The sequence below is a fragment of the Amycolatopsis sp. CFH S0740 genome, from assembly GCF_004522315.1.
In the GTDB taxonomy this organism is placed as follows: domain Bacteria; phylum Actinomycetota; class Actinomycetes; order Mycobacteriales; family Pseudonocardiaceae; genus Amycolatopsis; species Amycolatopsis nivea.
Genome location: NZ_SDLS01000012.1, coordinates 1 through 228,672 on the forward strand (window position 1 = coordinate 1; position 228,672 = coordinate 228,672).

General features: G+C 69.9%; 204 protein-coding genes, 1 tRNA gene and 3 pseudogenes (1 of these 208 only partly in view). 115 read left to right on the forward strand and 93 right to left on the reverse strand.

The genetic code is table 11. The features are described from left to right. Positions 1–30: 30 nt before the first annotated feature. The 7 genes from EIZ45_RS20945 to EIZ45_RS20975 are packed head-to-tail and all read right to left on the reverse strand — an operon-like array spanning position 31 to position 8,650. Positions 31–513, reverse strand: coding sequence for a hypothetical protein (locus EIZ45_RS20945; RefSeq protein ID WP_134670032.1), 483 nt, complete (start codon positions 511–513; stop codon positions 31–33). Between the two features lie 17 nt (positions 514–530). After that, positions 531–2,954 (reverse strand): FAD-dependent oxidoreductase, encoded by a 2,424-nt coding sequence (locus EIZ45_RS20950; RefSeq protein WP_134670030.1) that lies wholly within the window; start codon positions 2,952–2,954, stop codon positions 531–533. Positions 2,955–2,973: 19 nt separating this feature from the next. Continuing rightward, positions 2,974–3,819 (reverse strand): formyltetrahydrofolate deformylase, encoded by an 846-nt coding sequence (gene purU / locus EIZ45_RS20955; protein WP_134670028.1) that lies wholly within the window; start codon positions 3,817–3,819, stop codon positions 2,974–2,976. Further along, the gene (locus EIZ45_RS20960) at positions 3,816–4,367 is read right to left on the reverse strand and encodes a sarcosine oxidase subunit gamma (RefSeq protein WP_134670026.1); all 552 of its coding nucleotides are present in this window, start codon (positions 4,365–4,367) and stop codon (positions 3,816–3,818) included. The genes purU and EIZ45_RS20960 overlap by 4 nt, the downstream gene beginning before the upstream one ends. Further along, entirely contained in the window at positions 4,357–7,122 is a 2,766-nt protein-coding gene (locus tag EIZ45_RS20965) for a 2Fe-2S iron-sulfur cluster-binding protein (protein WP_134670024.1), read from the reverse strand. Before EIZ45_RS20965 ends, EIZ45_RS20960 begins: the two co-directional genes overlap by 11 nt. Next, entirely contained in the window at positions 7,119–7,397 is a 279-nt protein-coding gene (locus EIZ45_RS20970) for a sarcosine oxidase subunit delta (RefSeq protein WP_037814329.1), read from the reverse strand. The genes EIZ45_RS20965 and EIZ45_RS20970 overlap by 4 nt, the downstream gene beginning before the upstream one ends. An 8-nt stretch (positions 7,398–7,405) precedes the next feature. After that, a complete protein-coding gene (locus EIZ45_RS20975; RefSeq protein ID WP_134670022.1) occupies positions 7,406–8,650 on the reverse strand; it encodes a sarcosine oxidase subunit beta family protein in 1,245 nt (414 codons plus the stop codon). Between the two features lie 71 nt (positions 8,651–8,721). On the opposite strand from EIZ45_RS20975, the gene EIZ45_RS20980 reads away from it, so the two are divergent. Continuing rightward, positions 8,722–9,384 (forward strand): GntR family transcriptional regulator, encoded by a 663-nt coding sequence (locus EIZ45_RS20980; protein ID WP_205670319.1) that lies wholly within the window; start codon positions 8,722–8,724, stop codon positions 9,382–9,384. A 4-nt stretch (positions 9,385–9,388) separates the two neighbouring features. On the opposite strand, the gene EIZ45_RS20985 is transcribed toward EIZ45_RS20980, so the two are convergent. Further along, positions 9,389–10,510 (reverse strand): aromatic ring-hydroxylating dioxygenase subunit alpha, encoded by a 1,122-nt coding sequence (locus EIZ45_RS20985; protein ID WP_134670020.1) that lies wholly within the window; start codon positions 10,508–10,510, stop codon positions 9,389–9,391. 280 nt (positions 10,511–10,790) lie between these two features. Between EIZ45_RS20985 and EIZ45_RS20990 the strand changes: the two genes are divergently transcribed. Both EIZ45_RS20990 and EIZ45_RS20995 read left to right on the forward strand, forming a co-directional pair. Then, a complete protein-coding gene (locus EIZ45_RS20990; protein WP_037814333.1) occupies positions 10,791–11,108 on the forward strand; it encodes a bifunctional 3-phenylpropionate/cinnamic acid dioxygenase ferredoxin subunit in 318 nt (105 codons plus the stop codon). Then, positions 11,105–12,262 carry an NAD(P)/FAD-dependent oxidoreductase gene (locus EIZ45_RS20995; RefSeq protein WP_134670018.1) on the forward strand — a complete coding sequence of 386 codons (1,158 nt, stop codon included), beginning with the start codon at positions 11,105–11,107 and terminating at the stop codon, positions 12,260–12,262. Before EIZ45_RS20990 ends, EIZ45_RS20995 begins: the two co-directional genes overlap by 4 nt. Here EIZ45_RS20995 and EIZ45_RS21000 read toward each other — a convergent pair whose 3' ends face one another. Both EIZ45_RS21000 and EIZ45_RS21005 read right to left on the reverse strand, forming a co-directional pair. Further along, positions 12,263–12,697, reverse strand: coding sequence for a L,D-transpeptidase (locus tag EIZ45_RS21000; RefSeq protein ID WP_134670016.1), 435 nt, complete (start codon positions 12,695–12,697; stop codon positions 12,263–12,265). 85 nt (positions 12,698–12,782) lie between these two features. After that, complete coding sequence (locus tag EIZ45_RS21005; RefSeq protein WP_037814337.1) at positions 12,783–13,331, reverse strand: HD family hydrolase; 549 nt, start codon at positions 13,329–13,331, stop codon at positions 12,783–12,785. Positions 13,332–13,425: 94 nt separating this feature from the next. Here EIZ45_RS21005 and EIZ45_RS21010 point away from each other — a divergent pair, with 94 nt between their 5' ends. Together EIZ45_RS21010 and lepB are read left to right on the forward strand one after the other, a co-directional pair. Continuing rightward, positions 13,426–14,190 (forward strand): crotonase/enoyl-CoA hydratase family protein, encoded by a 765-nt coding sequence (locus tag EIZ45_RS21010; protein WP_134670014.1) that lies wholly within the window; start codon positions 13,426–13,428, stop codon positions 14,188–14,190. A gap of 384 nt (positions 14,191–14,574) precedes the next feature. After that, positions 14,575–15,459, forward strand: coding sequence for a signal peptidase I (gene lepB, locus EIZ45_RS21015; protein ID WP_134670012.1), 885 nt, complete (start codon positions 14,575–14,577; stop codon positions 15,457–15,459). A 92-nt stretch (positions 15,460–15,551) separates the two neighbouring features. On the opposite strand, the gene EIZ45_RS21020 is transcribed toward lepB, so the two are convergent. Further along, entirely contained in the window at positions 15,552–16,007 is a 456-nt protein-coding gene (locus tag EIZ45_RS21020) for a nuclear transport factor 2 family protein (RefSeq protein WP_134670010.1), read from the reverse strand. Between the two features lie 149 nt (positions 16,008–16,156). On the opposite strand from EIZ45_RS21020, the gene EIZ45_RS21025 reads away from it, so the two are divergent. Then, complete coding sequence (locus tag EIZ45_RS21025) at positions 16,157–16,648, forward strand: hypothetical protein (protein ID WP_043838065.1); 492 nt, start codon at positions 16,157–16,159, stop codon at positions 16,646–16,648. Positions 16,649–16,690: 42 nt separating this feature from the next. Here the strand turns inward: EIZ45_RS21025 and EIZ45_RS21030 are convergent, their stop codons facing one another. The 3 genes from EIZ45_RS21030 to EIZ45_RS21040 all read right to left on the reverse strand — a co-directional run bounded on the left by EIZ45_RS21030 (position 16,691) and on the right by EIZ45_RS21040 (position 19,381). Beyond that, the gene (locus EIZ45_RS21030) at positions 16,691–17,320 is read right to left on the reverse strand and encodes a DsbA family oxidoreductase (RefSeq protein ID WP_134670008.1); all 630 of its coding nucleotides are present in this window, start codon (positions 17,318–17,320) and stop codon (positions 16,691–16,693) included. A gap of 49 nt (positions 17,321–17,369) precedes the next feature. Beyond that, on the reverse strand, positions 17,370–18,401 hold the full coding sequence (locus EIZ45_RS21035; protein WP_134670006.1) for a DUF3592 domain-containing protein: 1,032 nt from the start codon (positions 18,399–18,401) through the stop codon (positions 17,370–17,372). Between the two features lie 122 nt (positions 18,402–18,523). Further along, the gene (locus EIZ45_RS21040; protein ID WP_240690946.1) at positions 18,524–19,381 is read right to left on the reverse strand and encodes a DMT family transporter; all 858 of its coding nucleotides are present in this window, start codon (positions 19,379–19,381) and stop codon (positions 18,524–18,526) included. 84 nt (positions 19,382–19,465) lie between these two features. Here EIZ45_RS21040 and EIZ45_RS21045 point away from each other — a divergent pair, with 84 nt between their 5' ends. After that, positions 19,466–20,353 (forward strand): LysR family transcriptional regulator, encoded by an 888-nt coding sequence (locus EIZ45_RS21045; RefSeq protein ID WP_134670003.1) that lies wholly within the window; start codon positions 19,466–19,468, stop codon positions 20,351–20,353. Positions 20,354–20,391: 38 nt separating this feature from the next. Then, positions 20,392–20,892 (forward strand): peptide-methionine (S)-S-oxide reductase MsrA, encoded by a 501-nt coding sequence (gene msrA / locus EIZ45_RS21050; protein ID WP_134670001.1) that lies wholly within the window; start codon positions 20,392–20,394, stop codon positions 20,890–20,892. Position 20,893: 1 nt separating this feature from the next. On the opposite strand, the gene EIZ45_RS21055 is transcribed toward msrA, so the two are convergent. Next, positions 20,894–22,114 carry an MFS transporter gene (locus tag EIZ45_RS21055; protein ID WP_134669998.1) on the reverse strand — a complete coding sequence of 407 codons (1,221 nt, stop codon included), beginning with the start codon at positions 22,112–22,114 and terminating at the stop codon, positions 20,894–20,896. A 324-nt stretch (positions 22,115–22,438) separates the two neighbouring features. Between EIZ45_RS21055 and EIZ45_RS21060 the strand changes: the two genes are divergently transcribed. Genes EIZ45_RS21060 through EIZ45_RS21080 form a run of 5 tightly spaced genes read left to right on the forward strand, consistent with a single transcriptional unit; the run spans position 22,439 to position 27,583 of the window. Then, positions 22,439–24,016 (forward strand): ABC transporter substrate-binding protein, encoded by a 1,578-nt coding sequence (locus EIZ45_RS21060; RefSeq protein ID WP_134670036.1) that lies wholly within the window; start codon positions 22,439–22,441, stop codon positions 24,014–24,016. Next, complete coding sequence (locus EIZ45_RS21065) at positions 24,013–24,972, forward strand: ABC transporter permease (RefSeq protein ID WP_134669997.1); 960 nt, start codon at positions 24,013–24,015, stop codon at positions 24,970–24,972. The genes EIZ45_RS21060 and EIZ45_RS21065 overlap by 4 nt, the downstream gene beginning before the upstream one ends. Next, positions 24,965–25,789: an ABC transporter permease gene (locus EIZ45_RS21070; RefSeq protein WP_134669995.1), complete on the forward strand. Its 825-nt coding sequence runs from the start codon at positions 24,965–24,967 to the stop codon at positions 25,787–25,789. Before EIZ45_RS21065 ends, EIZ45_RS21070 begins: the two co-directional genes overlap by 8 nt. Positions 25,790–25,792: 3 nt before the next feature. Beyond that, on the forward strand, positions 25,793–27,373 hold the full coding sequence (locus EIZ45_RS21075; RefSeq protein ID WP_134736064.1) for an ABC transporter ATP-binding protein: 1,581 nt from the start codon (positions 25,793–25,795) through the stop codon (positions 27,371–27,373). Between the two features lie 6 nt (positions 27,374–27,379). Continuing rightward, positions 27,380–27,583 (forward strand): hypothetical protein, encoded by a 204-nt coding sequence (locus EIZ45_RS21080; RefSeq protein ID WP_370318157.1) that lies wholly within the window; start codon positions 27,380–27,382, stop codon positions 27,581–27,583. A 113-nt stretch (positions 27,584–27,696) separates the two neighbouring features. On the opposite strand, the gene EIZ45_RS21085 is transcribed toward EIZ45_RS21080, so the two are convergent. After that, the gene (locus EIZ45_RS21085) at positions 27,697–28,674 is read right to left on the reverse strand and encodes a zinc-binding dehydrogenase (protein ID WP_134669990.1); all 978 of its coding nucleotides are present in this window, start codon (positions 28,672–28,674) and stop codon (positions 27,697–27,699) included. 95 nt (positions 28,675–28,769) lie between these two features. Between EIZ45_RS21085 and EIZ45_RS21090 the strand changes: the two genes are divergently transcribed. Continuing rightward, the gene (locus EIZ45_RS21090; RefSeq protein WP_134669987.1) at positions 28,770–29,792 is read left to right on the forward strand and encodes an LLM class flavin-dependent oxidoreductase; all 1,023 of its coding nucleotides are present in this window, start codon (positions 28,770–28,772) and stop codon (positions 29,790–29,792) included. Positions 29,793–29,817: 25 nt separating this feature from the next. Further along, complete coding sequence (locus EIZ45_RS46865; protein WP_240690945.1) at positions 29,818–30,597, forward strand: nitroreductase/quinone reductase family protein; 780 nt, start codon at positions 29,818–29,820, stop codon at positions 30,595–30,597. Here the strand turns inward: EIZ45_RS46865 and EIZ45_RS21100 are convergent. Further along, a complete protein-coding gene (locus EIZ45_RS21100; RefSeq protein WP_205670318.1) occupies positions 30,594–31,454 on the reverse strand; it encodes an aminoglycoside phosphotransferase family protein in 861 nt (286 codons plus the stop codon). The two genes, EIZ45_RS46865 and EIZ45_RS21100, sit on opposite strands and share 4 nt — an antisense overlap. 142 nt (positions 31,455–31,596) lie before the next feature. Here EIZ45_RS21100 and EIZ45_RS21105 point away from each other — a divergent pair, with 142 nt between their 5' ends. Further along, positions 31,597–32,712, forward strand: a complete 1,116-nt coding sequence (locus tag EIZ45_RS21105; RefSeq protein WP_134669982.1) for an LLM class flavin-dependent oxidoreductase — start codon at positions 31,597–31,599, stop codon at positions 32,710–32,712. Between the two features lie 16 nt (positions 32,713–32,728). Then, a complete protein-coding gene (locus tag EIZ45_RS21110; protein WP_205670317.1) occupies positions 32,729–34,051 on the forward strand; it encodes an NtaA/DmoA family FMN-dependent monooxygenase in 1,323 nt (440 codons plus the stop codon). Here the strand turns inward: EIZ45_RS21110 and EIZ45_RS21115 are convergent. From EIZ45_RS21115 to EIZ45_RS21135, 5 genes are read right to left on the reverse strand one after another with little or no spacing between them, the layout of a single operon-like run. Then, positions 34,048–35,022, reverse strand: a complete 975-nt coding sequence (locus EIZ45_RS21115; RefSeq protein WP_134669977.1) for an amidohydrolase family protein — start codon at positions 35,020–35,022, stop codon at positions 34,048–34,050. The two genes, EIZ45_RS21110 and EIZ45_RS21115, sit on opposite strands and share 4 nt — an antisense overlap. 2 nt (positions 35,023–35,024) lie before the next feature. Beyond that, the gene (locus tag EIZ45_RS21120; protein WP_134669974.1) at positions 35,025–35,549 is read right to left on the reverse strand and encodes a 3-hydroxyanthranilate 3,4-dioxygenase; all 525 of its coding nucleotides are present in this window, start codon (positions 35,547–35,549) and stop codon (positions 35,025–35,027) included. After that, positions 35,546–35,977 (reverse strand): RidA family protein, encoded by a 432-nt coding sequence (locus EIZ45_RS21125; RefSeq protein WP_037814363.1) that lies wholly within the window; start codon positions 35,975–35,977, stop codon positions 35,546–35,548. The genes EIZ45_RS21120 and EIZ45_RS21125 overlap by 4 nt, the downstream gene beginning before the upstream one ends. Continuing rightward, positions 35,974–36,705, reverse strand: coding sequence for a 2-keto-4-pentenoate hydratase (locus EIZ45_RS21130; RefSeq protein ID WP_134669972.1), 732 nt, complete (start codon positions 36,703–36,705; stop codon positions 35,974–35,976). Before EIZ45_RS21130 ends, EIZ45_RS21125 begins: the two co-directional genes overlap by 4 nt. After that, a complete protein-coding gene (locus EIZ45_RS21135; RefSeq protein ID WP_134669969.1) occupies positions 36,702–38,159 on the reverse strand; it encodes a 2-hydroxymuconic semialdehyde dehydrogenase in 1,458 nt (485 codons plus the stop codon). Before EIZ45_RS21135 ends, EIZ45_RS21130 begins: the two co-directional genes overlap by 4 nt. A gap of 156 nt (positions 38,160–38,315) precedes the next feature. Here EIZ45_RS21135 and EIZ45_RS21140 point away from each other — a divergent pair, with 156 nt between their 5' ends. From EIZ45_RS21140 to EIZ45_RS21150, 3 genes are all read left to right on the forward strand, one after another. Continuing rightward, a complete protein-coding gene (locus EIZ45_RS21140) occupies positions 38,316–39,152 on the forward strand; it encodes an alpha/beta hydrolase (RefSeq protein ID WP_134669967.1) in 837 nt (278 codons plus the stop codon). Positions 39,153–39,187: 35 nt separating this feature from the next. Next, on the forward strand, positions 39,188–40,114 hold the full coding sequence (locus EIZ45_RS21145; RefSeq protein WP_134669965.1) for a LysR substrate-binding domain-containing protein: 927 nt from the start codon (positions 39,188–39,190) through the stop codon (positions 40,112–40,114). Positions 40,115–40,187: 73 nt separating this feature from the next. After that, positions 40,188–40,832 (forward strand): cysteine hydrolase, encoded by a 645-nt coding sequence (locus tag EIZ45_RS21150; protein WP_134666230.1) that lies wholly within the window; start codon positions 40,188–40,190, stop codon positions 40,830–40,832. 153 nt (positions 40,833–40,985) lie between these two features. On the opposite strand, the gene EIZ45_RS21155 is transcribed toward EIZ45_RS21150, so the two are convergent. Beyond that, positions 40,986–42,158 (reverse strand): FAD-dependent monooxygenase, encoded by a 1,173-nt coding sequence (locus EIZ45_RS21155; RefSeq protein WP_134666228.1) that lies wholly within the window; start codon positions 42,156–42,158, stop codon positions 40,986–40,988. A 72-nt stretch (positions 42,159–42,230) separates the two neighbouring features. Between EIZ45_RS21155 and EIZ45_RS21160 the strand changes: the two genes are divergently transcribed. Beyond that, positions 42,231–42,794 (forward strand): TetR family transcriptional regulator, encoded by a 564-nt coding sequence (locus EIZ45_RS21160; RefSeq protein WP_205670098.1) that lies wholly within the window; start codon positions 42,231–42,233, stop codon positions 42,792–42,794. Between the two features lie 15 nt (positions 42,795–42,809). Here EIZ45_RS21160 and EIZ45_RS21165 read toward each other — a convergent pair whose 3' ends face one another. Next, positions 42,810–43,487, reverse strand: a complete 678-nt coding sequence (locus EIZ45_RS21165) for a phosphonatase-like hydrolase (protein ID WP_037814377.1) — start codon at positions 43,485–43,487, stop codon at positions 42,810–42,812. Further along, positions 43,484–44,473, reverse strand: a complete 990-nt coding sequence (locus EIZ45_RS21170; protein ID WP_134666224.1) for a phosphotransacetylase — start codon at positions 44,471–44,473, stop codon at positions 43,484–43,486. Before EIZ45_RS21170 ends, EIZ45_RS21165 begins: the two co-directional genes overlap by 4 nt. Positions 44,474–44,677: 204 nt before the next feature. Between EIZ45_RS21170 and ald the strand changes: the two genes are divergently transcribed. The 5 genes from ald (at position 44,678) to EIZ45_RS21195 (ending at position 50,782) form a co-directional block, all read left to right on the forward strand. Continuing rightward, the gene (gene ald / locus EIZ45_RS21175; RefSeq protein ID WP_037814379.1) at positions 44,678–45,793 is read left to right on the forward strand and encodes an alanine dehydrogenase; all 1,116 of its coding nucleotides are present in this window, start codon (positions 44,678–44,680) and stop codon (positions 45,791–45,793) included. A gap of 96 nt (positions 45,794–45,889) precedes the next feature. After that, positions 45,890–47,353 carry a PLP-dependent aminotransferase family protein gene (locus EIZ45_RS21180; RefSeq protein ID WP_134666222.1) on the forward strand — a complete coding sequence of 488 codons (1,464 nt, stop codon included), beginning with the start codon at positions 45,890–45,892 and terminating at the stop codon, positions 47,351–47,353. A gap of 95 nt (positions 47,354–47,448) precedes the next feature. After that, positions 47,449–49,113: an amidohydrolase gene (locus EIZ45_RS21185; protein WP_134666220.1), complete on the forward strand. Its 1,665-nt coding sequence runs from the start codon at positions 47,449–47,451 to the stop codon at positions 49,111–49,113. After that, entirely contained in the window at positions 49,110–49,343 is a 234-nt protein-coding gene (locus EIZ45_RS21190; RefSeq protein WP_037814381.1) for a DUF3311 domain-containing protein, read from the forward strand. Before EIZ45_RS21185 ends, EIZ45_RS21190 begins: the two co-directional genes overlap by 4 nt. Beyond that, positions 49,343–50,782: a sodium:solute symporter gene (locus EIZ45_RS21195; protein WP_037814382.1), complete on the forward strand. Its 1,440-nt coding sequence runs from the start codon at positions 49,343–49,345 to the stop codon at positions 50,780–50,782. Before EIZ45_RS21190 ends, EIZ45_RS21195 begins: the two co-directional genes overlap by 1 nt. Here the strand turns inward: EIZ45_RS21195 and EIZ45_RS21200 are convergent. Genes EIZ45_RS21200 through EIZ45_RS21210 form a run of 3 tightly spaced genes read right to left on the reverse strand, consistent with a single transcriptional unit; the run spans position 50,779 to position 54,261 of the window. Further along, the gene (locus EIZ45_RS21200; protein WP_240690765.1) at positions 50,779–52,461 is read right to left on the reverse strand and encodes a cobalt chelatase; all 1,683 of its coding nucleotides are present in this window, start codon (positions 52,459–52,461) and stop codon (positions 50,779–50,781) included. The genes EIZ45_RS21195 and EIZ45_RS21200 overlap by 4 nt on opposite strands. Then, positions 52,458–53,402 carry an AAA family ATPase gene (locus EIZ45_RS21205; RefSeq protein WP_134666218.1) on the reverse strand — a complete coding sequence of 315 codons (945 nt, stop codon included), beginning with the start codon at positions 53,400–53,402 and terminating at the stop codon, positions 52,458–52,460. Before EIZ45_RS21205 ends, EIZ45_RS21200 begins: the two co-directional genes overlap by 4 nt. Positions 53,403–53,415: 13 nt before the next feature. Then, positions 53,416–54,261 (reverse strand): IclR family transcriptional regulator, encoded by an 846-nt coding sequence (locus tag EIZ45_RS21210; protein ID WP_037814385.1) that lies wholly within the window; start codon positions 54,259–54,261, stop codon positions 53,416–53,418. Between the two features lie 145 nt (positions 54,262–54,406). Here EIZ45_RS21210 and xsc point away from each other — a divergent pair, with 145 nt between their 5' ends. The 5 genes from xsc (at position 54,407) to EIZ45_RS21235 (ending at position 61,108) form a co-directional block, all read left to right on the forward strand. After that, a complete protein-coding gene (gene xsc / locus EIZ45_RS21215; protein ID WP_037814386.1) occupies positions 54,407–56,215 on the forward strand; it encodes a sulfoacetaldehyde acetyltransferase in 1,809 nt (602 codons plus the stop codon). A gap of 169 nt (positions 56,216–56,384) precedes the next feature. Next, complete coding sequence (locus EIZ45_RS21220; protein WP_037814387.1) at positions 56,385–57,749, forward strand: aspartate aminotransferase family protein; 1,365 nt, start codon at positions 56,385–56,387, stop codon at positions 57,747–57,749. A gap of 295 nt (positions 57,750–58,044) precedes the next feature. Further along, positions 58,045–59,409: an amino acid permease gene (locus EIZ45_RS21225; protein WP_051729058.1), complete on the forward strand. Its 1,365-nt coding sequence runs from the start codon at positions 58,045–58,047 to the stop codon at positions 59,407–59,409. 192 nt (positions 59,410–59,601) lie between these two features. Continuing rightward, the gene (locus EIZ45_RS21230; RefSeq protein ID WP_037814389.1) at positions 59,602–60,348 is read left to right on the forward strand and encodes a sulfite exporter TauE/SafE family protein; all 747 of its coding nucleotides are present in this window, start codon (positions 59,602–59,604) and stop codon (positions 60,346–60,348) included. Between the two features lie 40 nt (positions 60,349–60,388). Further along, a complete protein-coding gene (locus tag EIZ45_RS21235; protein ID WP_134666216.1) occupies positions 60,389–61,108 on the forward strand; it encodes a sulfite exporter TauE/SafE family protein in 720 nt (239 codons plus the stop codon). Between the two features lie 30 nt (positions 61,109–61,138). Here EIZ45_RS21235 and EIZ45_RS21240 read toward each other — a convergent pair whose 3' ends face one another. Genes EIZ45_RS21240 through hisD form a run of 6 tightly spaced genes read right to left on the reverse strand, consistent with a single transcriptional unit; the run spans position 61,139 to position 69,723 of the window. After that, entirely contained in the window at positions 61,139–62,701 is a 1,563-nt protein-coding gene (locus EIZ45_RS21240; protein WP_134666214.1) for a GMC oxidoreductase, read from the reverse strand. Positions 62,702–62,713: 12 nt separating this feature from the next. Continuing rightward, positions 62,714–64,276, reverse strand: a complete 1,563-nt coding sequence (locus tag EIZ45_RS21245; protein ID WP_134666211.1) for a GMC family oxidoreductase — start codon at positions 64,274–64,276, stop codon at positions 62,714–62,716. 14 nt (positions 64,277–64,290) lie between these two features. Further along, a complete protein-coding gene (locus tag EIZ45_RS21250) occupies positions 64,291–66,078 on the reverse strand; it encodes a thiamine pyrophosphate-binding protein (protein ID WP_134666209.1) in 1,788 nt (595 codons plus the stop codon). A gap of 28 nt (positions 66,079–66,106) precedes the next feature. Continuing rightward, positions 66,107–66,775 (reverse strand): ThuA domain-containing protein, encoded by a 669-nt coding sequence (locus EIZ45_RS21255; protein ID WP_134666207.1) that lies wholly within the window; start codon positions 66,773–66,775, stop codon positions 66,107–66,109. After that, on the reverse strand, positions 66,772–68,352 hold the full coding sequence (locus EIZ45_RS21260) for an APC family permease (protein WP_051729037.1): 1,581 nt from the start codon (positions 68,350–68,352) through the stop codon (positions 66,772–66,774). The genes EIZ45_RS21255 and EIZ45_RS21260 overlap by 4 nt, the downstream gene beginning before the upstream one ends. Positions 68,353–68,397: 45 nt before the next feature. Continuing rightward, a complete protein-coding gene (hisD, locus tag EIZ45_RS21265; protein ID WP_134666205.1) occupies positions 68,398–69,723 on the reverse strand; it encodes a histidinol dehydrogenase in 1,326 nt (441 codons plus the stop codon). Between the two features lie 266 nt (positions 69,724–69,989). Here hisD and EIZ45_RS21270 point away from each other — a divergent pair, with 266 nt between their 5' ends. The 3 genes from EIZ45_RS21270 (at position 69,990) to EIZ45_RS21280 (ending at position 73,433) form a co-directional block, all read left to right on the forward strand. Then, on the forward strand, positions 69,990–71,039 hold the full coding sequence (locus EIZ45_RS21270; RefSeq protein WP_134666203.1) for a LacI family DNA-binding transcriptional regulator: 1,050 nt from the start codon (positions 69,990–69,992) through the stop codon (positions 71,037–71,039). 83 nt (positions 71,040–71,122) lie between these two features. Next, entirely contained in the window at positions 71,123–72,733 is a 1,611-nt protein-coding gene (locus tag EIZ45_RS21275; protein ID WP_134666201.1) for a PucR family transcriptional regulator, read from the forward strand. Positions 72,734–73,022: 289 nt separating this feature from the next. Beyond that, entirely contained in the window at positions 73,023–73,433 is a 411-nt protein-coding gene (locus tag EIZ45_RS21280) for a peptidase inhibitor family I36 protein (protein WP_043838119.1), read from the forward strand. Between the two features lie 55 nt (positions 73,434–73,488). Here the strand turns inward: EIZ45_RS21280 and EIZ45_RS21285 are convergent, their stop codons facing one another. Continuing rightward, positions 73,489–74,622 carry a HoxN/HupN/NixA family nickel/cobalt transporter gene (locus tag EIZ45_RS21285; RefSeq protein WP_134666199.1) on the reverse strand — a complete coding sequence of 378 codons (1,134 nt, stop codon included), beginning with the start codon at positions 74,620–74,622 and terminating at the stop codon, positions 73,489–73,491. Positions 74,623–74,957: 335 nt separating this feature from the next. On the opposite strand from EIZ45_RS21285, the gene mdo reads away from it, so the two are divergent. From mdo to EIZ45_RS21310, 5 genes are all read left to right on the forward strand, one after another. Next, positions 74,958–76,250 carry an NDMA-dependent methanol dehydrogenase gene (mdo, locus tag EIZ45_RS21290; protein ID WP_134666197.1) on the forward strand — a complete coding sequence of 431 codons (1,293 nt, stop codon included), beginning with the start codon at positions 74,958–74,960 and terminating at the stop codon, positions 76,248–76,250. A gap of 67 nt (positions 76,251–76,317) precedes the next feature. Then, a complete protein-coding gene (locus tag EIZ45_RS21295; RefSeq protein WP_134666195.1) occupies positions 76,318–77,499 on the forward strand; it encodes a MoxR family ATPase in 1,182 nt (393 codons plus the stop codon). A gap of 10 nt (positions 77,500–77,509) precedes the next feature. Continuing rightward, a complete protein-coding gene (locus tag EIZ45_RS21300; RefSeq protein WP_043838123.1) occupies positions 77,510–79,021 on the forward strand; it encodes a VWA domain-containing protein in 1,512 nt (503 codons plus the stop codon). Then, on the forward strand, positions 79,018–79,935 hold the full coding sequence (gene mftM / locus EIZ45_RS21305) for a mycofactocin oligosaccharide methyltransferase MftM (protein WP_134666193.1): 918 nt from the start codon (positions 79,018–79,020) through the stop codon (positions 79,933–79,935). Before EIZ45_RS21300 ends, mftM begins: the two co-directional genes overlap by 4 nt. Before the next feature lie 39 nt (positions 79,936–79,974). Further along, the gene (locus tag EIZ45_RS21310) at positions 79,975–80,616 is read left to right on the forward strand and encodes a GPR1/FUN34/YaaH family transporter (protein WP_043838127.1); all 642 of its coding nucleotides are present in this window, start codon (positions 79,975–79,977) and stop codon (positions 80,614–80,616) included. 52 nt (positions 80,617–80,668) lie between these two features. On the opposite strand, the gene EIZ45_RS21315 is transcribed toward EIZ45_RS21310, so the two are convergent. Genes EIZ45_RS21315 through EIZ45_RS21325 form a run of 3 tightly spaced genes read right to left on the reverse strand, consistent with a single transcriptional unit; the run spans position 80,669 to position 83,962 of the window. Continuing rightward, entirely contained in the window at positions 80,669–81,337 is a 669-nt protein-coding gene (locus EIZ45_RS21315) for a response regulator transcription factor (RefSeq protein ID WP_037814409.1), read from the reverse strand. Continuing rightward, positions 81,327–82,703: a sensor histidine kinase gene (locus EIZ45_RS21320; RefSeq protein WP_134666191.1), complete on the reverse strand. Its 1,377-nt coding sequence runs from the start codon at positions 82,701–82,703 to the stop codon at positions 81,327–81,329. Before EIZ45_RS21320 ends, EIZ45_RS21315 begins: the two co-directional genes overlap by 11 nt. Continuing rightward, positions 82,700–83,962, reverse strand: coding sequence for an iron-containing alcohol dehydrogenase (locus tag EIZ45_RS21325; RefSeq protein ID WP_200864500.1), 1,263 nt, complete (start codon positions 83,960–83,962; stop codon positions 82,700–82,702). Before EIZ45_RS21325 ends, EIZ45_RS21320 begins: the two co-directional genes overlap by 4 nt. 174 nt (positions 83,963–84,136) lie before the next feature. On the opposite strand from EIZ45_RS21325, the gene EIZ45_RS21330 reads away from it, so the two are divergent. Further along, a complete protein-coding gene (locus tag EIZ45_RS21330; protein ID WP_205670095.1) occupies positions 84,137–85,390 on the forward strand; it encodes a GAF domain-containing protein in 1,254 nt (417 codons plus the stop codon). Positions 85,391–85,468: 78 nt separating this feature from the next. Beyond that, complete coding sequence (locus EIZ45_RS21335) at positions 85,469–85,840, forward strand: DUF779 domain-containing protein (protein WP_051173043.1); 372 nt, start codon at positions 85,469–85,471, stop codon at positions 85,838–85,840. A gap of 610 nt (positions 85,841–86,450) precedes the next feature. Here EIZ45_RS21335 and ribA read toward each other — a convergent pair. Both ribA and EIZ45_RS21345 read right to left on the reverse strand, forming a co-directional pair. Further along, positions 86,451–87,674 (reverse strand): GTP cyclohydrolase II, encoded by a 1,224-nt coding sequence (ribA, locus tag EIZ45_RS21340; protein WP_134666189.1) that lies wholly within the window; start codon positions 87,672–87,674, stop codon positions 86,451–86,453. Positions 87,675–87,712: 38 nt separating this feature from the next. After that, on the reverse strand, positions 87,713–88,234 hold the full coding sequence (locus EIZ45_RS21345) for a MarR family winged helix-turn-helix transcriptional regulator (RefSeq protein WP_134666187.1): 522 nt from the start codon (positions 88,232–88,234) through the stop codon (positions 87,713–87,715). Positions 88,235–88,312: 78 nt separating this feature from the next. Between EIZ45_RS21345 and EIZ45_RS21350 the strand changes: the two genes are divergently transcribed. Genes EIZ45_RS21350 through tcuA form a run of 8 tightly spaced genes read left to right on the forward strand, consistent with a single transcriptional unit; the run spans position 88,313 to position 96,654 of the window. Further along, positions 88,313–88,789: a flavin reductase family protein gene (locus EIZ45_RS21350; RefSeq protein WP_037814412.1), complete on the forward strand. Its 477-nt coding sequence runs from the start codon at positions 88,313–88,315 to the stop codon at positions 88,787–88,789. Between the two features lie 44 nt (positions 88,790–88,833). After that, positions 88,834–90,135, forward strand: coding sequence for an MFS transporter (locus EIZ45_RS21355; protein ID WP_134666185.1), 1,302 nt, complete (start codon positions 88,834–88,836; stop codon positions 90,133–90,135). Beyond that, positions 90,132–91,121: an Ldh family oxidoreductase gene (locus tag EIZ45_RS21360; protein ID WP_134666183.1), complete on the forward strand. Its 990-nt coding sequence runs from the start codon at positions 90,132–90,134 to the stop codon at positions 91,119–91,121. Before EIZ45_RS21355 ends, EIZ45_RS21360 begins: the two co-directional genes overlap by 4 nt. Beyond that, positions 91,114–91,587, forward strand: a complete 474-nt coding sequence (locus EIZ45_RS21365) for a PaaI family thioesterase (RefSeq protein WP_134666182.1) — start codon at positions 91,114–91,116, stop codon at positions 91,585–91,587. The genes EIZ45_RS21360 and EIZ45_RS21365 overlap by 8 nt, the downstream gene beginning before the upstream one ends. Before the next feature lie 10 nt (positions 91,588–91,597). Continuing rightward, positions 91,598–92,620 (forward strand): LLM class flavin-dependent oxidoreductase, encoded by a 1,023-nt coding sequence (locus tag EIZ45_RS21370; RefSeq protein ID WP_134666180.1) that lies wholly within the window; start codon positions 91,598–91,600, stop codon positions 92,618–92,620. Further along, a complete protein-coding gene (locus EIZ45_RS21375; protein WP_134666178.1) occupies positions 92,617–94,233 on the forward strand; it encodes an AMP-binding protein in 1,617 nt (538 codons plus the stop codon). The genes EIZ45_RS21370 and EIZ45_RS21375 overlap by 4 nt, the downstream gene beginning before the upstream one ends. Continuing rightward, positions 94,226–95,155: a pyruvate carboxyltransferase gene (locus EIZ45_RS21380; RefSeq protein WP_167756511.1), complete on the forward strand. Its 930-nt coding sequence runs from the start codon at positions 94,226–94,228 to the stop codon at positions 95,153–95,155. Before EIZ45_RS21375 ends, EIZ45_RS21380 begins: the two co-directional genes overlap by 8 nt. 50 nt (positions 95,156–95,205) lie before the next feature. Continuing rightward, positions 95,206–96,654 (forward strand): FAD-dependent tricarballylate dehydrogenase TcuA, encoded by a 1,449-nt coding sequence (gene tcuA, locus EIZ45_RS21385; protein WP_134666176.1) that lies wholly within the window; start codon positions 95,206–95,208, stop codon positions 96,652–96,654. Here the strand turns inward: tcuA and EIZ45_RS21390 are convergent. Continuing rightward, entirely contained in the window at positions 96,642–97,979 is a 1,338-nt protein-coding gene (locus EIZ45_RS21390) for an MmgE/PrpD family protein (protein WP_167756512.1), read from the reverse strand. The genes tcuA and EIZ45_RS21390 overlap by 13 nt on opposite strands. 55 nt (positions 97,980–98,034) lie before the next feature. On the opposite strand from EIZ45_RS21390, the gene EIZ45_RS21395 reads away from it, so the two are divergent. Then, positions 98,035–98,649 (forward strand): NIPSNAP family protein, encoded by a 615-nt coding sequence (locus EIZ45_RS21395; protein WP_037814422.1) that lies wholly within the window; start codon positions 98,035–98,037, stop codon positions 98,647–98,649. 942 nt (positions 98,650–99,591) lie between these two features. Here EIZ45_RS21395 and EIZ45_RS21400 read toward each other — a convergent pair. The 5 genes from EIZ45_RS21400 to EIZ45_RS21420 all read right to left on the reverse strand — a co-directional run bounded on the left by EIZ45_RS21400 (position 99,592) and on the right by EIZ45_RS21420 (position 106,739). Further along, positions 99,592–99,840 (reverse strand): hypothetical protein, encoded by a 249-nt coding sequence (locus EIZ45_RS21400; protein ID WP_134666162.1) that lies wholly within the window; start codon positions 99,838–99,840, stop codon positions 99,592–99,594. Between the two features lie 410 nt (positions 99,841–100,250). Next, on the reverse strand, positions 100,251–100,526 hold the full coding sequence (locus EIZ45_RS46870; RefSeq protein WP_240690764.1) for a hypothetical protein: 276 nt from the start codon (positions 100,524–100,526) through the stop codon (positions 100,251–100,253). Positions 100,527–100,921: 395 nt separating this feature from the next. Continuing rightward, positions 100,922–103,984, reverse strand: coding sequence for a type I restriction endonuclease subunit R (locus EIZ45_RS21410; protein WP_134666160.1), 3,063 nt, complete (start codon positions 103,982–103,984; stop codon positions 100,922–100,924). After that, positions 103,985–105,196 carry a restriction endonuclease subunit S gene (locus EIZ45_RS21415; protein WP_370318158.1) on the reverse strand — a complete coding sequence of 404 codons (1,212 nt, stop codon included), beginning with the start codon at positions 105,194–105,196 and terminating at the stop codon, positions 103,985–103,987. It abuts the gene before it with no gap. Continuing rightward, positions 105,189–106,739 carry a class I SAM-dependent DNA methyltransferase gene (locus EIZ45_RS21420; RefSeq protein ID WP_205670093.1) on the reverse strand — a complete coding sequence of 517 codons (1,551 nt, stop codon included), beginning with the start codon at positions 106,737–106,739 and terminating at the stop codon, positions 105,189–105,191. The genes EIZ45_RS21415 and EIZ45_RS21420 overlap by 8 nt, the downstream gene beginning before the upstream one ends. 442 nt (positions 106,740–107,181) lie before the next feature. On the opposite strand from EIZ45_RS21420, the gene EIZ45_RS21425 reads away from it, so the two are divergent. The 4 genes from EIZ45_RS21425 to EIZ45_RS21440 are packed head-to-tail and all read left to right on the forward strand — an operon-like array spanning position 107,182 to position 116,069. Continuing rightward, positions 107,182–108,672 (forward strand): PD-(D/E)XK nuclease family protein, encoded by a 1,491-nt coding sequence (locus EIZ45_RS21425; protein ID WP_167756513.1) that lies wholly within the window; start codon positions 107,182–107,184, stop codon positions 108,670–108,672. After that, the gene (locus tag EIZ45_RS21430) at positions 108,641–109,813 is read left to right on the forward strand and encodes an HU-CCDC81 and SPOR domain-containing protein (protein WP_134666156.1); all 1,173 of its coding nucleotides are present in this window, start codon (positions 108,641–108,643) and stop codon (positions 109,811–109,813) included. The genes EIZ45_RS21425 and EIZ45_RS21430 overlap by 32 nt, the downstream gene beginning before the upstream one ends. Beyond that, a complete protein-coding gene (locus EIZ45_RS21435; protein WP_134666154.1) occupies positions 109,806–113,252 on the forward strand; it encodes a signal recognition particle in 3,447 nt (1,148 codons plus the stop codon). Before EIZ45_RS21430 ends, EIZ45_RS21435 begins: the two co-directional genes overlap by 8 nt. A 24-nt stretch (positions 113,253–113,276) precedes the next feature. Further along, entirely contained in the window at positions 113,277–116,069 is a 2,793-nt protein-coding gene (locus EIZ45_RS21440; RefSeq protein ID WP_134666152.1) for a pPIWI_RE module domain-containing protein, read from the forward strand. On the opposite strand, the gene EIZ45_RS21445 is transcribed toward EIZ45_RS21440, so the two are convergent. The 6 genes from EIZ45_RS21445 to EIZ45_RS21470 form a co-directional block, all read right to left on the reverse strand. Further along, positions 116,066–116,518 (reverse strand): hypothetical protein, encoded by a 453-nt coding sequence (locus EIZ45_RS21445; RefSeq protein WP_134666150.1) that lies wholly within the window; start codon positions 116,516–116,518, stop codon positions 116,066–116,068. The two genes, EIZ45_RS21440 and EIZ45_RS21445, sit on opposite strands and share 4 nt — an antisense overlap. A gap of 22 nt (positions 116,519–116,540) precedes the next feature. Continuing rightward, positions 116,541–117,767, reverse strand: coding sequence for a methyltransferase, FxLD system (fxlM, locus tag EIZ45_RS21450; protein ID WP_134666148.1), 1,227 nt, complete (start codon positions 117,765–117,767; stop codon positions 116,541–116,543). A 9-nt stretch (positions 117,768–117,776) separates the two neighbouring features. Then, positions 117,777–118,868 carry a lanthionine synthetase C family protein gene (locus tag EIZ45_RS21455; protein WP_167756514.1) on the reverse strand — a complete coding sequence of 364 codons (1,092 nt, stop codon included), beginning with the start codon at positions 118,866–118,868 and terminating at the stop codon, positions 117,777–117,779. Then, entirely contained in the window at positions 118,865–121,837 is a 2,973-nt protein-coding gene (locus EIZ45_RS21460; RefSeq protein WP_134666146.1) for a lantibiotic dehydratase, read from the reverse strand. The genes EIZ45_RS21455 and EIZ45_RS21460 overlap by 4 nt, the downstream gene beginning before the upstream one ends. A gap of 85 nt (positions 121,838–121,922) precedes the next feature. Continuing rightward, positions 121,923–122,072: an FxLD family lanthipeptide gene (locus EIZ45_RS46150; RefSeq protein ID WP_167756515.1), complete on the reverse strand. Its 150-nt coding sequence runs from the start codon at positions 122,070–122,072 to the stop codon at positions 121,923–121,925. A gap of 474 nt (positions 122,073–122,546) precedes the next feature. Beyond that, entirely contained in the window at positions 122,547–123,068 is a 522-nt protein-coding gene (locus EIZ45_RS21470; RefSeq protein ID WP_134666142.1) for a hypothetical protein, read from the reverse strand. Positions 123,069–124,433: 1,365 nt separating this feature from the next. Between EIZ45_RS21470 and EIZ45_RS21475 the strand changes: the two genes are divergently transcribed. Continuing rightward, entirely contained in the window at positions 124,434–125,738 is a 1,305-nt protein-coding gene (locus tag EIZ45_RS21475) for a hypothetical protein (protein WP_134666140.1), read from the forward strand. A 21-nt stretch (positions 125,739–125,759) separates the two neighbouring features. Here EIZ45_RS21475 and EIZ45_RS21480 read toward each other — a convergent pair whose 3' ends face one another. After that, positions 125,760–126,809 carry an NAD-dependent epimerase/dehydratase family protein gene (locus tag EIZ45_RS21480; protein WP_205670092.1) on the reverse strand — a complete coding sequence of 350 codons (1,050 nt, stop codon included), beginning with the start codon at positions 126,807–126,809 and terminating at the stop codon, positions 125,760–125,762. Positions 126,810–127,246: 437 nt separating this feature from the next. Between EIZ45_RS21480 and EIZ45_RS21485 the strand changes: the two genes are divergently transcribed. The 19 genes from EIZ45_RS21485 (at position 127,247) to EIZ45_RS21575 (ending at position 142,949) form a co-directional block, all read left to right on the forward strand. After that, entirely contained in the window at positions 127,247–127,693 is a 447-nt protein-coding gene (locus EIZ45_RS21485) for an NUDIX domain-containing protein (protein WP_134666137.1), read from the forward strand. 286 nt (positions 127,694–127,979) lie between these two features. Further along, positions 127,980–128,420, forward strand: a complete 441-nt coding sequence (locus tag EIZ45_RS21490) for a helix-turn-helix domain-containing protein (protein WP_167756516.1) — start codon at positions 127,980–127,982, stop codon at positions 128,418–128,420. Positions 128,421–128,667: 247 nt separating this feature from the next. Next, a complete protein-coding gene (locus tag EIZ45_RS21495) occupies positions 128,668–129,447 on the forward strand; it encodes a prepilin peptidase (protein WP_240690763.1) in 780 nt (259 codons plus the stop codon). Positions 129,448–129,521: 74 nt separating this feature from the next. Next, positions 129,522–130,091: a hypothetical protein gene (locus EIZ45_RS21500; RefSeq protein WP_134736065.1), complete on the forward strand. Its 570-nt coding sequence runs from the start codon at positions 129,522–129,524 to the stop codon at positions 130,089–130,091. Positions 130,092–130,525: 434 nt separating this feature from the next. Beyond that, complete coding sequence (locus tag EIZ45_RS21505) at positions 130,526–131,038, forward strand: hypothetical protein (protein WP_240690762.1); 513 nt, start codon at positions 130,526–130,528, stop codon at positions 131,036–131,038. Between the two features lie 101 nt (positions 131,039–131,139). Continuing rightward, positions 131,140–131,838, forward strand: coding sequence for an SAF domain-containing protein (locus tag EIZ45_RS21510; RefSeq protein WP_134666129.1), 699 nt, complete (start codon positions 131,140–131,142; stop codon positions 131,836–131,838). Positions 131,839–131,878: 40 nt separating this feature from the next. Then, complete coding sequence (locus tag EIZ45_RS21515; protein ID WP_134666127.1) at positions 131,879–132,706, forward strand: hypothetical protein; 828 nt, start codon at positions 131,879–131,881, stop codon at positions 132,704–132,706. After that, positions 132,703–134,220 (forward strand): CpaF family protein, encoded by a 1,518-nt coding sequence (locus EIZ45_RS21520; RefSeq protein ID WP_134666125.1) that lies wholly within the window; start codon positions 132,703–132,705, stop codon positions 134,218–134,220. The genes EIZ45_RS21515 and EIZ45_RS21520 overlap by 4 nt, the downstream gene beginning before the upstream one ends. Further along, positions 134,217–135,158 (forward strand): type II secretion system F family protein, encoded by a 942-nt coding sequence (locus EIZ45_RS21525; RefSeq protein ID WP_134666123.1) that lies wholly within the window; start codon positions 134,217–134,219, stop codon positions 135,156–135,158. Before EIZ45_RS21520 ends, EIZ45_RS21525 begins: the two co-directional genes overlap by 4 nt. Beyond that, complete coding sequence (locus tag EIZ45_RS21530; RefSeq protein WP_134666121.1) at positions 135,155–136,060, forward strand: type II secretion system F family protein; 906 nt, start codon at positions 135,155–135,157, stop codon at positions 136,058–136,060. The genes EIZ45_RS21525 and EIZ45_RS21530 overlap by 4 nt, the downstream gene beginning before the upstream one ends. 66 nt (positions 136,061–136,126) lie before the next feature. Beyond that, positions 136,127–136,381, forward strand: a complete 255-nt coding sequence (locus EIZ45_RS21535; protein ID WP_134666119.1) for a hypothetical protein — start codon at positions 136,127–136,129, stop codon at positions 136,379–136,381. A 36-nt stretch (positions 136,382–136,417) separates the two neighbouring features. Further along, positions 136,418–136,888, forward strand: a complete 471-nt coding sequence (locus EIZ45_RS21540; protein ID WP_240690761.1) for a hypothetical protein — start codon at positions 136,418–136,420, stop codon at positions 136,886–136,888. After that, positions 136,888–137,301, forward strand: coding sequence for a TadE family protein (locus EIZ45_RS21545; RefSeq protein WP_134666117.1), 414 nt, complete (start codon positions 136,888–136,890; stop codon positions 137,299–137,301). Before EIZ45_RS21540 ends, EIZ45_RS21545 begins: the two co-directional genes overlap by 1 nt. Then, on the forward strand, positions 137,298–137,747 hold the full coding sequence (locus EIZ45_RS21550) for a TadE family protein (protein ID WP_134666115.1): 450 nt from the start codon (positions 137,298–137,300) through the stop codon (positions 137,745–137,747). The genes EIZ45_RS21545 and EIZ45_RS21550 overlap by 4 nt, the downstream gene beginning before the upstream one ends. Then, positions 137,744–138,157 carry a hypothetical protein gene (locus EIZ45_RS21555; RefSeq protein WP_134666113.1) on the forward strand — a complete coding sequence of 138 codons (414 nt, stop codon included), beginning with the start codon at positions 137,744–137,746 and terminating at the stop codon, positions 138,155–138,157. Before EIZ45_RS21550 ends, EIZ45_RS21555 begins: the two co-directional genes overlap by 4 nt. After that, entirely contained in the window at positions 138,154–141,102 is a 2,949-nt protein-coding gene (locus EIZ45_RS21560; protein ID WP_134666111.1) for a BTAD domain-containing putative transcriptional regulator, read from the forward strand. Before EIZ45_RS21555 ends, EIZ45_RS21560 begins: the two co-directional genes overlap by 4 nt. Positions 141,103–141,874: 772 nt before the next feature. Next, the gene (locus EIZ45_RS21565; RefSeq protein ID WP_240690760.1) at positions 141,875–142,210 is read left to right on the forward strand and encodes a hypothetical protein; all 336 of its coding nucleotides are present in this window, start codon (positions 141,875–141,877) and stop codon (positions 142,208–142,210) included. A 27-nt stretch (positions 142,211–142,237) separates the two neighbouring features. Then, positions 142,238–142,660 (forward strand): hypothetical protein, encoded by a 423-nt coding sequence (locus tag EIZ45_RS21570; protein WP_134666107.1) that lies wholly within the window; start codon positions 142,238–142,240, stop codon positions 142,658–142,660. Between the two features lie 40 nt (positions 142,661–142,700). Next, positions 142,701–142,949, forward strand: a complete 249-nt coding sequence (locus tag EIZ45_RS21575; RefSeq protein WP_134666105.1) for a hypothetical protein — start codon at positions 142,701–142,703, stop codon at positions 142,947–142,949. A gap of 61 nt (positions 142,950–143,010) precedes the next feature. Here EIZ45_RS21575 and EIZ45_RS21580 read toward each other — a convergent pair. Then, positions 143,011–144,098, reverse strand: a pseudogene (locus EIZ45_RS21580) (IS110 family transposase). A gap of 539 nt (positions 144,099–144,637) precedes the next feature. Here EIZ45_RS21580 and EIZ45_RS21590 point away from each other — a divergent pair. Continuing rightward, complete coding sequence (locus EIZ45_RS21590) at positions 144,638–144,982, forward strand: hypothetical protein (RefSeq protein ID WP_134666102.1); 345 nt, start codon at positions 144,638–144,640, stop codon at positions 144,980–144,982. Between the two features lie 199 nt (positions 144,983–145,181). Here EIZ45_RS21590 and EIZ45_RS21595 read toward each other — a convergent pair whose 3' ends face one another. Together EIZ45_RS21595 and EIZ45_RS21600 are read right to left on the reverse strand one after the other, a co-directional pair. Then, the gene (locus EIZ45_RS21595) at positions 145,182–145,481 is read right to left on the reverse strand and encodes a hypothetical protein (RefSeq protein WP_134666100.1); all 300 of its coding nucleotides are present in this window, start codon (positions 145,479–145,481) and stop codon (positions 145,182–145,184) included. Positions 145,482–145,825: 344 nt separating this feature from the next. After that, positions 145,826–146,446 carry a winged helix-turn-helix domain-containing protein gene (locus EIZ45_RS21600; RefSeq protein WP_134666098.1) on the reverse strand — a complete coding sequence of 207 codons (621 nt, stop codon included), beginning with the start codon at positions 146,444–146,446 and terminating at the stop codon, positions 145,826–145,828. 270 nt (positions 146,447–146,716) lie between these two features. On the opposite strand from EIZ45_RS21600, the gene EIZ45_RS21605 reads away from it, so the two are divergent. From EIZ45_RS21605 to EIZ45_RS21620, 4 genes are all read left to right on the forward strand, one after another. Beyond that, positions 146,717–147,151, forward strand: a complete 435-nt coding sequence (locus EIZ45_RS21605; protein WP_134666096.1) for a hypothetical protein — start codon at positions 146,717–146,719, stop codon at positions 147,149–147,151. Positions 147,152–147,313: 162 nt separating this feature from the next. Then, positions 147,314–147,811, forward strand: coding sequence for a hypothetical protein (locus EIZ45_RS21610; protein ID WP_134666094.1), 498 nt, complete (start codon positions 147,314–147,316; stop codon positions 147,809–147,811). A gap of 1 nt (position 147,812) precedes the next feature. Further along, positions 147,813–148,628 (forward strand): hypothetical protein, encoded by an 816-nt coding sequence (locus EIZ45_RS21615; RefSeq protein WP_134666091.1) that lies wholly within the window; start codon positions 147,813–147,815, stop codon positions 148,626–148,628. 10 nt (positions 148,629–148,638) lie between these two features. Then, positions 148,639–149,139 carry a hypothetical protein gene (locus EIZ45_RS21620; RefSeq protein ID WP_134666089.1) on the forward strand — a complete coding sequence of 167 codons (501 nt, stop codon included), beginning with the start codon at positions 148,639–148,641 and terminating at the stop codon, positions 149,137–149,139. 56 nt (positions 149,140–149,195) lie between these two features. On the opposite strand, the gene EIZ45_RS21625 is transcribed toward EIZ45_RS21620, so the two are convergent. The 9 genes from EIZ45_RS21625 to EIZ45_RS21665 form a co-directional block, all read right to left on the reverse strand. After that, positions 149,196–150,167: a M23 family metallopeptidase gene (locus tag EIZ45_RS21625; RefSeq protein WP_134666087.1), complete on the reverse strand. Its 972-nt coding sequence runs from the start codon at positions 150,165–150,167 to the stop codon at positions 149,196–149,198. A 10-nt stretch (positions 150,168–150,177) separates the two neighbouring features. Continuing rightward, the gene (locus EIZ45_RS21630) at positions 150,178–151,113 is read right to left on the reverse strand and encodes a replication-relaxation family protein (protein WP_134666084.1); all 936 of its coding nucleotides are present in this window, start codon (positions 151,111–151,113) and stop codon (positions 150,178–150,180) included. A 56-nt stretch (positions 151,114–151,169) separates the two neighbouring features. Next, complete coding sequence (locus EIZ45_RS21635) at positions 151,170–152,588, reverse strand: type IV secretory system conjugative DNA transfer family protein (RefSeq protein ID WP_134666082.1); 1,419 nt, start codon at positions 152,586–152,588, stop codon at positions 151,170–151,172. Between the two features lie 26 nt (positions 152,589–152,614). After that, positions 152,615–153,859 (reverse strand): hypothetical protein, encoded by a 1,245-nt coding sequence (locus EIZ45_RS21640; RefSeq protein ID WP_134666080.1) that lies wholly within the window; start codon positions 153,857–153,859, stop codon positions 152,615–152,617. Beyond that, positions 153,856–155,736, reverse strand: a complete 1,881-nt coding sequence (locus EIZ45_RS21645) for a VirB4 family type IV secretion system protein (RefSeq protein ID WP_134666078.1) — start codon at positions 155,734–155,736, stop codon at positions 153,856–153,858. The genes EIZ45_RS21640 and EIZ45_RS21645 overlap by 4 nt, the downstream gene beginning before the upstream one ends. 5 nt (positions 155,737–155,741) lie before the next feature. After that, entirely contained in the window at positions 155,742–156,776 is a 1,035-nt protein-coding gene (locus tag EIZ45_RS21650; protein ID WP_205670091.1) for a PrgI family protein, read from the reverse strand. After that, positions 156,776–158,629, reverse strand: a complete 1,854-nt coding sequence (locus EIZ45_RS21655; protein WP_134736066.1) for a hypothetical protein — start codon at positions 158,627–158,629, stop codon at positions 156,776–156,778. The genes EIZ45_RS21650 and EIZ45_RS21655 overlap by 1 nt, the downstream gene beginning before the upstream one ends. A 270-nt stretch (positions 158,630–158,899) precedes the next feature. Then, on the reverse strand, positions 158,900–159,271 hold the full coding sequence (locus EIZ45_RS21660) for a pilin (RefSeq protein WP_240690759.1): 372 nt from the start codon (positions 159,269–159,271) through the stop codon (positions 158,900–158,902). Positions 159,272–159,454: 183 nt separating this feature from the next. Further along, positions 159,455–160,285, reverse strand: a complete 831-nt coding sequence (locus tag EIZ45_RS21665) for a hypothetical protein (protein WP_240690758.1) — start codon at positions 160,283–160,285, stop codon at positions 159,455–159,457. Positions 160,286–161,479: 1,194 nt separating this feature from the next. On the opposite strand from EIZ45_RS21665, the gene EIZ45_RS21670 reads away from it, so the two are divergent. From EIZ45_RS21670 to EIZ45_RS21685, 4 genes are all read left to right on the forward strand, one after another. Continuing rightward, positions 161,480–162,109, forward strand: coding sequence for a hypothetical protein (locus tag EIZ45_RS21670; protein WP_134666072.1), 630 nt, complete (start codon positions 161,480–161,482; stop codon positions 162,107–162,109). Further along, positions 162,109–163,041 carry a TRM11 family methyltransferase gene (locus EIZ45_RS21675; RefSeq protein WP_240690757.1) on the forward strand — a complete coding sequence of 311 codons (933 nt, stop codon included), beginning with the start codon at positions 162,109–162,111 and terminating at the stop codon, positions 163,039–163,041. Before EIZ45_RS21670 ends, EIZ45_RS21675 begins: the two co-directional genes overlap by 1 nt. 258 nt (positions 163,042–163,299) lie before the next feature. Next, positions 163,300–163,773, forward strand: a complete 474-nt coding sequence (locus EIZ45_RS21680; RefSeq protein WP_134666070.1) for a hypothetical protein — start codon at positions 163,300–163,302, stop codon at positions 163,771–163,773. Further along, the gene (locus tag EIZ45_RS21685) at positions 163,770–164,801 is read left to right on the forward strand and encodes a site-specific integrase (RefSeq protein WP_134666068.1); all 1,032 of its coding nucleotides are present in this window, start codon (positions 163,770–163,772) and stop codon (positions 164,799–164,801) included. Before EIZ45_RS21680 ends, EIZ45_RS21685 begins: the two co-directional genes overlap by 4 nt. 298 nt (positions 164,802–165,099) lie before the next feature. Here EIZ45_RS21685 and EIZ45_RS21690 read toward each other — a convergent pair whose 3' ends face one another. The 6 genes from EIZ45_RS21690 to EIZ45_RS21715 form a co-directional block, all read right to left on the reverse strand. After that, positions 165,100–165,411, reverse strand: a complete 312-nt coding sequence (locus EIZ45_RS21690) for a hypothetical protein (protein ID WP_134666066.1) — start codon at positions 165,409–165,411, stop codon at positions 165,100–165,102. After that, complete coding sequence (locus EIZ45_RS21695; protein WP_134666064.1) at positions 165,408–166,541, reverse strand: putative T7SS-secreted protein; 1,134 nt, start codon at positions 166,539–166,541, stop codon at positions 165,408–165,410. Before EIZ45_RS21695 ends, EIZ45_RS21690 begins: the two co-directional genes overlap by 4 nt. Beyond that, entirely contained in the window at positions 166,534–166,854 is a 321-nt protein-coding gene (locus tag EIZ45_RS21700; protein WP_134666062.1) for a hypothetical protein, read from the reverse strand. The genes EIZ45_RS21695 and EIZ45_RS21700 overlap by 8 nt, the downstream gene beginning before the upstream one ends. A 162-nt stretch (positions 166,855–167,016) precedes the next feature. After that, positions 167,017–168,057, reverse strand: a complete 1,041-nt coding sequence (locus EIZ45_RS21705; RefSeq protein WP_134666060.1) for a site-specific integrase — start codon at positions 168,055–168,057, stop codon at positions 167,017–167,019. Continuing rightward, a complete protein-coding gene (locus tag EIZ45_RS21710; protein ID WP_240690756.1) occupies positions 168,054–168,518 on the reverse strand; it encodes an AbrB/MazE/SpoVT family DNA-binding domain-containing protein in 465 nt (154 codons plus the stop codon). The genes EIZ45_RS21705 and EIZ45_RS21710 overlap by 4 nt, the downstream gene beginning before the upstream one ends. Before the next feature lie 111 nt (positions 168,519–168,629). Then, positions 168,630–168,713 (reverse strand) — tRNA-Leu (locus EIZ45_RS21715). Between the two features lie 471 nt (positions 168,714–169,184). Here EIZ45_RS21715 and EIZ45_RS21720 point away from each other — a divergent pair. The 9 genes and pseudogenes from EIZ45_RS21720 to EIZ45_RS21760 form a co-directional block, all read left to right on the forward strand. Further along, positions 169,185–169,376, forward strand: a pseudogene (locus EIZ45_RS21720) (XRE family transcriptional regulator); the annotation flags it as partial. A 1,202-nt stretch (positions 169,377–170,578) separates the two neighbouring features. Further along, positions 170,579–172,071, forward strand: a pseudogene (locus EIZ45_RS46490) (flavin monoamine oxidase family protein). A gap of 454 nt (positions 172,072–172,525) precedes the next feature. After that, positions 172,526–174,409: a PAS domain-containing sensor histidine kinase gene (locus EIZ45_RS21730; protein WP_167756517.1), complete on the forward strand. Its 1,884-nt coding sequence runs from the start codon at positions 172,526–172,528 to the stop codon at positions 174,407–174,409. Further along, positions 174,406–175,044 (forward strand): response regulator transcription factor, encoded by a 639-nt coding sequence (locus tag EIZ45_RS21735; RefSeq protein WP_037814436.1) that lies wholly within the window; start codon positions 174,406–174,408, stop codon positions 175,042–175,044. Before EIZ45_RS21730 ends, EIZ45_RS21735 begins: the two co-directional genes overlap by 4 nt. A gap of 273 nt (positions 175,045–175,317) precedes the next feature. Continuing rightward, entirely contained in the window at positions 175,318–176,925 is a 1,608-nt protein-coding gene (locus EIZ45_RS21740) for a cytosine permease (protein ID WP_134666056.1), read from the forward strand. Positions 176,926–176,962: 37 nt separating this feature from the next. Continuing rightward, positions 176,963–179,038, forward strand: coding sequence for a hydantoinase/oxoprolinase family protein (locus EIZ45_RS21745; RefSeq protein WP_134666054.1), 2,076 nt, complete (start codon positions 176,963–176,965; stop codon positions 179,036–179,038). A 1-nt stretch (position 179,039) separates the two neighbouring features. Further along, positions 179,040–180,806: a hydantoinase B/oxoprolinase family protein gene (locus EIZ45_RS21750; protein WP_134666052.1), complete on the forward strand. Its 1,767-nt coding sequence runs from the start codon at positions 179,040–179,042 to the stop codon at positions 180,804–180,806. 97 nt (positions 180,807–180,903) lie between these two features. Further along, positions 180,904–182,160: an aspartate aminotransferase family protein gene (locus tag EIZ45_RS21755; protein WP_134666050.1), complete on the forward strand. Its 1,257-nt coding sequence runs from the start codon at positions 180,904–180,906 to the stop codon at positions 182,158–182,160. Between the two features lie 27 nt (positions 182,161–182,187). Further along, positions 182,188–183,741, forward strand: coding sequence for an AMP-binding protein (locus EIZ45_RS21760; RefSeq protein ID WP_134666048.1), 1,554 nt, complete (start codon positions 182,188–182,190; stop codon positions 183,739–183,741). Positions 183,742–183,871: 130 nt separating this feature from the next. Here EIZ45_RS21760 and EIZ45_RS21765 read toward each other — a convergent pair whose 3' ends face one another. The 4 genes from EIZ45_RS21765 to EIZ45_RS21780 all read right to left on the reverse strand — a co-directional run bounded on the left by EIZ45_RS21765 (position 183,872) and on the right by EIZ45_RS21780 (position 188,639). After that, positions 183,872–184,648 carry an acetoin reductase gene (locus EIZ45_RS21765; protein WP_043827579.1) on the reverse strand — a complete coding sequence of 259 codons (777 nt, stop codon included), beginning with the start codon at positions 184,646–184,648 and terminating at the stop codon, positions 183,872–183,874. A 78-nt stretch (positions 184,649–184,726) separates the two neighbouring features. After that, positions 184,727–185,611, reverse strand: a complete 885-nt coding sequence (locus EIZ45_RS21770) for an MIP/aquaporin family protein (RefSeq protein WP_134666046.1) — start codon at positions 185,609–185,611, stop codon at positions 184,727–184,729. Between the two features lie 282 nt (positions 185,612–185,893). Then, positions 185,894–187,033, reverse strand: coding sequence for a glycerol dehydrogenase (locus EIZ45_RS21775; RefSeq protein WP_134666044.1), 1,140 nt, complete (start codon positions 187,031–187,033; stop codon positions 185,894–185,896). 154 nt (positions 187,034–187,187) lie between these two features. Further along, on the reverse strand, positions 187,188–188,639 hold the full coding sequence (locus EIZ45_RS21780; protein WP_051171511.1) for a helix-turn-helix domain-containing protein: 1,452 nt from the start codon (positions 188,637–188,639) through the stop codon (positions 187,188–187,190). Positions 188,640–188,818: 179 nt separating this feature from the next. Between EIZ45_RS21780 and EIZ45_RS21785 the strand changes: the two genes are divergently transcribed. Genes EIZ45_RS21785 through EIZ45_RS21800 form a run of 4 tightly spaced genes read left to right on the forward strand, consistent with a single transcriptional unit; the run spans position 188,819 to position 191,950 of the window. Further along, on the forward strand, positions 188,819–189,844 hold the full coding sequence (locus tag EIZ45_RS21785) for an amidohydrolase family protein (protein WP_134666042.1): 1,026 nt from the start codon (positions 188,819–188,821) through the stop codon (positions 189,842–189,844). Continuing rightward, positions 189,844–190,575, forward strand: a complete 732-nt coding sequence (locus tag EIZ45_RS21790; RefSeq protein WP_134666040.1) for an iron-sulfur cluster assembly protein — start codon at positions 189,844–189,846, stop codon at positions 190,573–190,575. Before EIZ45_RS21785 ends, EIZ45_RS21790 begins: the two co-directional genes overlap by 1 nt. Further along, a complete protein-coding gene (locus EIZ45_RS21795) occupies positions 190,572–191,597 on the forward strand; it encodes an NAD(P)-dependent alcohol dehydrogenase (RefSeq protein WP_134666038.1) in 1,026 nt (341 codons plus the stop codon). The genes EIZ45_RS21790 and EIZ45_RS21795 overlap by 4 nt, the downstream gene beginning before the upstream one ends. Before the next feature lie 26 nt (positions 191,598–191,623). Beyond that, entirely contained in the window at positions 191,624–191,950 is a 327-nt protein-coding gene (locus EIZ45_RS21800) for a putative quinol monooxygenase (RefSeq protein ID WP_134666036.1), read from the forward strand. A gap of 58 nt (positions 191,951–192,008) precedes the next feature. Here the strand turns inward: EIZ45_RS21800 and EIZ45_RS21805 are convergent, their stop codons facing one another. The 7 genes from EIZ45_RS21805 to EIZ45_RS21835 form a co-directional block, all read right to left on the reverse strand. After that, entirely contained in the window at positions 192,009–192,584 is a 576-nt protein-coding gene (locus EIZ45_RS21805) for a TetR/AcrR family transcriptional regulator (RefSeq protein ID WP_134666034.1), read from the reverse strand. A 66-nt stretch (positions 192,585–192,650) separates the two neighbouring features. Then, positions 192,651–193,205, reverse strand: a complete 555-nt coding sequence (locus tag EIZ45_RS21810) for a nuclear transport factor 2 family protein (protein ID WP_134666032.1) — start codon at positions 193,203–193,205, stop codon at positions 192,651–192,653. A gap of 11 nt (positions 193,206–193,216) precedes the next feature. Next, on the reverse strand, positions 193,217–194,659 hold the full coding sequence (locus EIZ45_RS21815) for an aldehyde dehydrogenase (RefSeq protein ID WP_037814453.1): 1,443 nt from the start codon (positions 194,657–194,659) through the stop codon (positions 193,217–193,219). Then, positions 194,656–194,997 carry a hypothetical protein gene (locus EIZ45_RS21820; protein ID WP_043827562.1) on the reverse strand — a complete coding sequence of 114 codons (342 nt, stop codon included), beginning with the start codon at positions 194,995–194,997 and terminating at the stop codon, positions 194,656–194,658. Before EIZ45_RS21820 ends, EIZ45_RS21815 begins: the two co-directional genes overlap by 4 nt. Next, positions 194,984–196,954 (reverse strand): primary-amine oxidase, encoded by a 1,971-nt coding sequence (locus EIZ45_RS21825; protein ID WP_134666030.1) that lies wholly within the window; start codon positions 196,952–196,954, stop codon positions 194,984–194,986. Before EIZ45_RS21825 ends, EIZ45_RS21820 begins: the two co-directional genes overlap by 14 nt. Positions 196,955–196,982: 28 nt before the next feature. Further along, a complete protein-coding gene (locus EIZ45_RS21830; protein WP_134666028.1) occupies positions 196,983–198,422 on the reverse strand; it encodes an APC family permease in 1,440 nt (479 codons plus the stop codon). A gap of 207 nt (positions 198,423–198,629) precedes the next feature. Beyond that, positions 198,630–199,388: a GntR family transcriptional regulator gene (locus EIZ45_RS21835; RefSeq protein ID WP_134666026.1), complete on the reverse strand. Its 759-nt coding sequence runs from the start codon at positions 199,386–199,388 to the stop codon at positions 198,630–198,632. Between the two features lie 119 nt (positions 199,389–199,507). On the opposite strand from EIZ45_RS21835, the gene iolC reads away from it, so the two are divergent. From iolC to EIZ45_RS21860, 5 genes are read left to right on the forward strand one after another with little or no spacing between them, the layout of a single operon-like run. Further along, entirely contained in the window at positions 199,508–200,455 is a 948-nt protein-coding gene (gene iolC, locus EIZ45_RS21840; RefSeq protein WP_134666024.1) for a 5-dehydro-2-deoxygluconokinase, read from the forward strand. After that, the gene (locus EIZ45_RS21845; protein WP_134666022.1) at positions 200,452–201,318 is read left to right on the forward strand and encodes an aldolase; all 867 of its coding nucleotides are present in this window, start codon (positions 200,452–200,454) and stop codon (positions 201,316–201,318) included. Before iolC ends, EIZ45_RS21845 begins: the two co-directional genes overlap by 4 nt. Next, positions 201,315–202,121 (forward strand): 5-deoxy-glucuronate isomerase, encoded by an 807-nt coding sequence (gene iolB, locus EIZ45_RS21850; protein ID WP_134666020.1) that lies wholly within the window; start codon positions 201,315–201,317, stop codon positions 202,119–202,121. The genes EIZ45_RS21845 and iolB overlap by 4 nt, the downstream gene beginning before the upstream one ends. Beyond that, on the forward strand, positions 202,118–203,983 hold the full coding sequence (gene iolD / locus EIZ45_RS21855; protein ID WP_134666018.1) for a 3D-(3,5/4)-trihydroxycyclohexane-1,2-dione acylhydrolase (decyclizing): 1,866 nt from the start codon (positions 202,118–202,120) through the stop codon (positions 203,981–203,983). Before iolB ends, iolD begins: the two co-directional genes overlap by 4 nt. A 23-nt stretch (positions 203,984–204,006) precedes the next feature. Beyond that, on the forward strand, positions 204,007–205,500 hold the full coding sequence (locus EIZ45_RS21860; protein ID WP_134666016.1) for a CoA-acylating methylmalonate-semialdehyde dehydrogenase: 1,494 nt from the start codon (positions 204,007–204,009) through the stop codon (positions 205,498–205,500). A 305-nt stretch (positions 205,501–205,805) separates the two neighbouring features. On the opposite strand, the gene EIZ45_RS21870 is transcribed toward EIZ45_RS21860, so the two are convergent. Then, positions 205,806–206,711, reverse strand: coding sequence for a LysR family transcriptional regulator (locus EIZ45_RS21870; RefSeq protein ID WP_134736067.1), 906 nt, complete (start codon positions 206,709–206,711; stop codon positions 205,806–205,808). A gap of 90 nt (positions 206,712–206,801) precedes the next feature. Here EIZ45_RS21870 and EIZ45_RS21875 point away from each other — a divergent pair, with 90 nt between their 5' ends. The 6 genes from EIZ45_RS21875 (at position 206,802) to EIZ45_RS21900 (ending at position 212,673) form a co-directional block, all read left to right on the forward strand. Next, positions 206,802–208,133 (forward strand): aspartate aminotransferase family protein, encoded by a 1,332-nt coding sequence (locus EIZ45_RS21875; RefSeq protein ID WP_205670089.1) that lies wholly within the window; start codon positions 206,802–206,804, stop codon positions 208,131–208,133. Next, on the forward strand, positions 208,130–209,635 hold the full coding sequence (locus tag EIZ45_RS21880) for an APC family permease (protein WP_051171507.1): 1,506 nt from the start codon (positions 208,130–208,132) through the stop codon (positions 209,633–209,635). Before EIZ45_RS21875 ends, EIZ45_RS21880 begins: the two co-directional genes overlap by 4 nt. Before the next feature lie 96 nt (positions 209,636–209,731). Beyond that, on the forward strand, positions 209,732–210,100 hold the full coding sequence (locus tag EIZ45_RS21885) for a BlaI/MecI/CopY family transcriptional regulator (RefSeq protein WP_043827548.1): 369 nt from the start codon (positions 209,732–209,734) through the stop codon (positions 210,098–210,100). Next, positions 210,097–211,035, forward strand: a complete 939-nt coding sequence (locus EIZ45_RS21890) for a M56 family metallopeptidase (RefSeq protein ID WP_134666010.1) — start codon at positions 210,097–210,099, stop codon at positions 211,033–211,035. Before EIZ45_RS21885 ends, EIZ45_RS21890 begins: the two co-directional genes overlap by 4 nt. 88 nt (positions 211,036–211,123) lie before the next feature. Next, positions 211,124–211,837 carry a thioredoxin domain-containing protein gene (locus tag EIZ45_RS21895; protein ID WP_134666008.1) on the forward strand — a complete coding sequence of 238 codons (714 nt, stop codon included), beginning with the start codon at positions 211,124–211,126 and terminating at the stop codon, positions 211,835–211,837. Next, complete coding sequence (locus tag EIZ45_RS21900) at positions 211,834–212,673, forward strand: cytochrome c biogenesis CcdA family protein (protein ID WP_134666006.1); 840 nt, start codon at positions 211,834–211,836, stop codon at positions 212,671–212,673. Before EIZ45_RS21895 ends, EIZ45_RS21900 begins: the two co-directional genes overlap by 4 nt. A gap of 10 nt (positions 212,674–212,683) precedes the next feature. Here EIZ45_RS21900 and EIZ45_RS21905 read toward each other — a convergent pair whose 3' ends face one another. Genes EIZ45_RS21905 through EIZ45_RS21930 form a run of 6 tightly spaced genes read right to left on the reverse strand, consistent with a single transcriptional unit; the run spans position 212,684 to position 217,325 of the window. Continuing rightward, the gene (locus EIZ45_RS21905) at positions 212,684–213,727 is read right to left on the reverse strand and encodes an LLM class flavin-dependent oxidoreductase (protein ID WP_037814479.1); all 1,044 of its coding nucleotides are present in this window, start codon (positions 213,725–213,727) and stop codon (positions 212,684–212,686) included. Further along, a complete protein-coding gene (locus EIZ45_RS21910; RefSeq protein WP_134666004.1) occupies positions 213,724–213,936 on the reverse strand; it encodes a tautomerase family protein in 213 nt (70 codons plus the stop codon). Before EIZ45_RS21910 ends, EIZ45_RS21905 begins: the two co-directional genes overlap by 4 nt. A gap of 2 nt (positions 213,937–213,938) precedes the next feature. Further along, positions 213,939–215,426 carry an aldehyde dehydrogenase gene (locus EIZ45_RS21915; RefSeq protein WP_134666002.1) on the reverse strand — a complete coding sequence of 496 codons (1,488 nt, stop codon included), beginning with the start codon at positions 215,424–215,426 and terminating at the stop codon, positions 213,939–213,941. Continuing rightward, positions 215,419–216,150 (reverse strand): alpha/beta fold hydrolase, encoded by a 732-nt coding sequence (locus tag EIZ45_RS21920; protein WP_134666000.1) that lies wholly within the window; start codon positions 216,148–216,150, stop codon positions 215,419–215,421. The genes EIZ45_RS21915 and EIZ45_RS21920 overlap by 8 nt, the downstream gene beginning before the upstream one ends. Before the next feature lie 6 nt (positions 216,151–216,156). Beyond that, complete coding sequence (locus EIZ45_RS21925) at positions 216,157–216,708, reverse strand: amino acid synthesis family protein (RefSeq protein WP_134665999.1); 552 nt, start codon at positions 216,706–216,708, stop codon at positions 216,157–216,159. Next, entirely contained in the window at positions 216,705–217,325 is a 621-nt protein-coding gene (locus tag EIZ45_RS21930; RefSeq protein ID WP_134665996.1) for an amino acid synthesis family protein, read from the reverse strand. The genes EIZ45_RS21925 and EIZ45_RS21930 overlap by 4 nt, the downstream gene beginning before the upstream one ends. A gap of 322 nt (positions 217,326–217,647) precedes the next feature. Between EIZ45_RS21930 and EIZ45_RS21935 the strand changes: the two genes are divergently transcribed. Genes EIZ45_RS21935 through EIZ45_RS21960 form a run of 6 tightly spaced genes read left to right on the forward strand, consistent with a single transcriptional unit; the run spans position 217,648 to position 221,789 of the window. After that, positions 217,648–219,123: a cytosine permease gene (locus EIZ45_RS21935; RefSeq protein ID WP_134665994.1), complete on the forward strand. Its 1,476-nt coding sequence runs from the start codon at positions 217,648–217,650 to the stop codon at positions 219,121–219,123. A gap of 29 nt (positions 219,124–219,152) precedes the next feature. After that, complete coding sequence (locus EIZ45_RS21940; RefSeq protein WP_240690755.1) at positions 219,153–219,584, forward strand: ester cyclase; 432 nt, start codon at positions 219,153–219,155, stop codon at positions 219,582–219,584. A gap of 5 nt (positions 219,585–219,589) precedes the next feature. Continuing rightward, positions 219,590–220,114 carry a flavin reductase family protein gene (locus EIZ45_RS21945; RefSeq protein ID WP_199817725.1) on the forward strand — a complete coding sequence of 175 codons (525 nt, stop codon included), beginning with the start codon at positions 219,590–219,592 and terminating at the stop codon, positions 220,112–220,114. Between the two features lie 42 nt (positions 220,115–220,156). Then, positions 220,157–220,837 (forward strand): GntR family transcriptional regulator, encoded by a 681-nt coding sequence (locus EIZ45_RS21950; protein WP_037814493.1) that lies wholly within the window; start codon positions 220,157–220,159, stop codon positions 220,835–220,837. Positions 220,838–220,856: 19 nt separating this feature from the next. Then, the gene (locus EIZ45_RS21955; RefSeq protein WP_134665992.1) at positions 220,857–221,447 is read left to right on the forward strand and encodes a 3,4-dihydroxy-2-butanone-4-phosphate synthase; all 591 of its coding nucleotides are present in this window, start codon (positions 220,857–220,859) and stop codon (positions 221,445–221,447) included. 39 nt (positions 221,448–221,486) lie between these two features. Continuing rightward, positions 221,487–221,789: a colicin immunity domain-containing protein gene (locus EIZ45_RS21960; RefSeq protein WP_037814495.1), complete on the forward strand. Its 303-nt coding sequence runs from the start codon at positions 221,487–221,489 to the stop codon at positions 221,787–221,789. A gap of 309 nt (positions 221,790–222,098) precedes the next feature. On the opposite strand, the gene EIZ45_RS21965 is transcribed toward EIZ45_RS21960, so the two are convergent. The 3 genes from EIZ45_RS21965 to EIZ45_RS21975 all read right to left on the reverse strand — a co-directional run bounded on the left by EIZ45_RS21965 (position 222,099) and on the right by EIZ45_RS21975 (position 225,893). Beyond that, positions 222,099–223,082 (reverse strand): S1 family peptidase, encoded by a 984-nt coding sequence (locus EIZ45_RS21965; RefSeq protein WP_134665990.1) that lies wholly within the window; start codon positions 223,080–223,082, stop codon positions 222,099–222,101. A 507-nt stretch (positions 223,083–223,589) separates the two neighbouring features. Continuing rightward, positions 223,590–224,150: an isochorismatase family protein gene (locus EIZ45_RS21970; protein WP_134665988.1), complete on the reverse strand. Its 561-nt coding sequence runs from the start codon at positions 224,148–224,150 to the stop codon at positions 223,590–223,592. A 186-nt stretch (positions 224,151–224,336) separates the two neighbouring features. Then, a complete protein-coding gene (locus tag EIZ45_RS21975; protein ID WP_134665986.1) occupies positions 224,337–225,893 on the reverse strand; it encodes a GMC family oxidoreductase in 1,557 nt (518 codons plus the stop codon). A gap of 104 nt (positions 225,894–225,997) precedes the next feature. Between EIZ45_RS21975 and EIZ45_RS21980 the strand changes: the two genes are divergently transcribed. Both EIZ45_RS21980 and EIZ45_RS21985 read left to right on the forward strand, forming a co-directional pair. Next, positions 225,998–226,474: a GbsR/MarR family transcriptional regulator gene (locus EIZ45_RS21980; RefSeq protein WP_134665984.1), complete on the forward strand. Its 477-nt coding sequence runs from the start codon at positions 225,998–226,000 to the stop codon at positions 226,472–226,474. 55 nt (positions 226,475–226,529) lie between these two features. Next, positions 226,530–227,753, forward strand: a complete 1,224-nt coding sequence (locus EIZ45_RS21985; RefSeq protein ID WP_134665982.1) for a hypothetical protein — start codon at positions 226,530–226,532, stop codon at positions 227,751–227,753. On the opposite strand, the gene EIZ45_RS21990 is transcribed toward EIZ45_RS21985, so the two are convergent. Next, positions 227,745–228,672, reverse strand: partial view of a PQQ-binding-like beta-propeller repeat protein gene (locus tag EIZ45_RS21990; RefSeq protein WP_134665980.1) — the 3' portion only. 344 nt of this gene lie beyond the right edge of the window; 928 of the gene's 1,272 nt are visible here — the last part of the coding sequence; its start codon lies beyond the right edge, outside the window — the gene reads right to left on this strand; it ends in the stop codon at positions 227,745–227,747. The two genes, EIZ45_RS21985 and EIZ45_RS21990, sit on opposite strands and share 9 nt — an antisense overlap.

A 228,672-nucleotide genomic window follows, 5' to 3' on the forward strand; every position in this document is an offset into this window, starting at 1 on the left:
AACACAACCCATTAGGGCTCCTTGAGGGAATCAGATTCCTTCGAGGAGTCCTTCACGGACCCGCACCGCCTCCGTGACCCGGGCGGCCCTCTCGGCGATCTCGTCCGGCTCCGCGGCGAACAGGACGCCGTGCCGGGCTTCGACGGCGACTCGTGCGGTCATCGCGGACGAACGCGCCATTTCCGCCGCCGCGGAGACGTCCGGCAGGGCCGTCGGGTCCACAGTGGACAGCAGCCGTTCCGCCACTCGGACTACCTCCACCGCGACCGCGACCACGTCCGCGGCGGGCTGGGCGCGGTCTGGCACGTCGTGCGTGACGGCGTGGGCGTCGATCTCCGCCAGCCGCAACGCGTGCCGGGTCAGGTGGTCCGCTTCGGCGTCGCCGCCGGCGGCCCGGCTGAGCAGGGCCGCCGCTTGCGCCAGGGCGAGGGCCGCGACCGTCGCCCCGGCCGGAGCCGGGATGGCGGGCCGGGCGAGGGTGTTCAGGAAGTCGCTCACGATCTGGTCCCGCATGGCAGGGTCCCTTCCACTCAGCGCCGGATGCGCTCCATCCCGGGGTCGACCAGCGGTTCCGCGGCTGCCGTCGCGGCGACTCGCCGTCCGAAATACTCGATTTCCACCTGGTCGCCGATCGCCACCGAGCCGGGAAGCCAGGCGTAGGCGATGGGACGGCCGATCGTGTAGCCGTAGGCCGCGCTCGTGACGTAACCCGCGGCGGCGCCGTCCACGAACACCGGTTCCTTGCCCAGCACGACGGTCCGGCCGTCGTCCACGGTGAGGCAGCGCAGCCGCCGCGCCGAGGTCTCCTCGCTGCGGCCGTCGATGGCGGCCCGCCCGGCGAACTCGCCCTTCGCCGGGCGCACCGCGAACCCGACCCCGGCCTCGTACGGGTCGTGCTCGGTGGTCATGTCGGTGCCCCACAGCCGGTAGCCCTTCTCCAGCCGGAGGCTGTTGAACGCGCCGCGCCCGGCCGCGATGACGCCTAATCCTTGCCCGGCCTGCCACAGCGCGTCCCACAGGCGCTGGCCGTTGTCCGCGGAGGTGTAGATCTCCCAGCCGAGTTCGCCCACATAGGACAGTCGCAGGATGGTCACCGGCACCCCGGCGATCCGGGCCCGGCGGCCGCGGAAGTACTTGAGCCCGGTGTGCGAAAGGTCTTCCGCCGACAGCGGTTGCACCAGGTCGCGGGCGAGCGGGCCCCAGACGCCGATGCAGCAGGTGCCGCCGGTGGTGTCGACGACCCGGACGCCTTCCGGGGCGCGGCTGCGCAGGTAGGCGACGTCGATGTTGCCGTTGATGCCGACCTGGAACAGCTCCGGTTCCAGCCGTGCCACGGTGATGTCGCTGCGCACGCCGCCCGCGTCGTCCAGCATCAGCGTGTACGTCACCGAGCCGACCGATTTCGCCAGCTGATTCGTCGTGAGCCCTTGCAGGAACTCCAGCGAACCCGGCCCGCTCACCTCGACGCGCTTCAGCGGCGTCATGTCGTACATCGCGACGCGGTTTCGGGTGTGCCAGGCCTCGGCCGCCACGATCGGCGAGTGGAACTGCCCCGCCCAGGCGTCGCGCGCGGGCGGGAGGAAGTCGTGCGGCAGGTCTTTCAGCAGCGACGCGTTGGCCTCGAACCAGTGCGGCCGTTCCCAGCCGCCCGCCTCCAGGAACACCGCGCCCAGCTCGCGCTGGCGGGCATGGAACGGGCTGACCCGCAGGTCGCGCGGGGAGAGCCGGGGCTGCAGCGGGTGCAGCACGTCGTAGATCTCCACGAAGTTCTGCTGCGCGGTTTCGCGGATGTACTCCGGGGCCAGCTGGACGTCCTCGAACCGGTGCACGTCCAGTTCGTGCAGATCGGTTTCGGAGCGGCCGTCCACAATAGACTCCGCGACCGCCTTCGCGATGCCGGCCGAATGCGTGACCCAGATGGCCTCGGCGATCCAGAATCCGCGCACGTCGCTCGATTCGCCCACAAGCGAACCGCCGTCCGGGGTGAAGGAGAAGATGCCGTTGAAGCCCTCCTCCGCCTTGGTCCGGCCGAGCGCGGGAAGCAGCAGCTTGCTTTCCTCCCACGACGGCGCGAAATCGTCCTCGGTGAACGGCAGCATCGACGGCATCGCGGACGCGGTGACCTCGCCCGGCTCGGCGAACTTGTCCACCGGCATCGGACGATGCGCGTACGAGCCGATGCCGAGCCGGTCGCCGTGCTGGCGGAAGTACAGGTCCTGGTCCTGGTGGCGCAGGATCGGCAGCGCCGGGTGCACCGGGTCGGCCCCGGCCAGTTCGGCGAGCTGGCCCGTTTTCGCGTACTGGTGCGCGAGCGGCAGCAGCGGCACGGTCATGCCGGCCATCTCGCCGATCTCCCGGCCCCAGAACCCGGCGCAGGACACCACGATGTCGGCCGGGACCACCTCGTCGGCCGTCTTGACGCCGGTGACGTGCCCATGAGCCTGCTCGATGCCGGTCACGCGGGTCGAGCCGACGAACCGGGCGCCGCGCGCGGAAGCCCGCTTGATCAGCTCGTCCACCGCGCGCGAGGCGACGGCGAGCCCGTCGGTCGGGACGTAGAGCGCGCCGAAGATCTGGTCCTGGTCGAGCATCGGCCAGCGGCGGACGCATTCGTCCGGGTCGATCAGGTGCGCCTCGACGCCCCACGACGTCGCCCAGCCGTGCTTGCGTTTCAGGTCCGCCCAGCGCGCCGCGGTGCTGGCCACCTCCATGCCGCCGACCTGGTGGAAGCAGCCGAGGTCGAGCAGTTTGCGGACGGTGTAGCCGGCGAATTCGGTCATCGCCTTGGACGGGTTGGTCTGGAACACCAGCCCGGGCGCGTGCGACGTCGAACCGCCGGTCAGCGGCAGCGGGCCCTGGTCGAGCACGGTGACGTCGGTCCAGCCGCGCAGGGTCAGCTCGTCGGCGAGGTTCGCGCCCACGATTCCGGCGCCGATGATCACGACACGGGTCATGAGAACTCCCTGGGATAGGTCAGCGGAAGACGACGGTCCGGTTGCCGTTGAGGAGAACGCGCCGCTCGCAGTGCCAGCGCACCGCGCGGGAAAGCGCGAGGGCTTCGGCGTCGCGGCCGACGGTCGCGAGCGCGCGCGGCGAGTGCGAATGGTCGACCCGCTGCACCTCTTGTTCGATGATCGGGCCCTCGTCGAGTTCGGGGGTCACGTAGTGCGCGGTCGCGCCGACGTACTTGACGCCCCGGTCGTAGGCCTGCGCGTACGGTTTCGCGCCCTTGAACCCGGGCAGGAACGAGTGGTGGATGTTGATCGCGCGGCCCTGCAATTTCTGGCACAGCTCGTCGGAGAGGACCTGCATGTAGCGGGCCAGCACGACGAGGTCGATGTCGTGTTCCCGCACCAGGTCGAGCAGTCGCTGTTCGGCCTCCGGCTTGGTCGCCGGGGTGACCGGGATGTGCACGAACGGCAGCCCGGCGGCCTCGGCCATCGGGCGGAGGTCCTCGTGATTCGACGCGACGAGCGCGATTTCCGCGCCGAGCGCGCCCGCGCGCCAGCGGAAGAGGAGGTCGTTGAGGCAGTGTCCGGCCTTCGACACCATCACCAGCAGCCGGTCCGGGGTGCGGTCGGAGAACCGGTACCGCATGGCGTAGTCGCGGGCGACGACGTCGAACTCGCGGGTCAGATCGTCCACAGTGGCCGGTCCGGCGCAGGTGAATTCGGTGCGCAGGAAGAGTTCCCCGTGCACGTCGTCGTCGAACTGCTGGTGCTCGACGATGTCGCAGCCGTTGCCCACGAGGAACGTCGTCACGGCGTGCACGATCCCGGAGCGCTCGGGGCAGTGCAGGGTCAAGGTGAACTGAGTCAAGACTCCTCCTCTCGGTATTCCAGCGCCGCGTCGGCGAGCCAGGCGGCGAAATAGGGGGCGAACGACTGGCGGACGAGCACGGTGAACTCGCCCGCTTCCCGCACCAGCAGGACGATTCCGGTGCGGGCGTACAGCGTCTGGACGCAGGTGCCCGGCGGCGCGGCCTTCGGGTGGAGGTCGACGGCGCAGCCGTGCGCCAGGACGTCGCGCGCCGCCGGTCCGGCCAGCCGCACCGTGGTGCGCTGCGCGGACACGTCGGTCACCGCGCCGACGGCGATCGCATCCCGCAGCGCTTCTTCGGTGCCTTCGGGTGCGCCGAGCACGAGGTACTCGTCGGGGCCCAGCCACAGGACGTCGCCGATGCCGCTGGTGAACCGGCAGACGTCCGGCAGTGCGGTGCCGAGCACGGCCGCCGCGGCGTCGTGGCCTTCGCGGATGCGGACGTTGAGCTGCGAGACGAACGGACGTTCCTCGGCGAGCACGGCCGGCGCGCAGCCGGCGAGCAGGCTCGCGTGCTCCGCGAGCGGAGACAGGGTCTTAGCCGTCACGGCGGGTCCCCTCCTTGTCGTAGAGCACGGATTCAGTCACCGTCACCGGCACCACCTCGTCGCCGACCGGGACGTACAGCGTCTCCCCGATCCGTTCCCGGCCGGAGCGGACGAGGGCGAGCGCGAAGGTGCGGTCCAGCGCGGCGCTCGGGTAGCTGGAGGTGACGTGGCCGAGCATGCGGACCGGCGGCTTCGGGACGTGCGCGGTCTCGATGATCTGCGCGCCCTCCGGCAGCAGCACCGTCGGATCGGCCGGCAGCAGGCCGACGAACTGCTTGCGGTCCGGGCGGAGGTTTTCCGCCCGGGAGAAGGACCGTTTGCCGAGGAAGTCGGCCTTCTTCTTAGACACCGCCCAGCTCATTCCGAGGTCCTGCGGGGTGACCGTGCCGTCGGTGTCCTGGCCGATGATCGGGTAGCCCTTCTCCGCGCGCAGGACGTGCATGGTTTCGGTGCCGTACGGCGTGATTCCTTGCGCCGCCAGCGCTTCCCAGAGCGCGAGGCCGTACCAAGACGGCACGTTGATCTCGTACGCGAGCTCGCCGGAGAAGCTGATCCGGCACACCCGCGCGGCGATCCCGGCCACCTCGGCGTCGCGCCAGGCCATGAAACCGAAGGCGTCGTTGCTGGCGTCCAGCTCCGGTGCGAGCCCGGCCAGGATCTCGCGCGAACGCGGGCCGACGAGCGCGACGGTGGCCCAGTGCTCGGTGACCGAGGTGGCGAACACGCGCAGGTGCGGCCACTCGGTTTGCAGCCACTCCTCCATCCAGTCCAGCACCATCGCGGCGTTGCCGGTGGTCGTGGTGACGAGGAAACGGTCCTCGGCCACGCGGATGACGGTGCCGTCGTCGATCACCATCCCGTCGACGCCGCACATCACGCCGTACCGGATCCGGCCGACCTTGAGCGTGCTCATCAGGTTCGTGTAGAGCATGTCGAGGAATTCGGCGGCGTCCGGACCCTGCACGTCGATCTTGCCGAGGGTGGAACCGTCCATCATGGCCACGTCGGTGCGGGCGGCAAGGCATTCACGCCGGACCGCGGCATCCAGGTCCTCTCCCGGCTGCGGGTAGTACCACGGGCGCTTCCACTGGCCGACGTTCTCGAATTCAGCGCCGTGCTCGACGTGCCACGAATGCAGCGCGGTGACGCGGACCGGGTCGTGCAACTCGCCGCGGTTCCGCCCGGCCAGCGCCGCGAAGGCGACGGGCGTGTACGGCGGGCGGTAGGTGGTCGGGCGGCGGTCCGCGAGGTCGACGCCGAGGGCTTCGGCGGTGATCCCGGCGGCGAGCATGCCGGAGGTTTTGCCCTGGTCGTGCGCCGTGCCGATGGTGGTGTAGCGCTTGACGTGCTCCAGCGAGGTGAGGCCTGCGCCGGTCGCGCGGAGCACGTCGGAGACCGTGGCGTCGCGCTGCAGGTCCACGAAGCGGGTGTCCACATCGGACTCCGCGCCGGGGATCTGCCATTCGACGGCGGGGGCCAGCTCGCGGGGACGCGCGTCCGAGACCGGGAGCGGGTTCTCCTCCGGTGCCCCGGCTACAGCCTCCCGGCCTTCTCGCACGCACCCGGCGAAGTCGAAGGTTCCGTTGGCGCTGCCTGCCACGCGTGCGGTCGGGAGGTCGCCGCCGGGGAGATATGCGCCGAGCGCGGGTTCGTAGCGCAGGGGGCCGCGCTGCTGGCTGAACAGGTGGACCGCCGGGGTCCAGCCGCCCGAGACCAGGAGCGTGTCGCACGGGACCAGTTCCTCGGCTACGCGCACGCCGGTGACGCGTTCGGTCCCTTCCGTCCCGGTCACCGCGGCCCCGGCCCGGACTTCGATCCCCCGTTCCGCGCAGGCGGCGGCCCAGTTTTCCGGGGCGGCCGGGCGGACGTCGACCACCAGCGGGATTTCCACGCCAGCGTCGGCGAGGTCGATCGCGGCGGCGTAGGCGGAATCGTCCATGGTGAACACGACGGCGCGGCGGCCGGGGACGACGCCGTACCGGTGCAGGTACGTCCGTGCGGAGTTGGCGAGGAGGATGCCAGGGCGGTCGTTGTCCGGGAACACGATCGGGCGTTCGTGCGCGCCGGTCGCCAGGACGGTCTGCTGCGCGCGGATCCGCCAGACGCGCTGCCGGGCCGCGCCGGACGTCCGGTGCTGCACAGCCAGGACGAAACCGTCGTCGTACGCACCGAAGGCGGTGGTCCGGTCGAGTACTTCGACGTCCGAGGTCGCACGGAGCTCGTCCGCGATCGCGCGGGCCCACTCGATCGCGGGCTTGAGGTCGAGGTACTCATTCGAGCCGAGCAGCGAACCGCCGGGTTCGGGCTGGTCGTCCACCAGCACGACCCGCGCTCCGGCCCGTGCCGCCGTGCGGGCCGCGACGAGCCCGGCCGGACCGGCGCCGACCACGAGCACGTCGCAGTGCAGGTGCTTCGCGTCGTACCTCGCGGGGTCCGGTTCGGTCGCCAGCCGGCCCTGGCCGGAGAGGCTGCGCGCGACCAGGCCGTCGTACAGCTCGACGGTGGTCGCGGTCTGCATCGGTTCGGGGAACGGCTTTTCCAGCTGCACCACCGCGTTCGGCTCTTCGACCCCGGCCGCCATGATGCCGCGCGGACGGCCGAGCTTGACGCTCCGCGCGACCTGGTGCACGCCGTTGGCGAGCAGCGCGGACGCGAGCGTGTCGCCGGGGTGCCCGGTGAGGACGCGGCCGTCGAAGGTGAACTGGAGCAGGGTGTCGCGGTCGACGTGGCCGCCGCTGGGGAGGCGGAAGGTCATGGGATCACCGGCCGGGGTTCGTCGAGGCGGTAGACCGCCGCGAGTTCGTGGGTGCGGGTGTCGCGGACGGCGTTGAACCAGCGGCGGCAGCCCGCGCTGTGCGTCCAGCGCTCGGCGAGCGGGCCGCTCGGGTTGGCGCGGAAGAAGACGTACTTCGCCCACTCCTCGTCCGACAGCGCCGCCGGTTCCTGCGGGTACGCGACGTGGGCTTGGCCGCCGTAGTGGAATTCGGTCTCCTCGCGGGGACCGCACCAGGGGCAGGGAATCAGCTGCACAGTGGCTCCTAATGCGCGACGGCGGCGGCGCCGTGCTCGTCGACGAGCGCGCCGGTGGTGAACCGGTCGAGGGCGAACGGTTCGGCGTACGGATGCGGTTTGCCCTTCGCGACGGTGTGCGCGAAGCAGTCGCCGACGCCCGGCGTGGCCTTGAACCCGCCGGTCCCCCAGCCGCAGTTGAGGTACAGGTTCTCCACCGGGGTCAGCCCGACGATCGGCGACGCGTCCGGGGTCACGTCGACGATGCCCGCCCAGGTCCGCAGCAGGTGCGCCCGCGCGAACACCGGGAACAGCTCCAGCGCGGCGGCCATCTGGTCCTCGATGATGTGGAACGCGCCGCGCTGGCCGTAGCCGGCGTAGGAGTCGATGCCCGCGCCCATCACGAGTTCGCCCTTGTGCGCCTGGGAAACGTAGACGTGCACGGCATTCGACATCACCACCGTCGGGTGCACCGGTTCGAGCAGTTCCGACACGAGCGCCTGCAGCGGATGCGACACCAGCGGCAGGTCGATCCCGGCCATCCGCGCCAGCACCGAACTGTGCCCGGCCGCGCACAGCGCGACCTTCCCGGCGGCGATCCGGCCCCGGCTCGTCTCGACCGCGACGACCTTGCCGTCCCGCGTGTCGATGCCGGTGACCTCGCAGTTCTGGATCAGGTCGACGCCCATCGCGGCCGCCGCGCGGGCGAAACCCCAAGCCACGTAATCGTGTTTGGCGATCCCGGCGCGCGGCTGGTAGGTCGCGCCGAGCACCGGGTACCGGACGTCCGGCGAGGTGTTGACGATCGGGCAGAGCTCCTTGACCCCGTCCGCGTCGACCCATTCGGCGTCGATCCCGTTGAGCCGGTTGGCGTTCACCCGGCGCACGCTGTCGCGGACGTCCTGCAGGCTGTGCGCGAGGTTCAGCACGCCGCGCTGGCTGAACAGGATCGGGTAGCCGAGGTCGTCCTCGAGGCCCTCCCACAGCTTGAGCGAGTGCTCGTAGATGCCGGAGCTTTCGTCCCACAGGTAGTTGGAGCGGATGATCGTCGTGTTGCGGGCCATGTTCCCGCCGGCGAGCCAGCCCTTCTCCAGCACGGCGACGTTCGTGATGCCGTGCACCTTGGCGAGGTAGTAGGCGGTGGCGAGGCCGTGCCCGCCGCCGCCCACCACGACGACGTCGTACGCGCGCCGCGGCTCCGGGTCCCGCCAGAGGAAATCCGGATGGTCCGGAAGGTCCGCGCCCGGCGGCCGGGGCTGGTCCGTCGTGGTCATTCCGGCTGGCCTCCTGTATCGGACAACTGGTCGACTACTGATATATCAATCTTCGCTGTAGAGTAAGCCGGGTGAGCACCCCGGTCAACCACGTCATCCCGGCCGCCGCACCGTCGCTGGCCGAACGCGCCTACGAGTTCCTGCGCGACCGCCTCGTCATGCTCGACATCAAGCCGGGCGACCCGATCAACGAGGAGTGGGCGGGCAGCGTCCTCGACATGGGCCGCACGCCGATCCGCGAAGCGCTGAAACGCCTCGAAACCGAACGGCTCGTGGTCGCGTACCCGCGTCGCGGCACGTTCGCCACGGACGTCAACATCTCCGATCTCGCCCACATCTCCGAGGTCCGGCGCACCCTCGAGCCGACCGCCGCGGCGTCCGCCGCCACACGCGCGACCGACGAGGACCGCGCCCATCTGGTCCGGCTGCGCGACCAGCTGGATTCGGCCACGCCGAGGGAAAACGCCGAACTCCTGCGCACCGATCTCGAACTCCACCGGGCGATCTACCGCTGCGTGCACAATCCGTTCTTCGAGGACACGCTCGTTCATTACGACAACCTCGCGACCCGGATCTGGTGCGTGTTCCTCCCCCGGCTGCGCGGCATGGCCGGGCACGTGGACGAGCACTCGCCGCTGCTGACGGCGATCGCCGAGGGGAACGCGAAGAAGGCTTCGGCGCTGACGCTCGAGCACGTGACCGGTTTCGAGAAGGCGATCCGGGCGCTGATCTAGCGCCCTAGTCCCCGACCTGGGCGCGCACCCAGGCATGGAACTCTCCGATGTGGTGTTCGCTCGGCACCAGCACGCCGCCGCGGGCGTAGGCGCGCGAGCCCATCGCCTGCTGGCACCGTTCGCACGCCTCGAAATCCTGCTGGTTCACGCGGTGGAACAGCTCCACCGAACGGTCAAGGTCCGCACCCGATTCCACGACCTCCGGCAGGTACAGCCAGTCGCAGCGGACGAGCGTGCGGTCCGGGGCGAGCGGGAACATCCGGTGCACGATCACGTGGTCCGGCACCAGGTTCACGAACACCTGCGGCCGGATCGTGATCGCGTAGTACCGGCGGTCCTGGTGCTCGCCGACGCCCGGGAGGCGCTGCAAGCCGTCCCCGCCGTCCACAGTGAACCCGGTGACGTCCGAGCCGAATTCCGCGCCGTGGCCGACGAAATACTGCGCGGCGTACCCGTCGGCGAACTCCGGGAGCACCTCGGTGAGTTCCGGATGGATCGTCGCGCAGTGGTAGCACTCCATGAAATTCTCGATGATCTGCTTCCAGTTCGCGCGCACGTCGTACTCGATGCGCCGGCCCAGCGCCAGATTCTCGATCCCGTACGCCTCGATCTCGCCCGGACCGCCGAGCCGTGCGCTCACGTCCGCCTGCACAGTGTCCGCAAAGGACGGTGCGTCTTCGGCGAGGCAAACCCAGGCGTAGCCGAGCCATTCGCGCAGATGCACCGCGGTCAGGCCGTATTCGACGCGGTCGACGTCCGGCATCCCGGTCAGATTCGGGGCTGCGACAAGCTTTCCGTCGAGACCGTAGGTCCAGGCGTGGTACATGCATTGGAAAGCGCGCTTCACCGAACCCTTCTCGTCGGTGCACAGTCGCGCGCCGCGATGGCGGCACACGTTCAGGAACGCGCGCAACGCCCCGTCGCGGCCGCGCGCGATCAGCACGCTTTCGCGACCGACCTGCACGGTCTCGAACGAGCCGGGCGACGGCAGGTCGGCACTGCGCACCGCGCAGAACCACCCCGCTTCGAAGATCCGCTCCTCCTCCCGGGCGAAGATCGCCGGGTCGGTGTAGTGCGGCCCGGGAAGGGTCGGCAGCAGGCTCTGCGGGAGGTCGACAGCGGTCACCGGCAGGGCTCCTCTCACACACGATCGAAGTTGCGTATTACGCGTCTTGTTGCCCTCTCCGGAACAAGATGAGGCTCAGCGGGGGCGCTGTCAAGCACCCGCGGCGGTGCCGCACCCGTTCGCGGGAACCGCCCTCGACCAGGGCTTTCATCCGGAACTGCGCTCCGAAAAACTCCACCCCGGAACCTCTTGACGGCACCCCTCCGGCACGCCCAGACTCTGTTGCGTATCACGTCGGGTGTTCCTCAATACGCAACAATCACTGGCTTCGGAGGAATCAATGCTGCGCGCGTGCACTGTGGACGAGCTGCCCCCGGGCGAGTCCGTCCGGATCGCGGGGCCCGAGCCCATCGCCGTCTTCAACGCCGACGGCGAGCTGTACGCGATCGGGGACACCTGCACCCACCAGGACGCGTCACTGGCCGACGGCTGGCTCGAAGGCTGCTTCGTGGAGTGCCCGCTGCACGCGGCGCTCTTCGACCTGCGCACCGGGATGCCGTCCTGCCTGCCCGCCAAGCAACCGGTGCGCACGTACCAGGTGCACGTCGACGAGGGCGTGATCTACGTGCTCGCCGACGCCGCCGAGGACGCCGCGTGAAAACGGTCGCGATCGTCGGCGCCTCGCTCGCCGGCGCCCGCGCCGCGCAGGAGCTGCGCGCCCAGGGGTTCGACGGCCGGGTGGTGCTCGTCGGCGAAGAGCCGCATCTCCCCTACGACCGGCCGCCGCTGTCGAAGGCGTTCCTGGCCGGGTCCGCGTCGCGCGAGTCGCTGGACCTGCTCGACGCCGACGATCTGGCTTCGCTGGACGTCCGGCTCGGCACCCGCGCGGAACGGCTCGACCCGGCGACCGGCCGCCTCGTGCTGTCGGACGGGGAGCTGGAAGCGGACGGCGTGATCCTGGCGACCGGCGGCCGTGCGCGCGCCTTGCCGGGGACGGAATCCGTTGCCGGAGTTCACGTTCTGCGCACCTTGGACGACGCGCTCGCCCTGCGCGACGAGCTGGTTCCCGGTGCGCGCGTGGTGATCGTGGGCGGCGGGTTCATCGGGGCCGAAGTGGCGTCGACGGCCAACAGCCTGGGCTTGGAGGTCACCGTGCTGGAGGCGCTGCCGACCCCGATGGCCCGCGTGCTGGGTCCGGAACTCGGCTCGATCTGCGCGCGCCTGCACGACCGGAACGGCGTCACTCTGCGCTGTGGCGCCTCGGTGGCCGGACTTTCCACGCTCTCCGGCCGGGTCACCGGGGTACAGCTGGAAACCGGCGAGAATCTGCCCGCTGACGTGGTCGTCGCCGGGATCGGGATGGTGCCGGCGGTCGAGTGGCTCGACGGCTCAGGGCTGGCGGTGAGCAACGGCGTCCGCACCAATGCCGGTCTGGTCACGTCTCTGCCGAACGTGGTCGCGGCGGGCGACGTCGCGTCGTACGGGCCGACGGGTACGCGGCACGAGCACTGGACAAACGCGACCGAACAGGCTTCGGTCGCGGTCGCCAATCTGCTGGCCGGGCAAGTGGTCCGGGAGTACGAGCCGAGCGGCTACGTCTGGTCCGATCAGTACGCCGGGACCATCCAGCTCGCCGGACATCCCGCGCCGGAGGACGAGGTGCGCTTCGCCGACGGCAGTCCGGACGACGAGTCCTTCCTGGCCACCTATCACCGCGACGGGCAGACCGTGGCGGTGTTCGGGCTCAACAATCCGAGGGGGTTCGGCCGCCTGCGCCGGCAAGCGCTGCGGCGGCCGATGCCCGTCGGGTGATCACCGCACGACCTGCACCACGTCGCCCGGCTGCAGCGTGGTGAAGAACGCCACCGCGTCGGCGTGCGAGAGGTGGACGCAGCCGTGCGACTGGACCTTCAGGCTGCCCTGGTGGAACGCGACCCCGGTGTTGGTGAAGAAGACCGAGTACGGCATCGGACCGTGGAACTGCTTGCTGTAGTGGTCGATGTCCTTGTACTGCACGCGGAACGTGCCGACCGGGGTCGGGTACTTGGGCTTGCCGACGGTGACCGGCACGCCGCCGCGGGTGACCTTGCCGTTGTCCATCAGCCACGCCGTGTTCGCCGAGAGCTTCAGGCACGCCTTCGCCTGGGGGCCGCACGGCGGGCCCGCCGCCTCCGCGGTCGCGGAGAATCCGATCGTTGCCGCCATCGCCGCGATACTGGCCAGTGTTGCCGTGAGTTTCCGGTTCATCCTGTGCCTCCCCGAGATGGTCGTACTTTGGATCTTTCCCAGAGAGGTCAGTCTTAAACCAAAAGTGCGCCCATGTGGGTGAGGTCTAACGGGAGCGCCACGACAGCGGCGACGTCGCCAAGGCTGCTTCGGCGACGCGTCGCGCGGTTTCGGTGAAGAGCCCTGCCTGCGCCGACGCGAGCCATTCGTCCACTGTGGAGACTCCGGTCGCGCGGTATTCGAGGGCCTGGAAAAGCATCTCGAGTTTGTCCGCGTCCTTCGCGCATCGCGCTTCGGGCGACTCGCGCGTTTCGTACTCGTCTACCGCCGACTGCACGGTTTCCGCCGACGCACGCGGGAGGCCCGCGGTCTGGTCCGCCGTGATCGCCCTCGGTTCCGGCTTCGTCAGGTACGGCGCGGCGGTGTGCGGCAGGTCGCCGGTGCGGGTCTCCTGGGTGTCGTGCCACAGCGCGAGAAACGCCGCGCGCTCGGGGTTCGCGCCTTCCTCGGCGGCGAGCAGCGCGGCCAGCTGCGCCGCGCGGAGGCTGTGCTCGGCGACCGACTCCGGGTCGCGGACGCCCGCCTGCCACCAGCCCGCGCGGCGGACCCGCTTGAGCACCCCCAGCTCGAACCCGAACGCGGCCAGGCCGTCCATTCCGCACTCCCCTTCCCGTGCCGACACCAGTGCCGGAGCCTACGGGGCGTGGCATGCTGCCCGGACAGCCGCTTCTTCCCCCAGGAGGCCCCGCGTGAGCACTGTGCTGGTCGAGCACGACGGTCCGGTCACCACGATCGGCATCAACCGGCCGGAGCGCCGCAACGCCGTCGACCGCGCCACCGCCGAGGCGCTCGCCGACGCCTTCCGGGAATTCGACGCCTCGGACGCCTCGGTCGCGGTGCTGTACGGCGTCGGCGGGACTTTCTGCGCGGGCGCGGATCTCAAGGCGGTCAGCGAAGGGCACGGCAACCGCACCGAGCCGGACGGCGACGGCCCGATGGGACCGACTCGCCTGCGGCTGCGCAAACCGGTGCTCGCGGCGGTGTCCGGCCATGCCGTCGCGGGCGGGCTGGAACTGGCGATCTGGGCCGACCTCCGGATCGTCGAAGAAACGGCGGTGTTCGGCGTGTTCTGCCGCCGCTGGGGAGTCCCGCTGATCGACGGCGGCACGGTGCGGCTGCCGCGGCTGATCGGCCGGAGCCACGCGCTCGACCTGGTGCTCACCGGACGTCCGGTCGACGCGGCGGAAGCCCACCGGATCGGTTTGGCGAACCGCGTCGTGCCTGCCGGGCAGTCCCTGCCCGCCGCGATCGCCCTCGCCCGGGACATCGCCGCGTTTCCGCAGACCTGCTTGCGCGAGGACCGGGCTGCATTGCTGGAAAGCGAGTCCTTGAGCGAGGAATCCGCACTGGAGAACGAATTCCGACACGGGATTCGGTCCTTGAAATCGGACACGCTCGCGGGTGCTGCCCGGTTCGCCGCGGGCGCGGGCAGGCACGGGTCGTTCGAGAAGTAGTCGCGTCCGATTACCGTTGCATCGCAAAGCGCATACTCGCGTCCAGGCAGGACCGGCCGCCATGTTCCTTCCCCAGGCGAGCACAGAGCGGCGGTGCTGATCGGCGGCTGGCTGATGAGCCGGTACACGTGGCGCCATCGGGTCGCGGAATTCGTCGAGCAGCTGACCGCACTCGATCGGCGCCCCGCTCCGGTCCCGCGGTGACGCAAACCGTGCCACGGCGCTCCGGCTGGCGCCGGATTCCGGAATCCGTCCCCGGTTCCGGCCCGTTTTCCTTCCCTGCGGGCGAATTCTCCGGTTGCCGTCCCGCTCACCGGCACGACCCCCCGATCGTGGCCGCGCGCGGTCCGCCGCCGGGCGCGCGGATCTGGGTAGCCTGACGGCGTGGCCGACCCGATCCCCCCAGTCCCCGCCCCCGGCGAGTCCGGATCCGACCGTCCCGGCGCGGACGAGCCGCCCAGGAAGGGGCGGCGCAAGCGCCCGTTCTGGCAGGAGCTGCCGATCCTGATCGGGATCGCGCTGGTGCTGACGATCCTGATCCAGCAGTTCGTCGCGAAGGTGTTCCTGATCCCGTCGGCGTCGATGGAGACGACGCTGCACGGCTGCGACGGCTGCTTCGGCGACCGGGTCGTCGTCGACCGCGTCACCTACGACTTCACCGACCCCGCCCCCGGCGACGTCATCGTGTTCCGCGGCCCGCAGCCGTGGACCGCGAACGAGATCGCGCCGCAGGAGTCGGGCAACTTCTTCACGAAGACGTTGCGCGGACTCGGTTCCCTCGTCGGCTTCGCGCCGCCGGACGAGCGCGACTTCGTGAAACGCGTGATCGCCGTCGGCGGCCAGACCGTCCAGTGCTGCGATCCGCAGGGCCGCGTCCTGGTCGACGGCAAACCGCTCGACGAGCCGTACGTGCACTGGCTCGACCAGCCGCCGACGGCACGGCAGACGTTCGCCCCGGTCACCGTCCCGAAGGGCAGCCTCTGGGTGATGGGCGACAACCGCGAGAACTCGTGCGACTCCCGCTGCCAAGGCGGCGGTGGGGTCAACGGCACCGTCCCGGTGGACGACGTCATCGGCAAGGCGCGGGTGATCGTCCTGCCGCCGTCGCGCTGGGGCGGCGTCAGCGACCACGACCCGCAAGCCGCGCCCGCCGCGCTCGGGGCCCCCGCGTGGCAGCAGGGAATCCCGCTCGGGGCCGGGGCGCTGCTGGCGTTCCCGACCCTCGCCGCTGGGCGCGGCCTGCGCCGGAAGCTGAGCAAACAGGACTGACTTCCCGGTTGTGCGTGAGGGTTCCCCTGACGGAATCAGATTCCCTCAGGGTTCCCCTCACGTACTGCCGCGAGCGAGGTCTGGACCACCCGTTACCCGGCGGAACCGGCCGCCCGCACGACGTCCATCCGCAGATGCCGCGTCAGGTCCCCGGTCATCTGCAGCACCGGCGTCCGCTCCGCGAACAGCCACTCGTCCCCGCGCCGGACGAACCGGTCGTCGTAATGCCCGGCGGCGATGGGTTGCAGCGGAAAGTCTTCCGCGGCTTGGAAAACGGTGAAGTAGCTGTGCGCGGAAGCCGTGTCCTCGCCCGCCGTGATCCGGACGTTCGTCGTCACGTGGCGGGTCCTCGGCGTGCCGTCGGGATGGATGACCAGGATGTCGCGGAACCAGTTCTCCACGGCCTCCCGCCCGGTCCGGCCGCCGCCGCTGTGCAGGGTGCCGTCGCGGAACAGTTCGCCCACTCCGGCCAGATCGCCCGCGTCGATGCGCGCGGCGTAGGTCATGATCAAGTCCTGGATCGCCCACCGGGCCGACTCTGCCGACATCGGGCCAGCATAGGAGTTCCGCGGCGGAGGCGTGTGACCTGCGGTTCTCCCGGAGACCGCCCTCCCGCCGCAGCGCGGTGCGGCGACGGTGGCATGATGCCCGCACGGTCCCGGCCGATCGGACCGCTCGCCGAGGAGGAAGGTGACGCTTGAGCACGCGCACTACCCAGGTGGACGACCTCCGGCTGGTGGCGCAGCCGAGCGCGGTCCCGTGCACCGAGCTGTTCGTCCGCCTGATCCTGACCGACTGGTCCCTGATGCCGATGCTGGAGCAGGTCACGAACGCCGCGGTCCGGCTCGTGGGCGACGTCGTCGACCAGAGCAGCCCGTCCGCGCCCGCCTTCGTGACCGTCCGGCTGCAGCTGCGCGGGGACCGGCTCGTCATCGAGGTCGACGACGACCTCGTCGCCCCGACCCCGCCGCGCGACGAACGGATCGGCGTACGCCCCGGCGAACGCGGCGGCCGCACCACGTGGTGCGAACTGGCGCTGCCCGGCGGGATTTCCGCCGGACAGGTCCGCCTCCCGCGCCGGGGCGACCGGCGCACGCTGGTCGACGAACCTGTGTCCGGCGAACCCGTCACCGCGGACCCGCAGGTGCTCGAACGTCTGCTCAACCGCCTCAGCACCTGGTCCGAATAACCGCACCGGAACCGACGCCCGGCTGCTCCCCAGCAGCCGGGCTCAGCTCCCCGCAGACGCCGCCCAGGCCTTCTCCAACGCCTGCGCGAAAACCTCCACCGACTGCCCGCCGGACACCCCGAACCGTCGTCCCAGCACGAAAAACGGCACTCCTCCCGCGCCCAGTTCCGTGGCTTCGCGTTCCTCGGCCCGCACCGCCTCCGCGTAGCGGGACGGGTCCGCCAGCACCGCTTCGGCCTCGCTGCGCGGCAATCCGGCTTCCTCGGCGACATCGGCCAGCACGTCCGAAGTGAACACCGGCCGCGCCTCGGCGAAATTCGCGCGGAACAACGCCGACACCATCTCGTTCTCCAGCCCCTTTTCGCGGGCCAGGTGCAGCAGGCGGTGCGCGTCGAAGGTGTTGCCGATCTCCCGGTCCGTCCGGTAGCCGAGCCCTTCCGCCGCCGCGAGCCCGGCGACCCGCTGCTCCATCTCGGCGACCTGCGGCCCGTACTTCGCGGTGAGCATGTCCAGCAACGGCTCGGTCCCGGTCTTCCCGGGGTCCAGTTCGAACGACCGGTACGTCACGGTCACCTCGTCCCGGTGCTCGAATCCGGCCAGCGCCTTCTCGAACCGCGCCTTCCCGAGGTAGCACCACGGGCACACGACATCGCTCCAGATTTCCACCTGCATGCCGCCAGCGTAGAACGTCTTCCGCCGCGCACCGGGAGGCGAGGTCGGATCACCACAGCAGGTCGGACCAGCGCCGGACTCGCTCGGACTCGGCGACGGCGGGCATGGCGTTCGGGCGTTGCCTCCACCGGCCGTGCGGGAACAGCACAACCATGTCCCGTCCCGTTCCGCCCACCCAGGCCGGCGCCTCCCGCACGAGGCCACACCCATGAGTCGACATGGCTTGGCGCAAGCGGATTCCGGAGCCGTCGCGGTACCGCACCAGGACGACCGGTCCACGCCGGGACCTGCGCGCGGGGTCGGGCACGACCGTCACCTCCGCCGCGCGCCAACCGGTACGGCGCACCTCCCGGTGCCGCCGGCGCCACCCCACGGCCGCCACCAGCGCGAAAGGCAAGCAGACCACAGCCAGAATCCCCGGCACCACAGAAAACCCGACGAGAGCCTGGTTGTCGTTTTGCTCCTCGGTGGTCCGCACGTCGTCGGGATCCGCCGGGTCGTAGACCACCGTCACGCTTTCGCCCGGCGAGTAGCTCCGGCCGGAGTTCCGCACGATCTCGGCAGTCCAGCTCGTGCCGCCTGCCGCGTAGCGCACCCGCATCGACGAAGCCCCGCGCCCGCTCACGGGGTCGTCGACGCTCAGCACCTCCCCCGCGGTCCGGGCTCCCGTGGCCAGCAGGGTCTCCGCCGACGACTCCATGCGGACCATTCCCACGACGCATCCGACGAGAACGACGAACCAGCACCCCGCGAATCCCCACGCCCTGACGCCGGTGCCCCGCAGCCGCGGGATCTCGGCGTCCAGGTCGATCGCCGTCTGCCCTTCGTGCTTGTCGCGCGGCGGCAGCCACCGCCTGTCCGCCCGCGCCGAGACCCGGCCGTCCGGCCGACCGGCGCGGAAGACGCCGAACACCGCCAAGGACAACGACCCGGCGAGAACGGCGAAGTCGGCCGCCAGCTCACCGTCTTCCAGCACGTAGCGGGGGTACAGCAGCGACCAGGCTGTCCCGGCGGTGAAGACCGCGAACACCAGCACGCCCAGCACCGCAGCAACGAGCCACCACCGCGACGTCCCCCGCACAGCCCCGCCCCCCGCCCAGTCGCATCGACCAAGAATAGGCCCGAAAACCCCTCGGGGACCAAGCGAATCTCTGCCGGACAGCGCGGGGCTTCACCCGTGGCCCGGACGTTCTCGGACCCGTCCTAGACGGCGGTTTTCACCGGCTCCCGCGCCCCGGTCCGTTCCGCGCCGATGCCCGCGGCCACCACGAACGCGATCCCGGCCGCGGCGGCGACGTTCGGCACCTGGTGCAGCACGATCAAGCCGAGCACGAGCGCGATCGCCGGTTCCAGGCTCATCAGCGTCCCGAACGCCGAGGTCGTCAATCGGCGCAGCGCCAGCATTTCCAGGCTGAACGGCACCACCGGCACGAGCACCGCGAGCCCGAGCCCGGCGAGCACCAGCGGCCACGTCAGGTCGCCGACCACCGCCGGGGCGTGCACGAAGGTGGCGACCAGACCGGCCACCGGCATCGACACCGCCAGCCCGCGCAGGCCCGACACCTCGTCGCCGACCCGTTGCGTCAGCACGATGTACGCGCCCCAGCACACCGCCGCCGCGAGCGCGCAGCCCACGCCGATCAGGTCGGTGCCGCCCTGCCACGGCTGGGTCAGCAGCACCACTCCGGCCGCCGCCAGCACCGGCCACACCCGGGTTCCGCCGCGGCCGCGCACGATCGCGACGGTGAGCGGGCCGAGAAACTCCAGCGCGCTCGCCGTGCCCAGCGGCAACCGCGTCGCGGCGACCATGAACAGGATCGTCATCCCGGCGGTCGCGAACCCGAGCACCACGCACGTCAGCAAGGCAGGACGGCGGAACGCCGACGGCCGCGGCCGCACGAGCACCAGGAGCAGCACGCCGGCCCACGCGAGCCGCAGCCACGCGACGCCGGTCGGCCCGATCTGGTTCGCGAGGCTGACCGAAACCGCCAGTCCGAGCTGGACGGACAGCATCGCGCCGACGGCGAGGACGACACCGGTCCGGGGAGTGGAGGGAAGCACGCTGTCCAGGAGAACCCATCCGAACCGTTCGTGTCCACGTGCCAATCCTGGACGTACCGTCCGGATATCCTGGACAATCGGGCGATGGACACCCGCAGGCTGCAGTTCCTTCTCGAGTTGTCGCGGCTCGGCTCGATGCGCGCGGTCGCGGACGTGCTCGAAACCACAACGTCGACCGTCTCCCAGCAGATCTCGGTGCTGGCCAAGGAAACCGGCGTCGCGCTGCTCGAACCGGACGGCCGCCGCGTGCGGCTCACTCCCGCCGGGCGACGGCTCGCCGAGCACGCCGTGACCATCCTGGGCGCGGTCGAGGCCGCCCGGGTGGACCTCGATCCGGAAGCCGAGCCCGCCGGGACCGTGCGCGTCGCGGGGTTCGGGACCGGCGTGCGGCACGCGGTGCTCCCGGTCGCGGATCTCCTCGCGCAGCGCCATCCGCGAGTCCGCGTCGTGATTAGCGAGCACGAGCCCGCCGAAGCGCTCGCCCAGCTCCGGACCGACGACGTCGACCTCGCCCTCACCTACGACTACAACCTCGCGCCCGCACCCGCCGATCCGTCGCTCGTCGTCCGTCCGCTGTGGACGGCGCCGTGGGGTCTCGCGGTGCCGCGCGTGGACGCGAAACGGTTGCGAGGCAACGGAACGCTGGAGGTCTTCACCGCGTTCCGCGACCGCGACTGGATCGGCAACTCCCGCAACGGCGCGGACGAGACGGTCGTCGGGACGCTGGCGTCGATGGCCGGGTTCGCGCCGCGGTTCACCCACCGCGCGGACAACCTCGACCTGGTCCAGGACCTGATCGCCGCGGGCGGCGGGGTCGGCCTGCTGCCCGAGTCCTGGCCGACCCGGCCCGACGTCGCCGTCGTGGCGCTGACCGGGCCGGACGTCCGGCTGCGGGCCTTCGCCTGCACCCGCCACGGGCGCGACGCGTGGCCGCCGCTCGCCCTCGTCCTCGGGCTGCTGCCCGGCGACTAGCATGGCGGCGGAAGCGGTTCGAGCACGGAGGAGGCGAAATGGCCACGGAGAAGGCGATTCTGGCCGGCGGGTGTTTCTGGGGCATGGAGGAGCTGTTCCGCCACCAGCCCGGCGTGACCGCGACCCGCGTCGGGTACAGCGGCGGCGACGTGCCGAACGCGACCTACCGCAACCACGGCACCCACGCGGAAACCATCGAGGTCACCTACGACCCGGAGCAAACCGACTTCCGCGCGCTGCTCGAGTTCTTCTTCCAGGTCCACGACCCCAGCACCAAGAACCGCCAGGGCAACGACATCGGCGCCAGCTACCGCTCCGCCATCTTCTACACCACCGACGAGCAGAAGCAGATCGCCGAAGACACCATCGCCGACGTCGACGCCTCCGGACTCTGGCCCGGCAAGGTCGTCACCGAGGTGACCCCCGCCGGGGACTTCTGGGAAGCCGAACCGGAGCACCAGGACTACCTGCAGCACTACCCCAACGGCTACACCTGCCACTTCCCGCGCCCCGGCTGGAAGCTGCCGAAGCGCGCCTGACTCAGCGCGCCATCGCGGCCTCTGCGTCCCGGAACGCCGCCGGGGTCAGCTGCCGCCACACCAGCGTCGTGCCGAGCAACTGGACCGCCGCCGCCATCACCCACACCCCGCGCAAGCTCCAGTGCACGGCCACGAACCCGCCCGCGAGCGCGCCCAGCGGCGTCAGGCCCCAGGCGAGCGCCCGGTGGCTGGTCAGCACGCGCCCGAGCAGCTCCGACGGCGTGAACCGCTGCCTGCTGGACTGCGAGCACACGTTCCAGATCAACGTCGTCGAGGTCAGGAAGATCAGCACCGCGCCGACCAGCACCGGCCACGGCGGCACGATCGCGATCAGCAGCTGGCTCAGCACCGCGCACACCTGCGCGATCCGCATCGCCGTCGAGTAGCCGAACCGGCGCACGAACCGGTCCACGAAGAACGACGACGCCACCCATCCGACCGCCAGGCAGGCCAGCAGCACGCCGTAGCCGAACGGCGCGAGATGCAGTTCCTGCGTGGCGTACAGGACGAGCATCGAGTTGCCCGCGGCCGCCGCGAACGACCCCAGCGCGACCGTGATGGTGATCGAGCGCAGCAACGGCGTGCCGACTAGATAGCGCAGCCCGGCCGTGAGGTCCTTCAGCGGATGCGCGGGCGTACGCACCGGTTTCGCCGACGGGATCCCGCGCGCGAGCAGCAATGCGACCAGGGCGGCGACGGCCGCCAGCCACGCGGGCAGCCCCGCGCTGATCCCGATCAGCAACCCGGTCGCCGGCGGCACCACGAACTGGACCATGCCGCGGTCGATCACCTGCAGCCGGGAGTTGGCCATGTTGAGCTGATCCGGCGTGACGACCTCGGGGACCACCGATCCCGCCGCGCCGTCGCCGAACACCTGCGCCGTCGTGAGCACGAAGGCCACTAGCAGCAGCGCGGGCAGGCTCAGCGAACCGGTGGAACCGAGCAGCGCCAAGGTGAGCGCGGCGACGATCTGCACCGCGTACGCGGAAGCAAGCACGGTCGTCCGCCGGACCCGGTCGATCACCACCCCGGCGAACAGCGAAAGCAGCAGCCACGGCGCCTGTCCGGCGACGTTCACCAGCGACACCGCACGCGGGTCGGTGGTGATCGAGACGGCCAGCAAGGGCAGTGCCGCGAGCAAAAGCCCTTCACAGGTCGAACCCGACACCGCCACCGCTTGCAGCCGGACCCAAGCCGACCCGCTCCCACCCCGCCCCGCCATGTCCGCCAGTCTCCCCCGCGCCGCAACCGGTTTTCCGCAGCACACCGCCGGATGCTCCCGTTCCCCGGACCTTCTCGCCGAACAAAACCGCTCCGGTTATCACGCGGGCGCGGGCCACGCCTTTCCTTGTCCGTCAACCGGAACCGGCGCGCCCGGCCGGATCGCGGGACACCGGCTCACCTGCTGGGACGGGCTACAGCGAACCGCCGCGAACGGGTGAGCTGGACGCATCCGTTCCGTCCCCGCTGGAGGAATTCCGTGCCCCGCCACACCCCGCCCCGACCCGGCCGTCCCGCCCGCGCGCGGTCCCGTTCCGCCTTCGCGCTGGCCCTTCCGCTGCTGCTCGCCGCGTGCGGCACGGCGGGCGGGGCCGGCTCGCAGGACGCCGGTCCTCCGCGCCCGGGCGGCACGCTCCGGCTGGGCATCTCGTCCAATCCGGACTGCATCGACCCGCAGCAGGTCAGCACCAACGCCTCGGTGAACGTCGGCCGTCAGCTGGTCGATTCGCTCACCGACCAGGACCCGAAAACCGGCGCGATCACGCCCTGGCTCGCCGACCGCTGGACGGTCAGCCCCGATTCCACGAGCTTCACCTTCCACCTCCGCCCCGGCGCGACCTTCTCCGACGGCTCCCCCGTGGACGCCGCCGCGGTGAAGACCAGCTTCGACGGCATCAAGGCGCTCGGCGCGAAGGCCCTGCTCGGGTCCAGCTACCTCGCCGCCTACCGCGGCGCGACGGTGGTCGACCCGGCGACCGTCCGGCTCGATTTCACCCAGCCCAGCGCGCAGTTCCTGCAGGCCAGCTCCACGATGTCGCTCGGCGTGCTCGCGCCCGCGGCGTTCCGGCACACCGCCGAGCAGCGCTGCCAGGGCACCGGGCTGATCGGCTCCGGTCCGTTCGTGTTCACCAGCCTCAAGCCGAACCAGAACATCGTGCTCAGCAAGCGCACCGGCTACCGCTGGGGTTCGCCGTTGTGGCGGCACCAGGGCGAGGCGTACGTCGACAAGATCGACTTCCGCGTGGTGCCGGAGCCGGGCGTGCGGTCGGGCAGCCTGACGTCCGGCCAGCTCGACGCGATCACCGACGTCCAGCCGGTGGACGAACCGCAGTTCTCCGGCGACGGGTTCGCCGAACCGGTCCGACCGAACCCGGGCATCGTGTTCAACCTGCACGCGAACGTGACCCGCGGCGTCCTCGCCGACCAGAAGGTGCGCCAGGCGGTGTCGAAGGGCGTGAACCGGCCCGAAGTCACCAGCACCGTGCTCACCCCGAACTACAAGCCCGCTACGAGCATCCTCGGCTCCGCGACGCCGCTGTACACGGATCTGTCCCAGGAACTCGCCTACGACCCGGCGGGCGCGCGGGCGCTGCTGCAGTCCGACGGCTGGGTCCCCGGCCCGGACGGGATCCGGACTAAGAACGGGCAGCGGCTCGGCGCGTCGGTGCTGTTCTCCCCGGTGTTCAACCAGAACCAGAGCGTGCTGGAGCTGATCCAGCAGCAGCTGCGCAAGATCGGCTTCGACCTCAAGATCGAGCTGCACACCAACGCCGAGGTCACCCGCCTGCAGCAGGCCGGCGACTACGATTTCCTCTGGTACAACGTCACCCGCGCCGACCCGGACATCCTGCGCCAGCAGTTCTCCACGAAGACGAACAACCGCAGCAAGCTGCCCGCGGACAACCCGCTCGACGCGTCCCTGACCGAACAGTCCGCCACGGTCGATCCCGCGAAGCGCAAGCCAGCAGCGGAAAAGGCGCAGCGGACCATCGTGGAGCAGGCCTACTCGATCCCGGTGTTCGAGCTGACGCAGGTGCTCGGCGTCGGACCGACCGCGCATGACGTGGGCTTCGAGGCTTCCTCGCGGCTGCAGCTGTTCGACGCCTGGGTTTCGGGCTCATGAAAGGGTTCCCGCTGCTTCGCCGCGTACTGCAGGCCGTAGTGGTGCTGTGGGCGGCGTTCACGCTGTCGTTCGTCATCCTGTACCTGCTGCCCGGCGACGCAGTGCTCACCAAACTCGGCTCGGCCGAGGGCGGACCCAGCGCGTCGCCGGAGCAGATCGCCGCCCTGCGCGCCGAGTACGGGCTGGACGACCCGGTCCTCGTGCAGTACGGCAAGCACCTCCTCGCCGCGCTGCACGGCGACTTCGGCACCTCGATCGCCACCGGCGACGACGCCACCCACCAGGTCCTCGCCGCGTTGCCGCCGACGCTCGCCGTCTCCGGCTTGGCGCTGGTGCTCGCGATCGTCTTCGGCGGCGGGATCGCCGTGCTCGGCACCTTCACCCGCGCCCGCTCGGTGAGCCAACTGCTGCTTTCGCTGCCGCCGCTGGGCACTTCGCTGCCGACGTTCTGGGTCGGGCTGCTGCTGATCCAGCTGTTCTCGTTCCAGCTGCGGCTGTTCCCGGCACTCGGGTCGACCGGCTTCGCGTCGCTGGTTCTCCCGGCGGTCACGCTCGCACTGCCGACCGGGGCGATCATCGCGCAGGTGCTGGCGAAGAGCCTGCAAACGCAGCTCGCCGAGCCGTATATCGAAGTGGTGCGGGCGAAGGGCGCGAGCCGTCGTCGAGTCCACTTCGGACACGCGCTGCGTAACGCCGGACTGCCCGCGCTCACCCTGGTGGGCGTGGTCGCGGGCAATCTCCTGGCCGGTTCGGTGGTGACCGAAACCGTGTTCTCGCGCGACGGGCTCGGCCGCGTCACGGCGTCGGCGGTGACCGCACAGGACGTGCCGGTGGTGCAGGCAGTGATCGTGCTCGCCGCGTTCTTCTTCGTGGTGCTCAACCTGGTTGTCGATCTCGTGTACCCGCTGCTGGATCCGCGGGTCTCCGTACGCAAGGAGGTGCCCGCGCGTGTCTGAAGCCGTGCTGTCCCAACGGTTCCTCGTCCGCCGACCCGGTCTGCTGCTGTCCGGGCTCGTGCTCGCCGCGGTGCTGATCGCGGCCTTCGCGCCGACGCTGTTCACCGGCCAGGACCCCATCACCGGCGTCCCCTCCGAACGGCTCCAAGGCCCGTCCCTCAGCCACCTCTTCGGCGCCGACGAAACCGGCCGTGACGTGTTCGCCCGCGTCGTGCACGGAGCCGGGCTTTCTCTGCGGGCGACCGTGCTCGCCGTTCTCGTCGCGTTCGCCGCCGGGTCCGCGCTGGGGCTGCTCGCCGGGTTCCGCGGCGGGTGGCTCGACGCGGTCGTGATGCGGATTGTCGACGTCCTGCAGTCGGTTCCGGCGATCCTGCTGTCGCTGGCGCTGGTGACCGCGCTCGGGTTCGGCACCACGAACGTCGCGATCGCGGTCGGCGTCGCGAACCTCGCCGCGTTCGCCCGGCTGATGCGCGCCGAGGTGCTGCGGGTGCGTTCCGGCGTGTTCGTCGAGGCGGCCCGGGCGTCCGGGGTGCGCTGGGCCGGGGTGCTCGGGCGGCACGTGCTGCCCAACGCGCTGGGGCCGGTGCTGGTCCTGGCCACGGTGACGATCGGGACCGCGGTGCTCGAAGTGTCCGCGCTCAGTTTCCTCGGGTTCGGCGCGAGCCCGCCGACGCCGGAATGGGGCGCGCTCGTGGCCGGCGGCCGCAATTTCCTGGCCACCGCTTGGTGGATGACCACGTTCCCGGGCTTGACCGTCGCGGCCGTCGTGCTGGCGGCGAACCGCGTGTCCCGGGCTCTCGACGGCGAACGGAGCTGACAAGTGCTGGAGATCAGCGAACTGGCGGTCTCGTACCGCACCTCGGGCGGCGTGGTGCCCGCCGTGCGCGACGTGAGCCTGCGGGTCGGAGCGGGCGAGATCGTCGCGGTGGTCGGCGAATCCGGGTCCGGGAAGAGCACCACCGCGCACGCCGCGATCGGGCTGCTCCCTCGCGGCGGCCTGGTCCGCCGGGGCCGGATCGCCTTCGACGGACGCGATCTGACCACACTGTCCGAAAAGGACTGGCGGCAGGTGCGCGGCACCGGGATCGCGCTGGTGCCGCAGGATCCGACGGTGTCGCTCAACCCGGTCCGGCGGATCGGCGAACAGGTGGCCGAGGTGCTGCTCATCCACCGCCTGGCCGCGCGGAACGAGGCCGACGCCCGCGCGGTGGAACTCTTACGGAGGGCCGGAGTCGACCGGCCGGAACTGCGCGCGCGGCAGTATCCGCACGAACTGTCTGGCGGACTCCGGCAACGGGTGCTGATCGCCATCGCTTTGGCAGGCAAACCGCGGCTGATCATCGCCGACGAGCCGACCAGTGCGCTGGACGTGACCGTGCAGAAGGAAATCCTCGACCATCTGGCCGAACTGGCCGCCGACGACGGCACCGCGATCCTGCTGATCACGCACGACCTGGGCGTCGCCGCCGACCGGGCCGGACGGATCGCCGTGCTGTCCGAGGGACGACTGGTCGAGGAAGGACCGGCCCGCGAACTCCTCGCCGCGCCGACGCAGGACTACACGCAACGGCTTCTCGCCGCCGCCCCGAGCCTGAGCCGCGAACCGCTCCGGCCCCGCCGCGCGGAAGGCCCGGAAGTCCTGCTGTCCGTAGAGTCGGTCTCGAAGACTTTCGCCTCGCGCGCCGGTTCGATGCAAGCCGTGGACGACGTGTCGTTCCAGCTCACGCGCGGCCGGACGCTGGCGCTGGTCGGCGAATCCGGCTCCGGCAAGACGACGACCGCACGCATGGCGGTCGGCCTGGAAACCCCGACCGCGGGCACGATCAGCTTCGACGGCCAGGACGTCACGCGGCTGTCCCCCGCCGAACTGCGCAGGCTGCGCCGCCGGTTCCAGCTCGTCTACCAGAACCCGTACGCCTCGCTGAACCCGCGCTTTTCCATCGCCGACGTGATCGGCGAACCGCTGCGCGCGTTCCGCGTCGGCGGCCGGACGGAACGGGTCGCCGAACTGGCGGACCAGGTCGCGCTGCCGTCGTCGGTGCTGCCCCGGAAACCAGCCGAACTGTCCGGCGGCCAGCGCCAGCGCGCGGCGATCGCCCGTGCGCTGGCGCTGCGTCCGGATCTCGTCGTGCTGGACGAGCCGGTGTCCGCTTTGGACGTTTCGGTACAGGCGCAGATCCTGAACCTGCTGGTGGAACTGCAGGATGGATTGGGGCTGACGTACCTGTTCATCACCCACGACCTGGCCGTGGTGCGGGAGATCGCCGACCAGGTCGGGGTGATGCGCCAAGGCAAGCTGCTCGAAGCTGGCCCGGCCGACGACGTCCTGCTGCGGCCGCGCGAGCAGTACACCCGCGACCTCCTGGCCGCGATTCCCGGCGGGGAGCAGGTGACCGCGTGACGTCAGTTGGCGAGCACCAGCCGCCCGCCATCCCTGTCCATCACCCACGACCTGGCCGTGGTGCGGGAGATCGCCGACCAGGTCGGTGTCATGCGCCAAGGCAAGCTCCTCGAAGCTGGCCCAGCAGACGACGTCCTGCTGCGGCCGCGCGAGCAGTACACCCGCGACCTGCTGGCCGCGATCCCCGGCGGGGAGCAGGTGACCGCGTGACGTCAGGAGCGCCGCTGCCCGCACCGGCCGCGCGCCCGAGATTGCGGTCCGTGAGGGACCCCCTGAAGGAATCTGATTCCCTCAGGGGTCCCCTCACAGACGGCAAGACGCGGTCATTCGGGGTTGGCGAGCACCAGCCGCCCCACGGCCTCGCCCGTGTCCATCCGCCGGTGTGCCTCGCGCGCCTCCGCCATCGGCAGGACGGTGACCGGCAGCCGGATCCGGCCGTCGGTGTACAGCGGCAGCACCGCGTCCGCGGCGGGGCGGGCGGGCGTGGGGTCGGCGGCCAGGAAACCGCCCACGTTGAAGCCGACCACGCCGATGTTTCTGCCCCACACGGCGTTCGAGTCCACCAGCGGCGCGGTCTCGCTGCCCGCGCTGCCGACGACGAGCATCCGGCCCATTGGCGCCAGCAGGTCCAGCGAGGCGATCCGCAGGTCGCCGCCGACCGGGTCGACGATGATCTCGAACCGCTCGTCACCCAGCTCGCCGAGTTCCCCGGACAGCACGACCCGGTCGAACCCGAGCTGTTTCGCCGCCTCGACCTGCTCGGGCCGCCGGACGGTGCCGACCACCTCGCGAGCGCCGAGCAGCCGCGCCACCTCGGGGTATACCGAGGCAAGGCCGCCGAGCGCGCCGTGCACGAGCACCCGCGCGTCCTTCGGCAACCGCACTGCCTCGGTGAGCGACAGGTAGGCCGTCACGGTGTTCGCCAGACCGGCCACCGCCTGCGCGCGCTCCACGCCGGTGCCCGCCAGCGGCACGACGAGTGCGGCGGGCGCGAGCTTGACGTCGGCATATCCGCCCATTCCGGGCAGCGTGAGCGTGACGACCTCGTCCCCGACCGAGAAGCCGCTCCCCGGTCCGGCCGCGCGGATGGTGCCCGCGACTTCGAGCCCAGGCACCAGCGGCGGCTTCGGCGCGTAGTCGTACTCCGCGAGCGTCCCGCGGCGGATCAGCGCGTCGATCAGCCCCACGGACGCATGCGAGACCGTGATGGTCACTTCGCCCGGCCCCGGAACGGGCTCGGGCACCTCGATCTCTTCGAGGACTTCGGGACCGCCGTAGCGGGTGATGGACAAAGCGCGCATCGTGCGTACTCCCCAGTGTTCAGTGTCAGCGAGCCGGAACAACCTGGTCCGGTCCGCGGTTATTCCGGCTTAGCCCACCACAGGAAGGATCCGCCGTGCCGAGCGAAACGCACCCGCTGCGCAAACTGGGTTTCCTGACGATCGGCCTGTTCGACGGCGACGACCCGCGGCCCGGCCACGAATCCACGCTGCGCGTGCTCGAACTCGGCGAGCAGCTCGGGTTCGACAGCGCCTGGGTCCGCCACCGGCACCTGCAGTACGGCATCTCGTCGCCGGTCGCCGTGCTCGCCGCGGCCACCCAGCGCACCAGCCGGATCGAACTGGGCACCGCGGTCATCCCGCTCGGCTGGGAAAACCCGCTGCGCCTTGCGGAAGACCTGGCGACCGTCGACATCCTGTCCGGCGGACGCCTCAACCCGGGCGTGAGCGTCAGCCCGCCGATGCACTACGAAGACGTGCGTGGTGCGCTGTACCCGGACACCGGCGACCGCGAAGACTTCGGCTACGACCGGGTGTCGCGGCTGTTGTCGCTGGTCCGCGGCGAGCCCGCGTCGACGTTCAGCGGCGTCGAAGGCATCGAGACGTTCTCCGAGCGCGTGCAGCCGCATTCGCCCGGCCTCGCCAGCCGCCTGTGGTACGGCGGCGCGAGCACCCGGTCGGCGGTCTGGACCGGACAAGCCGGGATGAACTACCTGACCAGCAGCGTCGTCCGCGCCGAGGAGGGCTCTACCGACTTCGAGCAGATCCAGCTCTCGCACGTGCGCGCGTTCCGGTCGCACCATCCGGACGGGGAGCGGGCCCGGGTTTCGCAAGGCCTGGTGGTGATTCCGACCGACAGCGCCACGGCTGAGCAGCGCGCGAAGTACGAGGATTATGCGGCAAAACGCCTGCCGCGCACGAAAACTCCACAGGGTCCGGGCGGTCTGCTGTTCTCGCGCGACTACGTCGGAACGTCCGCAGAGATCGCCGAACAGCTGTACCGGCACGCCGCGTTCCGGGAGATCGACGAGGTCGCGTTCGCGCTGCCGTTCACCTTCGAGCACGAGGATTACGTGCAGATCCTCACCGACCTGGCCACCCGGCTGGGCCCGGAGCTGGGTTGGAAACCGGCGTCCTGACGGTGGTGGGTGCTAGCGTGACGGAGTGCCGGATTTCACGTCCACAGTGGACATTTCGCGTCCCGCCGGAGACCAGCGCGACGCCCTGGCGTGGGCCCGGGCGGTCTGGGAAGGTGCTCCCCCGCCGCTGCGGGCCTTCCTGCGCACCGGGTGGCTCGGCCTCGGCCTGACCACTCGTCTGTCGCCCGACCGGGTGCTGGGCTGGACCATCGCTTCGGCCACCCCGGACCGGGTCGTGCTCGAAGCGCCCTCGCCGCTGATGACCACGCGCAACATCGTCCACCTCGACGCGGACCGGGTCTACTGGACCACAGAAGTCACCTACAACCGGTTCCCGGCGCGCCAGCTGTGGGCCCTGGCAGTGCCGATCCACGAAAGGGTCATCCCCGCCCGGCTGCGCGCCGCCGCCGGTCGAGCTCGGCCCGGCGACCTGCAGCACCGGATCGTCACGATGTTCCAGCGCCGGCTCGGCAACCCGGTCTTGTCGCGGCTCCCCGGCCAGACGCTGCTCGAAACGACCGGCCGCAGCTCGGGTCTCCCCCGCCAGACGCCGATCGGCGGACGCCGCGTCGGTCAGGAATTCTGGCTGGTGTCGGAGTTCGGCGAACGGTCGCAGTACGTGCGCAACATCCAGGCCGACCCGCGCGTCCGGCTGCGACTGCACGGCCGCTGGCTGCGCGGAGTCGCCCACTTGCTCCCGGACGACGACGCCCGCGTGCGGCTGAAGTCGTTGCCACGCTGGAACAGCACCGCGGTCCAGGCGTTCGGAACCGACCTGCTGACGATCCGGATCGACCTCGACTAACCGTCCGAGACCACGGCCTCGATCGTGCGCCGCGCATTCGCCGCCAGTACCGGATTCGTCTCCCGGTAATACGGCAGCTGGATCAGCGCGATCGACAACGCCCAGCCCCGCCCGCGCTCCCACGTCGCGTCGTCCACCTCCACTGCCTCGCGGAACACCTCCCGCTCAGCCGCCGCGAACGTGTTCCACCCTGGGATCAGGTCCACTGCCGGATCGCCGATCCCGACTCCCGCGAAGTCCAGCACCGCGCTCAGCCCGCCGTCGTCGACCAGCACGTTTCCCGGCGACAGGTCCGCGTGCAGCCACACCGGCGCCCCGGCCCACTCCGGTGCCGCGAGCGCGTTCTCCCACGCCGCGACATACGCCGGATCGCCGCCGAGTTGCGCGATCGCCTCCCGGGTCGGCGCGTCCCGCGTGCGCAGCGGACGGCCCCGGCTGACCTCCGGTGCCCCCGAAGTATCGAGGCCGCGCAACGCTTTCACGAACGCACCCAGGTCTCGCGCCACCTGCGCGTCGCCGAAATCCGGGTTGACGCCGGGCAGCCAGCGCAGCACCGACCAGTCCCACTCGAAGCCCTCGCCCGGCCGTCCTTCGGCGAGCACTTCCGGCACCGCGACCGGCAGCCGCGGCGCCAGCCACCGCAGCCAGCGCTGTTCGTGGCCGATCTCGGCGGCCCCGCGTTCCAGCCGCGGCAGCCGGGCGACGAGCTCGTCGCCGAGCCGGAACATCGCGTTTTCCGTCCCCGACGAGGCGACCCGCGAGACCGCCAGCCCGGCCCACTGCGGGAATTGGGCCGCGACGAGGCGACGGACCAGGTCGTCGTCGATTTCCGCTTCATCCGCGTGCATCCGGTTCATCAGCATCGAGCAAACCGCGTCGGCGTGACAGCGGGCAACCGGTTTATTCCCGCTCCAGCCGCCTGTCCCAGAAACTGGTTGCCGTCGCGTCCGCCGCGGTTTCCGCGCCACACTGCTGGCATCCACGGGGAAAGGACGCAGCATGACAGGGCTTACCGGACCACGGCTCGCCGTCGCGCTGGAAGGCGCGGGCTGGCACCCGGCCGCGTGGCGCGAAGCGGACGCCCGCCCGGCCGACCTCCTCACCGCCGCATACTGGACCGAACTGGTCCAGGAAGCCGAAGCCGCGCACCTGGACTTCGTCACTTTCGAGGACTTCCTCTCCCTGCGCGATCCCGCCGAGCCGACGGCCCGCGCCGACCGCGCGCAAACCCGCCTGGACGCCGTGCTGCTCGCCTCGCGGATCGCGCCGCTGACATCGCATATTGGCCTGATCCCGACCGCCGTCGTCACCCACACGGAGCCATTCCACCTGTCGAAGGCGATCGCGACGCTCGACTACGTCAGCACCGGCCGCGCCGGGGTCCGCGTGCAGGTGTCCGGGAATCCGGACGAGTTCCGGCACTTTGGCCAACGCACGCCGCCCGAAGTGCCCGAACTGTTCGAGGAAGCCGCCGATTACGTCGAGGTGCTGCGCAGGCTGTGGGACAGCTGGGAGGACGACGCCGAAATCCGCGACGTCGCCACCGGCCGGTTCATCGACCGCGGCAAACTGCACTACATCGACTTCGAGGGCCGCTGGTTCTCTGTCAAAGGCCCGTCCATCACGCCGCGCCCGCCGCAGGGCCAGCCGATCGTCGCCGCGCTCGCGCACGGTCCCGACGCTTATCGCCTCGCCGCCCGCCAGGCCGACGTCGTGTACGTGACGCCGAACGACCGCGCGCACGCCGCGTCGATCATCGACGAAATCGGTGCGCCCCTTCAGGTTTTCGCCGACCTCGTGGTCTTCCTCGACGAAACCTCGCAGGCCGCCGCAGACCGCAAAGCCCGCTTGGACGACCGTGCCGAGTTCAGCTCGGACGCGCATGTCTTCACCGGAACCCCGGCCCAGCTGGCCGACCTCCTGCTCGACTGGCACGCCGCCGGCCTCACCGGTTTCCGGCTCCGCCCCGGCGCCCTGCCGCACGACCTGACCGCCATCACCCGCGCGCTGGTCCCCGAACTGCGCGACCGGGGCGCGTTCCGCTCCGGATACGAGGCCTCGACCCTGCGCGGGCTGCTCGGCCTGCCGCGCCCGGCGAACCGCTACGCCGCCTGAGTCCCGGGAGATTTCCATGACTGCCAAGCAAATCCACCTCGCCGCGCACTTCCCCGGGGTCAACAACACCACCGTGTGGAGCGATCCCGAAGCGGGCAGCCACATCGAGTTCAGCTCGTTCGTCAAGCTGGCCCAGACCGCCGAACGCGCGAAGTTCGACTTCTTCTTCCTCGCCGAAGGCCTGCGCCTGCGGGAACAGAACGGCGAAATCTACGACCTCGACGTCGTCGGCCGCCCGGACACCTTCGCCGTGCTGTCCGCGCTCGCCGCCGTCACCGACCGGCTCGGCCTGGCCGGGACCATCAACTCCACCTTCAACGAACCGTTCGAGGTGGCCCGCCAGTTCGCCTCCCTGGACCACCTTTCCGCCGGCCGGGCCGCGTGGAACGTCGTGACGTCGTGGGACGCTTTCACCGGCGAAAACTTCCGCCGCGGCGGCTTCCTGCCGCAAGACCAGCGTTACTCGCGCGCCGAAACCTTCCTGCGCACGGCGTGGGAACTCTTCGACTCCTGGCGCGGCGGCGAACTGCTCGCGGACAAGGAATCCGGCCGCTTCCTGGCCGACGGCGGCGACTTCGCCCACCACGACGCCCATTTCGACATCTCCGGCCGCTTCCCGGTCCCGCGCAGCCCACAAGGCCGCCCAGTGACCATCCAAGCCGGAGACTCCGAAGAAGGCCGCGAATTCGCCGCCGCGACCGCCGACGCCATCTTCACCCGGCACGGCACCCTCGAAGCGGGCCAAGCGTTCTACTCGGACGTCAAGGGCCGCCTGGCGAAATACGGCCGCGCCCCGCACGAGCTGGTCATCCTCCCCGCCGCGACGTTCGTCCTGGGCGACACCGACGCCGAAGCGCACGAACTCGCCCACGAGGTGCGGTTGCAGCAGGTCAGCGACCAGACCGCGATCAAGTTCCTCGAACAGCTCTGGAACACCGACCTCAGCGGCCACGACCCGAACGGCCCGCTGCCGTCGTTCGACCCGGTGGTCGGCGACCTGATCTCGAAGGGCCGCGCGAGCGTCCGCATGCACCGCGATCCGATCGCGACCGCCAACGAATGGCGCCAGCTGGCGGAAGCGAAGCACCTGTCGAGCCGGGAACTGATCATCGAGGTCACCGGACGGCAGAACTTCATCGGCTCCCCCGAGACCGTCGCGTCGACCATGAACGACCTCGTCCAGGCCGACGCGTCGGACGGCTTCATCCTGGTCCCGCACGTGACGCCGGGCGGGCTGGACCAGTTCGCCGACCAGGTGGTGCCGCGGCTGCAGGAACGCGGGGTGTTCCGGGAGGACTACAGCGGGCCTACTCTGCGGGACCACCTCGGGTTGAACTAGCCCAGGAACCGCTTAGCGTTGCCCCGCAACAGCAACTCCCGCGAGGCCTCGTCGAGGAACTCCGCTCGCCGCACCACCCCGCCGGCCGGGCGCTCCCCCAGTGGGTACGGGTAATCGCTCCCCACCATCACCTGCTCCGCCCCCAGCGTGTCGACCAGGTTCCGCAGCGCCGGCTCGGTGAACACCACCGAATCGACGCTGAACCGTCCGACATACTCCGACGGCGGTTTCTCCGACGTGGCAATGATGTCCGCCCGCTGGTGCCACGCGTTCTCCAGCCGCCCCAGCCAGAACGCGAACGATCCGCCGCCGTGGGCGAAGCAGATCCGCAGGCTCGGCGGCACCCGGTCGAACACCCCGCCGAGGATCATCGCGATGATCGACAGGTGCGTCTCCGCGGGCATCCCCGTGAGCCACCGCGCCATCCAGCGGTCCAGCCTCGGCGCGTCCGGCATGTCCCACGGGTGCACGAAAACCGGGACGCCGAGCGAAGCCGCGTGCTGGAGGAACGTCACCACGCCCGCGTCGTCGAGGTCGCGGTCGCCGACGTGGTTGCCGATCTCCACGCCGCGGTGCCCGGCCGCTACGGCACGGTCCAGTTCGCGGCAGGCGGCGTCGGTGTCCTGCAACGGAACCTGGCAGAACGGGACCAGCCGGTCCGGCGCGGGCGCGCAGATTTCCAGCGCCAGGTCGTTGAACACCCGGGCGATCTTCTCGCCCTGGCCCGGGCTGGTGTCGTAGCCGAAGAACACCGGCGTCGGCGAGACGACCTGCGCCTCGATGCCGTCGGCGTCCATGTCGCGCAGCCGGACCGAGGCGTCCCAGCAGTCGGACCGGATCCGGCGGAACTCCTCCGAACCGACCATGATCATGGCCTCGCGCTCGGTTTCCGCGCGCAGCCACGGCATTCCCTCGCCGAGGTCGGGCCAGCCGTGCGGGACGAAGTGGCTGTGGACGTCGATCGCGCGCACGCTCAGCCCTTCCCCGGGTGCAGCGTGCCGCACGCCCCGCAGGTCCGGGCTTCCTCGGACGCGTAGAACTGCTCGAACACCGGCGGCAGGTCGTCGACGATGTCGCGCACCTGCAGCTCGACCTCGTGCACCTTCGCGTCGCACTCCAGGCAGAACCACACGAACTTCTCGAGCGTCCCCTCCTCGCGGATGCGCTCGATCACGATCCCGATCGAACCCTCCTGCGGACGCTGCGGCGAGTGGTGCACGTTCCGCGGCAGCATCCACATCTCGCCCTCGCGGATGTCGACGCGCTGCGGGCCGTCGTCGGTCATCAGGTTGACGTGCATGTCGCCCTTGTACTGGTAGAACCATTCCTCGTACGGGTCGAGGTGGTAGTCGGTGCGCTGGTTCGGCCCGCCGACGACCTGCACGATGAAATCGCCCATCGGGGCCCACATCTGCTTGTTGTTGACCGGCGGCTTCAGCTCGTCCTCGTGCTCTTTGATCCACTTCGCGAAGTCGAACACGGGCGGGATGGCGGTCATCGTTCCTCCTTGCCGGGGATCCGGGCGATCGCCTGGATCTCGATGAGCAGATGCGGATGCGGCAGCTGGTGCACCGCGACGGTGGTGCGGGCCGGGCCGTTCTCGTCGAAGAACTCGCCGTAGACCTCGTTGTAGCCGCCGAAATCGTTCATGGTGACCAGGAACACGGTCAGCTGCGCGAGATCATCGAGCCCCGCGCCGGCCGCGGCCAGGATGTCGCGGATGTTCTCGATCACCGCGCGCGTCTGCGCCCGGATGTCCAAAGTGGTCACGCCGAACTCGTCGGCCTCCGCGCCGGCGAACGTGTTGTCCGGCCGCCTGCTGCTGGTGCCGGAGACGAACACCAGGTCCCCGACCACTTTCACGTGCGGGAACCGCCCGCGCGGCGTCGCCTTCCCGGCGACGACATGGGCTTGCGCCACGCTCATCCCTCCATCGTGTGAACGGAAACCGAACCCAGACCGGCGACCCGCGCCTCGACGTGCGTCCCCGGCTGCAGCGCGACCGCCGCCGTCGCCGCACCGGCCAGCAGCACCGACCCGTCGAGCAGGCGATGCCCGTACGCGGCGGCCATCCGCTGTGCGGCGGGGAGCGCCCGCAGCGGGGCGCCGAGGATGTCGGCGGTCGAGCCGGTGGCGACGACCTCGCCGTCGAACAGCAGGTCCACGGCCAGCGCATCCACCTGGTCGAGCTGGGTCCACGGGCCGAGCACGAACGCGGACGCCGAGGTGTTGTCGGCGACGACGTCGGCCAGGCTGAACTTGAAGTCGCGGTACCGGCTGTCGATGATTTCCAGCGCGGGCGCGACGGCGACGATCTCGGCGTCGCGGCCGAGCCGGAACGCGACCTCGGGCTCGACGCGCGGATGCACCCCGCGGCCGACGTCGAACGTCCCGCCGTCCTCGATCCGCATGCGGTCGGTCAGCGAGCCGATGATCACGTCCGAGACGCCCATCTGCTCGGCCTTCGCCTTGCTCGTGAAGCCCAGTTTGACCCCGGCCAGCCGCTCGCCGCGCCCTTCGCGCAGCGCGATTCCGGCGTGCTGCACGGCGTACGCGGTTTCCAGGCTCATCGGCCCGGCACTGGTGAGCTGCGGGATCGCCTGCCCGGTGGCGGTCGCCCGGTCGAGCCGCGCGGCGTGGTCCTCGATCGTCATAGCTGCACGCACACATTCGTCGGCTGGGTGTAGAAGTGCATCGAGTGCAGGCCGCCCTCGCGGCCGATGCCGGAAAGCCCGACGCCGCCGAACGGCGACCGGAGATCGCGCAGGTACCAGGTGTTGACCCAGGCCATCCCGACCCGCATCTGCTGCGCGACGCGGTGGCCGCGCTCCAGATTCGTCGTCCACACGGCGGCGGCGAGCCCGTAGTCGGTGTCGTTCGCCAGCCGGACGGCTTCGTCCTCGGTGTCGAACGGGATCAGCGCCGCGACCGGTCCGAAGACCTCCTCGCGCACGACCCGCGCCGAGTTGTCCAGTCCGGTCCACAACGTCGGTTCGATCCACGACCCGCCCGCCAGGTCCTGCCCCAGTTCCGGAACCGCGCCGCCGGCGAGCACCGTCGCGCCTTCGGCGACCGCGAGGTCCAAATAGAACTGGACTTTCTTCCGGTGCTGCTGGGATATCAACGGCCCGGTCGTGGTGTCCGGGTCGCCCGGCCGGCCCAGGCGCAACGCCTTCGCCCGCTCGGCGAGCCCGTTCGCGACCGCGTCGAAGACGGACCGCTCGACGTAGACCCGCTCCGTGCACAGGCATACCTGCCCGGTGTTCAGGAAAACCGACCGGGCGAGGCCGTCGAGGGTCTTCTCGAGATCGCAGTCCGCGAACACCACCGCGGCGTTCTTTCCGCCCAGTTCAAAGGAAACCGGCCGGACCGACGGAGCGACCGCGCGCATGATCGCCGAGCCGGTCCGGGATTCGCCGGTGAACGTGACGCCGTCGATGCCGCGGTGAGTGGTGAGGTACTCCCCAGCGGAGTCCGGCCCGAAGCCGTGCACGACGTTATACACTCCGGCCGGGGCACCTGCCTCCGCGATCACCTCGGCGAGCAAGGTCGCGGTCGACGGCGTCTCCTCGGACGGCTTGACCACCACCGCGTTGCCGCACGCGAGCGCGGGCGCGACCTTCCACGTCAGCAGCAGCAACGGCAGGTTCCACGGCACGATCACCGCGACCACGCCCAGCGGCTTGGGCACCGCGTAGTTCAGCGCCTTCCGGCCGTTCGGCAGATCCGTCAGGAAGGAATCGAGACCGGCCGCCGCGATCGTGTCGGCGAACGAACGGAAGTTCATCGCCGCCCGCGCCACGTCCAAGTCGCGCGCCAGGTGCTCCGGTTTTCCGGTGTCGCGGACCTCGGCGGCGACGAAATCCTCGAACCGCTCCTCGATCCGGTCGGCGATCCGGCGCAGCAAGGCGGTGCGCTCGGCGACCGAGGCGCGTCCCCACGGCCCGTCCGCCGCGGCGCGCGCAGCCGCGACCGCCGCGTCGACCACGTCCGGACCGGCCTCGTGGACGTGCGCGACGAGCGACCCGTCGACCGGGTCGATCTTCTCGAAGGTGCGCCGCCCGGCGACCCGGGTCCCGCCGACGACGTTGTGGAGTTCCGCAGCCATGAAGCTGACGGTAGGGACGTCCGGAATGCCTCGCCAATGCTCTTTGCCGCCGCTCCCATAGCTGTCCGGACATGTCTCGCCCATGCCTGCTTCGGCATATCTTTCGTCGAAATGAGCATTGGTCAGGCATGGCGACGGCGGCGAAGGATGGCTCTCGTGAACCATCCGAACGTCGATCGGGACTACAGCGCGCAGGGCACGGTGACCGAGGCCGAGTTCGACGCCGTGATGGCCCGCTACCGCTCCGCCTCCGAATCCGCGACCGCCGGTCTGGCAGGCGTTCGCGACCTGGCTTTCGACCCGCTCAGCACCGAACGGCTCGACGTCTGGGGCATCTCCCCCGGACAGCTGCGCCCCGTCGTTCTCGCCATCCACGGCGGCTACTGGCGGATGCTCTCGCGCCACGACACCGCGTTCCCGGCGAGGATGCTGGCTGACACCGGAGTCGCCACCGTCGTGCCGGACTACACGCTCGCGCCCGCGGCACCGCTGGAGGAGATCGTGCGCCAGGTCCGCGCCGCGGTCGCGTGGGTGCACCACCACGGCGCCGAGCACGGCCTCGACCCGGACCGCATCCACGTCGTGGGCAGCTCAGCCGGCGGGCACCTGGCGGCGATGACCGCCGTCGCCGGATGGCAGCGCGCCGCCGGGCTGCCGGAGGACGTCGTCAAAGGCGCGATGGCGATCAGCGGGCTCTTCGACCTCCGCCCGCTGGTCGACTCGTTCGCCAACGCGTGGCTGTCCCTCGACCCGACCCGCGCGGAAGCCCTCAGCCCGATCCTCGCGCCACCAGGCGCCGTGCCGCTGCACGTGGCGGTCGCGGAACACGAAGCCGCGGGATTCCATCGACAGAGCAAGGCTTTCCACGCACACTGGCCCGCCGCCGGTTCGTTGACCGTCGTGCCCGGCCGGAACCACTTCGACGTCTTCCTCGACCTGGCCGACCCCGCCTCGGCGCTCGGCCAGGCCCTGGTCCGGCGCGCCCTCTCGTGACGCCGGAAGCCGAGCCGGACAGTAATGTCGCCGGAATGGAGATGCCCCGCCTGCTCGACGGCCGCCTCAAGCTCAGGCACCTCGTGCTGGTGGACACCCTCACCGAGCAGGGCAGCGTAGTCGGCGCGGCGGCCGCGCTGCACGTCACGCAGCCGGTCGTCACGCGTGGCCTGCACGATCTCGAAGCGATCCTCGGCGTGCCGCTCTACGAACGCGGGCCGCGCGGGATCACGCCGACCGAGTTCGGGACCGCGTTCACCGAACACGCGCGCGCCGTGCTCGCCCAGCTCACCCACGCGGCGCGGCACGTCGTGGAGATCGCCGACGCGACCCGCGGCCGGGTCGTCGCGGGCATCCACCTCGCGGGTTCGAACCTGTTGCTGCCGCGAGCCATCGCGCATCTGAAGGAAGACCATCTGCTGGTCACGGTCGTCGTCCGGGAGGGAACGCCGGAATCGCTGCTGGTGGAGCTGACGGCGGGCCGGGTGGACGTGATCGTCGGCAGGCTGAGCGGCCCCGGCACCGAAGACACCCGGCGGCGGGCGCTGTATCAGGAGTCGATCCGCGTCGTCGCCGGCGCGCACCACCCGCTCGCCGCGCGCGGGAGCGTCTCGCTGGAGGATCTGGCGGAGTTCCCGTGGATCGTGCCCGGCACCGAGACGATGCTGCGCCAGGAGCTGGAAAGCCTCTTCGCCCAGCACGGCCTGGACCTGCCCGCCAACCGCGTCGAAGCGACGTCGTTCCTGACTGTGCGGCAGCTGCTCACCGAAACCGCCATGGTCGCCGCGCTCCCCGGCCTGCTCGGCATGGACGACCCGCGGCTGGTCACGCTGCCGACGCCGCTGGAGAACATCGGCCACAGCGTCGGCCTGACCCTCGCCGCCGGCCGGCGGCTGAACCCGGCCACCCAGGCGCTGATCGAGTCCCTGCACACCGTCGCCGCGCAGATCGAAGACGCCTGACGCGCTCTGTCGCTTTCTTGACGACCGACGACAACCCGTGATACTTCATGGACCTCCGCGGAAGGAGCGTTCCATGGGTTACCGCTTGTCCACCGTCGATCCGGCCCGCACCGCGCTGGTCGTCATCGACATGCAGCACGACTTCCTGGCACCCGGCGCCCCGCTGGAATCCCCGGCAGGCCGCGCGATGATCCCGACCCTCAACGACACGATCCGGTTCTGCCGCGACGCGGGCATCCCGGTGTTCTTCACCGCGCACGTCCACCGCCCCGACGGCACCGACATGGGCCGGTTCGCCGACCTGTACCCGCCGATCGCCGCCGGCGCCGCGCTCATCGAGGGCACGCCCGGCGCCGCGCTGTACTCCGAAGTGGACCGCCGCCCGGACGAACCGCTGATCCCCAAGCACCGTTACAGCGCCTTCTACGGCACAGATTTCGAAATGCAGCTGCGCGGACGCGGCGTGGACACCCTGATCGCCACCGGAGTGACCACCGAGGACTGCGTCCACGCCACCATCCGCGACGCGATGTTCCGCGATTTCCGCACCGGGGTGCTGTCCGACGCGTGCGCCACCTACGACCACCCCGACCTCGGCCACGGCGCGATGTCCGCCGCGGAGGTCCATGCGGCGACGCTGGTTGTTCTCGCCCAGTCCACTGCGGACGTGTTGACGAGCGCGGAGTTCAAGGCGCTGGCGGAAAAGGGAGCCGCTTAGCCGCGCCCTGCGAGCGGGCTCGCCGCCGGGAGCACTGACCGTCGCCGCCCGGTTCGGAATCCGGGAGCCGCCTAGCCCCTTGCGAACGGACCGCACGAATGCGCCCGCCCGCCGGAGCAGCGGCCCGCCCAACCCCGGAATTCGTGGAGCCGTTTAGCCGCGCCCCGCCGCTGCCAGCGCGTCGTGCGCGTGGATCCACTCCACCGTCTCCCCGATCCGCCCCAATGCCGCGTCCCGCGCCTCCGCCGCCGGACCGTCCGGCACATGCAGCAAGGCATTCGCCACCCACGAACTCCGCTGCACCGCCCGGGTCCGCGGCCGCCGCAGCTTCTCGTAGCGGGCGAGTGCCTCGTCGCGTGAGTCGCGCGCCAGGCACTCGGCGAGCGTGACCGCGTCCTCGATCGTCTGGTTCGCCCCCTGCCCGTGGTGCGGCAGCATCGCGTGCGCCGCGTCGCCGAGCAGCACCACGCCGCCGCGGTGCCAGCGGTTGAGCGGATGCTGGCCGAACAACCCCCACCGCTGATACAGCGTCGTCGCGCCGACCATCTCCCGTACCGCGGGATGCCAGCCCTCGAAGGCCGCCTCGATGCGTTCCCGGGGAATGTCCTCGGTCCACGACTCCCCCGGCCACACGTCCGGTTCGTCCAGCACCGCGAGGAAATTCACCACCGACCCGTCGCCGATCGCGTAGTGCAGCAGATGCCCGCCCGGCCCCATCCAGAACTGGATCGCCCCCGCGTCCGGCAACGACGGCAGCCGCTCCACCGGCACCAGCCCGCGAAAACCGCTCGAACCCGAGTACCGGGCGAACGGCGCGTCGTCCACCCACTGGCGCACCGTCGAGTGCACCCCGTCCGCGCCCACCACGACATCGGCGGTTTCGCTTGTCCCGTCGGCGAATTCGAGCCGATACCGCGATCCGTCCGCACCGACGCCGGTCACCTGGCGGCCAAGATGGACCTTCCCGCACGCACCCGCCAGGATCCGCTGCAAGTCCGCCCGGTGCACCCCGAAATAGGGCCCGGCGAACCGTTCCTCGTAGCTGTCCCCGACCGGATACGCCATCACCCGCTGCCCGCTCCGCCAATGCCGGTAGACCAGCTCCGTCGGCACCGCGGAACACGCGGCCAGCTCGTCCCGCAACCCCAGCCGCCCGAGGACCCGCGACCCGTTGGCGGCCAGCGCCACCGCCGCCCCGACCTCGCGCAGTTCGGCCGACCGTTCGTAGACCTCGGCCCCGATCCCGCGCTGCCGCAACGCGAGCGCGAGCGTCAGCCCGCCGATCCCGCCGCCGACGATCGCCACCGAGAGTGCTTCGCTCGCCATCAGCCCTCCTCGCCCATGTACCGATCGGTACACGAATGGACGGTACGGCGTACCGATCGGTACAGTCAAGGGGTGGATTCCGGAACCGGCCGTCGCGCCGAGCTGCTCGAGCAGGCCGTGGGTTACCTAGCGACGCACGGCCTGGCAGACCTGTCGCTCGCGCCGATGGGCGAGGCGCTGGGGACGAGCAAGCGGATGCTGCTGTACTACTTCGGCAGCAGGGAAAACCTGATCACCGAAGCGATCGCCGCGAGCCGCCCGGACGTCACCGAACTCTTCCGCTCCGTGCACGACGAGCAATCCCTCGCCGCCGCGGCGCACGCCCTGTGGCACGCGATCACCCGGGGCCGCCAGCAACGGCCGATCCACATCCTGTTCCAGGTACTCGCACTGGCCCCGACCCAGCCGGAGCGTTACCTGACCGTCGCGAGGGAAGCGATCACCGCGATGGTGGACCCGCTGGTGCCGGTGTACCGAAAACTCGGCTACGCGGAACCCGACGCGGCAGCCCGGGCGAGCCTGCTGATCTCGGGCCTGCGAGGGCTGTGCCTGGACCGCATCGTGACCGGGGACGAAGAACGGATCGAGATCGCTGCGCGGGCGTTGATCGCTACTGCGGTCGCGCCGCCCGCCTGATACGGCGACGCCTCGCTAGAGTTCAAGCACCGCAGGCAACTCCGCCACCGACCCCAGCACATGTGTCGCCCCGTGTGCCCGCAACGTCGCCTCGTCGTGCGCCCCCGTCAACACCCCGGCCGCCACCGACGCACCCGCTCGTCGGCCGGTCAGCATGTCGAAGCCGGTGTCCCCCGCGACCGCGACCGCGCGTACGTCGGTGATTCCCAAGCGCAGCACCGCAGTCAGCACCATGTCCGGGAACGGCCTGCCTCGCCCGCCCGCATCAGCCGGGCACACCACCAGATCCGCCAGGTCCGTCCACCCGAGCCGCTCCAGCAGTGCATCGCGGGTCGCTGCCGAGAAGCCCGTGCTCAGGCACACCCGGCGGCCCTGCGCGCGCAACTTGTCGATCGCTTCCTCCGCACCCGGAAGCGGCGCGGCAACCTCGATAGCCTGCGAAGCAAAAGCAGTCTCGAAAACCTGATTCGCCTTCTCCGCCACCCCGTCCGCGGGGAACAGCGCCCGGAAGACCTCGATCTTCGACTGTCCCATGGTGTCGCGGACGTAGGCATCCACATCCTCGCGCTCCGGCGAGTCCGCGGGCACCCCGACTGCTTCCAGGGCCGCCGAGAACGCTGCCTCGACCGCGCCGTCGTCGCGGACTGTCGTGCCTGCCATGTCCAGCACGACCAGTTCCACCGCTCGCGTCATCGGACCCCCTCCACTTCCCGGCCGGTCACCGCGTGCACTGCGCTGATCAGGGCCATCGTCTCGATGTCGGCCGCGCTGCAGCCGCGCGACAGGTCGTGCAGCGGGGCCGCGACGCCTTGCAGGATCGGTCCCAGCGCGGTCGCTCCGCCCAGCCGTTCGGCGATCTTGTAAGCGATGTTCCCCGCGTCAAGGTTGGGGAACACCAGTACATTCGCCCTCCCGGCGACGGTCGACCGCGGCGCTTTCGCCACCCCTACCGCGTCCACGACTGCGGCGTCGAATTGCAACTCGCCGTCCACCGCCACGCCGGGCAGTCGTTCCCGCACCAGCGAAGTCGCCTGCCGGACCTTGTCCACCGCGGAATGCTTGGCACTGCCTTGGGTGCTGAAGGAAAGCATCGCCACGACGGGCTCGGTTCCGGTCAGCGCCCGGTGCGTGGAAGCCGCGCCGACGGCGATGTCCGCCAGTGCCTCCGCGTCCGGCTCGGGAACCACGGCGCAGTCAGCGAAAGTGAGCGATCGGCCGTCCTGCAACAGCATCAGGAAGCAGCTGCTGAGAGTCCGGACGCCGGGAGCGAGGCCGACGATTCGCAGGCCGGCCCGGAGGACATCGGAAGTGGGCCGCGTCGCGCCTGCCAGGCACGCGTCTACCCGGCCGAGTGCGAGCAGCGCGGCGGAGAGGGCGACCGGATCGGTGCGGACCGTCTCCACCCGGTCGGGGAACGCGGTTGCCAGCCGCGCGAGGACGGCGTCGTCGGCAGCCAGTTCCGCCGTGTCCAGGAAAGGTGGCACTGAAAAGCCAAGCTCTGCCGCGGCTGCGGCGATCTCGTCCGCGGGTCCGACCAGCACCGGCTCGATTTCGCCGCGTTCGGCCAGGTGCGCGGCCGCGGTGACGGCGCGCGGGTCGGCGCCGTCGGCGAGCGCGATCCGCGGGCGGGCGTCGCCGACGCGGTCCCGCCAGGTCTCGGCCAGAGGGGCCATGGTCATCTCGCAAACTCCCTCGCGGACGGCAGTGCTCCCCGAGCAGGATCCCGACCCCTGGCCCCAAGGGACAGAGCCAGAACAGTGCCCGTTGACAGGTCCAGAAGGCCGACTGTCTGGACCCGTCGACCGAGCGGTTTCTGGCACTTTCGCCGTGGCCAGTCGTCCCGCACTCTCGACCGCACCAGACACGGCAGATGGGAGCAGGCGATGAAGATCGGTGTGCCTCGCGAGGTCAAGAACCACGAATACCGGGTGGCGGCGACGCCGGCCGGAGTACACGAGTTCACCTCGGCCGGCCACGAGGTCTTCGTGGAACGCGGCGCGGGCGAAGGCTCGTCGATCCGCGACGAGGACTACACGGCCGCCGGCGCGAAGCTGCTCGACCAGGCGGACGACGTGTGGGGCACCGCGGACCTGGTGCTGAAGGTCAAGGAACCGGTCGCCGAGGAGTACCACCGGCTGCGTTCGGACCAGCTGCTGTTCACCTACCTGCACCTCGCCGCGAGCGAGCCCTGCACCAAGGCCCTGCTCGACGCGGGCACCACCTCGGTGGCCTACGAGACGGTCCAGCTGCCCAACGGCTCCCTCCCGCTGCTGTTCCCGATGAGCGAGGTGGCCGGACGGCTGGCCCCGCAGGTCGGCGCGCAGACGCTGATGCGCGTCAACGGCGGGCGCGGCGTGCTGATCGGCGGCGTCTCGGGGGTGCCGCCGGCCCGCGTGGTCGTGCTGGGCGCGGGCGTCGCCGGGATGAACGCGGTCGCCGTCGCGGCCGGGACCTGGGGCGACGTGGTGCTGTTCGACAAGAACGTCGACAAGCTGCGCGCCGCCGACCGGATGTACCAGGGCCGCATCCGCACCGCCGCGGCGAACTCGTACGCGATCGAGCAGGCGGTACTCGAGGCCGACCTGGTGATCGGCGCGGTGCTCGTCCCCGGCGCGAAGGCCCCGAGCCTCGTGTCCAACGAGACGGTCTCGCGGATGAAGCCGGGCAGCGTGCTCGTGGACATCTCGATCGACCAGGGCGGCTGCTTCGAGGACTCGCGTCCGACGACGCACGCCGACCCGACCTTCCGGGTGCACGAATCGGTGTTCTACTGCGTGGCCAACATGCCGGGCGCGGTCCCGCACACCTCCACGCACGCGCTCACCAACGTCACGCTCCCCTACGCGCTCGAAATCGCGAACAAGGGCCTCCGCACCGCGGTCCAGGACACGCCCGAACTCCGCGGCGGTGTGAACACCGTGGCCGGGGCGCTGACCTACGAGCCGGTCGCCGTGGCGCACGGCCTGCCGTTCACCGACGTCGCCGACGCGCTGGCCTGAGCCTGCCCGGCGCAGCGCGGCGGGGTGGGAAAACCGGCCACTGCGAGTTACGTTTCAGCCCACCCCGCTGCACGCCGGCCACTTGGGAGAACGCACGTGCCACGCACGCTGATCGAGATCGACCGCTCGTCGGACGAACCGCTGTACCGCCAGGTCCGGCGGGCGATCGAGCACGGCATCGCCATCGGCACGTTCGACCCGGCCCGCCGGCTGCCCAGCTCGCGGGAACTGGCCGTCGAGCTGGGCGTTTCCCGCAACACGATCAACCTCGCCTACCAGGAGCTGGTCGCCGAGGGCTACGTGGAAAGCCGCGAGCGCAGCGGGCTGTTCGTCAACACCGAGATGCGCCCGCACTGCGCGGTGGAGGAACGGGACACCGAATCGAGGATCGACTGGGCGGCCCGGGTGCGCCGGTTCCCGGACGCCGGCGTCGCGCACATCGAGAAACGCACCGACTGGGCGAGCTATCCGTACCCGTTCCTCGCCGGGCAGGTCGACATCACCGCGTTCCCGGCCCGGTCGTGGACGCGCTGCCTCCGCGACGCCCTCTACCGCCCGCACGTCTTCCACAGCCTGCAGGACAGCGTCGGCTCCGATGACCCGATGCTGGTCGAGATGGTCTGCCGCCAGCTGCTCACCACCCGCGGCATCGAGGCGGACCCGGACGAGGTGCTGATCACCGTCGGCTCGCAGCAGGGCCTCGACCTGCTCGGCCGCGTGCTGCTCGGCCCGGACCAGGTCGTCGCCATCGAAAACCCCGGCTACCTCGACGCCCGGCACATCTTCCTCCGCACCGGCGCCCGCGTGACCGGGATCGACGTCGATTCGCGCGGCCTGCAACCGCCCGAATCGCTCGACGGGGTCGACCTCCTCTACCTCACCCCGAGCCACCAGCACCCGACCAACGCGACCCTCAGCATCGGCCGCCGCCGCCAGCTGCTCGCCCAGGCCGCCGCGTCCGGCACCGTGGTGGTCGAAGACGACTACGACAGCGAATTCCGCTACCAGGGCAGCCCGACCCCGGCGTTGAAGGCGCTCGACAACACCGGCGACGCCGTCTACCTCGGCACCTTCTCCAAGTTCCTCTCCCCCGGCCTGCGCCTCGGCTACCTGGTCGGGCCGCGCGAGCTGGTGCGCGCGCTGCGCGAGGCCCGCCGGTACGTCCTGCGCCACCCGCCGGGCCAGCTGCAACGGGCGCTGGCGCTGCTCATCGAAAGCGGCGAGTACCACCGCTCGCTGCGCCGCTACCGCACGAAGTTGATGCGCAAATGGACCGCCACCACCGCCGCGGTCGCCGAATACCTGCCGTGGGCGCAGGGCCCGTACCCGCCCGGCGGCGTCAGCCTGTGGATGACCGGCCCGTCCGAACTGGACTGCCGGGTACTGGTGGAGCGCGCGGAGGAGCTGGGCATCCTCATCGAACCGGGCGACATCTTCTTCCTCGGCGACGACCCGCCGCGCAACCACTTCCGCATCGGCTTCTCCGCCACCCCGCCGTCCGCGATCGACCCGGGCATCCGGCTGCTCGGCGACCTGTGCCGGGAGCTGCTGGACAGCTGACTGGACCCACGCGCGCGTCGCCTTCTGGACCTGTTCGCGGGCCAGCTCCCCCGGCACTGTCTTGGGGCAGGACACGTGGACAAGGAGGTCCCATCGTGGGCGAACCCGCGGTATCCGCTCGTCCGGCCCCCGACCTGGTGGTGCTCGGGGGCACGGTGCTGACCCTGGACCGAGGCGGGACGCGGGCCTCCGCGCTCGCCGCCCGCGACGGCCGGATCACCGAGATCGGCGACGACCGTTCGATCGCCGCTCTCGCCGGTCCCGAAACGACGGTGCTCGACCTGGCCGGGCGCACCGTCGTCCCGGGTTTCGTGGAGTCGCACAACCATCCCTCGTTCTTCGGCATGGCGCTGGCCGCCCCGGTCGACGCCGGAAGCCCGCCCAACGACCGGATCAGCGACATCGCCGACCGCGTCCGGCAGGCGGCGCGCGACTTCGGCCCCGGCGAATGGATCAAGGGTTTCCGTTACGACGACACGCTTCTCGCCGACAACCGGCACCCCACCCGGCACGATCTCGACCCGGCTTCGCCGCGGAACCCGGTCCTGCTCACCCACGTGACCGGACACTTCTCCGTGGCGAATTCCGCCGCGCTGCGAGCCGTCGGCATCACCGCGGCCACGCCCGACCCGCCCGGCGGCGCCATCGCCCGCGACGAACGCGGCGAACCGACCGGCCTCCTCATCGAGACCGCGGCGTTCCTGGTCAACTCCGCGATGCCGTCGCAGGGCCCCGACGAACTGGCCGCGGCACTCCAGCTCGCCGACGCCGAGTACCTCCGCAACGGCGTCACTTCGGTGCACGACACAGGAATCGGCCTCATCGGCGGCGACCAGGAACTCGCCGCGTACCGGATGCTCACCAGCGCCGGAAAGCTGCGCACCCGCATCCACGGCTACCTCTTCCACACCCTCCTGCCCGGTCTCGCCGAAGGCACCCCGGAATCGCCGGATCCGTCCAATCCGGACGGCTTCACCATGAACGGCATCAAAATCGTCGCGGACGGCTCGATCCAGGGCCGCACCGGCTGCCTGGCCGAGGGCTACACCTGCGACCCCGACGAGCACGGCATGATGCTGCTCGAACCGGACGAACTGTCCCGCCGCATCGCCGCGCTCGACGCCGCCGGCTGGCAGGTCGCCGTGCACGGCAACGGCGACGCGGCGATCGACGCCATCATCGACGGCTACGCCCGCCTCGGCGCGCCCGAAGGCACCGGCCGCCGCCACCGCATCGAACACTGCCAGACCGCCCGCGAGGACCAGCTCGACCGGATGGCCGAAAACGGCATCGCCGCGTCGTTCTTCATCAAGCACGTCTACTACTGGGGCGACCGGCACCGGGACGTTTTCCTCGGCCCGGAGCGGGCTCGCCGGATCAGCCCGCTCGCGTCGGCCCGCTCCCGCGGAATCCACTTCGGACTCCATTCCGACACCCCGGTCACGCCGGTGCCGCCGCTGGAAGGCATCTGGTGCGCCGTCGCCCGGCAAACCAGCAGCGGCCAGCTCCTCGGCCCGGAGCAGGCGATCGACGTCGAAGCCGCCCTGCGCGGGTACACCATCGACGCCGCGTACCTGGCCGGCGAGGAAGAGAGCAAGGGCAGCCTCGAGGTCGGCAAGCTCGCCGACCTGATCGTGCTGTCCGAGGATCCGACCGCAGTGGACCCGAACCGGATCCGCGACCTGACCGTCGACGCCACCGTGATCGGCGGACGGCTGGTCTGGCAACGCGATCCCGTCCCGGCCGGAGGTGCGCGATGATCCGGAGCTGGCCCAGCCTGTGCATCGGGCTCGGCATCCCCGCGGTGGCGGTCCTCGGCGGAATCCCGCTGGTGGCGGGTTCGCCCGCGACCGTCGCCGGGTTCCCGCTGGTGTTCTTCTGGATGTTCCTCTGCTTCCCGCTGACCACCCTGTGCCTGTGGATCAGCTGGCGGTTCTTCGACCGCAAGCACTACCCGGCGGACACGCCCGCAGCGAAGGAGGACCAGTAATGCTGATTCTCATTGTCGCCGTCGTGATGGGGCTGTCGATCCTGCTCGCGCTGTGGGCGGGCCGCTCGTCGCGCGGCGGCGGGATCTCCGAGTTCCTGGTCGGCGGCCGTTCGTTCCCGCCGTGGCTGCTGTACTTCCTGGCCGTCGGCGAGGTGTACAGCATCGGCACGATGATCGGGTTCCCGAGCGGCATCTACGCGCACGGCGCGAGCTACGGGATCTGGTTCCTCGGCTACATCCTGCTCGCCTATTCGCTGGGCTACTTCCTCGCCCCGCTGGTCTGGCGCGCGGCGCGCAAACACGACGCGATGACCGTCCCGGACGTGTTCGGCCGCCACTACGGCAGCCGGACGCTGGAGCTGATCACCTGCGTGACGATGCTGATCGCGCTCGTGCCGTGGGGCCAGTACCAGTTCATCGGCCTGCAAGTCGTGCTGAGCAACCTCGGGCTGAAACTGACGCCCGTGCAGTGCGTCATCCTCGCCGGGATCATCGCGTTCGCCTACATCGCCGTGTCCGGCATCCGCTCCCCCGCGTTCGTGTCGATCCTCAAGGACGCGTTCATGCTGCTCGGCGTGGTGCTCGTCGGCCTCGCCGCGGTGCTGGTCGCCGGCGGGACCTCCGGGGTGACCGGGCCGGAGGCGCTGGCCAGGGCGCAGACCACGATGGGCGGCCAGGACCTGTGGTTCGCGATGACCACGATCCTGTTCCAGAGCGTGGTCTTCTACCTCGGCTTCGGCGGCGCCTACGTGTTCCCGGCGCGCTCCGAGCGGGCGGTGAAGAGTTCGACGGTGTGGATGCCGCTGTACATGCTCATCTACCCGTTCCTCGTCTTCGCCGCCTACTACGGCCTCAAGCAGCACCCTGGGCTGAAGAACCCGAACACAGTCTTCATGGTGACCGCGAAAGGCCTTCTCCCGGAACCGGTTCTGGGTCTCGTGGCCGCTGGCGCCGCGTTGTCCGGCGTGCTGGTGCTCTCCGCGACGGCGTTGGCGATCGGCGGCATGGTCAGCCGCAACCTGGCCCCGAACGTCCGGCCCGCGGCACAACGGCGCTGGACGGTCGTGGCGGTGGCGGTGTTCCTGGTGCTCGCCGCCGTGCTCACGCTGACCGCCTCGACGCTCATGCTCACCGTGCTGAACCTGACCTACAACCTGCTGGCCCAGGTCGTGCCGGGCTGGCTGGCGATCCTGTTCGCCCGGCGGGTGCGCACGGCCGCGATCGCGACCGGCATGGTGGTCGGCGTGGTGACCGCGGTCGTCCTGTACGCCACCGGCGTGACGCTCGGCGGCCTCAACACCGGCCTGGTGTCGATGGGCGTCAACCTGGTGATCGTCTTCGGCTGGAGCCTGCTCGCTCCGGGAAAGAAGCGTTCGCCGATCGCCTTGGAGCGCAACGAACCCGCCGCGGTCTCGCCGGTCGCTCAGCCGGCAGGCTAGCGGCGCGCCATCAGGTCGAGGATCTCGCGGAAGGCACGGAATCCCGTGCCTTCCGCGGCGTCCAGGGCCACACTGCGGCGGTAGTACGCACTGAGATCGAGACCGACCCCGATGCCGTACACCTCCGTCTCGCTCCGCTCCAGCCCGTCCGCCACCTGCACCAGATGCCGGTCCAGGTACCGCTCCTCGTTGGCCAGCGCGGTCGCGCCGTCCATCGGGCTTCCGTCCGACAGCACGAAAACCAGCCGCCGCCGCACATCGCACTCCCGGGCCCGTTCAGCCGCCCACGCCAACGCCTCGCCGTCGATGCCCTCGCGGAACAGATCGGCTTTGAGCAACGCCGCGACATCCCGCCGCGCGCGCCGCCACGGTGTCGCCGCGTCCTTGAACACCAGGTGCCGACGCTCATTGAGCCGCCCCGGGTGCTTCGGCCGCCCGGCGCGCATCCAGTCCCGCCGTGCCCGGCCGCCGTGCCAGGCACCGGTGGTAAAGCCCAGGATTTCGCAACTGGCCCCGGCGAGATCGAGCGCCCGGGCGAACACATCGACCAGCACCGCAACGGTTTCCCGGTGCGCCTTCATCGAACCCGAGCAGTCGATCAGGAAGGTGACCAGCACGTCGGCGACCGGTTCGGCCCGCTCGACCCGGAACACCCGATGGTCCGCGGGCGTCGCGATCAACCGCGCGAGAGCCCGGCCGTCGATCTGGCCCTCCTCCTGCGCACCGTCCCAGCCGGACCGTTCCGGCTCGGCGAGCACCGCCGTGAGCTCCCGCGCGAGCCGAGCCACGTTGACGCCCTGCTTCGCCACCCGGGCGTCGAGCCGTTCGCGCAACTCGCGCAGCAATTCCGGCCGCACCAACGGTCCCGCCCGGTCCTCGCGGTCGTAGGCGGTGGTGAAAACCCGATACGAACCGGCCGCCACCGGTCCGTTGTGGTCGCCGAGGCCTGCGGTACCGCCTTCCTCGCTGCCGGTTTCGTCGTCGAAATCCAGCAGCAGCGCGTACGCCGCGGTGTCGTCTTCCTCGTCCTCGGCGTCTTCGGACTTCTGCGGCTCCAGCAACCCGGCGACCGCCTCGGCCAGCGCCCGCGCGTGCTCGGCGAACGCCGCCTGATCGGCCCGGTGCCGCCGAAGCCCGGCCAAGTGCGCACCGAGCATCGGCGCGATCGCCGCCCGGGTCGCCTCGATCAGGTCCTCGGTCTCTTCCACGACCGGCTCGCCGGTGATCCGCGCCCGCGCGACCTGCGCGACCGTGTAAATCAACACGCCGCGCGCCGTCTCGGTCAGTCCATTGTGGTGCGCCGAAAGCGACCAGCGTTCGTGCCGCCGCCGCACATTCGCCGTCACGCCGGGAAAACCGTTCGGAATCAGCGACTCCACCCGGAACTGCTCCAGCAGCTCGAACAGCAGCCGCTCGACACCGCCCTCGGGCCGCAACCGCTTGTGCAGCTCCCGATCCGACCGGCTCAGGTGCAACGCCATCCCGTCCGCCGCGCCGCGGAAGGACTGCACATCTTCGTCTTCGGAGCGCAGATGCGGCGCGGGCATCGGCACCGGGCGGGTGCCGCGATGCAAGCGCCCGCCCCGGAAATGCGCGTCCGGCGACCCGCTGACCGCCCGGATCGCCGCCGCGGACAGCTCCTCGACTTGCTGGCGCCGCCGGGTCTCGGGCGTGCTCACGCCGCGGCCAGCTCCTGGTCGAAGCAGCGCTGGAAGTACTCGGCGACGACCGGGCGTTCGGCCTCGTCGCATTTGTTGAGGAAGGTCAACCGGAACGCCAGCGCCGGATCGCCGAAGATCTCGCAGTTCTCCGCCCACGTGATGACCGTGCGCGGCGACATCAGCGCGGACAGGTCGCCGGCCCGGAACCCCTCGCGGGTCAGCCCGGCGACCGCCACCATCGCTTCGGCGAACTGCTCGGTCGTCCGCGGCACCCGCGCCCGCACGATCGCCGCTTCCTCTTCCGGGGCCAGGTAATCGAGCGCGGCGACGATGTTCCACCGGTCGATCTGCGCGTGGTTGAGCCGCTGCACGCCGTGGTAGAGCCCGTTGAGATTGCCCAGCCCCACGGTGTTGGCGGTGGCGAACAGCCGGAATCCCGGGTGCGGGCGCAGCACCGTGTTGCTGTCGATCAGGGTGAACTTGCCGTCCCGTTCGAGCAGCCGCTGGATGACGAACATGACGTCCGGCCGTCCCGCGTCGTACTCGTCGAGGATCAGCGCGGTCGGCCGCCGCAGCGCCCACGGCAGGATGCCCTCGCGGAATTCGGTGACCTGCTTGCCGTCGCGCAGCACCACCGCGTCCTTGCCGACGAGGTCGAGCCTGCTGATGTGGCCGTCGAGGTTCACCCGCAGGCACGGCCAGTTCAGCCGCGCCGCGACCTGTTCGACGTGCGTGGACTTGCCGGTGCCGTGCAGGCCCTGCACGAGCACGCGCCGGTTGTGCGCGAACCCGGCCAGCAACGCGAGCGTCACGTCCGGGTTGAACCGGTACGCCGGATCGATTTCGGGCACGTGCTCGCCGGGCTCGGAAAAGGCCGGGACGACCAGGCTCGAATCGATGCCGAACGCGTCGCGCACGGCGATCCGGGCGTCGGGACCGTTGCCGCACAACGGGTTCATCAGGGGACCTCCGTCAGGACGGGATGCTGTCGGCGTCGTCGGCCGAACCCTCGGCCTCGACCTCCTTGATCGCTTCGGCGGCCCGCTGCAACGCGGGAAGCGCCTGCAAAGCCTTGTCGGCGGTGAGCCGCATGACCGGGGCCTGCACCGCCACCGCCAGGTTGGACCGCCCGCTGCGGCTGGGGACCAGCACCGCCACGCACACGAGCCCGGGCAGGAATTCCTCGTCGTCGAGGGCGAACCCGTCGCGCCGGATGCGGGCGAACTCCTCCTCCAGCGCGTCGAGGTCGGTGACCGTCTTGGCGGTGTACTGCTTGAGCGGCGCGTGCGCGAGCAGCTTGCGCCGCTGCGCCGGGCTCATCTGGGAGAGAATGATCTTGCCGCTGGCCGAGCAGTGGATCGGCACGCGCGAACCCGGCCGCAGGTAGAACCGCAGGGGCTCGGGCGTTTCGACGCGGTCGAGGTAGACGATCTCGCTGCCGGACAGCGCGGTGATGTTGCAGCTCTCCCCCAGCTCGTCGACCAGGTGGTTGAGCACCGCGCGCCGCGCGCCGTGGTGCGTCGCGTTGAGCAGCAGGTTCTCCGCGAGGCGGCGCAGCCGGTCGCCGGTGCCGTAATGCCGCCCGTCGGCCTGGCGCACGAGCAGGCCCGCGCCTTCCAGCTGCTGCAGCATCCGGTGCAGCGTCGGCTTCGGCAGGCCGGTCTCCTCGACCAGGCTCTGCAGCGTCACCAGCTGGTCCTTCGCCGCGATCAGCTCGAGCAGCGAGAACAGCCGCATGGTCGGGGTGTCTCCGTCGAGGCCCGCGCCGTCCGGCTCGCGCACGAGTTCCACGGCGCTGGTCTTCCGCAACTCACTCACGTTCCGAAAAGTAGCACATCCTGTCTCGTTTTCCAGCAACTGCCGGTTGACCTCCCGCGCGTGGCGTCCTATGGTCCATCGAGTTCAGCTTTTACGAACCTCACGTACCGAAAACCAAGACTTTCAGCGTCGAAGGAGTTCAACCATGGCGGAGAGGAAGACGGGCGACGGCCGCACCGTCGTCAGCGGAACGGCGAAGATGACCCCGTCGGAGGCCTTCGTCGAGACGATGGTGGCCAACGGCGTCACCGACATCTTCGGCATCATGGGCTCGGCGTTCATGGACGCGATGGACATCTTCGCGCCGGCCGGCATCCGGCTCGTCCCGGTCGTGCACGAGCAGGGCGCCGCGCACATGGCCGACGGCTACGCCCGGGTCAGCGGGCGCCACGGCGTCGTCATCGGGCAGAACGGCCCCGGCATCAGCAACTGCGTCACCGCGATCGCGGCGGCGTTCTGGGCGCACAGCCCGGTCGTGATGATCACGCCCGAGGCGGGCACCATGGGCACCGGGCTCGGCGGCTTCCAGGAGGCCAACCAGCTGCCGATGTTCCAGGAGTTCACCAAGTACCAGGCGCACGTCAACAACCCGAAGCGGATGGCCGAGTACACCGCGCGGGCCTTCGACCGGGCGCACGCGGAACTCGGCCCGACGCAGCTGAACATCCCGCGCGACTTCTTCTACGGCGAGATCGAGACCGAGATCCCCGAGCCGCAGCGGCTCGACCGCGGCCCCGGCGGCGAGAAGAGCCTCGCCCAGGCGGCCGAACTGCTGGCCACCGCCGAGTTCCCGGTGATCATCTCCGGCGGCGGGGTCGTCATGTCCGACGGCGTCGAGGAGGCCAAGGCGCTCGCCGAGCGGCTCGGCGCGCCGGTCGTCAACAGCTACCAGCACAACGACAGCTTCCCGGCCAGCCACCCGCAGTGGTGCGGCCCGCTCGGCTACCAGGGCTCCAAGGCCGCGATGAAGCTCATCTCGCAGGCGGACGTGGTGATCGCGCTCGGCACCCGGCTCGGCCCGTTCGGCACCCTGCCGCAGCACGGCATGGACTACTGGCCGAAGAACGCGAAGATCATCCAGATCGACGCGGACCACAAGATGCTCGGCCTGGTCAAGAAGATCACCGTGGGCATCTGCGGCGACGCGAAGGCCGCCGCCGCGGCGCTGACCGAACGCCTCGCCGACCGCACGCTCGCCTGCGACGCCACCCGCGGCGAGCGCGCCGACCGCACCAAGGCCGAAAAGGACGCGTGGGAGGAAGAGCTCTCCGCGTGGACCCACGAGAAGGACCCCTACTCCCTCGACATGATCGCCGAGCAGGAGCAGGAGGAGGGCAACTGGCTGCACCCGCGCCAGGTCCTGCGCGAACTGGAGAAGGCCATGCCGCCGCGGGTGATGGTCTCCACCGACATCGGCAACATCAACTCCGTGGCGCACAGCTACCTGCGCTTCGAGGAGCCGCGGTCGTTCTTCGCGCCGATGTCCTTCGGCAACTGCGGTTACGCGCTGCCGACCATCATCGGGGCCAAGGCCGCCGCGATGGACCGGCCGGCGATCGCGTACGCCGGCGACGGCGCGTGGGGCATGAGCATGGGCGAGATCATGACCGCGGTGCGGCACGACATCCCGGTCACCGCCGTGGTGTTCCACAACCGCCAGTGGGGCGCGGAGAAGAAGAACCAGGTCGACTTCTACGACCGCCGGTTCGTCGCCGGAGAACTGGAAAGCGAGAGCTTCGCCGGGATCGCGCAGGCGATGGGCGCGGACGGCATCGTCGTGGACAAGCTCGAGGACGTCGGCCCGGCGCTGAAGAAGGCCGTGGACGCGCAGATGAACGAAGGCCGCACCACGGTCATCGAGATCATGTGCACCCGCGAGCTGGGCGACCCGTTCCGCCGCGACGCGCTGTCGAAGCCGGTGCGGTTCCTGGAGAAGTACCAGGACTACGTGTAATCCCCCGCTAGCGAGCCGACGAACCGGCCGGGCCCCGCGCCCGGCCGGTTTTTCGCGTCCGGGCCCCGATCTGGCCCCAGTGATCCGCCTCTTTCTGGCTCTGGGCGTGGACCAGAAAGATTGCGATCGTCGACACATTCCCGTTCTCGCACACACAGGAGGTCGCCAGGTGAACGTCACGGAGCTGCGGGCCACTGCCCGCCGACACCTCGGGCCGCACTTCACGCGCAAGGACACCTGGCAAAGCGAATTCCCGGTGTTCGTCCGCGGCGAGGGCAGCTATCTGATCGACACCGAGGGCCGCCGCCACCTCGACGGTCTCGCCGGGCTGTTCTGCGTCAACATGGGCCACGGCCGCGCGGACATCGCCAAGGCCGCGGCCGACCAGGTCGGCACCCTCGCCTACGCCAGCAACTGGGGCTCGGCGCACCCGCCGTCGATCGAGGCCGCCCGGATCATCGCCGACCTCGCCCCCGGCGACCTCGGCACCACGTTCTTCGTCAACTCCGGTTCGGAGGCGGTCGAGACCGCGCTGAAGTTCGTCCGGCAGTACCACCGCAGCCAGGGCGCCCCGGAGCGGACGAAGATCATCAGCCGCGAAATGGCCTACCACGGAACGACCATGGGCGCGCTGTCGGTCACCGGTCTGCCGAAGATCAAGGAGCCGTTCGGCCCGCTGCTGCCGGGCATCCGGCACGTCCCGAACACCCTCGGCTTCACCGGCGACTGCGGCCCGGCCGACCAGCTCGACTGCGTCCGCGCGATCGAGGCGGTCATCCTCGAGGAAGGCCCGGAGACGGTCGCCGCGGTCTTCGCCGAGCCGGTCCAGAACGGCCGGGGCGCGCTGGTCCCGCCGGAGGGCTACTGGCCGGCGCTGCGGGCGCTGTGCGACAAGTACGGCATCCTGCTCGTTTCGGACGAGGTCATCTGCTCGTTCGGCCGCCTCGGCCACTTCTTCGGCCACGGCCTCACCGGCGTCGTACCGGACCTGATCACCTTCGCCAAGGGCTCAACCTCGGGCTACGCCCCGCTCGGCGGCGTGATCGTGCGCGAGCAGCTGGTCACCGAGCTGTACGACTCCCCGAAGGGCGGCGTGTTCACCCACGGCGCGACGTGGGGCGGCCACCCGGTGTCGACGGCCATCGCGGTCGCCAACATCAGCGCGATGCGCGACGAGAAGGTGCCCGAGCACGTCCTCTCCGAGGGTCCGAAGCTGCACGCCGCGCTGGAGTCGCTGAAGGACGCGCACCGCTGCGTCAAGGACGTCCGCGGCACCGGGTTCTTCTACGCGATCGAGCTGATGGCCGACCGCGACGGCGGCCGCGAGCTGACCGACCAGGAGTCGCTGCAGGTCCTGCGGGAGGTCCTGCCGGAGTCGTTCCGCCGCACCGGGGTCATCCTCCGCGGCGACGACCGGGGCGCGACCATGCTCATGATCTCGCCGCCGCTGGTGGCCGACACGGACGTGCTGGACGAGCTCCTGCACGGCGTCGACGGCATGCTCACCGACGTGGAGAAGGCGATCCAGCCCTGACGGATAGCGCCGGCGGGCGCTGGGTACCTCGTAGGACACGGGGCACCCGGCGCCCGTCGTGCTGTCCGGGGCCGGCTCGTTCTGGTCCCAGAGCATCGGTGGTATCTGGCTCTCGCAAAGGGACCTGTTCCTTTCTACGGTGACGGGAACCACACAGCAGCTCTCAGCGACATCGCGGCGGCGGCCGGCGCGGGGACATCGAGGTCCCCCGGCGCCGCCGGAAGGAGGAGACGTGGGTTCTGCACCGGAAACAGCCGCCGAGAGCGGTCTCAAACCGGGCCTGAAGCAACGCCACATGAATCTGATCGCACTCGGCGGCGTGATCGGCGCCGGCCTGTTCGTCGGAAGCGGCGTGGTCATCCAGTCGGCCGGGCCCGCGGCGGTGGTCTCGTTCCTGATCGCCGGGCTGATCACCGTGCTCATCATGCGGATGCTGGCCGAAATGACCGTCGCGCGGCCCGCGCTCGGCTCGTTCTACGTCTACGCCAGGGAGGCGATGGGCAACCGGGCCGGCTTCACCGTCGGCTGGATGTACTGGTACTTCTTCGTGATCGTGGTGGCCGTGGAAGCGGTCGCCGGCGGCCGGATCCTGCAGCTCTGGCTGCCGAACGTGCCGCTGTGGGTGCTGAGCCTCGGCCTGCTCCTGCTGCTCACCGCCACCAACCTGGTCTCCGCGCGGTCCTACGGCGAGTTCGAGTACTGGTTCTCCTCGATCAAGGTCATCGCGATCCTCGTGTTCCTGGTGGTCGGCGCCCTGTACCTGTTCGGCGTCTGGCCCGGCTCGCACGGAGGCGTCGGGAACCTGGTCTCCCACGGCGGTTTCGCCCCCATGGGCATCGGCGCGGTGCTGGCCGCGGTCGTCCCCTGCGTCGGCTTCTACACCGGCGCCGAGATCGTCACCATCGCCGCGGCCGAGTCCGCCGAACCGCGCCGCGCGATCGCCAAGGCCATGCGCTCCATCGTGTTCCGCGTGGTCCTGTTCTACGTCGGCTCGGTCTTCGTGGTGGTCGCGGTCAAGGCCTGGAACGCCCCCGACACCGCCGTCAGCCCGTACGCGGCGGTCCTGGACGTGCTGGGCATCCCCGCCGTGGCGACGATCATGAACGCCATCGTGCTGACGGCCGTGCTCTCGTGCCTGAACTCGGCCCTGTACACGTCCTCGCGGATGCTGTTCGCCCTGACGCGCAACGGCGACGCCCCGAAGATGTTCACCAAACTGTCCCGCAGCGGCGTCCCCCGCCGGGCCATCATCGCCGGGACTGTCATCGGGTACGTGTCGGTGATCGCCGCGTACACCTCGCCGAACCTGATCTTCCAGTTCCTGGTGAACTCCTACGGCGCGGTCGCGCTGTTCGTGTACCTCGCCATCGCACTGGCCCAGGTCCGGCTGCGGAAGCGGCTGCAGAACACCGATCCGGGCGCGCTGAGCCTGAAGATGTGGCTGTTCCCGTGGCTGAGCTACGCCACGATCGCCTTGATGGCGGCGGTCATCCTGGCCATGGCGTTCCTGCCGACGACCCGCTCGCAGTTCTGGCTCAGCGCGGTGACGCTGGCGCTGATCCTGATCGCGTACCAGTTCCGGAAGCGCCGTCCGGCCGCTCCCGCGGCGGCGACCGAGACGGACTCATCGCGGGGCGAGGCCGGAGTCGCCTCGACCTGAGCTGCTCAGTCTTTGCGGGAAAGCCGGGCGGTCCCTCGACGGGGCCGCCCGGCTTTCCCGGCTGGCACCCCGCGATGCCGCGATTCTGGACCTACCGTCACGACCAGACGTCCCGCACAGTGGAGCGGTCCGCCCGCGCCGTGGAGGTCTGATGCCGCACCCGTCCAGGGTCCTCGCTCCCCCGGGCCGCCGATGACCTTCTGGCAACTGTCCCCGGCCGCGATGGCGTTCGCCGTCGCCGCCCTGTTCGCCGGGGGCCTGATCCGCGGCTACTCCGGCTTCGGCGCGTCCCTGGTGTGGGTCAGCTGCCTCTGCCTGGTCCTGCCGCCTCCGGCCGTCGTCCCGAGCACGCTCCTGCTCGAAATAGCGTCCAGCGTGACCCTGCTGCCCAAGGCCTGGTCCGACGCCCACCGCCCGTCCGTCCGCTGGCTCCTGGCCGGCGCGCTCCTCGGACTCCCCATCGGCATCTGGTTCCTCGCCGCGCTGCCCGAACGCGCCACGAGACTGACCGTCGGCCTGGTCGTCGGGCTCTCCGCACTGGCGCTGGCCCTGAGCCGCCGAACCCGCCGCCTGCCCGGCCGCGGCGCGTGCGCGAGCATGGGCACCGCCTTCGGAGTCCTGAACGGCGCCTGCGGCATGGGCGGCCCGCCAGTCGTCCTGATGTACCTGGCGTCCCCGCTGCCGATGACGGTCAACCGCGCGAGCCTGGTCGTCTTCTTCCTGGCCGCGGACACCATGACAGTCGCCACCGCGGGCACCGGCGGCCTCCTCACCAGCGACGTCCTCCTGCAGACCGCGCTCTTCCTTCCTCTGGCTCTGGCCGGAGTCGCCGCCGGAAGCTGGCTTTACCGCCACGCCCGCGGCGACGCCCGCCGGATCGTGCTGGGGCTCCTCGCGGTGCTTTCCCTTGCCCTGGTAGGCCAAGCGGTGGTCACATGACCCGTTCCCCCGACTGCTCGCTCCCCCACCAGGCGGCCCCATGATCCTCGGCGCACTAGCCGTCGCCTTCGCCGGCTTCATCGGCGGCCTGACCGGATTCGGCGCGTCGTTGGTCGGCACGCCACTGCTGCTGCTCATCGGACTCCCGCTGCCGCAGGTGGTCGTGATCAACCTGATCACCACCATGATCACCCGGCTCGCCGTGCTCCACCGCGAACGCGACCACATCGCCTGGCGCCGAGTGGCCGTCCTAGGCGCCGCAAGCCTCCCCGGTGCCGCCGCGGGCGCCCTCACGCTGCACCTGCTGCAGCCGCACGCTCTCCGCATCCTGGCCGGCACCGTGGTCGTGCTCTCCGGCCTGCGCCTGCTCCTGCGCCCAACCCGCGACGCCCACCCTGCGACCCCCGCGAAGCAGACAATCGCCGGCCTGCTGGGCGGCTACCTCTCCACGACGACTTCGCTGAACGGCGCGCCCCCAGCCGTCCTGCTGGCCTCGGCGAAAGTCCCCCCGAGAACCTTCGTCGGCGACCTGGCGGGCTACTTCGTGGTGACCAACTGCCTGTCCCTGCTCCTCTTGGTCACCGCCGGCCAGTTCGACACCACGGACCTGGGCACCCGCCTGCCGGTCCTGGTCCTGGCCGCCCTGGCGGGCAACATCCTCGGCGGCCGCCTCATCGGCCGGGTCCCGCGCCTGGTGTTCGACCGGGCGATCGTGGGGCTGATCGTGACGTCCGGCGTGGTGACGATGATCAGCGCCTGACGGGCGTGAGCGGTTCCCCGCGCCGCCGCGCTAGAGGAGGCCGGGCAAGCCCTGGGGCGCCCCGGCGACCGACTTCGCGATCCGGAGCGCGTTCGCCGCGATCGTCAGTGCCGGGTTGACCGCTGCCGAGGACGGGAAGAACGACGAATCGGCGAGCCACAGGTTCTCCACGTCGTGGCTGCGGCACGAGGCGTCCAGGACGCTGGTCGCCGGGTCGGGGCCGGCGACCGCGGTGCCGCACATGTGGGAGTTGGTCTCGATCCCCATGCGCTGGGTGAACAGCAACGGGTATCCCGCTTTGCGCACCAGCCGCCGCATCCGGGCGACGAGTTCGCGGTGCGGCGCGACGTTGTTCGGCGTCCAGTCGATGACCGTCCGGCCGCCTTCGACCCGGACCCGGTTGTCCGGCGAGGGCAGGTCCTCGGTGGTCAGGTACAGGTCGAGGCTGCGCGCGGCCATGAACGCGAGCGCGGGCATCGGGGCCCACCGGCGGGCGGGTTTCAGCATCGGGGCCTGGAGCTTGCCGAGCATCTGCACGTTGCCGAGCGGATACGGCCGCGCGTCGTAGAAGTCGTTGATTCCCAGCGTTTTCTGCCACTTCGTGGGGTTCGTGCGGAACGGGTTCACCCCGACGAAGAAGGTGCTGTTGTGCACCATGTAGTTCCGCCCGACGAGCCCGGACGAGTTGCCCAGCCCGTCCGGATGGCGCGCCGAGGCCGACCGCAGCAGGAGCGCCGCGGAGTTCACCGCTCCCCCGGCGAGGGCGAACCGGCCGGCGTTGATCCGCAGCGTCCGGCCCCGGTGCCGGACCTCGGCGGCGACGACCCGGGTGCCGTCGGGCGAGACGACCAACCGGGTCGCCTCGGCTTCGGGCAGCAGCCGCACGCCTTCGCGCAACGCGGGCAGCAGCAGCCGGTTCTCCGCGTCGGACTTGCGTCCCGTCTCGTCGGGGCACCCGTCGGCGGCGGTGACCGCGGCCCGGTCGGCGTCGGTCGCGACGTTCAGCGCGTTCGGCGTGTGGAACGGGTGCAGCCCGGACCGCCGCAACGACGCCGCGAACCGCTCGATCACCGGCTCGTGCGCGAGCGGCGGATGCGGGTACGGCGTCGAATGCGGCGGTTCGGTCGGGTCCTCGCCGAGCTGGCCGTGCACTTCGAGCAGCCGCTCGGCGAGGCCGTAGTACGGCTCCAGCTCCTCGTACGGGAACGGCCACGCCCGCGAGACCCCGTCGTGGTGCTCGATCTCGCCGAAGTCGCTGCGCCGGAACCGCGGCAGCATCGCCCCGTAGAACCTCGTGTTGCCGCCGACCCAGTAGTAGACGCCGGGCGCGAACGGCCGTCCGGTCCGGCCGTCCACCCACTCGCCGGCGTTCTTGTACCGGCCCTTGAGATACATCTCCGCCGGCTGCGAATTCTCCGGCTCGCGCGGGAGGAAGCCGCCCCGTTCCACGACGAGCACGCGCAGCCCCGACGAGCGCAGCGCCCACGCGAGCGCCGAACCGCCCATCCCGGAACCGATGATCAGCACATCGGTTTCGAGTTCGTCCTCCGGCGAAACGATGGACTCCGCGGGAGCCTCCGGCGGGATGTACACAGGTTCTCCTTCTCAGGCGTCGCCGCGGAGGAAGTCCGCGGCGCGTTCGCCGATCATGATCGCCGGGGCGTTGGTGTTTCCGGTGACGAGCGCCGGCATCACGGAGGTGTCGGCGACGCGGACGTTGTCCAGTCCGCGCACGCGCAGTTTTTCGTCGACGACCTTGCCCAGCACGCAGGTGCCCGACGGGTGGTAGAACGAGAACGACTGCGTGCGGATGAACTCGTCGATGTCCCGGTCGCGATCGGAAGCCGGGGCCAGCCCGGCCGCCGCGGCCCCGGCGAGGTCCGCGTCCAGCATCCCGGTCAGCCGGTTCTCCCGGGCGATCCGCATGCACATCCGGACCCCCTCGCGCAGGCGCTGCCGGTCGTCGACGTCGTCGAGGTAGTTGTGCACGATGCGCGGCTTGGCGTACGGGTGGTTGTGCCGCAGCCGGACCGAGCCGCGGCTCGCGGGCCGCGCGACGTAGGGCCCGAACGACATCCCCGGTTCGGCCGACGCGGTGAGCCCCTGGTCGCGCACGATCCCGAGCGCCGCGTGCACCTGGAGGTCCGGCGCGGGCAGGCCGTCGCCGGACCGCAGGAACCCGCCGACCTCGGTCCAGGCCATCGGGCCGTCGCCGTGCTCGCGCAGCCGCCGCTCCTCCGCCGAGGTGTCCGGGCCGGGCACCGGTTCGGCCCGGCTGGAGAAGCTGAGGAAACACCCGGCGTGGTCCTGCAGGTTCCGGCCGACGTCGGGCAGGTCGTGCAGCGGTTCCACGCCCGCGGCGCGGAGTTCGCCCGCGGGGCCGACGCCGGACTGCAGCAGAAGATGCGGCGAGTTGTAGGCGCCGAGCGACACCACGATCTCCCGCGAAGCCCGCAGCGTCCGAACCGTGCCGAGGTGGTCGACGTCCACTCCGGACGCCCGCGTGCCGTCGAACCGCAGCCGCAGCGCGAGCGTGGACGGGAGGACCGTCAGGTTCGGCCGCTCGGCGAGGAACGCGACCGCGCTGCTGCAGCGCAGTCCGTCGCGCTGGGTCACCTGGTAGTAGCCGACCCCGTCCTGCTCCGCGCCGTTGAAGTCCGGGTTGAACGCGTGCCCGGCGTTCTGCGCCGCTTCGACCCAGGCCGTCAGCAAGGGGTGCACGAACGCCGGGTCGCTCACCGTCAGCGGGCCGCCGACCCCGTGGAACTCGTCGGCGCCGCGCTGGTTGTCCTCCGACTTCTTGAAGTACGGCAACACGTCGGCGTAGCCCCAGCCCTTGTTGCCCAGCTGCTCCCAGGTGTCGTAGTCGTGCCGGTGGCCGCGCACGTACAGCATGGTGTTCATCGAACTGGTGCCGCCGATCGCCCGGCCCCTCGGCAGATACGCGCGACGGCCGCCCAGCCCCGGCTCCGGTTCGGTCTCGAAATCCCAGTCGTAGGCCGTTTTCATCTGCCGGGAGAACAGCGCCGGGATCTCGAACAGCCTCCCGGCCGCGGGCGGGCCGGCTTCGACGAGCGCGACCCGGACGCCGGGGTCTTCGGACAGCCGCCCGGCGACGGCGCAGCCCGCCGAACCGGCGCCCAGCACGATGTAGTCGTAGTCGGTCATGCGGGTTCTCCCGTTCAGAGATGCTGTTCGGTGGCGCGCGTGCGGTGGTACTCGTCCTGCCGTTCGTCGGTGATGTAGGCCGGGACCGGGAAGTCCCACCAGCCCGGCACCCACGGCCCGGCGGCGTCCCGGTCGGTCGGGACCTCGACCAGCGCGGGCTCGCCGGATTGGACGGCCTTGCGCAGGATCGGCTCGAGCGATCCGGCGTCCGGCACCCGCCAGGACTCGATGCCGAAGGAGGCGCCGAGCGCGGCGAAATCCGGGCTGTAGGGCGATCCGTCCGGCCGCGAGAACTCGGTGCCGATGTGCCGCGAGGTCTGCTTGCGCTGGCCGCCGCGGATGGACATGTAGCCCGCGTTGTTCTGCACGACGAACACGACCGGCGCGTCCATCGTGATGCTGAGCGCGATTTCCTGGGCGGTCATGAGGAAATCGCCGTCGCCGAGCACACACGCGACCGTCCGGTCCGGCCGGCCGAGCTTCGCGCCCACCGCGGCCGGGACCGCCCAGCCCATCGAGGAGAAACCGCCGGACGTCAGGTGCGTCCGCGGCTCGAAAACGGGGAACGTCTGCTTCACCGCGCCCTGGGTGTTGCCCGAGCCGGCGACGATGATCGAGTCGCACGGCAGGACCGACCGAAGGGCGCCGAGCGGACGCTGCGAGGTGAACGGGAACCGGTCGCTGTCTCGGCGACCGGCCAGCTGCTCCTCCCATTTCCGTTTGTGCTCGGCCAGTTCCGCCAGGTACTCGCCGCGTTCCGCGCGCGCCGACGGGAGCGTCTCGGCGATCGCCGAGACGGTGCGCTGCGCGTCCGCCACGATCCCCACTTCGGCCGGGTAGTTCTTGCCGATCTCGTGCGGGTCGATGTCGATGTGGATCAGTTTGGCGGGCGGGATCGAGAAGCTGACGCCCTGCGCGTAGCTGGAGGCGGACCAGTCGGTGAACCGGCAGCCGACCGAGACGACCACGTCCGCGGAGCTCGCGATCGCGTTGCCGACGATGGTGCCGGTCTGCCCGACGCTGCCCGCGAACAGCTCGTGGTCCTCGGGGAAGGCGCTCTTGCCGTTCCACGTCGTCACGACCGGGATCTGCCAGTGTTCGGCCAGCGCGCGCACCGCGTCGCCCGCTTCGGAAGTGACCGCGCCGCCGCCGACGACGATCACCGGCCGCCGGGCCGCGCGCAGCACCGCCGCCGCCCGCTCGACCGCGGCCGGATCGGGGTGCTGGCGGCCGACCGGGAGGCGGCGTTCCAGGTCGTGCAACTGGACGTCGGCGGCTTCGGCCTGCACGTCCATCGGGACTTCCAGGTGCACCGGGCCGGGCCGTCCGGTCAGCATCGAGTTGAAGCACCGGTGCAGCACGAACGGCAGCTCCTCGGCGCGGGTCACCACCCAGTGCCGCTTCGACACCGCCTCGGCGACCTTCGGGAAGTCGTTGGCGGTGTAGCGGTCCAGCTCCTGCAGCAGTCCGTGCCCGCGCATGTGGGTCGGCGGGCCGCCGGTGATCACCAGCACGCTGGTCGAGTCGGTGAACGCGGTGCCCATCCCGATCACGGTGTTGCTGGCCCCCGCGCCGATCGAGGTCACCGCGGCGATCGGGCGGCCGGTGGCGCGGTAGTACCCGTCGGCGAGGTGCACTGCGCTCTGCTCGTGGAAGGTCTGGACGAACGGGATCTTCGCTTCCTCGTCGAGGAACGCGTCGGTCAGGGACCAGATCCCGTGGCCGGGGATCCCGGCCACGTAGTCGACGCCGTAGTTGCGCAGCGTCCGCGCGACGATCTGGCCTCCGGTCAGGACAGGCATGGTTGCTCCTCGGTGTTTTCGGTCCGGTTCAGGCGGTTCGGCGCGCGGCCCAGGCGAAGCCCTGCGCGCACAGCCGGGTGACGTCGGGGTGCCGCAGGTCGTCCAGGTCGTGGCCGACGGCGCTGTAGAACACCCGGCCCGCGCCCCAGGTCCGTGTCCAGGCCTGCGGCATCCGCCGCCCGGCGAGCCACGGGACGTGCTCCCCGGTGAACTCCGTCTCGGCCAGCACGTGGTTGTTCGGGTCTAGCGACAGGTAGTACTGCTCGGACGCGACGTCGAAATCCGCCACCCCGCGGGTGATCTCGCTGTCGCGGTCCACAATGGACACCCGGTACGGGTCCTTCACGCCCTCCCCCGCCGGGTGTTCGAGGAAGCTGCCGCCCAGCATCAGGTGGTAGCGGATGCTGGTGCGGAACGCTGCCGCGGCGCCGTGCCAGGCGGCGATCCCGGTGCCCGCTTCGACCGCGCGCAGCAGGCCGTCCTCCTGCGCGACCGAAAGCCCTTCGGACAGCAGCGCGTTGTTCCAGTTGAGGGCGATGAGGTCGTAGCCGGTGAGGTCCGCGTCGAGCGCGAAGACGTCGTTGGTCTGGTCGACGTCGAAGCCGAGTTCCTTGAACAACGGCAGCGCCCACTCGTTCGCGATCTCGTAGGGCTTGTGCCCCGGCCAGCCGCCGTAGAGGTACAGGACCCTGGTCATGCTTCGCTCCTTTCCGCGGAGGCCGCCGAAGCGGCGCGGTCGCGCAGCCGCTGCGCGATTTCCAGTGCGTCGCCTTCCGGCGCGGTCGACTTCCGGTCCGGCTTCGCCGTCAGCAGGTACACCAGGCCCACGGCCGACACGACGAGGAAGCCGATCAACGCGATCCAGCGGTCCGCGAAGGACGCGTTCGGGTCCCCGGTCGGCGCGGCGAGCAGAATCATCGCCAGCACGCCGTAGACGAGCGCGGCGACATTCACCGCGAACCCGTACCGGCCGAGCGACCACGCTCCCGCCGGGCGCCAGCCCTTGAGCCGCATGCGCAACGCGGCGAGCACGACCATCTGGAACGCGGCGTAGCCCGCGAGCACCTGGAACGCGGCGATCCGCACCAGCGAGTCCGGCGAGAAGTAGACGAACACGAAGATCAGCAGCGGCGCGACGTTGACCGCGAGCAACGCGTTCCGCGGCACCCGGTAGCGGCTCGTCACGCGGGAGAAGATCCGCGCGCCCGGGAACATCTCGTCGCGGGCGAAGGAGAACACGATCCGGCTCGCCGCCGCCTGCTGGCTCATCACGCCCGCGATGAAAGACGTCAGCGCGACGAGCAGGATCAGCTTCGTGCCGACGGTGCCGACCGAACTCTGCAGGATCGCGGGGATCGGGTTGGTGTCGGAACCGGTCAGGACGGCTTCGAGGTCGGGCGCGGCCAGCGCGTACCCGGCGAACGCGAGCAGCGCGGCGAGCCCGCCGACGACGACGGTGAGCTGCATGGCCTTCGGGATGCTCCGTGCCGGATTGGGCACCTCTTCGGCGATCTCTCCGCAAGCCTCGAAGCCGTAGTAGAGGAACAGGCCGACCAGCGAAGCCGCGACGAACGCCGCGAAGTAGCTGCCCGGGTGGCTGGCCGAACTGCCGTGGAAGAAGATCGAGACCGGGTTGCGCCGCTGGAACAGCAGCAGGTACAGCCCGACCAGCACGATGCCGATCAGCTCGGCGGCGAGGCCGATCTTCGAGATCAGGGCGAGCACCCGGGTGCCGAAACTGTTGCACACCAGGCAGACCGCCGTCACGGCGACCGCGATCAGCAAGCGCTGCAACGGCGTCGAGGCCACGCCGGGGTGCTGCGCGGTGCCGCCGAAGAGGCTGGCCACGAAGTCGGAGCTGAACAGCGCGGTGCTCGTGATGCCGATGGTGATGCAGCAGATGTAGGTCCACGCGGTGAACCACGCGTACCTGCCGTTCCAGAGCCGGCGCGCCCATTGGTAGAGACCGCCGGCGAGCGGGAACTGCGACACGATCTCGCCGAACACGAGCGCGACGAGCAGCTGCCCGAGTCCGATGAGGACGATCCAGAAGACGGACGGGCCGCCCGCGGTGGACAGCCCCACCGCGAACAGCGACAGGACCCCGACCAGCGGGGAGAGGTAGACGAAGCCGAGGGCGAAGTTGCCCCAGAGGCTGACTTTGCGGTCGAAGCGTTGTTCGTAGCCGAGCGCGGCGAGCAGTTCGACGTCCTCCGCGGACGCGACCGGCCCGCCGGGCGGCGGGGTCGTGGGGGTTTCGTGTGTCGGGGTCATCGTCGACCTCCGGATCGGGATCGGGCGGGCAAGGGGAAAGGGCGGTCAGGCGCGGCCGAAAACGTGGTCGGTCCAGTCCAGGGCGGCCGAACCGAAACGCGCGGCCCGGACGTCGCCCGAGCGCGCGTGCCCTTCGAAGTTCTCCAGCCGGGACGCCCGGCCGCACAGCGCGCCGAGTTCGGCGCTCGCGGCCGGGTCCCGGACTTCCTGGTAGGTAACGGTTTTCAGGTACTTGCCGACCCACAGGCCGCCGGTGTAGCGCGCGGCCTTGAGCGTCGGCAGGACGTGGTTGGTGCCGATCACTTTGTCCCCGTAGGCGACGCACGTCTTGTCGCCGAGGAAAAGCGCGCCGTAATTGCGCATCGCGGAGAGCGCGGCACGCGGGTGTTCGGTGAGGATCTGGACGTGCTCGCTGGCGTATTCGTCGGCGAGGGCATAGGCGGCGTCGAGGTCGGGCACGACGAGGACCTCCCCGTGCTGGCGCCACGCGACGCCGGCGACGTCGCGGGTGGGCAGACCGGGCAGCAGTTCCTCGACCCACGCGATGGTCTCGGTCGCGACCCGGTCCGAGGTCGTGATCAGCACTGCCGGGGAATCCGGTCCGTGCTCCGCCTGCGAAAGCAGATCGGTCGCGACGACGAACGGGTCGGCGCTGTGGTCGGCGACGATCAGGACCTCGGTCGGCCCGGCGAACAGGTCGATGCCGACTTCGCCGAACAGCTGCCGTTTCGCCTCGGCGACGTAGGCGTTGCCAGGCCCGGCCAGCAGGTCGGTCTTGGCGATCGATTCGGTGCCGAGCGCGAGCGCCGCGATCGCCTGGACCCCGCCGAGCACGTAGATCTCGTCGGCGCCGGCGAGGTGCATCGCCGCGATGCTGACCGCGGGCGGGTTGCCGCGGTCCGGCGGAGTCGTCGCGGCGACCCGCCCGACGCCGGCGACCTTCGCGGTCACGACGGTCATGTGCGCGGACGCGGTGAGCGGGTAGCGTCCGCCGGGAACGTAAGCTCCGGCCGCGTCGACCGGGATGTTCCGCTGTCCCAAGCAGACTCCGGGCAGCGTCTCGACCTCGAAGTCGGCGAGCGAATCCCGTTGCGCCTTGGCGAATCCGCGCACCTGCCGCTGCACGAAGCGCAGGTCGTCCAGCACCGTCTCGGGCACGGCGGACACCACACGCGCGACCTCGTCGGGCCCGAGCCGGAAGGACTCCGGGCTCCACGAGTCGAATTTCTCCGACCACCGGCGCACCGCGGCGTCGCCCTCGGACCGGACGTCCTCGATGATCTCCGCGACCGTGTCGGCGATCTCCGGGCGGCCGGCCCGCACCGGCTCCGCCGCGAGCCGCTCCTTCACGATCTTGACCGAAGTGGACACTGCACGCTCCTTGACGAACTGGTCGGCTGCCGTGGATTCGAGAAGGAATTCTGGCGTCGGGCCGCGGCGCGGGACAGGCACAAGCTGTGCAGCGTCCGCCGCGCCGGTTGCACACCCTGGTCCGCCGCGCAGGCCGCGCCCACCACCGCCGACAGCACCGTCCGTAGTCCCAAATTCACACCTCTGAACTGCGGTGATACGATTAACTACGAGCGGCAACTCTGACATAGCGCCCCTGCGGCGTCAACGGTCGGGAGAATGACCTGATGGTGACCATGCGCGAGATCGCGCGAGCGGCGGGCGTGTCCCAGGCGGCGGTGTCCTACGCGTACAACCGCCCGGCGAAACTGTCCGAGACGCAGCGGCGGCACATCCTCGACACGGCGGCGCGGCTCGGCTACGCCGGACCGAATGTGCTGGGCGCGGGGCTGCGCGCGGGCAAGGTCGGCGCCATCGGCGTGATGGTGATGGACAGCCTGGAGTACGCCTTCACCGACCCGTCGACGCGGGCTCTGCTCGAAGGCATCGCGCAGAGCCGCAAGTTCGACGACCACGCGCTGACGCTCGTCCCGCTGCCGCGCTCGCCCGTCGCCGCGGACGACGGGCTGCCCGATCAGGCTGCGCTGCAAGGGATCGTCGACGGGATGATCGTGCACTGCCTGCCGGACGACCACCGGTCCCTGCGGACCCTGCAGTCCCGCGGGCTGCCGATGGTGGTCGTCGACGCGCCGCTGCTGCCCGGCGTGCCGCGGGTGTGCGTCCAGGACCGGCTCGCCGCCCGGGACCAGATGCGGCACCTGCTCGACCTGGGCCACCGGAAGACCGGCGTGCTGGCCGAACGGCTCTCCCCCGACGGCCGCCGCGGCCTCGCCGGGCCCGGCCGCCGGGCCGAGGCCACGGAACGGGTGGTGCGCGAACGCGTCGCCGGCTACCTGGACGTCGCCGCCGGGCCGGTCCCGGTGATGGAGGCCGGGGGCTTCGACCGCGCGGCCGGGACCGCCGCCGCGCACGAACTCCTCGACACCGCGCCGCTCACCGCGATCGCGGCGACCTCGGACACCATGGCGATCGCGGCGCTGGAGGCCGCCCGCGCACGCGGGTTGCGAGTGCCGGAAGACCTGTCGGTGATCGGGTTCGACGACGCCCCGGACGCCGAGCGCTGGTCGCTCACCACCATGCGCCAGCCGATGCGGGAGAAGGGCCGGATCGTCGCGGAAATGCTGCACGACCTGCTGAACGGACGCACCCCGGCGGAGACGGTCGAACTGCCGGTGGACCTCGTCGTGCGAGAAACCACTGCCGCGCCCGCGGGATAGCCCTTGCGCCGGTGCTGAAACGCTTGCCTCGCCTTCGTTTCCGCCGAAGAACCGATCGTCCTTTGTTGTGGCTGAGGTGGACCATGCCCGAAATCCTGACCGCGCGCACCGCTTTGCGACTCGAGGTCTTCCAGCGCACCGTCGCCCGCGTCTACGCCGGTGAGCAGCACCTCGACCGGCCGGTCCGGTGGGTGCACACCGGCGAGATCCCGGACATCCACCGTTTCCTGAGCGGCCACGAGATGCTGCTGACCGCGGGTCTCGGCATGGGCGACACGCCGGAACGGCAACGGGCGTTCGTCAAGCGAGTCGCGGACGCGCGGGCGTCCGTGCTGGTGGTCGAACTGGCGGGGCGGATGTTCGACGAGATGCCCGCCGCCGCGATCGAGGAGGCGGAGGCGGCCGGGCTGCCGCTTGTCGGGCTCCTGGACGAGATCCCGTTCGCCGAAGCGTCGGCACAGGTGCACGAGATGCTGGTCGAGGGCCGGGTTGCGCAGTTGCTCGCGGAAGAAGAAGCCGGGCAGGCGTTTCTCAATCTCCTGCTGTCCGATCAGGACTACCTCGCGATGGTCGAGGAGCTGTCCCGCCGGACGGGAATGCCCGCGGTGCTGGAAAACGTGGCCCACCAGATGCTGGCCTACGCGGGCGCGACCGCCGAATCCGACGCTGTCGCCGAGGACTGGGCAGCGCACTCTCGCGCGATGCACGAACTGCACCGTCCCGCCATCACCGACGGGTCCGCCGCGCCGGTCGCCAAGGCGGGCTCTTTCCGCGAGGTCGCCGCTTGCGCACGCAGACCTGTCGTCCTGCGCGGCGAGTCCTGGGGCTGGCTGCATCTGCTCCACGGGGCCGCGGCACCCGCGCCAGCCGATCTCCACGCGCTGGAAAGGGCTTCCGCCGCGGTCGCGATCAGCCTGCTCAGCGAACGGGAAAGCGGAGCACGCTCAGCGCAGCGGCAGGGTGCGCTGCTGAATCGCCTCATGCTCGGGGAAATCTCCGGCGAGGACTTCGTCCGCCTCGCCCGCGCCCTCGGCCGGGATTTGCGCAGCAAGACCCTGGTCGTCTTCGTGTCCGCGCTCCACGATTCGCCCGATCAGTCCCCGGTCCACTCCGCGGACTCCGTCCTGCACGGACTGGACGCGAGCGCCGTCGTCGGAGACCTTGGCGATTTCGCCCTGTCCGTCGTCGCGCCCGGCCGTCGGACGACCGCGGCGGCGATCGAAGCAGCACTCGCCGGAGCCGGACATTGGGGCGGAGTGAGCCGAACCGTACCGGCGGCAGCGTTGCCCGCCGCGGTCCGGCAAGGCCGCAGTGCCGCGGCGGCAGCCTCCGCGACCTCCGCCGGCCATTTCCTCCATTTCGACGACCTTGGTGCCCTCCGGCTGCTCGTGACGCTCGCCGAAGGCCCCGAACTCGCCCGCTACGTCGAAGACGAGATCGGCGCGCTCCTCGCCAACGACGCGCAAAGCACGAATCCCCTGCTGCCCACCCTGCGAGCTTTCCTGGACGCGGCGGGCAACAAAGCCCGCGCCGCGGAGATGCTTTTCGTCCAGCGCCGGACGTTGTATTACCGGCTGGATCGCATTTCTGCGCTGCTCGGGCTCGACCTGAGCAGCAGCGAATCACAGCAACGCCTTCAACTGGCGGTGCGCGGACACGACCTGCTCCGCCGCCCGGTCGCGCGCCGCCCCTGAACGGCTGATTCAGCGGCGGAATCGCCTCGCGACAGCCGATTTCGAACGCGGTGCGGGGATCACCGTCGAGATCCCGCGCGACATCTCCCTCGCATCGAACCAGGGCCGCGCCGCCCCTGCCCGAGCACGGCTGAGAGATCGCTCCCGCTGGTGGCTCGACCAACCGCGATCTTCATCGGGCTGACCTGCGGGAGGACAGCGCGAGGACGAGACGGGGACGGATCCCGGCAGCGTAGTGCTCGTCCGGTCGCCCGCTCCGGTGGCGACCGCTTCGAGGGGAGAAACCCACATGCCCACGATCCGCTCCGCAGTGGCTCTCGCGGCCGCCGTGGCCGGCGCCGCCGCAGGCACCGTCCTCGCCGCGGCCCCGGCCTCCGCGGCCACCGCGCCGTGCCCGGCCGGCTACTACTGCTTCTACCAGGACGCCAACTACAACCGCGGCACCACCGGCTGGCATCTCAACTACAACAGCACGCAGTCCGGGGACTTCAACAACCCGCCCGCGTCCAGCGGCAACAAGCGCAACCAGCTGTCGTCGATCATCAACAACGGCAACCGCACCATCTGCGTCTACAACGACGTCGTGCTCGCGCCCGACAAGCTGCTGATCAAGGTCCCGCCGTACGGGGACGTGCCGAACCTGGCCAACATCCCCGGCGCCAACGACAACGCCGACTACTGGAAGATCAACGCCTGCTGATCCGGAACGCGGGAGCCCTTGCCGAGCAGGGGCTCCCGCGTCTTTCCCCAGCGGCTCAGCCAGTCCGATCCGAGCCCTCTCCGCGAACGGCCTCCGCACCGGCCGGCACCGGCCATCGCTCTTCGAGCCGCCCCAGTTTCCACACTCCGATCGCGATCGCCCAGCCGAGGACGAACACTCCGACGATCCCGAATCCCATCCGGTTCACGTCGAGTCCGGCGATCCAGTCCCAGAGCCCGCCGGTCAGCCCGAGCTTTTCCGCCAGCACCGACAGCAGTTCGACGGTGCCGATGAGCAGCGCGACCGCGACGGACAGGCCGGTGAGCGTCAAGTTGTAGTAGACCTTGCGCAGCGGCTGCGACAGCGCCCAGCCGTAGGCGTAGTTCATGAACGAGCCGTCGATGGTGTCGAGCAGCGACATGCCCGCCGCGAAGAGCACCGGCAGGCACATCACGGCGTACCAAGGGAGTCCGGCGCCCACGCTCGTGCCCGCGAGCACCAGCAGGGCGATTTCGCTGACCGTGTCGAAGCCGAGCCCGAACAGGATACCGACCGGGTAGATCTGCCACGGCGCGGAGATCGCGCGCATCGTCCGGCGGAGGATCCGGGTGAGGAACCCGCGGTTCTCCAGGTGCGTGTCCAGTGCCGCCTCGTCGCAGTCGCCCCGGCGCATCCGGCGGAAGACGCGCACGATCCCGGCGAGCACGACCAGGTTGACGATGCCGAGCAGCCACAGGAACCCGCCGGACACGACCGTGCCGATCAGGCCGCCGAACGTGCGCAGCGGCGACCCGTCGTCGGTCAGTTCGATGCCCAGCGTCCGGATCCCGGACGCGAGCAGCAGCGTCAGCACGACCACCACGGTGGAATGCCCGAGCGAGAACCAGAATCCCACCGAGAGCGGGCGTTTGCCCTCGGCGATCAGCTTGCGCGTGGTGTTGTCGATCGCGGCGATGTGGTCGGCGTCGAAGGCGTGCCGCAGCCCGAGCAGGTAGGCGGTCAGCCCGGTTCCCGCGCCGAACACCCCCGCGCCGATCCGGTAGTGGCCCGGGACGACGAGCAGGAGCAGCACGCCCCAGCCCACGACGTGCAGCAGGGCGATGAACGCGGCCATCCCGCCGACGTGCGCCCGTTCCCGGCGCGACAGCCGGCGGCGCGCGGCGGGGCGGGTACTCGCGATCGACGTCATCGGGCATCACCTCGGGTTTCGGGCGCGGGCTGGTCCGCCGACCGACGATAGGCCGGCCCGGACCCGGTTCTCGCCGTGCGATCGGGCGCGCCGTACCTGTCCGGGCGGGCAGGTACCGCGGACTCGCTCGCGGTCCGCGACCGCGCACCTGGCCGATCGGGCAGGCGGACCCCGTCCGATCGTGCCGAGCGGGGTCTCCGGTCGGCCGGGATCGGCCCGCGCCGGGTTCCCGGACCGCGATGGCGCGCCTAGCTTTCCGGTTGTCCGTGCTCTTGCCAGAGCAGCCGCCCGCCGCACGCACGTCGCCCGGACGTGCCGAGAGGACCAGTGCGATCATGCAGGTCGATGAGCTGTTGAAACCGTTTCCCATCAAGGAGTTCCACCCGTTCCCGCGGGCGCTGCTCGGTCCCGGCTCGCACGAGCTGATCGGGCCGGAAGCCCTCAAGATGGGGTTCAAGAAGGTGCTCGTCATGACGTCCGGCCTGCGCGGGACGGACATCGTGCACAAGATCGTGGAGTCGATGAAGTACCACGGTCTCGAGGTCGTCGTGTACGACCAGGTGGAGTCGAATCCCAAGGACTACAACGTCATGGACGCCGTGACGCTGTACCAGGAGAACAAGTGCGATTCGTTCGTCTCGATCGGCGGCGGTTCCTCGCACGACGCCTGCAAGGGCGCGCGCATTTCGGTCGCGCACGACGGCCGCAACGTCAACGAGTTCGAGGGCTTCAACAAATCCGAGAACCCGAAGAACCCGCCGCACATCGCGGTTTCCACCACCGCGGGCACCGGTTCCGAGACGTCGTGGGCTTACGTCATCACCGACACCACGACCGATCCGGAGAACCCGCACAAGTACGTGGCGTTCGACGACGCGTCGGTGACGACGCTGGCGATCGACGACCCCGTTCTCTACTACGACTGCCCGATCGACTACACCGCACAGTGCGGTTTCGACGTGCTGGCGCACGCCTCCGAACCGTACGTGTCCCGGCTGAATTTCGAGCCGTCGCTGGGAAACGCGCTGCACGCGATCAAGCTGACCGGCCAGAATCTGCGGGCCGCGGTGTGGAACGGCCAGGACCTGGCCGGCCGCGAAGGCATGATGTACGCGCAGTACATCGCCGCGCAGGCGTTCAACTCCGGCGGACTCGGGATCATCCACTCGATCTCGCACGCGGTGAGCGCGTTCTACGACACCCATCACGGCCTGAACAACGCGATCGCGCTGCCGCGGGTCTGGGCGTTCAACATGCCGGCCGCGTACAAGCGGTTCGCTGACATCGCCGAGGCGCTCGGCGTCGACACCTACGGCAAAACCGACGTGCAGGCCGCCGACGCCGCGCTCGCCGCGGCCATCCGGTTGCTCCGCGACGTGGGCATCCCGGAGAAGTTCACCGACGTCACCGCGGACTCCTACTCGAAGAACCGGCTGGGCCAGGGCCCGACCAAGTACTACGAGCGGGCGAAGGTGATCAAGGGCGACGACGCCGACGTCGACCGCATCACCAACCACGTCCTCGGCGACGCGTGCACCCCGGGCAACGCCAAGGAGTGCACCTTCGACACGGTCCGCCCGGTCGTCGACCACTGCCTCAACGGCGATCTCGACGACCTGCTCGGCTGATCCCGCGCGGCGGGGCTCGCTCCGGCCCCGCCGCGCTTCTTCCCGACTTCGACGCACCGGAGGCGACGTGCCCACCGCAATCCCCGACCACGCCCGGTTCGGCTCGATCGAAGAGGTGGCCGACCGGTTCGCCGGCGCCGGCTACATCGCGGACCGCCGGCTGGCCGCCACCGTCTATCTGATGTCCGCATTGGACAAACCGGTGCTGCTGGAGGGCCCGGCCGGCGTCGGCAAGACCGAACTGGCCAAAACCCTCGCCGCGGTCACCGGCCGCAGGCTGCTGCGGCTGCAGTGCTACGAGGGCCAGGACGAGACGAAAGCCCTCTACGAATGGGACTACGGCAAGCAGCTGCTCTACATCCAGATGCTGCGCGAGAAAATCGGCGACGTGATCGCCGACGCGCCGGATCTGGCCAGCGCGGTCGCCCGGATCGACGCGCAGGACAGCGTGTTCTTCTCCGACCACTTCCTCGCGCCGCGACCGCTGCTGGACGCGGTGCGCGGCGAGGAACCGGCGGTGCTGCTGATCGACGAGGTTGACCGCGCGGACGAGGCGCTGGAGGCGGTGCTGTTGGAATGCCTCGCGGAGTACCAGGTTTCGGTACCGGAGGTCGGCACCTACGTCGCGAAGGTCCCGCCGCTGGTGGTGCTCACCTCCAACAACACGCGCGACCTTTCCGCCGCGCTGAAACGGCGTTGCCTCCACCTGTTCCTGGACTACCCGGACACTGAACGCGAACTGGAGATCCTGCGCTCCAAGAAAACCGGGCTGCCCGACGCGGCCGCGCGCACGCTCGTCGAGGTGGTGCGGAAGCTGCGCGGGCTCCGGCTGCGCAAGAGCCCGAGCATCTCCGAAACCATCGACTGGGCGCGCACGCTCGCCGTGCTCGGCGTCGAAGAGCTGTCGCCGGAAGTCCTGGCCGAGACGGCGAATGTGGTGCTGAAGTACGAACGCGACCTGGGGCGCGCGTTGCAGGTGCTGCCGGATCTGGTCGACCCGAACCGGGAGCTGCCCGCCGAACTGCCGCACAGCCACGGCCACGGTCACGGGCATGGCCACGGCCACGGCCACGACGGCCATTCGCACCACGAGGACGACGGAGGCCGGGCGGCGCGGCTGGCCAAGGACCAGCCGGGCCGCCACGACGAGAACTACTACGGTGCTCCGGGCTCCGGCCCGGCGCAGCGGTCGAGCGGCGGTCAGGGCGGACGGGCGTTCGAGGCGTTCACCCGACGGCGTCCGGTCTGAGGCGGCGGCCGTGGAGAGCAGCCTGCACCGGTTCGTGCGCCTGCTGCGCCTGTTCGGTTTGCGCATGTCGGTTTCCGAGGCGACCGACGCGATGCGCGCGGCGGCCCAGTCCGGGGTTCTCGCCGAGCGCGCCACCCTGCGCGAGGCGTTGCGGATGACGCTGGTCAAGGACCAGCGGGACGACGAACTGTTCGAGGAAGCGTTCGACGCCTACTTCTCGCTGCGGGAAATCGAGCGGCTGCGCGAAGAAACCGGGCACGGGCACGGCCACGACGACCTGTCCGACACCGGCGAACTCGAAACGTTCACCGTCTCGCCGGAGCCGTCCGAAACCCCCGAGCAGGGGCACAGCCACGGCAAGCCCGCCGACATCCGGGACTACTTCGACCAGCAGGACCTGGCCCAGCAGTACAACCTGCACCAGGAAGCGAACAAGATCGACCTGGCCGCGATGACCGATGAGATCGTGCTCTCGAAGGACAGCGCGTCCGGCGGCACGGCCGCGCCGAGCGTGCAGCTGGAAACCTCGTCGCTGCACAACGCCGGGGTGCCGGGCAAGCTCGCGCCCGCCACCGGGCGCCGGCTCGACGTCGAGCTGACCGTCGCCCAGGAGAACGCTCTGCTCGGCTGGCTGAACGATGCGGAGGAAGACCTCGCGCAGCTGCCGCCCGGGCTGGCCGGGGTGCTGGAAGACCTTCCGGAGCTGCTGCGGCGGCATCTGGAGAAGCTGGCCGAACTCGCCGAAACCGCGGTCGAGACACGGGTCGTCGAGGCGGCGCGGGCCGAGCGGGTCGACGAACGCGAGCGCGCGCAGCTGGAAGAATCGTTGCGGCGCTTGGCGCACACCCTGCGCGGCGCGCTGACCAGCCGCAAGCGCAACACGTTGCGCGGCCGGGTGCATCCGGCCCGCACGATGCGGCGGAACATGCGCTACGACGGCGTGCCGTTCCGTCCGGTGACAGTCACGCGGGCCGAGGACAAACCCCGGCTGCTCGTGCTCGCCGACGTTTCGCTGTCAGTGCGCGCCACCGCCCGGTTCACCCTGCACCTGGTGCACGGCCTGCAGTCGCTTTTCGGACAGGTGCGCACGTTCGCGTTCGTCGACGAACCGGCCGAGATCACCGAACTGTTCGCCGAACACCCGCTCGAACGCGCGCTGGGCCTGGTTTTCGACGGACTGCCCGCGGGCGGGCTGCTGGACGTCGACGCGAATTCCGACTACGGACGGGCGTTCGAGCAGCTGATCGAGGATCACAGCGCCGCGCTGAACCGGCGCACGACGCTGCTGGTGCTCGGGGACGGCCGCGGCAACGGCAACGATCCGAAGCTCGAAGTGTTCGAGGAAATCACCCGGCGCGTGCGGCAAACCCTGTGGCTGACCCCGGAACCGCGGTATTCGTGGCGGCTCGGCGGATGCGATCTGCCCGCGTACGCCGAGTTCTGCGACCACGTGCAGGTCGCCGCGGATCTGGCCGGACTCGACCGGGCGGCGTTCCGGCTGGCCGAGGACGTGCTGGGATGACGACGACCGCGCCGAGCACCGCCGGACGCTTCCTCGACCCGCTCGCCCCCGTCCTCGCCGGGGCGTATTTCGCGCGGCCGCTCGCCGTGATCCGGGAAACCGACGGGCAGGGCGGCCCCGCGCCGCTGGTCCGGACCGAGCACTTCAGCCTGCACAAGGACGGCCGACGCGTGGAACTGCGGCACCGGCTGCGCCCGGAGGACCTCGACAACGACCTGGCCGGGCTGCTGGCCGACGAGCTCTTCGCACCCGGCTGGCTGTCCGGGGCCGAGGTTTTCGAGCACGCCTTCACCGGCGTCGTCAAGTCCACTGTGGACGATCCGATGCGAGCGTGGCTGCGGTTCTACGACAACACCCTCCACCGGATCCGTGCGTGCCTGCGAGAGCCGCCGCGCCTGCCCGGCCGCTCGGTGATCGCCGGATTCGCGCCGGTGTATGAGCACGCGCTGCGCCTCACGCCGCCCGGACGCGTCCTGGACCTCGGCTCGTGCTTCGGTTTTTTCGCCCTGCTGCTCGCTGGACGCGGCCGCAACGAGGTGGTCGCCTCGGACGTGTCGGCCGGCGCCATGCAACTGCTCGAGGCCTATGCGGCACGCCGGGACCTCCCGGTGGAAACTCTCGTGTGCGACGCGGCCCGGCTGCCGTTGCCGGACGCGTCCGCGGACACCGTGACCTTGCTGCACCTGCTGGAGCACCTGGACCCGGACGTCGGCGAGGAAGTCGTGCGAGAGGCGACACGGCTGGCGCGCGGGCCGGTGGTGCTCGCCGTGCCGTTCGAGGACGAGCCCGCCGAGGAGTACGGGCACGTCCGCGTCTTCGACCTGCCCGCGCTGCGCCGGCTCGGGGTCCGCTCGGGCCGCCGGTTCAGCGTGCACGAGCACCACGGCGGCTGGCTCGTGCTGCATCCCCGCTGACTGCCGCGCAACGGTGCGCGGCGACCTAAGGAGGAAGTGATGACTGCAGCGGAAATCGACGTCCCCGTTTCCCACGCGGCCGCCGAACCGGACCCGGCTCCCTCGCCGCTCGGCGGCGATCCGGCCCTCATCGGCGTGCCGACCTTCCTCGTCGGCTCGATCGCGCTCGGGCTCACGCTGGTCGGCTTCGTCCCGGCCGCCGCGGTCGGCGCGCCGCTGGCGATCATCCTCGTCGCCACCGGGATCGGCCAGCTCGTGTCGGCGGTGTGGGCGGCGGCTCTCGGGCAGAACGCGGTCGCCGGCATCTTCGGCGTCTTCTCCGGCTTCTGGCTGAGCTACGCGGTGCTGGTGTTCGGCCTGCTGCACAGCTGGTTCGCGGTCCCGGCCGCGAACGTCACCGCGACGCAGGAGCTGTTCCTGATCTCGTGGCTCGTGACCATCGTGCTGCTCACCCTCGCCACGCTCCGGCTGCCGCTCGCGTTCACGCTGCTGTTCGTGCTCGTCGACGTGGCGCTCGCGCTGGTGCTGACGGCCACGGCCCAGGGCTCCGCCACGCTGCAGACTGCAGGCGGCATCGGCGTGTTCGCGTTCGTCGCGGTCGGCGTCTACCTGTTCTTCCACGTCGCCTCGCTGGCCACCGGCGGAAAGGGGCTGCCCCTGGGCCGTCCGGTGGTCGGCTGAACCCGGTCCGGCCGGTCCGTCGCGTGGTGTCGTCCGCGGCGGGCCGGCCGTCTCAGATCACGCCCGCTTTGCTGGCCTCGTAGACCGCTTCGGCCCGGCTGCTGGCGTCGAGCTTGCGCATGATGTTGCGGACGTGGAACTTCACCGTGGTCTCGGAGATGTACAGCTTGCCGCCGATGACGCGGTTGCTCAGGCCGTTCGCCAGCAGCCGCAGCACGTTCAGCTCCCGGTCGGTGAACGACGGCCGTTCGCGCGCCACCCGCATCGAACGCGCCATCGCCGCCGCGGACCGCGAGTCGAACGCGCTTTCGTTGCGCGCCACCGCGCGGATCGAACGCAGCAGCTCGGTGGTGTCCACGTCCTTGACCACGTAACCGCGCGCGCCGTGGTGGACCACGTCGACCACCAGCGCGTCGTCGAGGAAGGTCGTCAGCACGAGCACTCCCAGGTCCGGATAGCGCCGCGTGAGCCGGGCGCACAGGTCCAGCCCTTCGGTGTCCGCGCCGGTGGACAGCTTGAGGTCCAGCAGCACGATCGACGGCCGGGCGGACTCGATCACCGCCAGCGCCTCGTCCGCGGCCCCGGCCTCGCCGACGACCTGCAGGTCGGTTTCGCGCTCCAGCAGCGAGCGCAGGCCCTGCCGGACGATCGCGTGGTCGTCCACGAGCACGATCCGCACGGGCCCGGCGGCCTCCGCGGGCACAGTCTGCTCAGCCGTCATCGGGCGCCTCCCATTCCGCGGGCACCGGCAGCGGCACCCGGACCTGCAGGCGGATCCCGCCCATCCGGGAGCGGCGGATCGTCAGCTCCCCGCCCAGTTCCTCTGCTCTGGCCAGCATGTTCGCCAGGCCGCGGTGCCGCCCGGAAAGGTCCGCCGCCTTCGTCAGCCGCAGCGCCCGGCGGATCTGCGCGGGATCGCCGTCGCCGTCGTCGGACACGCTGAGCACCACGGCCGAGCCGTCCGGCCGGTACTGCAGGCGCACCAGCGCGCGCTCGGCCTTGCCGTGCGCGGCCGCGTTGAACAACGCCTCGCCGGCCATCCGCACGAGCGACTGTTCCGCCCGCGGCGGCAGCGCCACCGGACTGCCCGCGACCCGCACCTGGACCGACAATTCGGTCAGTCCATGCACAGTGGACAGACGTTCCAGCAGCACCGGCAACGGGCCGGGCGTTTCGCCGGAAGTGTGGTGCAGCGCGTAAATCGACGCGCGCAGCCGCTCGACCGCCTGCCTCGTCAGCTCCTTGGCGGGCGCGAGCTGCCCGGCGATCTCCGCGGCCCGGCCGCCCAGCGCGGCCAGTTCGGCCCGGCAGACCTCGATCGTCATGCCCGCGCCCAGCACGGACTGCGCCACGCTGTCGTGCAGTTCGCGGGCGATCCGGTGCCGTTCGTCGTCGAGCACCTGCCGCTGCATGACCTCGACCAGGCGTTCCTGCGTCTGGGCCAGCTCGGCGCTGCGCGCGGCGAGGTCGCGGGCCTGGCGTTCGGCGGCCTCGGACAGCCGTTCGGTACGGCCGCGCAGCTGGGCGGCGGCGTGGAACAGGAACGAGTTGTGCAGCGCGACCGCGGCCTGGTTGCCCAGCACGCGCAGGATGGCGACGTCGGTTGCGGCGATTTCCAGACCCGGCGCGGGCCGGGCCACGATCCCGCCGACCGGCTCGTCGTCCAGCGTCATCGTCGCGCGGACCAGGCCGTCCCGGTGCGGCCACCCGTCGAGCTCCCACGGCCGGGTCCGCAGCACGTCGAGATGTTCGAGGACCTCCTCGGGAACGTCTGCCCGGTCGTCGACGATCGTCCCGCCGACATTCAGCACGAACCTCGGCCGCGCCGCGCGCAACGCGCCGTCCGCGACCGCGAGCAGCAGCCAGTCCGCCTGCAGGTGCTCCGACGCCGCCCGCAGCACCGCTTCGACCAGCGCCCGCGGCCCCTCCGCGGTGCGCACGAGCGCGCGGGAGATGCCGTCGAGCGCTTCGACCGCCCGCGAAACCCGTTCGGTCGAGCGGATGTACTCCGGATAGAACGACCGCTTGCCGGACCGCACCCCGGTCAGGACGCCCAGGTCGGCCGTGGTTCGTTCGGGATCGTTCACAGCGCCGCCCGGAACAGCGCCTCGATGTCCTCCACCCGGGCCTGGCGCGGGTTGGTCGCCAGGCACGCGTCCTTCATCGTGGTGCGGGCCAGCGTCGGGATCTTGTCCTCGGTGACGCCCAGCCCGGCCAGTCCGCGCGGCACGCCGACCTCGTCGGCGAGCCGGCGGGCGCGGTCGGCGAGCAGGTGCGCGGCTTCGAGCCCGGGCAGGCCCGCGGTGTCGATGCCGGCGGCCGCGGCGAGCGGGACGAACCTCTCCGGCTCGCGCGCGGCGTTGAACCGGATCACGTGCGGCAGCAGCACTCCGTTGACCACGCCGTGCGGCGCGTCGAGCAGACCGCCCACCTGGTGGCTCATCGCGTGCGTGGCGCCGAGGATCGCGTTGGTGAAGGCCATCCCGGCCTCCAGCGCACCCTGCGCCATCGCCGTGCGCGCCTCGGCCTCGCGCGGTTTGAGCTGGGTGCGCAGCAGGTTGCGGGTGATCAGGCCGACGGCCTGCAGCGCGTGGTTGTCGGTGAGCGGGTTGTGCGCCTTGGAGACGAACGCCTCGATGCCGTGGGTCAGCGCGTCGAGGCCGGTGGCCGCGTTGAGCAGGTCCGGCATCGTGGTCAGCAGCCGCGGGTCGATCACCGAGATCTCCGGCACCAGAGTCCGGCTGATGATGGTGATCTTGACGTGCTGGCTGGTGTCGGTGACGACGGCGAACTGCGACACGTCCGCGCCGGTGCCGGAGGTGGAGGGCACCATGACGGTGGGCGGGATCGGGTGCACGACCTTGTCCACGCCCTCGTAGCCGAGGATGCGCCCGCCGTTGCCGGACAGGATCGCGACGCCCTTCGCCGCGTCGATGCACGACCCGCCGCCGAGGCCGACGATCACGTCGCTGCCGCTTTCGCAGTACTGCTCGAAGGCGCTCTGGATCTCGTGGTCCTTGGGGTTGGGCGTGACGCCGTGCCAGACGACCGGGGCCAGCCCGGCCAGCCGCAGGTGCCCGACGGCCTCGTCGACCCAGCCCGCCTCGATCAGCCCGGGGTCGGTGACCAGGAACGGGCGGCGCGCGCCGACCCGCAGCGTGCAGTGGCCCAGCTCGGCCAGGGAACCGGGTCCGAAGACGATCTCCGGGGCGTGGAACTTCGCCAGCCCCGCCGGTTCGCGCGCGGGGTGCGCGCCGACGGCCTGCGGGCCGGACAGCTCCCCCGGCCCGCCCTCGCCCGCCCCGTGGTCCATGGTGATCGCAGCGCCTTCCGCGAGTCGGAGCATCGGGACCTCCCGACCTGCTGAGGAGCGTGATGCCTGCACGAGGGTAACCCCTCCGCCGCCCGGCGGAGGGCTCTCCAGGGTAAGCCCCCGCCGGCGGCGGCACCCCCTCCTTCGCGGCCGTGCGCACCTGTCCGATCGGACAGGTGCGCGCGGCGGGGGCGCTTGCGAGGATCGATGGCCGGCACGCAAGACGACGACGTCGGGATGTCCATGCACGAACTCGATGCGCTTCGGCGGCGCAGGATCGATCTCGAACAGCGGTGGGCGGAGGTGGTGCCCCGGCTGCGGCAGGCGCCGCGTGCCGATTCCGGCGACCTGTCGCTCCGCCACGAGGTCACCGAATCGTGGATCAGGTCGCTGCCCACCGTCGACCCCGCGACCGGCAGCGCACCGGTCGCCGACGGCGGCGTGGTCCGGCCGCGCTGGGCCGGGTCTCCGCTGCGCGAGCCGGTGCGGCGCGTCGAGGACGAACTGCGGACCGTCGCCGACGACGCGGGCTTCATCGCCGCGGTCACCGACGAGACCGGCACGATCCTGTGGACCTGCGGCGGCCGGGTGATGCGCAGGCGGGCCGAGCAGGTCAACTTCGCTCCCGGCGGGCGGTGGGACGAAACGGCGATGGGCACCAACGCGCTGTCGCTCGCCCTGCGCACCGGACGGCCGAGCGCGGTGTTCTCGGCCGAGCATTTGGTAGCCGCGCTGCACGGCTGGGTCTGCTACTGCGCGCCCATCCGGGACGCGCGGGGCCAGGTGCTCGGCGTCCTCGACCTGTCGAGCACCTGGGACCGTTCGCATCCGCTAGCGATGTCGACGGTGCGGTCGCTGGTCTCGGCCATCGAGTCCGGGCTGCCCGCGGTGTCCCCCGCCGGGCTGCGGGTGTCAGCGCTGGGAGTAGCCGCCGCGGTCCGCGACGGGGTGCGGTTGAACCTGCGCCCGCGGCAACTGGAAATCCTGACGCTGCTGGCGCTGCAGCCGGAGGGGTACTCCCTCGACGCGCTGCGCGAAGCGCTGTACGGCGACCGGATGGTGAGCACGACAACGGTGCGCGCGGAGGCGTCACACCTGCGCAACGCACTCGGCGGCGTCCTCACCGCCCGCCGCTACGCCTCAACGGTGCCGATCGAATGCGACGCGGTGGACGTGCTGAAAGCGTTGGAGCGCCGGGATTTGGACACAGCCGTGCGGTTGTACCGCGGTCCGTTGCTGCCGCAGTCGGAAGCACCCGGCATCGTGCGCTGGCGAGACCACCTCGAAGTGACCATGCGCGAAGCGGTGCTCGCCAGCGAGGCACCGGAACCCGCACTGGCCTATGGCGAACGTGCCTGGTACGACGCGGAAATCCACGAACACGCCCTCGGCTCGCTCCCCCGCGACGACGCCCGCCGAGCCATCGCCGCCGGCCGGCTCGCCGTCGCCCGGCAGGAGTGACGCCGGACGCCAACCCCGTGCCAACCTTCCGCGCGCATCGTGAGCCCCGTCACGGCGACCGGCGAGGAAGGGGAAACGGTGGAAGGACAATCCGGGACGGCGAGCGGGCCTTTCGTCCGGGTGCGGATCACCCGCGCAGCCGAGGACCTGATCCTCCGCCTGCGCCTCCGGCACGGCCCGCTGATGGTCCAGCAGACCGGCGGCCGCGGCGACGGAAGCGAGCCGATGTGCCACCCGCACAGCGAATTCCGGCTGGGCCGCTCGGACGTCCTGATCGGCGAACTGGCCGGCGGCACGCCGTACTGGATGAGCGCCGACCAGTACGAACACTGGCGGCACAACGACCTGACTGTCGACGTCGTGCCCGGCCGGGGGAACGAGTTCTCCCTCGAAGCCCCGGAAGGAGTCCGGTTCCAGGTCCGGTCTAGGGTGCTGCCGGGTCATGGGTAGACGTCGTTGCCGTAGATGGACGTGTCCATGCGGCGGTCCCGCGGTTCGGGATCGTCCATCCTTGAATGCGCGCTGGTGCCTGCCAGAATCCCGTTCGCGCACGCGCTCACCGCCGTCGTGCTCGGCGACTACCAGAAATCTCGACCTCGGCTTCGTCGCCAGCCAGCCCGGTCTCTCGCTGCACTGCCACCAGCAGCTGCACAGGAACTACGGCTTCATGCCCCTGCTCAACCGCACCTGACCGCAGCGGCACCGGCCATCCCCGGGAGACGTCGCGGCCGACGAACCCCGCAGCGAACATCACGGGTCCCGGCGAGCGCGGCACGACGGCGAACGGGAACGTCGCGGCCCGGCGGCGAGGTCCACGCCCAGCCAGCGTGCCCTCGGCATCCCCGACTCGACGCAGAGACCGCACCGGCCTGGGCGCGCCGTAGGCGGTCGTCGACACCGGAGGTTCGGCACCCCGAGCACCGCTCGGCGGAGAGCCCTGCCCGCGGAACTGCCTCAGACCGCACGCGTTCGGGTGTCCATACGGGCAGCCAAGCTCGTCCAGCCGAGCGGACTGGGTGCGGGGTTCTGCCATGGAGAACCCCCGGAATCCGCCGGCGGACTAATGCCGGGAGCTCTCGCGTTCGCTGAAGAGATGCCCCATGCGTTGCTGTTTCGCTGCCAGGTAACGAAGATTCGCCGACGTGGCACCCACCGTCAACGGAAGCCTCCGCAGGACGGTGACCCCGCCCGCTTCCAAATCCCGGATCTTCCCGGGATTGTTGGTCAGGACCCGCGTCCGCGCGATCCCCAGATCTCGCAGGATGGCCGCGGCAGCCCCGTATTCCCGCGCGTCGGCCCGTTCGCCCAGACGGAGGTTGGCGTCCACTGTGTCCAGTCCGCGATCCTGAAGCTCATACGCCGCCAGCTTTTTCGCCAGTCCGATACCCCGCCCCTCGTGCCCGCGAAGATACACCAGCACCCCGCCGTCACGGCTGATCCGGGCGAGGGCGGCGTCCAATTGCGGGCCGCAGTCGCAGCGGGCGGAGGCCAGGGATTCGCCGGTCAGGCATTCGGAGTGCACGCGTACGGTCGCCTCGTCGCCCGGTTCGCCACAGATGAGCGCGACATGGTCGGCACCGGTGCGCAGGTCCAGATAGCCCACCGCGCGGAAGCGGCCGTACCGGGTCGGGAGCTCGGTTTCGGCGGTTCGCGCCACGCGCGGCTGTTCACCGGCCGGAAGCGGATTCCGCAGCCGATGGGAGATCAGGTCCTCGATGCTCAGCGCGGGCAGGCCGAACCGGCGCGCGAGGTCCGCGACTCCGGGGCCGCGGAGCATTGACCCGTCGTCGGCCGCCAGTTCCGCGATGGCCGCGACCGGTGGCACGCCCGCGAGCCGGCACAGATCGACCGCCGCTTCGGTGTGTCCCGGTCGCTCCAGGACGCCGCCGGGTCGCGCGCGCAGCGGGAGGACGTGCCCGGGGCGGGTGAAATCCGCGGCGGCGGCCGCCGGGTCGGCCAGCAGTCGCAGGGTGCGGGCGCGATCGGCGGCACTGATTCCGGTGGTCACGCCGGTCTTCGCGTCCACGGTCACGGTGTAGGCGGTGCCGCGCGCGTCCTCGTTGCGCTCCACCATCAGCGGCAGCCGGAGGTCTGCCGCGCGGTCCGGGGGCATCGGGGCGCACAGCAGTCCGGAGGTGTGCCGCACGGTCCACGCGACCCAGTGCGCCGACGCGGTGTGCGCGGCCAGCACCACGTCGCCCTCGTTCTCGCGGTCGGCGGCGTCGGTGACGAGCACCGGCCTGCCCTCGCGCAGCGCGTCCAGCGCCATGGTCATTCGGTCCATGGCCCAAGTATAAGCATGCTTACGTTAAAGGAGCATGCTTACTCTTCGCCGCGCTCCATCTCGCGCAGCTCGCCTTCGACGACGAGGGCGGCCTGACGCAGCTGACGGTCGGCGGCGACGATCTCGTCCCGGCCGAGAAGCGACCCCAGGGTGTCGCTGATCCGGAGCACCTCGGAGTCCATCTCCTCAAGCGCGGCAAGCCCGGCCTTGGTGACTTCGAGCGACAGGGCACGCTCGCTTTCCGGGTGCGCGCCGCGGGCGACGAATCCGCGCTTCTCCATCTGGGTCACGATCCGCGTCATCGTCTGCGGGCGGGCATAGCACCGCCGGGACAGCTGAGCCAGCGTCAGATGCGGCCGGTTGGCCAGGATCCGCAGCGCGGTGTAGCTCGACAGCGTCATGTTCCACGGCCGCAGCCGTGCGTTGCCGATCCGCGAGACCGCGCGCTCGAACCGGAACACGGCGTCGATCAAGGAGGACGCCTCGTCCATGCCGGTCTCCGCGCGCGCGGGCGAGCGGCCGTCGTCGAACGGATCTACGTAAGGCAAGGGATCGGTCACCCCCGCAGCGTAGAGCGCCGGGCGCGGATGCGCGTCAGCATGCTTGCATTCGTATCCGCACGCTTATATGGTCTAAGCATGCTTACATCATCCCGATTCCGCTCCGCCTTGGGGAATTTCCCCAGCGGCGTCGTGGCGATCACCGGGCGGGACGCGGACGGGCGGCCGGCGGGCCTGGCGGTTTCGTCGTTCACGTCGGTCTCGCTCGATCCGCCGCTGGTGGCGTTCCTGCCCGGCAAGACGTCCTCGACGTTCCCGGCGCTCGCCCGGCGCGGCACGTTCTGCGCCAACGTCCTCGCCGCCGGGCAGGAGGACGTCTGCCGTGCGCTCGCGGTCTCCGGCGGGGACAAGTTCGCCGGCGTCGACTGGCGTCCCGGGCCGCACGGCGATCCCGTGCTCGACGGGGCCGTCGCCTGGATCGCCTGCACGATCGAGGCCGTGCACGACGCCGGCGACCACCACCTCGTCCTCGGCCGCGTCGACGACCTGGCCGCCGACACCACGGCGGAGCCGCTGCTGTTCTTCCGCAGCCAGTACCACCACCTCGCGGCCTGAGCCGCGCCCCCGCGCCAGCCCCGACCTCAACGGAGAGGCACGTCATGACCACACCGGCAGAAGCAAGACGCACGACGCTCGCGGCCTCGATCGGCAACACCGTGGAGACCTACGACTACGCCGTCTACGGGTTCCTCTCCGCCGTGCTGGCGAAGGTGTTCTTCCCGGCCGCGAGCACCGGCGCGGGCCTGCTGTCGTCGTTCGCGGTGTTCGGCTCGGCATTCCTGGCGCGTCCCGCGGGGGCCTTGGTGTTCGGCCCGATCGCGGACCGGCACGGCCGCCGTCCCGCGCTCGTGGCATCGCTGCTGCTGATGGCCGGCGGCAGCACACTGATCGGCCTGCTGCCGGCGACCGGGACGATCGGCGTCGCCGCGCCGATCCTGCTGGTGCTGTTGCGATTCGCGCAAGGGCTGGCCGGCGGCGGCGAGTTCACCACCGCGATCATCTACGTCGCCGAGTTCGCCCCGCCGCACCGGCGCGGTGCGCTGTCGAGCCGCGTGCAGGTCGGCAGTCTGGCCGGGTTCCTGCTGGGCGCGGTCGTCGTGCTGTCGCTGAGCGCCGCGCTGACTCCGGCGCAAATGCTCGGGTGGGGCTGGCGGGTGCCGTTCCTGCTGGCATTTCCCATCGGCGGGATCGGCCTCTATCTGCGCAGCCGGTTCGGCGAGACGCCCGAGTTCCTCGACGCCCGCGCCCGGCCGTCCGCATCGGACCGATCGGCGGACCGGCAATGGTCCTCGGTGCTCCTGCTCGTCGGCGTGTCGGTGCTGCACATCGTCGGCATCTACATGGTCTACACCTACGTGCAGAGCTACCTCATCCAGCTGCGGCTGTCCCCCGTCACGGCCACCGCGGTGATCGCGCTCGCGCTGCTCGCCGGGATTTTCCTCGTGCTCGCGGGCGGCCGTGCCGCGGACCGGCGAGGCCGGCCGAAAGTGCTGCTGGCGTCCTCGCTCACGGTGCTCGTCGTGAGCTACCCGCTGTTCGCCGCGCTGGCCAGCGCCCCTCCCCTGTGGCTGATCGTCGTGTGCACGGTGGCGCTGTCGGCCGGTCCGGCGTTCTACTCTGGCGTCGCGCCGATCACCTACGTCCAGCTCGTTCCCGTGCGGCGGCGCGGCAGCCTCGTCGGCATCTCCTACAACGTGACTGTCGGCATCCTCGGCGGTTCGGCGGTGTTCATCTGCCAGGCGCTGGTCGAGCTGACCGGCGACCGCCGCTCCCCCGCGTACCTGCTGCTGGCCGCGGCCGCCGCCAGCGCGCTCGCCGCGTTCGCGCTCACCCGCCGCGCGGCCCGCACCCCCGCGGCTTCCCCGTCCGCCCTTCCCCTGACCGCGGAGTCCGGCTCATGACCACCTTGCCCCTGCCCGACGCCCACCACCTCGTCCTGGCCGCCATGACCCAGGCCGGGCACACCCCGGACGAGGCCGCCGTCATCGCCGAACACCTGCTCGACTGCGAACTGCGCGGGCTGACGTTCGGCGGCCTCGCCCGCGCACTGTCCATTGTGGAGCGCATCCGTGCCGTAGCCGAGGCTCCGCGGCCGATCCGGGTCCTCGCGGAGACCCCGGTGTCGGCCACCCTCGACGGCGGCGACCAGGTGGGCTACCTCGTCGGCATGCGGGCGCTGGACCTGGCGGCGGAAAAGGCCCGCGCGCACGGAATGGCCGTCGTCGGCGCCCGCAACACCTGGTACACCGGCATGTTTTCCTATTACCTGGAGAAGGCCGCCGCGGCCGGGCTCGCCGGGATGATCGCCGGCAGCGGGCCCGCCGTCGTCGCCCCGCAGGGCGGCACCGAGGGCAGGTTCGGCACCAACCCGATCGCCTTCGGATTCCCCGCTTCGCCGACGCCGGTCATCTGGGACATCGGCACCTCGGCAGTGATGTACGGCGACGTAGTACTGAAAGGGCGGCTCGGCGAGCAGCTCGAAGAGGGCCAGGCGTTCGACGCTGCCGGGGCGCCCACCCTCGACCCGGCAGCGGCGCTGCGCGGCGCGTTCGGCGTATGGGGCGGGCACAAGGGTTCCGGGCTGGCCATGGTGGTGCAACTGCTCGGCATGATGAGCGGCGCGGCCGCGGCCCCGCCGGGCATCTCCGACTGCGGGTTCTTCGTGCTGCTGGTCGATCCGGCCACGCTCACCGACGCGGACGACTACCGCCGCCGCGTCAGCGAGTACGCCGCGTCGATCCGGGCGACCCGGCCCGTGGAAGGCGGCCCCGCCGTCCGCGTGCCGTTCGACCGGTCCGCCGCCTGTCGCGAAGAAGCGTTGCGGCGCGGCACGATCGACGTTCCGGACGCGGTGGTCGCGGCCCTGCGGAAGGCTGCGAATGAGTGACCGCGCGGACGACTTCCGGATCGGCCCGTCGCCGTCGGGACGGCTGCTGTGCGGCGGCTGCGCCCCCGACGACCGGTGCCGCCTCGGCATCGAGGTCGCGCACGCCGGGGAAGCCGCGACGACGTTCGACGTCGTCTGCCCTCGGCACTGGTGCGGCGGTCCCGAGGTCGCCCACGGCGGCTGGACCGCGGCGGTGTTCGACGACGTGCTGAACACAGTCGCCCTGCGCCGCGAAGCCCGGCTGGTCACGAAATCGCTCCATATCTCCTACCACCGCCCGGTTCCGGTCGAACGGCCGCTGACGGTGACGGCGCGGATCGACAGTCACGCGGGCCGTCGCTGGGACGTCTCCGCGCAGATGACCCTCGCCGGCGGAACCGTCGCATTGGCTGCCGCCAGCGCGGAACTCCGCACCCGGCGGCCTGATCACTTCGCCAGGCATCAGGCCTGGCTGGCACACGATTAAGGAGGACCTGATGGTCGAATTCTTCACCGGGCTGCAGCCCCTCGAAGCGGGCGAAACCAGCCCGGACGCCCTGCTCGCGCGAGTCCGGGAGCTGGACCGTTCAGAGGTGATCGACCGCGTTCTGGTCGGGTATTCCTCGACCTGGCCGCACAACCACGCGACCGCGCCGTTCGCCCTCGCGCTCACCGAGAAGTTCTCGCCGATCGTCGCGCACCGCCCGGGCGTCATGCCGCCGGCGGCCGCCGCGCGCTACTTCGCCACGCTCGACGTGCTCGCCCGCGGGAGGCTCGCGATCAACGTGGTCGTCGGCGGGTCCGACAAGGACCTGCGCCGCGAATCCGACGACCTGCCCAAGGCCGAGCGCTACCGGCGCGCGGTCGAATACCTCGACGTCGTCCGGCGCACCTGGACCTCGCCCGAACAGTTCGATCACCACGGCGAGTACTACACGGCCGAGGCGGTGAAGATCCTGACCAAGCCGGTGCAGGGACAGGTGCCGATCTTCATGGGCGGCGAAAGCGACGACGCGGTCGACTTCGGCGCCCGCCACGCCGACCTGTACATGCTGTGGGGCGAGCCGTTCGCGGGCACGAAGGAACGCATCGACCGCGTCCGCGAGGCCGCCGAACGGTACGGCCGGAAGATGCGGTTCTCCTTGAGCCTGCGCCTGTTCGTCGGCGACACCGACGACGACGCGTGGGCCCAAGCTCGCGCGGCGGAACGGCAGATCGCCGAAGCCTCCGGGAAGTTCCTGCGCTCGTCGTCCACTGACACCTCGGTCGGCAGGCAGCGGGCGCTCGCGCTGACCGACGAGGAACTGCACGACGACTGCTTCTGGACCGGGCTGACCAAGCTGCTGGGCGGTTTCGCCAACTCGCAGGCGCTGGTCGGCACCGAGGAGCGGGTCCTGAACACGTTGGGCGCCTATCGTGATCTCGGGGTCGACGCGTTCCTCGTGACCACCGGCGCCGAAGCGGCCTGGGACCCGGCCCTGGAGGGATTCCTCGCCCGGGCGAAGAAGGAGCTGGCATGACGCGTTCGGTCCCCCGATCCGAAGACCTCGCGGCGGAGACCGTCAGCGGGCTGATCGCCGCGCGGGCACGGCAGCACCCGGGCAAACCCGCGCTCGTGGTCGACGGAGCCGAGCTGACCTACGGCGAGCTGGACCTGGCGGTGTCCGAGGTCGCGCGCGGTCTGCTCGCCACCGGCGCCGCGCCGGGCGACTCGGTCGGCATTCTCCTGCCCAACCGTGCCGAATACCTGCTCGCCTGGTTCGGAGCCGCCCGCGCCGGGCTCGTCGAGGTCCCGGTCAACACCGCCTACAAAGGACAGTTCCTCGACCACGCGCTGCGCAGCACCGGCGTCCGGATCCTGGTCACCGAGCCCGCGCTGCTCGGCCTCGTCGCCGACCTCCCGGAACTGCCGGATGCCCTGACCACCGTCGTCGTGCTCGACGACGCCGCGCCCGGCCGCACGCCGCCGGGAGTGCGGGTGCTGGGCTGGCCTGAATTGCTCGCCTCCGGCGACCCCGCCCGCGAGCTTCCCGAGGTCGGCCCGGCCGACCCGGTCGCGGTCATGCTCACCTCCGGCACCACCGGGCGCAGCAAGGGTGTCGTGTACCCGAACCGCATGCAGGTTGTCGCTGCCAAGGAATGCGCGCAGCAGATGGGCACGACCGCCGACGAGCGGCTGTACACCTGCCTGCCGCTGTTCCACGGCGCGGCCCAGGTCAACATCACCCTGCACGGGCTGTTCGCCGGCGCCACCGTGGTGCTCGGCCGGCGGTTCTCCGCGAGCCGGTTCTGGGACGAGATCCGGGCCGGCGGAGCAACCCAGTTCAACGCGCTGGGCTCGATCCTGCCGGTGCTGCTGGCCCAGCCCCCGTCCGAACTCGACCGCGACCACCGGGTCGGGCGAGTGTTCGCCGCGCCCGCTCCGCGCCAGGTGCTGGAGCCGTTCGAAGAACGGTTCGGAATCCACGTCGTGGAAGGCTACGGGCTCACCGAAATCAAGAATGTCCTCTACAACCCGTTGGCCGCGCGCAAGATCGGCTCGATCGGCGTGCCCACGGAGTCGTCGATCCTCGAAGTCCACGACGAGTCCGGGAACCGCGCGGCGCCCGGGCAGGCCGGGGAGATCGTGTACCGGCCGCGCGAGGCGAACATCATGTTCTCCGGCTACCGCGGCGAACCCGAGGCCACCCTCGCGACGATGAAAGACCTCTGGTGGCACACCGGCGACCTCGGCTACACCGACGAGGACGGGTACTTCTACTTCATCGACCGCAAGAAGGACGCCCTGCGCCGGCGCGGCGAGAACATCTCCTCGCACGAGGTCGAATCGGTCCTGCTCGCCTACCCCGGCGTCGTCGCGGCGGCGGCAGTCGCCACGCCGTCGGAGCTGGGCGAGGACGAGGTCCTCGCCGTGCTGCAGCTGGAATCCGGGCGGAAGCCGGACTTCGCGGAGCTGTTCGCGCACTGCGACCGGGCCCTGCCGCACTTCATGGTCCCCCGCTACTACCGCGTGCTCGACCAGCTGCCCGTCACCCCGACCGGCAAGGTCCGCAAGACCGACCTGCGCGGCCAAGGCCGGGGCGAAGCGTGGGACGCGCAGGCCGCCGGACTCGCCCCGACCCGCCATGTCTGAGCGGAAGGCGGTGCGCATCCGCGAAATCGCGCCACGCCTGACGTTCCAGGACCACATCGCGCCGACCGAGGTCAAGGTCGAGCTTGTGCGACGGCTCGTCGACGCCGGGGTCCGCGCGTTCGAGCTGTCCTCGTTCGTGCGGCCCGACCTGATCAAGGGACTCGCCGACGCCGAGGAAGTTTTCGCGGCCGTGCGCCGCACCCCAGGTCTGCACCTCGGCTGTTGCGTCGGCAACGTCCGAGGCCTGGCCCGCGCGATCGACGCGGGCGCGGACAGCGCGTCGTTCCTTCTCTCGGCAGACGAAGACTTCGCCCGCGCCAACATCGGACGCTCCACAAAGGACTCTCTGGCCGAACTCGAACGCATGGCCGCCTACGCCGCCGATCACCGCGTCCAGCTCGGCACCTACGTGATCTTCGCCTGGGGCGGCCCGACCGGGCCCGCCCGCGGCGCCGGCGAACTGGAACCGCTGGCCCGTCGGCTCCTCGACCTCGGCGTGGACCGGTGGATCCTCGCCGACTCGTCCGGTTACGCGGCCCCGCCGCAGATCCGCGGCCTCGTCACCGCCGCGCTCGCGCACATCCCGGCGGACAACCTCACCGTGCAGATCCACGACGCCCGCGGCATGGGCCTGGCCGCCCTGCTGCCCCTGCTCGACCTCGGCGTCCGGAACCTCGACACCGCGCTCGCCGGCAGCGGCGGGCACCCGGCCATGCCTGGTGCCCAGGGCGGCGGGATCTGCACCGAAGACGCCGTCCAGCTGCTCGAATTGTCCGATGTGGACACCGGAATCGACCTGCCGCGCCTGATCGCCGCCGCGAACTGGCTCGCCGACGAACTCGGCGTGCCCGGCAAGGGTTTCGTCCGGCGCACCGGACCGGTGCCGGACTCCCCCGGGCAGCCGCTCGCCTTCCGCTGGTGAACCGGGATCTTCTCCCGGCACCGATCATCGCAACCGGTCAAGGAGGACCAGTGCCGAACATTGTCGTCGCCGGAGCGGGCCTGACGGGGCTCGCCGCCGCGATCTCCGCCCGCGAAACCGGAGCGGACGTCGTCTTGCTGGAAAAGGGCAGCCGTGCCGACGTCGGCGGGAACGCCGCGTTTTCCGGCGGGCTGTTCCTCTTCTGCTACGACGGCCCGGACGACCTCACCTCGATCACCCGGGACTTCGAACCCGGCATGCACGCCGAGGAAATCGTCGCGCCGCCCTACACTCGCGAGGCCTACGCAGCCGAGCTGACGGCGATGAGCGACGGCCAGGCCGACCCGAAACTGGTGACAGCGCTCGCGGAACGCTCGCTGGACACCGTGCGGTGGCTGTCCGCGAAAGGAGTGCGCTTCACCTTCAACCGGACAGTCGGCGCGCGCGTGCGGGACGGCGCGCTGCACATCCCGCCCGGGCAGATCCTGACCAGCACCGGCGAGGGGATGTCGCGCGGGTTCGAGGTGATCAAGCCGCTGCTGCGGTACGCCGAGCAGATCGGCGTCGAACTGCGCTGGTCCACCCCGCTCGTCGAGGTCGTCCGCGAAGGCGAGCGGGTCACCGGCGCGCGGACCGCCGACGGCGTGCTTCCGGCGGACGCGGTGGTGATCGCCAGCGGCGGATTCCAGGCCAGTCGCGAGTTGCGGCTCCGGCATCTGGGCCCGCGCTGGGAGAACGTGAAACTGCGCGGCACCCGCCAGGCGACCGGCGAGGGGATCGCGGCGGCGTTGCGGGCCGGGGCCGGTCCGGCCGGGACGTGGTCGAGCTGCCACTCCGCCGCCGTGGACCCGACCATGCCCGCGCCGGAGCGCAGCGAGGCGTCGCCGCCGTTCCCGCTGCACGGGTTCTGGCTCGGGGTGCTCGTCAACCGGGACGGCGAGCGGTTCGCCGACGAGGGACCCGGCCCGTGGGTGAAGAACTATTCGAAGATGGGCAAGGCGATCATGGGCCAGCCCGGCCGCGAAGCGTACGAGATCTTCGACCAGCACACCGCGGCGCGCGTAGCGGACGAGTTCGCCGGGGCCGCGGTCCCGGTGACCGCGCCGACTCTGCCCGCGCTCGCCGAGCGCATCGGCGTGCCGGCAGGGGCGCTGGTCCGGACGGTAGCGGAATTCAACCGCGCCTGCCGGGAAGACGGGAGCACGGACGGCATCGCGCCGGCCAAATCGCACTGGGCCGTTCCGCTGGACCGGCCGCCGTTCGTCGCCTACCACGCGGTGGCCGGGCTGACGTTCACGTTCGGCGGCGTGCGAATCGACCCCGACGGACGCGCTTTGGCTTCCGACGGCGCGCCCGTGCCCGGGCTGTACGCGGCGGGCGAGGCCACCGGCGGCCTGTTCTACGGCGACTACCCCGGCGGCGCCGCACTGATGCGGGCGGCGGTGTTCGGCCGTTCGGCAGGCCGCACCGCCGTGACCGAGGCTCTTCAGCGCGGCTGAAGAGCCCGCAGCAGGCCGGACGCGGACGGCGTCCGGTCGAGCCGATCGACGCACGCGAGGATCGCCTCGCTGCCAGCCCGGCCGTAAACCCGGTCCGCGGCCGCATGAAACCGCCGGACGATCTCGGCGGCGGTCATCGAAGGGAAGGTGTCCTGCTCGGCGACGAGCACCCGTCCGTCGTCGAGCAGGACACGCACCCAGGACCCGTTGCGGGCCGGAAATCGCGCCGTCAGCCCGGGGTCCGCGACCAGCCGGGAGCGGGCAGCGAGCCGGTTCGCCTGGGGATCGGCCGGGTTTCGCCAGTTCCGGTCGAGAATTCCGCCGGACGCCAGCACCGACGCCACGCTGAACTGCACGCTCAGCTGCGCGGCCACGACATCGGAGATCGGCCCGCTGTTGTCGCAGCCGGGATACCGGACCGCCTGCTCGGCGAGCCCGATGCGGACGGATTCGACGCGGGCCGGATCGGGACGGTGCCGCCGCCCGATCTCCTCGGCGAGCTGGCAGGGCCCCTGCACGTAGATGCAGGCCGGCGCGGGCTTGTGCACGATGTCGCGGATCGCGAAGCCAGGTCCCCCGGCGAGCCGGTGCGCCCGGTCCCGGGCGCCGAAAGCGGCGAGCAGTCCCGCCTCGCCGTCTACCGCCCCGCCGGACGCGGTCAACCCGGCGGCCGCCAGCAAAGCCGACTCGACGCCGGTCCGCGCGGCCGTCGCCGAATGCAGCACATGCTCCTGCGTGGCGGCCCGCGCCCAGTGGTTGAGGCCGCACGCCGCGTTGGCCGCCATGCCGAGCGCCGCCCGCGTCGCGGCCTCGTCGAGCGCGAGCAGGTGGGCGCACGCGGCGGCAGCCGCGACGGGGCCGAGCACACCGGTGGGCCGGAACGTCGCGGCCACTTCGGACGTGATCATCGCCGAGCCGAGGCGGCACATCACCTCGTAACCGACCACCGCAGCGGACAGCACACGCCCGCCGGACACCTCGTGCTGCCCGGCCAAGGCCAGCAGCGCGGGGAACACCACCATGCCGGGATGCGACGAACTCTCGACGTGCGTGTCCGTCCGGCCGGTCGCCGCCGCGGGCACGCTGGTGAGGTACGCCGCCGTCGGGGCGGGCGCGCCGGCCGCGGCACGGAGGACGAGCGCGGCGCCAGCTCGCGGATTTCCCAGTGCGCGCAAGGCAATGCGGCTCTCGTCCGAAGGCACCAGAGCCGCGGACAGGAAGTCCGTCAGACACAGCTTGGCTTTGTCGAGGACGTCCGCCGGCACCAGTGCTGTGGTGGTTCCCACGCAGAAATCCGCCAGTTCTCCCGCAAGGTCGTCGCCCATGGTTGGTAGTATAAGCATGCTTACGCTTGATACGCATGCTTATGGAGGTTCCGCGATGTTCTACGAACTGACCCATCTCGCGCTGAAGCTCTACACGGTGCCCCGAGCACTGCCCGCCCTCGAGGATTACGCCACGAACGCGGCGGCGCGCGGCAAGCTGCTCGGCTGCTGGGAGACCGAACACGGAGAGATCGTCGGCCGCGTGCTGCTGCTCCGGGAATTCGAGGACGCGGGCGCACTCGCCGAGGAACGCCGACGAATCCTCGCCAGCGCCAATCCGTTCGGGGTCGGCGAGCACCTGGATTCGTTCACCGTCAGCAGCTACGCGCCGTTCCCGTTCCTCCCGCCCGTGCAGACCGGGCGCTTCGGCGATGTCTACGAATTCCGCACCTACGAACTCAAAGTCGGCGGCCTGCCGCCGACCATGGCCGGCTGGGAGGCCGCGCTCCCCGAACGCACCAAGCTTTTTCCGCTCACCACAGCGATGTACGGACTGGACGGAACCCCGCGCATCACGCACATCTGGCCCTTCCCCAGCCTCGACGGACGCCTCGCCATCCGCCGCGAGTCCTACGAGCGGGAAATCTGGCCGCCGAAGAACGGTCCGGAGAACATCGCCCGGGCGACTTCGAGCATCGCCATCCCGACAGCTTTCTCACCGCTGCACTGAACGGTCGGCGCGCCGTTCGTCTTCTCGAGTGCTTCGGGGCGGCCCGCTGAGCCTCGACGTCCATCAGCACCAGGAACACGCCGTCTGCCTGATCGAACGGAATTGCTCGTCGCCGGTGCACTTCTCGTGGTCGCCTATCTCTCGGAAGGGCCGCGAGTTCCCGAGAAAGAAGGAGAAGGCATTGCTGGGCATGACCCGGGAAGAGTCGCTGAGCGCACGCGGCCCCAGCTCGACGTGCGACGTGGAGACCAGCGTCGGCGACGACGTGGCGACTGTCCGCTGGAACGCTGAATGGAGCCCCCCGGATGCGTTCGAACCGGCAGTGCGGCGTGGTGCGGTGCAAGTCGCCGCGCCCGCGGATCAGCACTGCCGCGCGAGCCTCTTCAGCCCGAACTCCGCAGAGAGCGGGACGCCTCCCGCGGCAGTCCGGGAGGACACGTTCTGGGCGAGAACGCGACCGATGACCTTCAGGTCCGCAGGGCGATGGAGAATCGCCTGAACCCGAGCCGGATTCCTGGACGAGCCAGGCCTCTCGCCGCACGGCCGTATCGAAGAGGACCTGCTCGGCCCGCCGACAAGCGTTTGGCGCCAAGGACCAGGTCATCCACACCACGCGTTCGGCGTTCCTCGCCGAGGTGCTGACGGCGGTCAAGGACACGGCATTCCCGTTGCTCGCCGCCGGCATCGAGGCTGCTGGGCGATTGCCAACGACTCGGTGGCCGCTGCGGGAATGTGCAGCCGGTTCTGCACCTCCGCCCGGCGGCCCACGCCGGTGGCACCGGCTCTCGCGCGGGCACTGCCCGGCTTGATCGTGCACTAGGTGCGATCGAGGTCGCGGGGGCGCAAGGCGACCGCGCCGGGACGCAGTTTCTTCGTGGAGCCCGCGGATCAGAGGGCGTCCAACTCGGAGTCGTCGCCGGTGCTGGCGACGACGTCGTTGAGCTAGCTGATCCGGTCGCCGGGAAGCGCCCGCCAGGTGCTGGCATTGCGGCGCGGTTTGGTGACGCGGGCTGCCGGGTTGTCGCGCTCGTCGACATGACTGTCGTTGACGAGGTGTTTGTAGAGACAACGCATAGCGGCAACGAAGTTCTCGGCAGCGTTGCGGCCGCCGCGGGAGTTGCGACGCACGACCGCGGCAGCTCGGGCTTGTTCGGCTTCTGCTTTGAGTTCGGTGGCGGCGATGGTATCCATCCGCCGGTCGCCCCGGCTTTGTTCCAGTAGGACCCGTAAGAGCGGGCAGTGCTGGGCGAGACGAGCTTGGTCACGACCGGGATCCATTGGCCGATCGTGGGCATCGGCCGCAGGTCCGGGACACGAGTGTCGGCAGGCTCCTGACCGAGTAATCCGGCGGGGTCGACGCCGAGACAGTTGAGCAGCAGGCGTGCGGTGGCGAGGTCGTCGTTGGTCGCGGTCACGAGGCAGCCTCCTCAGCGTCGGCGAGGGAGGCATGGAAAGCACACAGCTGGATTGCACGGCGGCTTCGGGATGGACGACCAGCACGTCCTGAGACGGGTCGGCGACCAACAGCAGCAGACTGCCGACGACGGTTCGGCAAGCGCGCCGCACCGCGGTAGGGAGGCCCACATAAGGCTTGCGAGGCATCACAAGGCTCCGTCAGAACGTCGGCGGATCACCGCTGAGGTCTTGACCAGCGTGATCAGCAGCCGGTCGCCCGGCCTCCACCCCAGTGTCGCGACTGCCCCGAGGTCTTGCAGCCGGCCGCCCGCGTCGATGACCGCGATGGACAACCGCGGCCCGCCAGGGGCGGCGAGGTCACGCAGAACTGTGAGGCTCATCGGAGGCACGGGCAAGGGACGCTCGACACTCACCTGGCCGACGATCCGACCCGGAGCGGCCAGTGAGGGGATGCGGCTCATGCCCCACCTCCCCAGCTCGCACTGCCAGGGGAGGGCGCGTCCGTGACCAGCATATCCACAGCGAGCTGGAGCCGAACGCGAGAAAGACCCGCCGTAGCGGGCCTGTTACTCTGGGGTTTGGGAAATCTCCCATGTATCTGTGTCCGAGGGGGGAATCGAACACATTTTCGCGGCATCCATGCGCAGGATGCGTATTCATGCGAAGGACCATAGCTGGGCCTGACAATGAAGCGCCAGCGCGCACGGCAGTTGTTCGCCTCTCAGGGCAGTTCGTGAACAGCATCCGCACGAGCACACGCCGTCGCGAGCGGCCCGCGTTCAGCCGGACGAGCACCACCAACACGCCAGCATAGTGTCGATTCGCGGGACCGACACGCGGATGGCCACGTCCCTCCTCAGTAGTTCTCCCTGACGTACTCGTAGGTCTTGTTGAACAGATCGCCCGTTACAGGGAGTCCGAAATCCTTCAATGCTGCGCGAAGTTCCTTGCGAACCTTCTTATCCCCGGCATCGCTCTCGGTCCATCCGGTGTAGGCGACCTCCAGGACAATTGAGTCGATTCTGAAGACAATGTCCGGCACGATCTTGTGGAGGCCCGGCGGCGTGTTCTCCTCTACGATCTGCGTGAGCGCACCGCGCTTCGGGTCGACGAGTGGCTCCAACTCATCAAGACGACCTTCCTCGGCTGCCCGGTCAGCCGCGACGACGTCCTGAGCGATCTGCAGCGCCTGCTCCAGGAATGCGAGCGACTCCTCGACGCTGGTGATGGCTTTCTGACGCAACTTCTCGATGCGTGCAGCGAGGCTCTGGTAGACCGGACTGTCCGACTCGTCGAGTCGGCGCTTCAGTCGACTCTCGATGCTGTCCAGGACTTCCTGGTAGACGTCGCCCGGTTTCGTGTTCGGCGACTCGGTCTCCGGGATCTTCAACTGCTCGGCGATTCTTTTGATCAGCTCGAGGCCTGCCGCGTCGAGCATGACGTTCTTCGTCCGGTTCACTCGTACGGTCACGTTGCTCATGTGACCGTGGACGAGATCCTGCGTCTTGGCGCCGAGCCGCTCCCACAGGAAGGCCTTGGACACGTCCTTGGGCCGGATCGACTCGTACACCTTCGCCAGCCAGTAGTAGGTGCCTTTGAACGGGGCGAGCATCGCGTTCGGATCGAGGAACTCCCACACCGTCTGGATCGAAACGAACCCCTCGACGAACGCGTCACGCTGCGGGGTGCCGTCCTTTATCCGTTCATGCGCCTCCGCCAGAGAGGCGAAGCCCGAGTCCGTCCTGTCGATGCCCGCGAACATCGCGTCGAGTTTGGTCAGATCACCCATGAACTTGGCGACCAACTGCGAGACATCGACGATGTGGAGCTCGTCCGCTTCCCCGGTCTTGGGCTGTGGGCCGACCAGCGATTCACCGATCGCCTTGGCCAGGCCGATGTAGTCGACGACGCGGCCGTAGTCCTTCCGCTGCCCGGTGACAGGGTTCTTCCACGGACGGTTGGGCCGCGTGATCGTCTGGAACAGGTTTGCGGCCTTCAGCGGCTTGTCGAGGTACAGCACTCCCTCGATGGGCGCGTTGAAACCGGTCATCCACTTCGCGGTCACGACGACGAAGCACAGCGGGTCCTCGACCCTTTTAAAGCGCCGCTTCAGTGCCTCCTCCTGCTCGTCGGTGAGCAGATGCTGCTTCAACTCGGCGGGAGTGTTCTTGGAGTCGACGACGTGCATCACGACGCCGACCTCGCGTTGCCGTTTGTCGGGCATCAGGGCGGCCGCGCCGCGACCCTTCAACTCCGCCTCAATGGCCTTTGCGTAGGCTACGACGAGCCGCTGGTTGTAGGCGACGATCTGTGCCTTCTGGCCGAGTGGCGCAACGTACTTCAGATAGTGCTCGACGATGTCGGTACAGACGGCCGCGATCCGCTCCGGGTTGGAGAGGACGGTCTCGGCGTGGGAAGCCTTACCGGACAGGTAGACCTTCTCGTCCTCGGCCAAGTCCTCCTGCTCGGCTAGCTCCTCGAATGCCTCGTCCAGGTCCTCTTTGTTCAGCTCGAAACCCACGGAGCGTCCCTCGACGATCACCGGCTTGGTGAATCCATCGATGATGGAGTGCTCCATCGTGTAACGGCTCATGACGAGGTCGGGGTCGTCCGGGTCTCCAAACAACTTGAAGGTAGAGCGGTCTTTGTCCTTGATCGCTGTACCGGTCGCGCCGAAGAACTTCGCGTTCGGCACCGCCGCCCGCCAGGCCCTGCCGAACTTGCCTTCCTGAGTGCGGTGGGCCTCGTCTACCAGCACGATGATGTTCGAGCGGTCGTTGAGGTGACCGGCCTCCGCGAACTTATGGACGGTCGTGATGACGACACCGGGCTCGTCGCGCTTCAGAATCTTCCAGAGTTCCCGCTTGTTCGCCGGCACAGACATACGCGGCATCCCCGCTGTCTCGAACATCTCGGCCGTCTGCCGAACGAGATCCTTGCGGTCGGCGATCACAATGACGGTCGGCGAGCCGACCTCCGGATCACGCAGGAGACGCGAGGCGGCAAAAGCCATCAGCTCAGTCTTCCCCGAACCCTGATGATGCCAAATCAGCCCTCCTGGGCGGCCATCGAGCACCTTCGCATGGATCGCGAGGGCGGCCTCGAACTGCGGGTACCGCGGCAGGAGCTTCACGTCTTGCTCGGAGGCGTCCCGCGCATGCCGGTACATCGCGAAGTCCTTCAGAATCGGAAATATCACCTGTGGTGTGAGCAGCAATCGAGCGGCGCGTTCGACGCGGGCGGGTCCGGTGAACTTCGGGTCGTCCGCCGTCGAGCCCCACCTCGCCCAGACCTCCGAGTCTGGGTCTGGGTAGCACCGGATGGGAGCCACGCGGAAGTCAATGCCTTCGGTGGCGACATTGAAGACGTTGGTGGCGAAGAACTGCGGGTACTCAGTCTCGTAGGTGCTGTAGATGTCCTTCGCCGCGTTCACCCACGACACCTGCTTCTTCACCGGGGTCTTCGTCTCAGCGACGACCAGAGGGAAGCCGTTGACGTAGTAGACGACGTCGAAGCGACGGGGCCTGACTGCACCGGTGATGGTGACCTCGTCGGCGACGGTCAGCCGATTGTTGCCGAAGTCACTGAAGTCGATGAGCCGCCGAGGCACGTGCTTGCCGTCGACGGTCACGAACGAATGATCGCCCCGCAGCATTACGGTGAGCCGCTCGTTGGCCGCCACGAGCCCGTTCTGGGCGTCGAGGATTGCCTGGTTGATCTCGAACAGGACCATGTCGGCCGACTCTGAATCCTCGGCGAGGTCCGGGTTCAGGGCGAGGAGTGCCTCGCGGACCCACGGCTCGATGACGACCTCGCGCTCGTCCCGAGGCAGGTCCGCGCCAGATACGTGTTCCCAACCGGCATCCTCTGCCCAGTCGAGCAGCGACGTCTGAATCGTGCTTGCCTCAGTGAAACCCATCTAAGCAGCCTTCTCTTCAAGGAACCGGTCAAGCATAATGTCGACTTCAATCTGACGCGACAACAGCGCACTTAGAATTCCAAGGCGAACGGAACGCAGGCTGCTGAGTTCGTTTTGCCCTGCCTCGACGGTGACCTCGATTGCGTCGAGCAGCTTGGTGGCCATCTCTTGTGCGGCCAGATCAGGGATCCTCGCTGGCATCGCAGCGGCTCTGGTGGAGCCGATGTGTTTGATGTTCGTGCCTGACGCCACTTCTCGATATAATCCCGACTCGTACGCCCATTTGCACCAGTGGTTCACAAACGATGGGATCGAAACCCCTGCAACTGCACGGTATCGAAGCAGCGTGTTCTGAAAGCACACAGGACCAGGAAGTTCATCGCGCCACATTGCGGCCATGCCTACCGCCTTTTCGCTGGCGCTCCCTTCCGAGACTAGGATATCCCCAGACTGAAGGCAAAATCGCTCGCGTTCGGATGGATCAAAATCCATCTGCAAAACGTCCGACAGGTTAAGTTTGCCGTTTCCAACATTGGCGGACCTGAGATAGTTGGTCATATGGGGGCCATTTGCACGTTTCGGTGAACGCTGCCGTCCCATAAGGATTGAAAAAGCTTCATCAGCTCGGATAGGCGCGATATCTGGGGACTCCATCACCGCAGCACGATGCGACCGCAGCACACGCCGAAGACTGTCCGTTTCCTTCTCGAGGATCTCGACTTGCTTGTCGACAGTATCTACTACGTGAACGATGCGTCGTTGCTGTTCGAGTGAGGGCAAAGCTATGCTAATCGTGAGGAAGTCTTTGGGCTTGACGCGCTCACGTCGGCCGCCCATCCCCGTTGACAGACTCTGCAACGTGCTCCAAAGACTCTTTGTGGTCGTTAGAATACGGAAGTAGTCTGGGAGCAGCGACGGCCCGCAGGTGAACGTCGGGAACTCCTGGGACGCGTAGACCTCGTGGAGGTCGGCGGGCGCGACGGTGATCGCGCCCTCAAAAGCCTTCAGTCGGCTATAGACGATCTGGCTCTGGCCGACCCTATTCAGGGTCTTGTATGCGGTCGCGGAACCCGCCATCGGCTCACGGTAGAGCAGGCCGCGGCCACGGTTCAGTACGCCAACGATGTCGTAGGTTTGTGCGGGATCAACTTCTACGGTGTTGACGTCGAGCGTCATGAGATCTCCGAGGGGCACCTCGTCCCACTTACTCACCGGGCACCTCGAACATGCTCAGGTCGATCCCGGCTGCTGATAACCTCTCGAACATCGCTACCTCGGCCTTCAACCGCTCCTGCCGAGCGTCGGCGTAGGCCACGAGAGCCGCGCCCAGGTCCGCCGTCTCCTCGGCTGCCACCTTGATGTATCGGCTGATATTGAGGTCGAAGCTGTGGCTCTTGATCTCGTCGAACGGCACCAACCGGACGTTCGCGCCGCCCTCACCGTCCGGGTCTTCGCCAGTCTCGTAAGCCTTGATGAGGATCTTGATGTCCTCGTCGGTCATCTGGTTCTGGTTCTTGCCCTTTAGGAAACGTGCCGAGCCGTCGACGAAAAGGACGTGGTTCTTCCGATCTTCGACCTTCTGGTCACGGAAGACGAGGATGCAGGCGGGGATGTTCGTCGAGTAGAAGAGGTTGGGTGGCAGTCCGATGACCGCGTCGAGCAGGTCCTTCTCGACCAGGCACTGCCGAATTCGAGCCTCGGCGCCGCTGCGGAACAGAACACCGTGCGGCATGACGACGCCAACGCGGCCGGAGCCTGGCTCCATCGACGAGATCATGTGTTGAATGAAGGCAAAGTCGCCATTCTTGGCAGGCGGGATACCGCAGAAGGCACGCGGGTCGGAGGGCCAGCGGTCGGCACCCCAGTCAGTCAGGGAGAACGGCGGATTGGCGATGACCACGTCGAACTGACGCAACGCGCCGTTCGCGTCCTTGAACGCCGGCGCGCGCAAGGTGTCGCCGCGCTTGATGTCGAAGTCCTCGATCTCGTGCAGGAAGAGATTCATACGAGCGATCGAGGCCGTCGTCAGATTGACCTCCTGACCGTAAACTCGGAGCGTCCGATGGTCCTTACCCTGGTCACGAACCTGGTTGATGGTCGCCACGAGCATGCCGCCCGAACCACAGGTCGGGTCGAGGACCGACTCACCCGGTTCCGGCTGCAGAACGCCGACGATCAGGTTGACTACCTCGCGTGGCGTGAAGAACTCGCCAGCTTTCTTGCCGGATTCGTCCGCGAAGTTCTTCAGCAGGTATTCGTAGCCCGCGCCGAGGAGGTCGTGACTTACTGTGGAGGGATCGAGGCAGATCTCGTTGAATGCCTTGATGAGGCCGAGGAGAGTCGCCTCCGGGATGCGTTCCTTGTTCCCCCAGGAGGCGTCGCCGAAGACGCCTGCAAGCGAGCGGGGGTTTGCCTTCTCGATGCGCTGGAAGGTTTTTGCGATCTCGGCACCCAGGTTCGCGACCTTCGCGGTCACCTCGCTCCAAAGAGTGCCTTCGGGCATCTCGAAGCGGTGGTAGTCAGCCTCAATCTCATCGTTGAGGCTGTCACCGTAGTCATCGAGCGCCTCGTCGTGCTCATAGACCCAGGTGTCGCTGATCCACTTCCAGAACAGCATTGGGAAGACGTAAGTCTTGAAGTCGGCAGGATCGACCGGTCCGCGAAGTGCGTTAGCGGCCTGCCAGAGGCGTGCCTCTAGGTCCTGCTGTGTCATGGTCACGAGAGGTGGATCCTTCTGCTCGGTGGTGTCTTCCATCCTGTCGGAGGAGACCGACAGTAGCCAACGGTCCACCTTATGCGCCTATCGCGTCGTTCTCGACCGACTGGCCGTGGGCCGTCCGAGCTGATGGGCAAGGCCCATCAGAGCAGCGCTCCGGTCTGGGCCAATCGAGTGGTCCGAGGGGTTACGGCTCACGAGTGGTCATCGCATCGATACGATGTGATGTCGTGTTCATTATCGATCTTGACCTGCCTTCTCCCGCCCCGACCAGGGGCAGTGAGTGAGTGGCGAACGAGCGCAACAGAAGGATGCGCTGCCGGTGGTCGATCTTGTTCGTGTCGGAGCGGGCGCGGGTCGTGCGGGCGGGTGGACGTGTCCGTCGTCTTTGGGGTGGAAGTCTCGGCCGCGGTCACTCTCTGTTAGCCGCTTCCCATACGAGCGTTTAGACGACTTCGTCCTGCGCCCGGTGATGGCGGCGTTGGACAAGATCGAGTTTGATGCTTCGCCACCTGATCAGGCCATCTTGGAGATCCAATTCGAGGGCAAACCGACGCATCCCGGCGTGAAGAGGTACGCCGAACATGCGACACGCATGTATCTCACAGCGCATCAACGAGGTGACGTCGAGATGAGACCGGTGCGCGAATGGTGGGTGGCGCAGCGGCTCACCGAGTCGATGGTGTGGGAGCTATACGCGTGGGGCCGCCGTTACGAGTCGGTGGATGGCCGACTGCGGGAGTTCCGTTTCCTCCGGCTGGGCAAGGTAGATTCTCGCGAACAGGACCCGGACGATGAGCAAGATTTGACGGATGAGCGGGACCCTACTGAAGTCGCGATCGCTGCCTACGTCGCTGCGTTCGGCGCACCGGCAGCATGGCCGGATCCGTGGTCGGCACCCTTTCGACCGGGCGGCCAAACAGGCGCGGAACGTGTGCGGGTTGTCGACGTACGGCTAGTTGACGGCTCGGTGGAGTCGCGTTTCGACGGCGCGACGGACGAAGCCGAGCAGTACTTCGCTGAGCACGGTCGGCGCCAGATCGGCACGATCGCTGCGGGCGGTAACGCAGTTCCGGGCTTCGGCTGTGCCCGTTGCAAGCGAGTCGCGGTGTGCGACGGGCCGGTCCGTACTCCTGGACTGCTCGGACTTAACTCGTCACAAGGGCCATTACGGACGGTGTCGATCAGTGCTCTTCGGTACTACCGTCAGTGCCCGGCGCAGGCGTACCTGCGCTCGGTGCATTTGCCGCGCGCCTACGAGTACAGCGCTGAGGCTGAGCTGGGCCAGGCGGTGCATGCATGGCTCGAAGCGGCCCATGAAACTCAGACGACTGCGTGCAGTCCAGGGGCCCTACCGGCGCTTGGGTCGGGTTGGTCTGCCGGAAAGTGGCAGGTCTTTGGCGACTTGGCGGACGCGGGCGTACATATGTTGGCCCATCATGTCGAGGTCTGCCCGTTTCACGAGGCGCCGGAGATCGACGCCGTGAGAGTCGAGCCGCGATTGACCTTCGCTGACACGACGGCGCGCGCCATTGTCCTGGCAAAACCTGATCTGGTGTATAGGGAAGCAGGGCAGTGGGTCTGGCGCGAACTCAAGACGACCCAAAAGGCGACGCGGTCCTTCGCCGATCCGCTGCGGGAATTCCCGCAGCTTGCGCTCGGTGTGGTGGTGCTGGCCGCTGGCGGGCTTGGCCCTGGCGCCGCAGGCCGCGTCGAACTTGAGATCTTGCGACCGACGGGCGCGGAGATTGTGCTGGTCGACCCCACTGACGAAGAACGTATCGAGACGGCCCGTGCGGTGCTGCGCGAGTGGGCTACATCGTGGCGCGCGGACGACACGTTCGAGGCGCGACCGGGCCGAAACTGTCGGGGGTGTCCGGTATCACTGTGGTGTCCGAGCTATCCCGGCCCGGACGGGAACGGGAAGGATCACCACGCCGGTGCCGCGTCAGCAACAACAGCCGAGAGCTGAATCCGTTTTTGAGGGCGAGACCCTGCTGAGGATGGTGGCCAGCGCCATCGTGCGGCTCTCGCAACAACAAGGTCCGCAGGATCCCGTCTACGACGCCACGGTGCAGAACACGTACAACCAGCTCGTGTTGCTCTGCCTGCGGAAAGGACACACACCGCCAGCCAGCGTGCCGGAGATGGTGCGGTGGGCAGCTGAGCACCCGATCGGCGATGACACCTGGCCGTGGACGTTGCCGGACGAGTTCGACAGCGGCGCGGCCTCGCTGGTCGACGGCCAGACACACACCCCAACCCAGCAGTGCTGGGAGTGGCGGGTCGTGGCGCGCGACGTCGCCGCCGAACAGGTCGAGAATCGGCTGATGCTGTCGGCTATTGCCGAATGCCGGGCCGCGAATGCCCCGGACTCCTACACCGCCTTCCGCCGCCTGCTGATCCGGCAACCGGTGCTGACCGATGCCGAACGCGCCGCGCTCGCCGACGATCTCGACCTGGAGCTGCTGCACGATGTGATCAAGCGCTGCTACGAGCCCGCGCCAGCGTCCTACCTGCGCGACGGTGCGTACGCGGTGTGCGCGCGGTGCGGGTGTCTGCTGGTGCCGATCGGCCGGGATCGCTACGTCTGCGAGCTGGACCGATGCCGACGCGATCAGCATCCCCGGGTCGGCAAGAGGGTCGAGGTGCGCCGGGGCGGCGGCGTGTACCAGCTGAACCGGCCGATGCGGATGTTCATCACCGGCCCCGGCCTGGCGGAGACCGATCTCGAAGCCGCGCTGCTCGAGCGTGGGCTCCGCCCGCAGATGTGGCCCAACTTCGATGCGTACGACCTGCGCATCACCCTTCCGCGCGGGCGCGTATGGGCGATCGACGTGAAAGACCGGGCCAATCCCGCGTTGCTTGGCCGCGGCGCGGCCCCGTTGCGGCGCGACCCGCCGTACGACGAGGGTTTCCTAGTCGCGCCGCAGTACCGATTCGATGAGCGCGAGGACTACGGTCGGGTGTTCGCCCACCACCGTCCCGACGAGCTGGCCGGCCAGCTCGACCTGATCTCCGATCGCGAGCTCTTGGCCCGGGTGGATCGAGAGCTTCGTCGCGTCCGCCGCAGCAAGGTCACCGCTGAGATTGAGGGGGCAGCCAATGCGTGAACGAAGTGGATGGCATGCCCGCTTGCTGGGCCAGCTCACCCCGGTTTGGCCGGAGACCCTCGCGGATTTCCGGCCGGGGCAGATGCTCGACGTTGAGCTTGGGCTCTACCTGCTCTGCTCGGCGACGCCGGGACACACGGCGCAGGATGCCTGGACGCTGTTCGGCGGGTACCCCTACAGCGAGGTGTTCGGGGCGCAGGCGGCCGACACACACCTGCGGGTGATGCGCGGCCGACACTACCTGTGGGACATGCGCCGCCGCCGGGAATGGCTCCGCGCCGTCGAGGCGTATCTGCGTGTTCCCGAGGAGATACGCGGCTACCGCCTTACCGGCATCGACAGCACACCAGAACCACGTGAGCCGAGCCGCGCGGCGGACAGGTTCGACGTGTATGAAGCGCTGCTTACCACACCGCCTGCCTTCGCCCGCCAGCCGCTCCCACTCGCGGAGCCGGGCGAGTACGAATTCTACGTTCGCGACCGGCGCTACTCGGTCACCTTCCCTCCGGAGCTTCTCGCCGACCTCCCTGGACCGATCGGGCACGACCTCGACGGTCTACCTCCCTGCGGAGGAACGCCAGTGGAGGTCACATGGGCACAGCTGGAAGACGCTGCGGCCAAAATGGACGCGATCGAACAGAACCTGCCCGGTAAGCCCAACCACTGGACGCACCGACTGGGACGCGTGCAGCTGCTGATCCGCGACGACGCCCGCGGCGAATTCGTCGAGCCCGAAGATGAGCGCCTGCGGGTCGATCGGCTGATGAACCTGGTCGGCATGGTGGGTGCCGGGAAATCGACGCTGCGTGACATCCTCGCCTTCTGGGCCGCCACCGAAACCGGACGGCGCATCACGATCGTCGTTGGCGACGTCGCCGAAACCCTCGCCATCGTCAACCAGTTCACTCGCCTCGGCGTCGACGCCGCCCCGGTCCTGGGCCACTCGACGCGTGAGCGCAACCTCGAACGGTTGCACCGCCGCATGGCCTCAGCCGGAGCCGAAACCATGCTCGGTCACGACCATCCCAGCTTCGACTACCTCAGCAGCGCCTGCCCGCTAGACGCACTACGCGGCCTGGAAGCACGCCAGCCCCTGAGGATTGCCGAGGCGCCCTGCAACGCGCTCTACCCCGTCCAGCGCCCCGATCCCGCCGCGAACGACGACTTCCTCGCCACCAGCGGCGGCAACGACGCAGCCCGTTCGCCCCGAACCGGGCGCCGGAAGCGACACGGCTGCCCTCTGTGGACCGTGTGTCCCCGCCACCACGGTGCCCGCAGCCTGGTCGACGCTCAGATCTGGGTTGCCACCCCGGCCAGCCTTGTTCACAGCGGCGTCCCCCCGACATTGCAAACCCAACGTCTTCGCCAGCTGGAGGCGGCGTGCCGTCTGAGTGACCTCGTCATCGTGGACGAGGCCGACCGCGTCCAGATGCAGCTCGACCGCGCCTTCGCTCCTGCCACCACGCTAGCGGGACGGTCGCCGAACTCTTGGCTGGACGAAGTCGCCGGCCACAAGGTGGCGGAGCTAGCTCGCCGAGGACGGCTGCAGCTGTCGGCCCAGGACGTGGATGACTGGACAGGCGCCGTCGACACCGTGTCGGCAGCCACCGACCGTCTCTACGCCCTGCTTATAGGCACTCCACCGCTGCGCAGCTGGATCACCGCGGACTACTTCAGCGCGATGACGCTGCACCAGTGGCTGATCCGGTCCTGGTTTCCCGATCTGACCGGGCACGACGACAATGCAGCCACGGCAGGTTCCGCGGCACCGGACCGTGCGCAGCGGCAGGCGCGTATGGATCATGTCGAGGCCGTCCTTGACCAGTTCCGCGACGACCCGCTGGAGGAAAGGGCACCGCGGGACCTAGCCGATCGAGTCACGCCTGCGGCGAACACCCTGGTTCATCTGACTTTGCAGCTGCTACACGCTCACCGCGACTCATTGATCCGGCAGCGGCTGCGGGACGTGCTGCTCGACCTTGTCGAGCACGACGCCGCTATCGCGGACGACCTGGAAACCCACGCCAAACGCTTCGAACTCACCCTCATCCTGGCGGCACTGCACCATCGGCTGGATCGGATGACGATCCTGTGGGCGCGGGTGGAGGCCGCGCTCAACCTGGAAGCGACGTCCAACGTGCTCTCGCGCCGTCCGCCTAAGGACTATGAGCCGGTCATCCCGGAGTCGCCGATGGGCAACGTCCTCGGTTTCCAGTTCCAGCTCGGCGAACGAACCAGCGACGGTGACCAGAGCGGCGAGTTGCGGTTCTTCCGTTGCAGCGGGGTCGGCCGCGAGCTGCTGCTCGGCTTGCCCGACCTGCCTATAGTGGATGATCGGCCCGGCCCGAACGTGCTGCTGATGTCGGCTACCAGTTGGGCTGGCACATCCACCCGCTACCACGTTCACGCCCCGGTCGACGCCGTCCTGCGTCCGCAGGATGACGAGGTCGCCGCGATCTTGGACACCACGATGCGGACTCAGTTCCTGTACTGGCCCGGCACGTCGCCGCCGAAGCCGCTCAGGCTGTCCGGGAGCGGTTCGGACGATCGCGAGAAGGTTTTGGAGCAGATGCTCAATCAACTGGCAGTCCCGGACCGCAGCTTGGGCGACGCCCCGAGCATGCTCGACGCGGAACTGGCCGACATCGACGACCCGGAGCGGCGTCGGATCCTGCTTCTCGTTGGCAGCTATGCCGAGGCGAAGCACGCCGCGCGGCATCTCGACAGCATCCCGGAATGGAGTGGCCGGGTCACGCAGCTTGTCTCCGATGACGCCGATCTCGATAACAGCTGGATGGTGCTGCGCCGCGGCGAGCTGACCAAGTTTCCCGACATCGGCAGTGAAATTCTCGTGGCACCGCTTCTGGCGGTCGAGCGCGGCCATAACATCGTCCTGCCCGGAGGAAAGGCCGCCATCGGCAGCGTCTACTTCCTCGCCCGGCCACACCCTCGACCGGACGACATCGCGCTGGCAATCCACGCGATCAACGACTGGGCCGTACGGCAGATCCGCAACCCAGCACGCACATTCCACACCGATGCCCTCGCCGAGGGCACACCCGACCAGGCCGCACTGGCCTTCCGCAGGCGAGCACGCCAGGAGTGGAATCGGTTTCTGACCCGTCAAGTGGCGTGGAGCAGCCTGACCCAGACCGAGAAGATCAGCTTCACCTGGGACCAGCTGGTCGTCATGTGGCAGGTGATCGGTCGGCTCGTCCGTGGCGGCGTTCCCGCGCGAGTGGTCTGCGTCGACGCGGCCTTCGCGCCACGCCAGGCCGGATTCCACGCCGTCGACACCCCCGACACCAGCCTGCTGGCCAGCATGCGCGCCGTCCTCGACCCGTACTTCACCGACGACCCGGCGACCGCCCCACTCGACCGGTCACTCGTGCAAGCGCTGTACGAGCCGCTCTACCAGGCGCTCGGCGACCTCGACTGACTTGCTACAACGACAGGGAATCCTATGGCCTTCGACGAAATTCAACCCGCCGCGCTCGTCCCCAACCCGGACAACGGGCCGTACGAGCTCGATCTGCACACGCTGGCTTTCCCCACGGCGTGGCGCGAACCCGTCCTTGATCTGTACAAATTCGGCAAATCCGAGGGAGCACAGGCCAAGATCAAAGAAGTGCCGATTAAGTCGCTGAACTCGTTGATCCGCACCGTCGCGCCGGACCTGGTCACCGTCGACGCCAACGCCTCGTTCGACGCCGCCCAGCCCTGGCTCTACAGCCGGACCGAATACCCGCCCCGTGTGCTCGCCCGGCTGGTGCACGCCTGGCTGCGCAGCCTGCAACCCACCGCTGAGGGCTTCCAACGGTTTCGGGAGACCGCGCGCGTGCTCGACGTGGATTCCTTACGATGGCAGTCGGACACTGTGGACCTGCTTGAGCACGAACTCTCGCTGGGCGGCACCTGTGTCCCGGCCTCACGGCTCTACCGCGTCCTGCCGGAAATCTTGGCCGACCGCATTGCCGCCCAGTCGGCGTACGAATTCTGCGGCGAACATGTGCGGTTTCACCGAGTCGCCGTGGACGCCCGCGCGAACGGTGCGGAACTGATGTCTTGGCCGCCGCTGAAACACACCACCAAGGTCAACGACAAGGACGCCCGCAATCGCTACGGCAGTCATCGAGACTGGCGGTACTCCGCGGTGATCAGCGTCTCGCTGCGCACCGTGCCGTTTTCGCTGATCCCGCGCATCTACGTGAGCACCCGGATCCGCCGATGGGTTTCCGGCCAGGTGTCGATGTCTGGGACGCAACGGGTGTCCGCCTACCTGCGCACGAAGGAACCATTCATCAAAGACGGCCAGCAGCCCGGCCGGTTCGCCGTTGCCCAGTTTGCTTGGAACCCTCGTACCCGCCAAATTGAGTGGGCGCAAGGGGGGCCGGAGGGCATGCTTGCCCGCGTTGGTGCCATCGACAACCTCCCCGCCGCGGACGTCTTCGCCAAGGAGCCCGATACCTGGATCGATGAACGAGACGGAATCGAGGGCGCGGCCAGCTATCACACGATGATGGGATGGCACGGTGTTGGTGCCGGGCTCATGCCCGCCGAGCGAAGGCGCCTCACCGAATGGGCTGCCGGTGCGCTCGCACCGGAGCTCATCCCGGCACCGGTACTGGCTCGTAGCACCGTCAAACAAAATCCGGCAAAGCTCCTCACGTCGAAAGTTCCTGTTCCCAAGAAGGACGCGACGCAAGAAGAGATCGACGAGGCGGTCACCAAGAATAAGCTCATTGACCTCGACAATTCCGTCCGCCGTCGCGAGTATGTGTCCCTCGCCCTCAATGGCCGGGATCTCACCGCTGTCCTGCTGTACCAGTCCAGCCACATGCGGCAACAGCTCATCAACGCCGCGGAAGCCAGCCTCGGGCTCGCTGACTACCGAGAGGAGGCTGGGCCGGAAGTGTGGAGCTGGAATACACCCGACCTTCGGGTGCGCATTCACGCCCGCGAACTCGGTGCCCTGGGAGCCCCGCTGGGCGACAGCGAACGAGCGCCACGGAAAGGCCAAGAACACATCGACGCGATCGGCCAGCGCCGCTCCGCTGTCGCCTCCCGCCTGCGCAACTTTGCCGCCGAGCTGGGCGAGGCTACCGTCATCACCTTTGTTGAGCTCGACGGGCGCGACAAGTTCAAGCCGCGAACAACGGACCCGAAGTTCGCCGTCCGGCTTGGCTGCGCCGACGCCGGCATGGTCAGTCAATTCTTCGTCCCCGGAGATCCGAACGATCCTGATGACGATTCGGACTTTCGTGTCGCTGCAGCATGGGCAGACGGGCTACGCCAGCTGGGTATGCGTCTCGTGCCCGAACACACGCTGGGTGACAAGATCCCCGATGGCCTCAACCAGCTCGCGTTCTGGATCGTCAAACGTCAGGCCACCGGTGAGACAAATCGGCCTCAATTCACGCCGGTCGCGGTCCTTATCCGTCCCGGACAGAAGTGCATCCTCGGCCGGACTCCTGAGATGACCGAGTGGGTGCCCTACCCCCAGCTACTCATCGCACTCACCGGCCAGGTGCGCCCCCAAGACCTCTCCACCGCTGACCAGCAGACGAAGGCCGTCGCCGCCTTCGTCCAGAACACGCTCTACACCATGCGAGGCACTCCCACCCTCGTCATCACGCACGCCCAGAACACCCGCAACCGGTGGCCCTGGTTGACCAACAGCGGCCTCATCGCCGACCGCATCAAGCTCGGCAATGGTCCAGCCCAACGCATCCGACTCTTTGGCCAGAACCTCTACATCGCACGTATCGCCACCAACGACCGTGACGAAACCCCGCAATGGTGGGCGCCAAAGAATGACAAATCAGGCGGTATCAGCAAGGGGCTGTGGAAATCGACAAACATCGACGAGAATAGTTGCGTCTTCTACAGTACGAGCGACAAAACCGGGACGCACACGCTCTCTGTTGAGTCGACCAAACTGACCCATCGCATCAACGCGAAAGGGAAGGAAGAAATTCGCCCAGATAAAAACGCCTGGAATCCGGAACTTCTGGAAATTTCCATGATTGGGTTCTCTGATGCTGTCGTGGCTGAGCATTGGGCGATGTTCCTTCATCAACAGCGGTTCGCTGAAGATTACCGCGATGCGCTCGCTCTTCCGCTCATCCAGCACGTCGCCGAACTCACCACCCAGTACGGCTTGCCGCACGAGGACGAACCCGACGACGCTCCCGACTTCCAACTCGACCAGACAGGCTCAACTGCAGGGATTGATAACGCGCGCACGGAAGGCTAGTTTTTGTTTTCTTCCCTCGTGATATTCGCCGCGTGGATCGCTTGCTGAAAGTACTTGCGATGTTTCCCCGTTTCGAGCATGAGATCATAGAGTGCGTCGGGCAGGGAGCCCTTGCGCAGGCCCAGGCGGAAGAGATACTCGGAGATGCCGGTCTCCATGTCTGCGTCGGTGCACCAACCTTCGTCCACGAGCTGGAGACCGAGCATCCCGTAGCTGCTCGCCGAACGCCGGTCTACCCGGAATTTGTCAAGCATTGAGGTTTGAAACCAGAAGAGCCCGAGCAAACCACCGCGGGAGCGCACGGTGGCTCCGCTGACGACCAGGAAGTCGGCGAGTTCGATGACCGGTCGCAGATCCCGGGTGCGGACGGCACGACGGAACGCCTGGATTAACTCGGTTTCGAAGGCATCGACTGCCTGTTCGGTCAGCGGTTCGGGCTTCCTGGTCATCATCTGCTCCCCGCCGAGATGGTTACTCGGTTTCGTAGGTGAGGACGAACCTGCTGTGGGTCTTGTCGATCACCGGTCCGGGTAGTTCGCTGTCGGGGGTGTCGGCGGGGTAGGCGACGAGGGTGGGCTTGCGTTCGTCGCGGTGCACCGACCAGGCGCGGATCTCGTCGCAGAGGTGGCGGACGAGTTCGGTCGCGGCGGGGCCGTGCCCCGTGGCCCCCAGCTCCCAGCTGGTGGTGCCGCCGTCCTCGCGGCGGCGGGAAGTGAGGTAGGCCAGCGAGCTGCCTTCTACCAGCGCGGGTGTGCGACCGGGTGAGATCGGGTCGCAGACCGCGGGCTTGATGTCGGCGGGGACATTGAGGCGGCACACCCGTGGGTCGGTGACGGTCAGCCGCAGCCACACCCCGTCGTGGGGCTCGTCACCCGCGACGGTGACCCCGGACCATTCGCTGGCACGCGGCCGATCGAGCACTCCGTGCAGGGCGTTGAGGTCGAAGGGCTGGTCGCGGTCGAAGTGCAGCAGGATGGTCTCGTCATGGGTGATCGGCGCGGACTGTTCGCCTTCGTCCTCGCCGACGAGGTAGACGAAGCCGCACAGTTCGATCGAGTCGGAGATCAGCCGCCCGTCGCGGTAGGTGAATGCGACAGAGCGGGCCTGGCCGCGCCACCGCAGCGGCAGCACCACGCGAGCGCCGGGGGCGAGTTGCCGCCACCAGGCCGAGGGAATGTCCCACGGGGAGACGGTGGCGATCAGCCGGTCGTACGGGCCGTGCTCGGGGACACCGAGCGCGCCGTCGCCGGTGACCACGTGCACGCCGCGGTAACCGGCGGCGGCCAGGTTGCGCGTGGCCTGCTCGGTCACGTCGGGATCGATGTCGATGGTGACGACGTTCGCCTCGTTGCCGGTCAGCTCGGCCAGCAAGCTGGCGTTGTATCCCGTTCCGGCACCGATCTCGAGGATCTTGTTGCCAGGTTCGACAGCGAGCTGGTCGAGCATCATCGCGACGACGAACGGTGCGGAGGCGCAGGATAGTGAGGTGCCGTCGGCGAAGCGGTGGGTGATCACCGCCTGCCAGGGGTTGTGCGCGGCGTCCAGGTCGGCTTCGGGCACGAACTCGTGCCGCGGCACCTCGCGCAGCACCCGCGCCACCTCGGGGCGCTTCGCGTAGCCCTTCCCCCGCACCTTGGCGAGCATGGTCTCGCGCAGGGCCTCCGGTGAGCTGGCGGTGGTGTCGGTGGTGTTGTTCATCGCGTCCTTTCATTCGTTGAGCAGCAGGCAGGCGTCCCACTGCGTGACCGGTGGTGTGTTCGTGCGGGCGCAGCGCTGAGCCAGCATGACCCCCGCGGTGCCGGTGAGCAGCCCACGCCCGCCCGGAGGCTGGCGTGCCAGGTTGACGGCGAGACCATCGAGCAGGCTCGGGAGCGTGGCGGCGAGCTGGTCGTTGTGACGGCTGGCTCGCCACGCAGTGTGCACAACCCCGGCCCAGCCGTGACACAGCGACACGTCACCGAGCCGGGCGAGCTGCTGCTCGTCGCCCAGGCACCAAGCCAGGATGTTCTCGGCGCACCGTCGCCGGGCGCGGTCGCCGAGTACGAGGCCGGCGACTTGTTGCGCGCGGGCGATGCCGGGCGTGCCGTAGCACCAGCTCGGCCTCGACGGGCCGGGCTCGTGCACGGTGCCGCGCGCGTGGTCGGCCTGGCTGATGGCCTCGGGCCACCACGCCCGCGGCGGCACGCCGCAGCGCCAGCGGTCCAGCCACCGGCAGATCCGGTCGATGGCCGCGGTCTGCCCGGACACGACGATGCCGCGGCGCAGCGCGAGCGAGAGCAGCGTCAGCGGCCCGGCGATGCCGTGGGCCATGCCCAGGTTGCCGTGCCCCATCTGCCAGGCCGGGCCGGGACCGGTGGGGCCGTGGGCGGCCCACCAGCCGGGCCGCCCGTCCGGGTGCGGCTGGGTCAGGCCCACCAGGTAGCGCAGCACTTCGCGCAGCAGCTCGTCGGCGGTGCCGCGCCGCAGCAGGTAGGCGCCCAGACCGGTCAGGCCGCCGATGAGGTCGAACTCGCGTTTGTCGGCCAGTTCGCCGCGGCCCATGCGCTGGTAGGCGGCCTCCAGCCGGGACCAGGTGATCTTCTCGACGTGGTCATCGAGCACGGTCAGCGCCCGATGTTGGTCGGTGGCGACGAGGGCGAACGCGACCGCGGGTGCGCCTTCGAACAAGCTCGCTTCCTCGGGGTGGGCCATCACCGGTTCGGCCACCAGGGCGGCCAACCAACGATGGGCGTCCTGGCCGCGTTCCAGAGCCAGCAGCGCCTGTCCGGCGGGGCCGTCGGCCAGCGATTGCGCGGTCACGGCTGCCTCCCGGAGGTGCTGCGCCAGGTTGCTGCGGCTTGGCGCGCTAGCCGCAAGCAGATGGCTTCCCGGGCCCGGTTGACGCCGAGGGCGCGGTTGTGGTGCATGTGCAGCAGAGCATGGAGGCAGGCGTCAAGATCGGCGTCGACGGGCAGCGCGTGCCGGTACCGGCGTACCGCCTCCGCGCGAGCGTCCAGCGCCGCGGTGACCTCGGCCGGTGCCGCGGTGTCCGGCCATGCCCGGTTGCGGACCAGGCGGGTCACCTGGTCGACGTCGCCGCGGTCGGGCACGGCCGCGGGTGCCTGCTGGGGCAGCCAGTCGGCGGCGTGCTGGTGGTCGCCGAGGAACGCGGCGGCGAGATCGAACAGCGACAGGCCGGTGGCCGCCACCGGCGACGGCTCCCCAGCGGTCTGGTGGGTGAGCTGGGCGAGGACGTAGCGGGAGTCGGTGGCGAACACGGTCTCGGCCTCCTCGATGGCCCGGTAGCGACCGGTCTCCGGGTAGTAGGTGTCGAAGCCCCATCGGCTGAGCAGCCCGTTGGTGCGCAGCCGATCGACCCACGTTGTGACCGCGGCCAGGATCTTGTCAGCGTCGCCATCGGTGCGGACGCGCAGGCGCAGATGGTCGGGTTCGTCGCCTTCCCGGGCTTGCGGGTAGCGCACGAACCACCAGTCCCGCTCGCCCAGCTCGGCCAGCAGCTTCGGCAGCTCGTTCACCAGCAGGGGGTCCATCCGGTACTCAGCCAGGTATAGCTTCGCGTACAGCCAGGTCGACCGGGGCGAAGCAGGCGGATGCCCGTGCTCGCTGCCGAGAACCGGAAGGGACTGCACGCGCGGGGCGGGCTCGGGCGCCTTCCGGGAGATCAGCGGCAGCACGACGAGGTGCGGGCGACCGTCGAGCCAGCCATCGGCATCCAGTTCGGGCGCCTCGATCAGGACGGCTTCGTCGTGCTGGCCCAGGTGGTGGAAGAGCACCTCGCGGTGCGCGGGCACCGTCAGGTTCAGTGGGAGCTGCTGGTCGAAGTCGCGCAGCTCGACGCGGTCCGGGCAGCGCCACGTCGCACACCACCGCTCCAGTGCGTCGCTCCAGCCTGCCGGGTCGGCGGGCAGGGCTTCGCGGGCGAGCCGCCAGCGGGCCGGAGACAGGATGGCGCGCCGGTAACGCAGCCGCGGCCGAAACGGCAACTCCGCCGCGGTCGGCCCCCAGTCGAAGCCGATCCAGCCGCTGTCCAGCGCCCGGGACAGTTCCCCGAGCAGCCGCGCCAGCGGCGGCTGCTGCTTCACCGCGAGCGCGTGCAGCACCATCGGCTCGATCACCTGGCGACGGGACAGACTGACCAGGTGCAGGCGGCGGCGGGTCGCCGTGATCGCCAGATCGTCCACCCCGATCAAGCCCTCGGAGTCCCGGTGGTGTTCGCCCACAGAGACGACTTCCGGTGTGAACCGCGGCAGGCGGGCGACGTTCTCCGCACTCGGGTACGGCGGCGTGAACGACATCTGCACAGCGAGCGCGCCCTCGGCGGTCGTCGGCAGCCCGGAGAACACCGCCGCCAGCCCGGCCTCGGGCACCAGCGGGCTCAACCGCGCCGACAGCGTGCCCGCGACCCGGCCGGGCGCCACGGTGAACCGGTACTCACCGCGCTCCAACGCGGCCACGCTGACGGCGTGGATGCGCGCACCGAGGTCGACGTGCGGCGGAACCGCGTCCGGGTCACCACCCGCGGCAGCCAGCGCCTCCACCGCGGCGTCGTCCAGCTCGACTTCGCGCTCGCCCCGGGCTGTCGCCTCCGTGATCCAGGACAGCAGCAGGCGGTCGCGTTCGGAGAACACGTGCCGCCCGCTGGCCGCTGGGCTCGACGGGTAATCGCGCGGCCACCCCAGCCCCGCCGCGGAATCCACCACCGTGCGGAACGGGACGAGGGTTCCGGTGCCGTACCGGTCGCAGAACGCGGTGAAGTAATCCCGAAAAGCCCGGCTTCCGGTGTGCTCGCGCACCAGCCGCGCCAGCACCCCCGCGGTGCGTTCGATCTCCCGCACCACCCGCTGCGGCAGGCGGAGGTCGGCATCGAGCCGAAGATCGAGTGAAAACGGCCCGCGGCGCGCTGGAACGAGCGCATTCATTCGGTCGGCCAGCCGCGCCCGCTCCTGCTCGTGAGAATTCCTGTTGAGCACGTCGAGCGCGTTGCGGATCTCGATCACCTCGGCCGCCAACGCGGCGACCGGCACGTCCTCAAAATCGAGTTCCTGCAAGGAATCGGCAAGGTAACCCAACGGGTCACTGACCGTTCCTGGCGCTCGCAGGCTGGTCACCAGAAAGCGGCGCTCCACTAAGGACAACAGCATCTTGGTGGGGTCACCGGCCGCTGGGTACTCGGCCGAAAGCGCCTCGACTAATACCGGAAACCGGGCCGGGGTGGCCGCGAGGCGGCGCACGGAGGCGACTGCAGAGGTGTTTCGGATGCTCACTACTTCCGCTTCGGCGAGTGCGAGTCGGTCGCCGCACTCTTCGACGGCGTCGTGGAACACCACCTTCAGCCGCGCCAGCAGCTCCGGGCACGCCTCCAAACGCTGGATCACCTGCCGCAGCCAACGGTTGTCGGGGCGCGCCACCACGCGATGCCTGACGCCGACGCGCACCTCCGTGCTGTCACCGATGGTGACCGGCGCGACTCCGGCGAACAGGCCGAACGGGGTGGAGCGGCCGAATCGCAGCACGTACCGCAGCAGCGCCTCCGTCGTCCGCCGCACCTCTCGCGTCGAGCGCCGATGCCCCCGCAGAATCTCCTGGACACCAGAGGCGAGCGCCGGGCTGGCGTGGGTCACCGCCGCGGCCACCGTCGGCCAGACCTCATCGAGCCACGCCCGGCAATCGAGGTCGTTGGACAACACCGGCCACCTCGACGGAGCGAGGCGCTGCGCCGACGCGCGCAGCAGCCCGGTACCGCAATGGCGGTAGGCCACCGTGGGCATCGCCTGCACCTCCAAGGATCAATCACGAAAACACCTGCGGCAGCGGGCGGGCCAGGTGTCGGGAACTCTGGTCCGCCCGCTGGTATCACTTCTGCGAGTGACAAGCCGAGATCTCGCAGGTCGAGCCACACCCGTCGTCGGTCTGGCAGGCCATCGCCTCCGGCCGGACCCGGTCGGTCTCCACCTGCACGTCCAACTCGAACACCTGCGGTGCTTCCATCAGAGCCGCGGTCACCGAAATCACCCCCTTCCCTTTCCTGTCACAAATGGTTCCCGTTCGCATTCCAGAGAACGCGAAGTTTGCGTTAGTCGGCAGGCTTCCTCGGAGTGCTGGTGTTTTCGAGGAAAAGTCCACGTTTGCGAAGAATTGCCTGGCACGCCTCGCAGCGGTTCTTGCCCTCCGGTACCTGGATCACGGTCGCAGGCGCACTGCACACCGCCCACCGGATCCGCAGGCCCCGAAACACCAACGGCGGCGCAGAAGACAGCTCGACCGCGTGCAGTGAAGCAGTGAAATACCCGGGATACCAATGGATAGTGCCACCCGAATCGCCCTGTCCGCGGTCGTCGTCCCGAGGTGACCGAGGCGGCGGCTCCCAGGCTTGCAGCCCGGCCAGCAGGCGCTCCAGGGTTTCGAGGTCGACCGGACGAAACTGCCCGGGATCTGGGGGCTGCTCGCCCCCTTGCTCAGGCGCGAGAACCGGTGCGGTCATTTCCGAGCCCGTTCACGCTGCTGCGCATCGGTACCCAACGGACTGGGGCGGTCGAAGTGGAGATACCCAATCCGGATCACGAACACCACCGCGCAGAGAATGACCAATGTCCACTCCCACATGGAGGACTCCTTCACTCGATGGCAGAGACCAGCCGAGACGGAACTCGATCGCGCATTTCCCCGAAGATCGTATTGCCGTTCAGAAGTCAGGCGCGCCAGCTCCGCGCGGCCTGCGTCGGTCAGCTCGACACGAACGCTGATGCCGCCATCCAGAAAGTGGTGCGGCGCCACCGCCAGCAAACCCTTGTTGATGAGGCCATGCGGGGCGAGGTTGAGGTAGGACGGCAACGGACGTCCCTCATCCACCATGAGATCACCGTGCCGCGACAGGCCGCCACGATCCGCGCGGCGGAGAACCTGCCAGCGAGCGATGTCGGACTCAGCAACATCACGCAGCCGTCCGGCAGGCTGGCCGCCTGGGTGCTTCACAGCCAACGAACCGCAGAGCGTCATCACGCTAGCCCTCCGATCGCTCGGTAAATCTCCGTGCATTGTGGACACCGGCGGGCTGCGTCGGACGATGCTTCTCCGTCTCCGAGCCACGCGCCGCAGGCGGCCACCGGCACCGGGCCGTCGAAGGAAGTGATCAACCGCGGCTGGCCGTCGCATGTCTCGCGCAAGTGCGCGAGGTCGTCGTAGTGGCGGTCGGGTGCCCACGTTGTTGGTTGCGTCAGAACGCGCATTACGCAGCCCTCCGAGTCCCCGGGTCTGAGGGCCGCGCGGCGGGCGGGTGGACCGCGCGGCCCCCGGCGTGGGCTGACGGCGAGTCGGGGGATCGATGCCGTGCGCTCGCCCACGCCTGGGAAGACGCACGGTGGCGAGGAGCGCTCTCGCCAGGCAGGTGATCAGTCCTGCTCGTGCCGTGCGCTGCTGGCGCCACGCCTGCGCACCTCGTTGTGCGCCGCCAGCGGTGGTCGGGGTCGTTGTCGCCTGGCTGCTGCCGTTCGCGGCCGAACCGGTCTGCCACGGTGAGGTTGCAGTCCAGGTTGGTCTCCGGCTGGTTCGCCGGGAGCACCGCGCCCGAATCAGCGGCTGGTACGCGGCGGGGACGGGGGCAGACGCGCCCCGGCCCCGCCGCGGGCAGAGCCTGGCCAGCCCGATCGGGGTTCCGTCCGCCGGACGAGGCGTGCCGCCCTGCGGACGAAGAGCTGGCCAGGGAGTCATGGAGACCATGCAGGAACCTGCGCACGAAGCCAGGCGAACGGTGCCGCGCCCTCCGAGAACCGCACGCCCCGCGCACCGGCCGCTGACTGCGGCAGGCGCGATCCCGCTGGGCCACGCATCCCGAACACATCGGGAACGGCGGGCACACCATCGGTGCGGGAAAGATCATCCGGCCGCACAACGCGCGGAAGCCCGCGGCTTCGGCCGAGCAGATTGCCCGCCCCATTTCGTCGTCGTAGACAAGGTGATCCAGCCCGTCGTCCTGACAGGTCACCCAGATGACGTGCTGCACGAGCGGCTCCGGACGAAGGTCGCCGGCCGAGTCTTCGTCTTTTCGGTCGCTCGCCTGCATGGCGCCCTCCCGTCCGTCTGCGTTCGTGTACGTGCCGTTGATGACCATCGGGTGAAGCAGGGGCGCATTCGCAGGCCAAACCGGGGCCATTACCGGCCGGATAGGGGCCACCCGTTCGTGCGCCGCTTCTCACCGTGACGGAATGGCCGCCGACCTGGGATGACGTGTTCTGCTTGGCGTACACCGCTGCCCTTGGAGCGGTCCCGGGCCAAACAAGGGCCATTTGGGGCCAGATCGAGGCCACTGGCGCTTGTCGCGCGCGTGAGCGATGGTTGCTGGCTACGGTGACGGCAGGGAGGAACGGGATGGTCGACAGAACACCACGTACCCGGCTGGAGCAGCTGCTGTTCGCGCGTCACCTTTCGCTGGGTGATTTCGTGCGTGAGTTTCCCGAGCACGCCAAGGAAGCCGGGATCCACGCGCATACCTCGGAGCGAACGGCGAAGCGGTGGCTCCGGGGCGATCCGAGTACCCCGCGGGCGGAATCGTGCCGTGTGCTGGAGAGCTGGTTCGGCGAACCCCTGGAGGAGCTGCTCGGTCCGCCGAAGGCCGAGATTTCCTCGCACCGCAAGTCCCCTCGGAGTGAACAGGATCTGATCGTGAACGCCGCTCGCCAGTCCGCCGAGCACGCCATCGAGTCGTCCTCGGCCATCGACCCAACCGCGCTGGAGCACCTGCACGCGTCAGCCGGGCGGGCCGCCCGCGCGTACTACATCACCCCGCCTCTGGAGATGCTGACCGAGCTGGTGCAACTGCGTGACACCGTCTACGACCAGCTCGACCGGACCCACAAGCCGCGCCAGCAGGCGGAGCTGTACTTGCTCGCCGGGCAGGTATGCGGGCTGCTGTCGTCGGTGTCCTGGGATCTTGGGCATGCCGACGTGGCCGAGGAGCAGGCGCGGGCCGCTCATACCTACGGCAACGTCATCGATCACCCGTCATTGCAGGCGTGGGCGCGGGCGTTGCAGGTCACCGTCGCGTTGTGGTGCCGTCCGCGCCGCGCGGTGTCGATCGCCGAGGGCGCGTTGGAGACCGCCCCTGCCGGTACGGCCCGGGTTCGCCTGCACAGCGTGCACGCCCGCGCGCTCGCCCTGATCGGTGCTCGTGACGAGGCCCAGGCCGAACTCGATTCCGCGGCGACTGAACTCGACCGAGCAGGCGAGGACAACTTCCTGGATGAGATCGGCGGCGAGCTAGCCTTCGATCGCTCGCGTGCTGCGTTGTGCGGTGGCGCGGCGTTCGTCGCGCTCGGCGATGGCCAGCGTGCCGAGTCCGAAGCCAGCCGCGCACTCGCGCTGTTCGACCAGATGCCCGAGGCACAGCGGTGGGGTGCGGGCGTGCTGGGTGCTCGTGTTGACCTGGCCACGGCCAGGACGTTGCACGGCGACCTGGCGGGTGCCCAGGACGCGCTCCGGCCGGTGTTCGAACTCGAGCCAGCTCGCCGAACCGAGGCGATCGCGCAACGGCTGCATGGTCTCGGCCGTCTGCTCGGGGCGACCCGCTACCGGGGTGCGGTAGAGGCCGGGAACATCGGCGAGGAGATCGAGGCGTTCACCGCCGCCAGCCTCTCCCGGGTAACCGCTCGCCCGGCCCTGCCGTCCGGGAACTAAACGATCGCCCGAGTAACACGCTCATTGGCTGCCGCAACGATCGCGTTCCCGCGCGTCCCAGGTGCCCAGGATCGCGTGCTCCTTGTCCGGCGCGATTCCTTGCTCGCTCGCCCGTTCGTGCGCGACGGCATCACCGCCGCTGCGAAGCCATGTCCAGGTGTCGGTCGCGGTGTCGCGGAGCGGCCGGGTGATCAGGCCAGCGCTGCGTGCCTTGGCGGAGTCGACGGCCCAGGCACCGCGGTAGGTGCGCCACAGCGGCAGCTCGGTCCACTGCGCGATGCCCTGCGCGACGAGCCATTCTTCGTCGGTGATCCAGGTGAAGGTCGCATCCGAGCCGGTCGCCTGCTGGCACGCGGTGAGGAAGTCGTTCATCGTCTCGCGTCCGCTGGCGGTCACGTTGAATGTGCCGACCGGCCCGTCGGCCGTGGCGGCGTGCAGCGCGAAGGTGGACACGTCGCGGACGTCGACGGGCTGGATGCGCCGGTCCGGTTGGCCGGGCGCGAGAACCCGGCCTCCGCGTGCGACGCGGTGAAGCCACCAGGGCAGACGGCCGACGTACTCGTAGGGGCCGAGGATGACGCCAGGCCGCAGCAGCACGGTGCGGTCGTGGCCGAACACCTCGGTGACGGCGCGCTCGCATCCGGCCTTGGTGAAGCCGTAGACCGACGGTCCGGGGTCGCCGTCGAAGCCGAAGTCCGGGCCGGCGTCGCTCGGACAGTCGAGCACCCTCGACTCTTCGGTCAGAGGTTCGACCGGCCAGCCCTCGTACACCGACACGGTCGAGATCAGCACGTACCGGCCGACGACCGGTTCGAGAGCCTTCGCCATCGCGAGCGTCTCGCGCGGGACGAAGCTGCTGGTGTCCACCACCGCGTCCCACGGGCCATCGGCGGCCAGCCGGGCGAGGTCGTCGGGGTTCGTGCGATCACCGCGAATCGTGGTGACGCCAGCTACCTCCTGTCCGGTCTGGCCGCGCCGGAAGGTCGTGACTTCCCAGCCGCGGGCGAGAGCATCTTCAACGACGGTGCGGCCGAGGAACCAGGAGCCGCCGAGCACCAGCAATCGAGCCATACAGTCATACTGGCGAATGCCTCGGCGGTTGCGCTATGCGCCCCGGTGACTACCGCGTCACCACCTCGCAATGACGAGTTGCTGATCGGACATGACTCGCAGTATCCGGTCTGGATGCCGAGCCGAGCAGGATATGCCTTTGTCGGTCACCGCTTCAGGGTGGGTAAGGCAGGTTCGACACCGACGTACAGACCTGGTAGGACGTGCCCCCAGACGGGTGACGGCGCGAGCCGCGGTTGTCCGATCGGGAACGCTTCGTGGTCGTGTCAAGGGGGGTGTCGTCGTGCGGCGCACGACATCGAAGTCAGGGGTCCGCATGGCGCGGGTCGGCGTGCAGTTGCGACGGAGCCGGATGACCTCCGAAGGCAACGACGAGCGAGGTGCGCGAGATGAGTGACGGCCGACACGCTCCCGGGCCGACCGCGGAGTTGACGACTGTGGTCTACGCGCACGCAGTGATCGCTCGTCTGCTCGGGGAAGAGTTCCTGCTGACACTGCGGCATCGCGAGCAGCGGTGGCACATGCTGCCTGGCGGTGCGATCCATTCCGGGGAGACCGTCTGCGGTGGCCTGCGCGCGCGCCTGCGTGAGGTGCTGGGTGCCGAGGTCGGCGACCTCGCCTTCCACACCGCGATCGAGGACGAACCGCGGCCCGAGGGAAACTACGTCAACCTGGTGTTCGACACCTCGCTATTGGGTGCCGACGATGTCGAGGTCGTCAGCGGCAGCGATCTGTGGGAAGCCGTATGGATCCGGTGGGATGACATCCCGGAGACCGACCTCTACCCGCCGCTGGTGCGGCGACTGCTTCCGGTAGGCACGCTCCGTGATGAAGCCTGGTGGCCACCCGAGCTCAGTTCGGCCCCGAACGATGACAAAGGCTGACCTCAGCGCTACTCGCTCACTCGCGTGAAGATCAACTACCGAGCGTTAACCCGCAGTTATTTTGTCGGCCTCCTCTGTAGGATTTGGACACACAAGATGATGATGCGGGTTTGTGACCGACGCCGGTAGCGTGGCTGGTTCATCTGTCTCGGCACGTTAAGGGGAACGTGCGATGCGACCGGGGCGTGGGGGTGCTGGACACCAACGATCTTGGTGTGCCACGCGGTCACTGCGGTCCCGCTGGCGGCTTGGAATCCGGCGTTGGCGGGCGATCAGGGGAGGGCTGATGCGCGCTAACGATTGGACGCTGGCGGTCGACACGTACAACATAGGCAAGCTGTTCCACAGCAACTGGGATCTTGCGGTGCTCGCGTTGTTGCGAGACGGTCCGCGCCGCCCACGCGACCTCGCGCGGATGGCCGCCGAGTGGCCATTCCTCGATCGCTGGAACGGCACGAAATCCACCCTCAGCCCCAGCCGGATCACCGAGGCGCTGCGCGTGCTCACCGAAGAGGGCCTGGTGTACAAGACCACCCTCTCCGAGGGCTGGGATCGCTCTGTCGAGTACGGGCTGACCGAGGCTGGCACCGAGTTGCTTCCCGTGCTGGAGAGCATGCAGGCGTGGCTGCGCCGCCACGCCGAGCTGTTCGAGAACGCTGACGGCTCCCCGCGACACCGCCGCGCAGGGAAGACGCGCTCCGCAGGCCGCCCACGAGCGTCGACGTAACGGAACGCGCACGGGCTTAGTCCACTTGCCGGTAGTTTGACCGCGCTCTGTGACCGAAGTTACTCCAAGCGGGTGGATTTCCCCGTTGACCGGCGCGCCGGTCAACGGGGCGGGGCTGGAAGTTGCTCACGAGACCGCGTACATGTGGGGTAATCGATTGCAACCGCAGGTCAGAGGGTTGGGAGGTGGGGTATGTCGAGGTTCGCAAGATCGACAGCGGAACTAACCGGACTTGCGGATCCGGTTCATGGGGCGCTACCCGATGTGGACCAGCACGCTCCGGCCCGGCACGGCGGATCTGGGGGCACCGGTCTGTCGGGGGTCGGTGCCCTCGATCTTCTTCTCGGTGATCGGCGGCCCGTTTGCGTTCACTCCGGAGGTACTCGTGGTCTCGATGGTGCCGTGGGCAGTCGGAGCGGCAGGTCTGGTGGCCGGGCCAGCGTTGCTGAGGCTCGCGGAGCGGACGGTCGGCTCGCCGCTGACGGTCCCGGGCCTCGGCCGCACCGCGATGCTCGTCGTGGTGTCGACGGTGACCGCGGCGCTGTGTTGGGCGGGGTGGTTCCGGTTCGGGGCGACTCCGATCTGGCTCGCGTGGTGCTGGGCCTGCGCGCTCGGATGCGCACTCATGCTCACCGACCTGCGTTGTCGGCGACTGCCGTTTCCGCTCGTGGCGGCGTTCGTGGGCGGAGGCGCGGTGGCTTTGCTCGGTGCCGCGGTGATCGAGGAGCGTTGGTCGCAGCTCGGCTTCGCCTGCGGGGCGGCGGTCGTGGTGTTCGCGCTGGCCGCGTTGGTGCAGGCGTGGGCACCCAACCACACGGGAGGTGGGGACACCGCTCTGTACGGGGCGCTCGCCCTATACCTGGGCTGGTTCGGCTTGGAGGGGCTGCTGCGGGGACTCCTGATAGCCAGCGGGCTCACCGCGGTGGTCGCGCTCGTGATCGCGACGTGCTCCAGACGCATGAATTCGCAGTTTCCCGCCGGGCCGCCACTGCTGGCCGGGGCCTTGGTCAGCATGCTGTTCGCGTAGCTGGCTAGCCGCGCGCAGCCGACGGTAGGAAGGTCAACTCGGACATCGATATCGGAAGCACTGGGGAGGTACTCGTGATGATCGTCGGCACCCGTCGTTGGTCCCAGCTCGTTGCCCTGGCAGGTGCGGCTCTGTCGCCCATGTTGGTGGCGGGCTGTAGCGGTGGGGATGCTCCGGCACCGACGTCGTCGCCGACCCTGTCGGCTCCCTCTCAGTCCCCCTCGGCGCTGAGTACGTCCGAGCAGGACCAGCGGCAGGCGGTCGAGACCGCATACACCCAGTTCTGGCCTCGGTCGTTGGCCATTCCGAATACGCCAGAGAATACGTGGCGGAACGCAATGGCAGCGATTGCGGTAGATCCGCAGCTATCCACGACTTTGGAAGCGATGCACCGCAATAAGCAGGTTGGCGTGAAGCCGTACGGGGATGTCACCACGCGCATCAGCCACGTCGAAGTCCGTGGTGACCGGGCGACGGTGATCGACTGCCAGGACGGATCCCGCTCGGGACAAGCGGATGCCGCAACCGGTGACCGGAAGACCGTTGGCTCACCGCAAATTCCGATCCATGCTCAATTGACCCGCGATGCAGCGGACGGTGAGTGGAAGGTCTCCCAGCTTGAATATCCCGGCGGGCAGTGCTGATGGACATCCGCAACGTATTCGTCTGCTCAGTCTGTGCGCTGACCTTCGTCGGCGGGACGATCGGACTTGCCGGGCCATCGCAGGCTGCGGACCAACCCAACCCCAATGACGATGGCCAGGTCATTGTCGTACCCAATAACACCGACCAGTTTGGCCAGTACGCGCCGCCCAAAATCGACATGCAAGCGCTGGAGAAGCGGGGGCAGGCTCCGGCCCGGCCCGGTGGCCCGCGGCCGAAGTCCGGTCAGGATCGGCAAGTCGGTGTTGGCGGGACTGCGGAGCCCCCGAGCGGAATCCCGCCCGGATGTTTCCTCGGCGGATTCGGCGTTGGCGCTCCACCAGGTGGTGGCCGCCCGGGTGGGAGCGCGTTCGGGATGCGCTGCCTGCCACCTCTTCCGGCCGAGCCCGCGCCAGAGGCGCCGGCCGCTCCACCATTGCCGACTCCGGCAGAGCTGGCGGCACAGGCGTTCGAGCAGCTTCGCCTTCCGCTGCCGGTACCGCGGCATTCGCCGGATGTGCGATTGCCGGACGGGCGGGACGCCACGATCGTCGGGGAGAACACCTGGGTGTGGACCGCCCGCGGCGTCTGGAAACCCGCCGTGCAACGGGTGCAGGTCGGGCCGGTCTGGGCCGAGGTGACCGCGACCCCGGTGGGCATGACCTTCAACTCCGGCACCGGCGGCTCGACGTCGTGTGCCGGTCCGGGCACGCCGTATGACCGCTCGTACGGCTTGCACGCCGCCAGCCCGGACTGCGGGTTCGTCTACACCCGCTCGTCGGTCGGGCTACCGAACGACCAGGCCACGGCGGAATGGGCGATCCAGTGGTCGGTGAGCTGGGTCGGCTCGGACGGCACCGCCGAAGTCGGCGGGGACTTCCCGCAGATGAGTTCGCGGGCCGCGGCCTCGTTCGCGGTCGCCGAGGTGCAGGCCCTGCGCGCGAACTGACGAACAGGACGTTGACAACCGCATTCTGCCAAGTATTCGGGGCTCGCATTCTGCGGAAATAACGGCAACAACATTTCCGGAATGGGGAAGGAGTTACCCCAGTGGGTACTGCTGTGTCTTTTTCCCGGCCACCGCAGCCGCGCAGCGGCAACTCGGTCGGCGCGGACCCGGCCGAAGGCGGCGAAGGCCCGCGAGTGCCTCGGCGGCGCCGCTGGTGGCTGCTCGGCGTGGCCGTCGTGCTGGCCGCGGTGGTCGCGTACGGCAATTACGCGCTGATCGCGGGGCAGGACGAGCGGGTCGACGTGCTGGTGCTGACCCGAGCCGTCGGGTGGGGCCAGCGGATCGGCGACGACGATCTCGGCGTGGCCAAGGCGGTCCCGGACCAGCGGCTGGCCTCCATCCCCGCCAGCGACCGAGCCGGTGTGGTCGGCCAGATCGCCCGCTCGACGCTGCCCGCGGGCACAGTGCTCGCCCCCGGCCAACTGTCCGCCCAACCGGTACCCGGGCCAGGCGAGCGCTTGGTCGGGTTGCCGGTGAAGCCGGGACACCTGCCCGCCCGCGGATTGACACCCGGAGATCTGGTCCAGGTAACCCCGGTCGCGAGCGGCACCGGCACCGACGCGAGCCAAGCCGTCGCGAGCACGGCCGGGCCGTTCCGGGCGCGAGTGCTCGGTGTCGGGCCGCCGGATTCCACCGGCGCGGTCACGGTCGATGTCCTGGTCGGCGCGGACACCGCGCAGGCCGCAACCAGCGCCGCCGCGGGCCAGGTGGTCCTGGTCCAGCTCGGCCCCGGCGCCTAAAAGCAACTGCTGTCTCCGAAGGGTGGTGAGGGTGTTGGCAATGATCACAATCGTCTCCGGCAAGGGAGCACCCGGTGCGACCACGACGCTGGCCGCGCTGGCAGCGGCCTGGCCCGCGCCGGTGCTGCTGGCCGACTGCGACCCGGCCGGAGGCGACCTCGCAGCAGGCTGGCTCAGCCAGTGGGTCGTCGACGGCACGATCCGCACCGACCTCGGGGTGCTCTCGCACGCCACCGCGACCCGGCACGCGACCGCAGGTGACCCGGCCACCCTGCTCGACCACGTGCAGACGGCACCTCCGGCCCGGCACGTCGGGCTGCTGGCCGGGTTGAACGCACCGGGCCAGCACGCCGCCGTCGGCACCGCTGGGTGGACGCGCCTGACCGCGGCGCTCGCCGCGTTCAAGACCACGACCGGCCATCCGGCCGACGCCCTGGTCGACGTCGGCCGCTACAGCGCGCTCACCCCGTGGCCGCTGCTGCTCGCCGCCGACCTCGTGCTGGTGGCGGTACGCCCGACCCAGCGGCACATCCTGGCCGCGCGCCCGCTGCTGGCCGAACTCGCCGAGCGGATCGTCCCGCAACGGCTCGGGCTGGCGGTCTGCGCCACGACCCCAGCGGGCAGCCGGGAAGTCCGCGCGGCGCTGGGCCGGGAAGCGGGCGTGCAGGCCGTTGCAGACACGCGAGCAGCGGCGGTGTTCTCCGACGGCGCCGACGCAGGCGCGCTTCCGCGCCGGTCGCCGTTGCTGCGCAGCGTGCGCCGCGCGGCGCGGCGTCTGCATGGCACCTACCACCAGTACACCCCTGCGGAACTGCGCACACCGGTCGCGCCGATCTCGCCGAGCGTGCTCACCGGAGGTGCTCGATGACGTTGCCGCACAACGGTTACTGCCCCACCACCGGCCCGACGCCCCTCTATCGTCCGGCCAACCCGTCGTCCCCGTTCGTCAATTCCCCGGGGACCGGGCCAGCAGCGCCGCCAGCGCCCGCAGCACCGCAGGACGGCGCTGCGGGCGGCTACCTGGACCCGCAGGCCGTGCGGGCGATCCGGGAGTCGGTCGCCGCTCGGCTGGAACGTGTCGCCGCTGGGGAAACGCAACTGGACTCGCCGTTGTCGGTCGAGGAGCAGCATGCCCGGGTGCGCGCCTACGTGGCTGAGGAAGTCACGGCCTGGGTGCAGCGCCGCGCCGCCGCGGGCCAGGCGCCGCTGCCGGTCGACGACGAACGGCGGCTGGTGCGTGCGGTGGTGGCGGCGCTGTCCGGGCTCGGCGCGTTGGAGGAGCTGCTGGAGCGCGAGGACGTGGAGAACATCCACGTGCACGGCTGCGACCACGTCTTCCTCGAACTCGCGGACGGCTCGATCGAACGGTGGCCGCATCCGGTCGCCGACACTGACGCCGAGCTGGTCGAGATGCTGGCGGCGATGTTCGCCCGCCAAGGGCAAACGTCGCGCGAGTTCAACGCCGGTCGCCCGCTGGGGAACATGCGGATTCCTGCCGGTGGCCCACTCGGGGCGCGGGTGGCAGCGGTGATGGAGGTGTCCGACCGGCCGCGGGTGGCGATCCGCCGCCACCGCCTGGTCGACGTTAGCCTGGACGACCTGGTCGCGGGCGGCACCCTCGACCCGCTGCTCGCCTCGTTCCTGCGGTCCGCCGTGCGCGCGGGGTGCAACGTGATCGTCTCCGGTGGCCCCGCTGCCGGGAAGACCACCTTGTTGCGCGCGTTGTGCCGCGAGATCCCCGACGCCGAGCACGTGGTCACGGTCGAGGAGGAGTACGAACTCGGCCTGCACATCGGCCCCCGGCCGTTGGTCACTCCGCTGGAAGCCCGCCCGGCGAACTCCGAGGGCATCGGGGAGATCACCCTGGACGACCTGCTCAAGCAGACGCTGCGGCACTCGCCGAGCCGCGTGATCGTCGGCGAAGTTCGAGCCGGAGAGGTCACTGCCATGCTCCGCGCGCTTGGGAACGGGGCTACGGGTGGCATGTGCACGCTGCACGCCATTTCCGCGTCGGCAGTGTTCGACCGGATTGGCGCGCTCGGGCAGCTCGCGGATCCACCGCTGGCGATCGAGGCCGCGCACCAGTGGACCGCCTCGGCGATCGATCTCGTCGTGCACGTCGCCCGAGCCGACCATCCCGGGCGTCGGGAGCGGTTTGTTTCCGAGGTGATTGAGGTCGGCCCGGTCGGTGATTCCGGCCGCCCGGACACCACCCGCATCTTCGGCCCTCGCCCGTCCGATGGGCGCGCCGTCCCGGCTTACGCGCCCAGCGCCGACTTGCTGGAGCGGTTGGAGCGAAACGGCTTCGACCGCGCCGCGCTCGACGCCGTCGGTTCCGGCACCTGGCACACCGCTGGCCTCCCGGATGGAGGTCTGCGATGACGACAGTGTGGCCCTGGCTGCTTGGCCTGGCGGCGGTGCTGGCGGTTGCCTGCGCCGTGGCCGCGTTCCTACCGCCTGCGCCGCAGCAGCCGGACGAGTCCGCTCGAGCAACCGTGCCGAGGGGGTTGCTGAATTGGCGAGCAGTCGTCGTCCGGGTTCCGTTGCGCCGGGTGTTGGTGGCCGTGGTTGCGGGCGCGGTGGTGTGGTGGGCCACCGGCTGGCCGGTTGCCGCGATCATCGCCGCCGCCGGAGTGATCACGGTGCCGATCCTGGCCCGCGGACACGACGCCCAGCGGCTCATCACCCGGCTCGATGCGCTGGCGAGCTGGGTGCGGCGCCTGGCCGACGTACTCGCGTCCGGCGCCGGTGGTCTGGAGCAGGCGATCGCCAGCTCCGCGCGCACCGCGCCCGACGCTTTGACCACCGAAGTGGAGACCCTGGCCGTGCGGCTGCACACCCGCGGCCTGGAGCAGGCGTTGCGTGCGTTCGCCGAGGACGTCGGCGACGAAGCCGCCGACGAGGTGGTCCTTGCACTGATCTTGCGCTCGCGCGCAGGCGGGCGCGGCCTGGTCGACATCCTCGACGCCAAAGCCACCGCCCTGGAACGCGAAGTGGTGGCGCGCCGCGACATCGAAGCCGACCGCGCGAAACCCCGCACCGACGTGCGCGCGATCCTCGGCATCACCGCCGTCCTGCTGGCCGGGCTGGTGTTCTTCGCCCACGAATTCCTCACCCCCTTTAACGATCTGCTCGGTCAGCTCGTGATGGCCGGGATCGGCGGACTGCTCTGTGCGGCCGGGTGGTGGATGCACATCCTGACCCGTACACGCCGCCCGGCCAGGCTGCTCGGCGCGGCCTCGCGCACCCCGGTGGGTGCGCCGAAACCGAAGCGGAGGGCGGCCGTGGTTTCCCCCGCCGGGGAGGGGGTGCCGCGATGAATCCCGGCTTCACTGCTGCTGTGCTGGGCGCGCTCGCCGGGATCGCCGTCGTGTGCGTGATCCTGGCGCTGGTGCGTCCCGCCCCGGTCAACCTGGCCGCCGCAGTCGCCGAGCTGGACGAGGCCGCCGCGCGCCGCGCTGACGGCGTGCCGCCAAGGAGTCGGTGGTCGACGCGGCTGGAACGAGTCGCCGGCTACTCGGCTCGGTCGTCGAGCCGCTGGTGGGGCATCCCCACCGCCGACCTCGACGTCCTCGACCAAACGCCCGAGCGCTATGTAGCCCGCCGCCTGGCCTGGGCTGCGGGCGCCACCGCGGTCGTTCTCACGGTAGCGGGGCTGGCGTGGTTCGGTGGCATCGGTTTTCCCGCCACGGTGGTGGTGCTGGCCGCAGTGATCGCGGCCGTGGCGGGCTCGGTAGTGCCGGTGCTGGCCGTGGGCGAAGACGCCGATAGGGCGCGCGAGGAGTTCCGCCGCGCGACTGCGGCCTACCTCGACCTCGTGGCCCAGGAACGAGCCACCGGCCGCGCCCCGAGCCAAGCGCTGGGCGAAGCCGCCGCGGTCGGTGACTCGTGGGTGTTCGCCCGAATCAGCCGCACGCTTGGCCGGGCGATACGCGCGGGGCACACGCCGTGGGAAGCCTTGTCCCGGTTGGGAAAGCGGATGGGCGTGGTCGAACTCGCCGACCTGGCCGACATCCTCGCCACCGCCGCCGACGGCGCCGCTATCTACTCCACGCTGATCGCCAAAGCCGGTGCGCTGCGCTCGGCCGCGCTCGCCGCGGATCGCGCCGACGCTAACGCCCGCTCCCAACGCCTGGCGCTTCCGGTGGCGCTGCTGCTTGTCGCGTTCCTCCTGCTGGTCATGTACCCGGCCATGATCAGGCTCCTTGCTGGAGGCGCGTAGTCGAACCGAGACCGAAAACCGTCGCGGGACAACAGATCCGCAGTTTACGTGAAGGAGATGACACCGATGCCAAAGAAAGTCGGCCACATAATCACCGGCACGCAGCAGCGCCCTGCGCAGCTCGTGCTGGTCTTCACCGGCCTGGTGCTGGCGCTGGCCAGCACTGCGCAAGACCGCTGGGCGCGGGTGCGCGCCTCCGGCGACCGCGGATCCGAGTCGGTCGAAAAGGCCGTGCTCGTGGCCATCGGCCTCGCCGTGGTGATCGGGCTCGCCTTCGCTATCCGCGCGGTAGTCCAGAAATACCAAGGCCAACTTCAGTGACCAGTGCGATCAGATCGCGCCGTGCCGGTAGCTGGCATGGAGAAGAAGAGTACGAAGGGAACGATCGGGATGGCTACGACCGAGGAGATCGAACGCCGTGTCGAGGAGGCCGACGCCGCCCGGAGCGCGAAACGCTCGGCCGCCGCGAAACGGATCGGCGAACTCGCCCAGCAAAGGGCCTCGATCGCGGAACAGCTCAGCAACATCGAGCGCGAACTCGGCGACGTGCTCGCCGAATCCACGGACGTCATGGACATCGCCGAGTTGGCGCGCTTCACCGACATCCCTGCGGCGGACCTCAACCGATGGCTCAACAGCCGGAAAACTAGCCGCCCCAAGCGGAAGAAGCCCGCCGGGCGCGCGTCGAGCACGAAGGGCGCCGCGAACCAGGCATCGTCCACACGAGAGATTTCAACGGCGGACGCGGCGGCCTCCCGGCGTGAATCTCCCGCGTCCGGTAACGGCTCAGCGAACGCGCCCGAGCCGGTCACCACGGAGGTGCGGTGATGCCGCTGCGCGGCCTGGGCAACGACACCGGCTCCGAGTCGGTGGGACTCGCCGTGCTGTTCCCGGTCGTACTGCTGCTGATCCTTTCGGCGGTGCAGGCCGGGTTGTGGTGGCACGCGGACGCCGTCGCTAACCAGGCAGCCCAAGCCGGAGTCGACGCCGGTCGCCCGGTCGGCGCCACAACCACCACGGCGGCGCAGGCGGCACGTTCGTTCGCCACCCGGGCCGGGAGCGGCGTGCTCACCGCCCCCAAGGTGCAGGCCGCAGTCACCGCGGAGAACGTTCAGGCCACTGTGTCGGCGACCGCTCCGCGCCTGCTGCCCATTCCGGGCCTGGACATCGAGGTCTCCGCCACGGCGCGGGCCGTGAAGGAGCGCTTCACCGTGCCCCTAGCCACGGGAGGTGGCTCATGATCCACGGTACCCGCCGTCCTGCATCGTCGCGGTGGTGGAGTGATGCGGGTTCGGTCAGCGTCGAGGCCGCCGTGCTCGTACCCGCCGTGCTCTTTGTCGGGCTGCTGATCGTCGCGGGCGCTCGTACTTCCTCGGCGCAGCAAGCGGTCGACAACGCTGCCACCGCCGCGGCGAGGGCCGCTTCGATCGCCCGCGGGCCGGCTGCGGCACAGCAGGCCGGAGCGGCGGTGGCCCGGGAACGGTTGGCGCGCGAGGGCATCACCTGCCGCGAGTCCAGCGTGTCCGTCGATGCCAGCCAGATCTCGGTCGGCCGCGTCGGGCAGGTCCGTGCCAGCGTGACGTGCCGCGTCCCGCTCGGTGATCTTGCTTTGCCCGTCCCGGACGGCACCCGAACGATCACTGGTGCCTTCACCAGCCCGGTCGACCCATATCGAGGCATCCCATGACCAGGCGAGTCGCGCCACGGGACGCCGGTTCGGTCAGCGTGATGGTCGCGGTCCTCGTGCCCGCGCTGCTGCTGGTGCTCGCCTTGGTGATGGACGGTTCGGCGCGGCTTCGGGCGATCGCCCGCGCCGACGTGCTGGCGGCTGAGGCGGCACGTGCGGCCAACACCGCCGTGGACACCCGTAGCTCAGCCGTGGGGGTCGACACCGCGACCGCCGCCCGCACCGCGGCTGATTACCTCGCCCGCGCTGGACACCCCGGCCAGGTCACCATCACCGGCCCCCGCGCTGTCCGCGTGACGGTCACGGTCACCGAGCCCACCACCATCGGCCTGCTCGGCGGCAGCGCGCAGGCCACCGGCACCGCACTGGCCCAGCTCGGCGTCGGCACCCGAGACGGCGGCCTGCCATGACCTCGCCCGCGGCTCAGCGGCTACGCGGCGTGCTCGCCGCGCTGGCCCTGCTCGCCTTCGTCGTCGGGATCCCTTGCGGACTCCTTGCACTCGGCGCCGACCCCGCCCGTCTGATTCCCGACCACTGGCCAGATCTGGCTCCGATCAGCCAATGGCCCGAACGAATCTGGAACACCCTGCGGTGGGCGTGGCTCACCGGCGACCTCGTCGTCGTCCTGCTAGTTGTCGTGGCGTGGGCGGGCTGGCTGCTGCTCACCTTGTCCGTCACGGCCGAAGTGATCCGCCAGACCAGGCAGGGAGTTCGCACCGCCCGCGGTGTTCTGGCCCGGGTTCCGCGCGGCCGATGGCTCGCCGGACTCGTCGCCGCGGCGCTGGTACTGATCTCCACCGGCACCGCCACCGCCCTGCCCACCACCAGCAGCCCCGTCGTGGCAACCGCCCCGCACCGGCCTCCACATCAGACGCACGCCACCGCCGAGCCGGTGCTGGAGCAGACAGACTCGCCGGCACAGCGAGCACCGAGCCGGACTTGGGTGGATCCGTCCGTACGGCCGGACTGTCCCCGGATCCCGGTACACGAGGGCGATACAGCGTGGGGCCTGGCCGAGTACCACCTCGGCAACGGCCGCCGCTACCACGAGATCGCCACCCTCAATGCCGATCGCATTCCCAACGTTCACGAGCTGTACCCGTACGACGTGCTCCTGCTGCCGCCGGATGCGGTGAACTTGCCCGCAGACGCCCCGAAGGCCAGGTCGAGCGCGTGGACCGTACCGGTGGAGCCCGGCGACACCCTCTCCGCCATCGCCGGTCGAGAACTCGGCGACCCCGACGCCTGGCCCGCGCTATTCGACGCCAACCGCGGACTCGGCCAGCCCGACGGGCGCGTCCTGCGCCACCCGGACCAGCTCCTGCCCGGCTGGCAGATTCACCTCCCGCCCGCCGCACCAACACCCGCCGCACCGCAACCACCCGCCGCGCCACCCAGCCCGGTCCCACCGTCGCCCGCGCCGCCGAACAGCGCACCGACAGCGCCAGCGTCACCCACCAACTCGTCGCGCCCGGAGCAGGACAAAGGCGCGCAGGCTGACCAGAACACGCCGGTGGAACTTCCCGGCGGTGGGCTAGTCGGGCTCGGCCTGGCGTTGAGCGTTGCGGTCCTGCTCGTCCTGGCTCGGCGGCGCCGCCGAGCTCGCCGCACCCCGACCGGCCAACTCACGCCAGTCGACTACCACCCCGGGCCTCCCGATCCCGCGCAGCCCGGCTCGGTGATCGCCACCCTGGACCACGCCGCGCAGCGCAGCACACACCGTCACGACACCGAGTCGGACGAAGACGAGGACGAGGATGCCCTCGACCGCAGCAACGGGGCCGACGCCCGCACGGCTGGACGACGCCGCGTCTGGCCGCCGCCCGCGCCGGGAATCACCGCCCACACCGGCACCACCGCCAAGGTGCTGGATCTGTCGGCCACGGCCGGGCTCGTGCTGACCGGTCCGGGTGCGCCACCCGCTGCCCGCGCCGTGTTGGCCACCGTGCTGGCGGTCGACGCGAGCTACCCGGCCCAGGCAGTGCTGGCTGACCCCGCCGCCGCCGAGCTGGTCGCCGGAGGCGCTGACATGGCCGCGCTGCAGCAGGCTCCCGGAGTCGAGGTCACCGCCGACGAGGCCGCGGCACTGGCGCGGCTGCGGACCGAGCTCGCCCGCCGTACCCGGCTGCGCGACGACGACCAGCTCGATGCCGACCTCCACTCCGACGAAGGCCGCCAGGAGCGGTCCGGCGAAAGCGCGGAGCCGGTGCCGCTGCTGCTGGTGACAGCCCGCCCGTCCTCGCAGCATCGGCGGGAGTGGGCCACCCTCCTCGACCAAGGCCGCCCGGTCGGCGTCCACGCCCTGCTCCTGGAGGAGCATCTTCACGAGGCCGGCGACTTCACGCAGCTGACCCTCGACGCCGACGGCACCATCACCGCCGCCCACGGCCCCGGCACCGAATCGGTGGTCGGAGCGCGCGCCGAAACCCTCACCCCGGCCGAAGCAGGCGAGATCTGGCACCTGCTGGCCGACGCCCGCACACCCGAACCCCGCCAACCCCGCGACGACACCACCCTTGAGGACCACGCGAAGGCGGACAACGCCCCGGGCGACCCGGGCGTGAACTCCGAGACCGCCGCCAGCGCCCCGCACGACACGGCGCACGCCACGACGGCGGCCGAGAATGAACCGGCCGTGGTGGTGCAGCTGCTCGGCGGGGTGCGCGTGCACGCCCGCCGCAGTCACGTCCGCGGCCTGCGTACCCGCGGACGCGAAGTCCTGGCCTACCTCGCCGCCCACCAGTACGGCACCACCGCCGACACGCTGCGCGAGGCCGTCCTGCCCGACCAGCCCGCCGCCCGGCTGCACGAGGCCATCTCCTACGCCCGCTCGGCCCTGCGGAAAGCCACCGGCGAGAACGAGGCGATGTTCGTGCTCGCCGAGTCCGGCCGCTACCGCCTCGACTCCGAAGCCATCACCGCCGACGTGTGGGAGCTGGAAGACGTCCTTACCCGCGCCCGAACCACCAGCGACCCCGACACCCGTCTGGACGCCCTGCGCCGCCTCGCCCGCGTGTGCCGGGCCGGAGCCCCGCTGGACGGCGCACCGTACTCGTGGGCCGAACCCGTGGCCGAGCACTGGCGCAGCCAGGCCGTCGACGGCCTCGTCGCCCTCGCCAGCGAAGTTCGCGAGCACAACCCCGACGAGGCGCTCGACGCGCTCGCCGCGGCCATCACCTGGGATCCCTATACCGAAGCCCTCTACCGCAGAACCATCGCGCTGCAACGCGACCTCGGCCGTCTCGACGCCGCCCACAGCACCTACCGGTGCCTGCAAACCCGCCTGCGCGAGATCGACCTCGAACCCGATCCCGACACCACCGCACTGCTCGAAAAGACGCCCGTCCCGCAGTGATAATTCACCGCTTCCGCTCTACATAAAGGTGTGCTCCACTGCGGTCCAGGACCACAACGAAATACTCAGCAACGGCAAATCAGGTGCACGCAATGAAGAACTCTATTTTCTGTCGACACAACCGCATCACCACACTGCGGCGACGGACAAGAAAGAGGCGTACGCCCACATTCCACTTCATCGCAACGAGCGCAAATCTTCCGGCGAATACTCGCGACACCGGCATCCCCAGCGAGGGAGAAGCAGCCGTCAATCCCGATGTCAGTGAGGGGTCATCCGGGCCGTCATCCTGGGTGTCGAAGGCACGTCGTCTTAAGGATGACCCCCCACTGACCCCCTTGCACCCCAAGGCATCGCAGCTCAACCCGCCTTGCGCCGAGTGACCGACGAGCCAGACTGGTCACGATAACCACTCCGTACGTGCTGCTCACCTCACATGCTGCTCACCTCCCTGCGGCTTCCGCCGCTGTTTTGTGTCGCATTCTGCGACACAAAACCATTCCGCCGAAAAACGGCAGAATGTCGCCTCAATTCGTGCCGCACGCTGGTTTCTTACGCGCGCGCGGGCGCGCATTCGCGCACGTCACGCGCGCTACGCGGGTAGGCAAAAACCCCCGAAAAACCCGCGCCCGGCTATTGCGTGCCCTACCGTGCCGAGCTAGCTTGGAAATGCCATCGGGAACGGAAACCGCAAAACCCGACAATTCCGCGCCCCGCCCGAAATATGCCCGAACGACAAACGGGAAAACGCATGAGCACGTACGCCCAATTTGTGACCGCGTCAAACCCCAATGGAATCTGGCTCGGCACCCTCCAGCGCGACAGCTACCCCGCGGGTGTGGCCGCGGTCGGCCCCGGGCGCCTAGCCCTGACCGCCACCGACCCCTACACCTTCCGGGACGCGGTCGAAGACCTGCTCACCGCGTGGGAAGACGACGGCCACGGCGCCGCAATCCGCCCGGAACATAGGCACGACACCCCGCCATGCTACGCCGACTACGCGTACGTTTTCGACCGCGGGCAGGTCTGGATACACCACCCCAGCGGCCGGTCGTGGCTACGAGCTACCGACCACCCCGACGTGAAGGCCGCACTCACCCGCAAGTAAATCCACTGTGGACACTTAGGAGGAATTATGGCGGAGATCATGCTCGACTACTTTCGGGTACTCGAAGGCTACGAATTCGTACCCGATGCCGACGGCGAAACGTTCCGCAGCCCCGGCGGCCAGGTGTCGGTGACCATCACCGACCGCGGAGGCTCACTAGCCGTCACCGCCCTCACCGGCGACCGCGCCCGGCTGATCCGCTGGACAACCCTGATCAGCGGCGCGCCCGCCGAGGTGCTCGACGTCACCCTGCGCGCGGCCGAACCCGAACTAGCCAACTATGTCCACAGTGGACAAAATACGGCGGCGGGAACCGTGCGCCCCGGGCGACAGTGGGCCAACCAGGAAATCGCGGAGGCGCTGACCCGGGCTGCTGACCGCCGGTACCCGGCCTCGCGTCCCCGCCCGCCCGCTGGCCCGACCGGACAGATCTCGGCGCACGGCATCTGAACCCGCGAGTCCACAGTGGATAGAACGAGGTGAAACGACCATGAACGAGGCGTTCAAGGCTGGCATGAAGGCGCTCCGCGAGCACATGGCCCGCGAGGTCGAGAAGGCGCCCGTGCCCCCAGGCGACGTGCTCGCCCGCACGATCACCCGGCGCGACGTTCAGCAGTACGACGTCTACTTCATCTGGGGTCCGGGCCGTGACATCACCAGCCGGACCGATTGCGGGCACGGCTACTACCTGACCGATTCGTGTCCCTGCTGCGACGCCGACGACGACACGGAAACCTGAGTCCACAATGGACCGAAGTCGCACGACCGCCCCCGTGAAAGACATCTCAGGTTGTTAGAAGTCAAGCCGTGTGGGCTGGAGGAGGTGGGAAGGCTTGGTGTTCGTCGTAGAGGCGGTCCGTCTGCAGGCAGTGGTGGAGTTGTCCGAGGAATTTGTTGAACAGGTGGCGTTGGGCTTGGTGGTTCCAGTCTCCGGCGGCGCGGCGGGTGTCGAAGTGGCGTCGTGCGCCGGGGCTGGCTCGCAGCGAGGCGAGCGCCCAGACGGGTCCGACTGCGGCGAGGCGGCGGTTTTTGATGTGGCGGTGCGAGACCACGGTTTTTCGGCCGCTGGCGCGGGTGATCGGTGCGGATCCGGCGTAGGCCTTCAGTCCGCGGGGATCGGTGAAGCGGGTGCGGTCGTCTCCGATTTCGGCGAGCACCCGGGCGCCGGCCAGCAGTCCGAGGCCGGGGAAGCTGGTGATGATCGTGGCGTCCGGGTGCCGTGGAGGCGGTCGACGTCGGCATCGACGTTGCGGCGGCGTCCGGCCTTGGTCAGCAGTGTCCGCAGCCGGGCGCGGGTCAGTGTCGCTGCGAGCGCGGGTGTCGGGGCGGCGGCGAGGACGGTGCGGGCGTCGCGGCGGGCCAGGCCGCCCTCGGGCTGTCCGGCGAACGCTTCCAGCGCCGCGGGGTAGAACTCCTTGAGCAGCGACCGGAGCTGGTTGCCCAGCTGCTGGCGGGCCCAGACCGCGTCCTGTTGCGCTCGTGCCAGCACCCGCACCGCTTGGGCCAGTTCGGTGTCGGCCGGCAGCGGTCGGTGCGCGGCCGCGTCGGTGCGCACGATGTTGGCCAGCAGCGCGGCGTCCGCGGCGTCGGACTTCGCGCCCGACACCTGGTGCCGGGCCCGGTAGCGCGATGCCGAGAGGGGGTTGATCGCGTAAATGGTGCGGCCGGTGGAGCGCAGCGCGGCGACGAGCAGCCCGTGGTCGGTTTCGATGCCGACCGGGATCTGCGCGTCGGCGGTGTCTCCGGCCTCGGCGAGCAGGTCGAGCAGCCGGGCGAACCCGGTGGCGTCGTCGCCGATGCGGGCTTTGGCGATCACGGTTGCGGTGTCGTCGATGATGGCGACGTCGTGGTGGGATTCGGCCCAGTCGATGCCGCAGAACAGTGTCAAACCGTCACGTTTCCTTTCCTGTTGCTGCTGCTCACGGGTCCAGGCGGGGTCACGCAGCGCCCTAATCGCGGGACTCGGCGGTCCGTCATCTCAGTAGCCGTTCGTGACTCCAGCACACCGCAGGGTCCTCGTTCTGTCGAAGAGCTCGAAGCTCGGGAACACATCGAGAGGTCACCTCCTGCGGCGGACTCGGGCCACGACATCCCACCACCACGATCACCAGTCCACCGGCGGACGCGCCGTTCTTTCACAAGTCGTCGAACGACGGGAACCCACAGGCGTCGCCCGCCGGCGGACCAGCACCAACCGACCCGGTCACGAGCCGGAAGAACTATCCCTACTACCGATTAGGAACGCCCATGTCCGCCACCGTTACGCCGACAACCGACCACACGCCCGGGGTCCACCCGTGCGGGGCGCCCCTGCCGGACCGTGACCGGCCCCAGGACGACGGGAACGGCGGGTGGGTGTGTGACGGGTTCACCGAGCCGCGCCCGACCGAGGCCCGCGCGGCGCCACGCGTGGAGCGGGGTGATGTGGTGCCCGGTGGCTTGATCGTGGTCGCGGTCGAGTCCGTCGGCCCCGGCAGCGTGGAGGGCTGCTGGGATTGCGGACGCGCCCTGGTCGGGGGCGAGGTGGTGGTGCGGGTGTGCGAGCTGGCCGCGCCGGAGGAGCGCTACGTCCTGCACCGGCACTGCGTCGAGCTGCGCTACCAGGACCGGCCCCGCTACGTGCCCGTGCGCGAGCACGACGAGGCCCTTGTCCGGGTCGGCAGGGCGATGGATGCCCTCGCCGAGCTGAACGTCCCCGGAGGTGAGTTCGAGGGGCTGATCGACGAGCTGGCCGACGCCTTCGGCGCGCTGCGCGCCCTCGTCGAAAGCTGACACAGCGTGATCGTGTATCGGGCAACGCGGACACACCTGGAGTCCACATTAGACGGTGGACTCCAGGTGTGTTCGTGCGTGCCCTCGCCCTGGCGAGCTGCTGCCCCGGCCCTGGCCACGGGTCTTGTGCCGGGTGTCGCTTGAAACGTTGCTGCCCCGGTGGCCAGGGGTGGGCCGTCGGGGCAGCAACGCGCGCCGTTTAGGCGGTCCAGGTGAAGGTCGCAGGGGTGTCGCCGTCGTCGGCCGGGGTGATGGTGATCGTCCACTCCCAGTCGCACCCTACGCGGCCGGGCAGCTTGCGGTTGTCGTAGCGGCGCCCGCACCGCATTTTCAACGGCCGGTCGGGCACCAGCCAGTGGTAGGCCAGCAGGGCGACGTCGACCCAGGTTCGGCACCCGCAGCACGGGTAGGTCAGCACGGCGTAGCGGATCCTGTTGCGGCGCAGGAGAACGGCGGGCTCGGTGGTGGTGTCGCCACGCCGGCAGGTGCGGCGGGTCACCGCTGCTACCCTCGTTCGACGGTCGCGTGGGTGATCCACGCGGAACGGATGTCCTCGACCAGCCGACCGGTCTCGCGGTCGTGCACGCTGATCAGCGACCCGATTCCGATCACCGGCCCGGACACCCGGCGCGGCACGTCGGCGGCGCCGGTGGGCCGTGGGAATCATGGCGACGACGGCGAGTTCGTCGCTGCGGTCGGTGCCGCGGTGGGCCGCCCGCAACAGGGGCAGCGGGTAGGGCGGGTTGGCCTGCATGGGAAGTCCCTCCTTCGACGGGGTATCGATCGGAATGCCGGACCGGGGCGCCGCCGGGTAGTCGGCGGCGCCCCGGTCCGAGTGGTGGGTCAGTCGGTGGCGAGCTGGTAGCGGCGCGGCTCTTCCTGGGTCAGTACGACCACGCCGTTCTCGGTGAGCTTGTCCAGCGCGTTGCGCACCGCCCCGGAGGATCGGCCCAGCTTGCGGCCGATCTCGCCCGCGGTGTAGGCGTTGTCGCGTCGATCCGGCTCGGACAGGAAGTCCTCGGCCAGGCCGTGCAGCGCGCCCTTGGGCAGCCTGCCGGTCGGCGGGGCGTCGGTGACCGACTTCGCCGTAGTGGCCTTGATTTCGGCGGTGTCGGCCTTCTTGCGCCGCGGCGCGGTCGTGTCGCGCTTGCGGGGCTTCGGGCTGTCCTCGACCGGCTCCGGCGGCGCCCAGCGAGCGGCGGCCTTGCGCCCGCCGTCGTCCTCGTCGGCCAGCCGCACGGCCTGCCCGTCGGTGGCAAAGACCGCGAGGAGCTTGGTCGCGGTCGATCCGCCGATGCCTGCCAGCTCGGCCAGCTCGCGGGCGGTCTTGCCCGGGTTGCGGCGCAGCGCGGTGCGCAGCTTGTCCGCGGCCGACGGGCCGCTGCTGCCGTTCGCGGTGGCCTTCGCCGCAGCGGTGGCCTTCGTCGTCTTCGGGGTCTTGGTGGTCTTGGTGGTGCGTGGCATGACGATGCACTCCCTTGAATCGGGTGTTGGGTTGTGGATGGTCATGCCCCCGGGGGCTGTAGCCCTCCGGCGCGCTACCGGGGTCGTTCGGGCTACGCGTCCATCAACGCTCGATCCCCGGGCGAAGTCAACGGGTCCGTCCAAACAAGACGCGCGTCTTTTTGTGTCGGCCGATTCCCGTTGTGCCGCTTGACATTCCGGCGCGAGTCGAGCGTCCATGTGGGCGCGCGGGAACCCGCGCAACACCCCCAAGGAAAGGACACCGCAACCATGTTGGACACCGACCCCGCGACCGCGAGCGAGCGGACCGATGGGGACTACGTGATCGGCGACCACTACGACGACACGGCGACCCTGCCGCTGCCCGACGTGGCCAAACGGCTCGAACGCGACATCCTCGACGTCCAGGGCGATGACATGATCGTCCGCGAGGCCGAATTCGAGGTCGCGGCCGACGAATCCGGCCCGCAGGGCGTCGTGCGCGTCGCGGTGTCCGGGCTGGCGACACCGCCCGCGCGCACCGGGGCCGGTAGCGACGTCATCCGCGACACGATCAGGGTCGTGTTCGAGCTGGCTAGCAACTACAACCGGGTCGAGCTGCTGCGGCCCGAACGGTGCCGGTTCCTCCTCACGGTCGACGTCATGTCGGACTCCGGCGCCGTTGTCGGCGGGTTCATCGGAACGATGCGTTTCCACGATTGGTGACCCGTCGCCGCGTGCCGGTGGTCGCCGTTCGAGACGAACGGCGACCACCGGCACCTACGGCCCGCGGTTCGTTGCGGCGCTTGACATTCCACGCGGAGTCGAGCGTCCATCCGGTGGCCGGAACGCCCCGGCAACACCACGACACGGAAGGAACGCCGACCCATGTATTCGACCCTGTTCGCCACCTTGACGGTGCGCGCCGGCGACTTTGGCGTGCACGGCACGTTCGGCTCGCGCGGTGACGCGGTGGTGGTCGCCGACTGGCTGACCGACGAGGACACCTTCGCACGCCCCCTCGTGTTGCACCCGCCGGACGCCGACCCGCTGACCACCCGCGCCACCGCCGAGATGACCGGCGACGTGATCGAACTGCCCACCCCCGTCGCCTACCTGCTCGCCGCCCACGACACCGACCCGGACACCACGGGCGCGGTCGTGGTGTCGCTGCTGATCGACCCGCCCGCCCGGCGGCTGGCGCTGTTCGTCGGCCCGTTCGCCGACGCCGCCCAGGCGCGGGCCTGGATCGCCGAGGCAGCGGGTGCCTCGCGGTCGGGCACGTACCGGGCCGGGTTGCGGATTCACCCGCTGCGCCGCGCCGACCTAGCCCCCGTGGCGACCGGGCCGGACACGGCGCCGGGTGCGGCCGAGAGGGTGGCCTGACATGACCGTCCGGCTGGAGGTCGCCCCTCCCGCACCCGTACGGGCAGAGGGCGCGCGACGTCTCACGGACCTACGAGTCACCGAAGCGCTGGCCCGCGAGGCCGCGGTGCTGATCGCCGACGGCACCCTGCAGGCGGTCCCGATGCGGATGCCGCCCGGTGCCTGGGCGATGCTGATCACCGCCGCGGACCGGTGGGCCGCCAGCGGCGAAGTCGTGTTGTTCGCCGGGGAATGGTGCGAGCACGAGTACCCGGCATCGGGGTGCGACGGTGACCTCGTCCTCCGGCTGGCCCCGCCCGCGGCGACCGAGGTGGCCGATGCCGACGACGACGCGGTGGCCGTGCGGCTCGCGCTGGCCGACCACGGCCGGTGGATGCCCGCGGGAACGTGGCCTCGCCTCGGTCGCGACTGGCCCGCCGTGGTGGCGCCTACCGCTGCCGCCATCATGGGCAGCTACCTCGACGCCGCCGAAGGCGATCCGCCCGCGCCACGGCCGGTGCGGGTATTCGGCAACCGGCCGGTGGGGCGCGTCGGTGTGCGTGACCTGCTCGCCGCGGGCCTACTGGGCACCGGTGACGAGCTGATCTACCGGCGGCCCGGTCTCGGGGTGCACCGCACCGGCCAGGTGACCGCGCAGGGCATGCTGCGCTTGGACGACGGTCGCCTGTTCACCACGCCCTCGGCCGCGACCACCGCGCTGGGCAGCCCGCACCAGAACGGGTGGGCCTTCTGGTGCCGCACTCGCGACGGCCGCACCCTTCTCGATCTCCGCAACGAATACAAGTCCACTATGGACGGACGCCATGCTGCGGGATGAGGTGCCCCGCATGACCCCGGGCGCGGCCTGCCGAGTGTCCACACCGGACGCGAAGCAGGCCGTGCTCGCCACCTTCCACCATCCGCACTGGACCGCACCGGCTCGTGACGAACCCGGCCTGCTCCGCCATCGCCGCCACGACTGCGAATTACGGGTGCGTGCCTCCGACGGCGTGGTGTGCTACGTCGCGTTCCACACCAAAAGCGAACCCGCCAGCCCCCGCCCGGCGCGCATACGGGCCGCACCGGCGCGCCGCCGCAGACGCGGCGGCGCCGGAACCATATGGCCCACCACCTGGCGCGAACTCCGCACCCGGCTGCGGGCAGCCGGATGCGGGTTGGCGCGCCGTGGAAAGCACTGGCACGTCGCGTTGCCCGGCGGTCAAACCTATACCCTCCCGTGTACCGCGTCCGATCACCGCGCCCTGCGCAACGCCGCCCACGAGCTGGCCGGACTCGGCGTTGACCTTCGCCGCCGGGACGAACATCGCCAACGGCGCGAGACAGCGTGACCTGGTCCCGGCCGGATCGCGGATGCTCATCGAACGCCTGGAGCTTGCCGTCTCGCCTACGGGGCACACAGCGGTGGGCCATTCTGCTGCCGGTAGAAAGCGACCGGGTCGACGGGTTGCCCGCCGGGCTCGACTTGGAAGTGCAGGTGCGGACCGGTGGACTCGCCTTGGTTGCCGACCTCGGCGATCGGCTGTCCAGGTTGGACGGGCTGGCCGACGGCGACGAGGTTGCGGTTGTTGTGCCCGTAGGTCGTGATCACACCCCCGGCGTGTTCGATGCGGATCCAGAGGCCGTAGCCGCTGGCGGGGCCGGAGGCGATGACGCGCCCGCCGCTGGCGGCCACGATCGGGGTGCCGATCGGCGCGGCGATGTCCTGCCCGCGGTGGAATTCCCCGCCCCGTGGCCCGAATCCCGAGGTGCAACGCCCCGCGGTCGGCGCGACCCAGCCTCCGCTGTTCGGCGCGGTGGGGGCGCAGGCCACTCCGGTCAGCGCGCCGACGATCTGCCGCGCGGCCTGCTCGTTGTTGGCGTACCGGTCGGGGAAGCCGGAGCGTTGCACGGCTTGCGCGGCGGGGGCGAGGCCCATCTGTTGCCAGTTCGGCAAGGCTAGCAGGTGCTTGTAGAACTGGCTGGCGGCGTAGGTGGGGTCGGTGACTTGTTGCGGGCTGCCCCAGCCCATCGAGGGGCGCTGCTGGAACAGCCCCAGGGAGTCCCGGTCTCCGTAGTTCAGGTTATGCAGTTGGGACTCGGTGACCGCCGTAGCGACCGCGATCACCCACCCATACTCGGGAACCTGCATCTGTTTGCCGACGGCGACGATGGTGGCGGCGTTGGCCATCTGGTCGGGGCCGTACCCGGCGGCCACGCTGCCGGTCGGTGCGCCGGTAGTCGTGCAGGCGATGACCCCGCTTGGGCCGCCGCTGGCCCCGTCGGTGCCCAGGACCGCGCCGAGGGTAGCGGAGAGCAGCAGTACCGGCGCGAGCGTCACGCAGCCCGCGGTCACGGCGATTTTCACGCTGGCTTTCACGCGGCCCTCCTCATCTGTCGGCGCGGGTGTGGGCGAGGTCGGCCAGGCGGTGGCGCTGGCGGGCGTGCAACGGCAGCCAGACCGGCCCGGCCGGGGTGCGTAGGTCGGCGGCGCTGGCAGTGGCGATGCGCCAGCCGACGTCCCCGTCGGCCAGTGCGGGTCCGGTGTGGTCGGCCGCAGCCAGCCGTTCACGCAGATTCGCCTCGCGGGCGGGCGAGTGGAGTCCGAACAGCACCCAGAACCCCTGGCGTTGCTGGGTTTTCCGCGCCGGGCGCGGGCCGCCCGCGCGGGCGAGCTCGGCGTAGCCGTCGAGTTTGTCGATCACGCGGGTAAGTGGTTCGGTGCCGGTGTCGTGCTCGTAGCAGGCCACGAGCTGGACGCCGTGCTCGCGGTAGACAATCAAGGCGTCGGGACGGGCCAGCCCGCCGCAATCGGCGATGGCGGACCGTTCGCCATGCCACAGCCGCAGCTCGGCGTCCTCGCTGCTGTGGGCGTGCGCGGCGAGTGCGGCGACGACGTCGTTGATGCCGAGCAGATGATTGAGGCGGGGGTCGGTGGCCAGGCGCAGCACCTGTTCGCGGACGCTGCTCGGTCGGGGCGGGGCGAGCCCGCGCATGGCGGCGAGCACGCCGTGCCCGGCGACGCCGAGGGTGTAGCGCCAGCCGGTGAGCGCCCCGTTCGCGGCGGGGTGGCGGAACCGATCGAGCACGTGCCAGTGCCACAAAGCGAGCAGGCGCCGCTGTGCCCGGTTGAGGTTCGGATAGGGCAACAGGTCGGCGATCTGGCCGCTGGTGAGCACACGGTGCTCGTCCAATAGCCGCAGCAGGGTCCGGTCCCGTTCGGTGAGTCGGGAGGCCAGCTCGACCGGGTCGGCGATTCCGCCGCGGTGGCGTATCCGGCGGCGCGCCAGAGGGCTCGTCTGGGGCGTGTTTTTGTTGTCAGGCATAGGAATCCTCCAGTAACGGCCTGCGGGGTGACGACCAGTGCACCCGTGGGGATGTGTCAGTCGAGGTCGCCGTCGAGATCGACCTCGCTGTTTTCGTGCGGGGCGCGGGTGGCGAAGGTGCGGCGGCTGCGAGCGCGGTCGCGGGTGGCCCGGTCGATGCCGTGCGCGCGGGCCGCGGCGCGCAACTCGTCGGCCCGCCCGTCGATCACCGAGGGCGGTGGCAGGGTGCGCAGCGTGAAGCCGGTGCTGTCGCGGTTGTCGACCGACAACCGGCACGCGGCCTGGAACTTGGCCAGCCGGGCGAGATCGCCCGCGTCCAGGTGCGGGCCGACATGCGCGGCCAAATGCCGCGCGTCGTCCGGGCTCACGCCGAAGAACAGCTTGTTGCGGGCGTTGGCGTCCAGCGCCTTGGCCACGGCGGGGGTGAGTTGGTCGAGGTGCTGGTGGGCGAGGACCCAGCCGACGTGGTAGCCGCGGGATTCGGCCAGCGCATCCTCGAGCGGGGTGGGCAGGTTGAGAAAGTTCTGCGCCTCGTCGATCAAGATGGTGGCATCGGCGCGGGTGTGCTCGGGCTGGTGCGAGCGCCCGATGGCGGCCTGCCACAGCGACGCCACCAGCAGCGACCCGACCAAACGAGCGGAATCTTCGCCGAGCTCGCCCTTGGGCAGGCGGGCAAGCAGGATGCCGCCGTCGAGCACATCGGCCGGATCAAACGAGCTGGTCGCGGTGCCGTAGAGGTCGGCGACGAACCGGCGGGCGGTGACCGCGCGCAGCTTGGACAACACCGGACCCGCCTGCTGGGCCGCGGCTGAGGGGGTGAGCTTGTCGTAGGCGCTCCAGAAGGCCCCGATCCCGGTCGGGTCTTCGCGCCGGATACGGCGGGTGGCTTCCTTGCGGAAGCGGGAATTGGTGAGCAGCAGCGGGATGTCGGCCAGCGTGGAGCCGGGCCGCCCGGTGAGGGTGTAGGCCGCGGCGCGCAGGGTGTCCTCGACGCGCGGCCCCCACCAGGCGGAGTAGATGCGGTGCAGCGTGGACACCAGGTGCTCGGCGACGGTCTCGCCACCAAGCCCGGCGGGGTCGAGCACGTTCAGTGCTGCCGGAGCGAGTTCTTCGTCGGGGTCGATGAGCACGAGTCGCTCGCCGGCGTCTTGGGGCATCCGGTCGAGCAGGTCACGGATGAGGTCACCGCGGGGCTCGATCACGGCGACTCCGCGTCCGGCCTCGATGTCGGCGAGCGCGAGGTGCAGCAGCTCGGTCGACTTACCTTTCCCCGTGGTGCCCGCGATGTGCAAGTGGTGGCGGGCATCGACCACGGGCAGCACGACCTGGCGGGCTGGCCCGGCGTCGGTGACACCGAGCGGTTTCGGCGTCCGGCGGCGGCGGTCATCAGCCGGGCGCAGCGTGAGCCGCGCCGGACCAGCCACCGCCGCGTCCGAGCTTCGGGGCGTGGATGCGAGCTTCTTGGTGGTGGGCAACGACAACCCCCTTTCGCTGCGGGCAGTCAGAGGCGGCGGGTGGTGTGCGGCGGTGCGGGCACACTGCGCGCCTGGCCGCTGGCCAGCGCATCGGTGCGGGCAGGCAGGTGCGCCAAAGCGGCCAACTCCCCAGCGGACAGCAGCGCCCCGCGGCGCAACCGCCGCCCCTCGACCACGACCCGCGGCTTGGGCAAGCGGTGGCGGGCCAGGGCGTTACGCCCCGCCAGCAACGCGAACGCGCCGAACAGCGAGTCAGCGATCCCACGAACTCGTTCAGCGGCCCGCTGCCCGTGATGAGTGGTGGCGACGTAGTACCGCAGCACCACCTCCCACTGCGGCTGCTGCTTCTTCGCCCGAATCTCGCGCAGTTCCTCGGTCTGCTGCGGGTCCAGCCGCCGCGGCGCCCGTTCGCGGGTTCCGTGGGCGGCCGCGGTGGACTTGCTGCCGGTGACGATCTCCATCAACTCGCGCACCAGCACCGACACGAAGCTGGCCAGCGCCGAGCGGCGTCCCGGGCGCCCGGAGTGCAACCAGTCCACCGTGCGCCGGTAGCGGCGCAACCTGCGTCCGACCGCGGGCCGGGCCAGGATCTGCACCACCGCCGACTCGCCCTCGGCGAGCTGCCCGGTCACCGCTTCCAGCGCCCGCAACGGATCGGCGGACTCGTCGCGCGGGTCGGGGACGCGCAGCGGCAGATGCTCGGGCCGCTCCGGGCGCACCGTGCCCCCGGTCACCACCAGCCCCGTCCGGCCCGCAGGTGCCGACTCGCCGTCCTGCGCGGACCGGGAGGTGGTGGGGTCGTCGTCGAGGACGAGGGTGCCGGGCCAGGCGGCGCGCAGCGCGGCATCGATCCGGGCGGTCGGCACTGGCCCCGGCAGCCACAGCCGGACGGCGAGATCCTCGCCCGCGGTGAGGTGGTATTCGACGGCCAGGTGCGGCACCCCGGCGACGAGTCGTTTCCAGCGGGGTGGGGCGAGGCCGGGCAGGTCCCACCACAACCGGCGCGCCCCGGCCACCGCGGCGGCGGGGTCGAGTCCCGCTGGGGGCAGCACGGTCACCACCCGCGCCCCGGCGTACCAGCGGCACCGCGCCGCGCGCCGCAGCCTCGCCAGCACGGCGAGGCAGGCGGCGGCGAGGACGGCGAGCACAATCAGCCACGCGAGGTGCTGCTGTATCCAGGCGTAGGCGCGTTCGGCGGCTGTGGTGAGCGTGTCGGCGATCCCGGACATCGGGTTGGTGATCGAGGCGAGAGTGTTCGAGGGTGTGCTCATGGTGCGAGGTCGTCCTCTTCGTCGGTCGAGATTCCTGACAGGAACTCCGGGTCAGTCGTGATCAGCTCGTCCTCGGCGTCGGAAGCCAAGGCGTGGAAGGCAACCCGATTCGTGCCGGAGACCAGGAGCGCTTCGCCCGGCCCCGCGGCCAGCAGATATGCGCGTTCCCCATCGCTGAGGCGGAAGGCGTCGGCGATGGTGTCGATGGCCTGGGTGGACTGTCGCAACAGCACCTGAGTGGAGGCATTGCTGACGATCGCCTTGCCCAAGTCGCTGGAGAGGACGTCTCCGGCGTCCTGGGAGACGAACGCCAGCCCGGCCCAGTACTTGCGCGCCGATTTCGCCAGCCGGTACAGGAACTTCGCGGCTTCGGGCTGGTGCATCAGCAACCACGCCTCGTCCACCACAACCAGGCGGCGGCGCCGGTGGTGCGGATCGAGCACGCGCCGCCACACCGCATCCAGCGCGATCAGCGTGCCGACGGACTTGAGCTCGTCGGGCAGGTCCCGCAACGAGATCGCTACCAGATGACCGTCCGGCGAGCGCGTGGTTGGCCCGTCGAACAGCCCGGAGAACGACCCCGACACATACGGCGTGAGCCGCGCTGCCAGGTCGGTTCCGGTCGGGTCGCCGGTCTCAGTGCTGTCGTCGTCGAGGGCGTCGGCGAGGTTGGACAGCAGCGGCGCGGGCCGGGACCAGGTGCGGCGGTCGGCGGTGATGCCGACCCGGGTGTAGGTGGCGGTGACCGCGCGGTCGAGCACCGCGCGCTCCTGCGGCGTCAACGGCTCGCCGAGCATGACGGCGAGCAGGGTGTGGAGAAACAGTGACCGGCGGGTCAACGCGTCCGGGATCCGTTGCGCCCCGGGGGGAAGGTCGAAGGGGTTCAGCCGAACGTCGGGTGCGCCAAGGTGGAGATAGGTGCCGCCGACCGCGTCGGTCAGGCGCTGGTACTCGTCTTCGGGGTCGATGACGAACACCTGCACCCCGACCTCGCCCTCCGGTGTGGGCCGGTGCGGATCCGGATAGAGGCTGCGCAGGGCTTCGAGCTTGGTGAAGTACGACTTCCCCGCACCAGAACGCGCCAAGGTGACCGAGTTGTAGTTGTCCTGGCCCCAGCGGTCCCACAACACCAACCCGTTCGAGCTCGCGTTGACGCCGTACAACCGGCCGGTGAGCGGGGCGTGCGGCGACGGGTCCGCGGCGGGCAAATCCGGGGACGTGAACGGGAAGCTCGCGGCGAGGGCGGGGGTGTCGAGGGTGCGGCGCATCCCCAGCAGGTCCACCCCGAGCGGCAGGGTGGAGGTCCAGCCCTGCACCGACCGCCACGCCGCAGGTTGCGCGTCCAGCAGCAGCGAGGACGCCAGCGACCGCACCTCATCGACCTCGGCGTCGAGATCCTCACGTGTGGGGGCGTGCACCGTTAGGTACAGCCCGACCCGGAACAGCTTGATTTCGCCGCGGGCGAGGGCGATGGCCATGTCTGCGGCGTCCGCGGCGGCGGCCTCGGTCTCAGGATCGTCCAGCTTGCCATTTTCGGCACGAGAATTCCGGGTCGAGTTCAAGCGGCCCCGTTGTTTGCGTAGCCGTGTGGCTGCGGTGGCGGGGTGGAGCGGATCGATGTGCAGTGCGACGTCGAGTCGTCCGGGGTAGGACAGGAGAGGCTCGAGCCACCCGGCGCCAACTTCGGCCGGGTAGCCGGTGACCGCGAGGGTGGCGGTGTAGCCGTCGCCCACACGCAGCCACCGCGGCCCGACCTCCACCCCGTCCGGCCCGGCAACCGCACCCACACCGGCCGCGGTCGAGCCGGACGACGGTGGACGACCGAGCGCGCGACGGGCGGCGCGGCGCAGCAGGGCGAGCGTGCTCTGTGAACTCATCGCTGTTAGACCTCCACGTCCTCGGCCGCCTCCGCGGCGGTACCGGTGTCGGCGGCGTAGCGCACGGCGGGGTGGCGTAGGTCGGGGTGGGCGGTGACTACGCCGGAGGCGGTGCCTGCGCGGGTGGCCTGGGGACCGCCGTTGGGGTCAGCGGCAGCACCGAGCACCGCATGGGCCTGGGCACCGTCGAGCGGGGCGACCACGACCTCGCAGCCCCGCAACGCACGGGCTGCTTCCTGCGCGCGCCGCGCCACGGCCTGCGCGGCGCTCGTGTCGCGCCCGTGCCGTCCGGTGGCCGGGTGGCGGAGGACGACCGTGACGTGGCGGCGCAACAGATCCCGGCTGGCCGATAACTCGCGCAGGAACTCCACGTGCCTCAAGCACGCCGATTCCAGCGCGGGGTGTGGAAGTCCGCCGGCCTCGTCGGCGAGCGCATCGAGATACGGGTCGAGGTCGAGGCGCTGGGCGCGGACCACGATCTGCACCGGACCGGAGAGGCTGTGCAGCCAGCGGGAGAAGCCGCCGATGAGCGCGTTCTGTTCCCCGGCGGTGCGCAGCCCGAAGTTCACCGTGGAGCAGGCCGCGGCGTGCGCGGTGCCATGCTGCGGACCGAGGTCGATCGCGCCCTCGGCCGAGATCGCCTCCGCTGGAAGCCGCAGCGGCGCGGGCAGCGGCCCGGCCTTCGCCGCGACCCAGGCGGGCGCGTCGGGCACGGTGTCGCCGCGCACGCTGTCGGCGGGAACCAGCCGCTTCGGACTGCGCTGCTGCTTGAGCGCGGCGAGCAGCCACGCATCCAAGGTGAGGCCGTCCCGGCGCACGGTCGCCAGAGCGAACGCGAGCCCGGCGATCGGGATCGCCACCGCGGCGAACACCACCGGCGACACCACGGTGTGCGTGGACTGGTACAGCCCCCACAACAGCAGCCCGGTCACACCGAGGATCGCGGCCTGCCGCGCCGTCAGACCGAACACGATCTTGTCCGGCTTCTCCACATCGGCGGGCACCCGCGCCGACATCGGTACGTCCTCATCGCTGCGCATCAGCGACCTCCCTTCTTCGGAGTGCGTGGTGTGGGTTTCGCCGCTCCGGCGCGCGGCGCGCCCGGCTGTTGTCGTGCCGCACCGGTGCCCGTGCCTGTGCCTGCGCGTGCGCGTGCGCCTCGGCGTGCCGCGCTCGGGGTGGAGGGTGCGGTGCCGGGGGCTTGGAACGTGGGCGCGTGCACGTGGGGCGACGAGTTCCGCCGAGCCGCCGAGACCGCGCCGGTGCTGCGCGCCTGCGCGCGGGGCATGGTCCGGTCGCGGGCTTGACTCGCGGTTGCTGGGCGCGGTGCCCGCGAACCTGCCGACCGCGCTCCCGCCGCGGTGGCGGAGCGGCGTCGGGAGTCCGGCGAGCCCCAGCGGGTGGACTCGATCGGCGGTGCCACGCTCGCCGCGGACGGCGTGGTCGACATCGGCGCGGGCACATACGCGCCGGACTTCGGAGTGAATCCGCCGTCGCTGAGCGGCTGCTTGCGGTCGCGGGCGGCAGCCCGCGCGTCGCGGGCGGCAGCCCGCGCGTCGCGGGCCATGCGGGCGGGCGCTGCCCAGGCACGGGCGGCACGTTCCCGTGCCGCCCGTGCGGCACCGTGGGCCATCCGCTGCGCACCCGCACCGAACGCCGCACCTGCGCGGCGACGGGGCGCCGCACCGCCCGGACGCGGGCCGCCGGTCGGGCCACGACCCCGCGGCCGTGCTGACGCGCCACCAGAACCACGACGCCCGGCCCGGCGGGCGGCAGCGGCACCCGCTCCCTTGCCGACGCCGAGCATCCCGAGGCCCTTGGCGAGCAGCGCGTACTTGACGATCGAGGCGACCTGCGAGCGCCCGCCGAGGCCAACCTGCTGCATCACCCAGGACGGGATCTTGATCAGGATGAACAGCAGCACGACCGAAATGACCAGATTCATCAGCCCGCCCGACACACCGAGCAGTTGGCTGGAGCCGGGGCCGGAGGTGCCCTGGACGAAGAACACCTTCACGAACACGATCAGCGTGATCGCTTGCAGGATCTGGATCGCCAGGACGCCGAACAGCGCGCGCCACCAGAGCTTGGCGATGCCCTCGGTGTACGGGGAGGAGTGGCAGACCAAGGCGAGTGGCCCGGCCACGACGATGACGATCGTGATGGTCAGCCGCAGCACATAGAGCGCGAGCAGCACCACGGCCAGGATCAGCACGACGAGGGCGACCAGGATCATGAAGATCCCGCCCTGTTCGAGCTGGCGGTGGATCTCGTCTTTCACCCCGGTGGTGATGCCGGCGGAGGAGTCGCCGGCCAGGATGCCGGTCGCGATCCCGTTGACGAAGCTGAGCGCGAGTCCGATCAGCGACAGCGAGGCGTTGACCGCGATGAAGCCGACCACGATCCGTGGCAGCGTCTCCTTCAACGTCACCCGGGTCTGCAACGTCTCGTGCGAGGCCACGACGATCCCGCCGACGACCACGAACAAGATGAACAGCGAGTTCGCCACCCAGCGAGTGATGTCCCACAACTGCGAGATCTGCGGATTGCCCGCCAGATCCGGGGTAGTCATCGAGGTCCGGCCGACCAGGTCCAGAACCGGGTCCATCGCCGAGGTGACCAGGTTGGTGAACCACTTGTTGATCGCCTGCCCGGCTTTGCACACGATGTCGAGCCACCCGCAGTCGGTCGAGCCGGACTGTGGCTTTGGCCCCTCCTGCGGCGGAGGCGGAGGCGCCACTGGATGGTTCGGGTCGACCATGATCGGCGGCGGCTGCGCCGAGTTCGACGGCGGTGGCGGCGACGGGTTCCAGGGCTGCGGCGGTTGCCCCGGCTTCGGCAACGGCGGCAATTCTCTCGGCCAGCCCGAGTCCGGGTTCGTTGGCAACGGCATCGGCGGCTGCGCCGAGTCCGGCACTGCCACAGGAGGTACGGACGCGGCCTTCGGTGCCGTCGGGAACCGGAGTTCCGGTCCGGGGGCGGACCCCGTGGGCAGCGGCAACGGGGGCGGCTGCGCGTGCGCCTGTCCGGCAGCGACACCCAGAAGGGCCGCGACGAATGCGCACACCAGCCCCGCCAGGACCGCGACGCGCAGCCGTGCGGCATCCCGCCGCGCCCCCTGCCGACGCACAGGGGTGGTTGAGGTGATGGGCGTCGACATGGGTCAGCCCACCAAGCCCTGGAGGATGTTGACGATGAGCGGCGCGAGCATCGCCAGGCCGTAGCCGATCGCCGCGTTGCGCAGGCTCTTCTTCGCCCGCTCGACCTCGCCCGGGTCGCCGTCCGCGGCCAGGTAGCGGACGCCGCCGATCGTCAGGAAGAGGGTGGCCAGACCGACCAGCAGACCGATCAGGAAGTTCCGCAGGTTCGTGATGACCTGATCCAGCGACCCAGGTGGCGCGGCGACGACGAGCGGGTCGGCCGACGCTGGGGTGGCGGCGACGAGTAGCACCGCGAGGACGGCGCCGAGGAGGGTGACGGTGTGTGGCTTGCGTGAGTGCGTGCCGCGCGGGTGGCGCGGTGATCGAAGAGACATCCAGGTTCCCTCCCGAGGACACCGGTGGCGGGTGGGCGAGGTGGATGCGAGGGGAATCAGGGAGCCGGTCACCGGCCCAGCGGCCTGCTGTGCCCAGCGGATGCGGCGGTGGCGGGCACCTGCCGCGGTGCACGTCTGCCCGGTTCTCGACCTGATTCCCCTCACACCGCTCTAAAGCGAGGGTTAGGCCGACTTTTTGCAGACGGATTTCGACTTCTTTTGCGGGCGCTCGGCACCGAGCCAGGAAATGAGCGCGGACTCGGCCCTTTCGCGGGCGCGAAACACGCGGAAATACGACTCGCCCAAAGATTCGGCGGCCTCGTGGACGTGCATTCCGTCCAGCCGCGTCGAGGCGATCAGAGACGCTTCGGTCTCGGTGAGGACCCCGTCGCGCATCGCCTCGGCGAGCACCAGATCCTCGTGCCCACGGTCGGGCTGGCGTGGTTCGAATGACCCCCACCGCGACACCGTGCGGGCGGCGTAGTCCCACTCCGCCGCGCGCAACTTTGCCCCGGCGCGCTGGGCCGCCCACACCAACCGCGGCCCCAGCGCCCCCGCGTCCGGATCGATCTCCTTGAGCCGGGCGGTGAACCCGGCGAGTATCTCCGCGTCGATGTCCTCGACGTCGCCGGTGTAGCCGGTCGCCAGCTCCCCGGCGGCCTTGCGCAACCCGGGCATCGCGACGCCGACCGCGCCGATGACCCACACCGGATCGGAGGTCTGTGCGGCGAGCACCAACTGCCGCCACACCGCCTCCCGGGCGGCCTCGGTGGTCGTCCGATCCAGCAGCACGTTGCGCAACTCGACCAACGGCACGCGCCGCCGCGGCAGCCCGCGCCCGATCCGCGCGCAGTCGACGGCGAGCGGCTCCGGGCCGGTGCACAACAGACGGAACGCCGACTCCGCGGCGTCCATCGCCGAGACGGCCTCCACCGGCTCGGCGCTGGTGTCACGATCGCGGTAGTGGGTACGGGACGGTTGCGGGCGGTGGGCACCCGGGCGCATGGACGGCATCGCAGGACTCCCTTGTGTGAGCCGATCCGCGGGAAACAGCCGAGCGAATCGGCGTGGTCGATGACGCCGTCCATGCCGCCGGAGACCGCTTGCACTTTCCTTCCCTGTTGATCTTGAAAACCGGGGTGCAAGGAAACCGCAAGGGTTCACCCCGACCCGCTATCACCGGTTGCCGATCGGATCCGCGTACCGCTTGACCTGCGGTGCAAGGAATCCGCAAGGGGCCTGCCAAGCCGTCGGCGATCTCGCCGGAAAGTTCTGCAAAAATCTTGACCACCCGGTTGCTGAGCCGCTTGCAGGCTGGTTGCTTGCGCAGGCAGCACGCGGAGCAGGCCGCGGCGAAGTGCGCCGGGGAAGGCCGGACTGGGGGGTGAACGCCGCTGTGAGCGACCGCCCCTGACACCGCACCGTGACCCACGTCGGCAGCGCTCTCGGTGGAGCCGGGTGATTGCTCCAGCAGCACCGGGCAGACACGACGCAGGCGTTCGTCGTGCAGCCGTGCCGCGGCTCGCGCGGCGGTGTGAGTGGGCACCGGAGTCGTGCGTCGCCGCCCTGTCGGCCTCCGAAGTTCGCGGTGGCTCGATCGTGACGAGGCAAGGGCGTGTGGGTATCCCGCGCGGCGCGTCTCGCGGTCGGATGACGCCCAGGGCGCCGGGCGCCGCAGACGAGGTGCCCCGGGACGGTTGCTCGTTCGGTCTCGACCCGTGCACCCTGCGGCGCGAACCGGCGGCCCTACGTGCCCATCCGGAACCGCGGGCACCGGGCACCGAAGGCGAGAGCTTCGAGGGTGAATTCGCCACCGTGACCGACCCCGGTCCCTCGGCACGCAGTGCGAAGACTCGACCGGGGTGTGCGCGCCCCGCGACCGCGCCTGCTGCCGGGCGCGGACGCAGACACCCTGGCGGGCGCCCCCCGGGTGTTGATCGCCAGCGCGGGCGGCAAAGCTCGCTGCGCCGCCCCGAGACAGGGCATCGCCCACAGCAGCACGCCCGCCGAGTAGGGCGCGTCGGGCCGTCCGGAAAAAAAGTTCAAACTCGTCTGCAAAATCTGGTGCAACACCGCGCTTTAGAGCAGTGTCAGAGCCCGCAACCGCGAATTGCGAGGACACTCACGATGAGCGTTGTTCCTGTCTCGCCGGAATCCGCAACAGAAATCGAAGAACACCCACAACCACGCCCGCGGAAAAGCGCAGCAGTGCCGCTGGGAATCTGGTTGTGCGCACCCGCACCGGCCGACGAGCACGGCCTGCCGCCGCTGATCGAGGGCCTCACCCGCAGCCTCGTCACGCAGGCCGTGACCGCCTTCACCACGCGCGGCAACACGGTCGCGGTGACCGGTCCGGACGCCGCCCGGATCGCGGCGGTCGCCGACTCCGTCGGCGACCGCCGAGTCCTCTGCGTCGACCCCGAGACCGTCGCCATCGGTGGCCACCGCGACCGGGTCGGCGGTGGCGCGCGCACACCCGAACCCGGCTCGGTGGACCTGCTGCTGGCCGCCGAGCTACCCGCCCCGTGGATCGACACCGACGGCCAGCCCTACACCACCTGGGCGCGCTGGTTGGCGCCCGGCGGGGTGCTCGCCGTGGCCACCCGCAACCCGGCCGGGCAGGGCCGGTTCGCCGACCACACCGGGGCGGTGGTCACCGCCGCGACCAACGCCGGGCTGAGCTACCTCCAGCACATCATCGCCGTGCTCGCCCACATCCAGGGCGACCGGCTTCTCATCTCGAGTCCGCCGGCCTCGGTCACGCTGCCCGCCGACGCGGTGCACGCCGACGCGCACACGGACCTGCTCGTGTTCCACACCGACTTCGGAGGTGCCTGATGAGTACCTACGAGCCGATTCCTCAGCAGGCGCTGACCCGCGGCAGCGACGCGTTGGTCGAGCTCCCGGTGACCGTGTGGCCGACCGCGCAGCAGGCCCCGCGCACCCAGCGCGGCACCCGGTACGTGCCCGAGGCGACCGCGCATCCGGCGAAGATGTTGCCTGCGATCGTCCGCCACGCAATCGACACCTTCACCGCACCGGGCGACCTCGTGCTCGACCCGATGTGCGGGGTCGGCACCACCTTGGTCGAAGCCGTCCACAAGGGCCGCGACGCCGTCGGCATCGAGTACGAGAACCGATGGGCCGAGGTCAGCGAAGCCAACCTCGTACTCGCCGCCGACGACGGCGGAACCGGTCGAGGTGAGGTGCACGTCGGCGACGCCCGCCAAGTCCTGCCCGACCTCGCCGACCGCTACACCGGGCGCGTCGGGTTGCTGGTGACCTCCCCGCCCTACGGGTCCAGCGTTCACGGGCAGGTGCACGCCCCCGGGCACCGTCCGGTGCGCAAGCACGACAACCGGTACAGCCGCGACCGCGCGAATCTCGCGCACCGCAGCCTGCCGACGCTGCTGCGCGGATTCACCGACATCCTGCGCCGCGCGGTGCCGCTTCTTCAGCCCGGTGGGGTCGTCGCTATCACTACCCGGCCCTTCCGCGTCGACGGCGAACTCATCGACTTCCCGTCACTAACGTTGGACGCCGCGATCAACGCCGGGCTCGACCCCGTCCAGCGCTGCGTCGGACTTCTCGCCGGGCTGCGCGACGGCAAGCTCGTCCCGCGCTCGTCGTTCTTCCAACTCGACTACGTACGCAAGCTCCGCGACCGCGGCGTGCCCGCCTGGGTCATAGCGCACGAGGACATCTTGGTCCTGAGAGTCGGCCAGCAGACCGGCATGAGTTCTGTCGCGGAGCGGCCGACAGCCACCTAGGCAGGAGACGGTACCTGTCCTGCTGACGAGGACGTGGCCGCCTGATAAACACCGCGAGCAGGTCACGTCGGTAGGTGTCTCACCCTGATCCGCGTTCCGTTGTGTCCCCTGCGTGCCGAGTGACCGGCGCGCAGGGGACCGCGGGCCGTATCCACCGAGTCGTGGACGGGCTGAGCGATGCAGGACACCGCCGTTGCCGCGTACGAGCTTCCCTGGCTGTGATGCCGGGCCGCCCCAACCTTCCACGAGGGATTGATGATGCGCGCGAAGGATGCGGAACCGCAGTCCATCGAGGACCACCTTCTGTCCATTCTGTCGGCTGGCATACCGCCGACAAGTCAGCAAACGAAGAGTCTTCCGGTCGCGACGCTGCTCGAACCCGAGGGCGGCACGCTCTATTTCGTCGTGACGACGATCGACAGTCGTGGGCGACTGGCAGACCGGTCGCCGTTGCGCGTCCTGGGCTGGACTCCAGACTGCACGATCACCATTACGACGGTGGGCCGTGCGGTCATCGTTGCGACACGGTCAGCCGGGCCGGATGCCGTGACCCGCCAAGGCCACCTTCGACTTCCCGCGCGGGTCCGCCATGCGTGCCGTCTCAGCACCGGCGCGCGTCTGCTCGTCGCGGCATCACCGGACCGCGACCTCCTGGCCGCTTATCCGGCTTCCTCAGTCGAGGCCAGCTTGCTGGCCTACCACAAGACTTTGCGCCATCGGGATGTGCGATGAGTGACGCCGAGATCAGCGCGGCCCGCCTTCTGCTCGCTCGGCTCGGAGTATCGCCCGAAGAACTCCTTGCCGCGCCCTCCGCTGCCCGCGAGTCGATGCCGCTTATTCGTGACTACGTCGAGCGTGTCTCCGACGCCGTTCCTGCCGGAACTCGTCGCGTCTACGGCACGTACTGGCGGCGGATAGTCGAGGTCTGGGGAGATCGACGCATTGACGAGCCCACTCCGCTTGAGATCAAGCAACTGGCCGAAGACGTCCGACACCGGGTCGTGGTCCGCAAGAACTCGAGAGGCGGGCGCACCGCGGCCGAGCACCTGATCGCCGCCCTGCGTTGCTTGTACCAGCACGCCATCGCCGACGAACTACTGAGTGAGAACGACAATCCTGCCAAGCGGGTCGCCAAGCCACGAAGGCTGGCCAGCACCCGGCGAGCCATACCCGATACGCGACTGGCCGAGATCAACCACGCCGCGGGAACTACCGGCAACGATCCCGACCTCGACCTGCTCCTGCTACGCCTACACACCGAGACCGCGTGCCGCCGCGGTGGTGCCCTCGCCCTCCGGCGGCAAGACCTCGATCCGGATCAGTGCCTCATCCGGCTGCGGGAGAAGGGTGAGACCGTACGCTGGCAACCGGTCTCGCCCACACTGATGCGCCACCTGATCAGCCACCACGAACAGCGAGGAAACGGAGACCCGTCAGCGCAACTTTTGCGCTACGACAATGGCCAGCCGATCACCGCGAGGCGCTACGACCACCTGTGGCAACGCATCGGGAAACAGCTCCCGTGGGTTGCCATCCAGCAAGTCAGCACCCACTGGCTCCGGCACACCACCCTCACCTGGGTCGAGCGTAACTTCGGCTATGCCGTGGCCCGCGCCTACGCCGGGCACGATGGCAAGAGCGACGCCGGGACGACGTCGACCTACGTCCGGGCCGACCTAGCCGAAGTCGCCACTGCGCTCGCCGCGCTGACAGGAGAACCACACCCGCTCGCTTCGGAGAATGGGACTGCCGACAAGTAGGAGAATGATGTTCGGTATCGGCTCGAACTCGGGATGCTCCGGCCTTCGATTTAGATCCCGGTGTGGCCTCGTCCATTCGAGAAGTGATGAGCCCCGGCCTAGTGCGTCGGGTTTCCGGGACTGGTTCTATACCGTGCCCCGAGGTTCTGCGGCGTAGTCACGGACCGGGTAAGTGAGTGACATGAAAAGAGCGCCCGCCGCTCAACCGCGGCGACGAACGTCACCGGAGGAGCGACGGGGGCTAGTGCGCGGCCGGGCGAAAATTTTGCTGGCCGCCTTGAAAGCTGTCGATGAGGTGTCAGATCAAAGGGGTCCGTGTCTGCGGATGGCCGAGTGCCCGGAGAAGATCGGCGAGCCACACCAGGTGGTGCGGCATGGCCAAACTCTTGTCTTTGAGCAGATCTTCAAGATGCTGCCAAGATTCCGACAGTTGTCCGAGCCCGGGCTCTCCCGGCTCGGCGTAGGGGTTGTACAAGACGTCCGGCGCGATGGACCAGAAGTAGTCACGCTGGAGGGAAATCGTCTCGCCCTCGTCGTCGGCGATCCGCTGGATCAGCAGCTCGAAGGCTGTTCGCAGTTGCTGCACAGGGATGCGCAGTGGCTCGCTCACGATCCGTGTCCTCCGAGGATGTCGTTGACTTGTTTCCTGAACGTGTTGATTTCGGTCTCCAGATGGCGGACCCGGCCGTCGATGATGCGCTGACGGATCTCCGGAGTCGGCGCATTTTTCAGAATACCCTGGTTGTCGTAGGCGTCCGGGTTGGCTTTGTACTGGGCGAGCTTGGTTTCGTGTTCCTCGATGTTGCGCTGGAGGGAACGCACTGAACGTTGTTCCGACGACGTCAGCTCGCGCACTTCCGAGCTGGACTGCGAGCTTTCGGTCTTGATCGGTTCGACGTGATCGTCGCCTGCCGCGTTCATGGCCATGTGCGCGACGGCGGCACCCGTCATGGTTGCGCCCGTGGCGATTCCTGCTGCGGAGACGACATTGAGGGGAACGCCCGCGACCGCGCCGATGCCGGTGGCGTCCAGCACGGCACCGAGTCCCTCGCCGGCCGAGCTGATCACCGTCAGTCCGATGCCAGCTGCGGCGGCGACCACGTCGCCGGGATGGTTGACCATTGCGTTGCCGAACGATGCGAGGCCGTTGACGACATGAGCGCCGAGATCTGCGGCGAAATTGCCGACGTCGTCGAGCCAGCTCGACTCGGTGGGCGCTGGCTGCGCTGCGTCGCGGAGTGCCTTGGCCGCATCGTCGCCAGCCTCGGACAGTTGTGTACGGGCGCGATTGAGGATCTCCGTAGCGGCTTGGCGCCCGGCGGCACCCGGGTCGGTGAACTCTGGCGCGGGCTGGCCTTGAGCGGCAGCTTGTTCGGATGCCTTTTGATGCTCTGCTTTGGCTTTGCCGGTGGCAGCCTGCGCTTGGTCCCATCGCTCGATCGCTTCGCCGGCCTGGCCCTGAGCCCATCGCAAGGTCGCGGCGTAAGACTCCAACGCGCCCGCGCCGGAGTCCAGGGAGACACCGGCAGTGAACCATTTGCCCGGTTCGTAGGAGAACTTGTCGTGGAACGCGGTGGCGGCGGGGCCTGTCCACGAGCCGGTGTCGATGGACTGGAGGCCGTCCGCCGCATCGTTGGCGCGCGTTGCCCTTCCTCGCAGCACCCGAGCGTTTTCTTCGATAGCGGCAGGTTTGCCCGGAATCAGGTCTGTCGGATTGGTGGTCGTTCCCAGCTCAGCCATCCTCGACCGCCTTGACGCCCGGATCACCGGTCAGGGACCGGGTCGCGGACTCGTCGATCGCACGGTACGCCCGGACGGCCCTGCCCAGGGCGTCACCGATGGCGGACGCGTCGTCGGTGAGCACGTCGATGCCGTCGCTCCAGCGGGTCGCGAACTCCATCAGCGCATCGTGCACGCCCGCGTGGCCGTAAAGCTCGGCGTCGCCGCACAACCCGCGCAACTCGAAACCGTCCTGGTCGTGGACGCTCCCGGAGATACCGCGCGCCGCCTCGTCAACCGCTGCGATATCGACATGAAAACCTGGCCCATCCATCTCGTGACATCCCCCCTCAGCTGCCTTTGACGGAGTGCAACCCTCTCAGCAATCGACACTCACGGTAACCGGTGTCGCCTGTCTTGTGACGATTCCTTCGGTCGGAAGATATCAGGGGGCTGTTCCAAGATCTTGGAACAGCCCCCGGTGTCGCCGAAGCGATCAGGAGAGCGGATGCGGCTGTTCAGTGAGAGCTGCCAATGCCGCGGCGACTTCGTTGATGCTGGCGCGAACGTAGGTGGTGGTGGTTCCGGCCTCGCTATTGCCGTGGTCGCTGTGCCCGGCGTAGGCACGGGCTACCGCATACCCGAAGTTGCGCTCGACCCAGGTCAAGGTCGTATGCCGCAGCCAGTGGGTGGAGATCTGCTGGGTCGCCACCCAGGGCAGGTGCTTGCCCAGCCGTGTCCAGAGGTGGTCGTAGCGGCGGCTGGTGATCGGTTGCCCGTTGCGATAACGCAGCAGTTGCCCGTCGCGTGGCGCGTCACGGTCGTGCGCGTGTTGTTGCAGGTGGGCCATCAGCGTGGGTGAGAGTGGCTGCCAGCGAACCGTCTCGCCCTTTTCGCGGAGGAAGATCAAGCACTGGGCAGGATCGAGATCCTGCGGCCGCAAGGCGAGCGCACCTCCACGGCGGCACGCGGTTTCGGTATGCAGCCGCAGCAGGAGGGTGTCGAGGGCGGGGTCGTTGCCGGTGGTGGCGGCGGTGTGGTTGATCTCGGCCAGCCGGTCGCCCGCGACCGCACGGCGCGTCGACGGCAGCCGCGCGGGTTTGGCGACCTTACGGGCCGGGTTGTTGGCGGGGTCGATGAGTTCGTCGTCTTCGGCGTGCCGGTACAAGCAGCGCAGGGCGGCGATCAGGTGTTCGCCCGCGCTGCGCCCACCGCGGGCATTGCGGCGGGCGACAACGTTGGTCTTGATGTGCTCGACGAGTTGTTTGACCTGAGACGGTGTCGGCTCGTCCAGGCGGCGGTGCCCCCAGTGTTCGAGGAGCCGGTTCCAGTACGAGGTGTATACGCGGCGGGTGCCGTCGGAGACTGCGTCGGATACGACGGGGATGTATTCGGCGAAGGTCGGCAGCAGCGGCTGGGCGACCGGCTCGCTGATGAGGTCTTCGGCGGTGACGCCCATCCGGGCCAGCAGCAGCCGGGCCGCGTCAAGATCGGCAGCCCGGTCCGCTGACGCGCCCTGGCGATGTGCCGCGGTCATGCGGGATCACCACCCAGCAGCGTTGCGTGGCAGTCGGCGAGCAGCATGTCGAGCACCGTCGGTGGGTGCACCAGGAGCAGGTCGCGATCGGGGTAGGCGGCCAGCAGCACGCGATCACCAGAGCCCAATTCGCAGCAGTGCCGTACATGTGCCGGAAGGCGAAGGTGTCCCTGGCTGGTCATGCCGAACACGCCGGAGGGGTCGGTGCCGATTGCCAGCGTTCCGTGGGTGACGCTGATGGCCAGCGGCGTGCCGGCCACCCAGCCCAGCGCGGCGAACACCGTGCGGTCCGCGACCCGCCCGCGGCAGTCCACGGCCGCCAGCCCGTACACGGCGGTACCAGCGCGTGGTGTGGGAACCGTCGGCAGCGGCAGCGGCCGGTTCGATGCGACCCTGGCGGAACGCCCGCCCTGGGTACGTGTGGCCGGGAAAGCGACCGGATCAATCACCGCGCCGGTCATGCCCACCACCGCCGCCGCAGGCGTCGCGTGGCCCGGCAGAATGCCGGTTCAGGGTGTTGGAGTGCGTTGAAGCACCAGTACATTAGACGTAGCAGTGATGCCACGAAAGAGTGTCCGAGGGGGGACTTGAACCCCCACGTCCGTTAAGGACACTAGCACCTCAAGCTAGCGCGTCTGCCATTCCGCCACTCGGACTTGCTGATGAAGAGAGTATACGACGATCAGACACGTCATTTCAGGGGGGTGCGAAACAGCGCTGAGAGCTCGCATGATATTCTCATATGTTCTCAACATTCAGATACTCATTCGCATCTCTGCAGGTCGGCCCTATACAGGTCGCGTTCGAGCAGTCGCCAGCGCACTGCGGCGGCCCTCCAGATGCTCCAAGACCGTCCTTAACGCTTGAGCATCCCTATCGGCGACGGGCAGCTTCGCTCACCGGCAAGTCGAACAACGACACGTCCGCAGGCCCAGGCACGCAGCGAACTCGCACAACCCTCGACTTCTGGGCGGACAAATCCGACGAGACGCTCCAAGTAGCCGAACCTCCGATCAACCCGTATGGTAACGAACGGTTACAATCGCGCTACGCAGCGCTAGAAGATCGCAATGACGCGCTAATCTCGGCGCTGAGGCGGAGCGCTGAGGCGGAGCGCGGAGGAATAGGTGTCGGAGGATTGGGCGGCGGTCGCGAAGGCGATCGACATGCGGGTGCACGAACTCGGCTGGCGGCAACGCGAGCTGGCGGAGCGGTCGCACGTGTCGCAGGCGATCGTGCGCGAGCTGCAGCACCAAACGGTCGAGCGCCGACGGAGCGCGCGCACGCTCGAAGCCCTGTCGACCACGCTCGGCTGGCACTCGCCCAGAGGCACACCTTGGGAGGACAGGGCCGGTCCTGTCCATGCGGCCACTTACCCATGCGGGCCGCGGATGCAGTGACATCCACGGCCGTCTCGTGAGCAAGGAAACCCGCTTCCCATGGCAAAGCGGGTGCTCGCTCAGCGGCGCAGACCTCCAGGACGGCCCGGGGGGGGGGACGCCGGATCCCGGCTCCGCCGGGGCCTGGCTCAGGAATCCCGCATAGATGATCTTCACCAGGACCGCGTAAGCGTAAGGTCTATCCACGACCGCTGACCGGAAAGACGACACTGTCGTCCGGCTCGGCTTTGAAGGACACAGCCGGCCGGAAGCACCTCCTCAACGGCGGCACCTACGACGTCATCGACGTCCTGGTAGAAACCCTTGTGCGGAGCGGACAGCCAGCCACGAGGGCTACGCTGCCGACCATGGCGGCACAACCGCCTCGCGCCGCGGTCCGGGCCGAAACCTCGCCCCGAATTTCAGCAGTTCGCTATCGGAACCGGCGACGTGCTCACCGTTGCCCGGCAACTCACCGAACGCACATCCGGTGCCGACGCAGTGACGTCGTCGGATACCTGCATGCTGTTCGCGCTCCGGCCGGGAATTGCCGACGTCAGGCTGACTGTCGAAGTCTGGGCTACGCCACCGTCCCCTCCCCTGGCGCAGGTGCAGCGATTCACTAGCACGCTCCGGGCTGAGAGCGAACTTCTCCAGATCGTCTGATGTCCGCGATTACTCCGTCGCCGCATATCTGACCGAGTTGTCGCACGAGAACGACGATGTCTTCGACATTGACGTGAGAATGGAAAACTGGCTGGTTCGCCTCTGGTGATCTCCGCTGAGACCCGGCAGAGGCAGGCTTCTGCCGAGCAGGCGGCCCGGTCCTCCCGAAACTTTCTCGAGCGAATCCAGCGAGAGTGCTCGTGAAATGCAATTCCGCATAGGCTGGTCCACGTCTCAACGGTGGTCGTCTGGATAAGAGAAACTGTGGCAGTCGCCCGAAGCTCTCCGCGGTCATCGAGTGGGAACCTGGCGGATGGAAAGGTTCCGGATTTCCCGGCTGGTCGGTGGCCAAGCGAACTCGGTGCATCGTGCACCGGCCCTCGGGAAATCAGGTGCGTTCTGCAGTGGGGAGCCGCTGTCGCTGGCAGGAACAGTGGAAAGCATCGGCAGCGGAAAGAGCGAGAACCAGGGCGGTCATGACAGCTGAGGCATCCGGACACCGGGCCGCCCAGCTGTGCGCGGGATTTTCGCGGCCGAGGCGATTACCCGATGCATCGCACACCACGCGGACCGCGCGTGTCAAGGAGGGAACTATGTCGAAATCTGTTGAGCGCGAACCGAATACCGTATCGGCTGATGTCGTGGTCGTCGGCGCTGGATTCGCCGGGTTGACCGCTGCGGAACGGTTGGCGGACCTGGGCGTGTCCGTGCGGGTCGTGGAGGGGCGCGACCGGATCGATGGCCGGTCGTATTCCGGCGAGGTCGCGGGGTCAAGGTCGATCTCGGGGCGACGTGGGTTTCGCGGCGGCACACGGAGATCCGGAATCTCGCGAGCCGGCTGGGGTGTACTACGACCCCGCAGTTCGGCAAGGGTCTCAATGTTCTGTGGATGGGCGGGGAGCGCAGTACCTACCAGGGCACCATTCCCGAGATTTCGACTGAGGCCGTGGAGGACATGGGCCGCGTGCAAGGGATTCTGCACGAACTGCTCTCGACGGTCGACGTCGAAGCAGTCTGGGAATCTCCCGAAGCCGACCGGCTCGATGCGATTTCGTTCGGTGAATGGCTCGACCAGAACGACGCGCATCCTGGCACGCGTGCGCTGATGACCATTCTCAGCAAGGTGCAGTGGGGCTGCAGCCCGGGTGACGTCTCGCTGCTGCACGCGTTGCGCTACATCCGCGCGGCGGGCGGGGTTTCGCACATGCTGGACGTCGAGGACGGTCAGCAAGAGGAGCGCTACGCCGAAACCACTCAGGAGATCGCCACGCGGCTCGCCGAAAAGCTCGGCGACCGGGTGGTGGTGGGCACTCCGGTCTGGCGAATCGCGCAGGACGGCAGTGGCGTTAAGGTGAGCACCGACTCGGAGGTGATCAACGCCCAGTACGCCATTGTCACCGCTGCTCCCGCGCACCGGGCCGACATCAAGTTCGAGCCTGCGCTGCCGGAGAAGGGCGAGTGGCTGGCCAAGACCTGGCGCATGGGCGCGCTGAGCAAGGCGTTCGTCGCCTACGAGAAGCCGTTTTGGCGCAGCAGCGGGCTTTCCGGCGAGGCACTGACCGACACCGGCACCGTGTTCATCACGTTCGACGTCTCGCCCGACGACAGCGGACGGGGCATTCTGATGGCCTTCTGCGACCCCCGGGTGTACGACAACTTCAGCCCGGAAGCCCGGCGGGACCGCGTCGTCCGGCAGCTCGTCGATCTCTACGGGCCGCAGGCCGGTGCCCCGATCGACTACGTGGACCACTGCTGGGGCACGGAACCGTTCGCCCCGGGCGGGCCGAACCCCGCGGTTCCGCCTTACGCGTCCGGCAGTTACGGGAGCGCTCTCGCCGAGCCGCACGGGCGCGTGCATTGGGCTGGGGTGGAAACCGCGGGTGAGTGGGCCGGAACGATGAACGGTGCGGTCCTGACTGGTCAGCGGGCTGCTGAGCAGGTCGCTCGGCAACTCGGTGTCTCGCAATAATTCGCGCTGTTTCCTCGGGAGCAGGACGGGTCGGTCCTGCTCCCGAGGACTCCTCGATCAGGTGAGCCGGGGCAGCGACGTCCCGACGGCGGTCGCGGCCGGTTCCCCGCGGCCCGGCCCGCCTGGAATCCGCTCGCGTCCCAGGGGCAGCGGGTGCACCGTTCCGGAAGAGCGCGGAGCCGCGTGCGGTGCCCCTCCCCCGCCACGTCCAGCGAGTCCTCGACCGTGAACGGGACGCCGTGAGACGCCGTCGCCCCGGCGAAACCGCTGCGGGACAAGCGCTTGGCGATGCTGGACGCGGCGGTGCAGGATTCCGAACGCGCAACCGGTACGCCGCGTGCGCTCAAGTCATCAGCTCCGGCGGCGACCTGAATCGAAAGAGCGAGCTCAATTCCCCCTGCTTACCAGCGTCATGGGCCGACGCACTGCCGGTGTGCGCCTAGGATCTGCGGCTGTGGACGTGTCGCGCCGATCCAACGGAGTATCGACGGCGGCCGCGGAGCTGATCGAGCTTGCGGTCGCGCCGTCGTTGATCGTGCGCCACGGACCGGACGGTGCCGAGGTGGTCGCCGCCAGCACGGCGTTCAGCGCGCTGCTCGGCCGTTCTGTTCCGGCGGGCACCTGCTTGAGCGAGCTGTTCCCGGCTCTGCCCGCCGACGCGCTAGCGTCCGGCCGCGGACCGCGCGAGGTGAGTCTCGCCGGTGCTGGCGGGGAGACTCCGGTGCTTCTGCGCGTCGACCGGTTGCGGTCCGACGAGCTCGCCGGGCTGGTGCTCGTGCAGCTCGACGTCACCGCGTCGCGCTCCCGGGCGGATCGCGCGCTCTGGGAGAGCGAGCAGATGATGCAGGCGATCGCGGACGCGGTCGACGCGCTCATCTACCTCAAGGGCGCCGACGGGCGTTACCTGCTGATCAACAGTTCGTTCGAGAAAGCCACCGGGGTCCGCCGGGAGGACGTCGTCGGGATGACCGACGACGACATCTTCGGCGCCCGGCTCGGCCGCACCTATCACGCCAACGACCGGCGCGTTCTCGACGCGGCCCGAAGCATGATGTTCGAGGAGCTGGTCCCGGGAGACACGATCTACCTGTCGACGAAGTTCCCGCTGATCGGCGAGGACGGAAAGCCGTACGCGGTCGGCGGCATCTCGACGGACATCACCGACCGCAGCCACGCCGAGCAGGCCGTCCGCCTCGCTCGCGACGAGGCGGAGCGCGCCAACGCGGCGAAGACGGAGTTCCTGTCCCGGATGAGCCACGAGCTGCGCACTCCGCTCAACTCGATCCTGGGCTTCGGCCAGCTCCTGGAGCTCGACCTGCGCGGCGAGCAGGCCGACCGGGCGCACCGGATCGTGCAAGCGGGCCACCACCTGCTGAACCTCATCAACGAGGTCCTCGACATCACCACCACCGAGCACGTCGGCCTCGACGTCGAGGTCGAGCCGGTCGGCGCGGTCGAGGCCTTCCAGGAAGCGCTGGTCCTCGTGCGCCCGCTGGCGGAGGCCCGCGGGATCACCCTCGCCCGGGACTTCCACGGCGGCCTCGACACCGCGGTCGTGGCCAACCGGCGCCGGCTCGCGCAGGTGCTGTTGAACCTGCTCAGCAACGCGGTGAAGTACAACCGCCCGGACGGCATGGTGACCGCGTCCTTCCGCGCCGGCGAAGGGCGGATCCGGTTCCTGGTCACCGACACCGGGCGGGGGCTGACCGCCGAGGAGGCCGAGCGGGTTTTCGCCCCGTTCGAGCGGCTCGACGCCGGCGGGACCGAGGTGGAAGGGACCGGTTTGGGCCTGACCCTTTCCCGCACCCTGGTCGAGGCGATGGGCGGGACGCTGGGGGTCGAGCGGTCGAAACCGGGGCGGGGAAGCGTGTTCTTCCTCGAACTGCCGATCGCCCCCGGGGTGCGGCCGCAGCACGAGGCGGCGGAGACCGGGCCCGGCGAGCCGCTCGCCGACCTGTCCTCGGTGCACGTCCTGTACATCGAGGACGCCGACGCGAACGTCGAACTCGTGCGAGGCGTGCTCGAGCGGCAACGCGTCGCCGAGCTGACCTGCGCGAGGACCGGGGCCGACGGCGTCGCGCTCGCGCGCGTGGCCCGGCCCGACATCATCCTGCTGGACCTGCACCTCCCGGACGCCGACGGGGAGAACGTCCTCGCCCGCCTCCGCGCCCAGCCGGAGACGGCGGCGATCCCGGTGGTCGTCGTGTCCGCGGACGCGCTCGGCCCGCGCATCACCCGGCTCACCGAAGCCGGGGCCGCCGCCTACCTGACCAAGCCCGTCGACCTTCGTGCGCTCGTCCGCACGATCAGCGAACTGACCTCGGAGAGCCGCGGATGAACCTGGTGCGGGTGCTGCTCGCGGACGACCACCCCGTCTATCGCGACGGGCTGGCCGCGCAACTGGGAAGCCATGCCGAAATCGAGGTCGTCGGAGTGTCCGGGGACGGCGCGCACGCGCTCGAACTGCTTCGCCAGACCGAACCCGATGTCGCGGTGCTCGACCTCATGCTCCCCGGGGCCGACGGAATCGAGATCATCGAGCAGTGCGCACGCGAGGGCCTCGCGTCGCGATGCGTGATCGTCTCCGCGTACGAGGACAGCGCGACGGTCTACCGAGCCCTGGCTGCCGGTGCCCGCGCCTACCTGATGAAGATCGTCTCCGGGCAGACCGTCGCCGAGACCGTCCTGGCCGTCGCCGGCGGAGCTACCGTCATTCCGTCCGAGTTGCAGACGGGCCTGGCCGAGGAACTCCGGCGACAGGCCCGGCGGCAGGAGCAGCCGCCGCTGACCGAGCGCGAGCGCGATGTGCTGCGGCTCGCCGCCGAGGGAACAGCGATCAAGGACATCGCCGCCGAACTCTTCGTCGGCGTGACGACGGTCAAGACTCATCTTCAGCACGCCTACGAGAAGCTCGGCGTGAACGATCGGGCCTCGGCGGTGGCCGCGGCGATCCGGCGCGGCCTGCTCGACTGATCCCCCGCCACCGGCCGCGCGGAGGATGCCTTCCTCCTCCGGATGGCCGGAGCGATCTCCTCCCGAAGACCGTCCGCCGGGATGACCCAGGTCACAAGGGCCGCTCGTAGCGTTGTCCGCGGCGATCGACGGCCCGCCCACCCCAGCGGCCCGGTCGCCGGAACCGCATTCGCCGGTTCGCAGCGTCGCCGCCCAGTCGACGGCGGCCCATCCGGTCGTGTCCGCCGCACCCGCCCGCGGCGGACACGACCATGGCCATCCGAGGACTGCCCCATGACTGCCGATTCCTTCCCGGAGACCGAACACCCCGTCAGACCTCCGCTCCGCATCACCCGCACCGACGACCCCGCGGTCGTCAAGCAGGCCGCGACCCAGGACTACGCCACCCACGTCGTGCCGCTGACCGGCCGGGCAGGCCGGACGTCCCTGTCGATGGCGTGGCTCGCGACTTTCAGCGCGATGTTTTGGCTCTACGTAGCTGTTTCCGTGGACCAAGCCGTCGGCCGCACGAACGCCGTCGTCGGCATGGTTCTCGCCTCCGTGGTCTTCGGGCTCGTTCAAGCCGTGCTGGTTCGCTACGCCATCCGTTCCGGGCTCACCGTGGCCCTGCTTTCCCGACGGCTGTTCGGTTATCTCGGCGGCGGCCTCGCTCCGCTCCTGCTCGGCGCCACCGCGATCTACTACGCGGTCTTCGAAGGCTCGGTGATCGCGGTCGCGCTGCAGCGGTGGTTCGCGCCGACCAGCGACATCCGCATCTGGTACGCGATCGTGGTCCTCTACGCCGTGCCGCTCGTGATCGGCGGAGTCCAGCGCTGGCTCGACCGGCTCAACGGCGTGCTGCTCCCGCTCTATCTCGCCGGGCTCGTCGCGCTGGTGCTCGCCGCCGGCATCCAGCACGGATTCGCGTCCGGTCTGGCAGCCACGCCGGCGCCGGCCGGGCTCGCGCTTCCCGGCTGGGTCACCGCCTTCATGGTCTACCTGGGCACCTGGGTCCTGATGATGTTCGCCGTCGACTACGCCCGCCTTGGCCGCCCTTCAGACGCGCGGTTCCACTCGCGGGTCACCTTCGGAATTCCTTACTACCTGGCCACATTCGTGCTCAACGGCGTCATCGGCATCTTCGTGACCACCGCCGTCCTGCCGGGGCAGGCGGCCTCGGAGACCGGGGTCATCGACGCGGTGCTCGGCGCCCTCGGCGTCGCGGGACTGCTGTTCATTCTGGTCAGCCAAACCAGGATCAACACGGCGAACTACTACGTCGCCTCGACCAACCTGGAGGCCTTCGGCGAACGCGCGCTGCGGCTGCGCTGGCCCCGGATCGTCTGGTCGGTGATCGCCGGAGTCATCGTCTTCGCCTTCATGCTCACCGACGTGCTGTCCTATCTGCTGACCGCACTGGCGTGGCAGGGAGTGTTCGTCGCCTCCTGGGTCGCCATCGCGCTCACCCACATCGGGCTGGTCCGCGGGGATCGCGACGGCATCCCCGAGTTCCGCCCCGGCCGCCTCCGCAACGTGCTGCCCGGCCTCGCGGCCTGGATCCTCGCCTCGCTGACCGGGATCGGGCTGACCGAATCCGGCCGCCCCGGCACCTGGTACACGACCCTCGCACCGGCGATCACCTGCGTCCTCGCCGCGCTCCTGTACGCCGTCGGGACACGGGTCGGACGGTCGCCCTTGCTGCCTCGCGGCGACGACCCGCGCGACGAGGTCGACGACGTCTGGGGCACCCGGATCCGGTGCCACGCCTGCCAACTCTCCTACACCGCCATCGAAATGGACCGCGACCCGTCCGCCGGCCTGGCCGCGATCTGCGCGGGCTGCGCCGCGGAATCCGCCGATTTCGTCCGCGCCGCCCGTCGCGCCGGCGCGCGCACTGCCTGACCGGCCGCTCCGAACCCCTGCTGAAAGGACTGGACCAGTGCCCTACAAGATCACCGTCGACACCGGCGGCACCTTCACCGACGTGGTCGTGACCGACGCCGACGGCCGCCTCACGATCGGCAAGGCGCCGACCCGCGAGCGAGCTTTCGACGGCGTGCGCGGAGGAGTCGAGGTCGCCGCTGCCGAACTGGGCATCACCGCCGGGCAGCTGCTCGCGGACACGACCACGTTCGTCTACTCCACGACTCGCTCGACCAACGCCATCCTCGAGGGCCGCACCGCCCGCACGGCGCTGCTGGTCACCGAGGGCTTCCCAGACATCCTCGTGCTGCGCGAGGGCGGCAAGCACGACGGATTCGACCTCAGCGTGCGCTATCCCGAGCCCTACGTGCCCCGCGCGCTCACCAGCGAAATCCCGGAACGCATCGACTCCGAGGGCGACGTCGTGCGGCGCCTGGACGAGGACGCGGTCCGGGACATCCTCCGCCGGCTGCGCGCGCAGCACGTCGAAGCCGTCGCGGTCTGCCTGCTCTGGGCGATCGTCAACGGCGCGCACGAACGCCGGGTCGGCGAGCTGATTTCCGAGGAGCTGCCCGGGATTCCCTACACGCTCTCGCACGAGGTCAACCCGATCGTCCGGGAGTACCGGCGAGCCTCGACGGCCGCGATCGACGCCTCCCTCAAACCGATGATGAGCGCGCACCTGTCCGCCATCGCCGAGGATCTCGCCGCCGCCGGGTTCCGCGGGGAACTCATGGTCGCGACCTCGTTCGGCGGCGTGCTGCACCTGCCCGACGCCGCGGCCCGGCCGGTCGACACGGTCCGCTCCGGACCCTCGATGGCCCCGGTGGCCGGACTGACGTTCGCCCGGGCCGAGAACGACAACCGCGACGTGATCGTCTGCGACACCGGCGGGACGAGCTTCGACGTCTCGCTCGTCCGGGCCGGCGCGGTCACCTTCACCAACGAAACGTGGCTGGGCCCGAAGTATCTCGGGCACCTGACCGGAACAGCCTCGGTGGACATCCGCTCGATCGGGTCCGGCGGCGGCTCGATCGCGTGGGTCGACGACGGCGGGCTCCTGCGCGTCGGCCCGCGCAGCGCCGGCGCCGATCCCGGGCCTGCCTGCTACGGCCGCGGCGGGACCGAGCCGACCGTCAGCGACGCTGCCTGCGTCCTGGGCTACCTCGACCCGGACACATTCCTCGGCGGCCGCATGCCGCTCGACCGCGACGCCGCCAACACCGCGGTCGACGGGCTCGCCGCGACGCTCGGGCTCAGCCGGGAAAAGACCGCGGAATCCGTACTGACCGTCGCGAACGAGCACATGGTCGGCGCGATTCAGGACATCACCATCAACGAGGGCGTCGATCCCGCACGGGCGCTGGTCGTCGCGGGCGGTGGTGCCGCGGGCCTGGGCATCGCGGCGATCGTGCGCGCGCTCGGGTGTTCCTCGGTGCTGATGCCGCGATCGGCCGGAGCGCTCAGCGCGACCGGCGGCCAGTTCTCCGACATCGTCGCGGAGTTCACCGCCAGCCAGTTCGCCGACACCAGGTCCTGGGACTTCGAAGCGGTGAACAGCGTCCTCAAAGGACTCGACGAGCGCGCGGACGAGTTCGCCGCCGGACTGCGCGAGCGCGGCGTCGACGGCATCACCGTCGACCACCTCGTCGAGGCCCGCTACGCGTACCAGGTATGGGAGCTGGAAGTGCCAGTCGGCGCGCAGATCGACGACGCCGACGGCCTGGCCGCACTCCGGCAGGCCTTCGACGAGGCCCACGAGCGCGTCTTCTCGGTGAAGGAACCCGGTGCGCCGTTGGAATGCCTGACGTGGAAGGCGCGGCTGCGCGCCCCCGTCGGAAGCCGCGCGGTCGCCGCGGTCACCGAGCGCCGGGACGGGCGCGAACCGGTCCGCACGGGCGCGGACCGCGTCAAACCGGCCTACTTCGACGGCGCTTGGCACGACACGACTGTCGTCGCCGGCGGGTCGCGACCGCCCGGCACCGTCCTCGCGGGACCGCTCATCGTCGAGGAACCGACCAGCACCCTCGTCGTGCCGCCGGGCGCCCGCCTGCACGTCACGTCCGCCGGCAACTACCTCGTGGAGGTCTGACATGACATCCGGGACCCTCGACCCCGCCCAGATGGCGGTCATCGCCAACCGGCTCGACACGATCGTCCGCGAGATGACCAGCACGCTGCTGCGCGCCGGCCGCTCCTCGGTCATCGCCGTCGCGCGGGACTTCTCCTGCTCGATCGTCACCGGCGAGGACGAACTGCTCGCCTCCGCCGAAGGCCTGCCGGTGCATATCTTCGGCGCGCATCTGCAGACCGCCGAACTGCGCCGCCGGCATCCCGACCTCCGCGACGGCGACGCCTATCTGGACAACGATCCCTACGTCGGCGGCTCGCACCACGCCGACCACACGATCATGGTGCCGGTGTTCGTCGGCGACACGCACCTCTTCACCGCCGTCGCCAAGTCGCACCAGGCCGACATCGGCAACAGCATGCCCACGACCTATTTCGCGATGGCCAAGGACGTCTACGAGGAGGGCGCGCTCAACTTCCCGTGCGTGCAGGTCCAGCGCGACCGCGAGGACATCTCCGACGTCATCGAGATGTGCCGCAGGCGGATCCGGGTGCCCGACCAGTGGTACGGCGACTACCTCGCGACGCTGGGCGCGGCCCGGACCGGCGAACGCCGGCTCAAGGAACTCGTCGACGTCTACGGCCTCGAGCTGATCCGGCAGTTCGTCGCCGAGTGGTTCGACTACTCCGAGCGCCGGATGACCGCGGCGATTTCGGCGCTGCCGTCCGGGCGCTACGTGCGGCACGGGCAGCACGACAGCGTCGGGCCGCTGCCCCCGATCCCGCTCAAGGTGGACCTGACGGTCGACGCCGAGGCGGGCCGGGTCAGCATCGACCTGCGCGACAACCCCGACTGCGTTCCGGCGGGCCTGAACATGACGCGCTCGACGGCGACGAACATGGCGATCGCCGGGCTGTTCAACAACATCGACCCGACCGTGCCGCACAACGCCGGTGCTTTCCGCCGAGTCGAGGTCCTCCTGCGCGAGAACTGCGTCGTCGGGATCCCCCGGCACCCGACGTCCGCCTCGATGGCCACCACGAACGTCGCGGACCGGCTGGTCAACCTCGCCCAGTCGGCCCTCGGCGAAGCGGGCACCGGCCACGGCGTCGCCGAGGGCGGCACCGGCATGGGACCGGGCATGGGCGTCATCTCCGGGACCGACTGGCGGACCGGGATGCCGTTCGTGAACCAGATGTTCGTCGCCAACAACGGCGGACCCGCCTCGCGGGACTGCGACGGATGGCTGACCTGGATCCTGCCGGTCTGCGCCGGCCTGCTGTACCGGGACTCGATCGAGATCAACGAGCAGAAGTACCCGGTCCAGTTCGACTACGTGCGGCTGCTCCCCGACTCCGGCGGGCCTGGCAGGCACCGCGGGGCCAACGCGATGGAACTGGCCTACACCGCACGCGGAAACCCGGTCGACGTCGTGTGGACGCTCGACGCCCACGAGTCGCCGCCGAACGGCATCCACGGCGGCGGCCCCGGCGCCACGGCCGCGGCCGCGCTCCGCCACGCGACCGGCGAGGTCACCGACCTGCCGGGCACCGGCGCGATCGCCCTCGAACCGGGCCAGTACGTGCTCAACACGACCGCGGGCGGCGGCGGATTCGGCGACCCGCGTACCCGCGACGCCGACGCGGTACTCCACGACGTCGCCGAGGGTTACGTCACCCGCGACGCCGCCGCGGAGGTGTACGGCGTGGTCATCGTCGGAGAAGGGCACGCGCCCCGGGTCGACCATGACGCGACCCAACGGCGACGGGCCGCCTTGGGAGCAGTGTGAGCGAGGCGCCGTGGCCAACGGCAATTGTGGCCACGGCGCCATCCATTTCAACGCCGACCTCGGCGATTGCTTCGGTCTCTCGAGGAGGGATTTCCTGATGGCACTGGAAAGTTCGCGTCTGGCTTTTGAACGGGCCCGGCGCAGCATCGGCGGCGGGGTGGCGTCGGGGTTGCGCCTCGCGATGCGGCCGCATCCGCTCTATGTCCGCGAAGCACGCGGTGCGCACGTGTGGGACCTCGACGGCGACCGTTACGTCGACTACGTCATGGCGTGGGGACCGATGCTGGTCGGCCACAGCGACCCCCGCATCGTCGAAGCAGCCTGCGCGGCCGCGACCCGGATGCAGGTCGTCGGCACCGGCCACGCCCTGGAATACCTGGCCGCGGAAGCCGTCCTGGACGCGGTCCCGCACGGGCAACGACTGCTCTGGAGCAACACCGGCACCGAAGCCGTCCAAATCGCCCTGCGCCTGGCGAGGGCGGCGACGGGTCGGCGGCGGGTGGTGAAATTCGCCCGCAGCTACCACGGCTGGCACGACAGCGTCTACGCCGGACTCGCCGACACCGACACCGACCGGGCCCCCGCACCGGCGTCCAAAGGCCAGACGCCCAGCGTCCTCGACGACCTCGTCATCGCCCGCTTCAACGACATCGCCATGGCCGAACGCCTGCTCGCCGAAGCAGTGGAACGCGACATCGCGGCGGTGCTCGTCGACCCGATCATGAGCAACGGCGGCGTCGAAGCCCCGTCGGCGGAGTTCCTGCCCGCGCTGCGCGCCCTGTGCGACCGGCACGACGTCGTCCTCGTCTTCGACGAAGTGATCGCCGGATTCCGCATCGCCCGCGGCGGTGCCGCCGAGAAATACGGCGTGCACCCGGACCTGTCCGTGTTCGGCAAAGCCATCGCCGGAGGATTCACCCAGAGCGCCGTCGTCGGCCGCGCCGACCTGATCGATCAGGTGACGTCCGGCGTGGTTCATGCCGGGACGTTCAACGCCAACCCCGTCGCGTTGGCCGCCGTCGAGGCGACCATGCGCGTGCTCGCCGACCCCGAGGTCTACCTCGCGCTGGAACGCGTCTCCGAGGAGTTCCAGAACACCGTCGGCGCCGTGCTCGCCTCCGCACCGGGCCGGGGCAGCCTCAACCGGGTCGGCTCGCTCCTGCAATACGTCCCCGACGGCGGCGCCACCGGCCTGCACGGAACCGGTGGCCCCTGGAGCCACATCCTCGACGGCATGCTGCACCACGGCTTCCTCTTCATGCCCTCGGGAAAAGTCTTCCTCTCCACCGCCCACACCCCCGCCGACATCGACGCCACCGCCGACGCACTCGACAAAGTGCTCCGCCAGCTGTAGCCCGCCCATCTTCAGAAAGGACCGCGGATGCCACCGCCGTTGTCGTTCGAACCCCTGACCCCGACGTCGTTCCTCGATCGTGCGGCCGCGGCGCACGGCGACCGGACGGCGGTGATCGACGGGGACCGGCGCTGGACGTACACCGAGTTCCGCGAGCGGTGCACCCGCCTCGCCGGTGCGCTGGCGGGAATGAGCGAGGCCCGACCCGTCGCGGTGCTGGCGCCCAACACGCATGTGCTGCTGGAAGCGCACTTCGGCGTGGTGTGGGCAGGAGTGCCGCTGGTGGCGGTCAACACCCGGCTCTCCGCGCGGGAAATCGCCTACATTCTCCAGCATTCCGGGGCTTCGGTGCTGATCCACGATCCGTCGTTCGACGCCCTCGCCGACGACGCCCTCGCGCGGCTCGACTCCCCTCCCCGACGGATCCGCGCCGGGGAGGATTACGAGGCGCTCCTGGCCGCGGCCGAACCGGTGCGGCATACGCCGTCCGACGAATTGGCGCTGCTGTCGATCAACTACACCTCGGGAACGACCGGCCGGCCCAAAGGCGTGATGTACCACCATCGCGGGGCCTACCTGCAGTCCATGGCGATGGTCGGCCACACGGGATTGACGCCGTCGGCCGTGCACCTGTGGACCTTGCCCATGTTCCACTGCAACGGATGGTGCTTCCCGTGGGCGGTGACCGCGGCCGCCGCGACGCACGTGTGCCTGCCGAAAGTCGACCCCGCGCAGGTGTGGCGGCTGATCCGGGAGGAGGGCGTAACGCACCTCAACGGCGCTCCCACCGTGCTGTCGATGATCGCGTACGCCGAGGAGGCGGCCGCCCTCCCTGCGGGACGAACCGTCCGGATCGCGACCGGCGGCGCGCCTCCGTCACCGGCCATCCTGCGGCGGATGGAGTCCCTGGGCTTCGACCTCACGCACCTGTACGGGCTGACCGAAACCTACGGCCCCGCCATGATTTGCGACCGGCGCCCGGAATGGGACTCCCTCGAGGAGCGGACCCGCGTGCGGCTGATGGCGCGCCAGGGCGTCGGGAACATGATCTCGTGCGTCCCCCGGGTGATCGACGAGAACGGGAACGACGTCCCGGCAGACGGCGAGACCGCGGGGCAGATCGTGTTGCGCGGCAACAACGTCATGCTCGGCTACCTGGACGACCCGGCCGCGACCGCAGCGGCGGCGCCCGACGGCTGGTTCCGGACCGGGGACATCGGCGTGGTGCACCCCGACGGCTACGTGGAACTGCGCGACCGGGCGAAGGACATCATCATCTCCGGCGGGGAGAACATCGCGTCGATCGAGGTGGAACAGGCGATCATGGACCACCCCGCCGTCCGCGAGGCGGCCGTGATCGCGGTACCCGACTCTCGCTGGGGCGAGGTGCCCGCGGCTTATGTCACGCTCCTCGACGGACTCGCCGCGACCGAACAGGAGATCATCGACCACGTCCGGCAACGGCTGGCCCGCTTCAAAGCCCCGAAGTCCGTGACGTTCGGGGAGCTGCCCAAGACGTCGACGGGGAAGATCCAGAAGTTCGTGCTGCGCGAACGGCGTGCTGCGAGCCAGGCTGGCTGAGGGAGGTCACCGGGGATTCCTTTTTGGACACTCGCGCGGGGTGCGGTCGACGAGCATGATGGTGGCATTGGCCAGAAGCACTCCCAAGCTCCGGGCACCGTGGGCCGGTGCCCGGAGCTCGCGGCGCGGTTCAGGAGAACTGGATCCCGCCGTCGATCATCACGGACTGGCCGGTCATGTAGTCCGAATCGGGGGACGCCAGGTAGGACACGTAGCTGGCCACGTCCTCCGGGACGGAGACCCGGCCCAGGTGGATGAGGTCGGAGTACTTCGCGATGGCCTGGCCCTTGCGCAGGCCTTCGGATTCGGCCAGTTTCTCGTCGATGAGGTCCCACATCGCGGTGCCGACGATGCCCGGGCAGTAGGCGTTGACGGTGATGCCGTGCTTGGCCCATTCCATCGCCGCGGCCTGGGTCAGCCCGCGGACGGCCCACTTCGACGCGGAATAGTGGCCCAGCAACGCGAACGGCCGGTGCGCGACGATCGAGGCGGCGCCGATGATCTTGCCTCCCCCGCCCTGTTCGATCATCTGTTTCGCGGCGGCCTGGTAGCACAGGAACATGCCGCGGGCGTTGACCGCCATCATCCGGTCCCAGTCCTCCGGCGTCAGTTCCAGCAGCGGAAGAACCTGCGCGATGCCCGCGTTCGCGACCATCACGTCCAGGGAACCCAGCGCCTGCACGGTTTCCCCGACCATCGCGGTCACCGCGGCCGGGTCGGACACGTCCGCGGTGACTGTCGCGGAGCGGCGGCCGGCTGCGCGGATTTCCTTGGCTACCGCTTCCAGTTCGCCCGCGTTGGCCGGGATGTCGTTGACCGCGACGTCGTGCCCGTCCGCCGCGAGGCGCAGTGCGATTCCCCTGCCGATGCCCCGGGCGGCACCGGTGACGAGAATGTTCTTGCTCATGCGACAACTCCTTTGTCTTCGCTGGGATCCGGCAGAAATGTAGGCGGCGTTTCCGGGCTGTTCAACGCGGCGGTTGTCTCACTTTGAGACGCTTTTCCCGAGCGGGATCGAATCGCGCGCGTGCAGGACATCGCCGATGAAGAAGTCGTACAGCAGCACTCCGACGGTGCCGCCGATCAGCGGTCCGACGATCGGAATCCACACATAGCCGCCGGGGCCGGGCAGTGCGGCGTCGCCCCATCCGGCGAGGAACGCGAAGAGCCGCGGGCCGAGATCGCGAGCCGGGTTGATCGCGTAACCCGCGTTCGCGCCGTAGGAGAGGCCGATCGCGGCGACGGTGAACCCGATCAGCAAGGGAGCCATTTTCGGTGTCGACGCCGCGATCCGGCCGTCGATGATCGCGAGCACCACCGCGAGGAGCACGGCGGTGCCGACCACTTGGTCCAGCAGCGGTCCGAGCCAATCGGTGAAATAACGCGCGGGCGCGGTCGCGAAAATGGTGAACGTCGTGTTCTTCCCGTCCGCGCCGGCCGCCGCCTCGAACGCGCGGATGGCCGGGTGGTACACCGCGAAAACCAGTGCAGCGCCCGCGAACGCGCCGAAAAGCTGTGCTCCGCAATAACCAGGAACTCGCCGCCACGGAAACCGCCGCCGCAATGCCATCGCGAACGTCACCGCGGGATTGAGATGCGCGCCGCTGACGCCGCCCGCGAGCAAGACGGCGAACGCGACCGCGAACGCCCAGCCCCACACGATGAGCATCCAGTCGCCGGTGCCCTGGAAGATCACCGTGGGGCCGGCGGTACGGCCCGAGCCGGGCAGTCCGGCCACCGCCATGGCGACACAGCCGTCGCCGAGCGCGATGAGCACGAACGTGCCGAAGAATTCGGCGAGTAGGTCGCCGTAGCCGCCGCGGAGCCGCGCGAGGGCTCCCTGCCTGCGCAAAGGTGGTGTGTCGGTCACTGGTCCTCCTTGACCCGAAGTGCCGTTCGCCGCCCGGAGCCGTTGCAGGCGGGCAGGGTTGAATACCCGGGCGGCGAGGATTTCCGCTCCGCCGCCGCCCGGGCGGTCGTGATTTCGTCAGGCGTACGCGGTGTAAGGCACGGCGAGCGGATCGCCGTAGCCGCCGCGGAGCCGCACGAGGGCTCCCCGCCTGCGCAAAGATGGCGTGTCGGTCACAGACGGGCAGGCTTGAATACCCGGGCGGCGGCAAGGGTTTCCGCCGCCCGGGCGGACGTGGTTTCGTCAGGCGTGCGCCAGATACGGCACCGGGTCAGGGAGTTTCGCCTCGCGGCGGACCCTGGTCGCGAAGCGTTCGATCGAGGCCAGCGCACTCGCGACGTCGCGGCTGTGCACCTCGAACGGCATAGCGTGGATGGTCTCGCCTTCGGCGGTCGCGGCGTCGGCGACCGCGCGCAGGCTGTCGTGGTCGTCGCTGCGCAGGCCGACTTCGGTCAGGGTCGTTGGCAGTCCGACCCGGGTCGTGAACTCGACGAAGTCGCGGACCTCGGCGGACGGCGCGCCTTCCAGCACGAGTTGCGCGATCGACCCGATGTTGACCTTCTGGCCGTGCGCGAGCCCGTGGGTGGCGGCGACCGCTGTCAGTCCATTGTGGATGGCGTGCGCCGCGGCGAGTCCGCCGGATTCGAAGCCGAGGCCGGACAGCAGCGTGTTCGCTTCGATCACTTTTTCCACTGCCGGCGTGACCTGGGAATCGCGCACCGCGTCGACGGCCTGAAGTGCGTTGTTCCACAGCACTTCCCAGCTGAGCTTGGCCAGCGCGGTGCCGGTGACCGTGGGCAGCCCGCCCGCCATCGTCGCCGAGTTCGACTGGGCGGTGGCGCGCGCTTCGAGCCACGTCGCCAGTGCGTCGCCGACTCCGGCGGCGAGCAGTTCGACCGGCGCGTTCGCCACCACCTGCGAGTCGACGAGCACCAGGTCGGGGTTGCGCGGAAAGAACCGGTACTCCTCGAATTCGCCGTTTTCGGTGTAGATCACCGAAAGCGCGCTGCAGGGGGCGTCGGTCGAGGCCACCGTCGGGCAGTTCGCCCAGCGGATCCCGGCGAGGTGGCCCGCGGCCTTCACCGTGTCGATCGCGCTCCCGCCGCCCACCGCGACCGCCACATCGGCACCGGTTTCTTGCAGGACACCAGCGATCCGATCGACCTCCGCCGCGCTCGGGAGGCCGCGGAACGTCTCCCGCCGCACCGGCAGGCCCGCGCTCTTCAACGACGTCTCGACGTCGTGGCCGACCATTCCCCACACCAGATCGTCGGCGACGACCACCGGCCTCGCCCCGATCGGCGCGAGATATTCGCCGAGCCGCCGGATCGCGCCGGCTCCTTGGACGTACCTGCTCGGGCTGATCACGGTGCGCAGCGACATTGCTGATGCTCCTTCGGATTTGCCGAATCCATGTCCTTCGACCGGCCGGTGGCCCGATCGTAGGCAGGCGGCAAGCGGAGCGGCGCGACCTGCCGTCTCACTTTGAGACACCCGGCCGGTCCCACTGAACGTCGCTACGGCGCGGCTGTCCGCGTCACGAGCGAAACTGGCGCTGGTCGATCCCGTACTGGGCCATTTTGCGGTAGAGCGTGGCCCGGGCCATGCCGAGTTCCTCAGCCGCGGCAACCACTGTCGCCCCTTGCTGCGCGAGGCAGCGGACGATTTCGTCGCGTTCGAGTGCCTGCAGGCGGTTGAGCCGGTGCCCGGCGTTCGTGAAGATTTCCGCGGGCAGGTGCCTGCTGTCGATCGTCTCCGAGCGAGCGGCGGCGGCCTGGACCACCCGCCGGAGTTGTTTGACGTTCTCCGGCCAGTCGTAGGCGCACAGTGCGCGCGCCGCCGAGGGCGTGAACGCGACGGCCCGCCCCCGCGACTGGTGGGCGAAGTGGTGCGCCAAGGGCAGCACATCGTCCGGCCGGAAGCGCAGCGAGGGCGCCTCGACCACGGTGTCCACCAGCGGCAGGAGCGCGGCCGGGACCTCAGCCGAGGCGGCGGTGAGCACGAACGACGCGGCACTGCCGCGCTCGCGCAGCGCCGCGAACCGGGCGGCCAGTTCGCTCGCCGCCCACGCCGGCAACGCGTCGACGCCGGCCACGATCACGCAGGTGTCGTCTTTGCCCAGCTCGGGTTCCCACACCGTGAGCCACGTCTGCACGTCTTCCGGGGCGGGCGCGCGGGCGTTGAGCAGCCGTTCGCGCGAGTGCAGCTCCCGGCGCGCGAGTGCCGCCAGCGCGGTCTTGCCCGCTCCCGGCTCGCCCGTCACGAGGACCGTCCGTCCCCAGCGCATGGCAGCCGAGGCTTCGGAGACCGCGTGCTGCCAGGTCGCCGACAACCGCGGCGGATCGAGCCGGTCGGCATACATCCGGTACACCTCGCCGCGCGGCGCCGGACGCGACTGCCGCCCGGACGCGCGCGCCAGCATCAGCGCACTGGTGTGCCCCGCCGCGGTCTGCGCGAGCGCGAGCAGCAGCTCCGAGGACTGCTCCGACCAGGTCGTGAGGTTCACGCTGCCCGCCAGCGCACCGCTGATCGGCTCCAGCACCGGGACCGCGGCGCACGTGTAGCCGCGGAGGCTGGTGCAGTAATGCTCCCCTGCGCGCACCAAGGACGGCACGCGGTCGGCGAGCGCTAGCCCCAGTCCATTCGTGCCGGCATTGCTCTCCGCGAAATAGAACCCCGGCGCCAGGTGGACCCGGTCGAGCGACCGCGTGATCCCCATGTCCCCGCACATCCGGCTGAGCACCAGGCCCTCGGCGTCGGTGAGCATGAGGCTGATCGGCTCGTTCGCGAGCGTCGCGTGCAACCCCTCGAGCACTTCGTTGCCGCAGTCGTACAGCAACGATTCAGTGTCCACCGCACCGCTGAACACCGGGGTGACCTCGTCGCCGGGCACCCCGTAACGCTCGCTGCGCTGCCACGAGGCGCGCAACCGCGGTGCGGTCGAACCTCGCGGCGCGAGCGGCCCCGATTCGCGCGGGCTGTGCGCCATATCGGCCTCCCAGGAGACGCGCCACTGCGTCGGACGGGATCGAGGCTACCCGCGCGCGGGCGCTCCGCAGTGCGGCCGCTGTCTCAAACTGAGACAGCGCGGCCCTGCCTGACCTGCGCCGGGATCCCTACCGTCCGAGTCCGGACGTGCCGATGAGGTCACGACGGGAGAGGAAACCGATGTACACCAAGGACGGGGAGAGCTACTACATCCTGGACGCGCACGTCGCGCTCTGGGACGCCCGGCCGGGCAACCAGCGCAACATCCACGGCAAGCAGTTCATCGACTGCTTCTACGACTACCACCGCAACCTCAGCCCGGAGTCCGAGGTCTGGCCCTACGAGGACTACCTCTACCAGGGCGGCGACCGGCTGATGAAGGACCTGTTCGCCGACGGCTACGTCGACCACGCGATCTTCCAGCCGGCCCTGCTGCCCGCGTTCTACACCAACGGCTTCGGGCAGACCGAGGAAGCGTTCGCGCTGGCCCAGCGGCATCCGGACAAGCTCACCTACAACCACTGCTGGGACCCCCGGTTCGGCGAGGACGGGCTCAAGCAGCTGCGCGAGGACGCGAAACGGTTCGGGCTCAAGGGCGCCAAGCTCTACACCGCCGAATGGTTCGGCGATTCGCGCGGCTGGAAGCTCGACGACAAGTGGAGCTACCGCTACCTGGAGGCGGCCCAGGAGCTGGGCGTCAAGAACATCCACATCCACAAGGGCCCGACGATCCGGCCGCTGGACCGCGACGCGTTCGACGTCGCCGACGTGGACAAGGTCGCCACCGACTTCACCGAGCTGAACTTCGTCATCGAGCACTGCGGGCTCCCCCGGCTGGAGGACTTCTGCTGGATCGCCACGCAGGAGCCGAACGTGCACGCCGGGCTCGCCGTCGCGATGCCGTTCATCCACACCCGGCCGCGGTATTTCGCGCAGATCATCGGGGAACTGCTGTACTGGCTGGACGAGAACCGGATCCAGTTCTCCAGCGACTACGCGATCTGGACGCCGAAGTGGCTGGTGGAGAAGTTCGTCGACTTCCAGATCCCGGCGGACATGACCGAGTACCCGCCGCTCACCACCGAGGTCAAGAAGAAGATCCTCGGGCTCAACGCGGCGGCGATGTACGACATCGAGGTCCCGGCCGAACTGCGCGTCGCCGACGATCCGGCCGAGGCGACCCCCGACGCGGTGGCGGTCGGCTGATGCCCGCACTGGAAGAGCGCGCCCGCGCCGCGCTGTCCGCCGTCTTCGACCCCGAACTGGACGAACCGATCACCGATCTCGGCTTCGTCCGTTCGCTCGAAGCCCGCGACGGAACGCTGACCGTGCACCTGCGGCTGCCGACTTCGTTCTGTTCGCCCAATTTCGCGTACCTGATGGCGTCGGACGCGAAGGACGTGCTGACCGCGCTGCCCGAGGCGGGCCGGGTCGAGGTGCTGCTGGACGACCACCACGATTCGGACCTGATCAACCGCGGCCTCGCCGCCGATGCCGGCTATCGCGGCACGTTCGGCGACGAGGCGGAGCAAGACCTCGAGCAGTTGCGCGCGACGTTCCGGCGCAAGGCGCACACCGCGGCCATGGAACGGGCGCTCACCGCGCTGCTGCGCGCGGACGGCGACCTGAGCGAAGAGGCGCTGCACGACGTGACGCTCGGCGACCTGCCTGACGACCGGGTCACCGCCGCGCTCCTGCGCCGCCGGGAAGCGCTCGGTCTCGCGGTCACGCCGGACCAGCCGGTGCTCGTCGACGACCTCGGCCGGCCGTATCCGAAGGAGGAAGTACCGCTGCGGCTGCGGTTCGCGCGGTCGGTCCGGATTTCGATCGACGGCAACGCGCACTTCTGCCGCGGCCTGCTCCGCACCCGTTATCCCGAATCCGCGGCCGACCAGGCGCCGCGGCCCGGCTCGCCCGAGGAGGCCCGAGCATCGTGAAAGCAGTCCAGGTCGTCGGTTACGACCAGCAACTTCGGCTCGCCGACGTACCCGTCCCCGAGGTCGCCGGCCCGTACGACGTCGTCGTGCGGATCGGCGGGGCCGGCGTGTGCCGCACCGACATCCACATCCTCGAAGGGCAGTGGGCCGAGAAGTCCGGCGTCGCGCTCCCCTACACGATCGGCCACGAGAACGCGGGCTGGGTGCACGCGGTGGGCAGCGCGGTCACCAACGTCGCCGAGGGCGACAAGGTGATCGTGCACCCGCTGATCACCTGCGGCCTGTGCCGCGCCTGCCGCGCCGGCGACGACGTGCACTGCGCGGCCAGCCAATTCCCCGGCATCGACACCGCGGGCGGCTACGCCGAGTACCTCAAGACCTCCGCGCGGAGCGTGGTGAAGCTCGACGATTCGCTGGAACCGGCCGATGTCGCCGCGCTCGCCGACGCCGGGCTCACCGCGTACCACGCGGCGGCCAAGGCGGCCCGGCGGCTGCGCCCGGGCGACCGGTGCGTGGTGATCGGCGCCGGCGGGCTCGGGCACATCGGCATCCAGGTGCTCAAGGCGCTCACCGCCGCCGAGCTGATCGTGGTCGACCGCAACGAGGACGCGGTGAAGCTGGCCGAATCGATCGGCGCGGACCACGGCGTGGTCGCCGACGGCGGGCACGTCGCCGCGGTGCGGGAGCTGACCGGCGGCGAGGGCGCGGAGACCGTGCTCGACTTCGTCGGAGAGGGCGGCGCGACCCGCGACGGCGTCGCGATGCTGCGCCGCGCGGGCGACTACCACGTGGTGGGCTACGGCGAAAACATCGACGTGCCCACGATCGACATCATCTCCGCCGAGATCAACTTCATCGGCAACCTGGTCGGCTCCTACACCGATCTGTGCGAGCTGATGGTGCTGGCCGCGCAGGACCGCGTGCGCCTGCACACCGCGACCTACCCGCTCGAGTCCTTTCAGGACGCGCTCGACGACCTGGCCGCCGGCCGCGTCCGCGGACGCGCGATCCTGGTTCCCTGAAACGGAAAACCGCTCCGAGGAGACCGATGATCTTCATCACCGCCAAGTTCCGGGTGAAGCCGGAACACGCGGACGCGTGGCCCGAGATCTCCCGCGCGTTCACCGAAGCGACGCGGGCCGAGCCCGGCTGCCTCTGGTACGAGTGGTCGCGCAGCCTCGCCGACGCCAGCGAATACGTGCTGGTGGAAGCATTCCGCGACGACGACGCGGGTGCCGCCCACGTCGGTTCGGCCCACTTCAAGACCGCGCAGCGCGAGCTTCCGCCTTATCTGGCCGAAACCCCGCGCATCGTGCACGCCAAGGTGGACCAGGACGGCTGGTCCGAACTCGGCGAACTGGCCGTGCGCGACTGACCGGTACCGGGAACAGTCCGGCTGGGGCTGGCTTGACGCATGGTCAAGCCAGCCCCGGCTACTCCACGCTGCGCTCAGCCGCAGTCCCCGCATACGCCCGCAGCAACGCCCGTAGCTTCGCCGCCGCTCGTTCGCCGCGCGACGTGTCCCCGAACGCCGTCAAGTGGAACACCAGACCGTCGAGGGCCAGGAATACCAGTTCGGCCAGGTCGGGGTCATCGAGGCCGTGTGCGGCGAGTTCGCGGCGCACCGCGTCGCGGTACAGGTCGTTGGCGCGTTCCATGACCGGGCGCAGTTCAGGGCGGCGCCGGGCTTCCATGGTCAATTCGTACTGGAAGGCCTGTGCGCCCGGATCGGCGGTCACGAGCGAGACCAGACCCGAGGCGAACTCGTCGAAGCCCTCGCCCTGCGACGACAGCTCCGCACCCTGGACGCTGCGCTCGACGCAGTGCGCGAGCGCCTCTTCCACCAGCGTCCGCCAGTCGCCGAAGTGGTAGCGGACCGAACCGTGGGTGACGCCGGCTTCGGCGGCGACCGAGCGGTAGGTCAGCCCGCGCAGGCCCTGCGCCGCTACGACCCGTACCGCGGCGTCCAGCAGCGCTTGCCGTCCCGTACCGTATGCCAGCCCTGCCATCGCGTCCTTCCCGTCCGGTTGCCTCGGCTCAGCGTAATCCGCGGCGAACCGGACAGGAGGGGCCGGTCACGGCTTCAGCAGCACCGACGTCGACGGGTAGTCGCTCGCGAACCGGTCCGGCAGCGGGGCGACGAACACGTTTTCGGTGCGGGTCCGGGTGATCCGCCAGCCTTCGGGCTCCTTGCGGAAGGCGTTGTTGAGCCGGCTGGAGCGCAGCAACGACTTCCCGTCCGAGAACAGCCACGGCTGCATGTGAATCCACTGTCCGTCGGCGGTGTCGCCGTGCACGTGGATCTGTTCCGAAGTCAGGTAGTGCGCGTTCAGCAGCAGCGCCGGATCCTGTTTCTCGCCCCAGAACCGCTGGAAGTGCTCGCGGATCGCCGGTTTGCCCTCGGCGCGGCCGAACTGGCCGTCGTAGTACTCGCCGACGCCTTCCCACACCGCGTCCTCGGTGTAAAGCTCAAGGATCAGCTCGATCCTCTTCGCGTCGTCAGCCACGCCGTACTCGGGATTCGGCGTGTCGCAGAGGAACATGTAGCGCGCCTGCAGCCGCCGGATGTCCGCCTCGGCTTCGAGCACCTCGACCCTGCGGACCAAAGCCGCCACGGTCTCGTCGGTCATCGATTCCCCTTTCACAGTACGATGGTCACGGTTTTCGCCTCGGTGTTGGCGAGAATGCCCTCGTAGCCCAGTTCGCGGCCGACCCCGCTCGCCTTCAACCCGCCCCACGGGAGCTGAGGGGCCAGCGGCGACCAGCCGTTCACCCCGACCGCGCCCGCTTCGAGAGCGGCCGAAACGGTGTGCGCGCGCCCGACGTCCCGGGTCCACACCGTGGCCGCGAGCCCGTAGTCGCTGTCGTTGGCTATCGCGACCGCCTCGGCCTCGTCGTCGAACGGGATCACCGTGCCGACCGGGCCGAAGATCTCCTCGCGCGCGATCGCCAGGTCGTTCGTGCCGGAGAACACCGTGGGCGCGACGAAAAAGCCCGGCCCGTCCGGGGAATTGCCCCCGGCGACGAGTGCCGCGCCCTCGTCTCGTCCTTTGTGGACATAGCCGAGCACCCGCTCGCGCTGGGCGCCGTTGATCAGCGGGCCCATCGTGGTCGCCGGGTCGAACGGGTCGCCGAGCACCTGCGCCGCCGCGGCGTCGCGCAGTCCGTCCAGCACCGCGTCCAGCACGGGCCGCTGCACGAGGATGCGCGTCCCCGCGGCGCAGACCTGGCCCTGGTTGGTGAAGATCCCCGCCGCGAGACCGGCCACCGCGGCGTTCAGGTCCGCGTCGGCGAACACCAGCTGCGGGGATTTGCCGCCCAGCTCCAAGGTCGTCCGCTTGAACGTGTCCGCGGAATTGCGCAGGATGCGCCGCCCGACGCCGGTGGAACCGGTGAAACTGACCTTGTGCACGCCCGGATGCCGCGCGAGCGCCTCGCCGGTGACCGAGCCCGGACCGGTCAGCACCTGGATCACGCCGGGCGGGAAACCGGCCCGTTCGGACAGCTCCGCGAGCTGCAGGATGGACAGCGACGCGTCCTCCGCCGGCTTCACGATCACCGTGTTGCCCGCGGCCAGCGCGGGAGCCAGCTTCCAGCCGAGGATCATGAGCGGCGAGTTCCACGGCACGATCGCGGCGATCACGCCCACCGGTTCGCGGCGGGTGTAGGAGTGGGTCGGCGCGCCGAAATAGCCGTCGGTCGGCACGAACTCGCCGGTGATCTTGTCCGCCCAGCCCGCGTAGTACCGCAACGACGCCACGAGATTCGGCACGAACATGCCCTGCGCGATCCCGGCGGGCGCGCCCATGTCGAGCGATTCCAGCCGCGCGAGTCCCTCGGCCTCCTGCTCGACCAGGTCCGCCAGCCGGGAGAGCAGCAGGCCTTTCCGGGACGGCGGGGTCGCCGCCCACTCCCCCTTCAACGCCCGCGTCGCGGCCTGCACCGCGCGGTCCACGTCGGCCTCGTCGGCGGCGGCGATCTCCGCGAGCGGTTCCTCCGTCGCCGGGTTGAGCGTGGTGAATCCCGGCGCACCGCCCTTCGTCCAGACGCCGTCCAGGAACAGCGCGGTCACGGTGTCAGTCATGCGGTTCTCCTTTGCGAGTGGCGCGCGAGGTACCACGCGCCAGCGGCGATGCCGCCTTCGGTGACGGTGAGGACGGCGAGCGCCGCCGATCCGGAGTGGTGCCCGGTTCCCACCGCGAGATGGATCGCGACCATGGCCGCGGCGTTGCCCGCGACCAGCCGCAGCGCGGACCGGCCGCCGCGCCACAGATGCGCCGCGCACGGCAGGCACAGCACGGCCATGCCCGCGAAAACCGCCGTCAGAGCGGGCGTGTGCGCGGCGACGGCGACGTGGGCGAGCGCACCGGCCATCGCGAACACGGCGAGCCAGCGGCACAGCGCCAGCTCACGGCCCGGCATGACCGGCCGTGCCGCAGCAGCCGGATTTCCCGCTGAGGTCAGGCACGTCGAGGGTCGGGTTGCGGTCGAAGAAACCGTCCGGCTTGAGCTTGAACCCGGCGTAGTCGACCGGCATGATCGGCCAGTCCTCGGTGCGCACGAAATGCGTCAGGCCGAAGGTGTGCCACAGCACCACGTCCTCCCCGTCGATCGGCCGGTCCCGCGCGGTGTAGGCGGGCAGCCCGTCGTCGCCGGGGTTCTGGTTCACCGTGTAGCCCGAGGGCCACAGCTGGTCCCGGTCGTACCGCGAGACCCAGAGGTGCTCGCGGGCGAACGCCGCCCGGCGGGCGATCGAGGAGTTCTCGTCGGCCAGCAGCGCCGGCTGGCCTTCCGGGTGCAGCACGTACGAGGTCGGCTTGCCCAGCCGGTTGGTGCGCTCCGCGCTGGAGATCGCCCACACCCGGTTGAGGTGGTTCGCCGCTTTCCGGCGGGCTTCGCGTTCGGTGCGCAGCCGCGTGCGCTTGCGGCCGATCGCGTTGCCCCACGGGTTGTTCCCGCCCATCGGCACCGGCGCGACGTCCAGTTCGTCCACGCAGTTGCGCACCCCGTCGACGGTCAGGTCGAGGCGCACCGAGAACAGGTGCTGGTGCACCGGGGCGCCGAGACCGGGCGCGAGCTCGCTGAAGTGCGGGTCCGAGCCGTCGTACCCGGACGGGAACGGGATGCCGGTGGCCTTGGTTTCGAACTCGATGGTGCCGTCGAGGTAGAAGTACCAGTAGAACCCGTAGTCGTAGTTGCCGACGGTGCCGAAGAACGACACCACGAGCCGGCGCTGCCGCCGCGTCTGCGAGGTGCCGGTGAAGATGTCGTTGTGCTTCCACAGCACGCCGAAGTCCTCTTCGTGGATGCAGATCGCGTTGCGGATGAGCTGCGGGCGCAGGTGGTCGTCGGCCACGACGGCGTCGGCGTAGGTGATTTCGCCGAGACAGTCGCAGCCCAGCTCCAGCGAGTTCGCCAGCCGCCCGAACTGGTACTCGCCGAGGTCGAAGTAGTTCTGCCAGCCGTGCGTGGGCCCGGGATCGCCGTAGTTGACCACCATCTCCGCGACCGAGGCCCGGTAGACGACCGGCCGCCGCACGCCGCCGTCGGCATAGGACACCTGGTGCAGGGTCAGCCCCTCGCGGCCGTTGAACCCCAGCCGCAGCTGCCAGTTCTGCCACGACAGGACGCCGTCGTCGTACTGGAACGAGACGCCTTCGGGCTGGGTGATGGAAATCGGCTTGAGATCCGTGCGCTGGGGGCCGCGGACGGCGTCGTGCAAGTAATCGCCGGACTCCTCGGGCACGTGGTCGACGTGCGTCTCCACGACCCGCAGCACCCGCCGGTTGCTCACGTCGACGTGCGCGATCACCCCGCCGACCGGATGCGCCCACGGCGGTTCGCCGGGGTGCGGCTGATGGAAGGAGAGCACGCGGTACACGCGGGCGCCGACCTCGTCGGGATAGCCGAACACCCCGGCCGACAGCGGCACCGTCCGGACCTTGCCGACATCGGCGACGCCGCGCTTGGCGACCGCGGCGAGCCACTGCTCGTCGCTCTTGACGATCTCGTCGACCAGGTCGTAATCCTCGTCCAGGCACGGGCCGAAGCCCACCTCGGCCGGGTCGAGCACTGTCCGCGAGACGACCTCTCCCGCGGTCAGGTCCACCACCACGGTGCTGAGGCCGAGCGGTTCCAGTTCGGTCACCAGCACCGACACCTCGCGCGGCAGCGGGGTCCGCCCGTCCCAGGCGAGGACGTCCTGCTTGTCCGGTTCGCGAAGCAGGACGTAGGAGAACCGGGTCGTAGCGGACACGAGACCGGCTTCCTCGAGAATCCTTCGCGCGGCTTCGAGTTCGGCCGCGGAGAGCACAGCCAGCGGATGCGGGGCGGCGTTCCCGCCGTCGACCGGCGACACGGGCAAAGTTTGGGTGGACATAAGCCTTTCCTTGGGCAGAGGGAAGAAGTCAGACGGGTTCGGCAGCCGGGGCCGGAGCGCCGCGCGGCACGGTCCGGGGCGAGCGCAGGAGCCCGGCGGCGAACACGACGGGCACGATGGCCAGCAGGAGCCACACGGTCGTCGCGCTGCCTCCGGTGAGCACTCCGAAGTTGCGCACCACCTGGCTGAGGATTCCGAGCATCAGCACGGCGGAGAGGGCCGGCGCGAGCAGTGTGGTCCAGATATTGCGTTCGGCGCGGGTGCGCCGGAAGTAGCCGATGACCGCCGCTGAGGTGAGCGTGTACAGCACCACGAGCGTCGCGACGGCCAGCCCGGACAGCCAGCTGAACAGCTGGTTGACCGGGTCCATCCCGGCCGCCGCGAAGGGCAGCACCACCACCGCGGCCAGCAGCGACTGCGCCAGCGAGGCCGCGGCCGGGGCCTGGTGCCGGTTGGTGCGCTCCAGGACCGGCGGGAACAGGCTGTGCCCCGCCATGGTGTGGAAATAGCGCGTGATCATGTTGTGGAAGGACAGGATCCCGGCGAACAGCGACGTCGAGAGCAGCACGTCGGCCGCGGTCCCCGCCCACTCCCCCAGCACGCTGTTGAGCGGCGTCACCGCGAAGGAGGCAGGGTCGGTCTGCAGTGCCGTCCGCGCCGCCTCTTGCGCCTGCCCGGCGCCGTAGAAGCAGACCAGCGTCCAGGTCAGGAACGCGAGGAACACCGCGATCAGGACGACCGCGATATAGGTCGCGCGAGGCACGGTGCGCCGCGGGTCCTTCGCCTCGCCCGAGTAGATCGCCGTCGATTCGAATCCGAACATCGACGCGATCGCGAACATGATCGCGACTCCGGGCGCGCCGGCCAGCACCGCTTTCGGGCCGAAGCTCGCGGGAACGTCCAACGCGGACCATCCCTTGGTGACGACCACGCCGACGGCGAACCCGGCCAACAGCAGCAATTCGAACGCCACGAGCACGGCGAGCACACGGGCGCCGAGTTCGATCTTGCGCGAGCCGAGGAACCACACGACAGCGATCGCGCCCGCGACGCAGGCCCACCACGGCACGGAAATGCCCGCGTGCCGGGACAGCAGCCCGGACAGGCTGGCCCCGAACAGGCCGTACATCGCGATCTGGATCGCGTTGTAGGACAACAGGGCCAGCGCGGATCCGCCGGAGCCCGCGCGACGGCCGAGCCCCGCCTTGATCACGGCGAAAAAGCCGCCGCGGGTGTCCACGTGCCGCGTGATCGTCGTGAACCCGACCGCGAACAGCACGATCACGACGCCGACGACGAGATAGGCGCCGGGTGCGCCCGCCCCGTCCCCGAGCGCCACGGCGAGCGCGGCCGCGCCCACGATGCTCGTCAGCGGCGCTTGCGCCGACAGGACGAAGAACAGGATTCCGGGAACGCCGAAAGCGTTCTGCTTGAGATCGGTCTGGTGCTGGACTTGCGCGTTCGACATTGAGCGCCTCCGCCGGGAACGGCTCGGCGGCGCCTGCGCCGGCGCCGCTGGTGTTGCCGACAACCTTCAGCGCCAGACCCAGAACTTGTCAAGTGGATAGTTTCGCGGATTCATGCGCGTTGGCGATGAATCCCGCTGTCTCGCCAGGGGTATGCCGGCGACCGCTTTCACGCCCGGTCGCCGAACTGTCCGAAATGGACAGCCGCGTCAGGAATTCGCCAGGGAGAGGTTGAACGAGTACCGCGACGCCCGGTACACATGCCATCCGTACTCGACGACCCGGCCCGTCTCGTCGTAGGTCGTGCGCTGCATGGTCAGCAACGCGGCCCCCGGCTTCTCGTCGAGGAGTTCGGCGTCCTCGGCGGTCGCGAGGCGGGCGCCGATGTTCTGCTGCGCGGAGTGCAGGCGCAGCCCGGTCCCGCGCAGCAGCTGATACAGGCCCTTCTCCCGCAGGTCCTCGTCCGACGGGTCGATCAGGCCGTCCGGGAGGTAGTTGTTCATCACCGCGAGCGGCTCGCCGCCCGTCGAGCGGATCCGCTTCAACCGGCGCACGCGCGTCAGCCCCGGGGCTTCCAGCAGCCCGGCGGCCTCCGCGTCGGCGTCCTCCACGCGGTTCCACAGCACCGTCGTCTCCGGCGTTCCGCCCAGCCCGGCGAGATCGTCGTACAGGCTGCTCAGCCGCAGCGGACGGGTGACCTTCGTGCGCACCACCTGGGTGCCGACCCCGCGCTTGCGCACCAGCAACCCCTGGTTGACCAGCGACTGGATGGCCTGGCGGACCGTGGGACGGGACAGCCGCAGCCCGGCCGCGAGGTCCAGTTCGTTCGCCAGCCGCGCGCCCGCCGGCAGGCGGCCGTCCTCGATCGCGGCGTGCAGCTGGCGCGCGACCTGGAAGTACAGCGGTTCGGGGCTGGCCGGATCCACCGCGATCTCGCGCGCGGGGTCCCAAGCCGGACTGGCGTTCATCCTCGGGAGCCTACCGACTCAGGTGCCGATGACCTAATGTCCATATGTCTTGACAAAGTCCCTCGGGGTCCTGCACTGTCAGAGGGCGGAGCCACCGCGGCAGGCAGGAGGACGCGACGATGACCACGGGGTTCGACCTCGTCACGATGGGCCGGATCGGGGTGGACGTCTACCCCGAGCAGATCGGCGTCGGGCTGGAAGACGTCACCTCGTTCGGCAAGTATCTCGGCGGCAGCGCGACCAACGTCGCGGTCGCCGCCGCCCGGTACGGCCGGGCCTCGGCGGTGATCACCAAGACCGGCGACGATCCGTTCGGCCGGTTCCTGCACCGCGCGCTCGCCGGATACGGCGTGGACGACCGGTTCGTCGGGACCTCGCCGCGGCTGCCGACGCCGGTGACGTTCTGCGAGATCTTCCCGCCGGACGATTTCCCGCTCTACTTCTACCGTTTCCCGAAGGCGCCCGATCTCGACATTTCCGCCGGCGAACTCGACTTCGACGCGATCCGCGCGGCGAAGGTGTTCTGGGTGACGGTGACCGGGCTGTCGCAGGAGCCGAGCCGTTCGGCGACGCTGGCGGCGCTGGAGGCCCGTGGTCGCAGGGGGATCACGGTGCTGGACCTCGACTACCGGCCGATGTTCTGGGACTCGCGCGAGCAGGCCCGGGAATGGGTCGGCAAGGCGCTCGAACACGTCACGGTCGCGGTCGGCAACCTCGACGAATGCGACACCGCGGTCGCCGTCCGCGAACCTCGGGAGGCGGCGAAAGCGTTGCGGGACAAGGGGATCTCGCTCGCCGTGGTGAAGCAGGGCCCGAAGGGCGTGCTCGCGGTGGACGACACCGGCGAGGTGGAGGTGCCGCCGGTGCCGGTGGAGGTCGTCAACGGTCTCGGCGCGGGCGACGCGTTCGGCGGCGCGCTGGTGCACGGGCTGCTGTCCGGCTGGGACACCGCGCGGGTGATGCGGTTCGCGAACGCGGCCGGTTCGCATGTGGCGGGGCAACTGTCCTGTTCGGACGCCATGCCCACCGAAGACCAGGTACTGCGCAAGCTCGGAGGAAACGAATGAATACGGTCGAGCGGATCGTCGCCAAACGCGTGCGCGATCCCGAAGCGATCGCCGAGGCCGCTGCCGTGCGCGTGCGGGCCAAGTCGCCGTTCAACGACAAGGGCCGCACGATGATCATCGCCGCGGACCACCCCGCGCGGGGCGCGAACGCGGTCGGCTCCGATCCGCTGGCGATGGCCGATCGCGGCGAACTGCTGGAGCGGCTGTGCCTCGCGCTGGAACGCCCCGGCGTCACCGGCGTGCTCGCGACCCCGGACATCGTCGACGACCTTCTCCTGCTCGGCGCACTGGACGGCAAGACGGTGATCGGGTCGATGAACCGCACCGGGCTGGCCGGGTCGAGCTTCGAGATCGACGACCGGTTCGCCTGCTACGACGCGGAAACCATCGCGCGCATGCGGTTCGACGGCGGCAAGACGCTCACCCGGATCTGCCTCTCCGACCCGGCGACGCCGAGCGTCCTGGAGAACACCGCGAAGGCGATCGACGCGCTCGCCGACCGGAAACTCGTCGCGATGGTCGAACCGTTCCTGTCCGAATGGGTCGACGGGAAGATCAAGAACGACCTCTCCCCCGACGCCGTGATCCGCTCGATCACCATCGCGTCCGGGCTCGGCCGCTCGTCGGCCTACACCTGGCTGAAGCTGCCGGTGGTCGCCGAGATGGAGCGGGTGCTGGCGGCCTCGACGCTGCCCGCGGTGCTGCTCGGCGGCGAGGTCAAGGATCCGGACGCGGCGTTCGCGTCCTGGCAGCAGGCGCTCGCGCTGCCGACGGTGCAGGGTCTGGTGGTCGGGCGGTCGCTGCTCTATCCGCACGACGGCGACGTGGCGAAGGCGGTCGATACGGCGGTGGGGTTGCTGTGAACCGGTTCAGTCTCGAAATCACTCCCGAATCGGCCGGATGGGGCTACTCCGGCCTGCGCGTGCTGGAACTCGACGGCGCCGAGACCGTCTCCGCCGGCGACGCGGAAACGCTTGTGCTCCCGCTGTCGGGCAGCTGCTCAGTGTCGGTCGACGGCGAGACGTTCGAGCTGGCCGGGCGCACCGGCGTGTTCGACGCGGTCACCGATTTCGCTTACCTGCCCAGGGATGCCGAGGCGACCATCACCGGCCAAGGCAGGTTCGCGCTGCCCTCGGCGAAGACCTCGAAGCGGCTGCCCGCGCGCTACGGCCCCGCCGACGGCGTGCCGACGGAACTGCGCGGCGCGGGCAACTGCAGCCGCCAGGTCAACAACTACTGCCTGCCGCACACCTTCGACGCCGACCAGCTGCTCGTCTGCGAAGTCCTTACACCGGGCGGGAACTGGTCGTCCTATCCGCCGCACAAGCACGACGAGGCACGCGAGGGCGAAAGCGAACTCGAGGAGATCTACTACTTCGAGGTCGCCGGCGACGGCATGGGCTACCAGCGCGTCTACGGCACTCCCGAGCGCCCGATCGACGTCCTGGAAGAGGTCCGCACCGGCGACGTCGTGCTGATCCCGCACGGCTGGCACGGCCCGTCGATGGCCGCGCCCGGCTACGACCTGTACTACCTCAACGTGATGGCCGGCCCCGGACCCGAACGGGCGTGGCTGATCTGCGACGACCCCGCGCACGCGTGGGTCCGCCAAACCTGGGAATCCCAAGACGTCGACCCGCGGCTGCCGTTCGGAGGCGCACGATGAGGCTCACCACCGCGCAAGCCCTGGTGCGGTTCCTGGCCAACCAGTACTCCGAGCGCGACGGCGTCGAACACCGGCTGATCCCCGGCTGTTTCGGGATCTTCGGGCACGGCAACGTCGCCGGGATCGGGCAAGCGCTGCTGCAGGCCGCCCGCACCGGCTCCGACGACCTGCCGTACTACCTCGCGCGCAACGAACAGGGCCAGGTCCACGCCGCGACCGCGTTCGCGAAAATGCGCAACCGGCTCCAGGCCTTCGCCTGCACCGCGTCCACCGGCCCCGGCTCGACGAACATGATCACCGGAGCCGCCCTCGCCACCACGAACCGGATCCCGGTCCTGCTGCTGCCCAGCGACATGTTCGCCACCCGCGGCCCCGACCCGGTGCTGCAACAGCTGGAGGACACCCGCGGCGGCGACGTCACGGTCAACGACGCGTTCCGCCCGGTGTCGAAGTACTTCGACCGGATCACCCGGCCCGAACAGCTGATCTCCGCCGCCCTCGCCGCCATGCGGGTGCTGACCGACCCGGTCGAGACCGGCGCGGTCACGCTCGCGCTGCCGCAGGATGTGCAAGCCGAAGCCTACGACTGGCCCGAGGAGTTCTTCCGGCGCCGCGTCTGGCACATCGACCGCCCGGTGCCCGAACCGGAAGCACTCGGCCGCGCCGTGGACCTGCTGCGCGCCGCGAAGGCCCCGCTGATCGTCGCGGGCGGCGGCGTCGTGTACTCCGAGGCTTGGGAAGAACTCCGCGCGTTCGCCGCCGCCACCGGGATTCCCGTCGCCGACACGCACGCGGGCAAGGGCGCGGTCCCGTGGGACCACCCGAGCGCGGTCGGCGGCATCGGCTCCACCGGCACGTCCGCCGCCAACGCGCTCGCCGCGGAAGCCGACGTCGTGCTCGGCATCGGCACCCGCTACAGCGACTTCACCACCGCGTCCCACACCGTGTTCGGCAATCCGGATGTGAAGTTCGTGAACCTCAACGTCGCACGCCTCGACGCCGCGAAGCATTCCGCGGAAATGGTGCTGGCGGACGCGAAACGCGGCATCACCGCACTGCACGAAGCCCTCGCCGGATGGCAGGTCGACGACGCGTACCGGACCCGGGCGCGGCTGCTGGCCGACGAGTGGAACCACACCGCGGACGACTGCTTCGCCGTCGGGCACCAGCCGCTGCCTGCACAGACCGAGATCCTCGGCGCGCTCAACAGCGAACTGGACGACCGCGACGTGGTCATCAACGCCGCCGGATCGATGCCGGGCGACCTGCAGATGCTCTGGCGGGCCCGCGATCCGAAGGCCTACCACGTCGAATACGCCTACTCCTGCATGGGCTACGAGGTCGCCGCGGGCGTCGGCGCGAAAATGGCCGCGCCCGACCGGGAAGTGGTCGTGCTCGTCGGCGACGGCTCGTACCTGATGATGGCGCAGGAAATCGTCACGATGGTCGCCGAAGGGCTCAAGGTGATCATCGTGCTCGTGCAGAACCACGGGTTCGCCTCGATCGGGTCGTTGTCGGAATCCCTTGGCTCGCAACGATTCGGCACCTCATACCGGTACCGTGCCGACAACGGCCTGCTGGAGGGCGGCGTACTGCCCGTCGACCTCGCCGCCAACGCCGCCAGCCTCGGCGCGACCGTGCTCCGCGCGTCCACTGTGGACGAGTTCCGCGCCGCGGTGAAACAGGCCAAGGCGAACTCCACGACCACCGTCGTGCACGTCGAAACCGACCTGCACGGCCCCAACCCGCCCGGATCGGCGTGGTGGGACGTGCCGGTCAGCGAAGTGTCCGACCTGGACTCGACCCGAGCGGCGCGCGAAACCTACGCCGACGTCAAACGCAAGCAGCGCCCGTACCTCTGACCGACCTCTCGACGAGGAGCGAAGTGAACACCATCGAACACTGGATCAACGGCGTCTCGACCCCCGCCGGTTCCACCCGCACCGCACCGGTCTACGACCCCGCCACCGGCAAGCAGCAGTCCGCCGTCCTGCTCGCCGAATCGGCCGACGTGGACACCGCGGTCGCCGCCGCCGCGAAGGCCGCCGAGTCCTGGAGCGAATCCTCGCTCACCCAGCGCACCCGGATCCTCTTCGCCTTCCGCGAACTGCTGGTCAAGCACGAGGACGAACTCGCCCGTGTCATCTCCAGCGAACACGGCAAGGTCGTCGACGACGCGCGCGGCGAGATCGTGCGCGGCCGCGAGGTCGTCGAATACGCCTGCGGCATCGCCGACGCGCTCAAGGGCAGCTTCTCCGACCAGGTCTCCCGCGGCGTCGACGTGCACGACTTCCGCCAGCCGCTCGGCGTAGTCGCGGGCATCACCCCGTTCAACTTCCCGATCATGGTGCCGCTCTGGATGCACCCGGTCGCCATCGCCGCGGGCAACACCTTCGTGCTCAAGCCCAGCGAACGCGACCCGTCCGCATCCAACCTGGTCGCGCAGCTCTACGCCGAAGTCGGCCTGCCCGACGGCGTGTTCAACGTCGTGCACGGCGACAAGGTCGCGGTCGACGCCCTGCTGGACCACCCGGACGTGTCCGCGGTGTCGTTCGTCGGCTCCACGCCGATCGCCAAGTACGTGCACGAGCGCGGCACCGCGACCGGCAAACGCGTCCAAGCCCTCGGCGGCGCGAAGAACCACGCCGTCGTGCTGCCCGACGCCGACCTCGAATACGCCGCCAACCACCTCACCGCCGCCGCGTTCGGCTCCGCCGGACAGCGGTGCATGGCAATCTCCGTCGCGGTCGCGGTCGGCGACGCAGGCGACCGGCTGATCGGCGTGCTGGAACGCAAGGCCCGCGAGGTCAAGGTCGGCCCCGGCTCCGACGCCACGAACGACATGGGCCCGGTCGTCACCGCCGCCGCGCGGGACCGCGTGGTCGACGCCGTCGCCCGCGGCGCCGAAGAAGGCGCGACCGTGGTGGTCGACGGACGCGGCCGCTCGGTCGACGGACACGAGGAAGGCTTCTTCGTCGGACCGTCCCTTTTGGACCACGTGACCACCGAAATGCAGGCCTACCGCGAGGAAATCTTCGGCCCTGTGCTCGCGGTCGTCCGAGTGTCCACGGTGGACGAGGCGATCGCGCTCATCAACGCCAACCCGTACGGCAACGGCACCGCCATCTTCACCGGCAGCGGCGAAGCGGCCCGCCGCTTCCAGCGCGGCGTGCATGTCGGCATGATCGGCGTCAACGTGCCCATTCCGGTCCCGATATCGTACTACTCGTTCGGCGGCTGGAAGGACTCCCTCATCGGCGACAGCCCGATCCACGGTCCGGCCGGGGTGCGATTCTACACGCGCGCCAAGGTGGTCACCACACGGTGGCCGGAGACTGAGGCGCACGGGGCGGCGTTCAACTTCCCCACCGCTAACTGATCCACGCCCCAGGGGCACACCCAGCCGGATGCCCCCCTTCACCGAGGTTTTCGCGTACGTGAGGGGAACCCTGAGGGAATCTGATTCCCTCAGGGTTCCCCTCACGTACGCCGGCACCAGCCCAGCAGCCTCCTCCCCCGGGCCGGACCAGCGCAGCACGGGCAGCACCGACGCGATGCCCGCCCCGGCGTCGGCGGCGCGCTTGCGCAGTTTCGCCACCGTGACGTCGTCCGAGACAGTGCTCGATGCGAAACTGGTCGTCTGCGGCACCACCGGGCCGCCGCCGCAAAGCCGATGACGACGGCTCACCGCGGCCGATCGGACAACTCGCGCGCAGTCTCCGCCGCGGCCTCCGCGAAGTTCTTCGCGGCTTGCGGCGCGTCCGCGGAACAGGCGACCGCGACCGTGCACTCCGGAAGATCCGAGACCGGCACGAACCGCACTCCAGGACGCGCGTAGAACTGGCTCGCCGAAGCGGGCACGATCGACAAGCCCCGCCCCAACGCGACGGCCTGAAGCTCCGCTTCGAACGTGGCGGCTTCGCAGGCCACCACAGGGGATTCGCCGCGCAGGCCGGTCAGGATCCAGGAATCCCGCCACTGCCCGTCGCCGGGAGCGGCGACGATCGGCTCGCTCAGCAGGCGGGCCACGCCGACCTCCGGCTGTCCGGCGATCGGGTGTCCTTCCGGGACGCACGCGACGCATTTTTCGCGGCGCAGGATTCGCTCGCGCAGGTCGGGCAAATCCAGCGGCGGCCGGACGATCGCGACGTCGGTTTCGCCAGTGTCGAGCCCGCACCGGGGCGCGGAGAAGTCGTACTCCACCAGTTCGACGTCCAGGTCCGGATACCGGCCCGCGAACGCCCGCATGATCGCCGGGACCAGGTCGACGACCGCGCCGATCAGGTACCCGACGCGCAGCGTGCCGACCTCGCCGACCGCCATCCGGCGCGCCAGGACGGCCGCCTGGTCGAACCGGGCCAGCACCGCCCGCGCCTCGGCGAGGAACGTCTCCCCCGCCGAGGTGAGCGCGGTCGCGCGGGTCGTGCGCGCGAACAGGCGGAAGCCCAGCTGCCCTTCGAGCTGGCGGATCGTGTAGCTCAGCGACGGCTGGGAGATCAGCAGCGCCTCGGCGGCCCTCGTGAAGTTCGCCGCCTCGGCCACGGCGACGAACGCGCGCAGGTGCCGCAACTCCACATTCATAGAGAGCATCTATGAAGTCTACTCAATTCCGTCTTTCCGCCGGACCGCCTCGCGTTCTTACGCTCGGGCGGACATCCACCGCGCTGCCAAGGAGAAACCGTGACGAGCACGCTGACGGACACGCCCGACCTGCACCTCCTCGGGCGGGAGGCCCTCCTGCACGAGCCGGCCGGCGGCGACCCGGAGAAGCTGACCCTGGTCCGCGCCCAGGGCTCGCTGGTGTGGGACGACCGCGGCAACGAGTACCTCGACTGCACCGCGCAGGCCTGGTCGAACAACCTCGGCGCCTGCGACGAGCGCGTCATCGAGGCCGCGATCGCGCAGACTCGCGAGCTCACCCACGCCCGCCCCACGTTCCACACCCCGGCGCTGCTCGAGCTGGCCGCGCTGATGGTGTCGATCGCCCCCGGCGACCTCAACCGGGTCGGGTTCACCCTGCACGGGTCGATGGCGGTGGAGATGGCACTGAAGCTCGCCCTGCGCAACCGCCCGGACGCCGAGCACGTCGCGGTGCTGCACGACGGTTACCACGGACGGTCGATCGCCACGATGGCCGCCAGCTGGCCGCATCCGGGCAACGCGTTCGCCCGGCTGCAGCCCCGGTTCCTGCGGCTGCCCCGGCCGGACCTCTTCCGCCCCCGGCTCGGCCGGACCGCCGAAGAGGACACCGAACTGACGCTCGCCGTCGTCCGCGACATCCTGGAGAAGGGTGCCGAAGGCCCGGTCGCCGCCCTGATCTACGAGCCGATCCAGGGCAACGGCGGGCACAACGAGTTCTCCGCGAGCTGGCACCGCGGCATCCGCGAGCTCTGCGACGAATTCGGGATGCTGCTGATCGTCGACGAGGTGCAGACCGGGTTCGGCCGGACCGGGAGGATGTGGGCGAGCGAGCACTACGGCCTCGACCCCGACATCCTCGTGTTCGGCAAGGGCGTCGGCGGCGGTTTCCCGCTCGCCGGGGTCCTCGCCAAGCACGAGCACGCGAAGTTCCTCGCCGGCGACGATCAGCTCACCTTCGGCCAGTTCCCGGTTTCGATCGCCGCCGGGCTCGCGACGGTCAAAGCGATCATCGAGGACGACCTGCCCGCCCGCGCGGCCGAGCACGGCGCCTATGCGACCGAGCGGCTGCGGGAGATGCAGACGCGCCACCCGCTGATCGGCGACGTCCGCTCCCCCGGCCTGATGGTGTCGATCGACCTGGTCCGCGACCGGGCGACCAAGGAACCGGCGACCGCCGAAGCGCACGAGGTTTTCCTTCGGGCGCAACGCAAGGGAGTGATCTTCGGGGAAAGCCGCTACGCGAACCTGGGCAGCCTGATCAAGATCAAGCCGCCGCTCGACATCAGCCGGGACCAGCTTTCGCACGCTCTCGACGTCCTGGACGACGTGCTGGGCGACGTCGAACGCGACTACCGGACCGGCGTCCGGTGAACGCGCCGGAGCACCCGGGCGCCACCCGGGCCCGCGCCGCACGGGTTTCCGACGACGACGATCTCGCCACGCTCGGCTACCGGCCGCAGCTGCGCCGGACCATGAGCTCGTTCACCGCGTTCGCGCTCGCGTTCTCGATGGTGTCGATCAACACCGGCATCATCACCCTGTTCACCGACCCGTACCAGTACCTCGGCGGTTCGGCGGTCTTCCTGTGGCTGCCGGTGCTGCTGCTGGTCCTCACCCTGGTCGCGGTGTACGCGCACCTGGCCGGGCGGATCCCCATCACCGGCTACGCCTACCAATGGTCGAGCCGGCTGGTCGGCCCGAACTTCGGCTGGTTCACCGGCTGGATCGCGCTGGTCTCGTTCCTCGCCGGCACCGCCGGGACGGCCGCCGCGGTCGGCACCGTGTTCGCTCCGGAGATCTGGACGGACCCGACGCCGCGCCAGGTGCAGGCGCTGTCCATCGGCTGCACCGTCGTGGTCGCCGGGCTGAACATCATCGGGGTCAAGGTCGCGACGCGGATCAACAACATCGGCGCGTCCATCGAACTGATCGGCACCGTCGTCCTCGGCATCGTGCTGGTCGCCGGGCTGCTCGTGTTCTTCGGGCACACCGAAGGCCCCCGGATCCTGACCGACACCCACCCGCTGAGCGGAGGCGCGGCGACCCTCACCGGTGTCTCGCTGGCGGCCCTGCTCCCGGTCTACGTGCTCCTCGGCTGGGAAGGAGCCGCCGACCTCGCGGAGGAAACGCTCGACCCGCGCCGCGCCGCCCCGCGCGCGATGTTCCGGGCCGTGCTCGTGTCCGGCGTCATCGGTTTCCTGATCTTCGCGCTGCTCGGCATGGCCCTGCCCGCCGACCCCGCGACTTTCTTCGCCAGCGCGGAAAACCCGGTGCTGCGCTTGCTCGCCGTGCATCTCGGGCCGTTCGCCCGGGCGATGATGATCGTGGTCGCCTTCGCCTCGATCTTCGCCTGCCTGATCGCCAACATGGCGGTCGCGACCCGGATGACCTTCGCACTGTCCCGCGACAACATGCTGCCCGCCTCCCGGGGCCTGCAGAAGGTCGGCAGCCGCAGCCGCGCGCCGGTCCGGGCGATCGTCTTCGTCGCCGCGGTCGCGATCGGGCTCAACCTGCTCAACGGCGGCATCGTCGGCCAGATCTACGCCATGGTCGGCCTGACCTACTACCTGGTCTACGGCCTGACCCTGACCGCGACCGCCATCGCCGCCCGCCGAGGCCGCATCCCCGCCGCCCGGCCCGGCGTCTTCGACCTCGGCCGCTGGCTGAACCCCGTCGTCGTGCTCGGCCTGCTCTGGTGCGCCGCGGTGGTCGCTGCCCTGACGGTGCCTGAGGAGAACCGGCAGAACGCGGTCACTGCCGCGGTCGTGCTGGGGGTCGGTTTCCTGTGGTGGGTCGCGGTTCTGCGTCGCAGGCTGAACAACGGGACGGCAGGCCCACCGAACCCAGAACACGCCCCGCCGGAATCTCGGTGATCAGCCGCATCGCCCGCCAGACCGCTGGCGGGCGATGCGCGTCAGCAGGCACCACCGGGAGACGCCCGCCCGCCCCGGCTGTGGTACATCACTGGGGTGGCTGGTCTAGGTGACTTGGAAAGCCGAATCATGGCGGCGCTGTGGGACTCGGACGTCCCTCAGACCGTCCGTGCGGTCCATTCGACGCTGCGGGCCGAGCGCGCTCTCGCCTACACCACCGTCATGACCGTGCTCGACAACCTGCACACCAAAGGCTGGGTCGTCCGGGAACGCGACGGGCGCGCGTGGTCCTACCGTCCCGCCCGCGCCCGCGAGGAGGCCGGGGCGCAGATGCTCCGCGATCTGCTCGACTCGCTGGGTGATCCGCGCGGGGTGCTGATGAGCTTCGCGCGCGACATGGACACCGAAGAATCGCAGTTCCTGCGCCAAGCCCTCGACGAGCCCCGGAAGCCGGAGCGCTCGTGACACTCGCCGTCGCCTTCCTGCTCGCCTCGGTCGTCATCGCCGCCGGGGCGCCCCGCTACCTGCGGCCCGGCAGCACGCCGCGGGTCCATCCCGCTCTGTCGCTGTGCGCGTGGCTGGCCGCCGCCCTCGCGATGATCGCGACTGCCCTGTCGGCGGCAGTCATCCTGCTGAGCCCCGACCCGGCCGTCCCGGACGGCGCGCTCGGGCTCGCCACCGTCTGCTGGCGGGCGATCGGCCACTCCGCGTTCCCGTGGCTCCTGCTGACCCGGCTCCTCACCGGCCTCACCGTGCTGCTGCTCCTCGTCCGGCTCGGCAGCGTGCTGACCGCGGATCTGGTCAGCGGCAGCCGGAACCGCCGCGACCGCGCGAGGACCCTGCGCGCGGTGGCCCGGGTGTCCGGCGACGTCTGGTGGGTGCCCAGCGAACAGCCGCTCGCGTTCTCGATCGGCCGGTTCCGCCGCGGGATCGTCGTCGCCTCGACCGCGGTGGACCGCCTCGACGACGATGTCGCCGAAGCTGTGCTCGCCCACGAACGAGCACATCTGCGCGGACGGCACCACCTCGCGGTCACCCTCGCCCATTCGATGGCCCGCGCACTGCCGTGGGTTCCGTTGTGCCGCGCCGCCCCGGCCGCGATTTCCGTGTTGTGCGAGCTTTCCGCGGATGCCGCGGCAGTCAACGCGTGCGGTCTTCCCGCCGTCACCGGCGCCCTGCACTCGATGGCACCCGCCCCTGCCCCACCCGGTGTCGTCGGTTTCGGCGCGCACGTACAAGCCAGGGTTTCGTGGCTGACGCGGCCCCGCTCGCCGATGCTGCGGCGCTCCGGGGCGATCTCGCGCGGCCTCGCCGGAACCACGGCGCTCTTGCCGCCGCTGGTGTCCGCCGCGATGGCGGTCGCGTCGCTCACGCTGCTCTGCCTGAGCCGCACCAGCTGACTTTCCGGCCCCGGCTGATCTCCGGCCGCCGCCGTCTACTAGGTTCTTAGTAGTCAACTACTATCGGCTTAGTAGAGGAGTCGGCGGCATGGCTCGGCGCAACGGCGGAGTTCCCACCCTCGTCCTCGCGGCGGCGCTGGCCGTCGCCGTGCTGGGGCTCGTGGTCTTCGCGGTCATTTCCTCGAAGACCGACACGAACGCCTCGCCCGCCACCGCTCCCCCGGCGGCCAAGCCGTCCCTCGGCCCGCTCGGCGAACTCGCGCACCGCAAGCCCGGCGATCCGCTCGCGCTCGGCAAGCCGGACGCACCGGTGTCCATGGTGATCTTCTCCGACTACCGGTGCCCGTTCTGCGCGAAGTTCAGCAAGGACACCGAACGCACGCTGGCCAAACGGTACGTCGACACCGGCAAGCTGCGGATCGAGTGGCGCGACTTCCCCATCTTCGGCGACCAGTCGATGCGAGCCGCGATCGCGGGCCGCGCCGCGGCGTTGCAGGGGAAGTTCTGGGAGTTCAACCACGCCCTCTACGACGCCGCGCCCGAGAAGGGCCACCCGGATCTGCCCCCGGACCGGCTCCTGGGATTCGCGCGCACCGCCGGGGTCCCCGATCTGGCCCGCTTCCAGCAGGACACCGCCTCCCCGCAGCTCGCCCAGGAGGTGCGCACGGACCTCGCCGAGGCGTCCGCGCTCGGGGTGTCCAGCACGCCCGCGTTCTCCGTCAACGGCTACCCGGTCCTCGGCGCCCAGCCGACCGAGCTGTTCGAGCAGCAGATCGACCGCGCCCTGGCCGGCGCGTCGTGACCGGCGTCAGCCTGCTCACCGCCTTCCTCGGCGGTCTCCTTTCTCTCGTCAGCCCGTGTGCCGCGCTGCTGCTGCCGTCGTTTTTCGCTTACGCGTTCGACACAGTCGGCGCGCTGCTTTCGCGCACCGCGGCCTTCCTCGCGGGTCTCATGGTCGTGCTCGTGCCGCTGGGCGCCGGAGTGGCGGCGATCGGGGAACTGCTCACCCGCTACCGCGGCATCGCCACCACCGTGGGCGGCGCCTTGCTGGTTCTGCTCGGACTGATGACGATCGTCGGCCTGGGATTCGGCAGCACCGCCGCCGGACGGTTCGCCGGGAAATGGCGCATCTCCAGCCTGGTCTCCGTTTTCGCGCTCGGCACGGTGTACGGTCTCGCCGGATTCTGCTCCGGCCCGCTGCTGGGCGGCATTCTGACCGTCGCCGCTCTCGGCGCGCACCCGGCCTACGGCGCCTTGCTGATGGCCGTCTACGCCGTCGGGATGGCAGCACCGCTGTTCGCGCTGGCCCTGTTGTGGGACCGCCTGCGCCTGTCGTCGCGCCGCTGGCTGCGCGGCCGCGAGCTGCGGATCGGCCCGCTGCGCACCCAGTCGACGTCCCTGATCTCCGGCCTGCTGTTCATCGCCATCGGCGTCCTCTTCCTCGCCACCGACGGCACCGCAACAGTCGGGGCCGCGGTCGGCGTGGACCAGCAATTCGAGGCGCAGCAGACGGTCCAGCGGGTTTTCGGCGCCATACCGGATACCGTGGTGGCGCTGGCCCTGGTCATCATTGTGCTGACGGCGATGCTGGTGCGCCGATCCCTGCGCCAGAAGCGCAACGACCCCGACGGCGCGTGACGGCGCACTGTCAGGAGAAGACCGGCACGACGTCGGAGATGAAGCGGGCGAGGGATTCCTTCTTCTCTTCGTGCGTCATGCTGTTGTCGGTCCAGTAGCTGAACTCGTCGATGCCCAGTGCTTCGTATTCCTTGAGGCGGGCGATGATCTCCTCCGGGGTGCCGATCATCGCGGTGCGGTGCAAGGAATCGAGCGAGAATTCGGGACGATCGGCGAACTTCGACTCCGGGCTCGGCTCGAGGAAACCGTTCTCCGGCACGGTCTTGTTGCCGAACCAGGCGTCGAACGTGCGGTAGAACCGGGAAATCGCGGCGGCCGCCGGACGCCAGCCGTCGGGGTCGTCGGGCGAGTGCGCGTAGGTGTGGCGCAGCACCATGATCTCCGGCTGCGGGACCTCGGGGTGGTTGCCGACCGCGGTGTCGAACTTCTCCTTGAGCGCGGCCACCTCCTCGTCGCCCTTCATCAGCGGCGTCACCATGACGTTGCACCCCTGTTCGACCGCGAAGTCGTGCGACGCCGGGTCCCGGGCGGCGACCCACATCGGCGGCGTCGGCTGCTGGACCGGCTTGGGGACGCTGGTCGCGGTCGGGAACTGCCAGATCTCGCCGTCGTGGGCGTAGTCGCCCTGCCAGAGCGCGCGGACCGCGGGCACCAGTTCCCGCAGGTGCTTGCCGCCGTCGGTGGCCTTCAGGCCGGGGGCGAGCCGGTCGAATTCGATCTGGTAGGCGCCGCGGGCGACGCCGACTTCCATGCGGCCGTTGCTGATCACGTCCAGCAGCGCGGTTTCGCCCGCGGCGCGGATCGGGTTCCAGAACGGGGCGATGATAGTGCCCGCGCCCAGCCGGATGGTGCTGGTCTTGGCGGCGAGGTAGGCGAGGACGGGCATCGGGCTGGGCGCGATCGTGTACTCCATCGCGTGGTGCTCGCCGACCCACACGGTGCCGAACCCGCCGGCCTCGGCCATGAGCGCCAGTTCGGCCAGGTTCTCGAACTGCTCGCGGTGGGTGGTCTGCTCGTCCCAGCGTTCCATGTGGACGAAGAGGGAGAACCTCATTGAAACTCCTTCGGTCGGCTGTCGTGCATCTCGGCGATGGTCTGGTTCCCGGTGGCCCACCGGGTCCGGGGGATTTCGCGGACGAGGACGCGGATGTGCTCGGGCCGGGCGCCGACGGTGCTCAGCACCGCCTCGTGCACGGCCGAGATCAGGTCGCGGATCTGCTGTTCGCTCCGGCCCTCGGCGAGGCTGATGTCGATGTTCGGCACGGTCAGCCCCGCATCACGAACGGATCGGGCACCGGGCCTTCGTCGGTGTTGATCCAGACGCTCTTGAGGCGGGTGTATTCCTTGATGGTCTCGGTGCCGTGCTCGACGCCGACGCCGCTGGCCTTGAAGCCCTGCCGGGGCGACATCGGCGACATGGCGCGGTAGGTGTTCACCCACACCGTGCCGGCGTCCAGCCGCGCCGCCATCCGGTGCGCGCGGGCGAGATTCGTCGTCCACACCCCCGCGGCGAGCCCGTAGTCGGTGTCGTTCGCCAGCGCCACGACCTCGTCTTCGGTGTCGAACGGCATGATCGCGGCGACCGGGCCGAAGATCTCCTCGCGCACGGCGCGCATTCCATTGTGGACGTCTACGAGCACAGTGGGTTCGTAGAAGCAGCCGCCGAGGCCGCCGTCGGTGGCGCGGCCGCCGGTCAGCACCCGGGCGCCCTCGCTGCGGGCGAGGTCCACATAGGACGCGACCTTGTCGCGCTGGTCCGGGAACGCGAGCGGGCCCAGTTCGGTGTCGTCGGCTAGCGGGTCGCCGATGCGGATGCTGCGGGCCCGTTCGCTGACGCGTTCGAGCAGTTCGTCGTACACGGCGCGGTGGGCGAACACCCGGCTGCCCGCGATGCAGGTCTGCCCGGCGGCGGCGAAAATCCCCGCCACCACACCGGTCGCCGCGTTCGCGACATCCGCGTCCTCGAAGACGATGTTCGGCGACTTCCCGCCGAGTTCGAGTGTCGAGCCGATGAACCGGCCCGCCGCGGCGGCGGCGATCCGCGACCCGGTGGCGGTGCTGCCGGTGAACGAGATCTTGGCGAGCCCGGGGTGGTCCACCAGCGGCTGTCCCGCCTCGGCGCCGAACCCGGTCACGACATTGACCGCTCCCGGCGGGAAACCCGCCTCGACCGCGAGTTCGGCGAGGCGCAGCACCGTCGCGGACGTGTGCTCGGACGGCTTGATCACGACCGTGTTGCCCGCGCACAGGGCCGGCGCGAGTTTGCTGCCGGTCAGGGTGAGCGGCGAGTTCCAGGGCGTGATGGCGCCGACGACGCCCAGCGGTTCGCGGACGGTGTAGTTGAGGACCCGCCGGTCGGACGTCGGGATCACGTCGCCCTGGATCTTGTCCGCCAGCCCGGCGTAGTAGTGGTAGTACTCGGGCAAAGTGGCGAGCTGGCCGCGCATTTCGCGCAACAGTTTCCCGTTGTCGAGGCTTTCCGAACGGGCGAGTTCTTCGGCGTTCTCCGCGATGAGGTCGCCGAGGCGGCGCAGCAGATGACCGCGCCGGGTCTGGCTCAGCGCCTGCCATTGCGAGTCGTCGAACGCCTTGCGGGCCGCTTCCACCGCGGCGGCGATGTCGCGGTGGTTGCCGCGCGCCGCCTCATAGAGGACTTCGCCGGTGGCCGGGTTGGCGCTCGGGAAATACTCGCCCGAATCCGGCGGCGTCGGCTTGCCGCCGATGAAGTGGTACAGCCGTCGCGGCTCAGACATGGGAGCACCTTCCGATGAATGCGGTCAAACAGGTGACGAGTTCGCGGGGGTTCTGGACGGGAAGCAGGTGCCGGGCGCCCGGGATCACCTCCGCAGTGCAGTCCGGGACGGCCTCGGCGAGCCGGCGCGTCATCTCCGGCGTGGAGCCAGGGTCCAGTTCGCCGGTGACCGCGAGCGCCGGAGCCCGGATCTCCCCGAGCCGCGGCCCGATCTCCGCGTCGGCCGTCGCGAACACGCGGTAGCAACGGGCGAAACTGGCCGGATCATTGGCTTCCAGCGTGGCTTCGGTGGCGCGGATCCGGTCCGCGGACACGTCCGTCCCGTCGAACCACCGGTGCAACGAGGCGGCCGTGCTCGCTCGCGGGTCGGCCTCCGCCGTGGCCAAGCGCTTCAGCACCGCCGCCCGTTCGGCCTCGGTGCGACGGCAGACCGAGCTGACCGAGGTCAGCGTCGCCACGAGCTCCGGGCGGTGCACCGCCAGATGCTGCGCCACGAGCGCGCCGAGCGAGAATCCCACCACGTGCGCGCCGGGCGGGATCTCTGCGGCGACGCCGGCGGCGAGATCGCCCAGTGTCGTGCCCTCGGGTACCGGCGGCCGCGAGCCGTGGCCGGGCAGATCGTGCGCGACGATCCGGAACCGGCCGCCGAGCAGTGCGGTCACCGGCTCCCACACGGTGCGGTCGAGACCCACCCCGTGCAGGAGAACCAGCGTCTGCGCGGTCATCGGCGGCTACTGCTCGGTGGTGAGCGGAGCGAGCCGCTGCTGGGGACGTCCCTGCGCGGCGGCGGCGAGGGCCACGACGATCTCGCCGGCGTGCGGCGCGTCGGCGATGCGGACCTCGACCGTCTGGTGGTGCGAGCGGATCGTGGCGTCGGTGATGTGCTTGAGCGGGATGTCGAAGACGATCCCCGCCGGCGCGCGCTTCTCGACGGCGGGCAGCAGCGTGGTGGCGTTGGCCGCCTTGCGGAAGTGGTCGCCGAACTTCAGGGTGTGGATGAGCGCCGAGCCGTGCTCGATCTCGCCGTCTAGCCCGACGATGGCGGCCTTGCCGTACGCCTCCGCGGGCCCGCCCAGCGCCTCCATCACCCGGGGGGCGAGCAGGGCGCCGACGTCCGAGGCCGTCGCCTCGATCCCGGGAGCCAGGTCGTCGACGAATCCCTGTCCGTGCCAAGGGTTTTCGATGATCGCGGCGACCACGGCGACCCGCGCGGCCGGTTCCACCGGGCGGCCGCCCTCGGTCAGGGTCTCCTCGACGACGGTGACGATCTTGCGCAGCTTCATGACGGAACGCTCTCCAGTTTCTTCGAGGTGACAGCGGGATCGGTGGTGCGGTCCCCGATGCGGGGATGCGGGCGGGGACCGGTGGAGGCCGCGGCGACGACGACGATCTCGCCGGGCCGGGGCGCGTCGGAAATCCGCGTGGTGACCGTCTGGTAGTGGCTCCGGGTCGCGGCGTGGGTCTTGTGCCACAGCGGAACCACCAGCGTCGTACCGGCTTCCGCGCGGGTGTCGGCGAAGCAGATGATCGATTCGCCCTCGAGGAACTCGCGCATCAGGTTGCCGAAGTACGGGGTGTGGATCAGCGCGCCGCCGTGCTCGATCTCGCCGGCGTTGCCGACCACCGCGGCCTTCCCGAACGCCTCGACGGCGTCCACCCCGCCCAGCGCGTCCAGCAGCCGTCCGGTCAGCACCCGGGCCAGGACCGGCGCGATCGACACGACCTCCGGCGACAGGTCCCGCGAAGGGCTCGTGCCCAGCCACGGATTCCGCAGCACCGCGGCGACGCTCGCCTGCACGGCGGGCCGCGCGGGCGGCGCACCGGCCTCGGTGACCACCTCTTCGCGGTAGACCGCGACCTTGCGCAGGCCGATCTCGTCAGCGCTCACTTCCTCTTGCATGCCACAGACCGTAAGTCGGGACGGGTCAGACGTCAAGGGATCGAGCGCGGACCGCACCTGTCCCACTCGCCAAAAGTCCCAGTTCGATGCAGATCGGAAGTGCATAACAGCAGATCAAGTGCGGTTTCTCAGCTTGCACGCCAGCCGGGCTGCCGGGTCCTCCCCCGCAATGGCGGTCGCAACCCATTGACATGCAAGCGTGGCCGCGCCTACCTTCTCTTGCATGCCAGGGAAGCGGCCCCCGCCGCAGTACCGGCCGATCCGGACGCCCCGTCGTCCGCCTTGTCTCCCGCGCTTCGATCCCCCCGCGAAAGGTGATCCGATGCCCAGCAACGACGCTGCATCCCCGGTACCGGCCGGGGAAGCACCGGACCTGCACTACCGCGACCGGATCGCGGTCGTCGAACCGTACGGAGTGGACGCGATCCCCGACTCCGAACGGCACGGCAAGCCGGTCTCGCAGTTCTTCATCTGGTTCGCGGCCGGCATGAACTTCCCGATCATGGTGCTCGGGTTCGTCGCGTCCGGCTTCGGGCTGTCGCTCACGTCCGCGGTCACCGCGATCATCGGCGGTTCGCTGCTCGGCGCGGTGCTGATGGGCGTCTTCTCCCGGATGGGCGGGCGCCTCGGCGTCGCCCAGCAGATCCAGGCCCGCGGGCCGCTCGGGTTCTTCGGGAACTTCATCCCGGTCGCCTACGTGAACGTCTTCGCCGGCATCGGCTGGGCCGCGGTCACCGTCATCCTCGGCGGGCAGGCGCTCAAGGCGCTCGCCCCGGGCATCCCCTACTGGCTGGGCACGCTCGTGCTGGTCGTGCTGCAGCTCGTCGTGGCCGTGTTCGGCTACAACATGATCCACTACCTCGAGCGGATCCTCGCGGTCGTGCTGTTCTTCGGCTTCGTGATGATCACCGTCGTCTCGGTCAGCCGCGGCTGGACCGGCAGCTTCCAGTCCAACCCGCACGCGTCCGGCTGGATCGGCGGCACCGGCGGCTGGATCACCTTCGCCGGCTACTTCCTGTCCTTCCTGATCGCCTGGTGGCCGTTCGCCTCCGACTACTCCCGCTACCTGCCCGACAGCAACCGCGTCAACCGCGCCACCGGCATCTGGACCTTCGCCGGCAACTTCCTGTCGCTGTCCTGGCTGGGCATCGCGGGCGCGCTGCTGGGCAACTCGGCCGCGTCCGGCGAAAGCCCCATCGAGGCGCTCGACCGGCTCACCGGTCCGTTCCACATCCCGGCGCTGCTGGTCATCCTGATCTCGTCGTTCTCGCAGAACTTCCTGAACGTCTACGGCGGCGCGATCTCGGTGCAGACGCTGCGGATCCCGATCAGCCGCCGCACCGCGGTCACCGCCATCTGCGCGGTCGCCTACGCGATCAGCCTGTGGGCGGACGAAGGTTTCGAGGCGAAGTTCAAGACCTTCCTGTTCCTGGGCGCGTACCTGATCGCCCCGTTCGGCGCGGTGCTGCTGCTCGACTACGCGCTCGGGCACCGGCGCGACCGGTCGCGCATCGCCGAACTCTACGACTCCCGCCGGATCCTGGAATGGGGTTTCGTCGCCTGGGTGGTCGGCGCGGCGGTCTCCGCGCTGTTCTGGAACCTGTCGTTCTACGTGGGCCCCATGGCGAAAGCGCATCCCGAGTGGGGCGACCTGTCGTACTTCGTCGGCTTCGGCGTCGCGGCGATCGTCTTCGTCCTGACCTACCGGCTGCCGCCGTTGTGGCACCGCGAGAAGCCGGTTTTCGACGACCCCGCCGTCAAGGCCGCCGAGGTCAAGAGCACAGCCCGGGCGTCCTGACCGCCCCGCACCAAGAGAAGGGACACATCGTGCTGGCCGACAACGACTCCCGGCGCGACCGCATCCGCGCCGCCTGGGAGAGCGCCTGGGACCGCGGCGAGGTCGACGCTCTCGACGACCTGCTCAGCCCCGGCTACCGCCGGATCGAAAGCGGCGGCGCCGAACACGACCGCGACCAGTTCAAAGCCTCCATCGTCTCGACCCGCTCCGCGTTCCCGGACCTGACGACCGTCGTGGACGAGATCGTCGTCGAAGGCGACCGCGCGGCCATCCGCTGGCACAGCACCGGTTCGCACACCGAGTCGTTCCTCGGCGTTCCCGCGACCAACCGGTCCGTCGCGGTCAACGGCGCCACCTTCGCGCGGTTCAGCGAAGACCGCATCTTCGAGGAGACGGTCACCTGGGACCCGCGCGCCCTGCTCACCGCACTCGGCATCGTCGCCGTCGGACAGGACCGGTGACCGCCATGACTTCCACGATCCCGCCGAGGAACACCCCGATGACCTTCCCCGACCCGGACCTGATGAAGCAGGTCAACAGCCGGTTCGTCAGCGGCGTCACCGTCGTGGCCGCGCTCGACGGCGACACCCCGCGCGGGCTCGCCGTCAACGCGTTCTCCAGCATCTCGCTCGACCCGCCGACGGTGATGGTCGCCGTCCAGCACACGTCCTCCACGCACGACTGCCTGTACCGGACCGGGCACCTGGCGATCAACATCCTGTCCGCCGGGCAGCTCGACGTCGTCAAGACGTTCGCGACGAAATCCGCCGACAAGTTCGCGGGCCTGGACTGGACGCCGGGCCCGCACGGCAGCCCGCTGCTGGAGGGCAGCGCCGCACGGATGGAGGTCGAGATCCGCGAGCGGCTGCTGGCCAGCACGCACACGGTGTTCATCTGCCGGGTCGTCCACGCGGAGGCCGCCGACATCCCGTCGATGGTGTACAGCGCAGGTAGGTTCTTCGACGGAAGCGCCCTCGATCCGCTGGCCTAGACCGGCAGCGGAACGCGGGGCAGGCGAAGGGAGACAGGCACCATGGCTGGCGTCAACGGGACGAGCACCGGCTCCATCCAGGGCAGGCTGATCGCCGAGATCCGGCGGCGCATCATCGCCGGCGAGGTCTCGCCCGGGATGAGCCTGTCCGAACTCGCGCTCGCCGAGGAATTCGGCGTCAGCCGCACCCCGGTCCGGGAAACCTTCAAACAGCTGCAGACCGAAGGCCTGGTCGAGATCCGCCCGCGCGTCGGCACCTTCGTCACCGCACCGTCCCGCCGGGAAATCACGGAACTGTTCGAGATGAAGGAACTCCTCGAAGGAGCCGCGGCGCGCCTGCTCGCCCAGCGCGGCCAAGTGCCCGAGATCGACCAGCTGAAAGAGAATCTGCGCCAAGCCGACCTGGCCGTCGACGCCGACGACCGGGCGCGCTACGCACAGCTCGTCGAAGAATTCCACGACCTCATCATCGTCGGCGCGGACAACCGCAAACTCGAAGCGCACTACCGCACCCTGATGAACCAGCTCGCCTACTCGCGCCTGGTCACCACGTCGCTCAAACAACCGGGCCGGCCGCACCAGTCCGACCGCGAACACCACCACGTCCTCGAACTGATCCTGTCGAAAGACGGCGACAGCGCCGAACAGGTCATGCGAGAGCACGTCCGAGCCAGCCGCCGCGCCCTCCTCGCAGGCCTGCGCACCGGCGACGCCGCACCCTGACCACCGCAAGGAACCCCCGATGACCGACCTCTGCACCCTCCCGGCCCCAGCCGACACTGTTTATCTCGCCCTCGCCTCCGGCCGCCCCGCAGTACTCCCGGACGACGACGGAGCCGTGCTCGTCCTGCCCGCGCAGTCCTCGACGCCCGAACTGCTGCACTTCGCCATCCGGTACTCCAGCGGCCTGCTGCACGCCGCCGCCCCGTCCGCCTGGCTGGACCGCCTGCGGATCCCTGACCAGCCCGTACTCGCCTCGGAAGACAGCGGAACGTCCTTCACCGTCGCCGTCGACGCGGTCGACACCGGAACCGGCATCTCGGCCCGCGACCGCGCCCGCACCATGCGAGTCCTCGCCAATCCGGGCACGGTGCCCGCCGATCTGATCCGTCCTGGGCATGTGCTGCCTGTCCGGTGCGCTTCGAGTGGCCGCCCCCGGGTTTGGGAACGAGCGGTCGAACTCGTTTCCGCGGCCGGGCACCATCCGGTGGCGATGGTGTGCCGGTTGGTCGACGATCGGGGCGAACTGCTGGATGACTTCGCGGCTGCTCAGTTCGCTGCTGAGCATGGGCTTCCTGTGGCGGCCTGGGGACCGGTGCAGCACGCTCTTTGACAGGCAGGAGGCGATTGTTGCCTTGGGCGGAGGGGGACGATGAGCGCTGCCGAAGAGCACAAGCGCGACGCAGCCGACTACGGCGACCTGATCGGACGGTTTGTCGACCGCACGATCAATGCTGCCCAATTCGAACAGCAGTACTTGGAATTGATGAAGAACGACGAAGTTCGGTGCCCTGACGACGTGTTCACCGTCCTCGACAAGTTGTTCTCGGACGTTGACGAGTACTTCGTATCGCCGGAAGCTTCAGCGGCAGAACGACGCGAACTGGACGAAGCGTTGCGCGAACACGCCGCCGCCGCGCTGGCACGCTTGCAGGAGCTGGGCGCACTCGGATAGTGCCTGCAGCGGCCGACTCGAGCTTCAGCCGGGGCAGATCATCGCTCCGGCAAGAGAGATCGTTCGGCACGAGGCTCATCGCCCGCCAGTCTCTCCCCCGTTCGCCAGCGCTCGGTCCGCCTGCTCACGTGATCGATCCGGCCGCCGGTGCGCACCCGAAGCGGCAACCGCCGGACGCGAGACTTGCGTCGTGAGGTTCTTCGGCCGGGTTTGCCGGACGGTGGACCACTTGGCCGCTGGGAATGCGGCAAGCCCTGGGCGCGACCGTCGGGAGGCCCGGCTCCAGAGCCTCCCGACGGCACCCGCGGATCAGGACTGGGGCAGCGTCACCCCGTACCGCTTGGCCGACAGCGTTGCCGGGAAGAAGCACGACGTCTGCGTGTCTCCCCCGGAGAGAGTGCCGAGGCCCTTGCCCCCGTCGTAGGCCGGGCCGCCGGAGTCGCCGTGGTCGGAGTGGGCGGTCGTGCAGAACTCGTGGTAGACCGTGTAACCCTCCGCTTCGAAGGTGTAGTCGACCTTGGTGACCTTGCCCGACGTCACGCCGGAGGTGATGCCGGCGCGCTTCATCTGCTCGCCGACTGTCGCGTCGGCGAATTCGGTGATCTTGGTGCCGTCGTTGATCTCGCTCGGTCCTTCGCCCGAAGCGTTCTCCACGAGCATGTTGTCTTCGTCGGGGAACACCGCGTCGACGGTCTTGCCGTCGTTCCACGGACCGCCGCCGCCGAGTTTTTCGCAGTGGCCTGCGGAGAGGAGCAGCTTCTTGCCGTCCTTCTCCACGTTGAATCCGTTGGAGCAGGACGCTTGGCCGTTGCTGATCTTGTCGCCGCCCTTGATGAACAACGACATCGCACCCGGATGGTGTTCGACGCGGACCATGTCGCCGTGCTGGCGGGCGGTCTCGAGCAGCGCGTCCTTCTGTGCCTTCGGGGTGGCGTCGTAGACGTCGACGACGACCTGGTTGTGCGCGAGGTCGAGACCCCAGCCGGCGCTGGGCACGCCGCCGGTGGCGTCCAGTTGCTGTTTCACCGTGCTGAGTTGGCTCAGGCTGTACTTCACCACCTGCGCGTTCAGGCCGGAAGCGCGCACCTTCGCCGCGTCGGCGTTGTTGAGCACAGTGACGACCGAGGCGCCGCTGTCGTCGAGGTAGTGCCCGCCGGTGGCGGAGCCGAGACTGCTCATGACCGCGGCCGGTGTCGCCGCTGCTGACGCCGCGGGCACGGTGGTCATGGCGAGGGCCAGCGTGCCGAACGAGCCGACGGCGAGGACGCTCAGCCTGAAACGTGTCGATCGCATGTGTTTCCTCCTGCGCGGAACGGGAGAGAAAGGACGTGCACCGCTGGGGAAGCCCGCCTCCGGGCCTCCGGATTCGGTGCCGGACTCGGCTAACTGCGGAGGGATCTCCTCCCCCGGGCGTCGGGTGACCGGATCATGAGCCTCCAACCGTCTCGTTGTGGAAACGGAACGTGATCAACCTGAGGTTCGTGATTCTCGAACAGTTCCGGGCAATCGCGACACCGACGAAGGTAGGTTCACGTTTGGCGCAATCCTCGCGCCCGAACGGCGCAGCGGCGGGATGCGCTCGAGCCGGTTGGCGTGGACGAGTGTCCACTTGAGACGGTTACCGCGTATCGACACGCTTGGTCAACCAGGAAATCGCGCTCGCGCGACTGGAGCAAGCAGCCTTACGCTGAACGGACCGAAGTCGCGGCCAGGCTGGGCATCAGCCCGACACCTGCGTGAAACGCGGCGTCGGCAACAACCCCGAGCCGCTCTCCTCGGCGGACCCGGGGCGGAGACGGTTCAGCCGATGGCGGCGAAGTCCATCTCCTTCGTCCGCACCGTGCCCGCCGAACGACCGGGCGCGCGGTGGTAGGTCCAATAGAGGTTCGTGTGCGCGATGACCTGATCCGGCGGCGGGGCACCCCATTCGGAATGGTCCTCGGTCGTGTGCGCGTCGGCGACCAGAAGCGCGTCGTACCCTTTCACGATCGCCGTGTGCAGCGTGGCCCGGATGCACTCGTCGGTTTGCGCGCCGGCTACCACGAGCTTGCCGACCGACAGATCCGAGAGCACTTCTTCCAGTGCGGTGCCCTCGAACGAATCCGCGTAGTTCTTCTCCACCCGGCGCTCGCTCTCCGCGGGGGCGAGTTCGGGCACGATCTGCCACTCCTCGCTCCCCGACGCGAGTTGCTCGTCGGAATGCTGCACCCACACCACCGGCACCGCGTGCTCGCGGGCGTTGGCCACCAGTTCCGCCACGTTCGCGACGACCTCGTCCCGCGCGTGCGCGCCGGAAACGACCGCGTTCTGCACGTCGATCACCAGCAATGCCGTTTTCGGCCGGTTGTCCAGTGTGGTCATTTCCCCTCCAGGCAAAGTCCCCCACGAGCCAGCAGCACCATAGCGCGCCTTTCGCGGCATTGCTACCGCGCGCACCCGAATCCCGAAAGGAGGCGAACCACGCGATCCGGTGCGGTTGTTCGATTCGGAATTCTTTGTTGTCACCGGGAGCGGGACCCGGGTTTCAGCGGAGAGGAATCTCGTCGTTTAACGGTCGAGCCGCTCGGCCATCAGCTCGCCCGCCATGATCGAAGCCAGGTTGGTGTTGGCCCGGGGAACGAAAGGGAAGATCGACGCGTCGACCACGCGCAGGCCGTCGAAGCCGAGTACCCGGCAGTCGGGATCGACCACGGTTTCGCGGTCTCCGGGATCGCCCATCCGGCACGTGCTCGTCGCGTGCTGCGAGTCGCCCGCGGTGGCGAGCAGGTAGTCGTCCAGCTCGCTGTCGTTGTCCAGCACCGCGAACAGCTCCTCGTTCGCGCTCTCCAACGAACCGCTGAGGATCGGCGCGGTCTCGTCGGCGCGAGCTAGTTCGACCAGCGCTCGAATACCGGCGCGCAGCCGCGGCAGGTCGCGTTCGTCGGAGAGCATTCGCTGACGCACCAACGGTTGTGCGTCCGGGTCAGTGGAGATGAGGCTGACCTCGCCGCGCGAATAGTTCTGGTTGAGCCACACCCCGTACGAACCGGCCCCGGCTCCGGTGTCCGCGAACGCCATGGCGAGCACGCTCTGGTTCATCGAGACGAACATCAGGTCGCCTTCGGGCGCGCCGGGGCCGCTGGTGAAGCGGACGCAGACGTTGGTGTGCCGGTCGTCCGGCGTCTTGATCGCCGCCGCTTCGGTCAGCGGGAGCTGGATCATCGCGATCGGATGGTCCTGCAGGCCGCGGCCGACCGGCAGGTCCGCGCGGACGTCGATGCCGAGCGACCGCAGCTGACCCGCTGGTCCCACGCCGGAGCGCTGGAGGATTGTCGGCGTGTGGATCGCGCCCGCACTCAACACGACCGTGTCGGCGAGCTCGGTCGTGGCCGTCCCGCCGATGACGACCCGGACGCCGATCGCGCGGCTGCCGTCGAAGAGCACCTGGTCCACGAGCGCGTCGCCGCGGATGGTCAGGTTCGGCAGCGTTCGGGCGGGTTCCAGGTAGGCGTCGTTGACCGAAACCCGCCGCCCGGCGCGGGAATTGATCGGGTACGGCGAGACGCCGCTGGCTCCCGGAGCGTTCACATCCGGTGCCCAGCCGTAGCCCGCGGCGATCGCCGAGCGGTGCAGCGCGGCGTCGACCGCGCCCCAATTCTCTTGCGGCATACGGTAAATCGGAGTCGGGCCGCCGCGGCCGTGGTAGGGCTCGTCGCCGAAAGCCTCGTCGTCCTCCAGCTTCGCGAAGTACGGCAGCACGTCGCCCGGTCCCCAGCCCTGCAGCGCCCAATCAGCGAAATCCGCCATCGGCGGGCGGATCGCGATCTGCCCGTTGATCGACGAACTGCCGCCCACGCCCCGGCCGCGCCAGTACAGCGCCGGCAGCTGTTTGTCCGTGCGCGTGGAGTCCAAGCCTCGCCACACCATTTCTTTGGCCGCGGCCGGGTCCAGCAGGGCGACGATGGGATTGGGCGAGCGCCACGCTTCGGGCATCTCCGCGGACCGGTAATCCGGACCGGCCTCGAGCAGCAGGACCCGCTTGCCCCGTTCCGCCGAGCGGACTGCCAGCGCCGCTCCCGAGGATCCGGCGCCGACCACGATGAGGTCCCAGCCGCTGTCCGCCATGTGCCTGCCCCTTCGCCGGTCTCCGTGGCGGCTAGAATGATCCCCGGCCGTACGTTCAGTCAAGAGTGAACGTTCAGTTTTTCCTGAGCTACCGTGAGGTGCCGATGACCTTGCCCGACCGGTCCGCCGAGCACGCGCTCGTCGAGGACTTCGGCCTGCGCATCGGCCGGGCGATGGGCTGGCCGCCGATGGCGGGCCGCACCAGCGGCGTGCTGCTGCTCAGCGAAAAACCCCTGACCCTCGGCGAACTCCAGGACGCGCTCGACGCGAGCAAGGGTTCCGTGTCCGAGATGACGCGGCTGCTCATGGTCAACGGCGTCGTCGAGCGGACCAAGAACCCCGGCAGCCGCCAGTTCGTCTACCGCTGGCGCGACGACGCCTGGCTCGGCTGCCTGCAGCACCAGGTGAACGCGACCCGCGAACTGCTCGAGCTGGCCGAGAGCGCACAAGAACACGGCAAACACCTGGCAGCCGAGCAACGCGCCCGGCTGCGGCAGATGCGCGACTACTACGTCTTCATGACCGAACAGCTCGAAGCGCTCCTGGCCGAGTACGCCAGCCGGACCGAGACCGATGCCTGACCCGGATGACTCAATCCGGACCTGCGCGCACTGACCTGGCCTTAAGGTGAGCCAGGTGGAGCCATTGACCGCGATCGCCACGATCGCCGCGAAGTACGGCGCTTCCCAGCTGATCCGTGCGCTCACCGGGAACGACGAGCTCAGCGGGCTGGCCTCGGAGCTGCTCGGCGAACTCGTGGCCAGCGAAGACCGCCTCAGCGAGCAGATGGCCGGGATCGGCCGTCAGCTGGACGAGTTGCTGGACCAGCGGTACACGGTCGCGTTGGGGGCCGGGCAGCGGGCTTTGCGCGACGCGAGCACCGCGCCCGAACCGCGCTCGCGGGCCGCCGAGCTGGCCCGCGCGCGTGACTTGTTCCGCGAGGCCGCCGCGGCAGCCTCGGCCAAGTCGCCGCTGCAGATCGCGGTGGCCGAGCGGTACGTCGCGCTGTGCTCCCTCTCCGCGGGCCGTCCCGACGCCGTGCCCGCGGCGCTGGACACGTTGAACGAGGCGGCGTTCCGGGCGCTGACCGAGGCGCTCCCGCTCTTCGGGCCGAAGGCCTACGAGAAGGCTCGGGCGCAACTCCCTCGGTCGAGCCGGCTGGGCCTGCGGGGCCGGCGCGAGGAGCGGATCGACGAACTGGGCAGCGACCTCGTCGACGCGGTCGACGACGTCGTGGATCTCGCCCTCAACCTGCTCGCCGAATCGGAGGCCCTCGCGCGCGGGCTCGGTCAGGACCTCGGGCCGGAAACCGACGTCGACCTGCTCCTGCCCGCGGGGTACGAAGACGACGAGCGACTGGCCAGCACCGCGCAGGTGGTCGTCCGGCCGATCGAGCCCGGGCCGCTGCGGTTCGGTCCGCTGACGGTCGCTTTCGGCGACATCCGCCCGGTTCCAGGCCAGCCGCAACCTCCTAGTGCTGCGTCCGCCGCCGTCGTGGTCGCCGCCAAGTTCGCGCAGGACTCGCCGCCGGGGTACGCGGCGACGGCGCGGCCGCCCGGCTTCGAGGTGGAAGTGCTTGTCCGGTCGGACTTTCCCGTGTCGCCGTCCCTGATCGTGTCGTTGCGGCCCGGGCTGGTCCTGGCGGACGAGGTGCTGCAAGAGGTGATGCCCGGCCAGCCCGCGTTCACCGGGGTCGCCAGCGACATGCTCGCCGCGCGGATGCAAGAGATCCGGCTGCCCTATTTTCACCCGGACAGGTTCGTCAACGAGTGGACAGTGAACATCAACAACGTGTTGATCTTCCAGTCGTCCGACCGCCAACTGCTCGAACTGGAGAGCGGCGGCGCGCGCTTATTCTGAGCACGCGCTGTTCCGGACCGCGATGGCGATCAGGCTGCCCTTGGCTACCGCGAACAGCCGATCGGGTGCGGCGCTGCGCAGCGCCCAGATCCGCCGGGCCACGCGGGTGCGATTGGCGAGCCGTCCGTCGGAAGTCAGGTGGAACAGCACGCCGGAGGTGCCGGCGACCAGGAAGCCGTCGGCGGTCGGGAACACCTGGCCGGCGAGCCGCTCCCCGACATCGACCCGCCACTGCAGGCGGCCCGCGGCGGGGTCCACGACCGTGTAGCCGCGGGGTTCAGGCAACCACAGCAATCCTCCGGCTTGTTCCGGCGCAGCAGCCACAAGGTCAGTCTCAGCCTGGACGAACTCGCGGGCTGTGTCGGATGACAGGTCGATTTCAGCCAGGGCACGTCGGCCGCAACGCAGCAGAAAACGGCCGGGTCCGACCGTTGCGATGCTGGATCCGGCGTCGTTGTCCACGAGCGGCTGCGGAAGCCGCCATGCGGCCCGTACCCGGCCGTTGTGCCGATCGATCAAGCGCACCCGGATGTCGCCCGGTACGCCGATCAGGAAGCCGTCACCGGCGGGCACGGGCAGCACGGTGCGGATTCGCTGCTCGGTTTCCCAGCGGAGCCGCCCCGTCGCGAGATCGAACGCGCGCAGCGGCGTGTACCCGCGCCAGCCGCCGACGAGCACGACGTTCGCCGAAACGACCAGATGTCCGGGGGTTGCGGGGACGTGCACGGACCAGATCTCGCGCCCGGTCGCGAGGTCCAAACAGGACAATCGGGGGTTGTTCTGCGGGATCACCAGGCACCGATCACCGACGACGGCAACCGCCCGCGGCCACGTGCCGACCGGAACATCCCACCGCACAGCACCGTCTGCTGGGTCGAGGCTCACCAGCCTGGTGCTGCGCTCGTGGACGATGACGTGA

What these genes read in the sequence shown, in the direction of transcription:
- EIZ45_RS21735 (WP_037814436.1), top strand. Translation starts at nt 174,406, where the DNA reads ATGAACCTGGTGCGGGTGCTGCTCGCGGACGACCACCCCGTCTATCGC.
- EIZ45_RS21280 (WP_043838119.1), top strand. Translation starts at nt 73,023, where the DNA reads ATGCCCACGATCCGCTCCGCAGTGGCTCTCGCGGCCGCCGTGGCCGGC.
- EIZ45_RS46870 (WP_240690764.1), bottom strand. Translation starts at nt 100,526, where the DNA reads ATGAGCCGCATCCCCTCACTGGCCGCTCCGGGTCGGATCGTCGGCCAG.
- EIZ45_RS21170 (WP_134666224.1), bottom strand. Translation starts at nt 44,473, where the DNA reads ATGACCATGGCCCCTCTGGCCGAGACCTGGCGGGACCGCGTCGGCGAC.
- EIZ45_RS21125 (WP_037814363.1), bottom strand. Translation starts at nt 35,977, where the DNA reads ATGAGCGTGGCGCAAGCCCATGTCGTCGCCGGGAAGGCGACGCCGCGC.
- EIZ45_RS21150 (WP_134666230.1), top strand. Translation starts at nt 40,188, where the DNA reads ATGGGTTACCGCTTGTCCACCGTCGATCCGGCCCGCACCGCGCTGGTC.
- EIZ45_RS21920 (WP_134666000.1), bottom strand. Translation starts at nt 216,150, where the DNA reads ATGACCGCGCAGACGCTGGTTCTCCTGCACGGGGTGGGTCTCGACCGC.
- EIZ45_RS21935 (WP_134665994.1), top strand. Translation starts at nt 217,648, where the DNA reads ATGCCCAGCAACGACGCTGCATCCCCGGTACCGGCCGGGGAAGCACCG.
- EIZ45_RS21980 (WP_134665984.1), top strand. Translation starts at nt 225,998, where the DNA reads ATGACCTTGCCCGACCGGTCCGCCGAGCACGCGCTCGTCGAGGACTTC.
- EIZ45_RS21975 (WP_134665986.1), bottom strand. Translation starts at nt 225,893, where the DNA reads ATGGCGGACAGCGGCTGGGACCTCATCGTGGTCGGCGCCGGATCCTCG.
- EIZ45_RS21660 (WP_240690759.1), bottom strand. Translation starts at nt 159,271, where the DNA reads ATGTCTCTTCGATCACCGCGCCACCCGCGCGGCACGCACTCACGCAAG.
- EIZ45_RS21445 (WP_134666150.1), bottom strand. Translation starts at nt 116,518, where the DNA reads ATGACCAGGAAGCCCGAACCGCTGACCGAACAGGCAGTCGATGCCTTC.
- EIZ45_RS21135 (WP_134669969.1), bottom strand. Translation starts at nt 38,159, where the DNA reads ATGGCTGCGGAACTCCACAACGTCGTCGGCGGGACCCGGGTCGCCGGG.
- EIZ45_RS21165 (WP_037814377.1), bottom strand. Translation starts at nt 43,487, where the DNA reads ATGACGCGAGCGGTGGAACTGGTCGTGCTGGACATGGCAGGCACGACA.
- EIZ45_RS21645 (WP_134666078.1), bottom strand. Translation starts at nt 155,736, where the DNA reads ATGAGTTCACAGAGCACGCTCGCCCTGCTGCGCCGCGCCGCCCGTCGC.
- fxlM (WP_134666148.1), bottom strand. Translation starts at nt 117,767, where the DNA reads ATGAACAACACCACCGACACCACCGCCAGCTCACCGGAGGCCCTGCGC.
- EIZ45_RS21530 (WP_134666121.1), top strand. Translation starts at nt 135,155, where the DNA reads ATGAATCCCGGCTTCACTGCTGCTGTGCTGGGCGCGCTCGCCGGGATC.
- EIZ45_RS21360 (WP_134666183.1), top strand. Translation starts at nt 90,132, where the DNA reads ATGACCACCTTGCCCCTGCCCGACGCCCACCACCTCGTCCTGGCCGCC.
- msrA (WP_134670001.1), top strand. Translation starts at nt 20,392, where the DNA reads ATGGCCACGGAGAAGGCGATTCTGGCCGGCGGGTGTTTCTGGGGCATG.
- EIZ45_RS21825 (WP_134666030.1), bottom strand. Translation starts at nt 196,954, where the DNA reads ATGTCCACCCAAACTTTGCCCGTGTCGCCGGTCGACGGCGGGAACGCC.
- EIZ45_RS21515 (WP_134666127.1), top strand. Translation starts at nt 131,879, where the DNA reads ATGATCACAATCGTCTCCGGCAAGGGAGCACCCGGTGCGACCACGACG.
- EIZ45_RS21100 (WP_205670318.1), bottom strand. Translation starts at nt 31,454, where the DNA reads ATGAACCGGATGCACGCGGATGAAGCGGAAATCGACGACGACCTGGTC.
- EIZ45_RS21275 (WP_134666201.1), top strand. Translation starts at nt 71,123, where the DNA reads ATGCCCGAAATCCTGACCGCGCGCACCGCTTTGCGACTCGAGGTCTTC.
- EIZ45_RS21810 (WP_134666032.1), bottom strand. Translation starts at nt 193,205, where the DNA reads ATGACCGACGAGACCGTGGCGGCTTTGGTCCGCAGGGTCGAGGTGCTC.
- EIZ45_RS21815 (WP_037814453.1), bottom strand. Translation starts at nt 194,659, where the DNA reads ATGACTGACACCGTGACCGCGCTGTTCCTGGACGGCGTCTGGACGAAG.
- EIZ45_RS21195 (WP_037814382.1), top strand. Translation starts at nt 49,343, where the DNA reads ATGCTGATTCTCATTGTCGCCGTCGTGATGGGGCTGTCGATCCTGCTC.
- EIZ45_RS21030 (WP_134670008.1), bottom strand. Translation starts at nt 17,320, where the DNA reads ATGCAGGTGGAAATCTGGAGCGATGTCGTGTGCCCGTGGTGCTACCTC.
- EIZ45_RS21790 (WP_134666040.1), top strand. Translation starts at nt 189,844, where the DNA reads ATGCCCGCACTGGAAGAGCGCGCCCGCGCCGCGCTGTCCGCCGTCTTC.
- EIZ45_RS21870 (WP_134736067.1), bottom strand. Translation starts at nt 206,711, where the DNA reads ATGCTCTCTATGAATGTGGAGTTGCGGCACCTGCGCGCGTTCGTCGCC.
- EIZ45_RS21830 (WP_134666028.1), bottom strand. Translation starts at nt 198,422, where the DNA reads ATGTCGAACGCGCAAGTCCAGCACCAGACCGATCTCAAGCAGAACGCT.
- EIZ45_RS21005 (WP_037814337.1), bottom strand. Translation starts at nt 13,331, where the DNA reads ATGGACGGCCTGGCCGCGTTCGGGTTCGAGCTGGGGGTGCTCAAGCGG.
- EIZ45_RS21225 (WP_051729058.1), top strand. Translation starts at nt 58,045, where the DNA reads ATGAATCTGATCGCACTCGGCGGCGTGATCGGCGCCGGCCTGTTCGTC.
- EIZ45_RS21120 (WP_134669974.1), bottom strand. Translation starts at nt 35,549, where the DNA reads ATGACCGCCATCCCGCCCGTGTTCGACTTCGCGAAGTGGATCAAAGAG.
- EIZ45_RS21525 (WP_134666123.1), top strand. Translation starts at nt 134,217, where the DNA reads ATGACGACAGTGTGGCCCTGGCTGCTTGGCCTGGCGGCGGTGCTGGCG.
- EIZ45_RS21330 (WP_205670095.1), top strand. Translation starts at nt 84,137, where the DNA reads ATGGCCGGCACGCAAGACGACGACGTCGGGATGTCCATGCACGAACTC.
- EIZ45_RS21655 (WP_134736066.1), bottom strand. Translation starts at nt 158,629, where the DNA reads ATGCCGTTGCCAACGAACCCGGACTCGGGCTGGCCGAGAGAATTGCCG.
- EIZ45_RS21205 (WP_134666218.1), bottom strand. Translation starts at nt 53,402, where the DNA reads ATGAACCCGTTGTGCGGCAACGGTCCCGACGCCCGGATCGCCGTGCGC.
- EIZ45_RS21695 (WP_134666064.1), bottom strand. Translation starts at nt 166,541, where the DNA reads ATGGCTGAGCTGGGAACGACCACCAATCCGACAGACCTGATTCCGGGC.
- EIZ45_RS21410 (WP_134666160.1), bottom strand. Translation starts at nt 103,984, where the DNA reads ATGGGTTTCACTGAGGCAAGCACGATTCAGACGTCGCTGCTCGACTGG.
- EIZ45_RS21820 (WP_043827562.1), bottom strand. Translation starts at nt 194,997, where the DNA reads ATGCCGGGCCGTGAGCTGGCGCTGTGCCGCTGGCTCGCCGTGTTCGCG.
- EIZ45_RS21845 (WP_134666022.1), top strand. Translation starts at nt 200,452, where the DNA reads ATGAATACGGTCGAGCGGATCGTCGCCAAACGCGTGCGCGATCCCGAA.
- EIZ45_RS21020 (WP_134670010.1), bottom strand. Translation starts at nt 16,007, where the DNA reads ATGTCGGCAGAGTCGGCCCGGTGGGCGATCCAGGACTTGATCATGACC.
- EIZ45_RS21555 (WP_134666113.1), top strand. Translation starts at nt 137,744, where the DNA reads ATGACCAGGCGAGTCGCGCCACGGGACGCCGGTTCGGTCAGCGTGATG.
- EIZ45_RS21685 (WP_134666068.1), top strand. Translation starts at nt 163,770, where the DNA reads ATGAGTGACGCCGAGATCAGCGCGGCCCGCCTTCTGCTCGCTCGGCTC.
- EIZ45_RS20990 (WP_037814333.1), top strand. Translation starts at nt 10,791, where the DNA reads ATGCTGCGCGCGTGCACTGTGGACGAGCTGCCCCCGGGCGAGTCCGTC.
- EIZ45_RS21130 (WP_134669972.1), bottom strand. Translation starts at nt 36,705, where the DNA reads ATGACGATCGAGGACCACGCCGCGCGGCTCGACCGGGCGACCGCCACC.
- EIZ45_RS21665 (WP_240690758.1), bottom strand. Translation starts at nt 160,285, where the DNA reads ATGCCGTCCATGCGCCCGGGTGCCCACCGCCCGCAACCGTCCCGTACC.
- EIZ45_RS21375 (WP_134666178.1), top strand. Translation starts at nt 92,617, where the DNA reads ATGACGCGTTCGGTCCCCCGATCCGAAGACCTCGCGGCGGAGACCGTC.
- ribA (WP_134666189.1), bottom strand. Translation starts at nt 87,674, where the DNA reads ATGGACCGAATGACCATGGCGCTGGACGCGCTGCGCGAGGGCAGGCCG.
- iolD (WP_134666018.1), top strand. Translation starts at nt 202,118, where the DNA reads ATGAGGCTCACCACCGCGCAAGCCCTGGTGCGGTTCCTGGCCAACCAG.
- mdo (WP_134666197.1), top strand. Translation starts at nt 74,958, where the DNA reads ATGCAGGTCGATGAGCTGTTGAAACCGTTTCCCATCAAGGAGTTCCAC.
- EIZ45_RS20965 (WP_134670024.1), bottom strand. Translation starts at nt 7,122, where the DNA reads ATGACCTTCCGCCTCCCCAGCGGCGGCCACGTCGACCGCGACACCCTG.
- EIZ45_RS21575 (WP_134666105.1), top strand. Translation starts at nt 142,701, where the DNA reads ATGAACGAGGCGTTCAAGGCTGGCATGAAGGCGCTCCGCGAGCACATG.
- EIZ45_RS21055 (WP_134669998.1), bottom strand. Translation starts at nt 22,114, where the DNA reads ATGGCGGGGCGGGGTGGGAGCGGGTCGGCTTGGGTCCGGCTGCAAGCG.
- EIZ45_RS21460 (WP_134666146.1), bottom strand. Translation starts at nt 121,837, where the DNA reads ATGCCCACGGTGGCCTACCGCCATTGCGGTACCGGGCTGCTGCGCGCG.
- EIZ45_RS21420 (WP_205670093.1), bottom strand. Translation starts at nt 106,739, where the DNA reads ATGGAAGACACCACCGAGCAGAAGGATCCACCTCTCGTGACCATGACA.
- EIZ45_RS21765 (WP_043827579.1), bottom strand. Translation starts at nt 184,648, where the DNA reads ATGAGCAAGAACATTCTCGTCACCGGTGCCGCCCGGGGCATCGGCAGG.
- EIZ45_RS21545 (WP_134666117.1), top strand. Translation starts at nt 136,888, where the DNA reads ATGCCGCTGCGCGGCCTGGGCAACGACACCGGCTCCGAGTCGGTGGGA.
- EIZ45_RS21325 (WP_200864500.1), bottom strand. Translation starts at nt 83,962, where the DNA reads ATGCTCCGACTCGCGGAAGGCGCTGCGATCACCATGGACCACGGGGCG.
- EIZ45_RS21260 (WP_051729037.1), bottom strand. Translation starts at nt 68,352, where the DNA reads ATGACCCCGACACACGAAACCCCCACGACCCCGCCGCCCGGCGGGCCG.
- EIZ45_RS21045 (WP_134670003.1), top strand. Translation starts at nt 19,466, where the DNA reads ATGGACACCCGCAGGCTGCAGTTCCTTCTCGAGTTGTCGCGGCTCGGC.
- EIZ45_RS21705 (WP_134666060.1), bottom strand. Translation starts at nt 168,057, where the DNA reads ATGACCGCGGCACATCGCCAGGGCGCGTCAGCGGACCGGGCTGCCGAT.
- EIZ45_RS21950 (WP_037814493.1), top strand. Translation starts at nt 220,157, where the DNA reads ATGGCTGGCGTCAACGGGACGAGCACCGGCTCCATCCAGGGCAGGCTG.
- EIZ45_RS21780 (WP_051171511.1), bottom strand. Translation starts at nt 188,639, where the DNA reads ATGGCGCACAGCCCGCGCGAATCGGGGCCGCTCGCGCCGCGAGGTTCG.
- EIZ45_RS21155 (WP_134666228.1), bottom strand. Translation starts at nt 42,158, where the DNA reads ATGGCGAGCGAAGCACTCTCGGTGGCGATCGTCGGCGGCGGGATCGGC.
- xsc (WP_037814386.1), top strand. Translation starts at nt 54,407, where the DNA reads ATGGCGGAGAGGAAGACGGGCGACGGCCGCACCGTCGTCAGCGGAACG.
- EIZ45_RS21105 (WP_134669982.1), top strand. Translation starts at nt 31,597, where the DNA reads ATGACAGGGCTTACCGGACCACGGCTCGCCGTCGCGCTGGAAGGCGCG.
- EIZ45_RS21560 (WP_134666111.1), top strand. Translation starts at nt 138,154, where the DNA reads ATGACCTCGCCCGCGGCTCAGCGGCTACGCGGCGTGCTCGCCGCGCTG.
- EIZ45_RS21800 (WP_134666036.1), top strand. Translation starts at nt 191,624, where the DNA reads ATGATCTTCATCACCGCCAAGTTCCGGGTGAAGCCGGAACACGCGGAC.
- EIZ45_RS21835 (WP_134666026.1), bottom strand. Translation starts at nt 199,388, where the DNA reads ATGAACGCCAGTCCGGCTTGGGACCCCGCGCGCGAGATCGCGGTGGAT.
- EIZ45_RS21230 (WP_037814389.1), top strand. Translation starts at nt 59,602, where the DNA reads ATGACCTTCTGGCAACTGTCCCCGGCCGCGATGGCGTTCGCCGTCGCC.
- iolC (WP_134666024.1), top strand. Translation starts at nt 199,508, where the DNA reads ATGACCACGGGGTTCGACCTCGTCACGATGGGCCGGATCGGGGTGGAC.
- EIZ45_RS21380 (WP_167756511.1), top strand. Translation starts at nt 94,226, where the DNA reads ATGTCTGAGCGGAAGGCGGTGCGCATCCGCGAAATCGCGCCACGCCTG.
- EIZ45_RS21285 (WP_134666199.1), bottom strand. Translation starts at nt 74,622, where the DNA reads ATGACGTCGATCGCGAGTACCCGCCCCGCCGCGCGCCGCCGGCTGTCG.
- EIZ45_RS21520 (WP_134666125.1), top strand. Translation starts at nt 132,703, where the DNA reads ATGACGTTGCCGCACAACGGTTACTGCCCCACCACCGGCCCGACGCCC.
- EIZ45_RS21740 (WP_134666056.1), top strand. Translation starts at nt 175,318, where the DNA reads ATGACTGCCGATTCCTTCCCGGAGACCGAACACCCCGTCAGACCTCCG.
- EIZ45_RS21570 (WP_134666107.1), top strand. Translation starts at nt 142,238, where the DNA reads ATGGCGGAGATCATGCTCGACTACTTTCGGGTACTCGAAGGCTACGAA.
- EIZ45_RS21710 (WP_240690756.1), bottom strand. Translation starts at nt 168,518, where the DNA reads ATGACCGGCGCGGTGATTGATCCGGTCGCTTTCCCGGCCACACGTACC.
- EIZ45_RS21955 (WP_134665992.1), top strand. Translation starts at nt 220,857, where the DNA reads ATGACCGACCTCTGCACCCTCCCGGCCCCAGCCGACACTGTTTATCTC.
- mftM (WP_134666193.1), top strand. Translation starts at nt 79,018, where the DNA reads ATGACGACGACCGCGCCGAGCACCGCCGGACGCTTCCTCGACCCGCTC.
- EIZ45_RS21600 (WP_134666098.1), bottom strand. Translation starts at nt 146,446, where the DNA reads ATGCCACGCACCACCAAGACCACCAAGACCCCGAAGACGACGAAGGCC.
- EIZ45_RS21365 (WP_134666182.1), top strand. Translation starts at nt 91,114, where the DNA reads ATGAGTGACCGCGCGGACGACTTCCGGATCGGCCCGTCGCCGTCGGGA.
- EIZ45_RS21805 (WP_134666034.1), bottom strand. Translation starts at nt 192,584, where the DNA reads ATGGCAGGGCTGGCATACGGTACGGGACGGCAAGCGCTGCTGGACGCC.
- EIZ45_RS21250 (WP_134666209.1), bottom strand. Translation starts at nt 66,078, where the DNA reads ATGCCTGTCCTGACCGGAGGCCAGATCGTCGCGCGGACGCTGCGCAAC.
- EIZ45_RS20950 (WP_134670030.1), bottom strand. Translation starts at nt 2,954, where the DNA reads ATGACCCGTGTCGTGATCATCGGCGCCGGAATCGTGGGCGCGAACCTC.
- EIZ45_RS21640 (WP_134666080.1), bottom strand. Translation starts at nt 153,859, where the DNA reads ATGAGCACACCCTCGAACACTCTCGCCTCGATCACCAACCCGATGTCC.
- EIZ45_RS20975 (WP_134670022.1), bottom strand. Translation starts at nt 8,650, where the DNA reads ATGACCACGACGGACCAGCCCCGGCCGCCGGGCGCGGACCTTCCGGAC.
- EIZ45_RS21270 (WP_134666203.1), top strand. Translation starts at nt 69,990, where the DNA reads ATGGTGACCATGCGCGAGATCGCGCGAGCGGCGGGCGTGTCCCAGGCG.
- EIZ45_RS21960 (WP_037814495.1), top strand. Translation starts at nt 221,487, where the DNA reads ATGAGCGCTGCCGAAGAGCACAAGCGCGACGCAGCCGACTACGGCGAC.
- EIZ45_RS21540 (WP_240690761.1), top strand. Translation starts at nt 136,418, where the DNA reads ATGGAGAAGAAGAGTACGAAGGGAACGATCGGGATGGCTACGACCGAG.
- EIZ45_RS20945 (WP_134670032.1), bottom strand. Translation starts at nt 513, where the DNA reads ATGCGGGACCAGATCGTGAGCGACTTCCTGAACACCCTCGCCCGGCCC.
- EIZ45_RS21630 (WP_134666084.1), bottom strand. Translation starts at nt 151,113, where the DNA reads ATGCCTGACAACAAAAACACGCCCCAGACGAGCCCTCTGGCGCGCCGC.
- EIZ45_RS21760 (WP_134666048.1), top strand. Translation starts at nt 182,188, where the DNA reads ATGCCACCGCCGTTGTCGTTCGAACCCCTGACCCCGACGTCGTTCCTC.
- EIZ45_RS21235 (WP_134666216.1), top strand. Translation starts at nt 60,389, where the DNA reads ATGATCCTCGGCGCACTAGCCGTCGCCTTCGCCGGCTTCATCGGCGGC.
- EIZ45_RS21495 (WP_240690763.1), top strand. Translation starts at nt 128,668, where the DNA reads ATGGGGCGCTACCCGATGTGGACCAGCACGCTCCGGCCCGGCACGGCG.
- EIZ45_RS21930 (WP_134665996.1), bottom strand. Translation starts at nt 217,325, where the DNA reads ATGCAAGAGGAAGTGAGCGCTGACGAGATCGGCCTGCGCAAGGTCGCG.
- EIZ45_RS21310 (WP_043838127.1), top strand. Translation starts at nt 79,975, where the DNA reads ATGACTGCAGCGGAAATCGACGTCCCCGTTTCCCACGCGGCCGCCGAA.
- EIZ45_RS21355 (WP_134666185.1), top strand. Translation starts at nt 88,834, where the DNA reads ATGACCACACCGGCAGAAGCAAGACGCACGACGCTCGCGGCCTCGATC.
- EIZ45_RS21315 (WP_037814409.1), bottom strand. Translation starts at nt 81,337, where the DNA reads ATGACGGCTGAGCAGACTGTGCCCGCGGAGGCCGCCGGGCCCGTGCGG.
- EIZ45_RS21965 (WP_134665990.1), bottom strand. Translation starts at nt 223,082, where the DNA reads ATGCGATCGACACGTTTCAGGCTGAGCGTCCTCGCCGTCGGCTCGTTC.
- EIZ45_RS21145 (WP_134669965.1), top strand. Translation starts at nt 39,188, where the DNA reads ATGGAGATGCCCCGCCTGCTCGACGGCCGCCTCAAGCTCAGGCACCTC.
- EIZ45_RS21110 (WP_205670317.1), top strand. Translation starts at nt 32,729, where the DNA reads ATGACTGCCAAGCAAATCCACCTCGCCGCGCACTTCCCCGGGGTCAAC.
- EIZ45_RS21970 (WP_134665988.1), bottom strand. Translation starts at nt 224,150, where the DNA reads ATGACCACACTGGACAACCGGCCGAAAACGGCATTGCTGGTGATCGAC.
- EIZ45_RS21750 (WP_134666052.1), top strand. Translation starts at nt 179,040, where the DNA reads ATGACATCCGGGACCCTCGACCCCGCCCAGATGGCGGTCATCGCCAAC.
- EIZ45_RS21905 (WP_037814479.1), bottom strand. Translation starts at nt 213,727, where the DNA reads ATGAGGTTCTCCCTCTTCGTCCACATGGAACGCTGGGACGAGCAGACC.
- EIZ45_RS21895 (WP_134666008.1), top strand. Translation starts at nt 211,124, where the DNA reads ATGGCTCGGCGCAACGGCGGAGTTCCCACCCTCGTCCTCGCGGCGGCG.
- EIZ45_RS21775 (WP_134666044.1), bottom strand. Translation starts at nt 187,033, where the DNA reads ATGTCGCTGCGCACCGTGATCAGCCCGAGCAGGTACGTCCAAGGAGCC.
- EIZ45_RS21925 (WP_134665999.1), bottom strand. Translation starts at nt 216,708, where the DNA reads ATGAAGCTGCGCAAGATCGTCACCGTCGTCGAGGAGACCCTGACCGAG.
- EIZ45_RS21945 (WP_199817725.1), top strand. Translation starts at nt 219,590, where the DNA reads ATGACTTCCACGATCCCGCCGAGGAACACCCCGATGACCTTCCCCGAC.
- EIZ45_RS21490 (WP_167756516.1), top strand. Translation starts at nt 127,980, where the DNA reads ATGCGCGCTAACGATTGGACGCTGGCGGTCGACACGTACAACATAGGC.
- EIZ45_RS21435 (WP_134666154.1), top strand. Translation starts at nt 109,806, where the DNA reads ATGCGTGAACGAAGTGGATGGCATGCCCGCTTGCTGGGCCAGCTCACC.
- EIZ45_RS21350 (WP_037814412.1), top strand. Translation starts at nt 88,313, where the DNA reads ATGCTTACATCATCCCGATTCCGCTCCGCCTTGGGGAATTTCCCCAGC.
- EIZ45_RS21680 (WP_134666070.1), top strand. Translation starts at nt 163,300, where the DNA reads ATGCGCGCGAAGGATGCGGAACCGCAGTCCATCGAGGACCACCTTCTG.
- EIZ45_RS21620 (WP_134666089.1), top strand. Translation starts at nt 148,639, where the DNA reads ATGACCCCGGGCGCGGCCTGCCGAGTGTCCACACCGGACGCGAAGCAG.
- EIZ45_RS21605 (WP_134666096.1), top strand. Translation starts at nt 146,717, where the DNA reads ATGTTGGACACCGACCCCGCGACCGCGAGCGAGCGGACCGATGGGGAC.
- EIZ45_RS21255 (WP_134666207.1), bottom strand. Translation starts at nt 66,775, where the DNA reads ATGACCAGGGTCCTGTACCTCTACGGCGGCTGGCCGGGGCACAAGCCC.
- EIZ45_RS21370 (WP_134666180.1), top strand. Translation starts at nt 91,598, where the DNA reads ATGGTCGAATTCTTCACCGGGCTGCAGCCCCTCGAAGCGGGCGAAACC.
- EIZ45_RS21550 (WP_134666115.1), top strand. Translation starts at nt 137,298, where the DNA reads ATGATCCACGGTACCCGCCGTCCTGCATCGTCGCGGTGGTGGAGTGAT.
- EIZ45_RS21190 (WP_037814381.1), top strand. Translation starts at nt 49,110, where the DNA reads ATGATCCGGAGCTGGCCCAGCCTGTGCATCGGGCTCGGCATCCCCGCG.
- EIZ45_RS21390 (WP_167756512.1), bottom strand. Translation starts at nt 97,979, where the DNA reads ATGGGCGACGACCTTGCGGGAGAACTGGCGGATTTCTGCGTGGGAACC.
- EIZ45_RS21610 (WP_134666094.1), top strand. Translation starts at nt 147,314, where the DNA reads ATGTATTCGACCCTGTTCGCCACCTTGACGGTGCGCGCCGGCGACTTT.
- EIZ45_RS21480 (WP_205670092.1), bottom strand. Translation starts at nt 126,809, where the DNA reads ATGGCTCGATTGCTGGTGCTCGGCGGCTCCTGGTTCCTCGGCCGCACC.
- EIZ45_RS21000 (WP_134670016.1), bottom strand. Translation starts at nt 12,697, where the DNA reads ATGAACCGGAAACTCACGGCAACACTGGCCAGTATCGCGGCGATGGCG.
- ald (WP_037814379.1), top strand. Translation starts at nt 44,678, where the DNA reads ATGAAGATCGGTGTGCCTCGCGAGGTCAAGAACCACGAATACCGGGTG.
- EIZ45_RS21675 (WP_240690757.1), top strand. Translation starts at nt 162,109, where the DNA reads ATGAGTACCTACGAGCCGATTCCTCAGCAGGCGCTGACCCGCGGCAGC.
- EIZ45_RS21085 (WP_134669990.1), bottom strand. Translation starts at nt 28,674, where the DNA reads ATGCGCGCTTTGTCCATCACCCGCTACGGCGGTCCCGAAGTCCTCGAA.
- EIZ45_RS21065 (WP_134669997.1), top strand. Translation starts at nt 24,013, where the DNA reads ATGAAAGGGTTCCCGCTGCTTCGCCGCGTACTGCAGGCCGTAGTGGTG.
- EIZ45_RS21700 (WP_134666062.1), bottom strand. Translation starts at nt 166,854, where the DNA reads ATGGATGGGCCAGGTTTTCATGTCGATATCGCAGCGGTTGACGAGGCG.
- EIZ45_RS21535 (WP_134666119.1), top strand. Translation starts at nt 136,127, where the DNA reads ATGCCAAAGAAAGTCGGCCACATAATCACCGGCACGCAGCAGCGCCCT.
- EIZ45_RS21440 (WP_134666152.1), top strand. Translation starts at nt 113,277, where the DNA reads ATGGCCTTCGACGAAATTCAACCCGCCGCGCTCGTCCCCAACCCGGAC.
- EIZ45_RS21615 (WP_134666091.1), top strand. Translation starts at nt 147,813, where the DNA reads ATGACCGTCCGGCTGGAGGTCGCCCCTCCCGCACCCGTACGGGCAGAG.
- EIZ45_RS21395 (WP_037814422.1), top strand. Translation starts at nt 98,035, where the DNA reads ATGTTCTACGAACTGACCCATCTCGCGCTGAAGCTCTACACGGTGCCC.
- EIZ45_RS21400 (WP_134666162.1), bottom strand. Translation starts at nt 99,840, where the DNA reads ATGGATACCATCGCCGCCACCGAACTCAAAGCAGAAGCCGAACAAGCC.
- EIZ45_RS21475 (WP_134666140.1), top strand. Translation starts at nt 124,434, where the DNA reads ATGGTCGACAGAACACCACGTACCCGGCTGGAGCAGCTGCTGTTCGCG.
- EIZ45_RS21915 (WP_134666002.1), bottom strand. Translation starts at nt 215,426, where the DNA reads ATGTCTGAGCCGCGACGGCTGTACCACTTCATCGGCGGCAAGCCGACG.
- EIZ45_RS21785 (WP_134666042.1), top strand. Translation starts at nt 188,819, where the DNA reads ATGTACACCAAGGACGGGGAGAGCTACTACATCCTGGACGCGCACGTC.
- EIZ45_RS21650 (WP_205670091.1), bottom strand. Translation starts at nt 156,776, where the DNA reads ATGCGCAGCGATGAGGACGTACCGATGTCGGCGCGGGTGCCCGCCGAT.
- EIZ45_RS21245 (WP_134666211.1), bottom strand. Translation starts at nt 64,276, where the DNA reads ATGACCGACTACGACTACATCGTGCTGGGCGCCGGTTCGGCGGGCTGC.
- EIZ45_RS21755 (WP_134666050.1), top strand. Translation starts at nt 180,904, where the DNA reads ATGGCACTGGAAAGTTCGCGTCTGGCTTTTGAACGGGCCCGGCGCAGC.